The sequence below is a fragment of the Mesorhizobium temperatum genome, from assembly GCF_002284575.1.
Taxonomy (GTDB): Bacteria; Pseudomonadota; Alphaproteobacteria; order Rhizobiales; family Rhizobiaceae; genus Mesorhizobium; species Mesorhizobium temperatum.
This window is the reverse complement of record NZ_NPKJ01000019.1, coordinates 56471-282363: the sequence shown is the minus strand read 5'-3', so window position 1 is coordinate 282363 and position 225893 is coordinate 56471. Positions and strand designations below refer to the sequence as shown.

At 62.3% G+C, this 225893-nt stretch carries 216 protein-coding genes, 3 tRNA genes and 7 pseudogenes (2 of these 226 running past the window's edge); 115 read left to right on the top strand and 111 right to left on the bottom strand.

The window, feature by feature from the left end; genetic code table 11:
- From CIT26_RS05320 to CIT26_RS05310, 3 genes are all read right to left on the bottom strand, one after another.
- Positions 1–1015, bottom strand: the 5' portion of a protein-coding gene (locus CIT26_RS05320) for a mandelate racemase/muconate lactonizing enzyme family protein (protein WP_095491577.1). 197 nt of this gene lie to the left of the window's left edge; only the first 1015 of its 1212 coding nucleotides appear in the window; it begins with the start codon at positions 1013–1015; its stop codon lies off the left edge, out of view.
- On the bottom strand, positions 1012–2628 hold the full coding sequence (locus CIT26_RS05315) for a GMC family oxidoreductase (protein ID WP_095491662.1): 1617 nt from the start codon (positions 2626–2628) through the stop codon (positions 1012–1014). Before CIT26_RS05315 ends, CIT26_RS05320 begins: the two co-directional genes overlap by 4 nt.
- A 162-nt stretch (positions 2629–2790) precedes the next feature.
- Positions 2791–3363, bottom strand: a complete 573-nt coding sequence (locus tag CIT26_RS05310; RefSeq protein ID WP_206072724.1) for a GNAT family N-acetyltransferase — start codon at positions 3361–3363, stop codon at positions 2791–2793.
- Positions 3364–3537: 174 nt separating this feature from the next.
- Between CIT26_RS05310 and CIT26_RS05305 the strand changes: the two genes are divergently transcribed.
- Positions 3538–3876, top strand: coding sequence for an acyl-CoA thioesterase (locus CIT26_RS05305; RefSeq protein ID WP_095491575.1), 339 nt, complete (start codon positions 3538–3540; stop codon positions 3874–3876).
- Between the two features lie 509 nt (positions 3877–4385).
- On the opposite strand, the gene CIT26_RS05300 is transcribed toward CIT26_RS05305, so the two are convergent.
- Positions 4386–4754, bottom strand: coding sequence for a winged helix-turn-helix transcriptional regulator (locus tag CIT26_RS05300; RefSeq protein ID WP_167391288.1), 369 nt, complete (start codon positions 4752–4754; stop codon positions 4386–4388).
- A 92-nt stretch (positions 4755–4846) separates the two neighbouring features.
- Here CIT26_RS05300 and CIT26_RS05295 point away from each other — a divergent pair, with 92 nt between their 5' ends.
- Positions 4847–5452 carry an NADPH-dependent FMN reductase gene (locus tag CIT26_RS05295; protein WP_095491573.1) on the top strand — a complete coding sequence of 202 codons (606 nt, stop codon included), beginning with the start codon at positions 4847–4849 and terminating at the stop codon, positions 5450–5452.
- A gap of 62 nt (positions 5453–5514) precedes the next feature.
- On the opposite strand, the gene CIT26_RS05290 is transcribed toward CIT26_RS05295, so the two are convergent.
- Entirely contained in the window at positions 5515–5952 is a 438-nt protein-coding gene (locus CIT26_RS05290) for a winged helix-turn-helix transcriptional regulator (RefSeq protein ID WP_245319126.1), read from the bottom strand.
- 97 nt (positions 5953–6049) lie between these two features.
- Here CIT26_RS05290 and CIT26_RS05285 point away from each other — a divergent pair, with 97 nt between their 5' ends.
- Positions 6050–7030 (top strand): quinone oxidoreductase family protein, encoded by a 981-nt coding sequence (locus CIT26_RS05285; RefSeq protein ID WP_095491572.1) that lies wholly within the window; start codon positions 6050–6052, stop codon positions 7028–7030.
- Between the two features lie 751 nt (positions 7031–7781).
- Positions 7782–7964, top strand: a complete 183-nt coding sequence (locus tag CIT26_RS05275; protein ID WP_027151090.1) for a hypothetical protein — start codon at positions 7782–7784, stop codon at positions 7962–7964.
- 225 nt (positions 7965–8189) lie between these two features.
- Here the strand turns inward: CIT26_RS05275 and CIT26_RS05270 are convergent, their stop codons facing one another.
- From CIT26_RS05270 to CIT26_RS05260, 3 genes are all read right to left on the bottom strand, one after another.
- Complete coding sequence (locus tag CIT26_RS05270; RefSeq protein ID WP_095491570.1) at positions 8190–10034, bottom strand: peroxidase family protein; 1845 nt, start codon at positions 10032–10034, stop codon at positions 8190–8192.
- A gap of 285 nt (positions 10035–10319) precedes the next feature.
- Positions 10320–13472, bottom strand: coding sequence for an ATP-binding protein (locus CIT26_RS05265; RefSeq protein WP_245319113.1), 3153 nt, complete (start codon positions 13470–13472; stop codon positions 10320–10322).
- 339 nt (positions 13473–13811) lie between these two features.
- Positions 13812–14573, bottom strand: a complete 762-nt coding sequence (locus CIT26_RS05260; protein ID WP_095491568.1) for a LuxR family transcriptional regulator — start codon at positions 14571–14573, stop codon at positions 13812–13814.
- Positions 14574–14689: 116 nt separating this feature from the next.
- Between CIT26_RS05260 and CIT26_RS05255 the strand changes: the two genes are divergently transcribed.
- The 6 genes and pseudogenes from CIT26_RS05255 to CIT26_RS38450 all read left to right on the top strand — a co-directional run bounded on the left by CIT26_RS05255 (position 14690) and on the right by CIT26_RS38450 (position 26390).
- Entirely contained in the window at positions 14690–15580 is an 891-nt protein-coding gene (locus CIT26_RS05255) for a proline iminopeptidase-family hydrolase (RefSeq protein ID WP_095491567.1), read from the top strand.
- Positions 15581–15631: 51 nt separating this feature from the next.
- Positions 15632–16570, top strand: coding sequence for an ABC transporter permease (locus tag CIT26_RS05250; RefSeq protein ID WP_095491566.1), 939 nt, complete (start codon positions 15632–15634; stop codon positions 16568–16570).
- Positions 16567–17415 (top strand): ABC transporter permease, encoded by an 849-nt coding sequence (locus CIT26_RS05245; RefSeq protein ID WP_095491565.1) that lies wholly within the window; start codon positions 16567–16569, stop codon positions 17413–17415. The genes CIT26_RS05250 and CIT26_RS05245 overlap by 4 nt, the downstream gene beginning before the upstream one ends.
- A complete protein-coding gene (locus tag CIT26_RS05240) occupies positions 17412–19088 on the top strand; it encodes a dipeptide ABC transporter ATP-binding protein (RefSeq protein ID WP_095491564.1) in 1677 nt (558 codons plus the stop codon). The genes CIT26_RS05245 and CIT26_RS05240 overlap by 4 nt, the downstream gene beginning before the upstream one ends.
- Before the next feature lie 48 nt (positions 19089–19136).
- Positions 19137–20636 carry an ABC transporter substrate-binding protein gene (locus CIT26_RS05235; RefSeq protein WP_095491563.1) on the top strand — a complete coding sequence of 500 codons (1500 nt, stop codon included), beginning with the start codon at positions 19137–19139 and terminating at the stop codon, positions 20634–20636.
- Positions 20637–21287: 651 nt separating this feature from the next.
- Positions 21288–26390, top strand: a pseudogene (locus tag CIT26_RS38450) (RecQ family ATP-dependent DNA helicase).
- A gap of 238 nt (positions 26391–26628) precedes the next feature.
- On the opposite strand, the gene CIT26_RS38445 reads toward CIT26_RS38450, so the two are convergent.
- On the bottom strand, positions 26629–27375 hold the full coding sequence (locus CIT26_RS38445) for a methyltransferase domain-containing protein (RefSeq protein WP_095491562.1): 747 nt from the start codon (positions 27373–27375) through the stop codon (positions 26629–26631).
- Positions 27376–27790: 415 nt separating this feature from the next.
- Positions 27791–28510, bottom strand: a pseudogene (locus CIT26_RS05220) (four-carbon acid sugar kinase family protein); the annotation flags it as partial.
- A gap of 213 nt (positions 28511–28723) precedes the next feature.
- On the opposite strand from CIT26_RS05220, the gene CIT26_RS05215 reads away from it, so the two are divergent.
- Complete coding sequence (locus tag CIT26_RS05215) at positions 28724–28957, top strand: hypothetical protein (protein WP_095491560.1); 234 nt, start codon at positions 28724–28726, stop codon at positions 28955–28957.
- Between the two features lie 229 nt (positions 28958–29186).
- On the opposite strand, the gene CIT26_RS05210 is transcribed toward CIT26_RS05215, so the two are convergent.
- A complete protein-coding gene (locus CIT26_RS05210) occupies positions 29187–30266 on the bottom strand; it encodes an aminopeptidase (protein ID WP_342586984.1) in 1080 nt (359 codons plus the stop codon).
- 248 nt (positions 30267–30514) lie between these two features.
- Here CIT26_RS05210 and CIT26_RS05205 point away from each other — a divergent pair, with 248 nt between their 5' ends.
- Positions 30515–31174, top strand: coding sequence for a L,D-transpeptidase (locus CIT26_RS05205; RefSeq protein WP_095491559.1), 660 nt, complete (start codon positions 30515–30517; stop codon positions 31172–31174).
- A gap of 10 nt (positions 31175–31184) precedes the next feature.
- The gene (locus tag CIT26_RS05200) at positions 31185–31697 is read left to right on the top strand and encodes an OmpA family protein (protein ID WP_095491558.1); all 513 of its coding nucleotides are present in this window, start codon (positions 31185–31187) and stop codon (positions 31695–31697) included.
- A 377-nt stretch (positions 31698–32074) separates the two neighbouring features.
- Here CIT26_RS05200 and CIT26_RS37000 read toward each other — a convergent pair whose 3' ends face one another.
- The gene (locus CIT26_RS37000) at positions 32075–32302 is read right to left on the bottom strand and encodes a hypothetical protein (protein WP_206072723.1); all 228 of its coding nucleotides are present in this window, start codon (positions 32300–32302) and stop codon (positions 32075–32077) included.
- 9 nt (positions 32303–32311) lie between these two features.
- Here CIT26_RS37000 and CIT26_RS05195 point away from each other — a divergent pair, with 9 nt between their 5' ends.
- Both CIT26_RS05195 and CIT26_RS37355 read left to right on the top strand, forming a co-directional pair.
- A complete protein-coding gene (locus CIT26_RS05195) occupies positions 32312–32731 on the top strand; it encodes a zinc ribbon domain-containing protein (protein ID WP_095491659.1) in 420 nt (139 codons plus the stop codon).
- 186 nt (positions 32732–32917) lie between these two features.
- Complete coding sequence (locus CIT26_RS37355) at positions 32918–33166, top strand: hypothetical protein (RefSeq protein ID WP_245319106.1); 249 nt, start codon at positions 32918–32920, stop codon at positions 33164–33166.
- A 426-nt stretch (positions 33167–33592) separates the two neighbouring features.
- Here the strand turns inward: CIT26_RS37355 and CIT26_RS05185 are convergent, their stop codons facing one another.
- The 7 genes from CIT26_RS05185 to CIT26_RS05155 all read right to left on the bottom strand — a co-directional run bounded on the left by CIT26_RS05185 (position 33593) and on the right by CIT26_RS05155 (position 39782).
- Entirely contained in the window at positions 33593–34294 is a 702-nt protein-coding gene (locus tag CIT26_RS05185; protein WP_095491658.1) for a GntR family transcriptional regulator, read from the bottom strand.
- 102 nt (positions 34295–34396) lie between these two features.
- Entirely contained in the window at positions 34397–35137 is a 741-nt protein-coding gene (locus CIT26_RS05180; protein ID WP_095491657.1) for an aspartate/glutamate racemase family protein, read from the bottom strand.
- A gap of 8 nt (positions 35138–35145) precedes the next feature.
- Complete coding sequence (locus tag CIT26_RS05175; RefSeq protein ID WP_095491557.1) at positions 35146–35868, bottom strand: ABC transporter ATP-binding protein; 723 nt, start codon at positions 35866–35868, stop codon at positions 35146–35148.
- A gap of 2 nt (positions 35869–35870) precedes the next feature.
- A complete protein-coding gene (locus tag CIT26_RS05170) occupies positions 35871–36650 on the bottom strand; it encodes an ABC transporter ATP-binding protein (RefSeq protein WP_095491556.1) in 780 nt (259 codons plus the stop codon).
- 4 nt (positions 36651–36654) lie between these two features.
- On the bottom strand, positions 36655–37629 hold the full coding sequence (locus CIT26_RS05165; protein ID WP_095491656.1) for a branched-chain amino acid ABC transporter permease: 975 nt from the start codon (positions 37627–37629) through the stop codon (positions 36655–36657).
- A gap of 5 nt (positions 37630–37634) precedes the next feature.
- Positions 37635–38501, bottom strand: a complete 867-nt coding sequence (locus CIT26_RS05160) for a branched-chain amino acid ABC transporter permease (RefSeq protein WP_095491555.1) — start codon at positions 38499–38501, stop codon at positions 37635–37637.
- Positions 38502–38579: 78 nt separating this feature from the next.
- Positions 38580–39782: an ABC transporter substrate-binding protein gene (locus CIT26_RS05155; RefSeq protein ID WP_095491554.1), complete on the bottom strand. Its 1203-nt coding sequence runs from the start codon at positions 39780–39782 to the stop codon at positions 38580–38582.
- Between the two features lie 886 nt (positions 39783–40668).
- Here CIT26_RS05155 and CIT26_RS05150 point away from each other — a divergent pair.
- Complete coding sequence (locus CIT26_RS05150; protein WP_342586987.1) at positions 40669–41811, top strand: MFS transporter; 1143 nt, start codon at positions 40669–40671, stop codon at positions 41809–41811.
- Between the two features lie 335 nt (positions 41812–42146).
- Here the strand turns inward: CIT26_RS05150 and otnK are convergent, their stop codons facing one another.
- From otnK to CIT26_RS05130, 4 genes and pseudogenes are all read right to left on the bottom strand, one after another.
- Positions 42147–43424: a 3-oxo-tetronate kinase gene (otnK, locus tag CIT26_RS05145; RefSeq protein ID WP_095491552.1), complete on the bottom strand. Its 1278-nt coding sequence runs from the start codon at positions 43422–43424 to the stop codon at positions 42147–42149.
- Positions 43421–44239 (bottom strand): 2-oxo-tetronate isomerase, encoded by an 819-nt coding sequence (gene otnI / locus CIT26_RS05140; protein WP_095491551.1) that lies wholly within the window; start codon positions 44237–44239, stop codon positions 43421–43423. The genes otnK and otnI overlap by 4 nt, the downstream gene beginning before the upstream one ends.
- A gap of 19 nt (positions 44240–44258) precedes the next feature.
- The gene (gene ltnD, locus CIT26_RS05135) at positions 44259–45203 is read right to left on the bottom strand and encodes an L-threonate dehydrogenase (protein WP_245319103.1); all 945 of its coding nucleotides are present in this window, start codon (positions 45201–45203) and stop codon (positions 44259–44261) included.
- A 30-nt stretch (positions 45204–45233) separates the two neighbouring features.
- Positions 45234–46546 (bottom strand): annotated as a pseudogene (locus CIT26_RS05130) (MFS transporter).
- A gap of 211 nt (positions 46547–46757) precedes the next feature.
- Between CIT26_RS05130 and CIT26_RS05125 the strand changes: the two are divergent.
- A complete protein-coding gene (locus CIT26_RS05125; protein ID WP_095491550.1) occupies positions 46758–47774 on the top strand; it encodes a LacI family DNA-binding transcriptional regulator in 1017 nt (338 codons plus the stop codon).
- Complete coding sequence (otnC, locus tag CIT26_RS05120; protein WP_095491549.1) at positions 47771–48436, top strand: 3-oxo-tetronate 4-phosphate decarboxylase; 666 nt, start codon at positions 47771–47773, stop codon at positions 48434–48436. The genes CIT26_RS05125 and otnC overlap by 4 nt, the downstream gene beginning before the upstream one ends.
- 7 nt (positions 48437–48443) lie before the next feature.
- On the opposite strand, the gene CIT26_RS05115 is transcribed toward otnC, so the two are convergent.
- Together CIT26_RS05115 and CIT26_RS05105 are read right to left on the bottom strand one after the other, a co-directional pair.
- A complete protein-coding gene (locus CIT26_RS05115; RefSeq protein WP_143747786.1) occupies positions 48444–49148 on the bottom strand; it encodes a hypothetical protein in 705 nt (234 codons plus the stop codon).
- Between the two features lie 318 nt (positions 49149–49466).
- Positions 49467–50579 carry a DUF1330 domain-containing protein gene (locus CIT26_RS05105; RefSeq protein WP_206072722.1) on the bottom strand — a complete coding sequence of 371 codons (1113 nt, stop codon included), beginning with the start codon at positions 50577–50579 and terminating at the stop codon, positions 49467–49469.
- 76 nt (positions 50580–50655) lie between these two features.
- On the opposite strand from CIT26_RS05105, the gene CIT26_RS05100 reads away from it, so the two are divergent.
- A complete protein-coding gene (locus tag CIT26_RS05100; RefSeq protein ID WP_095491545.1) occupies positions 50656–51753 on the top strand; it encodes an AraC family transcriptional regulator in 1098 nt (365 codons plus the stop codon).
- Positions 51754–52089: 336 nt separating this feature from the next.
- Here the strand turns inward: CIT26_RS05100 and CIT26_RS05095 are convergent, their stop codons facing one another.
- Positions 52090–53400 (bottom strand): hemolysin family protein, encoded by a 1311-nt coding sequence (locus CIT26_RS05095; RefSeq protein WP_095491544.1) that lies wholly within the window; start codon positions 53398–53400, stop codon positions 52090–52092.
- Between the two features lie 55 nt (positions 53401–53455).
- Here CIT26_RS05095 and CIT26_RS05090 point away from each other — a divergent pair, with 55 nt between their 5' ends.
- The gene (locus tag CIT26_RS05090; RefSeq protein WP_095491543.1) at positions 53456–53647 is read left to right on the top strand and encodes a zinc-binding dehydrogenase; all 192 of its coding nucleotides are present in this window, start codon (positions 53456–53458) and stop codon (positions 53645–53647) included.
- A gap of 45 nt (positions 53648–53692) precedes the next feature.
- Here the strand turns inward: CIT26_RS05090 and CIT26_RS05085 are convergent, their stop codons facing one another.
- The 4 genes from CIT26_RS05085 to CIT26_RS05070 all read right to left on the bottom strand — a co-directional run bounded on the left by CIT26_RS05085 (position 53693) and on the right by CIT26_RS05070 (position 57036).
- Positions 53693–54400, bottom strand: a complete 708-nt coding sequence (locus CIT26_RS05085; RefSeq protein ID WP_095491542.1) for an LssY C-terminal domain-containing protein — start codon at positions 54398–54400, stop codon at positions 53693–53695.
- 89 nt (positions 54401–54489) lie between these two features.
- Entirely contained in the window at positions 54490–55320 is an 831-nt protein-coding gene (locus CIT26_RS05080) for an extensin-like domain-containing protein (RefSeq protein WP_095491541.1), read from the bottom strand.
- A 195-nt stretch (positions 55321–55515) separates the two neighbouring features.
- The gene (locus CIT26_RS05075) at positions 55516–56424 is read right to left on the bottom strand and encodes an extensin-like domain-containing protein (protein ID WP_167391286.1); all 909 of its coding nucleotides are present in this window, start codon (positions 56422–56424) and stop codon (positions 55516–55518) included.
- 186 nt (positions 56425–56610) lie between these two features.
- The gene (locus CIT26_RS05070) at positions 56611–57036 is read right to left on the bottom strand and encodes a DUF3775 domain-containing protein (RefSeq protein WP_095491539.1); all 426 of its coding nucleotides are present in this window, start codon (positions 57034–57036) and stop codon (positions 56611–56613) included.
- A gap of 195 nt (positions 57037–57231) precedes the next feature.
- Here CIT26_RS05070 and CIT26_RS05065 point away from each other — a divergent pair, with 195 nt between their 5' ends.
- Together CIT26_RS05065 and greA are read left to right on the top strand one after the other, a co-directional pair.
- Positions 57232–57771: a tetratricopeptide repeat protein gene (locus CIT26_RS05065; protein ID WP_095491654.1), complete on the top strand. Its 540-nt coding sequence runs from the start codon at positions 57232–57234 to the stop codon at positions 57769–57771.
- A gap of 284 nt (positions 57772–58055) precedes the next feature.
- On the top strand, positions 58056–58529 hold the full coding sequence (gene greA, locus CIT26_RS05060) for a transcription elongation factor GreA (protein ID WP_095491538.1): 474 nt from the start codon (positions 58056–58058) through the stop codon (positions 58527–58529).
- 241 nt (positions 58530–58770) lie between these two features.
- On the opposite strand, the gene waaC is transcribed toward greA, so the two are convergent.
- From waaC to rfaD, 3 genes are read right to left on the bottom strand one after another with little or no spacing between them, the layout of a single operon-like run.
- Entirely contained in the window at positions 58771–59745 is a 975-nt protein-coding gene (waaC, locus tag CIT26_RS05055; protein ID WP_095491537.1) for a lipopolysaccharide heptosyltransferase I, read from the bottom strand.
- On the bottom strand, positions 59742–60749 hold the full coding sequence (gene waaF / locus CIT26_RS05050) for a lipopolysaccharide heptosyltransferase II (protein ID WP_095491536.1): 1008 nt from the start codon (positions 60747–60749) through the stop codon (positions 59742–59744). The genes waaC and waaF overlap by 4 nt, the downstream gene beginning before the upstream one ends.
- Positions 60722–61672, bottom strand: a complete 951-nt coding sequence (gene rfaD, locus CIT26_RS05045; protein WP_095491535.1) for an ADP-glyceromanno-heptose 6-epimerase — start codon at positions 61670–61672, stop codon at positions 60722–60724. The genes waaF and rfaD overlap by 28 nt, the downstream gene beginning before the upstream one ends.
- A 166-nt stretch (positions 61673–61838) precedes the next feature.
- Between rfaD and CIT26_RS05040 the strand changes: the two genes are divergently transcribed.
- The 4 genes from CIT26_RS05040 (at position 61839) to CIT26_RS05025 (ending at position 65351) form a co-directional block, all read left to right on the top strand.
- Positions 61839–62471: a LysE family translocator gene (locus tag CIT26_RS05040; protein ID WP_095491534.1), complete on the top strand. Its 633-nt coding sequence runs from the start codon at positions 61839–61841 to the stop codon at positions 62469–62471.
- 151 nt (positions 62472–62622) lie between these two features.
- Positions 62623–64113, top strand: a complete 1491-nt coding sequence (rfaE1, locus tag CIT26_RS05035; protein WP_095491533.1) for a D-glycero-beta-D-manno-heptose-7-phosphate kinase — start codon at positions 62623–62625, stop codon at positions 64111–64113.
- Between the two features lie 7 nt (positions 64114–64120).
- Positions 64121–64693 carry a D-sedoheptulose-7-phosphate isomerase gene (locus CIT26_RS05030; RefSeq protein WP_095491532.1) on the top strand — a complete coding sequence of 191 codons (573 nt, stop codon included), beginning with the start codon at positions 64121–64123 and terminating at the stop codon, positions 64691–64693.
- Complete coding sequence (locus CIT26_RS05025; RefSeq protein WP_095491531.1) at positions 64686–65351, top strand: D-glycero-alpha-D-manno-heptose-1,7-bisphosphate 7-phosphatase; 666 nt, start codon at positions 64686–64688, stop codon at positions 65349–65351. Before CIT26_RS05030 ends, CIT26_RS05025 begins: the two co-directional genes overlap by 8 nt.
- Here the strand turns inward: CIT26_RS05025 and CIT26_RS05020 are convergent.
- Entirely contained in the window at positions 65348–65833 is a 486-nt protein-coding gene (locus CIT26_RS05020; RefSeq protein WP_095491530.1) for an Lrp/AsnC family transcriptional regulator, read from the bottom strand. The genes CIT26_RS05025 and CIT26_RS05020 overlap by 4 nt on opposite strands.
- 260 nt (positions 65834–66093) lie before the next feature.
- Between CIT26_RS05020 and trxB the strand changes: the two genes are divergently transcribed.
- A complete protein-coding gene (trxB, locus tag CIT26_RS05015; RefSeq protein WP_095491529.1) occupies positions 66094–67068 on the top strand; it encodes a thioredoxin-disulfide reductase in 975 nt (324 codons plus the stop codon).
- A 72-nt stretch (positions 67069–67140) separates the two neighbouring features.
- Positions 67141–68037 (top strand): LysR family transcriptional regulator, encoded by an 897-nt coding sequence (locus CIT26_RS05010; RefSeq protein ID WP_023799796.1) that lies wholly within the window; start codon positions 67141–67143, stop codon positions 68035–68037.
- 165 nt (positions 68038–68202) lie between these two features.
- Here CIT26_RS05010 and CIT26_RS05005 read toward each other — a convergent pair whose 3' ends face one another.
- Both CIT26_RS05005 and CIT26_RS05000 read right to left on the bottom strand, forming a co-directional pair.
- Positions 68203–68700 (bottom strand): methyltransferase family protein, encoded by a 498-nt coding sequence (locus tag CIT26_RS05005; RefSeq protein WP_095491528.1) that lies wholly within the window; start codon positions 68698–68700, stop codon positions 68203–68205.
- Positions 68701–69637: 937 nt separating this feature from the next.
- Positions 69638–71689, bottom strand: coding sequence for an elongation factor G (locus tag CIT26_RS05000; protein ID WP_095491527.1), 2052 nt, complete (start codon positions 71687–71689; stop codon positions 69638–69640).
- A gap of 345 nt (positions 71690–72034) precedes the next feature.
- Here CIT26_RS05000 and CIT26_RS04995 point away from each other — a divergent pair, with 345 nt between their 5' ends.
- The 3 genes from CIT26_RS04995 to CIT26_RS04990 are packed head-to-tail and all read left to right on the top strand — an operon-like array spanning position 72035 to position 74016.
- Entirely contained in the window at positions 72035–72442 is a 408-nt protein-coding gene (locus tag CIT26_RS04995; protein WP_095491526.1) for a (R)-mandelonitrile lyase, read from the top strand.
- Between the two features lie 57 nt (positions 72443–72499).
- A complete protein-coding gene (locus CIT26_RS37350) occupies positions 72500–72997 on the top strand; it encodes an MFS transporter (RefSeq protein WP_245319100.1) in 498 nt (165 codons plus the stop codon).
- Positions 72898–74016 carry an MFS transporter gene (locus CIT26_RS04990; protein ID WP_245319161.1) on the top strand — a complete coding sequence of 373 codons (1119 nt, stop codon included), beginning with the start codon at positions 72898–72900 and terminating at the stop codon, positions 74014–74016. Before CIT26_RS37350 ends, CIT26_RS04990 begins: the two co-directional genes overlap by 100 nt.
- A 69-nt stretch (positions 74017–74085) precedes the next feature.
- Here CIT26_RS04990 and CIT26_RS04985 read toward each other — a convergent pair whose 3' ends face one another.
- A complete protein-coding gene (locus CIT26_RS04985) occupies positions 74086–75288 on the bottom strand; it encodes a pyridoxal phosphate-dependent aminotransferase (RefSeq protein WP_095491525.1) in 1203 nt (400 codons plus the stop codon).
- 204 nt (positions 75289–75492) lie between these two features.
- Here CIT26_RS04985 and CIT26_RS04980 point away from each other — a divergent pair, with 204 nt between their 5' ends.
- The 3 genes from CIT26_RS04980 (at position 75493) to CIT26_RS04970 (ending at position 77974) form a co-directional block, all read left to right on the top strand.
- Positions 75493–76386, top strand: coding sequence for an EAL domain-containing protein (locus CIT26_RS04980; protein WP_095491653.1), 894 nt, complete (start codon positions 75493–75495; stop codon positions 76384–76386).
- Complete coding sequence (locus CIT26_RS04975; RefSeq protein WP_095491524.1) at positions 76383–77237, top strand: EAL domain-containing protein; 855 nt, start codon at positions 76383–76385, stop codon at positions 77235–77237. Before CIT26_RS04980 ends, CIT26_RS04975 begins: the two co-directional genes overlap by 4 nt.
- Positions 77238–77362: 125 nt before the next feature.
- On the top strand, positions 77363–77974 hold the full coding sequence (locus CIT26_RS04970) for a glutathione S-transferase family protein (protein ID WP_095491523.1): 612 nt from the start codon (positions 77363–77365) through the stop codon (positions 77972–77974).
- 507 nt (positions 77975–78481) lie between these two features.
- Here the strand turns inward: CIT26_RS04970 and CIT26_RS04965 are convergent.
- A complete protein-coding gene (locus CIT26_RS04965; protein WP_023678332.1) occupies positions 78482–78694 on the bottom strand; it encodes a cold-shock protein in 213 nt (70 codons plus the stop codon).
- Between the two features lie 330 nt (positions 78695–79024).
- Between CIT26_RS04965 and CIT26_RS04960 the strand changes: the two genes are divergently transcribed.
- Positions 79025–79351: a hypothetical protein gene (locus CIT26_RS04960; RefSeq protein WP_095491522.1), complete on the top strand. Its 327-nt coding sequence runs from the start codon at positions 79025–79027 to the stop codon at positions 79349–79351.
- A gap of 12 nt (positions 79352–79363) precedes the next feature.
- Here the strand turns inward: CIT26_RS04960 and CIT26_RS04955 are convergent, their stop codons facing one another.
- On the bottom strand, positions 79364–79933 hold the full coding sequence (locus CIT26_RS04955; protein WP_095491652.1) for a methylated-DNA--[protein]-cysteine S-methyltransferase: 570 nt from the start codon (positions 79931–79933) through the stop codon (positions 79364–79366).
- 180 nt (positions 79934–80113) lie between these two features.
- Here CIT26_RS04955 and CIT26_RS04950 point away from each other — a divergent pair, with 180 nt between their 5' ends.
- The 5 genes from CIT26_RS04950 (at position 80114) to CIT26_RS04930 (ending at position 84324) form a co-directional block, all read left to right on the top strand.
- Positions 80114–80977: a lytic transglycosylase domain-containing protein gene (locus CIT26_RS04950; RefSeq protein WP_095491521.1), complete on the top strand. Its 864-nt coding sequence runs from the start codon at positions 80114–80116 to the stop codon at positions 80975–80977.
- Between the two features lie 5 nt (positions 80978–80982).
- Complete coding sequence (locus tag CIT26_RS04945) at positions 80983–81471, top strand: GNAT family N-acetyltransferase (RefSeq protein WP_095491520.1); 489 nt, start codon at positions 80983–80985, stop codon at positions 81469–81471.
- A 548-nt stretch (positions 81472–82019) separates the two neighbouring features.
- A complete protein-coding gene (locus tag CIT26_RS04940; RefSeq protein ID WP_095491519.1) occupies positions 82020–82454 on the top strand; it encodes a lysozyme inhibitor LprI family protein in 435 nt (144 codons plus the stop codon).
- A 296-nt stretch (positions 82455–82750) separates the two neighbouring features.
- On the top strand, positions 82751–83494 hold the full coding sequence (locus CIT26_RS04935) for a DUF899 family protein (RefSeq protein ID WP_095491518.1): 744 nt from the start codon (positions 82751–82753) through the stop codon (positions 83492–83494).
- 278 nt (positions 83495–83772) lie between these two features.
- Positions 83773–84324 (top strand): DUF4142 domain-containing protein, encoded by a 552-nt coding sequence (locus CIT26_RS04930; protein WP_095491517.1) that lies wholly within the window; start codon positions 83773–83775, stop codon positions 84322–84324.
- Positions 84325–84447: 123 nt separating this feature from the next.
- Here the strand turns inward: CIT26_RS04930 and CIT26_RS04925 are convergent, their stop codons facing one another.
- Positions 84448–84768, bottom strand: a complete 321-nt coding sequence (locus CIT26_RS04925) for a DUF1476 domain-containing protein (RefSeq protein WP_095491516.1) — start codon at positions 84766–84768, stop codon at positions 84448–84450.
- Between the two features lie 471 nt (positions 84769–85239).
- Between CIT26_RS04925 and CIT26_RS04920 the strand changes: the two genes are divergently transcribed.
- The 3 genes from CIT26_RS04920 to CIT26_RS04910 all read left to right on the top strand — a co-directional run bounded on the left by CIT26_RS04920 (position 85240) and on the right by CIT26_RS04910 (position 86985).
- A complete protein-coding gene (locus CIT26_RS04920; protein WP_095491515.1) occupies positions 85240–85629 on the top strand; it encodes a DUF6152 family protein in 390 nt (129 codons plus the stop codon).
- Entirely contained in the window at positions 85630–86100 is a 471-nt protein-coding gene (locus CIT26_RS04915; RefSeq protein WP_095491514.1) for a DUF6644 family protein, read from the top strand. It begins immediately after the preceding gene.
- Positions 86101–86295: 195 nt separating this feature from the next.
- Complete coding sequence (locus CIT26_RS04910) at positions 86296–86985, top strand: gamma-glutamylcyclotransferase (RefSeq protein WP_245319098.1); 690 nt, start codon at positions 86296–86298, stop codon at positions 86983–86985.
- Between the two features lie 178 nt (positions 86986–87163).
- Here the strand turns inward: CIT26_RS04910 and carB are convergent, their stop codons facing one another.
- The 4 genes and pseudogenes from carB to CIT26_RS04890 form a co-directional block, all read right to left on the bottom strand.
- Complete coding sequence (carB, locus tag CIT26_RS04905) at positions 87164–90661, bottom strand: carbamoyl-phosphate synthase large subunit (RefSeq protein ID WP_095491512.1); 3498 nt, start codon at positions 90659–90661, stop codon at positions 87164–87166.
- A gap of 200 nt (positions 90662–90861) precedes the next feature.
- Entirely contained in the window at positions 90862–91821 is a 960-nt protein-coding gene (locus CIT26_RS36995) for an SH3 domain-containing protein (RefSeq protein WP_206072721.1), read from the bottom strand.
- A gap of 214 nt (positions 91822–92035) precedes the next feature.
- Positions 92036–92795 (bottom strand): annotated as a pseudogene (locus CIT26_RS38440) (metallophosphoesterase family protein).
- Positions 92796–93020: 225 nt separating this feature from the next.
- Entirely contained in the window at positions 93021–93377 is a 357-nt protein-coding gene (locus CIT26_RS04890) for an ArsR/SmtB family transcription factor (RefSeq protein ID WP_095491511.1), read from the bottom strand.
- Between the two features lie 193 nt (positions 93378–93570).
- On the opposite strand from CIT26_RS04890, the gene CIT26_RS04885 reads away from it, so the two are divergent.
- Positions 93571–94749 (top strand): MFS transporter, encoded by a 1179-nt coding sequence (locus tag CIT26_RS04885; protein ID WP_095491510.1) that lies wholly within the window; start codon positions 93571–93573, stop codon positions 94747–94749.
- A gap of 160 nt (positions 94750–94909) precedes the next feature.
- On the opposite strand, the gene CIT26_RS04880 is transcribed toward CIT26_RS04885, so the two are convergent.
- The gene (locus tag CIT26_RS04880) at positions 94910–95509 is read right to left on the bottom strand and encodes a LysE family translocator (RefSeq protein WP_095491509.1); all 600 of its coding nucleotides are present in this window, start codon (positions 95507–95509) and stop codon (positions 94910–94912) included.
- A gap of 56 nt (positions 95510–95565) precedes the next feature.
- Between CIT26_RS04880 and CIT26_RS04875 the strand changes: the two genes are divergently transcribed.
- On the top strand, positions 95566–96474 hold the full coding sequence (locus CIT26_RS04875) for a LysR substrate-binding domain-containing protein (RefSeq protein ID WP_167391275.1): 909 nt from the start codon (positions 95566–95568) through the stop codon (positions 96472–96474).
- Between the two features lie 74 nt (positions 96475–96548).
- On the opposite strand, the gene CIT26_RS04870 is transcribed toward CIT26_RS04875, so the two are convergent.
- Positions 96549–97202: a dihydrofolate reductase family protein gene (locus CIT26_RS04870; RefSeq protein WP_095491507.1), complete on the bottom strand. Its 654-nt coding sequence runs from the start codon at positions 97200–97202 to the stop codon at positions 96549–96551.
- A gap of 145 nt (positions 97203–97347) precedes the next feature.
- Complete coding sequence (locus tag CIT26_RS04865) at positions 97348–98190, bottom strand: protein-L-isoaspartate O-methyltransferase family protein (RefSeq protein WP_095491506.1); 843 nt, start codon at positions 98188–98190, stop codon at positions 97348–97350.
- Positions 98191–98287: 97 nt separating this feature from the next.
- Between CIT26_RS04865 and CIT26_RS04860 the strand changes: the two are divergent.
- From CIT26_RS04860 to CIT26_RS04845, 4 genes and pseudogenes are all read left to right on the top strand, one after another.
- A pseudogene (locus CIT26_RS04860) lies at positions 98288–98461 on the top strand (iron dependent repressor, metal binding and dimerization domain protein); the annotation flags it as partial.
- 97 nt (positions 98462–98558) lie between these two features.
- Entirely contained in the window at positions 98559–98747 is a 189-nt protein-coding gene (locus CIT26_RS04855; protein ID WP_095491505.1) for a hypothetical protein, read from the top strand.
- A gap of 200 nt (positions 98748–98947) precedes the next feature.
- Positions 98948–99874: a KPN_02809 family neutral zinc metallopeptidase gene (gene ypfJ / locus CIT26_RS04850; RefSeq protein WP_095491504.1), complete on the top strand. Its 927-nt coding sequence runs from the start codon at positions 98948–98950 to the stop codon at positions 99872–99874.
- 187 nt (positions 99875–100061) lie between these two features.
- Positions 100062–101315, top strand: coding sequence for a TCR/Tet family MFS transporter (locus tag CIT26_RS04845; RefSeq protein ID WP_095491503.1), 1254 nt, complete (start codon positions 100062–100064; stop codon positions 101313–101315).
- 1 nt (position 101316) lies between these two features.
- On the opposite strand, the gene carA is transcribed toward CIT26_RS04845, so the two are convergent.
- Entirely contained in the window at positions 101317–102534 is a 1218-nt protein-coding gene (gene carA / locus CIT26_RS04840; RefSeq protein WP_095491502.1) for a glutamine-hydrolyzing carbamoyl-phosphate synthase small subunit, read from the bottom strand.
- Positions 102535–102643: 109 nt separating this feature from the next.
- The gene (locus tag CIT26_RS38200) at positions 102644–102775 is read right to left on the bottom strand and encodes a hypothetical protein (protein WP_280951091.1); all 132 of its coding nucleotides are present in this window, start codon (positions 102773–102775) and stop codon (positions 102644–102646) included.
- 35 nt (positions 102776–102810) lie between these two features.
- Between CIT26_RS38200 and CIT26_RS04835 the strand changes: the two genes are divergently transcribed.
- Positions 102811–103260, top strand: a complete 450-nt coding sequence (locus tag CIT26_RS04835; RefSeq protein ID WP_095491501.1) for a GatB/YqeY domain-containing protein — start codon at positions 102811–102813, stop codon at positions 103258–103260.
- A gap of 71 nt (positions 103261–103331) precedes the next feature.
- Here the strand turns inward: CIT26_RS04835 and CIT26_RS04830 are convergent, their stop codons facing one another.
- Positions 103332–103799 carry a DUF1801 domain-containing protein gene (locus CIT26_RS04830; protein WP_095491500.1) on the bottom strand — a complete coding sequence of 156 codons (468 nt, stop codon included), beginning with the start codon at positions 103797–103799 and terminating at the stop codon, positions 103332–103334.
- A 172-nt stretch (positions 103800–103971) separates the two neighbouring features.
- Between CIT26_RS04830 and CIT26_RS04825 the strand changes: the two genes are divergently transcribed.
- Positions 103972–104862 (top strand): arginase family protein, encoded by an 891-nt coding sequence (locus CIT26_RS04825; protein WP_167391274.1) that lies wholly within the window; start codon positions 103972–103974, stop codon positions 104860–104862.
- A gap of 13 nt (positions 104863–104875) precedes the next feature.
- Here the strand turns inward: CIT26_RS04825 and CIT26_RS04820 are convergent, their stop codons facing one another.
- The 4 genes from CIT26_RS04820 to CIT26_RS04805 all read right to left on the bottom strand — a co-directional run bounded on the left by CIT26_RS04820 (position 104876) and on the right by CIT26_RS04805 (position 109011).
- Positions 104876–105385: a DUF1801 domain-containing protein gene (locus CIT26_RS04820; protein ID WP_095491498.1), complete on the bottom strand. Its 510-nt coding sequence runs from the start codon at positions 105383–105385 to the stop codon at positions 104876–104878.
- A 201-nt stretch (positions 105386–105586) separates the two neighbouring features.
- Positions 105587–106768, bottom strand: a complete 1182-nt coding sequence (locus CIT26_RS04815) for an MFS transporter (protein WP_095491497.1) — start codon at positions 106766–106768, stop codon at positions 105587–105589.
- A 134-nt stretch (positions 106769–106902) separates the two neighbouring features.
- Positions 106903–107112 (bottom strand): DUF2061 domain-containing protein, encoded by a 210-nt coding sequence (locus CIT26_RS04810; protein ID WP_095491496.1) that lies wholly within the window; start codon positions 107110–107112, stop codon positions 106903–106905.
- Positions 107113–107346: 234 nt separating this feature from the next.
- A complete protein-coding gene (locus tag CIT26_RS04805; protein WP_095491495.1) occupies positions 107347–109011 on the bottom strand; it encodes a Na/Pi cotransporter family protein in 1665 nt (554 codons plus the stop codon).
- A gap of 390 nt (positions 109012–109401) precedes the next feature.
- On the opposite strand from CIT26_RS04805, the gene CIT26_RS04800 reads away from it, so the two are divergent.
- The 8 genes from CIT26_RS04800 (at position 109402) to CIT26_RS04770 (ending at position 116739) form a co-directional block, all read left to right on the top strand.
- Positions 109402–109767: an RcnB family protein gene (locus tag CIT26_RS04800; protein ID WP_095491494.1), complete on the top strand. Its 366-nt coding sequence runs from the start codon at positions 109402–109404 to the stop codon at positions 109765–109767.
- 156 nt (positions 109768–109923) lie between these two features.
- Entirely contained in the window at positions 109924–111915 is a 1992-nt protein-coding gene (gene dnaG / locus CIT26_RS04795; protein ID WP_095491493.1) for a DNA primase, read from the top strand.
- A gap of 371 nt (positions 111916–112286) precedes the next feature.
- On the top strand, positions 112287–114308 hold the full coding sequence (gene rpoD, locus CIT26_RS04790; RefSeq protein ID WP_095488943.1) for an RNA polymerase sigma factor RpoD: 2022 nt from the start codon (positions 112287–112289) through the stop codon (positions 114306–114308).
- Positions 114309–114513: 205 nt separating this feature from the next.
- Positions 114514–114807: a GYD domain-containing protein gene (locus CIT26_RS04785; RefSeq protein WP_095491492.1), complete on the top strand. Its 294-nt coding sequence runs from the start codon at positions 114514–114516 to the stop codon at positions 114805–114807.
- An 88-nt stretch (positions 114808–114895) separates the two neighbouring features.
- A complete protein-coding gene (locus tag CIT26_RS38195) occupies positions 114896–115021 on the top strand; it encodes a hypothetical protein (protein WP_280951090.1) in 126 nt (41 codons plus the stop codon).
- A gap of 126 nt (positions 115022–115147) precedes the next feature.
- On the top strand, positions 115148–115528 hold the full coding sequence (locus CIT26_RS04780; protein ID WP_095491491.1) for a thiol-disulfide oxidoreductase DCC family protein: 381 nt from the start codon (positions 115148–115150) through the stop codon (positions 115526–115528).
- Positions 115529–115665: 137 nt separating this feature from the next.
- Positions 115666–116337, top strand: a complete 672-nt coding sequence (locus CIT26_RS04775; RefSeq protein WP_095491490.1) for a PadR family transcriptional regulator — start codon at positions 115666–115668, stop codon at positions 116335–116337.
- 108 nt (positions 116338–116445) lie between these two features.
- Positions 116446–116739, top strand: a complete 294-nt coding sequence (locus CIT26_RS04770) for an HlyU family transcriptional regulator (protein WP_095491489.1) — start codon at positions 116446–116448, stop codon at positions 116737–116739.
- Positions 116740–116888: 149 nt separating this feature from the next.
- Here the strand turns inward: CIT26_RS04770 and CIT26_RS04765 are convergent, their stop codons facing one another.
- Positions 116889–117524: an FMN-dependent NADH-azoreductase gene (locus CIT26_RS04765; RefSeq protein WP_095491488.1), complete on the bottom strand. Its 636-nt coding sequence runs from the start codon at positions 117522–117524 to the stop codon at positions 116889–116891.
- Between the two features lie 108 nt (positions 117525–117632).
- Between CIT26_RS04765 and CIT26_RS04760 the strand changes: the two genes are divergently transcribed.
- Positions 117633–118589, top strand: coding sequence for a LysR family transcriptional regulator (locus CIT26_RS04760; RefSeq protein ID WP_095491651.1), 957 nt, complete (start codon positions 117633–117635; stop codon positions 118587–118589).
- Here CIT26_RS04760 and CIT26_RS04755 read toward each other — a convergent pair.
- The gene (locus tag CIT26_RS04755; protein WP_095491487.1) at positions 118522–119148 is read right to left on the bottom strand and encodes a TetR/AcrR family transcriptional regulator; all 627 of its coding nucleotides are present in this window, start codon (positions 119146–119148) and stop codon (positions 118522–118524) included. The genes CIT26_RS04760 and CIT26_RS04755 overlap by 68 nt on opposite strands.
- 66 nt (positions 119149–119214) lie before the next feature.
- On the opposite strand from CIT26_RS04755, the gene CIT26_RS04750 reads away from it, so the two are divergent.
- Both CIT26_RS04750 and CIT26_RS04745 read left to right on the top strand, forming a co-directional pair.
- Complete coding sequence (locus tag CIT26_RS04750; protein WP_095491486.1) at positions 119215–119628, top strand: VOC family protein; 414 nt, start codon at positions 119215–119217, stop codon at positions 119626–119628.
- Between the two features lie 122 nt (positions 119629–119750).
- Positions 119751–120662, top strand: a complete 912-nt coding sequence (locus tag CIT26_RS04745; protein ID WP_206072720.1) for an arginase family protein — start codon at positions 119751–119753, stop codon at positions 120660–120662.
- A gap of 106 nt (positions 120663–120768) precedes the next feature.
- Here CIT26_RS04745 and CIT26_RS04740 read toward each other — a convergent pair whose 3' ends face one another.
- Entirely contained in the window at positions 120769–121716 is a 948-nt protein-coding gene (locus CIT26_RS04740) for a S1C family serine protease (RefSeq protein ID WP_095491485.1), read from the bottom strand.
- 174 nt (positions 121717–121890) lie between these two features.
- On the opposite strand from CIT26_RS04740, the gene CIT26_RS04735 reads away from it, so the two are divergent.
- From CIT26_RS04735 to CIT26_RS04725, 3 genes are all read left to right on the top strand, one after another.
- On the top strand, positions 121891–122763 hold the full coding sequence (locus CIT26_RS04735; RefSeq protein WP_095491484.1) for a S1C family serine protease: 873 nt from the start codon (positions 121891–121893) through the stop codon (positions 122761–122763).
- Between the two features lie 8 nt (positions 122764–122771).
- Positions 122772–123422: a helix-turn-helix transcriptional regulator gene (locus CIT26_RS04730; protein ID WP_095491483.1), complete on the top strand. Its 651-nt coding sequence runs from the start codon at positions 122772–122774 to the stop codon at positions 123420–123422.
- A gap of 107 nt (positions 123423–123529) precedes the next feature.
- Positions 123530–124396, top strand: coding sequence for an SDR family oxidoreductase (locus CIT26_RS04725; RefSeq protein ID WP_095491482.1), 867 nt, complete (start codon positions 123530–123532; stop codon positions 124394–124396).
- A 454-nt stretch (positions 124397–124850) separates the two neighbouring features.
- Here CIT26_RS04725 and CIT26_RS38435 read toward each other — a convergent pair whose 3' ends face one another.
- Positions 124851–125996 carry an OmpA family protein gene (locus CIT26_RS38435; protein ID WP_342586983.1) on the bottom strand — a complete coding sequence of 382 codons (1146 nt, stop codon included), beginning with the start codon at positions 125994–125996 and terminating at the stop codon, positions 124851–124853.
- Between the two features lie 48 nt (positions 125997–126044).
- On the opposite strand from CIT26_RS38435, the gene CIT26_RS38430 reads away from it, so the two are divergent.
- The 3 genes from CIT26_RS38430 to CIT26_RS04705 all read left to right on the top strand — a co-directional run bounded on the left by CIT26_RS38430 (position 126045) and on the right by CIT26_RS04705 (position 128390).
- Positions 126045–127001, top strand: a complete 957-nt coding sequence (locus tag CIT26_RS38430) for a hypothetical protein (protein ID WP_342586982.1) — start codon at positions 126045–126047, stop codon at positions 126999–127001.
- 209 nt (positions 127002–127210) lie between these two features.
- Positions 127211–127657, top strand: coding sequence for a YcgN family cysteine cluster protein (locus tag CIT26_RS04710; protein WP_095491649.1), 447 nt, complete (start codon positions 127211–127213; stop codon positions 127655–127657).
- A 370-nt stretch (positions 127658–128027) separates the two neighbouring features.
- Entirely contained in the window at positions 128028–128390 is a 363-nt protein-coding gene (locus tag CIT26_RS04705) for a hypothetical protein (protein WP_095491479.1), read from the top strand.
- A gap of 149 nt (positions 128391–128539) precedes the next feature.
- On the opposite strand, the gene CIT26_RS04700 is transcribed toward CIT26_RS04705, so the two are convergent.
- Positions 128540–129250, bottom strand: a complete 711-nt coding sequence (locus tag CIT26_RS04700; protein ID WP_095491648.1) for an SIMPL domain-containing protein — start codon at positions 129248–129250, stop codon at positions 128540–128542.
- A 236-nt stretch (positions 129251–129486) separates the two neighbouring features.
- Here CIT26_RS04700 and CIT26_RS04695 point away from each other — a divergent pair.
- Positions 129487–129562 (top strand) — tRNA-Ile (locus CIT26_RS04695).
- Between the two features lie 106 nt (positions 129563–129668).
- Here CIT26_RS04695 and CIT26_RS04690 read toward each other — a convergent pair.
- The 3 genes from CIT26_RS04690 to CIT26_RS37335 form a co-directional block, all read right to left on the bottom strand.
- The gene (locus CIT26_RS04690; RefSeq protein WP_095491478.1) at positions 129669–130859 is read right to left on the bottom strand and encodes a site-specific integrase; all 1191 of its coding nucleotides are present in this window, start codon (positions 130857–130859) and stop codon (positions 129669–129671) included.
- Positions 130860–130892: 33 nt separating this feature from the next.
- Positions 130893–131108, bottom strand: a complete 216-nt coding sequence (locus tag CIT26_RS04685) for a helix-turn-helix domain-containing protein (protein ID WP_095491477.1) — start codon at positions 131106–131108, stop codon at positions 130893–130895.
- A 64-nt stretch (positions 131109–131172) separates the two neighbouring features.
- Positions 131173–131424: a helix-turn-helix transcriptional regulator gene (locus CIT26_RS37335; RefSeq protein WP_095491476.1), complete on the bottom strand. Its 252-nt coding sequence runs from the start codon at positions 131422–131424 to the stop codon at positions 131173–131175.
- Between the two features lie 647 nt (positions 131425–132071).
- Between CIT26_RS37335 and CIT26_RS04675 the strand changes: the two genes are divergently transcribed.
- Both CIT26_RS04675 and CIT26_RS04670 read left to right on the top strand, forming a co-directional pair.
- Positions 132072–132977, top strand: a complete 906-nt coding sequence (locus tag CIT26_RS04675; protein WP_095491475.1) for a tyrosine-type recombinase/integrase — start codon at positions 132072–132074, stop codon at positions 132975–132977.
- Positions 132978–132987: 10 nt separating this feature from the next.
- Positions 132988–134181: an IS91 family transposase gene (locus tag CIT26_RS04670; protein ID WP_095491474.1), complete on the top strand. Its 1194-nt coding sequence runs from the start codon at positions 132988–132990 to the stop codon at positions 134179–134181.
- Positions 134182–134805: 624 nt separating this feature from the next.
- On the opposite strand, the gene CIT26_RS04660 is transcribed toward CIT26_RS04670, so the two are convergent.
- The 18 genes from CIT26_RS04660 to CIT26_RS04570 all read right to left on the bottom strand — a co-directional run bounded on the left by CIT26_RS04660 (position 134806) and on the right by CIT26_RS04570 (position 148987).
- Positions 134806–135567, bottom strand: a complete 762-nt coding sequence (locus CIT26_RS04660) for a hypothetical protein (protein ID WP_095491472.1) — start codon at positions 135565–135567, stop codon at positions 134806–134808.
- A 2-nt stretch (positions 135568–135569) separates the two neighbouring features.
- Positions 135570–135797, bottom strand: coding sequence for a hypothetical protein (locus CIT26_RS04655; RefSeq protein ID WP_095491471.1), 228 nt, complete (start codon positions 135795–135797; stop codon positions 135570–135572).
- On the bottom strand, positions 135790–136722 hold the full coding sequence (locus CIT26_RS04650; RefSeq protein ID WP_095491470.1) for a cupin-like domain-containing protein: 933 nt from the start codon (positions 136720–136722) through the stop codon (positions 135790–135792). Before CIT26_RS04650 ends, CIT26_RS04655 begins: the two co-directional genes overlap by 8 nt.
- Positions 136723–136724: 2 nt before the next feature.
- On the bottom strand, positions 136725–137753 hold the full coding sequence (locus CIT26_RS04645; protein WP_095491469.1) for a protein-L-isoaspartate O-methyltransferase family protein: 1029 nt from the start codon (positions 137751–137753) through the stop codon (positions 136725–136727).
- 453 nt (positions 137754–138206) lie between these two features.
- Entirely contained in the window at positions 138207–139124 is a 918-nt protein-coding gene (locus CIT26_RS04640) for a hypothetical protein (protein ID WP_095491468.1), read from the bottom strand.
- Complete coding sequence (locus CIT26_RS04635; protein WP_095491467.1) at positions 139121–139882, bottom strand: hypothetical protein; 762 nt, start codon at positions 139880–139882, stop codon at positions 139121–139123. The genes CIT26_RS04640 and CIT26_RS04635 overlap by 4 nt, the downstream gene beginning before the upstream one ends.
- Positions 139879–140592 (bottom strand): hypothetical protein, encoded by a 714-nt coding sequence (locus CIT26_RS04630; protein ID WP_143747785.1) that lies wholly within the window; start codon positions 140590–140592, stop codon positions 139879–139881. The genes CIT26_RS04635 and CIT26_RS04630 overlap by 4 nt, the downstream gene beginning before the upstream one ends.
- Before the next feature lie 890 nt (positions 140593–141482).
- Positions 141483–142673 carry a tyrosine-type recombinase/integrase gene (locus CIT26_RS04625; RefSeq protein ID WP_095491647.1) on the bottom strand — a complete coding sequence of 397 codons (1191 nt, stop codon included), beginning with the start codon at positions 142671–142673 and terminating at the stop codon, positions 141483–141485.
- 213 nt (positions 142674–142886) lie between these two features.
- Positions 142887–142962: transfer RNA gene (locus CIT26_RS04620), tRNA-Phe, on the bottom strand.
- Between the two features lie 197 nt (positions 142963–143159).
- Entirely contained in the window at positions 143160–143357 is a 198-nt protein-coding gene (gene yacG, locus CIT26_RS04615; protein ID WP_095491465.1) for a DNA gyrase inhibitor YacG, read from the bottom strand.
- A 13-nt stretch (positions 143358–143370) separates the two neighbouring features.
- Entirely contained in the window at positions 143371–143997 is a 627-nt protein-coding gene (locus CIT26_RS04610; RefSeq protein WP_095491464.1) for a Maf-like protein, read from the bottom strand.
- A gap of 25 nt (positions 143998–144022) precedes the next feature.
- Positions 144023–144241, bottom strand: a complete 219-nt coding sequence (gene infA, locus CIT26_RS04605) for a translation initiation factor IF-1 (RefSeq protein WP_006200926.1) — start codon at positions 144239–144241, stop codon at positions 144023–144025.
- Between the two features lie 90 nt (positions 144242–144331).
- Entirely contained in the window at positions 144332–144739 is a 408-nt protein-coding gene (locus tag CIT26_RS04600) for an arsenate-mycothiol transferase ArsC (protein ID WP_245319158.1), read from the bottom strand.
- A 73-nt stretch (positions 144740–144812) separates the two neighbouring features.
- Positions 144813–145298 (bottom strand): UPF0262 family protein, encoded by a 486-nt coding sequence (locus CIT26_RS04595; protein WP_095491463.1) that lies wholly within the window; start codon positions 145296–145298, stop codon positions 144813–144815.
- A 6-nt stretch (positions 145299–145304) separates the two neighbouring features.
- A complete protein-coding gene (hisD, locus tag CIT26_RS04590; RefSeq protein ID WP_095491462.1) occupies positions 145305–146597 on the bottom strand; it encodes a histidinol dehydrogenase in 1293 nt (430 codons plus the stop codon).
- 10 nt (positions 146598–146607) lie between these two features.
- A complete protein-coding gene (locus CIT26_RS04585) occupies positions 146608–147042 on the bottom strand; it encodes a DUF2948 family protein (protein ID WP_095491461.1) in 435 nt (144 codons plus the stop codon).
- Positions 147043–147373: 331 nt separating this feature from the next.
- Positions 147374–148666 carry a UDP-N-acetylglucosamine 1-carboxyvinyltransferase gene (gene murA, locus CIT26_RS04575; RefSeq protein WP_095491460.1) on the bottom strand — a complete coding sequence of 431 codons (1293 nt, stop codon included), beginning with the start codon at positions 148664–148666 and terminating at the stop codon, positions 147374–147376.
- Between the two features lie 126 nt (positions 148667–148792).
- Positions 148793–148987 carry a hypothetical protein gene (locus CIT26_RS04570; RefSeq protein ID WP_206072719.1) on the bottom strand — a complete coding sequence of 65 codons (195 nt, stop codon included), beginning with the start codon at positions 148985–148987 and terminating at the stop codon, positions 148793–148795.
- A 253-nt stretch (positions 148988–149240) separates the two neighbouring features.
- Between CIT26_RS04570 and CIT26_RS04565 the strand changes: the two genes are divergently transcribed.
- Positions 149241–149315, top strand: a tRNA-Thr gene (locus tag CIT26_RS04565).
- A 72-nt stretch (positions 149316–149387) separates the two neighbouring features.
- Here CIT26_RS04565 and CIT26_RS04560 read toward each other — a convergent pair.
- The 5 genes from CIT26_RS04560 to CIT26_RS04540 all read right to left on the bottom strand — a co-directional run bounded on the left by CIT26_RS04560 (position 149388) and on the right by CIT26_RS04540 (position 153126).
- The gene (locus tag CIT26_RS04560; protein WP_095491458.1) at positions 149388–149909 is read right to left on the bottom strand and encodes a DoxX family membrane protein; all 522 of its coding nucleotides are present in this window, start codon (positions 149907–149909) and stop codon (positions 149388–149390) included.
- A gap of 11 nt (positions 149910–149920) precedes the next feature.
- Positions 149921–150706 (bottom strand): HvfC/BufC N-terminal domain-containing protein, encoded by a 786-nt coding sequence (locus CIT26_RS04555; protein ID WP_095491457.1) that lies wholly within the window; start codon positions 150704–150706, stop codon positions 149921–149923.
- Entirely contained in the window at positions 150693–151724 is a 1032-nt protein-coding gene (gene bufB / locus CIT26_RS04550; protein ID WP_095491456.1) for an MNIO family bufferin maturase, read from the bottom strand. Before bufB ends, CIT26_RS04555 begins: the two co-directional genes overlap by 14 nt.
- 44 nt (positions 151725–151768) lie before the next feature.
- Complete coding sequence (locus CIT26_RS04545; protein ID WP_095491455.1) at positions 151769–152038, bottom strand: BufA1 family periplasmic bufferin-type metallophore; 270 nt, start codon at positions 152036–152038, stop codon at positions 151769–151771.
- 221 nt (positions 152039–152259) lie between these two features.
- Complete coding sequence (locus CIT26_RS04540; protein WP_245319092.1) at positions 152260–153126, bottom strand: patatin-like phospholipase family protein; 867 nt, start codon at positions 153124–153126, stop codon at positions 152260–152262.
- Between the two features lie 436 nt (positions 153127–153562).
- On the opposite strand from CIT26_RS04540, the gene CIT26_RS04535 reads away from it, so the two are divergent.
- The 5 genes from CIT26_RS04535 to CIT26_RS04515 all read left to right on the top strand — a co-directional run bounded on the left by CIT26_RS04535 (position 153563) and on the right by CIT26_RS04515 (position 157561).
- On the top strand, positions 153563–153838 hold the full coding sequence (locus tag CIT26_RS04535; RefSeq protein WP_095491644.1) for a hypothetical protein: 276 nt from the start codon (positions 153563–153565) through the stop codon (positions 153836–153838).
- A gap of 242 nt (positions 153839–154080) precedes the next feature.
- Positions 154081–154995, top strand: coding sequence for a LysR family transcriptional regulator (locus CIT26_RS04530; protein WP_095491454.1), 915 nt, complete (start codon positions 154081–154083; stop codon positions 154993–154995).
- Between the two features lie 193 nt (positions 154996–155188).
- A complete protein-coding gene (locus tag CIT26_RS04525; RefSeq protein ID WP_095491453.1) occupies positions 155189–155689 on the top strand; it encodes a cupin domain-containing protein in 501 nt (166 codons plus the stop codon).
- A gap of 95 nt (positions 155690–155784) precedes the next feature.
- Complete coding sequence (locus tag CIT26_RS04520; protein ID WP_095491643.1) at positions 155785–156987, top strand: MFS transporter; 1203 nt, start codon at positions 155785–155787, stop codon at positions 156985–156987.
- A gap of 109 nt (positions 156988–157096) precedes the next feature.
- Complete coding sequence (locus CIT26_RS04515; RefSeq protein WP_095491452.1) at positions 157097–157561, top strand: DUF302 domain-containing protein; 465 nt, start codon at positions 157097–157099, stop codon at positions 157559–157561.
- Between the two features lie 171 nt (positions 157562–157732).
- Here the strand turns inward: CIT26_RS04515 and CIT26_RS04510 are convergent.
- Positions 157733–158179: pseudogene (locus CIT26_RS04510) on the bottom strand (LysR family transcriptional regulator substrate-binding protein); the annotation flags it as partial.
- A gap of 203 nt (positions 158180–158382) precedes the next feature.
- On the opposite strand from CIT26_RS04510, the gene CIT26_RS04505 reads away from it, so the two are divergent.
- The 5 genes from CIT26_RS04505 (at position 158383) to CIT26_RS04485 (ending at position 164000) form a co-directional block, all read left to right on the top strand.
- A complete protein-coding gene (locus tag CIT26_RS04505; protein ID WP_095491451.1) occupies positions 158383–159165 on the top strand; it encodes a 3-hydroxybutyrate dehydrogenase in 783 nt (260 codons plus the stop codon).
- A 26-nt stretch (positions 159166–159191) separates the two neighbouring features.
- Positions 159192–160349: a patatin-like phospholipase family protein gene (locus tag CIT26_RS04500; protein ID WP_095491450.1), complete on the top strand. Its 1158-nt coding sequence runs from the start codon at positions 159192–159194 to the stop codon at positions 160347–160349.
- Positions 160350–160393: 44 nt separating this feature from the next.
- Positions 160394–161788, top strand: a complete 1395-nt coding sequence (locus CIT26_RS04495; protein WP_095491449.1) for an NAD(P)/FAD-dependent oxidoreductase — start codon at positions 160394–160396, stop codon at positions 161786–161788.
- Positions 161789–161807: 19 nt separating this feature from the next.
- A complete protein-coding gene (locus tag CIT26_RS04490; RefSeq protein ID WP_245319090.1) occupies positions 161808–163154 on the top strand; it encodes a dihydrolipoyl dehydrogenase family protein in 1347 nt (448 codons plus the stop codon).
- Between the two features lie 96 nt (positions 163155–163250).
- Complete coding sequence (locus tag CIT26_RS04485; RefSeq protein WP_342586981.1) at positions 163251–164000, top strand: peroxiredoxin-like family protein; 750 nt, start codon at positions 163251–163253, stop codon at positions 163998–164000.
- On the opposite strand, the gene CIT26_RS04480 is transcribed toward CIT26_RS04485, so the two are convergent.
- On the bottom strand, positions 163984–164883 hold the full coding sequence (locus CIT26_RS04480) for a LysR family transcriptional regulator (protein WP_245319156.1): 900 nt from the start codon (positions 164881–164883) through the stop codon (positions 163984–163986). The two genes, CIT26_RS04485 and CIT26_RS04480, sit on opposite strands and share 17 nt — an antisense overlap.
- 676 nt (positions 164884–165559) lie before the next feature.
- On the opposite strand from CIT26_RS04480, the gene CIT26_RS04475 reads away from it, so the two are divergent.
- The 4 genes from CIT26_RS04475 (at position 165560) to CIT26_RS04460 (ending at position 167780) form a co-directional block, all read left to right on the top strand.
- Entirely contained in the window at positions 165560–166261 is a 702-nt protein-coding gene (locus CIT26_RS04475) for a Crp/Fnr family transcriptional regulator (protein ID WP_095491446.1), read from the top strand.
- Positions 166262–166340: 79 nt separating this feature from the next.
- Positions 166341–166586, top strand: a complete 246-nt coding sequence (locus CIT26_RS04470) for a hypothetical protein (protein WP_095491445.1) — start codon at positions 166341–166343, stop codon at positions 166584–166586.
- A gap of 6 nt (positions 166587–166592) precedes the next feature.
- Positions 166593–166817 carry a hypothetical protein gene (locus CIT26_RS04465; RefSeq protein WP_095491444.1) on the top strand — a complete coding sequence of 75 codons (225 nt, stop codon included), beginning with the start codon at positions 166593–166595 and terminating at the stop codon, positions 166815–166817.
- A gap of 663 nt (positions 166818–167480) precedes the next feature.
- The gene (locus CIT26_RS04460; RefSeq protein WP_095491443.1) at positions 167481–167780 is read left to right on the top strand and encodes a DUF1236 domain-containing protein; all 300 of its coding nucleotides are present in this window, start codon (positions 167481–167483) and stop codon (positions 167778–167780) included.
- On the opposite strand, the pseudogene CIT26_RS37330 reads toward CIT26_RS04460, so the two are convergent.
- Positions 167771–168138: pseudogene (locus CIT26_RS37330) on the bottom strand (transglutaminase-like domain-containing protein); the annotation flags it as partial. The gene CIT26_RS04460 and the pseudogene CIT26_RS37330 overlap by 10 nt on opposite strands.
- A gap of 37 nt (positions 168139–168175) precedes the next feature.
- Positions 168176–169075: a transglutaminase family protein gene (locus tag CIT26_RS04450; protein ID WP_095491442.1), complete on the bottom strand. Its 900-nt coding sequence runs from the start codon at positions 169073–169075 to the stop codon at positions 168176–168178.
- Between the two features lie 213 nt (positions 169076–169288).
- On the opposite strand from CIT26_RS04450, the gene CIT26_RS04445 reads away from it, so the two are divergent.
- The gene (locus CIT26_RS04445) at positions 169289–169489 is read left to right on the top strand and encodes a hypothetical protein (RefSeq protein WP_095491441.1); all 201 of its coding nucleotides are present in this window, start codon (positions 169289–169291) and stop codon (positions 169487–169489) included.
- A gap of 147 nt (positions 169490–169636) precedes the next feature.
- Here CIT26_RS04445 and CIT26_RS04440 read toward each other — a convergent pair whose 3' ends face one another.
- Both CIT26_RS04440 and CIT26_RS04435 read right to left on the bottom strand, forming a co-directional pair.
- Entirely contained in the window at positions 169637–169837 is a 201-nt protein-coding gene (locus CIT26_RS04440; protein WP_095491440.1) for a CsbD family protein, read from the bottom strand.
- A gap of 205 nt (positions 169838–170042) precedes the next feature.
- Positions 170043–170306 carry a hypothetical protein gene (locus tag CIT26_RS04435; protein ID WP_029348484.1) on the bottom strand — a complete coding sequence of 88 codons (264 nt, stop codon included), beginning with the start codon at positions 170304–170306 and terminating at the stop codon, positions 170043–170045.
- A 219-nt stretch (positions 170307–170525) separates the two neighbouring features.
- Between CIT26_RS04435 and CIT26_RS04430 the strand changes: the two genes are divergently transcribed.
- Positions 170526–170810, top strand: coding sequence for a DUF3606 domain-containing protein (locus CIT26_RS04430; RefSeq protein ID WP_095491439.1), 285 nt, complete (start codon positions 170526–170528; stop codon positions 170808–170810).
- Here the strand turns inward: CIT26_RS04430 and CIT26_RS04425 are convergent.
- The 5 genes from CIT26_RS04425 to CIT26_RS04405 form a co-directional block, all read right to left on the bottom strand.
- Complete coding sequence (locus tag CIT26_RS04425) at positions 170767–171768, bottom strand: YihY/virulence factor BrkB family protein (RefSeq protein ID WP_095491438.1); 1002 nt, start codon at positions 171766–171768, stop codon at positions 170767–170769. The genes CIT26_RS04430 and CIT26_RS04425 overlap by 44 nt on opposite strands.
- 163 nt (positions 171769–171931) lie before the next feature.
- On the bottom strand, positions 171932–172666 hold the full coding sequence (locus CIT26_RS04420) for a hypothetical protein (protein ID WP_095491437.1): 735 nt from the start codon (positions 172664–172666) through the stop codon (positions 171932–171934).
- A 304-nt stretch (positions 172667–172970) separates the two neighbouring features.
- Complete coding sequence (locus CIT26_RS04415; RefSeq protein ID WP_095491436.1) at positions 172971–173381, bottom strand: TadE/TadG family type IV pilus assembly protein; 411 nt, start codon at positions 173379–173381, stop codon at positions 172971–172973.
- The gene (locus CIT26_RS04410; RefSeq protein WP_027155565.1) at positions 173371–173814 is read right to left on the bottom strand and encodes a TadE/TadG family type IV pilus assembly protein; all 444 of its coding nucleotides are present in this window, start codon (positions 173812–173814) and stop codon (positions 173371–173373) included. Before CIT26_RS04410 ends, CIT26_RS04415 begins: the two co-directional genes overlap by 11 nt.
- A 5-nt stretch (positions 173815–173819) precedes the next feature.
- Positions 173820–175046 carry a pilus assembly protein TadG-related protein gene (locus CIT26_RS04405; protein WP_095491435.1) on the bottom strand — a complete coding sequence of 409 codons (1227 nt, stop codon included), beginning with the start codon at positions 175044–175046 and terminating at the stop codon, positions 173820–173822.
- Positions 175047–175255: 209 nt separating this feature from the next.
- Between CIT26_RS04405 and CIT26_RS04400 the strand changes: the two genes are divergently transcribed.
- Complete coding sequence (locus CIT26_RS04400) at positions 175256–176572, top strand: NAD(P)H-dependent oxidoreductase (protein WP_095491434.1); 1317 nt, start codon at positions 175256–175258, stop codon at positions 176570–176572.
- A gap of 283 nt (positions 176573–176855) precedes the next feature.
- On the opposite strand, the gene proC is transcribed toward CIT26_RS04400, so the two are convergent.
- The 3 genes from proC to CIT26_RS04385 all read right to left on the bottom strand — a co-directional run bounded on the left by proC (position 176856) and on the right by CIT26_RS04385 (position 180084).
- Positions 176856–177671, bottom strand: a complete 816-nt coding sequence (gene proC / locus CIT26_RS04395; RefSeq protein ID WP_095491433.1) for a pyrroline-5-carboxylate reductase — start codon at positions 177669–177671, stop codon at positions 176856–176858.
- A gap of 126 nt (positions 177672–177797) precedes the next feature.
- Positions 177798–179117 carry an O-antigen ligase family protein gene (locus CIT26_RS04390; protein ID WP_095491432.1) on the bottom strand — a complete coding sequence of 440 codons (1320 nt, stop codon included), beginning with the start codon at positions 179115–179117 and terminating at the stop codon, positions 177798–177800.
- Positions 179086–180084, bottom strand: a complete 999-nt coding sequence (locus CIT26_RS04385; protein ID WP_095491431.1) for a glycosyltransferase family 2 protein — start codon at positions 180082–180084, stop codon at positions 179086–179088. The genes CIT26_RS04390 and CIT26_RS04385 overlap by 32 nt, the downstream gene beginning before the upstream one ends.
- A gap of 173 nt (positions 180085–180257) precedes the next feature.
- Here CIT26_RS04385 and CIT26_RS04380 point away from each other — a divergent pair, with 173 nt between their 5' ends.
- From CIT26_RS04380 to CIT26_RS04360, 5 genes are all read left to right on the top strand, one after another.
- Positions 180258–181427, top strand: a complete 1170-nt coding sequence (locus CIT26_RS04380; protein ID WP_095491430.1) for a glycosyltransferase — start codon at positions 180258–180260, stop codon at positions 181425–181427.
- Complete coding sequence (locus CIT26_RS04375; protein ID WP_095491429.1) at positions 181424–182230, top strand: WecB/TagA/CpsF family glycosyltransferase; 807 nt, start codon at positions 181424–181426, stop codon at positions 182228–182230. Before CIT26_RS04380 ends, CIT26_RS04375 begins: the two co-directional genes overlap by 4 nt.
- Positions 182227–183150 (top strand): DUF6492 family protein, encoded by a 924-nt coding sequence (locus CIT26_RS04370; RefSeq protein ID WP_095491428.1) that lies wholly within the window; start codon positions 182227–182229, stop codon positions 183148–183150. The genes CIT26_RS04375 and CIT26_RS04370 overlap by 4 nt, the downstream gene beginning before the upstream one ends.
- 535 nt (positions 183151–183685) lie before the next feature.
- Complete coding sequence (locus tag CIT26_RS04365; protein WP_095491427.1) at positions 183686–184036, top strand: YciI family protein; 351 nt, start codon at positions 183686–183688, stop codon at positions 184034–184036.
- Positions 184037–184067: 31 nt separating this feature from the next.
- Positions 184068–185342, top strand: a complete 1275-nt coding sequence (locus CIT26_RS04360) for an RNA polymerase sigma factor (protein ID WP_095491641.1) — start codon at positions 184068–184070, stop codon at positions 185340–185342.
- Between the two features lie 274 nt (positions 185343–185616).
- Here the strand turns inward: CIT26_RS04360 and CIT26_RS04355 are convergent, their stop codons facing one another.
- Entirely contained in the window at positions 185617–186075 is a 459-nt protein-coding gene (locus tag CIT26_RS04355) for an NUDIX hydrolase (RefSeq protein WP_095491640.1), read from the bottom strand.
- Between the two features lie 191 nt (positions 186076–186266).
- On the opposite strand from CIT26_RS04355, the gene CIT26_RS04350 reads away from it, so the two are divergent.
- From CIT26_RS04350 to CIT26_RS04340, 3 genes are read left to right on the top strand one after another with little or no spacing between them, the layout of a single operon-like run.
- Positions 186267–187292 (top strand): ABC transporter substrate-binding protein, encoded by a 1026-nt coding sequence (locus CIT26_RS04350; protein ID WP_095491426.1) that lies wholly within the window; start codon positions 186267–186269, stop codon positions 187290–187292.
- Positions 187293–187294: 2 nt separating this feature from the next.
- Positions 187295–189577, top strand: a complete 2283-nt coding sequence (locus CIT26_RS04345; RefSeq protein ID WP_095491425.1) for an ABC transporter permease — start codon at positions 187295–187297, stop codon at positions 189575–189577.
- Positions 189577–190653, top strand: coding sequence for an ABC transporter ATP-binding protein (locus CIT26_RS04340; protein WP_095491424.1), 1077 nt, complete (start codon positions 189577–189579; stop codon positions 190651–190653). The genes CIT26_RS04345 and CIT26_RS04340 overlap by 1 nt, the downstream gene beginning before the upstream one ends.
- On the opposite strand, the gene CIT26_RS04335 is transcribed toward CIT26_RS04340, so the two are convergent.
- Complete coding sequence (locus tag CIT26_RS04335; protein ID WP_095491423.1) at positions 190643–191437, bottom strand: inositol monophosphatase family protein; 795 nt, start codon at positions 191435–191437, stop codon at positions 190643–190645. The genes CIT26_RS04340 and CIT26_RS04335 overlap by 11 nt on opposite strands.
- 170 nt (positions 191438–191607) lie before the next feature.
- Positions 191608–192180 carry a histidine phosphatase family protein gene (locus CIT26_RS04330; RefSeq protein WP_095491422.1) on the bottom strand — a complete coding sequence of 191 codons (573 nt, stop codon included), beginning with the start codon at positions 192178–192180 and terminating at the stop codon, positions 191608–191610.
- Between CIT26_RS04330 and CIT26_RS35630 the strand changes: the two genes are divergently transcribed.
- Entirely contained in the window at positions 192158–192799 is a 642-nt protein-coding gene (locus CIT26_RS35630) for a cupin domain-containing protein (RefSeq protein WP_143747784.1), read from the top strand. The two genes, CIT26_RS04330 and CIT26_RS35630, sit on opposite strands and share 23 nt — an antisense overlap.
- A gap of 396 nt (positions 192800–193195) precedes the next feature.
- On the opposite strand, the gene CIT26_RS04320 is transcribed toward CIT26_RS35630, so the two are convergent.
- Positions 193196–194344 carry an alpha-hydroxy acid oxidase gene (locus CIT26_RS04320; RefSeq protein ID WP_095491420.1) on the bottom strand — a complete coding sequence of 383 codons (1149 nt, stop codon included), beginning with the start codon at positions 194342–194344 and terminating at the stop codon, positions 193196–193198.
- A gap of 365 nt (positions 194345–194709) precedes the next feature.
- Between CIT26_RS04320 and CIT26_RS04315 the strand changes: the two genes are divergently transcribed.
- Entirely contained in the window at positions 194710–195108 is a 399-nt protein-coding gene (locus CIT26_RS04315) for a RidA family protein (protein WP_095491419.1), read from the top strand.
- A 310-nt stretch (positions 195109–195418) separates the two neighbouring features.
- Here CIT26_RS04315 and CIT26_RS04310 read toward each other — a convergent pair whose 3' ends face one another.
- On the bottom strand, positions 195419–196339 hold the full coding sequence (locus CIT26_RS04310) for a LysR family transcriptional regulator (protein ID WP_095491418.1): 921 nt from the start codon (positions 196337–196339) through the stop codon (positions 195419–195421).
- Between the two features lie 104 nt (positions 196340–196443).
- Between CIT26_RS04310 and CIT26_RS04305 the strand changes: the two genes are divergently transcribed.
- The 6 genes from CIT26_RS04305 to CIT26_RS04280 all read left to right on the top strand — a co-directional run bounded on the left by CIT26_RS04305 (position 196444) and on the right by CIT26_RS04280 (position 204378).
- Positions 196444–197526, top strand: coding sequence for a 4-oxalomesaconate tautomerase (locus tag CIT26_RS04305; protein WP_095491417.1), 1083 nt, complete (start codon positions 196444–196446; stop codon positions 197524–197526).
- 45 nt (positions 197527–197571) lie between these two features.
- Positions 197572–198573: an ABC transporter substrate-binding protein gene (locus CIT26_RS04300; protein ID WP_095491416.1), complete on the top strand. Its 1002-nt coding sequence runs from the start codon at positions 197572–197574 to the stop codon at positions 198571–198573.
- A 13-nt stretch (positions 198574–198586) separates the two neighbouring features.
- Positions 198587–199417: an ABC transporter ATP-binding protein gene (locus CIT26_RS04295; RefSeq protein ID WP_095491415.1), complete on the top strand. Its 831-nt coding sequence runs from the start codon at positions 198587–198589 to the stop codon at positions 199415–199417.
- Complete coding sequence (locus CIT26_RS04290) at positions 199401–200177, top strand: ABC transporter permease (RefSeq protein ID WP_095491414.1); 777 nt, start codon at positions 199401–199403, stop codon at positions 200175–200177. Before CIT26_RS04295 ends, CIT26_RS04290 begins: the two co-directional genes overlap by 17 nt.
- 193 nt (positions 200178–200370) lie before the next feature.
- Entirely contained in the window at positions 200371–201654 is a 1284-nt protein-coding gene (locus CIT26_RS04285; RefSeq protein ID WP_095491413.1) for an ATP citrate lyase citrate-binding domain-containing protein, read from the top strand.
- A gap of 12 nt (positions 201655–201666) precedes the next feature.
- On the top strand, positions 201667–204378 hold the full coding sequence (locus tag CIT26_RS04280; RefSeq protein ID WP_095491412.1) for a CoA-binding protein: 2712 nt from the start codon (positions 201667–201669) through the stop codon (positions 204376–204378).
- A 233-nt stretch (positions 204379–204611) separates the two neighbouring features.
- Here the strand turns inward: CIT26_RS04280 and CIT26_RS04275 are convergent, their stop codons facing one another.
- The 4 genes from CIT26_RS04275 to CIT26_RS04260 all read right to left on the bottom strand — a co-directional run bounded on the left by CIT26_RS04275 (position 204612) and on the right by CIT26_RS04260 (position 209189).
- On the bottom strand, positions 204612–205811 hold the full coding sequence (locus CIT26_RS04275) for a mandelate racemase/muconate lactonizing enzyme family protein (RefSeq protein WP_095491411.1): 1200 nt from the start codon (positions 205809–205811) through the stop codon (positions 204612–204614).
- 17 nt (positions 205812–205828) lie between these two features.
- The gene (locus tag CIT26_RS04270; RefSeq protein WP_095491410.1) at positions 205829–207190 is read right to left on the bottom strand and encodes a mandelate racemase/muconate lactonizing enzyme family protein; all 1362 of its coding nucleotides are present in this window, start codon (positions 207188–207190) and stop codon (positions 205829–205831) included.
- 63 nt (positions 207191–207253) lie between these two features.
- On the bottom strand, positions 207254–208420 hold the full coding sequence (locus tag CIT26_RS04265; protein ID WP_095491409.1) for a mandelate racemase/muconate lactonizing enzyme family protein: 1167 nt from the start codon (positions 208418–208420) through the stop codon (positions 207254–207256).
- A gap of 58 nt (positions 208421–208478) precedes the next feature.
- The gene (locus tag CIT26_RS04260; RefSeq protein ID WP_095491408.1) at positions 208479–209189 is read right to left on the bottom strand and encodes a GntR family transcriptional regulator; all 711 of its coding nucleotides are present in this window, start codon (positions 209187–209189) and stop codon (positions 208479–208481) included.
- A 212-nt stretch (positions 209190–209401) separates the two neighbouring features.
- On the opposite strand from CIT26_RS04260, the gene CIT26_RS04255 reads away from it, so the two are divergent.
- The 6 genes from CIT26_RS04255 (at position 209402) to CIT26_RS04230 (ending at position 215870) form a co-directional block, all read left to right on the top strand.
- Entirely contained in the window at positions 209402–210880 is a 1479-nt protein-coding gene (locus CIT26_RS04255; RefSeq protein WP_095491407.1) for an ABC transporter substrate-binding protein, read from the top strand.
- 66 nt (positions 210881–210946) lie between these two features.
- Positions 210947–211906, top strand: coding sequence for a carbohydrate ABC transporter permease (locus CIT26_RS04250; protein ID WP_095491406.1), 960 nt, complete (start codon positions 210947–210949; stop codon positions 211904–211906).
- Positions 211903–212793, top strand: a complete 891-nt coding sequence (locus CIT26_RS04245; RefSeq protein ID WP_095491405.1) for a carbohydrate ABC transporter permease — start codon at positions 211903–211905, stop codon at positions 212791–212793. The genes CIT26_RS04250 and CIT26_RS04245 overlap by 4 nt, the downstream gene beginning before the upstream one ends.
- A 10-nt stretch (positions 212794–212803) precedes the next feature.
- Positions 212804–213901: an ABC transporter ATP-binding protein gene (locus CIT26_RS04240; protein ID WP_095491404.1), complete on the top strand. Its 1098-nt coding sequence runs from the start codon at positions 212804–212806 to the stop codon at positions 213899–213901.
- A 33-nt stretch (positions 213902–213934) separates the two neighbouring features.
- Positions 213935–215098, top strand: a complete 1164-nt coding sequence (locus CIT26_RS04235) for a mandelate racemase/muconate lactonizing enzyme family protein (protein WP_095491403.1) — start codon at positions 213935–213937, stop codon at positions 215096–215098.
- Between the two features lie 22 nt (positions 215099–215120).
- Entirely contained in the window at positions 215121–215870 is a 750-nt protein-coding gene (locus tag CIT26_RS04230; protein ID WP_095491402.1) for a ribonuclease activity regulator RraA, read from the top strand.
- Positions 215871–216071: 201 nt separating this feature from the next.
- On the opposite strand, the gene CIT26_RS04225 is transcribed toward CIT26_RS04230, so the two are convergent.
- Positions 216072–217367 carry a lipopolysaccharide biosynthesis protein gene (locus CIT26_RS04225; RefSeq protein ID WP_095491401.1) on the bottom strand — a complete coding sequence of 432 codons (1296 nt, stop codon included), beginning with the start codon at positions 217365–217367 and terminating at the stop codon, positions 216072–216074.
- Positions 217368–217565: 198 nt separating this feature from the next.
- Here CIT26_RS04225 and CIT26_RS04220 point away from each other — a divergent pair, with 198 nt between their 5' ends.
- The 4 genes from CIT26_RS04220 (at position 217566) to CIT26_RS04205 (ending at position 223889) form a co-directional block, all read left to right on the top strand.
- Complete coding sequence (locus CIT26_RS04220) at positions 217566–220079, top strand: GNVR domain-containing protein (protein WP_095491400.1); 2514 nt, start codon at positions 217566–217568, stop codon at positions 220077–220079.
- A 123-nt stretch (positions 220080–220202) separates the two neighbouring features.
- Positions 220203–221102, top strand: coding sequence for a bifunctional methylenetetrahydrofolate dehydrogenase/methenyltetrahydrofolate cyclohydrolase FolD (gene folD, locus CIT26_RS04215; RefSeq protein ID WP_095491399.1), 900 nt, complete (start codon positions 220203–220205; stop codon positions 221100–221102).
- A gap of 18 nt (positions 221103–221120) precedes the next feature.
- Entirely contained in the window at positions 221121–222119 is a 999-nt protein-coding gene (locus CIT26_RS04210; RefSeq protein WP_095491398.1) for a GlxA family transcriptional regulator, read from the top strand.
- A 114-nt stretch (positions 222120–222233) separates the two neighbouring features.
- Complete coding sequence (locus tag CIT26_RS04205) at positions 222234–223889, top strand: vWA domain-containing protein (protein ID WP_095491397.1); 1656 nt, start codon at positions 222234–222236, stop codon at positions 223887–223889.
- Between the two features lie 47 nt (positions 223890–223936).
- Here the strand turns inward: CIT26_RS04205 and edd are convergent, their stop codons facing one another.
- Both edd and pgl read right to left on the bottom strand, forming a co-directional pair.
- The gene (gene edd, locus CIT26_RS04200) at positions 223937–225781 is read right to left on the bottom strand and encodes a phosphogluconate dehydratase (protein WP_095491396.1); all 1845 of its coding nucleotides are present in this window, start codon (positions 225779–225781) and stop codon (positions 223937–223939) included.
- 72 nt (positions 225782–225853) lie between these two features.
- On the bottom strand, positions 225854–225893 hold the 3' portion of the coding sequence (gene pgl, locus CIT26_RS04195) for a 6-phosphogluconolactonase (RefSeq protein WP_095491395.1). The gene runs 677 nt beyond the window's last position; the window shows 40 of its 717 coding nt (coding positions 678–717); the start codon falls outside the window, past its right edge — the gene reads right to left on this strand; its stop codon occupies positions 225854–225856.

The following is a 225893-nucleotide window of genomic DNA, read 5'->3' as shown; positions in this document are numbered from 1 at the left end:
TGAGGAAGTTGGGCAAGGTCACGGCAAGCTGGATGTTGGCCGCACCGACGATCGGCCCGCAATAGCAGTGCGGTGCGACCTGGATGTGGTAGGCCTCGGCCATGGCTGCGATTTTCTTGGTTTCGAGAATGCCGCCGGAGCGGCCGAGGTCGGGCTGCAGAATGGTGGCGGCGCGGTTCTCGATGACGCGGGCGAATTCGAACTTGGTCGTCAGCCGTTCGCCGGTGGCGATCGGGATAGACGTGCCACGCGCCACCTGTGCCATCACTTCCGGCATGTCGGGCGGCACCGGTTCCTCGAACCACAGCGGATCGTAAGGTTCGATGGCGCGGGCCATGCGCAGCGCGCCCGATGCGGTGAACTGGCCATGCGTGCCGAACAGGATGTCGGCCCTTGTGCCGACCGCCTCGCGGATCGCCTTGACCATGCGGGCGGAGAGATCGATGTCGACGAGGCGCGGCTGGTGACCGTCAAAGGCGGTGTAGGGGCCGGCCGGATCGAGCTTGACGGCAGTAAAACCCTGCTCGACATATTCGAGCGCGCATTCGGCCGCCATATCGGGATCGTTGTAGACGTTCTTGCCGCGCGCATCCTCCGAGTGGACGCTGCCGCTGTGCGGATAGAGGTAGGTATAGGAACGCAGCGTTTCGTTCACCTGGCCGCCGAGCAGCTTGTAGACCGGCTTGCCGGCCTCCTTGCCGATAATGTCCCAGCAGGCCATTTCGAGCGCCGAGAAACAGCCCATGCCGGAAACGTCCGGGCGCTGGGTGAAGCCGGACGAATAGGCGCGGCGGAAGAAGTTCTCGATGTCGTGCGGATCGCGGCCGACGAGATAGCGCTCGGCCATGTCCTCGACCATTTTCGCGGTGACATGGGCCGAGAAGGTGGCGTTGTAGGCCTCGCCATAGCCGACCACGCCGCCGTCGGTGGTGAGCTTGACGAAGATGAAATATTTGCCGCCGATGCCGGGTGGCGGATTGCCGACAACCCAGGTTTTTACCTCGGTGATTTTCATTTTTGATCCTCCAGAACCAGCTCGGCGCCCTTCCATCCGGTCACGATCGAGGCGGCGTTGGTGTTGCCGGTGATGTTATCGGGAAAGATCGAGGCGTCGATGACGCGCAAGCCGGCGAGGCCGTGAACGGTCAGGCGCGGGTCGACAACGGCGCGCGCAGCGTCCGTTCCCATGCGACATGTCGAAACCGGGTGGTAGACGGTGCCCGAACGTTTCCTGAAATCCTGAATGAGATCGGCGTCGGAGGTGATTGACGGGCCCGGCAAAACCTCTTCCTCGATGATCTCGGCCATTGCCGGCATGGCGGCGATCTTCCGAATGAACTTCACCGCCGCCAGCATTTCGGCGACGTCCGCCTCGGTCGAAAAGGCATTGGCGACGATCTTCGGATAATCGTGCGGATTGGCGGAGCGGATCATGATCTCGCCACGGCTCGATGGACGGCAGTTGGACAGGCCGATGGAAAAGCCCGGCCACGGATCTGGGGTCAGGATCGGGCGTTCTCCGCTCTTCGGGATGACGGTCGAGAATGCCTGGAAATAAAGCTGCATGTTGGGCCGTGAAATAGCCGGGTCGGTGCGGAAGAAGCCGCCGGCATTGTTCATCGACAGCGACAGCGGGCCGGAGCGCATCAGCATGTATTGCATGCCGACCATGAGCTTGCCCCACCAGGGACGCAGGATCTGGTTGAGCGTCGGCAGCCTGCCCCGATACGTGTAGTTGATGCCGACATGGTCCTGCAGGTTCGCGCCAACATTCTCGCTAGCGTGGACGACGGGAATGCCGAGAGCGCCGAGCAGGGCCGACGGGCCGACCCCGGAAAGCTGCAGCAATTGAGGCGAATTGACCGAGCCGCCAGAAAGGATGACTTCGCGACCGGCGCGGGCAGTCTTCGTCTCACCGTTCTGCAGGTACTCGATGCAAACGGCGCGCTTGCCCTCGAACAGGATCCTGGTCGCCAGCGCGTTGATCTCGACGCGGACGTTTTTTCGCTTCATCGCCGGGCGCAGGAAGGCGCGGGCAGCTGACATGCGGCGGCCGTTTTTGGTGGTGATCTGATAGATGCCGACGCCTTCCTGGGAGGCGCCGTTGAAATCCGGGTTGAACGGCAGGCCGGCCTGATTGGCGGCCGCCAGATAGCGCTTGGTGAGCGGATGGACGGAGGTCGAGCAGTCGGTGATGTGCAGCGGACCGCCAACGCCGCGCCATTGGTCGGCGCCGGCCTGATTGTCCTCGAGCGCCTTGAAGGCGGGCAGCAGGTCGTCGAAGCCCCAGCCGGGATTGCCGGCCGCCGCCCAAGCGTCGAAATCCTCGCGCGCGCCCCGGATCCAGACCATGGCGTTGATCGAACTCGAACCGCCGAGCAGCTTGCCGCGCGGCCAGTGGTCGACATTGCCGGCGAGGCCCGGGTCCGGCTCGGTCTTGTAGTTCCAGTTGACCGCCGGGTCGAAGAAGGTCTTGCCGTAGCCGAGCGGCATCTGGACGTAGAAGCGGCGGTCGCTGCCGCCGGCCTCGAGCACCAAAACCGAAAAGCGGCCCGTGGCCGATAGTCTTTCGGCCAGAACCGAGCCGGCCGAGCCGGAGCCGACGATGATAAAATCATAGGTCTGCATGGTGGCTGCGGCCGGCTCCGAATTTTCGCTCAACCTAGACGCCGCAAGCCGCCGCGATCACCGGAGCTCCGGCATCGCCTGTGAAAAAAGCGACCGGCAGTTCGTTTGCATTCGGTGCCCTGCCCGAAGCGGCCCTTGCCTCGTGGGCAAGCGGTCCAAGCATCATACGCCATCATCAGAATTTTGCTTGAAATCATAACGCATGATCGGGCGGGCTGGCACCCTACGAGCGACGACCCTGAACCCGGCGCGAGCGAAGGTGGAGGCGTATCCACTGCCGGAAGCGCTCGGCGATACATCGGCATCAAAAGGATAGGCCTCAAGCGCAGGGGCATCTGCGCGCCTTGCGGCTTCCAGCGCCGCTGCGATCAGGTGGAATGTGATGCTTTGCCGGCGGTATGCTTTTCGCACGTAGAGGCAGGACAAGGACCAGACCGGCGCATCATCCACCCGCTTGAGCTGCCACAGCCGATCGAGCCAGGGCACGGCATCGCGCGGTGTCACCTGGCACCAGCCGACAGCAGTACCGCCGTCGAAAGCAAGTACGCCTGGGGAGGGACCATGCTCGACGACTTGCCGGAACGCAGCCTTGTTTTCCTCGCCTGGTCGCTTTCGATAACAACTGCCGATCCGCCCGTACATACACCAACAGCGACTGCAGACGGCGCTTTCACCGAACAGGTCTTCGAGGGCGGGCCATAGATCTGATGTCAGAGGGCGAGAGGTAAGTTTCATGTCAGCCTGCCTTCTCAACTCACTGTGTGCAGTTTAGCACTTGGCAGTGCGCGTTGACGCATCGGTGCCATCCCGATACGGGATCGGGAGAAGATCGATGTCGAGGGGATTTGGCGCATGGTTCATTAGGCGGACGGACGGCCCATCGGCGATCTGACGCTCAGGACGCTGGCCATGCCTTCTGACGCCAATGCGGCGGGCGACATTTTTGGCGGCTGGGTGATGGCACAGATGGACCTTGCCTGCGGCATCCGCGCCGCCGAGCGCGCCAAGGGCCGCGTGGTGACGGCGGCGGTGAAGGAAATGTCGTTCGCCAAGCCGATGAAGATCGGCGACACGCTGTGCATCTATACGCATGTCGAGCGCGTCGGCCGCACCTCGATGACGCTCAAGGTCGAGGCCTGGGCGCAGCGCTACCTCTCCGACCTGATGGAGAAGGTCACCCATGCCGATTTCATCATGGTGGCGCTGGACGGCGAAGGCAAGCCGAAGGCCGTTCCAGCGGAAAGCTGATCGGCTGGATGCGGTCGGCTTAAAGTCGAACGGCAACGCCGCTGCCAGCCTCTCGCAAGGAGACGCGAACAGCGATGCTGTGTGATGGTTTTCATATTCGCGTTCGCACATTTCCGTGACCATTCCGGCAGGACATGGGGAAAAGACAATGCGTCAACGACTGCTGAACGGCGCGTTGGCAGGCGCTTGCAGCCTTGTTCTGCCTGTTGGCCGGGACCGCCTAAACCGGGGTCAAACGAGACGAGGCCGCAGCCAGTTGCGCCTCCGAAAACCATAGCCTCAAGCGGCAAGTGATCAGGGTGCGGAATCTGCGTTGCGACGACGTAAGAAACCGGCGCGATGAGCGTGAGCAATTGCGGCAAAGGGGCGGCCTGCGCCATCGACGGCAAGGTGGCAATCGGGCCCGAAATCGAAGCGGGTCGAAAGCCGTCTGCAGGCCGGAATGCAGATGCAGCCGTAGAATTCGTCTACGCTACGCGTCGTGCGCAAACCCTTGCAGCGCAAGAGTTTCAGGCATGAAGCCCATCGAACCTCGCCCGCGCGGCCTTGACCCGCTCGGTGTTCTTGCGCGCCCAGTCGCCGAGCGCGCCGACCGGCACAAGAAGCTCGTAACCAAGGTCGGTCAGTTCGTAGTCGACGCGCGGCGGAATGGTGGGGAACACGGTGCGGGTGACGAAGCCGTCGCGCTCAAGCCCGCGCAATGTGGTGGTCAGCATCTTCTGCGAAATGCCGCCGACGGCGCTGCGCAATTCGTTGAAGCGCAGCGGCCCGTCACCGAGCTTGCCGACGACGAGTACGGTCCATTTGTCGCCGACGCGCTGCAGGATTTCCGAGATGGCGCGGCAGTCCTCGGTGCGGTGCGGGTGCCTTGGTAACAAAAAGGTGCCTCCTTGCGCCTCGTGAGCGTAGTCACTCATATAGCTCAGGTATCTAAACGATACCAGAAATTTGCCTAAAGGAGAGCCCCTCTATGTCCAAACCCAAAATCGCCATTGTCGTCGGTTCGACCCGCGCCGCACGATTTGCCGACGTTCCGACCCAGTGGATCGCCAAGATCGCCAAGTCGCATGCCGACATCGACGTGGAAGTGGTCGATCTGCGCGACTTCCCGCTGCCGTTCTTCGACGAGGTCGCATCGTCCGCCTGGGCGCCGTCGCAGAACGCAGTGGCGCAGCGCTGGCAAAAGAAGGTCGCGGAATTCGACGGCTTCATCTTCACCACCGCCGAATACAACCACGGCCCGACAGCCGTGCTGAAGAATGCGATCGACTACGCCGCCAATGAATGGAACAAGAAGCCGGCCGGCTTCGTCGGCTATGGCAGCGTCGGCGGCGCGCGTGCCGTCGAGCAGCTCAGATTGCATGCCGTCGAGCTGCAGATGGCGCCGGTCAAGTCGGCAGTCCATATTGCCTGGGGCGATTTCCTTGCCGTCCGACAAGGTGAAAAGAAGCTCGAGGAGCTCGAGCACCTGAACCAGGCGGCGGCCGCGCTGGTCAACGACGTTGCATGGTGGGCCAAAGTGCTGAAGGCGGCGCGTCAGGCCGACGTGGTGGCCGAAGAAGTCAAGGCGGCCTGAACCGCAGACCAGAACAATCCTCCCAAGGATTCCGGGGCGGCGCTTGCGTCGCCCCTTTTGATTCAGGCGATGGCTGGCTGCCGCGCCTGCCGAGGCCTGATGATACAGTTGGCGAGGCGGTTCATCTCGTTCAGCTCATCCGCATGGTGCTGGCCCCACTCGCAGAGCGCCAGAAGGATAGGCTCAAGGCTGAGGCCGAGGCGCGTCGCCGAATATTCGACGCGTGAGGGAATCTCGGCAAAGATCTCGCGTCTGACAAGGCCGTGTTCCTCCATTTCGCGAAGCTGCTGGATCAGCACTTTCTGAGTGATATCAGGCACCAGCGTCTTCAGCACCGACAGCCGCCGGGGGCCGTCGAAGAGATGGTAGAGAATGACGGCCTTCCATCGGCCCGAGATCACTTTCAGCGCGCGTTCCGCCGGCAGCAGCGGCAGTCTCTTGGTTGGCAGCCTTTTGGTCGGCCCCCTTTTGGTCGGCCCCCTTGTGGTCGGCATGGCCATGGTCACCTCCTGGTCAGCAGTGGACAAATGAGTGTGTAGTCGCGATCAGGCAGATAGTGGCAAATAGCAGCCGATGCCATAGCGATGGGTGCATGCCATGAGAGCCATTCAGCTGAACCGTTTCGGCGGTCCCGACGTCCTCGACATCGTCGAGATGCCGAAGCCGGAGCCGCAAACAGGCGAGGTGCTGATCCGCGTTCATGTGGCCGGCTTGAATTTCTTCGAGGTGTTGATGCGCGGGGACCGCTACGCGATGACGCCGCAATTGCCGATGGTTCTCGGCGTCGAGGCTGCCGGGACCGTGGAGGCGCTTGGTCACGGGGTCGACATCTCGCTGGCCGGGAGACGCGTCGCGGCGCCGCTGTTCGCTTCGAAGCGCCCGTTTGGCGGCTATGCCGACTATGTGACGATCGACGCATCGCTGGCCGTGCCTCTGCCCGACGCGCTCTCATTCGAAGACGCGACGGCGTTGATGGTGCAGGGACTGACGGCTTTTCATCTGCTGCGGCAAAGCCCGCCAGCCGGCAAATCGGTGCTGGTCACTGCAGCAGCGGGCGGTGTCGGCTCGTTGCTGGTCCAGCTCGCCAAACGCCAGGGCGCCAGCGCCGTGATCGCGGTCGCCGGCAGCAGGGCCAAGCTCGATCTTGCCCAGTCGCTTGGCGCCGATGCCGCGGTCGACTACAGCGCGTCGGATTGGCCGATGCGTGTGCGGGAGGCGGCTGGCGGCGCCGGCGTCGGTATCATCTACGACATTGTCGGCGGCTCGATGACGGCGGCATCGCTGGCAGCGCTCGCGCCTGGCGGAGAGCTGGTCTTTGCGGCGCTGGGCAGATACGCGATCAGCGCCTCGGACCTGGAAGCGATGATCAGTCGAAACCAGTCCTTGCGAGGTTTTGCCCTGCTGCCGCTGCTCTCCGCCGACGGCCTCAGGGCCAGCCTGTCGGAGCTTTTCCAACTTGCCGCCGGCGGCCAGCTTGCCGTGACGCTAGGCGGCCGCCATCCGCTCGACCGGGCCAACGAAGCGCATCGCCTGCTGGAGGAGCGCCGCTCGACCGGCAAGGTCGTGCTGATACCTTGAGTGGTGGTCGATTACTGCGTACCGGCCGATCGTGGAACCTGTCCGCTTTGCGCCTGGTATCGGCCATTGAGGTGACCGTTGCCACTGCCTGAAAGCAGATTGTTGGCGACCATTCTGGAGGCCGCGGTTGCGCCATCTGCGGAGGTTCGAGGCATCCCCGATGAACGGTAGCAGTCGGGCCCGTTCCAGAAGTTCCTGCACGAGTGCCTAGGACACATTATCTACACCTAATATATAACCTAGCCGATTTCGAAGAAATGGGACATAGTTGAGGAGCATATGATCTCTTGTTCATGAATCCGGGCGAGTCGCCCGGCAGCGATTGGAGATATGTCATGGCAGCCAATTGGGACCTTATGCAGACACTTAACAATGGTCGGGTCGAGTGGCCGACGGGTCCGATCACAGGCCTCAACCCCTCCGAAGAACCCAGGTGGGTCGACGCCTGGGTTGTGCAGGCTGGCGCTGGAGCCGCGTTACCGTTCATTAAATATGTGGGCCCCAGTCAAAGCTCAGGCCACACTCCACATTGGTCAGGTTGGGGGGCGGGGCCGTATACTATGTGGAAGGCAGACGACCCGGGGTGGGCATACGGAAAATTCACGAGCGGATTCGCACTGGGGATCGCGCTCTTGGCTTATCGGGATACCGCCACAAATCCCAATACCACTGAATTCGAATGGTGGTATGAGATAGTCTGGCTTGCATAACGGCCGCTAACTATCGAGCGCGGCATAGATGGAGGAATGAAATGCCCATCGACGATGTTTATATGAAGAGTTTCCAAAATCAGGTCCAGGTCCTTGAGAACATGAAGACGGGGATTGAGGCTGCGATCGGCAGGGCCCAAAAACGGCTCGCGGAAGTTGAGCAGCAAGTTAACGAGGGGAAATCTACTAAGGAAGCTATAGAGGACGTTTTTAAAAAAAAGTAAAGGTCCGGCGGCTCAAGGCAGTCGGTGTTGGTTCGGAATGACCAACACGGGTCAAAAAGCGGCTATTCATCGAACAGAGGCGAGCGGAAAAATTCGCGGGACCGTCAAGTTGCGACGATACTGCATGAGCGGCTTGCCAGGGGGACCGGTGAACTGGATCTGGACCAGATCGCAGATGAAGTCAGCGCGGCTGAAGGTCCGTCATCGGCGTTCGCAACGCGATCTCTATGGTTGCGTTACCCCGGCGAAGGCCACCAAATCCGCCACCGTGAAGTCTCCAGGCATGGACGAAGGAAGAATAGGTGTGAACCCACCGGGGACGTTCAGATAGGATGACGCGTCCCGCTTCAACATCCTCACAAACGTCTCCGCCACGATCCTACGGCCAACCGGACCCAACTGATTTCCGCCGGCGAGGACCGCAGCCTCGCGAAGGACGTAATACCACAGAGGCGTCTTTTTCAGCAGCAAGCCGCCGCTGGAATTCAGCACAGCCACTTCTGCCGCCGGCAACCCGGATTTCAGCTGCGCCGCGGTCATCGGCGCGATGCCGAATGATTTAGCCATGCCCTGTCCGCTCGGCAGACCGAGAGCCAGACCGCGCCGGAGGTTTCGCGTTGCCAGAATCGCCATCATTCCCGAGAATCCGGGCAACGATTCCAGTCCATTGGCCATGAAGCTGTCGATTTTCCGGGCCTTGTTGTGAACCGGTACCGATACTCCCGTGTCAAAGAACGCGTTGAAATCAACGACCCAGTTTGAAAAGACCGGCAGCCGCGGATTGCGATTGAACTCAAACACCTGCGCGAGAGTGGCCTTCTTGAAGTTGAAATTCACCCAGTACGTATCACGGATCATACTGTGGCCGAACCGGTACGCTGCCACGGCGAACTCGACGGGCATTCGGAACGAGCTGCCGACGGGAGCAGATACGCTCGCCATCGCGTTGTTCACGGCAGCCACTCCGCAGATTCTTTCCAGAAAGTCATGCACCACGGCCCATTGGTAGTGATGTATCACGATTCGTTTGGCCTCTGCGAAGATGTCGCCCGCAAACTCGACTGCCACCAGCAGCTCAACGACGGCATTATGGAAACGCAGCATAGCGTGCTGGAACTGCACGATGATCAGATTTTCGTCGTTGCGCGGATCGCCGATCGCGGCAGTATTCGTACCCTGCATGCGGGGCACATCCCAGTTCGTCTGCTGGACCATCCCCGATTTGTCACCGTTGTTGCTGGGGCCGCCCGAACCAATAGGAGTGTTCGTGCCCCTATGCAGCTTAATCGCGGTAGCTGGACCAGATGTAGGAAAAACGTAGAGAAACGGATCTAAGCCAGGCCCGCGGCCGTAAACGGAATCCAGATCGAGCGCCGGGCTTCGCATGTTATTGATCGTGTTCGCGCCGGTATCGGCGTCGAGAGTCGACGAGACGTCGAACGTGATGTCATGGTCCACAAACTGACCAAAATAGGTGAAGCCTGCTGGTAGCGAAGACACGCCCGCGTCTGCCGGATTGTGAGACGCAGGATTGGGATCACGGCCGGAGTCTGCCATCATGTTACCGAGCTCGCCGAGGAGTAATTGCGTCACGGCATTGAATGGCAACTTCGTTGCCGCACGGGTGGACGCTGACGACATGTATCCGAAACGATCTGCACAGGCAGAACTCAGCCAGGGAAACGGGAACCAGTAGAGCGGAATTTTAACGCCGTGAAAACGTCGAAGCTCCGGCTTTAGTGCGGCGATAGACTCTTGGACGTCTTCCGGTAATTTCTCCGCGGGAAGGTCCGCCGGCTTGATGCGATTGGCACTGGCCAACAGTTGCTCCAGCGAAACGGTGGGCCTCAGATTCGTTTCGGTCACGCGCTTTCGCAGCTCCGACAGCACGATCGGCTTTGGGTTGACGAATCCTTTGGGAATTGATGTCTTGTTGAGAAATTCGCGGACCGGCTCGGGAATTTCGGAAGTTGCGGCTGGGTTCGCTGTCTCAGCTTTTCGCTTCGTAGGCTTCGTCCCACCGAGGCGCTTGGGTGTCTGTTTCGCTGGGGCTTTCTTTTTCGTGACCATGCTTGACCTCTGAAAATGATTTCAGGAAGTAGCACCCTCACCCCATGGGAAAGGGGGCCTTCAACAAGTTGGGATTAAGCAGAAAGGCCCATGCAGGCGCCACCCGGCTGGAGGACCCAAATATCGAGCCTCAGCACTGTCTCGCCCGGTCCAGCTCTAGGGGCCAGCGGTGAGACATATTTATGCTCGTCGATCGTATCGAAGTTCGGTGGCATCACATTACCTCCGATCCAGAGCGGTTCACAAGGAGGTGCGGGCGGTGCCCCTTGCCGCCTTCCGACGGTGTCACATTTTGACGAGTTTGCCTAGGCGGAGCTGGGTCGCGGCCGCGGCGACCACGTTTCCCTTCAGCTCGTAGAGATGCAGCGCTCCGGACACAGCGGCGACCGCCTCGTCGCCTCGGCGGGCGGCCTCGAGCACGTGCGACAGGTCGACCAGTGCATCCGCCCGGTCGTTGACGAAGTCGGTCGCTTCGGCGATCGTCACGGCTTCGCGCGCGAGCGCCTCCGCCGCCCGGAGCTCTGCCCGCCGCGCATGCACGCGTGCGCGCACGCGGCGCCAACGGACCTGCGTCACCAGGTCTCCGCTCGCAGCCAGCTGGGCGCTGAGTTTAGCAAAGTCCTCGGCCTCTTCGTCGCGTCCCTGTTCGAGGATCACCACGGCGAGAGACGCGGCCATCGTCGAACGGAACGCGCGTTCGCCCATCTCCTCAAGCGCGCGATACGCCGCGCGCGCGCTCCTCTCGGCCGCAGCGGGGTTCCCGGCGAGCAGCTCGATGACGGCCTCGTGCTCTGAGGACGCCACGTAGAGCGTAAGGCCGAGGTCGGCGTAGGTGGCGTTGCTCGTCGCGATCAGCTCGCGGGCAATCGCGAAGCGGCCGACAATCGCGTTGAGGCACGCGAGCTGGCGGAGGATCGCTGCCTCGGACTCGGGGCTTTCGCCCACCTGCACGCGCATCGCCTCGCAACGGCGGATGCCTTCGGCTGCCGGGGTGGGCCCGAACCACAAGGAGGAAGCGATCCACGTGAGGATTTCGTAGTACTCATGCCAATCCCCCGCACGTCGCGCGTGAGCAGCAGCTTGCTCCCAAGCTGCAATGGCGGCCTCGCCGCGAGCTGCGGTGAAGGATAGCCAGGCCTCGAGCCGCCGTGCGCGGCAGAGGCCGAGGTCGTCCCCGAGGCGCTCGAAGACCGGGATCACCGCAGCTGCCGCGCGTGCCGCCTCCTCCAGCCCGCCCTCTTCGCCGTGGAAGATCCGGAGGAACTGCCGCTGAACGAGCACATGCGCTGCCAAGCGCTGGTCGTCAGCGGCAGCGGCCAAGCGCTCCGCCTCGTCCAGCGCGCGCCCGGCGTCGTCCAGCCGGCCGCTTTCGATCAGCGCGCCGCTCAAGTCGGCGAGCAGCACGATCCGCCGTGTGTCATCGGTGGGAAGCAGCCGGGAAACCCTCTCAAGCAGGCTGATCGCCGCCGGCAGGTCACTGCGGACAAGCGCCCGCCGCCCGGCTGCCTCGAGCCGCTCGCACGCCCGGGCGGCAAGCGAGGCCGCGCGCACGTCGCGCGGACCGAGCGCGACACGGTACTGAAAGGCCTGTTCGAGGTGATAGCCGACAATCTCCTCAAACTCGCGTAGCCGGTCCGCGGCCGCTAGCTCGAGCCAGGCGGCGAAGCGCTCGTGCAGGTCGGCGCGCGCATTCTTCGGCAGGGAGCGATACGCGGCGTCGCGGATCAGGACGTGACGGAAGCGATAGGCCTTCTCGCCGGCGAACAACGGCGCCTCCGGGCGGATCAGGTCCCGGCGGACGAGCGCGAGCAAGCCGTCCTCGAATGTGTCGAGCACCGGGCCGGCGAGCTCGCTGACGGCGCTCCGATGGAATACTGAGCCCTCGACCGCTGCGGCCGTCAGGAGGGCGCGCTCGACGGACGGGAGGCCCTCGAGACGGGCAGTGAGAAGCGCGTTGATAGTCGAGGGGACGGGCAGCTCAACGAGGTCCGACGCGGCGACCCAGCTGTCGGGCGCGTGCCTGAGCAACGCGTCGTCGACGAGCATCGCCACGAGTTCCTCAGCGAAGAGCGCATTGCCCTCGGCCGCGCTCGCGATCCTCGACTCGGCAGCGGGCGGCAGCGGCGCGGGGCCAAGCAGGTTGGAGATCAGCTCGCGGCATTCCGCGTCGCTGAGCCGCTCGAGGACGATCGACGTCGCGTTGCGTTTGCCGGCCCCCCAGCCAGGACGCGAGTCGAAGAGCTCCGGCCGCGCGATGCAGATGAGCAGGATCGGGAAATCGCGTGAGAAGTCGGCGACGTGCTCGACTAAGTCGAGGAATGTCGACTCGGCCCAATGGACGTCGTCCACCACAACGACGAGCGGCCCCGCTCGCGCGAGCGCCTCAAACAGCCTCCGGACGGCCCAGGCGGTCTCCTCGGTCGTCCCTTGTCCCGCGCCGCCAAGCCCGAGCGCCCCGGTCACACGCTCGGCAATCAGCCCGGCCTTCTCGTCGCCTGTGAGCCGCGCCTCGATCACCGCTGCGAGCTGCTTGCCGGAGTCCGGTCCCTCCGCGCGGGTAAGCTCCCGGACGATCTCGGCCAGCGGCCAATAGGTGATGCCCTCGCCATAGGGCAGACAGCGGCCGTGCAAGACTGTGACATCCTCGGCAAGGCCGCTCGTGAACTCCCGTACGAGCCGCGACTTTCCCACACCCGCGTCGGCGAGAATGGTGACCAGGTGGCAGGTTCTATCGCCGACCGCGTTGCGGAAGACGGTCTCAAGCAAGGCTCGTTGGCGTTCGCGCCCGACGAAAGGCGAGTCGAAGCGGCGCGCAACGCCCGGGGCGTGGGCGAGGACTTCTAACACGACGAGGGCGCGGATGGTCGCGCCGCGCTTGAGTGCGCGCGGCCCGCTCGGCTCGACGACAACCGCATCGCGCACGAGCTTGTGCGTCGGCTCCCCTATCAGGATCTCATTCGCCGTCGCTGCCTCCTCAAGGCGCTTCGCGACAATGACGGCCTCTCCGGCGACTGACAAGTATCCCTGCGTTTGGTCGCCGGCGATCACCTCGCCGGTGTTGATGCCGATTCGGTTCATAAGGCGGACGCCCCAACCGGCTTCGAGCTCGTGGTTAAGGATGGCAAGTGTTTCGCGCATCTCCACCGCTGCCCGCACCGCGCGCAGCGCGTCGTCTTCGTGGACGAACGGCATGCCGAACACAGCCATGATCGCGTCCCCGATATAGTTGTTCACGATTCCGCCGTGCCGTTGAACGACGGCGCTCAACTCGCTGAAGTACCGGGAGAGCAGGTTCCGGAGCGCTTCGGGATCGAGGGAGAGGCTAAGCCGCGAGGAATCGACGATGTCGGCGAAGAGGATGGTGACCGTCTTGCGGGCGTCCGGCCCGGGCTCCCGCGCGTCCGGCGCTGCCGGCTTAGCTGGAACCGAGGAAGCCACCTTAGGCCTCCGCTTCGGGTTCGGCCGGGGATGGTTATCCGATGACATGGCACGACTCCGTGTCTTAGCCTCTCCACGCCGCTGACCTAGTTGCGGATTGTCATGGGTGCTGCTTTCACGATACAGCCGCTTCTCAACAAGAACAAAGCGGTTTCCTCGCCGGTCAAAACTCCCGCACTTCTTCCAAAGATACTTTTTGGGCTATCTGCGGGGCTTTAGTTGGCTTCTCCCTCATAGGTGGAAGAACCGGCTGCAAACTTGCCGAGCGGTCCGTCCGCAGAAAGCGATACCCGCACTGTTAGGAACCACCGGGCCTGCTGGGGTGATAGGGTCTTTTCGTCAGTTGTCGAGCAGGCGGAAATGCGCGGCGCGAACGACGGCCTGCGTGCGGTTCCTGGCGCCCAGCTTCCTGGCGGCGGCGGTGAGGTGCATGACGACCGTAGGAATCGAGCGCCCGATGACGCGCGAGATCTCCTTGGCAGAGAGGCCATGTGCCGAATGGCGGAGACACTCGCGCTCGCGCTCAGTCAAGGACGGCTGGAGCGGACTGAGAGCCGATCGGTCGTAGAGGGCGTAGGCCGTGTCGTGGAAGACATGCGCCAGCAAGCTAAAGCGCGCGATGGTTCCCGCATCCCGATCTACCATCTCGTCCGCGCCGAGGCGGATGCCGGTAACCGTGGCATAGCCGCCGCGCGGCATGTGGATAGGGATCGTGACGCCGCTAGTGAGGTCGCGCTCGCGCAGATAGCGCGCAACGGGTTCCGTAGTCTCGTCGAGGAGCGCGCCTATCTCGGTGTCGATCGCCTTGTCGTAGCTCCAGGCGAAGGGGGTGGAACTGCGCGCCGCCACGATCTGCACCGGATCGATGCGGAAGTAACCTCGATCGCACCAATAGTCGCGCATATCGTCATCGATGTTACGCAGCTTGAGCATCGACGGGATCATGATAGCGCCGTCGAGATCGTACGGGATGGGCGTGTAGTCGTAGACCAGCGCGTCGTAGCCTAGGCCGGACAGGGCGGCGAACGCCTCGTCGATGCATTCGTCCAAGGTGCCATGGCGAGTGAAACGCCGCCTGATCGTTGTGATTTCGTCCAGCATGAGCTCTTCCGCCGACATCCTCCCGGACCCACCCTATCACTTCTTATAGCTGACGCACTCCCAACGTTTCGCTTAATATATGAGCATGCCTAAAATCTGTGCATTCGGAGCGTATCATGTGGCGTGAGATGGCGGCCGACGATCGCATCGAGGTAAATGTCGACGGCTTTAAGGTCGTCGCCTACAGCTTCGGCTCCAGCACCGAGACGGTGTTCTGCCTCAACGGCGGGCCTGGCCTGGCCTGCGACTACCTTCGCGAATCGCACTCCTGCCTGGTAGACCAGGGATACAGGGTCGTGGCGTTCGACCAGCTTGGCACCGGCGCCTCCGACCGGCCGACGGACACCTCGTTGTGGACTATTGCGCGCTACGTCGAGGAGACCGAGACGGTTCGCAAGACGCTGGGACTCGGCAATGTACACATGCTGGGTCATTCCTGGGGCGGCTGGCTGGCGATCGACTATGCGCTTGCCTACCAAGAGAACCTGCAGACGTTGATCCTCGAGGATACCGTCGCCGACATGCCGCATCTTGTTCTGGAACTGGAACGCCTGCGCGCCTCGCTGGGACCCGAGACAGTATCGATGATGCAGAAGCACGAGGCGCAGGGAACCTACGATCATCCGGAATACAAGGCGGCGGTGACGATCCTCAACTACCGCCATGTCTGCCGCCTGCCCGAATGGCCGGCGCCGTTGCGCCGCTCGCTCGACGACTGGAACATGGGACCCTACGCGACCATGCAAGGTCCGAACGAGTTTCTCTACATCGGCAATCTCAAGGACTGGAACCGGGTGCCCGACCTGCCCAGGATCAAGGTGCCGGTGCTGATCACGCATGGCGAGCACGACGAACTGACACCAGCCTGTGGTCTGCGCATGAAGCTTGGCCTGCCGCAGTCGGAGTTGCACATCATCCCGAATGCGAGTCACATGCCCTTCTACGAGAACCCAGCTGCATACTATCCGATCCTTTTGGGGTTCCTCTCGCGCAACAAGGCAGGCTGATGCAGGCGGAATGCAGGGGGAAGGGATCGGACGGGGAAACACGTCAGGGCCATGCACCGCTATAAGTTCGTTCTATACCGTCCGCTTCAGTTCCTGCCGGTGCTGTTCGGCATCAGCGTGATCACGTTCATCCTTGTCCGGCTGATCCCCGGCGACCCCGCTCGCGTTCTGCTCGGCACCCGCGCCACCCCCGAAGCGATCGCCCGCATCCGCGCGCAGTACGGCCTCGATGAGCCCATGCTCGCCCAGTATTTCTACTTCCTGCGCAACCTCGCCGACGGCGAGATGGGACGCTCGATCCTCTACAAGATCGATGTGCTGAAGCTGATCGCCACGCGCATCGAGCCCACTCTGACGCTGGTGCTTTGCAGCGTTGTGCTGTCGGTATTGATCGCCGTGCCGGTGGCGGCGATCGCGGCGCGCAATCAGGGCAGGCTGGCGGACCAAGTTATCCGCATCGTTTCCACCTTCGGCATCGGCTTCCCGCCCTTCTGGCTCGGCCTGATGCTGATCATCCTGTTCAGCGTCGAACTCGCCATTCTCCCGGTGTCCGGTTACGGCAACACGCTTTCTGAAAAGCTTGCACATCTCGTGCTGCCGAGCCTCACTGTCTCGCTGTCGCTGTCGACCGTTCTGGCGCGCAGCTTGCGTGCGGCGATGGTCGAAGGCTTGAAGTCCGACGTGGCGACTGCCGCGCGCGCGCGCGGCATGCCGGAGAGCATCGTGTTCTGGCGCCACGTGCTGCCAAATTCGTTGGTGCCGACCGTCAATCTTCTCGCCGTAAACATAGGCTGGCTGATAGGCGGCACCGTCGTGGTGGAGACCGTCTTCGCGCTGCCCGGCATGGGCCAGCTGCTGGTGCGCGCCATCTTCTCGCGCGACTACATGGTCGTGCAGGGCGTGGCGATGGTCTTCGCCTGCGCCACCGTGCTGATCAACTTCCTGGCTGACATCGTCACGGTGGCTCTCGATCCGAGGGTGAAGCTGTGAGCGAGCCCTTGGCCGCGCCCGCGCTCGGCAGGAAGGGCCGCTTTCGCCGCCGTGGTACGCTGGCGGCCGGCGTCTTCCTGCTTGGGGCGTTCGTCGTCCTCGCGCTCGGCGCGCCGCTGATCGCGCCCTACGATCCGATCGCCCAGGACGCGACAGCACGGCTCCAGGGGCCGTCCTGGCTGCACCCGTTCGGGACCGACAATTTCGGCCGCGACATCTTCTCGCGCGTCATCTGGGGTACGCGCATCGACCTCAAGATCGCCGTCATCGGCGTTATCTTCCCCTTTCTCATCGGCACCACGCTGGGCACGGTAGCCGGCTTCTTCGGCGGGATAGTCGACGCCATCTTCATGCGGCTGGTCGACGTCATCTTGGCCTTCCCGTTCCTGGTACTGATGCTGTCGATCATTGCGATCCTGGGGCCTGGCCTGGCCAGTTTTTACATCGCCATGGCCCTCGTCGGCTGGGTTTCCTACGCGCGGCTCATCCGCGCCCAGATGCTCGTGCTCAAGAACCACGACTACGCGGTTGCGGCGGTCAGCCTCGGCTTCAGCCGCATGCGCATCATGTTCCGTCACCTCCTGCCCAATGCCGCTGCCGGCTCGGTCGTCTTCGCGATGTCCGACGCGGTCCTCGTCCTGCTGAATGGCGCGGCCATCAGCTACCTCGGGCTGGGCGTGCAGCCGCCAGTCGCGGAGTGGGGCGTGATGGTGGCGGAAGGCCAAGCCTTCGTCACCACCGCGTGGTGGATTACACTGTTCCCGGGGCTTGCGATCGTGACGCTCGCCTTCGCCTTCAGCATGATCGGCGACGGGCTGGCCGATTTGTTCGGGGTTCACGAGTGATCGCGGCGCTGCTCAAGGTCACCGACCTGACGGTCGTCCATGTCGGTGACGGCGGGGAGCGTACCCTGCTCGATGCCGTGTCGCTCGATCTCGCCCCGGGAGAAGTGCTCGGGCTGGTCGGGGAGAGCGGGTCGGGCAAGAGCCTGCTCTGCCGCTCACTCGTTAGGCTGCTGCCATCGAGCCGGCTCAGGATCAGCGGTGGCTCGATCACACTTTCCGGGCGTGAGCTGACGACCGCGCCGGAAGCCGAGATGCTCGCGGTGCGCGGCGGTGAAATCGGCATGATCTTTCAGAATCCGAGCAGCCATCTCGACCCGGTCATGAGGATCGGCGACCAGATCACCGAGGGCATCCGCTTTCACCAGCGGCTGGACGCCAAGGCGGCGCGCGCCGCGGCGGTGGCTATCCTCGCCCAGGTCGGGTTTCCGGATCCGGCTCGGCAATACGATAGCTACCCGCACGAATTCTCCGGCGGCATGCGCCAGCGCGCCATGATCGGCGCGGCGCTATCGAGCAATCCCAGGATCCTGATCGCCGACGAGCCGACGACGGCACTCGACGTGACGATACAGGCGCAAATCCTGCGGCTTCTGATGGACATCCGCGCCAGGCGTGGACTCTCGGTGATCCTGGTCACCCACGATCTCGGCATCGTCGCCCAAGTCTGCGACCGCATCGCGGTGATGTGGCAAGGTCGACTGGTGGAGATTGGAGAGAAGCGCGGTCTGCTTGCGGCGCCGGCGCATGCCTACACCCGTTCGCTGATCGCCAGTCATCCCTCGCTGCCGGAGGAGGACATGCCGGCAAAGGCTGAGGAGCTCCGGGCACCCGGAGCGGTGCCGGTGGTCGACATCGAGAAGCTGCACGTGCGCTTCGCCACGGGCGGCCTGTTCCGGCGAGGCGCGGTTGATGCCGTCAATGGGGTCACACTCCGTGTCATGCCGGGCGAAACGGTCGGCATTGTCGGCGAATCCGGAAGCGGCAAGAGCACTCTGGCGCGCGCCGTCCTTGGACTTACGCCGGTCTCGTCAGGCACGATACGGTTCGATGGTACGGACATCGCATCGGGTCGCGCAGTCCTCGGCATGCTGCGACGTCAAACCGCCATGGTTTTCCAGGACCCCTACAACGCCCTCAATCCTCATCTTACCGTTGGCAAGATGCTGGCGGAGGTCCTGCGGGTACAGGGCAAGATCGAGACCGCGCAAATTCCGGCACGCTGCGGCGAACTGCTCGACCTGGTCGGCTTGGGGCGCGCGTTCCTCGACCGCAAGCCGCGCTCGATGAGCGGCGGCCAATGCCAGCGGGCCGGCATAGCTCGCGCGCTCGCCGTCGACCCGAAACTTATCATTGCGGACGAGTGCGTGGCCGCCCTCGACGTCACTATCCAGGCGCAGATCGTGGAGTTGTTCCGCGAACTGGTGGAACGTATGTCGCTCACGCTGATATTTATCGCCCACGATCTCGCAATCGTTCGCAATCTCTGCCAGCGTGTTGTGGTGATGCACCGCGGCGTGATCGTCGAGGAAGGTCGGTCGGAGGAAGTGTTCTCCCGGCCGAAGCATGCCTACACCGCCGCGCTGATTGCCGCCGTTCCACATATCGATCCGGACAAGCCGCTGCTTGCTCCCGCGAAGATGGCGACCCCGCAGGCCGACGGGGTCGCAAACTGAAACCAAAGGCAAACCAGAAGGGGAATACCGATGTTAAGAAGCAAATGGATGCGCATCGGCTTGGTCACCGTTATGACCAGCCTGTCCCTGGGGGCGACGCTCGCAGAAGCCGCCGGCGTACTCACGATTGGCCGGCGCGAAGACTCGACCACCTTCGATCCGATCAAGACCGCCCAGAACATCGACCTGTGGGTGTTCGCCAACGTCTATGACGTGCTGATCCGCGTCGACAAGACGGGCACCAAGCTGGAGCCCGGTCTCGCCGAGAGTTGGGAGGTCAGTCCGGACGGCCTCACCTATACGCTCAAGCTGCGCGACGCGAAGTTCTCGGACGGCTCCGACTTGACGGCCGACGACGTGGTGTTCAGCCTCACCCGCATCAGGGATGACGAGGGCTCGCTGTGGGCGGATCCTTTCAAGGTGATGGATACGGTCGAGGCAACCGATCCAAAGACCGTCACGATCAAACTCAAGCAGGCGACCGCGCCGTTCCTGGCGACGCTGGCCTTCCCGATCGCCTCGGTTCTTTCCAAGAAGGGCTTCGAGACGCTCGGTCCGGAGAAATATGCCGAAACACCCATCGGCTCTGGCGCCTTCACCATCACGGAATGGAGGCGCGGCGACCGTGTCATCCTGGCGAAAAACCCGCATTTCTGGGAGGCCGATCGTGTCAGCCTCGACGGCGTCGAGTGGATCTCCGTGCCGGACGATAACACCCGCATGCTGAACGTGCAGGCCGGCCAGCTCGACACCGCGATCTTTGTGCCGTTCTCACGCGTCGCCGAACTGCAGAAGGATTCCAACCTCACCGTCCATCTCGACCCGTCGACCCGCGAGGATCACCTGCTGATTAACCACGAGCATGGCGCGCTGGCGAAGAAGGAGGTGCGGCAGGCCCTCGACATGGCCATCGACGAGCAGGCTGTGGTCGACACGGTGACGTTCGGCTACGGCGAGGTCGCAAACTCCTACGTCCCGAAGGGCGCGCTCTATTACTACGCCGACAATCTGAAGCGGCCCTACGATCCGGAAAAGGCCAAGCAGATGCTGGCCGACGCCGGGGCCTCGGACCTGACGCTCAACTACGTCGTACGGGCCGGCGACGAGATCGTCGAGCAGACGGCCGTGCTGCTGCAGCAGCAGCTCGCCAAAGCCGGAGTCACCGTCCACATCCAGAAGGTCGACCCGAGCCAGGAATGGGACATGCTGGTGGCCGGCGACTATGACATCTGTGTCAACTACTGGACCAACGACATCCTCGACCCAGACCAGAAGACCACCTTCGTTCTCGGCCACGACGCGAACATGAATTACATGACGCGCTACAACAACGAGAAGGTCAAGGAGCTGGTTGCGGCGGCGCGCATCGAGATGGATCCGGCCAAGCGCGAGCAAATGTACACCGATCTGCAGAAGATGGCCAAAGAGGACGTCAACTGGATCGATCTGTACTACAGCCCGTTCATCAACGTCTCGCGTAATAACATCGAGAACTTCTACCAGAATCCGCTGGGCCGGTTCTTTCTGGAAGACGTGGTCAAGAACTAGACTTGTGAACGAAGCCACGGGACGCCGCTCTGCGGCGTTCCGCCCAGCCCTGACAGCACGTTTGGCGTGCCGCCCGTCTCACCGCGCGTCGTTTGTTGGGACAGGTGAGCGATCTGCTGCTGTCGCTACTTCCGCTTTCTGACAGTTCCGCGCTGATTGCGGAGGGTCCGCACTCGGCCCCAAGGCTGCCGGCAGCAATGTGCCTCAACTCGGTCAGTAGTCGCTCTGCCGTCGTTGCCAAAAAGCTGCCACTGTCGGAACTATGGCGCGCTTGGGCTGGCACTGGATCCTCGGGCAGCGAGTTCGCGCGACTTTCTCATCCCGTCAGTCGCAGCGAGCAATTTCAAATCGAAACCTTCAGCCTCCTCAACCCTTCGCGGCACCTCTAGGCATCAAAGCACCGTGTGCTATAGCCCCAGATTGCGGCATTTGGCAGATATTGCTTCTCGGATGGTTGCCGCTGCGCACATTACCCTCTGTGAGGCACAATCGGGATTAGTCGATAACCTGCACATTACGGGTCGCGTTATTGAACTGAGCTGGATAGGTGGCTGTCGGGCAACGTCTTTGTGGCTCAAGTTGAACGTTGACCTTTCGTCGAGCGCGACCATGATCGCTAACCGTTTCATCCCGTGAGTACAGCGCTGCAATATGACTGAGCCTTTCCAACCCTTTTTGCAGCGTTGCGTTTCGGTCGATCTGGAAGTGGATCCTGCAACCGCTACCATCTTCGCTTTTGCGGCGGTGCGTGATGACGCTCGTCCCTCAATCCTTGCAAAGAAACGCGATCTCGATGCGGCCCTTGACCGTCTGGGAGCAGAGTCAGCCGCGGCCGAGCATCTGCTCGGCCACAACATCATTCGACATGACTTGCCTCATCTAGTCGCATTGCGGCCTGGACTCGCGAACATTTTTCGATCGCCGATCGACACCCTATGGCTCAATCCGCTCGCATTTCCGCGCAATCCCTATCACCACCTAGTCAAGCACTACCACGACGGGCGCCTGCAAGCGGGCCATGTCAACGATCCGGAAATGGATGCGCGACTGGTGTTTCAGGTGCTGCGCAATCAACTGGCGGCTTTGACGCAGCAGAATGCCGACCAGCCCGATGCCGTAGCAGCCTTTCATTTCCTTACTACGAGAATGGAAAACCCAGGTGGGTTCGACGCAGTGTTCCAGGAGGTTCGGGGAGCTCCTGCGCCGGGTCCTCTTGCGGCGAGAGAAGCGATTTCCCGGCTGCTGGCGGGGCGTGCCTGCGAGAGGCGGGTCGAGCAGACGCTGAGCCGCCTTTCGAACCCGCAGCTCGGATGGCCCATGGCCTATGCTTTGTCCTGGATCCTGGTCGCGGGCGGGGATTCCGTCATGCCGCCCTGGGTGCGGGCGCAATTCCGCGAGGCTGCACTGATCGTGCGGCACCTGCGCGATACCAATTGCGAAAGCCCGGATTGCGCCTGGTGCAGTGAGAAAAACGACCCGGTCCGCGCGCTGTCGCGCTGGTTCGGGTTCAATGCCTTCCGCGCGCAGCCGGTGGACGATATGGGCCGCCCCCTCCAGGAGCGAATCGTCGATGAGGCGATGCGCGGGGCGAGCGTCCTCGGGATTCTGCCGACCGGCACCGGCAAATCGGTCTGCTACCAAATTCCCGCCCTGTCGAAATTCGACAAGACTGGGGCGCTGACAGTAGTGATCTCTCCGCTGGTCGCGCTGATGGCCGATCAGGTGCAGGGCATGGCGCGGGCGGGCATTTCCTCGGCCGTAACCGTCAACGGAATGCTGTCGATGCCCGAGCGGCAGGATGCGCTGGACCGTGTGCGTATGGGCGAGGCGGCAATGCTGCTGATCTCGCCCGAGCAATTGCGCAGCAACTCGGTCCGCTCGGTTCTGGCACAGCGTGAAATCGGACTCTGGGTGCTGGACGAGGCGCATTGCGTGTCGAAATGGGGCCACGATTTTCGGCCCGACTACCGCTATATCAGCCGCTTCATCAAGGAATCCGTAGGGGATGAAGCTGCTGCCCCGGTGCTTTGTCTGACCGCCACCGCCAAGCCCGAAGTGGTGCGCGACATCCGCGACCATTTCCAATCACGTCTCGAGCGCGAACTGATGCTGCTGGACGGCGGCGCGGTGCGCACCAATCTCAGCTTCGAGGTCCGGCCGACGCAGCCCGGCACCAAGCTGGCCGATATCCTCGACGTGATCGAGGCCAAGCTGCCACAGGACGGCGCTTCGGGTGCGGTGGTCTACTGTGCCACACGCAACGAGACGCAACGCGTCGCCGATTTCCTCAAACAGCAGGGTCTGTCGGCGGAACGGTTCCACGCCGGTCTGACGCCCGAGGAAAAGCGCGACATTCAGGAACGCTTCCGTATCGGCGAACTGCGCATCATCGCCGCGACCAACGCTTTCGGCATGGGGATCGACAAGCCCGATATCCGGCTGGTGGTTCATGGCGATATTCCCGGATCATTGGAGAATTACCTGTAGGAAGCCGGCCGAGCGGGCCGCGATCGCGCGCATGCCAATTGCGTCCTGCTGTTCGCCGTCGAGGATGTCGAGCGGCAGTTCTCGCTTTCGGCGCGCTCGCGCCTGGCCCGGCACGAAATCGGTGCCATCCTCAAGGCCCTGCGGCGGCTGGACGAGCGGACGAAGAAGACCGGCACCGTGGTCGCCACCTCAGGCGAAGTCGTGCGAGCCGAACGTGATCAGGAGTTCGAGCGCGACAGCGCCACCGACGACACGAGAGTGAAAACCGCTGTGTCCTGGCTGGAAGAGGCCACGCTCCTGAGCCGCGAAGAAAACCGAGTTCAGGTCTTTCCCTCATGCCTTAGAATCCGCAACCTGGAAGAAGTCGAGGCGATCCTGGCCAAGGCCGCGATCACCGGCACCCGTCGCAAGCAGCTTCTGGATATTACCCGCCACCTGATGAACGCGCCCCCCGATCATGGCATTTCCACCGATGAGCTGGTCGGGATCAGCGGATTGACAGGGGGTATGCTGAACAAGGCGATGGCGGATCTCGAGGCGCTCGGGATCGCCCGCAACGACGTCGTGGTCACGATCTTTGTCCATGTCGCAGTCGAGGGTCATTCGCAGCAGCGGCTGGCGCAGGCCGCACGGCTTGAAACCGCGCTGATCACCCTGATGCGCGAGGCCGCCCCCGATGCCGAAGGTGCCGGAGGCATTCCCCTGCATCTGGCCGAAACCTCTCAGGCGCTCCGCAATCGGGGGCACAGCGCAGTGCGACCCGACATCGTGGAAAAGCTGCTGCGCAGCATGGGCCGTGACGGGCGCGATCAGGATGGTGGCAAGGGCAATCTGCGGCTGCGCAAGGCTTCGCGCAACACATTGATGGTGACACTGCAAAGGACCTGGCAGGCACTGGAACAGACGGCAAGCCTGCGGCAGCAGGGCGCCGAACTGTTGCTGGGTCATCTTCTGGGCAAGCTGCCGAATGGCAGCCGCGGCAAGGACATCCAGGTCGAAACCACGATGGGCGATCTGCTCGCCACCCTGACCGGAGACGCCCTGCTGCGCGGCGGCGGCATTCAGGACATGACCAAGCTGATGGACCGCGCACTTCTGTGGCTGCACGAGCAGGAGGTGGTGACGCTAGGCAAGGGGCTGACGATCTTTCGGCCGGCGATGACGGTCCATCTGAACCCTTCGGGCGGCCAGTTCACCGCGAAGGATTTTGTACCCCTCGAGGAACACTACGCCGAGCAGACGATCCAGACCCATGTGATGGCGGCCTATGCCGAAAAGGGCCTTGCCGCGATGGATCAGGCGCTGCGGCTGTCCGAGGACTACTTCGTGCTCGATCGCGACGCCTTCCTGCGCCGCTGGATGCCCGGCAAGGGCGGCGAGATCCGGCGTCAAACCACCGGCACCTCCTGGAAAGCGATCGTTGAGGCACTGAAGAACCCGGTTCAGCAAGAGATCGTCGCCGACGACCGCGAACAGACCAGCGTCCTGGTCCTGGCAGGACCGGGTTCAGGTAAGACGCGCGTTCTGGTGCACCGCATCGCCTATCTCATCCGGGTCCGTCGCGAGGATCCGCGCGGCATCCTAGTGCTGACTTACAACCGTCATGCCGCCGCCGAGATACGCATCCGGCTCCGCCACCTGATCGGCGATGACGCGAATGCGGTGACCATATCCACATGCCACGCCCTCGCCATGCGGCTGGTGGGGGCGAGCTTTGCCGGAAGTGCGAACGAGACGACGCACGACTTCGACGGGATCGTCATGGAGGCCGTGCGCCAGTTGAACGGCGAAGGGCTCAGCAAGCCCGAGGCGGAGGCACAACGCGACACCCTGATCCAGGGTTATCGCTGGATTCTGGTGGACGAGTATCAGGACATCGGCCCTGAGGAATACGCGCTGATCTCGGCCGTTGCGGGCCGCTCCCTGGACGATCCGGACCTTCGGCTCAGCCTTTTTGCGGTGGGCGATGACGATCAGAACATCTACGCCTTCGCCGGTGCGTCCATCCGCTTCATCCGGCAGTTCGAGGCCGACTATCGTGCACGACCGCAATTCCTGGTCGAGAATTACCGTTCGACCGGACATATCATTGCGGCGGCCAACGCAGTCATTGCGCCCGCCGCTGACCGCATGAAAGCGGGACACGACATTGCCATAGATCGCAAGCGCAGCGTAGCGCCGCCCGGCGGAGACATGGCGGCGCTCGATCCGGTTGCGCAAGGGCGAGTGCATGTGCTGGACTGCCGGGCCGGTGACGTGGCGCAGGCCATGGCCGCGATGGATGAACTCGTCCGGCTTTCGCGCCTTGATCCGGAGTGGAGCTGGTCGCGCGCCGCGATCATCGCGCGCGACTGGCGGCGGCTGGCTTCGGTGCGGGCCTATGCCGAAACGCTTGGCATCCCAGTGGAGATGGCAAACGAGAGCCTGCCCAGCATCTGGCGCCTGCGCGAGATGCAGCAGTTCATCGACACACTGCGCCGCGATAATACCCGTCTGCTGGCCGTCCGTGATCTGGTGGATATGCTGAACGTGATACCGTCCAACCGCTGGACGGATCTGATCGCCGAAGGCATCGCCGCGCTTGCAAAGGAGCTTGCGAACAAGACCATGCCCGTGCCGGACCTTGTCGAGTGGTTCGCTGAGTGGGCCAATGATGCCCGCAGCGATCAGCGCGCGCTGCTGCTGCTGACGGCGCATCGATCGAAAGGCCTGGAATTCGAGGATGTCGTCATCCTGAATGGCGGTTGGGACAAGCCTTCCCAAGGCGAGGACCACGATGCGCCGCGCCGCCTGTTCTATGTCGCCATGACCCGGGCGCGACGCAGCCTCGCGATCATTGCTCAAGGTCAGCATCCGTTCGTCCAGCAGGACAAAGAGCATGTGCTGCGCCGAGCCGCGCCGGCTGTCGCCGACGGCGTCGCTCTTCCGACCGCGCTGTACCAGGTGCCGAACCTTAAGACCGTGGACCTGTCATGGGCAGGGCGTCTCAGGCCGGGCAATCCCTCCCTCGCCGCCATCTCGGCGGCGAAAGTAGGAGATCCGATTCAGATCGTGCGCGATGGCCCGCTCTGGATGATACAGGACAAACAAGGGCAGGCCCTCGGACGCATGGCCAGAAGCTGGTCGCCTCCCGAAGGCCTCATCTTCCTGCGCGGCGAGGTCGGTGCCATCGTGCGCTGGCGCAAGTCCGATAGTCTGGAAGAGTTCCGGGTGCACCTTCACCGAGATGTCTGGGAAGCAGTTCTGCCGGAGCTTGTATTCGGCTGACGGTTTGCGCAGGGACGGTGGGTCGACTGGGACAGCTTCACCCAGGTGCTTAACATTGTACGATGGGTTGTTATCGCGCATTGCTCATGGAAAAACGGCAAAATCTCTTGTCTGAGCCAGTTTGAGACCTCACCAGCGGCAGCAGCTTAACTCCTTGATGGAGCTTGCCGTTGGGACTGGAGCAAGATGAGATTCTCCGCCGCCGAGTATGACCGCGGGCTGGAAGAGCCGAGCGATGTCAGGCGAGCTTCCTGAGAAGGAAAACATCGTTGCTCGCCATGTCGTTCAGTGAGCACCTCAATACTAACTGAAGTTCCAGTTCTTGAACACTGCGGACGCTGACAGAAAGTCCATCCATAGAAAGCCGCTCCAGAATATCCATTCCGTAACGGCGAAGGTGGTCTTCCTGATAGTAGACCCGCACGCGTTCGGAAGTTGGGAGGTCGCCTTCGATGGTTTTAGATCCCCAAAGAGGTACCTGAATCACGGCGATGCCGTTTGGGGCGAGGATACGGCTGATTTCGCTCAGAGCCCTTCGGTCATCAGGGACGTGTTCTAGAACGTGCGAGCACCAGATGAGATCGTAGGTGTTGTCCTCAAACGGCATGTCTTGAATGTCAACCTTATGCATAACTTGCGGATCCATAAGATCGGCAGTGTGGTACTCAGTGCAACTTCGCTGGAGCCATTTCTGGATCTCTGGTTCGGGAGCGAAGTGCAGAATTTTATCTATCTTGGCCGGGAGGGAATCCTTCAGAAGGATGTAAGCTAGCCTGTGACGCTCCGCGGACCAGCATGATGGGCATCGAGCGTCAAACCGGAAGAATGGACCAGGTTTACCGGCAGAAAATTGGAATCCCGTCCACCCACACAAGGGGCAATGCCTGTGTTCACGAACCTTGCTCAACCCTCTCAGCGTCGCAGCATGTGTCCGATTAAGGGCCACGATTTGAATCCGTCTCAACGTCGATTGAAGACTTCTCATGAGGACCTCCCGCAAGCTACGCCGCTCGCACTTTGACACTTGAGTCGGCGACAATAAAGGAATTGCTTGCAGCGTTTTGCTGAGATTTCACGCCAATCCCGCTAACCATCAAGCTGTCGCACATTAGGAAGGCCAGACTTGCACGCGGCCATTAGGCAGTGATGATGTGGTTGCGCCATTCCGGACCTACACGGTGGGCGGTCGTATCTTGCCCGAACGGTGCCGGCAGATCTGCACCGATCTTAGGACGGACACGTGTGTGTGGCGGATAACGGCTTCGGGTCATGGGCGTGAGTTCGACCGAGGGTGAGCGAACTTCCGCAAAGGCAAAGGGGTCGTCAGCGGAATGGCCGCTTGTCGGTAACCTCGTCCCGGAAGCGGCCAGTCCGCTCCCGGCCCAGAGCCGCCACGGCGCTTACGCCATAATGGCCAAAGCGTCCGCGAAGAAGCTTTCGCCGCCGAAATTTCCAGATTTAAGAGCCAACACCATGTCGCCGTGGCGACTTCCGATACTGTGCAAGACGGGCACGCCCGCAACGATCTCCTGCCCGAGTTGAAATGCGGGAATTGCAAGCCGGTCAACCACTGCGCCGGATGTCTCTCCACCCGCGACGATCAGCCGACGCACGCCCCGTTCCACCAGGCCTTCGGCAATCGCCGCGAGGGATCGTTCAATGACCTGGCCGACCGCGTCGCGTCCGTAGCGAGTTTGCAGCCTTGATACATCATCCGGATTGGAGCTGCTGGCGATGATGACGGGAGTTCGGGCCATCCGCTCGGCCGCCCAATCGAGGGCAAGCTGTGCCTCGTCCCGCCCGTTCATAAGCTTTTCCGGATCGAGCCGCAGGACGGGCATTGTCTGCTCGGCGTTGGCGATCTGTTTCAAGGTCGCCTGCGAGCAGCTTCCGGCAAGAACAGCTGCTGGTCCTGCGACCGGCTTGCCGTAAACAGCGGTCCTCTGGTGGCGACGTACGGTGCCCGCTGCGATCAGGCCGCGGGCAAGACCCAATCCCAAACCCGAGGCTCCGATCGACAATCGCTGACGAAGCGCCGCCGCGCCAATTGCTTCGAGGTCGCTCTCGAACACGGCATCGGTGATGGCCGCTCCGTCCCCATCGGAGGCCAGCCGTGCCAGCAGGTAGGCGACAGTATGCCCATATCGGCCGTTCACAACGGGCGACACCATTTCCCGAAAGCGGCGAGCCGTTGGCTTCCAAGGCCGCGCGTCATCGGCATCCTTTTTAAGTCCCAAGGAACACTGTTGCCGCCCATCTAGCCGTCTTATCGGTATCGGCGAAGCCGCTGATCTGTGCTAAGCCGCCGCCCGAATAGCCAAAGGAGTACACCCGTGAGCGAGCCGACCGTGGCCGAGGCGACCGACAGCATCTATGCATCGCTCCGGGCGAACAATGCCGACATCGACGCACATATTGCGGCGCTCAAAGCAGCGCTGACGCGAGAGGGGATAGAACAAGCGGTGTTCGACCCGACCAGGCTGGCGCAGAACAACCGTTCGGGCCGCAAGCTAATGCAGGCTTATTTTCGGCAGCGCGGCGTGAGCGTGAGGTTTTCGGCCTCGTAGGGGCGCACGCTGAGGCGCCACGGCCCGCCGGCAATCATTGTGGTCCAGGATCCCGCGGGGAGTTCAGGCAAGTCCGCTTTGGCTTCTGTAGGCCGACATGCGACTTCCGGCCCCGCCGACGTCAAAGTACCTAGGAAATCGGCCGACAAATGGTCAATTCAATCACCTGCGCCGGCTGCCGAGTACATCAGCGACCGATTCGCCGCTTCTGGCCTTCGGATTGACCGGCTCAATCGCATGAATCTGCCGCCTTGAGCGCTTCGGCGCGGTCAGATTTGTCTAACGCTCCTATCCGTCGAACCGACGCGAAGAATCGTGGATAGTCGCCCGAACACAAATCGAACAAGCGGAGAAACGTCGCCACCCGATCGCCGTAGACGGAAGTCGCGGCGAGCTTCGCGTTGTTAATCGGAGAATCGAACCAGACATCGTATCCCCGGTATCCACGCCAGCGACTGTCGCGCATCTCTCGGTAGCGCATCCGCAGCCGTTCGATCGCGGCTATCTTTGCGGCCCGCTTCTGCTCAGAGGTAGCGCTGTCGTCATAGACGTGCCTTAGCTCGTCTCGGATCTGCGACACCAGCGCAAGAAATTGAGCTCTGCGCCTCCGGTCGGCTTCGTAACGGCGCAAACCGGCAGTATCCCCATTCGCGCGCAGCCATTTTCTTACACCGGTTGTTTCGACAGCGGCAGCGAACGCTTCGTTGAACGCGGAATCGTCCTGTATGTAGACGCGCTGGTGGGCCAGCTCATGGAACACCAGCCCTGCAAGACCCGCTTCATCTTGGCTGAGCATGGTGCTTAGCAGCGGGTCACTTGACCAGCCGAGCGTGGAATATGCAGTGATGCCCGTCACATAGACGTCCAGGCCCTGTCTCTGAAGTTCGACAGCGGTTTCAATCGCAGACCTTTTGGAAAAGTATCCTCGGTACGGAACGCATCCGAACACCGGAAAGCACCATGTTCGTGGCGTCAGCGAGAATTCCGGCGCTGCGAAGATGGCCCATGTCACCGCGTCCCGACCAACGTCAACATAGCTGCGGTAGCTATTGTTGTCCGGCAGCACTAGTTCATCTATCGCAAACTGTCGGATGGCGCTCGCCGATGCCATTCGAGCGCGCAATGTCCCAGGGGTCGAAGGATCGTCGATCAGCTCTCCGACATCCTGGCGCGCCGCCATGATCTCCACGTGACCCTTCAAGGATTGTGCGTAGTAGGAAATGCTGGTGCAACCTGCCACGCCGGACATCACGATCATCGCAGCAACCGAACGAAAAAAAGCATGCATCATGCCCACGGCATCGCTCACACGTCCGGAAAGGGCAAATGTCGCAACTACGCCCGGTCCCAAACAGTCGCGCCAATTTGGTTAAGGTCCTGGATGGGGTTTAGGTTAGACGTTCGTCCTCGGCAAGATTGTCACAATTCGGTCACTCGCCGCCAAATTGCCGAATGCCGGACACGGCGGACTGAAGCAACGCAGCATTTTCCACTTTGAGGCGAAGTAATTCTCAACTATGGTTCGCAAGGCTTTTGGCATGGGGGGGAATATTGCCGATGGTTTTATCACGCAGGGGTGTCGTGCTCGGCGGCCTGGCGCTGGTCGCGGTGGGTGCAACCAGCAATATTGCTCAAGCCGCGGCGGCAAAATCCTTTTTCGCCGGTACCGCCAGCGACAACAATTTTGTCTATCGCAAGACCAACTTCGCCAAGATCGACAAGAGATGGCATCGCCAGATCGTCAAGTATTTCAGCAGCGAGCCGGTCGGCACCGTCGTGGTCGATACCCGCCACCACTTCCTCTACGTCATCATGGAAAACAAGACCGCCATCCGCTACGGCGTCGGCGTCGGCAAGGACGGCTTCAAATGGTACGGCCGCGCGACGATCGACCGCCGCGCGCTGTGGCCGCAATGGGTCCCGCCCCCCGAAATGCGTAAGCGCAAGCCGGACCTACCGCACATGGTCGCAGGCGGCGCGTCCAACAATCCGCTCGGGCCGCGCGCGCTCTATCTGCACCGCAACGGCGCCGACACCGGCTACCGCCTGCATGGCACGCTGGAGCCATGGAGCATCGGCACCGACGCTTCCAGCGGCTGCATCCGCATGTTCCCGGAAGACATCATCGACCTCTACCAGCGCTGCCCGATCGGCACCGCGGTGCAGGTCCTGCCGCACATCGCCGACCAGGTGCCCGCTTCCACCACTGTCGAATGATTGGCGCCTTATGAACCGCATGATTGAAAACACGCGCCGGCTGCTCGCCGCCAGCCTGCTGGTGCTGGCCGCATCCTGCTCGACCAGCAACACGCTGGCCCCTTCCACGCCCGACATCACCAACACCGAGGTTGCCGGCTTCCAGAACGTGCAGCCGGGCAGCGAGGAGGATTTTATCCTCAATGTCGGCCGCCGCACCTATTTCACGCAAGGTTCGGCCGCGCTCGATTCTGTCGCCAAGGCCACCCTTGACACCCAGATCGCCTGGTTAGCAAAGCATCCGCGCTGGCTGCTCAAGCTGCAGGGTTTCGCCGACGATCCCGGCGCAAGTGAAACGGCGCTGTCGCAGCAGCGCGCCGATGCGGTGATGGACTACCTCGCCGCCGGCGGCATAGACCGCAACCGCATGTGGGCCAAGGGCTACGGCAAGGACAGGCTCGTCCGCGACTGCCCCGACACCGCCTGCAGGTCGCAGAACCGCCGCGTTGTGTCTAATTTGCGCGATGAGAGGGACGAGCCGTAGGGGGCTGCTGTTCTGCTTGTGACCCGAAGCAGAGTCTCACACGCGACGGCGGCATGGCTGCTTTGCGCCGATGACGGCCGTTACAAAGATCTTGTCCATTCACCAAAAGCGGATATCACTAGTGCCGAGGCAACAGGCGGCTTTGCGCCGCATATCGGTCATACGAGTGATTTGGTTGCGCACCAAAAGCAGACATCGCGTGCGGAGAGCCGCTCGTCGCCGTCGCCGGAGGCTGGCAGCACCGCACGAAGAAGGTTTCGGCGGTGCGATCCGTGCCGCCACCGGGCCCGGGGCGCGGCAATCGGCGCTGTCGCAGCCGGCGCCTCCGGTGATGGTGTCGACCAAGGCCTTTATGACGAAATTGGAGAAGCGCCCGCTCATGCGGCCATCACCAGCCGCGGATCGAGGTCGAGGCTCCCCATCCAATCGGCCCATGATTTCACGAAATGCAGGAAGGCCTCCTCCGTCGTGACAACCACACGGTATGTCCGCAGCACGCGGAGTACTTTGTCCGCCTTTCGCTTCTTGATGGTGTTGGCGTCATCAGACAAGGGGTGCCGGCCTTGCTCATCCGTCCAGCTTCGCACTTCTTCAACCGCGTTCACGATACGAGATTGCCGCCACGCCGCGGCGTCAGGGCAGGCAAGCTCTACCGCTACTATGTTAGCCAATCGGTACTGAAGCACGGTGCTGGCGCATGCCCGGTTGGGCGCCTGCCAGCGGCCGAGGTCGAGGCAGCCGTCATTGATCAGTTGCGAATCCTCCTCCGCTCGCCCGAAATCATCGTCGCCACCTGGAAGGCAGCACGCCTCACGGACGCCGGCATCAGTGAAAGCGAGGTGAGGGCGGCGCTGCTCGACCTTGATCCGCTCTGGAATGAACTCTTCCCCGCCGAGCAGGCGCGCATTGTCCAGCTGCTGGTCGAGCGCGTGGACGTGACAATGGACAGCCTTTCCATGCGCCTGCGCACCGAGGGGTTGGCCGGTCTTGCGGCCGACCTTAACCAGCGTCACGATGTCAGGAGCGCCGCGTGATGTCCGATGCTGAGCTCAGCGGCAACGCAAGCATCATCACCATTGAGGTTCCGCTGACGCTTTCGCAAGCGGGGAGAACGCAAGCTGATCGTCGCGCCGCTTGGCCAGGAACAATGGGCCTCTGCTCGGCCCCGCGTCGACAACACGCTCGTTAAAGCAATTGCCCGCGCCTATCGCTGGCATCAGATGCTGAAGCAGGGCGCCTACGCGAGCGCCGAGGATATCGCCAAGGCAGAGAAAATCAGCGCCTCATACGTCAATCGTCTCTTACAACTGACGCTGCTTTCTCCGGCAATCGTCGAGACGGTGCTCGACGGGCACCAACCAGCCACGATGACCACTGCTGATCTACTTCAGCCCGTACCGGCGCAATGGCGCACGCACAAAGTGCGCTGCTATGTTAGGTCCGCTTTTGCGCCTGATACCGGTCATTGAGGGTGCCTTTGGCGCTTCCTGAAAGCCGACTTCCAAACGACCACGCTGGCCGACGTGTTTGCGCCATTTCAGGGCTTTCGCCGACACAGCAGTGGAGGTCTCGTTAGGGGTGGGTGAGCGGATCTTCGTAGCGATTTGCTTTGTTTCCGTCGCGGGTTGGTTGGCATACACACGCTTTAGGATTGCCGCTTCAAGCTCTGATCCGGGCGCGTTACCCTACCGGCTCGTTGTGCGGGAGGGACTGATATTGACTCTATGGCCCAGCAGCAGTGGCGGCTGGAGGGGCAGCGCCGCGAACTCTACGAGCGCTACTGTTATGACGGCAGGAACGAAGAAGCAGCAGTCATGGACCGAAGCTATGCCTTCAATCACGCCCAGCATGGCGCGGACATCGGCGAACTCCGGCGAAGAGTTTGCCAGCGGAGATCAGCGCAAGATGTCCGACAGGCTCTCGGGCTTCTTCTCGCCAAGCGACAGATCAAGGCCCGACAGCAGGTCGACGAGATGACTTCGCATCAGGTCGGACGCGTCTTTTGCGTCGTGTTTTTCGATGGCATCGACAAGGGCGTGATGGGCCTGGCTTTCGCAGGTGGTGTCGCGGCGGCGCCAGTAAAGCGCGATGATCAGCGACGACCGCGACAGCAGGTCTTTGACGAAGCCGGTTAGGATCGAATGGCCGGCGATTTCGGCGATCCCGACGTGGAATTTTGCCGACAGCATGATGGCGTCGCTGTCGCGGCCGGCATGCAGGGCCTCATGCTCTTTTTCGAGATGAAGCCGCAGTTGCGCGATCTCGGCCGGCTTTGCCACGTCGGCGGCAAGCGCCGCGACCTTGGGCTCGATCAGCGCCCGCGCTTCGAACACCTCGCGCGCTTCCTGCTTAGTCGGCTGGGCGACGAACGCGCCGCGGTTCGGCTCGAGCCGGGCCAAGCGGTCATGCGACAGCGCCTGCAGCGCCGCGCGTATCACCGCGCGGCTCACCGAATAGATCGAGGCGAGTTCGTCCTCGGGTAGTTTTGTGCCCGGTGCGAGGCGGTGGCTGACGATGGCGTCGCGCAGGCCGGCATAGACCGGAAACCAGCGCATCGCCGGCTTGCCGTCCCGTGTCTTTGGTCGAAGCAGGTCCATCGTCTCATTGTCCCAGCGGCCGGATCGCATAGCGGCGCGAACACCGCGCTTCAGGCCGGACATCGAACATCCTGTGCGGGAATGTCAACAAATTTGCACGCATCAGGATGCACGGCCGGAGGGCGAGAAGGGCGCAAAGATTCCGGCGAAGGATTTTTCGAGTGGAACCTGGTAGCCGCCGCGCTTCGAGGTCGACAGGCCAAGGCCGACGAGGCTCTCGCAGAGTTTAACCGCGCAGGCGACGCCGTCGAGCACGGGAAGGCCATGTTCGCGGCTGAGCGCGGCGGCGAGATCGGCCATGCCGGCGCATCCCAGCACAATCGCTTCGGCCCGGTCGTCGCGGATGGCGCACTCGATCTCCTCAGAAATTCGATGGCGGGCGTTGGAGCCGAGCACTTCGAGCTCCAGAACGGGAACGTCGCTTGCCCGCACCCTGGCGCAACGGCTGGCGAGGCCGTAGCGCACCAGATTGTGCTCAATCGCCGGCACCGAACGCGACAGCGTCGTCACGACGCTGAACCTGCCGGCAATCAGGCTCGCCATATGAAACGCCGCTTCGCCGATGCCGACCACCGGCATCTCCCCGACGCAGCGCGCTGCGTCTAGGCCGGTGTCGTCGAAGCAGGCGATGACGCAGGCGCTCGCCGCCGGATGTTTCTGGATCTCGCCGATCATTCCCGGGATGGCGAAGACCTCGTCGAAATAGCCTTCAACGCTCGGCGGCCCATCCTTCGGATTGATCGCGATGATCCTGGTGCCGGCCGAAGCCGCGCCGCGTGCCGCCTCGCCGATCTTCTCGGTCATGGACGCGGTGGTGTTGGGATTGACGACGAGTATGTCCATTTGCGCTTTCATATTTCGCCGCCGAGATAGAGTTTCTTGACCCGGTTGTCGCCAAGCAGCTCAGCCGAATCTCCCGCCAGCGCGATCTTTCCGGTCGTCAGTGCGTAGGCGCGCTGCGAGATGCGCAGCGCCATGCGCGAATTCTGCTCGACCAGCAGCACGCTGACCTTTTCGTCGCGGTTGATCGCGACGATCGAGCGGGCGATGTCCTGCACGAGCTTCGGCGCGACGCCGAGCGAGGGTTCGTCGAGCAAGAGCAGCTTCGGCTTGGCCATCAGCGCCCGCCCGATCACCAGCATCTGCTGTTCGCCGCCGCTCATCGTGCCCGCCATCTGCGAATAGCGTTCCTTCAGGCGCGGAAAACGCCCGAGCACCATGTCCAGCGTCATGGCGATGTCGGCCTTGTCGGTGCGGGTGAATGCGCCCATCATCAGATTGTCGCGCACGGTCATGTAGGAAAAGACGCGCCGGCCCTCCGGCACCATGGCGATGCCCATCCTGACCAGCTCGTCCGGCCGCGTTTTGTCGATGCGACGGCCCTGGAAATGGATCTCGCCGCTGCGGACCTTTTTCAGGCCGGTGATGGCGCGCAGGACTGACGATTTGCCCGCACCGTTCGCACCGATCAGCGCTACCGTCTCGCCCTCGTTGACGTTCAGCGACACGCCCTTCAGCGCATAGACGTGGTCGTAGTAGAGTTCGACATTGGAGACGTTCAGCAGTTCGGTCATGGCTAAAATCCGATCGTCTCGTCTTCGGCGCCCAGATAGGCTTCGATGACCTTTTCGTTCTCTTGGATTTCTTTCGGCGTTCCCTCGGCGATTTTGACGCCGAAGTTCAGGACGACGATACGGTCGGAAATGTTCATCACGGCAGGCATGTCGTGCTCGACGAGTAGCACGGTCACGCCGCGTTTGCGGACGCCGCGCACCATTTCCACCGCACGCACGGTTTCGTCGTGGTTCATGCCGGCAAAGGGTTCGTCGAGCAGGAGCACGGTCGGGTTGGTGGCGAGGCCGATGGCAATCCCCAGCGCGCGCAGATGGCCGTGCGGCAGCGTGCTGGCGATCTCATGCCGTTGCGCGCCGAGATCGAGGAAGTCGATGATCTCGTCGGCGGATCGCCCGAATTCAGCCTCGTCGCGCCGCGCTGTATTCGTGCCGAGATAGAAGCCGGCAAGGGTGGCATTGGAACGCAGGTGATGCGCGATGATGACGTTGTCGCGCACGGTCATGCTTTTGAAGATCGTCGTCTCCTGGAATGTGCGCACGACGCCCTTCCGGGCGACGATATGCGGCGCGAGACCTGAAATCCGCTGTCCGCGAAACAGCACCTCGCCGGAGGTCGGACTGAGGAAAGAGGAAATCAGCTTGAACAACGTCGATTTGCCGGCGCCGTTGGGACCGATCACGGAGAGGATTTCGCGTTCTCGGACGGCGAAGGAAACATTGTTGACCGCGACCAGCCCGCCGAAGCGTTTGGTCACTGCCTTGATCTGGAGAAGCTCAGTCATGGTCCTAGCCCTGCTTCTTGCCGAACAGCCGGAGGCTGAGCAGGCCGTTGGGAAGGAACAGCATCAGCGCGATCAGCACCGACGAGAAGATCAGCAACTGGAACTCGCCGGTCTCGAACAGGAAATCCCAGCCGAAATAGAGCACGAAGGTGCCGATCATCGGCCCGAAGACGTAGCTGAGCCCGCCGAGGAAGCAGTTCAGCATGAAGTTCACCGAGTCGGTGACCGTAAAGCTGGACGGATAGATCGACTGCGAGATGGCGACAAACATCGCGCCGCCGAGACCGCCGAGGAACGAGGAGATGGCGTAGGCGATGACGCGCAGATAGGCGATGTTGACGCCGATCGAGGAGGCCAGTTCCTCGTTCTGCTGCAGAGACTGGCAGAGCTTGCCGATGCGCGAATGGACCAGGCGGTAAAGCCCGGCAAAGCACAGCACCATCAGCACCACGGAGACGAGATAGAACGCCGGGCGCGGATTGGCGAGCGTCGCGAAATCGGGAAGGATGGTCAGGCCGAAGATCGAAATGCCGCCGGGGAGCGGAATGCTCACCATGCCCTTGGCGCCGTTGGTGATCGGCAGCGCCAGCGCCAGCAGCCGTGCAACTTCGGTCAAAACCAGCGTGACCATGGCGAAATAGACGCCGCGGAGCCTGAGGATGGGCAGTCCGATCAGCACGCTTGCAGCGGCGCAGAACAGCCCGGCCAGCGGCAGTGTCAGCCAGAACGACACACCGTACTGGACAACAAGGATGGCCGAAACATAGCCGCCCATAAGCGCGAAGGCACCCTGGCCGATATTGATGCGGCCGATGTAGAAGGTCACCCACACGCCGGCGCTGGCGATGCTGAGCAGCGCGACTGAGGTCAGCGTGTAGTAGAGATCGAGCCGACCGGTCGCCTCGATCAGCCAGGGCACGCCGATGAGTACGACCAGCAGGAAGACAGCGACGGCGAGGATGTTGCGTGTACGCTTCATGTCCATCATCCCCACGGCTTGCCCATGAGCCCGTTCGGGCGGATGCTGAGGAAGACCATCAGCGCGGCGAAGATGACGAGATAGGTGACGTCGCCATAGTGGCGTAGCACCGTCAGGCCGACCGATTCCATCATGCCGAGGATGAAGCCGCCGGCGATCGCTCCGCTGACGACGCCGGCCCCACCGATCATCACCATCAAGAACGCCTTGATCGAGATCGGCCCGCCGATGCCCGAATTGACGCCCGTGGTGGCGACCAGCAGCCCGCCGACTATGCCGGCAAGCATGGCGCCAAGCGCAAAGCCGATCATCGAATAGCGGTCGACCTCGACGCCCATAAGCTGCGCCGCGACCCGGTCCTGCGCCAGCGCCCGCATGGCGCGTCCCGGCTTGCTATACTGCATGAAAAGCACGAAGGATGCGATGAAAAGTATGGCGAGAGCGCCGACCAGCAGCCGGTCGTAAGGCATTATGAGGCTGTCGGAGGCGAAGACGCCGTTGACGATCTTCGGCACGCCGCGCTGCTTTTCACCGAACAGGAGAAGGATCACGGCGTCGAGGAAGAATGCGACCGCCGCCGCGAGAAGCATCGTACTTTCCTCCCGCACGCTTCGCTTGATCACCGTTCTGAAAAGGAATTTCTCGACCAGCGCTCCAATGACCAGCAGCGTGATCCCGGACGCGACGAGCGCGACGACGAAAGGCATGCCGAGCTGGCCATAGACGGTGTAGGTGACGAAGCCGCCGAGAACGTACATCTGCCCATGGGCAAAGTTAAGCACGTTCATCAGCGCGAAGATCAGGGTCAGACCGAGCGCGATCAAGGCGTATTGCGCGCCAAGATAGAGCCCGTTAGCGATGACTTGTTCCATCAGGATGGTTCCGGCCGTTCAGAGGCTCAAGACGAATGCACGAGAGCCTCTGCGGCAATCCGCTTCAGTGCAGTTGCGTCAATCGACTTGAGCGACGAAGAGCGTCTCGAACTTGCCGTCGCGGTATTCCGTGACCACCATCGGGACCGAAAGCTGGCGCTTCTGGCCGAACGACGTCATTCCGACATAGGTCAGCTTGGCATCGTCCTTCAGGTAGGGATTGGGCGCCGAGAAAGTGTCGATCGTCTTCTTGAATTCCTCGACATTGTCGATCGCGGCCGGGTTCGCCTTCAGCGTCTCGATGATGTATTCGAGCGCGTAGACCTTGGTGTTGGACTCGTCATTGTATTCGCCAAACATTTTCGTATAGCGGTCGACGAATTCCTTCATCGTGTCGGACGCGATTTCGGGCGTCGATGCGCCGCCGACCGAGAGGAAGCCGTTGGCCAACTCGCCCGCGCCCTCCTCCAGCACCTTGGCATCCTGCGCCGTTTCGGTGGAGATCAGGCCTTCGTAGCCGAGCTCGCGCGCGGCGCGGATCAGCAGCGGCGCATTGCCGGGCGCGACACCCGAAAGCACCAGCAGGTCCGGTTTTTGCAAAACGATCGGCGTCAGTACCGGCGTGAAATCGCGGGTATCGTTTTGGTAGACATCCGTGGCAGCCACAACCTCGAGCCCGAGCGCCTTTGCCGCGGCAACACCGCCATCCCGCTGGCTCAGCGGATCGGATTCGTTGGCGGCGACAAAGGCAACTTTCTTCACGCCCCTGTTTTCCATGAGATATTTGTAGATCGCCGGAGCTGACTGGTAGTTGGCGATCATGCCGAGCACGGCGTTAGACGCCGGCGGGGTGTAGAGTTCCTTCGGGAACGCGTAGGGAAAATAGATGATGCCCTTGGATTCAGCCACGGGACGCACCGCTGCCGCGCCGTCGTCGACATTCGGACCGACGACATAGTGGATGCCCTCCTGGGCCATCTTCTCCATGCCGGCGATCGCCCGCTTCGGGTCCTTCTGGTCGTCGAAGGTGACGATTTTGATGTCGTAGGTCTCGTCACCAATCTTCACACCGCCGGTTTCGTTGATCCAGGCGGCGCGCGTCTGCATCGAGCGGACGTTGGATGTGCCCCACGCAGCGGCCGCGCCACTCGTCACGCCGACAAAGCCGATCTTGAGTTCCTTGTTGGCGGCGTGCACCGTGATTGTGCCGCCCGCCATGATTGCCAGCGCGGAGACGGCGCCGCGCGCCGCGGATGTGATTATTGAACGTCTGTTGATCATTGTTCTTTCCCCTTTGGAGGCCGCGCATTGTTGCGACAGAACTCGACCGATACGCGGACTTTTGTGAGTGAAGGCTCAAATCAATAACCTGTCAACAAAACTTTTTCAGATTGTTGACAATCTTGTGAGCGGTCGTAGATGAAGAACGCAAAGATTCGAATCGGCGTCGAATTCGGGCCAGTGGTGGCGGGAACCATCGGGCACGGCAACGCGTGTTCGATCTCTAGGCGACACTATTAATGTGGCTTCCCGCATCGCAGCCATACCAGCCCCCCGGGACGGTGGCGGCCAGCGGGGCCACTTAGCATTGCATTCGCGCCCGCGGCCGCGGGCGCTCCCTCGGCCGCGTAGAAATAAAGGGGAAGGGCGGATCGAACCGGAACGATCTTAGCCACCGCCATGTCCATCGTTGGGCTCGGCTATCAGGCTGCGACCGTTCTCGACCAGCGGCAAAGGTCCGGTTCCGAGGTCGCTTAAGACCGCTTCAAGGTCCGGATTGGAGTCAGGATTTGCCCATCGTCTACCCTCGGGCAAAGTCTCGATTGGGTCAGGTTAGGACCGAGCCTGCGCCGAGCTGAATGTCTGCTCACTTACATCTCACACTAGAAGCCGCCCGTCCGCTTTCGGCGCCCAAGGCTGGCGGGCGGCAATGCGCCCCTTCCTGGACATTACCAAAGCAAGACCACGGGTAATTCTGACCCACTTCCCGAACTGCATGGCCTTCGCCTCGCTGGAATGTCTAACGCGACTCCGTCATGATCTCCCAGCCCTGTCGATCGACGCTGCCCCAAGCCCGTGGTGCCGACGCAGGTGATGAGGGCAGGCTAGATCAGTGCAGCGGATCCACCCGGCGACTTTCCTTTTTGCGGCTCGAGCCTTGCGCGACATGGGTGACGGCTTCGTGGCCGTTCTGTTGCCGGTCTATCTCCTCGCATTAGGCTTTGCACCTCTGCAGGTCGGCGTCATCGCGACCGCGTCGCTTCTCGGTTCCGCGCTCTTGACCATCGGTTTCGGACTCCTTGGCGCCCGGTACGATCACCGCCAACTCCTGCTTGCCGCCGCAAGTCTGATGGTCGCCACGGGTGCGGCCTTTGCTGTGGTCCACGACTACGCGCTGCTTTTGGTGATCGCGTTCGCAGGCACAATCAACCCATCGGCCGGCAGCGTCAGCGTCTTCGTGCCCTTGGAGCATGCCGCGCTCACACGTGAGGTCACTGACGCCGCGCGGACCAAGATGTTCGCGCGTTACAGCCTTGTGGGTGCGCTCGCAGGCGCCGTTGGCGCGCTCGCTTCGGCAACCCCTGATCTTCTGGCTCCAGTCGGCCTCGACCAACTCACCGGTATCAAGGCGATGTTCGTGCTCTATGCATTGCTCGGCCTGTTCGGGGGCCTCCTTTATGCGCGGATCCCGCGGCGCCGTCCGACGTCGGACGCCGGCACCGCGTCCGCGCTCGGGCCCTCGCGCAATATTGTTTTCAAGCTTGCGGCACTTTTTAGCCTTGATGCTTTCGCCGGCGGCTTTGTCGTCCAGTCGCTGCTTGCCCTATGGCTTTTCGAAAAATTCGACCTGTCGCTCTCGGAAGCGGGCTTTTTCTTCTTTTGGTCGGGCGTACTTTCGGCGTTCTCATTCCCCGTTGCAGCTTGGCTGTCTCGGCACATCGGACTCATCAACACGATGGTGTTCACACATATTCCGTCCAGCCTGGCCCTGATGCTGGCGGCGCTTGCGCCGACGCTCCCTCTGGCGCTCGCTTTGCTGCTGATTCGCGCCGCACTTTCGCAGATGGATGTGCCCACGCGCTCTTCCTACGTGATGGCGGTTGTCACCGAGGTGGAGCGGGCAGCCGCCGCGAGCTTCACATCGGTCCCGCGCAGCCTGGCCGCCGCAGCCAGTCCCGCGCTGGCGGGCGCTCTGTTCGCTGCCTCGTTCCGGGCTTGGCCCCTCCTCATCTGCGGTGCACTGAAGATCGCTTACGATCTGCTGCTGCTGATGCAGTTTCGGCACCTCAAGCCGCCGGAGGAACGGTGATGCAGCCGCACCGGTTTGGGGTGTTTGACCAGGATGGGTCAATCGCGAAGGAAAACGTTGGAACGGTTGTCGATCACTTCCGGCTGTCGCGGAGCGCGAAATGTCGCCTCGCTTCCTCATGACATTGTCTGCCGCACTTTATCTGACATCATCGGTGTTTGCCGGGGCAGGATCACCCGTTCCGTCGAACGTCTACTATCGAGCGTGGAAAAGCCGCTGCAGAAGCCCCCATCGGGTCAGACCCAGACATCACACCAGCCGACCTAAACGTCTGCTTTAGCAGGGCGGTTCTTGAAAGCTGCCTGACCGGAATCGGCCCAGAGCTGCCACGGCGCTTACGCCATAATGGCCAAAGCGTCCGCGAAGAAGCTTTCGCCGCCGAAATTTCCAGATTTAAGAGCCAACACCATGTCGCCGTGGCGACTTCCGATACTGTGCAAGACGGGCACGCCCGCAACGATCTCCTGCCCGAGTTGAAATGCGGGAATTGCAAGCCGGTCAACCACTGCGCCGGATGTCTCTCCACCCGCGACGATCAGCCGACGCACGCCCCGTTCCACCAGGCCTTCGGCAATCGCCGCGAGGGATCGTTCAATGACCTGGCCGACCGCGTCGCGTCCGTAGCGAGTTTGGAGCCTTGATACATCATCCGGATTGGAGCTGCTGGCGATGATGACGGGAGTTCGGGCCATCCGCTCGGCCGCCCAATCGAGGGCAAGCTGTGCCTCGTCCCGCCTGTTCATAAGCTTTTCCGGATCGAGCCGCAGGACGGGCATTGTCTGCTCGGCGTTGGCGATCTGTTTCAAGGTCGCCTGCGAGCAGCTTCCGGCAAGAACAGCTGCTGGTCCTGCGACCGGCTTGCCGTAAACAGCGGTCCTCTGGTGGCGACGTACGGTGCCCGCTGCGATCAGGCCGCGGGCAAGACCCAATCCCAAACCCGAGGCTCCGATCGACAATCGCTGACGAAGCGCCGCCGCGCCAATTGCTTCGAGGTCGCTCTCGAACACGGCATCGGTGATGGCCGCTCCGTTCCCATCGGAGGCCAGCCGTGCCAGCCGCTCGACGATCGCCTCCGCGCCGCGCGCAACAATTGCGAGATCGACGAGTCCAACCGCCGCAGCACTCTGCCGAGCCAGAACGCGGACCAGGTTGGCATCGTGCATGGGGTTGAGCGGATGATCCTTAAGGGGGCTTTCGTTGAGCGGCGCCGCACCGACGAACAGATTGCCCTGATAGACGGTGCGACCGGTCTGCGGAAAGGCCGGCGTCACCAGCACCGTTGTTTCACCGGCATCGGCGCGCAAGGAATCGAGCACCGGGCCGATATTGCCCTTGTCGGTCGAATCGAAGGTGGAACAGATCTTGTACATGACATGATCGGCGCCGCGCTCGCGCAGCCAGCGATCAGAGGCACGGGCACGTTCGACCGCCTCAGATGCGGCGATCGACCGAATCTTAAGCGAAACGACGATCGCATCGACTTCGGGCAAAGCCAGGTCGTCCGTGGGAATTCCGATGGTCTGGATCGTACGCAGACCCTCTTTGGCCAGCGTGTTCGCCAGGTCCGAGGCACCGGTGTAATCGTCCGCGATGCAGCCGAGCGAGAGCGTCATGTTAGAGCTCCACGCTTGGCACCTGAAATTGGGCGCTGGCGCTCGCCGGTATAGGGAGCGAGCCAGCTGAGCCCGTCGAGCGTCTTGCTGCTCGGCCGGTATTCGCAGCCGACAAAGCCGGCATATCCTAGCCGGTCCAGCTCGTCGAAAATGAAGTGATCATTGAGTTCCCCGGTCGCCGGTTCATGCCGCGATGGCACGCTGGCGATCTGGATGTGACCAATGAGCGGCATCACCCGCCGAAGCGCCATGGTGACGTCACCATGCATGATCTGGCGATGGTAGATGTCGAACTGCAGCTTGAGATTGGGTAGCGCCAGGTCGCGGACGAGAGCTTCAGCGAAGCCGAAGTCGTTGAGGAAGTAACCCGGCATGTCACGGCCGTTGATCGGCTCGATCAAGAGATCGATGCCTCGGTCGGCGAGTTTCCCGGCCGTCCAGACGATGGCCTTCCGGTAGGCCTCGACAGCTTCCTTGTCGTCGCGAGAGGCAATCCCCGACATGAGATGGAGGCGCTTGACGCCGGTCGCCTCTGCGTAAGAGAGCGCTGCTTCAACGCCGACCCGGAGCTCGTCGAACCGTCCCGGCAGGGAGGCCAGCCCACGCTCGCCGCCAGCCCAGTTGCCGGGCGGCAGGTTGAACAGGACCTGGCATAGACCATTCTTTGCGAGGCGTTCCGCGATCGCATCGGGTCTATGCTCGTAAGGGAAAAGGAACTCGACCGCTTCGAAGCCGGCATCGGCGGCGGCAGCGAACCGGTCGAGGAACGGCCATTCGTTGAACATCATGGTGAGATTGGCGGCGAAGCGGGGCATTGGCTGGGTCCGGTCCTGGTCAGGTTTGCGGTTCGCCGGGCAAGTCGGTGCCCGTGATCCGTGCGTAGAGTCGGGCGACCGAGGCATCGTCATCGCGCCCCATCCCGGCCGCCGAGGTCATCAGGAACATCTGCAGCGCTGCGGCCGCCACCGGCACGGGGAACTTGGCGCTGCGCGCCATATCCTGGATGATACCGAGATCCTTGACGAAAATGTCGACGGCGCTGCGTGGGGCATAGTCGCCGTCAAGCACGTGCGGAACGCGGTTCTCGAACATCCATGAATTGCCGGCCGAGGCGGTGATGACCTCATAGACCTTGCGAATATCGAGCCTTTGCCGAGCGGCAAAGGCGACGGCTTCGCTCGCTGCCGCGATATGCACACCGGCGAGCAACTGGTTTATCATCTTGAATGCCGCGCCGACGCCCGGTTCATCTCCAAGCTCATAAAGCTTGGCTGCCATCGAGTCGAGTGCGGGCCGCGCCTTGGCAAAGGCGGCAGCGCTGCCGGAGGCCAGAACGGTGAGGGCACCTTCCGCCGCGCGTACCGACCCGCCACTGATTGGCGCGTCGAGATAGAGCCGTCCGGTGGTTTCCAGCCGGGCGGCCAGATTGCGTGCAACGTCAGGATCCATGGTGGCTGAGGAGACGAACACCGCGCCCTCCGGCAGGGTTTCGGCCACCCCATCGGCGCCAAAGAGGATCGCTTCGGTCTGCGCCGCATTAACGACGACAGAAACCACGACGTCCGCAGCTTGGGCGGCTTGGGCGGGGGTTTGTGCCCCCCGCCCGCCGTTGGCGACAAAACGCGCCACCATCTGGTCGTTGACGTCGAAGCCCGTCACCTCGAACCCGGCGCGGCGAAGCGACGTCGCCATGCCGAACCCCATCGAACCGAGGCCGATAACCGCGACCCGCAGTGTGGCTGCAGCTGGGATATCCTTCTGCTCGTCGTTCATGGTCATAATGGAAACTCCCTGCATGAGGCGGTTCGGCTAGCGGTTGACCAGTTTGGGCGGGACTGTCAGCACCAGGATCGCGCCGATCACCAGGATTGCGGCCAGGGCGTACATGCCGACCTGGGTCGTTCCGGTCAGATCTTTGAGATAGCCAACCAGATAGGGGCTGACGAAGCCGGCGAGATTTCCGACCGAATTGATGAGCGCAATACCAGCCGCAGCACCAGTTCCGCCGAGGAACGCTGTGGGCAGTGACCAGAACAGCGGCGCACACGTGATCGCACCGGCTGCGGCCAGCGACAGAAAGGCAATCGCGATGGTGGGATCGGGCGAGGTGGCTGCTACCACGAAGCCGATTGCTCCAAAGAGAGCGGGAACCACCAGGTGCCAGCGGCGCTCGCGATATCTGTCGGCGCTGCGGCCAAAAAAGTTCATGGCGATCACAGCGCAGATAAACGGGATCGCGCTGATCAGTCCGATGTTGAGGTTGCCGGCGACGCCCGTCGTCTTGACCAGCGTGGGCATCCAGAACGTCAATCCGTACTGGCCCATCACGAAGCAGAAATAGATGAGACACATCAGCCAGATCCGGGGATCGCGGAAAATGCCGGCGACGGAGTGTGAGCGTTCCTTGCCGTGCTCTTCCTGGGCGATCTCTCGCTCGATTGCCTGCTTCTCCGCTTCACTCAGCCACTTGGCGTGACGGATGCCGTTGTCAAGGAAGAAAAAGACTGCGATGCCGAGCAGGATTGCGGGAACGGCTTCGATCAGGAACATCCACTGCCAGCCAGCAAGACCGTTGCTGCCATGGAACGAATCCATGATCCAGCCGGAAAGCGGATTGCCGAAAATCCTGGAGATGGGGATCGCGGACATGAATATCGCGATGATCTTGGCGCGGCGGTGCGAGGGGTACCAATAGGTGAGGAAGAGGATGATGCCGGGTAGAAACCAGCCTCGGCGACACCGAGCAGGAAGCGCAGCAGGTAGAACATTGGGGCAGATGCAGTGAACATGAAACCGGCTGAAATCAGGCCCCAGGTGATCATTATGCGGGCGATCCAGACGCGTGCCCCTACTTTGTGCAGGATGACGTTGCTCGGGACCTCGAACAGGAAATAGCCGATGAAGAAGATGCCGGCGCCAAGGCCGTAGACGGTTTCACTGAAGGCAAGGTCGGTCGACATCTGCAGCTTGGCAAAGCCGACGTTGACCCGATCGAGATAGGCAACGACATAACACAGCATCAGAAACGGCACGATGCGCCAGAAAACTTTGCTGTAGGCAATCCTTTTGATGTCGTCTTCTGCTCCGGCCTCAGCCGGAAGCGTCGGGGTGAGTATCGTCATCTGTTTCCTCCATAACGTAGCGGTGGTCCCTCAGGTCTCACGCCCTAGCTGAATTTTGGCAGCGCTTGCATAGCCCAATAACACGAGAATGGCAGCGCTGCCAAACGATAAATGGCAGCGCTGCCAAATTTTGTTGAGTGCGGCGCTTGAATGTGACAAAAGAAGCGTCAGGAACTAGAGTCGTACCGACGCATCGAGCCGAGAAACCGGAATGCAGAGCGAAGCAGGAGACGGTACGCAAACCGGCGCGATGATAACCCTCACTGACGTTGCGCGCGCGGCTGGCGTCGGCGAAAGCACCGCTTCGCGCGTGTTGCGCGGGCATGGTTCCTTCTCAACCAAGACACGCGAGAGTGTACTCACTGCCGCGCGGAGCCTCGGTTATGTGCCAAACCGGATCGCGGGAACCCTGGCCTCCATGGGGTCCAAGCTAGTCGGCGTCGTCATTCCTTCGCTAAGCAATATCGTCTTTCCGGATGTGCTGCGCGGCGCCAATACGGTACTGGTCGGCGCCGGCTTCCAACCTGTCGTCGCGGTGACCGACTACGATCCGGAGCGGGAGGAGAGCGTCGTCGAGTCACTCCTCAGCTGGCGTCCAGCCGGGATGATGGTAGCGGGGCTCGAGCACACCGAGCGCACCGGCGCCATGCTTCGGAACGCCCGCATCAGAGTGGCCGAATTGCTCGATACCGATGGCGAGGGCATCGACATCGTGGTGGGCTTTTCCAACCGCAAGGCAGGCCGGGTAAGCGCTCAGCATTTGATGTCGCGCGGGTATCGCTGCATCGGCTACGTCGGCCACGACCTCAGCCTGGACCTTCGCGCGGCCAAGCGCTTCGCAGCGTTTCGCGCGGCCCTGGGCGAAGCCGGGCTGAGCGTCATTGGAGAAGAAATCATTCCTGCCGCATCCTCGATCGAAGCCGGGCGCGACGGGCTGGCTCGATTGCTGGAGCGTTGTCCCGATCTGGATGCGGTTTACTTCTCCAACGACGACATGGCGATCGGCGGCTATTTCCACTGTCTCGCTCGCGGCATCACGATACCCGACCGGCTGGCGATCTTCGGCTACAACGGTCTCGATGTAGCCAGGAGTGCGCCGCAGCCGCTTTCGACCATCCTGACGCCGCGAGTGACCGTCGGTGAGATCGGAGCACGGCTCGTCTGCTCCGACGGACCATCCGCGGTGGTCGATATAGGGTTCGAGCTGATTGAAGGGGCGACGACGTGACTGAGACCAAGCTGAGGGACGATATCTGCCGCTTCGGACGTTCATTGTTCGAGCGCGGGCTGACGCCGGGATCATCAGGCAATATCAGCCTGCGGCTCGATGATGGCGGCTGGCTGGTCACACCCACCAATGCCTCGCTAGGATTCCTGGATCCTGCCCGAATTTCCCGCCTCGATGCGCACGGTAGGCTGACCTCTGGCGATGCGCCGACCAAGGAAATTCCGTTGCATACTGCGCTCTATCAGACGAGGGCAGAGGCGCGCGCCATTGTGCACTTGCACTCGACCCACGCAGTCGCCCTTTCCATGCTGCCGGAAATCGATCCTAAGGCAGTGCTGCCGCCGATGACGCCCTACTATCTGATGCGCGCCGGACAAACCGCGCTGGTGTCCTACCATCGGCCAGGCGACCCGGCGGTTGTCGCTGCGATCAAGGGCCTTGCCGGGCGCTACTCCTCGGTGCTGCTGGCAAACCACGGTCCCGTGGTCGCGGGCGAAACGCTCGAGGCCGCCGTATTCGCTACCGAGGAGCTGGAAGAAACCGCAAGGCTCTATCTGCTGTTACGCGGCCTCAACCCCCGCTACCTGTCGCCGGAACAGGTCGCCGATTTGGTGCGGGTTTTCGGGATATCCTTGCCGGAGCAAGACGAGCACCATCATTAGCATACCCTCAGCACTTGCGTGATGTTATCTCACGGTATGAGAGTAGTGCGTAGATAAAAGTCAGTGTCCCGACAAGTTCGAGACCTTCTTCGATGTTCGCCAGCATGCGATAGCGCAAGGATTCCATACCTTCCGCCTCTGCAACGCTGCCGCCGATCATTTCAAGCCCGACCGCTCCGCCAAGAAACAGCGCCGCCGAAACCGCCAACAGCACGGCGAGCGATGTCGGGAAAGAGCGGATGAATGGAACAAAGGCAGCTAGCCCCACCAAGCTAAGGATGCCTGCCGGCGCTGCCCATGCAAAATACAGCAGGCCCGTATTGGTTGACCTCGCAGCCAACGCAGCGGATAGCTTCTCATGAAGGCCCGTGAATTCATCGAAAGAAAGAAGCAGGAACAGGAAGCCTAAGAAGTACCAATGCCAGGTGAACTGACTGCTACGGCCCGCCGCATCGTCTCCGCACTGAAATAGAAGACGGCTACAGAAAAAAAGCACCAGCACGGAGACCCAAGTGAACGCGCTCCGTTCCACATCGACATCAAGGAGCCATATTTTTGTCGACAGGTCCGGCTCCTGTCCAGCGTACAAGCTTAAATCTTGTGCAAAACTTGCACAAAGAATCAGCAGAGATAATCCTGCAACAATGGCGAGTGTCGGTCTCCATTCGCTGAACAGAAGCGGGGCTTTCTTTTCCACACTTGCAATTGTCACAAAAGTGTCACATAAAGATTAGCAACTTGTCAACCATTGGCGTTCCAATGCGCAGCGACGGAAACAAGTTCGAGTCATTACTCGGCGCAGGCTTGCTTGCTCTCCTATTGGTGTTGGCCGGGCTCATCGTTTTCTACGAGGTCGAGCTGGTATTTCCGTTGGGGTGACGCGTTGCCAACGTCGCCGCTGAATGCCACGCCATTTTTGCAGAACTTGACGCACACAACTTGCCCTTCGCGCTCGAGTTGACCCTTCTCGGACCTTCGGCAGGTTCACGTGAACCGCGGACGGCCGAAATAACTGGAATCAGCCCCATCGTCAGTCCTTGGATGCCGTGATGACCAGCGCCGGCATGTCGAAAGCGACGGCGCCGACCGCTGTCACGAAAGGCATAAGTGCCCGCTCGGCCTCCTCCAGAAGCCGCTTGAACTGCTCGTTGTCCAAAAGCCCGCCCAACGTCCAGATGCAGGCTCTTTCAGTCGAGATCAGCGACTCGATCGAGGCAAAACGGACCGTTCCGCGGTGCCGCTTCACCTCGGCACGCTCTATGCCTGCCTTCGCGCAGAGCGAGAGCAGTAACTCCGCATTGCCGAGCACAAAGGGGGCGCGGAACGCATTCGCAACGTCGCTTCCAAACAGCCGTTCAAGCATATCCGCCACTGCGGCATAGCCGGGCGACTGGTCGAGCGAGTCGCAGACTGCGACGGCGAGCCGGCCGCCGGTCTTAAGCACGCGCATCATTTCCCGCAGTCCGGCTGCTCGATTCTCGAAGAACATCAGGCCAAACTGGCTGACTGCGACGTCGAAGCTTTCATCCGGAAACGGAATCTGCTCGGCGCGCCCTTCTCGCCATTCGATGCGAGTGCTTTTGCGGCGGGCAACGCAAAGCATGTCGGGATTGGGGTCAAGCCCGACCACCTTGCCCTCCGCGCGAACGCGATCGAGGGCCGCGAGCGCCAGCACACCCGTACCGCAGGCGATGTCGATCACGCGGTCGCCCCTCCCTATTCGCGCCTCGGCGGCGACGATGGGTCCCCATTGTCGGAATAGCGCTGGAACGAACAGTGAATCGTAGATTTCAGCCGGAGTTTTCGATGTCCTACTCCGCAGGATCTGGACCGCCGCGTCCTCAGATCCCGGCGTGGCACCTTCAAGGAACACTGCGTTGGATCGGGTTCCGTCGACGCGAAGCGCTTTCAGCGGCTCGTATTCGGGCGATGAATACCAGCGCTTGGCATGCTCGGCGTCGGCAAATTCGACGATGACCGGATAGACCGGCTGCCAGTCTCCTTCGACAAGGTCGGATTTCCCGCCCAGCACCAAATAGCGCCCTCCATATTGTTCAACCGTTGCAAAGACCCATGCCAGATACTGCTCGACTTTGGCTTGGTCTGTGATTTCACGCACGTCGAAGAAGCAATAAGTAGACATGGCCGACCTCCGTTGATCGCATGGACTGCACGGGATGCGCGGTGGATATGCTGTTCGGCGCATAGTAGACTTGGCCATGGGCACGCTCCATGACCCAGCGTCTCAATCGCTTGCCGCAGCGTCCGTTCTTGCGCCATCGCCTGGGCGGCCACCGGAAGAGGTCGTTGCCGATGCCGCACCTTCGGCGACGCCGGACAAGGATGTGCTTTCGGATGTGCTGCGCGTGATAAAGCTTACCGGCGCGCTTTTCTTCTGGGTCGATGCCTCTTCGCCCTGGAGTGTGGAAGTGCCGCGGGCGGATTCATTTGCCCATCTCATCCTGCCGCGCGCCCAACACGTGATTTCCTACCACATCATCACCCAAGGATCGGGCTCGGTCAGCATCGATGAGGGTTCGCCGATGGAGTTTGCCGAAGGCGACATACTTGTGATCCCGCATGAGGATTCGTACGCGATGTGCAGTGCGTCCGGAGTGCGATCAGGTTTGAGCCCGGAAGATTCGCTCGATTTCTTTCGCGCCATGGCGGCTGGACAACTGCCTTTCGTGGTCAACGAAGGTGGCGACGGCCCCCTCCTGACAAGATATGTCTGCGGTTTTCTTGGTTGCGATGCACGGCCGTTCAATCCTCTGCTCGGGGCCCTTCCTCCGCTGATACGCATTCGGCGCGCGGCCGGCGCACCGAGCGATCTGCTCGACCGGCTGATCGAGCTAACGCTGGCAGAGGTGTCCGTTCAACGGCCTGGCGCTGAATGCATCCGCCTGCGCCTCAGCGAGCTGATGTTCGTTGAGGTCGTTCGCCGCTATCTTGAGGCACTGCCGCCGGAGCAGACCGGCTGGCTGGCCGGCTTGCGCGACCCCGCCGTCGGCCGGGCTGTTGCGCTTGTTCACGAGAATCCGGCGCGTGGCTGGACAATTGAAGAACTTGCACGCGAAACCGGCGTCTCGCGGTCCGTCCTTGCGGCCCGCTTCACGCGTCTCGTCGGCTGCCCGCCGATGCAATATCTCACGCGATGGCGCGTGCAACTGGCCGCACGACTGCTCACTGATGGGCTGGCCAAAGTCTCGGCGGTCGGGCGTGATGTCGGCTACGAGTCCGAAGCGGCCTTCAGCCGGAGCTTCAAGAAGCTCGCGGGCGTCTCGCCAGCTGGGTGGCGCGACGGCCGGCGTGGATAGCCGGCGGCCGGAGGCCAATTTGGGGAACACAAAATGCTCCGACTGGCGACGGCCGCTCGCGCATCCGCATGGCCGATGGCAATATCAATCTCGGCAAGTCGTGCAACTCGGTGGCAGCATTGGGTAAATATGTTGAAAACGTCCTCGGCCAAACCATTGAAGCGGCTTGCGCAGAACACTTTCACGAGAGGTCGGATTATTGAATCCTGTTTCCAAGAAGAGCCTCGCCAAGAAATAGAATTCTATCGTCGGCGCATGCTTCGTGGCGCTTCTGACCTTTCAACAATATCGGTCAAGAGCTGACATTCGAAGGGGCCCCACACATCGTGTTGATTGTTACCGCACGATTTCGCGGTGACCGCCGGGCAGGCGGGTGGCGATGAGCTTGTCGATGCGGCGGCCGTCGAGGTCGACGACCTCGAAGCGCCAGCCCTGCGCATCCACGCATTCGCCGGTCGCCGGCAGATGGTGCATGTGCGACAGCACGTAACCGGCGACGGTCTCGTAGTCGCGATTCTCGGGCAGGTCGATGCCGAGAACGTCTGCCATCTCGTCGGCCTGCATGTAGCCGGCGAGCAGCCATGAGCCGTCCTCGCGCTTGACGGCGTTTTCCTCATCACCGGCGTCGAGGTCCGCCCGGAAGACGCCGGTGATGGCTTCCAGTATGTCCGCCGGGGTGACGATGCCTTCGAAATGGCCGTATTCGTCATGGACCAGCGCCATCGGCACGTTGGACTCCTTGAGTGTCGAAAGGACATCCAGCGCGTCGGCCTGGTCATGGACGATGGGAGCGGTGCGCACGTGCCGGCGCGGGTCGAGTGCGCGACCGCCAAGCATCGCGGCCAGCACGTCGCGGGTCTGGACGACGCCGATCATGGCGTCGACACTGCCATCGCCGGCTGGCAGGCGCGAATGCTGGGTCTCCATCAAGAGTTTGCGGATCGCCGTGTCGTCGGACTGCAGGTTGATCCAGTCGACCTCGGTGCGCGGCGTCATCACCGCGCGGACAGCGCGGTCGCCGAGCCGCATGACGCCGGCGATCATGCGCCGTTCGTCGGATTCGATGGTGCCGTGATGCTCGGCCTCGGCGACCAGCATCTTGATCTCCTCGTCGGTGACCTTCTCCTCGCTTTCACCGCGTTGGCCGAGCAGCCACAGCATAGCGCGGCCGGAAATGTCGAGCAGGAAGACCAGCGGCGCCGAGACGGTGGCGAGGATGGTCATCGCCGGAGCAACCCTGGCGGCGACGCGTTCGGGATCGCGCAGCGCGATCTGCTTGGGCACCAGTTCGCCAATGATGAGCGAGAAGTAGGTGATGAGGGCGACGACGATGCCGACGCCGATCGGGTCGGCAAGGCTTTCGCGGACGCCGGTCGATGCCAGGAACACGGACAGCCGCTCGCCGAGCGTGGCGCCGGAAAAGGCGCCGGATAAAACACCGACCAGAGTGATGCCGATCTGCACCGACGACAGGAATTTGCCGGGATTGGAGCCGAGCGCCAAGGCGCGGCCGGCGCCCTTGACATCGCGGTCGATCATCGCCCTGAGGCGGGCCGGCCGTGACGAGACGATGGCAAGTTCGGACATGGCCAGAAGGCCGTTCACGCAGATGAGGGCGGCCACGATGGCGATTTCAGCATAGAGCATGCGGGGTCAATAGCATTGTGGCGCGGCCTTCGAAAATAGATCGCGGTCATTTTTCATGCCGGCGGGCGCAACCATCTCATGCGGCCTCCGATGGCGGCGCGCCTTCGAGCGGATGAACGAGGCGATCGAGACGCTTGCGATCAAGCCGGTGATCGACAAGGTTTATGGTTTCGACGCGGTGCCGCAGGCTTTCGAGCATCTGGAGAGGGGACCGTTCGGCAAGGTCGTGATAGCCGGCTCCCGATAGCAGCCGTTAAGCGATGAGGCGGAAGACCGGCCGTTCGCCTTGCGCCTACGGCAACTGCAGCAGCACGCCCACCACCGCCTTGCCGTCGGTGAAATAGGGATCGCCGCCGCCATTGCGCCCAGTCTTTGTCGCACCGATGCCTGATATCTCGCTGGTCGAGATCAGCATGCCTGCGGCAGACAGGTCGCGGATCAGGAAGTCGCGCTCGGCGTCGATGTCGGCACCGATATGGTGGGTGATCGCGCCGGTGTCGTGGCTGAGGCCGACGCCGCGATCGAAGCTTGCCGACCCCAGCCAGAGCGGCCGGCCATCGTCTCCGGTCGCATCGGTCTGCCAGAAGCGGACGTGATGACGCCGGTCGGCACTGTCGCCGACCGGCTTCTCGAAGGCCAGATCCTGTGCACGGCCTTCGAATAACAACCGGCTGACCGGCGCGTCGGGATAGGGCCGTTCGAACAGCACGCTTTCGCCGATCTCGATCGCGGTCTTCAGCGTGAGGGCGTCGGCCGTGTCCCACCCGGCGACGGCGAAGGCGTGGACCAGCTCTTTTTTGGTGCCGACAAGGCCGACATTGATCGGATCGCCCGCAATGCCTTGCGGCGTGTGCGTCAGCATCGCGAAGCGCTGCGCACGGAAGTTGCGGTCCCGCAGGGTCCAGAATTCCGGCGCGGCGAAATAGGCGAGCACGAGATAGCCGGCACAGAACGCCACCAGCCAGATCGTTGCGCGTCGTCGAAGGCTTCGTCGGCTCACGAGATACCACCCAGGCGATACGGCATCACCTTATGTGGCGTCATTCTACGCGGCGGCGCAGACCTTGGGCAGTGGGCATGCGCTCGGGCTCAGCGGCAGGCGCGGTAGCCGTTCCTGCGGTTCTTGATGTCGAAATGGAAGTGGTTGCGGTGGTCGTAATTGTAGCCGGGGCCGAGCACAGTGGTGAAATACTGGCAGCCGTCGGCGCGCACTGTATTGAGGAAGCCGCGCGTGCGGAAGGCGAACAGGCCGGGCTTGCGCACGTCGATTTCCTTGCCATTGCCGAGCTCGATGCTCATGACGTCGAGGGCGTTGCCCTTGCCGTGCTCCGACAGCACGCCTTCGCCGGCGATCCTGCGGCAGGAATAGCTCGATCCCTGGCGAATGGTCTTGACGCCGGAGAAATAACGCCAGCGGGCGGAGGGGACCAGTTCATTCCTGGTCCAGCCGGCGAAGGTGGCGGCCATGTCGCAGGTCAGCGTCGCGGCAGGCTTCATCCCGATGCTGCCGATGGCCGAGATCTTGACCGGATAGTCGATGCCGCACTGGCCTTCGCGGATCGGCGCAAGATCGGTGTAGACGACGCCCAGGCTTTTCAGTTCGTTGCGGCAGTCGACCTCGCTGGCCGGCATCTGTTCGGTCGGCGCCATCGGCTCGTCCATGCGCGGATAGGCGGCGGTCAGGTATGGGTTGGACGGGACGAGGCTCTGCATTCCGGCGTATTTTGGGCCGGCATATTTCGGGCCGGCGTAGTTCGGAGCGGCTGATGTCTGGCTGCCGACATCGACGGCCGGTTCCAGCGAAAGCACGCTGCCGGTGGTGCATGCCGAGATCGCTGCGATGGCAAGGCCGCCGGCAATCATGCGCGCGCGTCTGGTTTGCCGCACGGCGACGAACGCGGCGCGAATTATCCCGACCATTGGCAGGTTCCCAGTCCCCGAGCCGATCAGGCTCTGTGTCGTTGTTTGATCATGACCTTTCTCCGAAAACCGGATCCCACTTTTCGGGATCATGATCAGATGAGACGGAGCTTACCCGCCAAGAGTAAAGGAAAAATCAGCGGTGCGTTTACGGCTGCGGCCAAATTGCGGCGCGCATGTCGGTCCGGGATCATGTCACCGGCAGAAGGTGCCGCCGTTGCGGCGCGGTGCAAGATCGAGATGGAGATGCAGTGAATGATCCGCATCGCTGCCCGGGCCGAGCACGGTCTTGAACGGTCCGCAGGCCGCCTTGCGCACCGCGTTCAGGAATTTCGCGTCCTTTTCCGGCGGCGCCGGGCCGATGTCGATCTTCCTGCCGTCCGAAAGCGTGAAGCTGGCGATGTCGAGCGCGTTGCCGAAAGCATGTTCCGACAGTTTCCCTCCGCCGTGGCGCGGCCGGCAGACAAAGGCGGATGCCTGGCCGACCGACTTGAGATTGGCGCCGAGCTCGGCCTTGGCCGCCGGCTGGATGATGTTCGCAGCGAAGCGCGCGGCGGCCTCGGCCATCTGGCAGTTAAGCTCGGTTTCGGGGTTGATATCCAATGACTTGCCCAGCGTCTTCAGCACGACCGGATAGGGGATAGAGCAGCCGATCGCCGCATCGTGCTCGGCCTTGCGTTCCTCGAAGTCGACGCCCATCGACTTCAGCCGCCTGCGGCAGGCAAGTTCCTCGTCCGGCATTTTTTCCTGCGGCACAAAGGCCGAGCGCGGGTCGGCAGGGATTTCTTTCTCCTGCGCTTGCGCCGGCTTCTCCGGTGGTTTCGGGACGGTGGCCGGCGGTTGCGCCTCGGCGGGCTTTTCGCTCGGCGTTGGAGCGATTGCCGGCGGCTCCGGCCGGGCTTCCTGATGCTGGTCCGACGTCTGCTGGTCCATTTTGTCGGTCGCAGGTTGATCAGGCTTTGGCGCATCCGCAGGGCGCGGCTCGGGGATCGGCACGTCGGCAGGTACGGCTTCTTGCGCTGATTGCGACTGATTGAGCTCCGGGACGGGCACGGTTTCAGGCAATTCCGGAGCTTGGGCCAGGGCCGCTCCTGCCGCCAGCATCGCCGCCGCCAAAGGCAGCGCCAATTTGGTCAATCCGGCCAATCTGTTCAATCCGGCCAATCTGGTAAATCCGGCCAATCTGATGAATAAGAGAGGAGTCAGCGCCGCCATTCGCCGTTAACGGCGGGCGAATGCGGAAGTTGCCTGAACGAGGGTTTTGGCCGATCACGAACGGTAACCGCGGCGTTACGCACCGATCGCTTCCAGCCCTTCCTCCAGCCAGTCGGCCAAGAGCGGCATGCCGAGCAGATATTTCGCCGTGCGCTTGTTGGCGCGCTCGCGCGCGGCCGTCAGCGCGTCCGCCCATTCCGAGGCGTCATAGTCGCCGCGTCCAACCCAGGCGAGGGCGACGAGTTCGGCCGCCTCGTCGACATTGAGGTCGTTGATCAGTTCGCGCAGTTCTTCTTCGGTGAGGTCTTCGGAACTTTCCTCGACGAGACCGTCGTGATGATGGTTGTCATGCGCCTCGCCATCGAGTTCTACCTCGTGCTCGGCGCCATCGGCATAGTCTTCGTTGACGGCAGCGCTCAACGCCTTCGCCTTGAGGATGAATAGGCGCACGGTGTCGGGACCGATCGAAAGCTCCCATTCTTTTTCAAGGCGCCGCTGCACTGGCCGTCTCCGCATACTCCGTTGCCGTTTGCTGGATGATAGCGAATTTGCAGCGCTCGTCACGTCATGTTCGGCGCTTCTATTTTTCGCTGGCGCGGATCGTTCAAAAAGCTTTCAGTGGCCATGACTTTTTTCCGGGATGAAACGGCTTTTGCCCGGCGTTAGTCTTGCAATGTCATGCTCAAGGAGGGTTCGATGCGCAGACGATTGCTGATCCAGGTTCTGGCGGTTGCCGCCCTGCCGCTGTTTGCTGTTCCGGTGTTTTCGGCCGGTGAAGGTGGAGGCGGTGGCGATGGCAGCCAGACGACACAGTGCAAGAAAGGCATGGTCTGGGACAAGAAGCTGAAGAAATGCGTGGCACCCAAACAAGGCATGCTGGACGACGACAATATCTATGAAGCCGGCCGCGCGCTGGCGATGGCCGGACGTTATGACGAGGCGATCGCCGTACTGAGCCTGGCTGCGGACAAGAAAGACCCTCGCATCCTCAACTATCTCGGCTACTCGCATCGCCATTCCGGACGTGTCACCGTCGGCCTCGGCTATTACGAAGAAGCGCTGCGCATCGATCCTGATTACACGCTGGTACGTGAATATCTCGGCGAGGCGCATCTGCAGATCGGCGATCTCGACGGTGCCCAGGAACAGCTCCGCGAGATCGAGAAGCGCACCGGCAAGGGATCTCGTGAATACGGCATGCTGTCTGAGCAGATAGACCGTTTCATGAAGAGCTGATTCGAAGCCCAAACACGCCTCACACCGGCTGTGAGCAATCGCAGCCGGTTTTTTGTTGCCGCTCGCCCTGCCTGTCGCGCTGCCGTGACGGCATTTCCACAAATGGCGCGTGAATTTTTCAAAACTGATTTTTTGGCGTGAAAAACCCGCGAAGATTGCTATATTGGGGGAAATTGCGGTGACACGGTTCCGTTAGCCCGAGGCTGCCGGACCGTTTTCTTTTTGTACCCATCGACAAGGTCGCTCCCGGAATGCGGGGGCGGCGGCAGGAAAGGTCAGGCATCATGAACAAGGTCCCGATGACAGGCGAGGGGTTCGCGTCGTTGAAGGAAGAACTGCGCTGGCGCCAGCAAGAAGAGCGGCCGCGCATCATCGAAGCGATCTCCGAAGCGCGCTCGCATGGCGATCTTTCCGAAAATGCCGAATACCACGCGGCGAAAGAAGCGCACAGCCTCAATGAAGGCCGCGTCAACGAGCTCGAGGACTTCATCGCCCGTGCCGAAGTGATCGACATCACCAAGCTCAGCGGCGAAAAGGTCAAGTTCGGCGCGACCGTGGTGCTGGTCGACGAGGACACGGAAGAGAAGAAGACCTATCAGATCGTCGGCGACCAGGAAGCGGACGTGAAGTCCGGCCGCATCTCAATCTCCTCGCCGATCGCGCGGGCGCTGATCGGCAAGGAAGTCGGCGATGCGATCGAGGTCAACGCGCCAGGCGGTGCACGGGGCTATGAGATCGTCCAGGTGCAGTTCATCTGAGGACCTTTTGATAATTCTACTCTGGCGGCCGACTAACGCGGTTTTCTGCGCTTCCTACAGCGCCGCGCGTCTTTTGGACGCGCAAAGGACGCTGTAGGACTTTTGATTTGCGCATGGATCCTTTCCGAAAATCGATTCCGATTTTCGGGGTCATGCGCGAAGCTCACGTACTTTAAGTACGCTCCGCTCCGGTTCTCGAAAACCACTCTATTCGTCTCGCCAGAGCGAATTCTGAAAGGTCCTATGTCGCGGCCTGCCATTTGAGCGCCAGCTGCCTCTCAGCTTCCGCCACCACCTCCACCGACGTGATGCGGCTGCCGGGCGCGGCCAGCAGCGTTGACGAGAACGGTCCGCGCGGGCCGGTCAGGCCGGGTTCTGTCGCCAGAAACACGGCGACCGTCGGCAGGCCGAAGGCGCTGGCGAGGTGGGCGAGGCCGGTGTCGGCGCCGATGACCAGCGCCGACCGGCCGATGATCGCGGCGATCTCAGAAAGCGGTGATTTCGGCACCAGCACGGTTTGCGGGACGGCCTCGGCGATTGCCTCGGCAACCGCCTTTTCCCTATCATTCGACCAGGTGGTGACCGGCGTCATTCCTCTTTCCACGAGAAGCCGGGCAGTCTCGATCCAGTCGCCGACCGGCCATTTCTTGTCCTCGCGGCTGGTGCCGTGCAGCAGGAAAGCGGTTTTTTCGCCGACAAAGATCGTGCCGCTGGCCGGCGGCACGATGCCGGATTCGAGCCCGGAAAAATCCGGTTCATAGCCGAGCGCCAGCCCGAACAGCCGCCTGGTGCGTTCGATGGCGTGCAGATCGCGCGATACGGCATGGCGGCGGTCGTAGAACAAAGTCGCCGAAGGCTCGCGGGCGCTCGACCGGTCGAAGCCGGCGATCGGCGCCGCAGCCAGTTTCGCCACCAGGGCCGACTTCAGCAATCCTTGCGCGTCGATGACGAGATCGTAGCGGCAATCCCGCAAGGCGCGGCGCAGTGCCGCCGCCTCGCGCCATGTGCTGGGGCCGAGCGAGCTTGTGCGCCAGCGCCGGATCGCCACGGTGTGAATGGTTGCGATCGCCGGATGCAGCGCCACGATGCCGGCAAAAGCCTCTTCCACACACCAGTCGAACGATACATCCGGCCGGTTGCGGCGCGCATCCTCGACGGCCGGAAAGGTGTGGATGACGTCGCCCATCGACGATGTCTTGACGATGAGCACCCTCATGCGGCGGCCGGCATTTCCAGCAGCCGTTCCACTGCTGCCGCGACCTGAGCCACCTCGAGCGTGTTCAGGCAGTTGAGATGGCCGAGCGGACAGATTTTCCGGTGGCAGGGCGAACAGGACAGGCCGAGCCAGACCAGCTCGCGCTGCTCGGCGAGTGGCGGCGTATTCTGCGGCGAGGTCGAGCCGTAGACGGCTACGATCGGCGTGCCGACCGCGGCGGCAACATGCATCAGCCCACTATCGTTCGACACCGCAAGCCTGGCCGCGGCGATCAGGTCGATAGCGTCCTCCAGCCGCGTCTGGCCGGCGAGGTCGACAACGCTTGGTGCAAGCGTGGCGATTTCCGCCGTCACGTCGGCGTCGTTCTTCGATCCGAACAGCGCGACCTCAAAACCTTTCGCCATCATGTCGAGGGCAAGGCCGGCATAGCGTTCGCTCGGCCAGCGCTTGGCCGGGCCGAATTCGGCGCCGGGCATCAGCGCGACGAATTTTTCCGCCTCCAGCCCGAAGCGACCCAGCAATGCCGCCTGGTTTTTCGTGTCGACAGCGAGCTTGGGAGCACGGAACGTGCCCCCTTGCGCGAGGCCGAAATAGGCCTGCGCCGTGCGCCGTTTCACATTGTCGGGCAAGGGGACGATATCGGTCAGCAGCCCGTAGCGCATTTCCTTGAGATGGCCGACGCGGCGCGGAATGCGGGCAAAGAACGGGACAAGCGCCGACTTCCAGCTTCCAGGCATGACATAGGCGATGTCGTAGTGGCCGCGCAGCAGGCGGCCGAAGCGCCTTCGGATGCGGAATTCCAGCGCGCCGGATTTCAGCGGCAGATCGATCTGCTGGCGTATTTCGGGCATGCGCTTGACCAGTGGCGCCGCCCATGCCGGGGCCAGCACGTCGATCGCTGCGTTCGGGTGAAGTTCTCTCAGTGCCGAGAACAGGCACTGCGCCATCACCATGTCGCCCACCCAGCGTGGGCCGATCACGAGGATCGCTGGGCTTTCAGCCATTCGACATAGTCTCTGACGCCGGTTTCCACTGTGCGAAACTGACCATTGTAACCGGCGGCGCGCAACCGGGACATATCAGCTTGCGTAAAACTCTGGTAGCTGCCCTTGAGATGGTCTGGGAAGTCGATGAACTCGATCTCGCCTTTGCCGAGCGTGCTTATCACCGTTTCGGCAATGGCGCGGAACGGCTGGGCAAGGCCGGTGCCGCAGTTGAAGATGCCGCTTGAGCCCCGTTTCCACAACCACAGGTTGACGTCGGCAACGTCGCCGACATGGATGAAATCGCGGCTCTGCTCGCCGGGTCCAAAACCGTCATAGGCGCCGAACAGTTTCGGGTTCTGGCCTTGCTCGACCTGGTTGAACAGGTGGAAGGCGACCGAGGCCATGGTGCCCTTGTGCGCCTCGCGTGGCCCATAAACGTTGAAATAGCGCAGGCCCGCCACCGGCGAATGATCGGTATCGAAGACGGTGCGGCGGACATAGTCGTCGAACAGCTTCTTTGAATAGGCATAGACATTGAGCGGGCGTTCGCATTCCGGCTCCTCGCGAAACTCGGCTCCGCCGCCATAGACCGAGGCTGAGGAGGCATAGAGGAAAGGCACCCGCAGCGCCAGGCAGGCATGCAGCAGCCGCTTCGAATAAGCGTAGTTCACCTCCATCATTAACTTGCCGTTCCATTCGGTGGTGGTCGAGCAGGCGCCCTGGTGGAAGACGGCCTCGATGCGGCCGAGGTCCCCGGCCTCCATCCGCGGCAGGAAATCGTCCTTGTCGAGATAATCGGCGATCTGCAGGTCGGCGAGATTGGCAATCTTGTGGCCGTCGGTCAGGTCGTCGACGACGACGATGTCGCTGATCCCTTCGGCATTGAGCGCGGCGATGATGTTGGAGCCGATCATGCCGGCGCCGCCCGTGACGATGATCATCAAAGCCTCTGGTGTCTTGTGCCGATTCCGGCCCTTATAGGGGAGGCTTGCGGGACTGTCGATAAAGCAGGTCGCAATCCGGCGGTTGGGTGAGCGCCACAGTGCCGCCGCAAAGCTTTCGCTTCAGTCGGCGATCCACCGGCGAAGCACGACAGGAGCAAGGGTAATGCCGTCGACCGAACTGCTTATCGCCTTTTTCGCCACCACGGCGATCTTTGCCTACATCCCCGGTCCGGCGATGCTTTACGCTGCTGCGCAAACCATGGCGCGCGGCCGCTGGTTCGGCCTGACGGCGGCGTTGGGTATCCATCTTGGCGGCTATGTGCACGTCGTCGCCGCCGCTGCCGGGTTGTCCGTGCTTTTCCACGCCGTGCCGACGCTCTACATCGCGGTCAAGCTGGCCGGCGCACTCTATCTGATCTGGCTGGGTGTGTCGCTGTTTCGCGCCAGGGCGCAAGACGATGCTGTTATCTCAGGCATTGAGCCGAAATCCGCCCGCCGCGCCTTTTTCGAGAGCATCACCGTCGAGGTGCTCAATCCCAAGACTGCAATCTTCTTCATGGCGTTCCTGCCGCAATTCATCGACGCGTCGGCGACGTTTCCCGTCTGGCTCCAATTCCTCGTCCTCGGGACGATCGTCAATCTGATGTTCTCCTCGGCGGATGTCATGTGCGTGGTGCTGGCGGGTGCGCTGATCAACAGGCTGCGGCGTTCGAGCCACGCGCAGCGCCTCATGCGGCGTGCGGGCGGTGCGGTGCTCGTCGGATTGGGCGTTCATGTGGCTTTGCAGAAAAGCTGATCCGTCGACCGGCGTTGGCTGTGGGCCGTTCGGTGCCTGCCGTTGCGCTGAGCCGAATTGCGGTATATCGGCTTCGCCATGAACGACCAGCCCTGCCAGTCCAGCGTTTTCACAGCATCGGGACCGGCTCTCATTGCACGTCGCGGATGACATGAGCGAGCAATACCTGCCTTCTCCCGAACCCCTTCACCGCGCCATCTCGCGGTTCGGCAACGTCACCGTCCTGGTGGTCGGCGACTTCATCCGCGACCGTTTCGTCAACGGCGTCATCGAGCGGATTTCGCCTGAAGCGCCCATTCCGGTGCTGCGCGGGCGTGGCGAAACGTCGGCGATGGGCGGCGCCGGCAATGTCGTCGCCAACATCGTCTCGCTCGGCGCTGCCGCGATACCGGTCTCGGTGATCGGCGCCGATCAGGCCGGCGACAATCTCATGCGCATGCTCGCCGAGTTTGGTGTCGACACTGGCGGCCTCGCGCAGGACGCGAACCGGATGACGTCGTCAAAAAGCCGGTTCAGTGCGCTCAACCAGCAGGTGCTGCGCTTCGACGAAGAGGAAATCAAGCCGCTGGGCGACGCTGAGCGGGCAACGCTGGTCCGCCATTTCCGCGCCGCGCTCGCGCAAGCCGACATCGTTATCCTGTCCGACTACGGCAAGGGCATATTGCTCGACGGCGTCGCCGGCGAGCTGATCTCGATCTGCCGCGAGGCGGGAAAGCCGGTGCTGGTCGATCCCAAGGGCCGCGATTATGCGTGCTATGCCGGGGCGACGGCGATCACCCCCAATCGCAAGGAACTTGGCGAGGCGGTTGGACGCGTGGTGTTTGCCGATGACGAGGTCGTGGCCGCGGCGCGTGAGCTGATCTCGGCACATGGCTTCGATTTCGTGGTCGCGACGCGCAGCGAAAAGGGTATGAGCGTCGTCGGCGCGGACGATGCCCGCCACATTGCCACGCAGGCGCGGGAAGTGTTCGACGTTTCCGGCGCCGGCGACACTGTGATTGCGACGTTTGCGTTGGCTCTTGCCGCGGGCGCCGACCGCATCATGGCCGCCGCCATCGCCAACGCGGCGGGTGGCGTGGTGGTGGGAAAGCGCGGTACCGCGCGGCTGACGGTCGAAGAACTTACCGGGGCGCTGTTTCGCTCGCATGGACCGATTGCCCACAAGGATGCAATTCTCGATGCCGCTGCCGCTGCACGGCTGGTGGCGACGTGGAAGGACGAAGGCTTGAGCGTCGGTTTCACCAATGGCTGCTTCGATATCCTTCACGCCGGCCATGTCAGCCTTTTGCATGCGGCACGCAGCCAATGCGACCGGCTGGTTCTCGGCCTCAACAGCGATGCCTCGGTGCGCCGGCTGAAAGGGCCAGGGCGCCCGGTCAACGACGAGCATGACCGGGCCTGCGTGCTGGCGGCGCTTGCCTCGGTCGATGCCGTCGTCGTCTTCGAGGAGGACACGCCGCTCGCGCTGATCGAGGCGCTCAAGCCCGACATACTGGTCAAGGGCGCCGACTACACGATCGATCAGGTGGTCGGCGCCGAAATCGTGCAAAAGGCGGGCGGCCGCGTCGTGCTGGTCGATCTCGTCGCCGGCAAGAGCACCACCGGCACCATCGGCAAGTTGCGCGCCGGCAGTACAAACTGAGGTTTTCATGTCCGAACTGAACGAATACCTAGTCCGCTCGGCGGCCGCGATCACCGCGATGGTCGAGCGCGACCTCACCGGCGAGATGGAGCGGGCGGTTACCGCCGTCGTCGCCGCGCTTTCGCACGGCAAGGCGCTGCTGATCTGCGGCAATGGCGGCTCGGCCAGCGACGCCATCCACATTGCCGGTGAACTGGTCGGCCGCTTCCTGAAGGAGCGCAAGGCCTACAATGTCATCGCGCTGCCGGCCAATGCGGCGGTACTGACCGCCTGGGGCAACGATTACGGCTTCGACACGGTGTTTTCACGCCAGGTCGAGGCACATGGCTCAGCGGGTGCCGTGCTGCTCGCCATCTCGACCAGCGGCAACTCGGCCAGCATCCTTGCCGCTGCCGAGCAAGCGCGCACGATGGACATGACAGTGATCAGCCTGACCGGCGACACCGGCGGCAAGCTCAAGCCGCTCTCCGACATCCTGCTCAACGTGCCCTCGACCTCGACGCCGATCATCCAGCAGGGGCATCTGTGCCTCTATCATCATCTGTGCGAAATGGTCGAAGCGCGCCTCTGTGATGGCTGACGTCGGCCCTGTCGTGAGGTCGAATCATTACCCGCTCGAAGAGCCGGGCCTGTGGGTCGAGCGGATCGCTAGCTCGGTTTTTCCAGCTGGCACGCCGGCGCTGTTCCTCGACCGCGATGGCACCATCAATGTCGATAGCGGCTACCCCAGCGATCCGGCTGACATCGTGCTGCGGCCGGAGATGCTGCCGGTGATCCGAACGGCGAACATTGCAGGCCTTCCTGCGATCGTGGTCTCCAACCAGTCAGGCATAGCCCGTGGCTATTTGGGCTGGCCGGATTTCGCCGCAGTCAATGCCCGGCTGCTGGCGCTTCTCGAAGCGCAGGGTTGCCGGATCGATCTGGTGCTCGCCTGCGCCTACCATTCGAGCGGGACGGGTGAGCTGGCAGCAGATGATCATCCGATGCGCAAGCCCAATCCGGGCATGCTTCTGCGCGCCCGCGATCTGCTGGGCGTGGATATCAGCCGGTCAATCATCGTCGGCGACAAGGCCGATGACATGGAAGCCGGACGGCGAGCCGGGCTATGCGAGGGCTGGTTGGTGCGCGGCAGATTCAATCGGACTTCTGGCGATGGCATGTTCACGACGCGCAAACTGACGACCGGTCACGATCACAGCAAACTCTGCGGCGCCATCGCCGAACTCGGCCGGGATTAGATTCTCACTTCGCTGAAAGCCACCAGGCCCTCATCCTTGACGCGACGGATGGTCAGTGCCGTCCGCACCGTGTCGACATTCGGCGCCGAGGCCAGTTCCTCGATGACGAAGGTCTGGAAGGCGCCGAGGTCGCTCGCCACGCAATGCAGCAAAAAGTCGGATTCGCCCGACACCATCCAGGCGTCGCGCACGATCGGCCAGCCGCGGGTGCGTTCGGCGAAGGTTTTCAGCTCGGCGTCGGCCTGGTGATGCAGGCCGATGAGGCAGAAGGCGACGACGTCCAGGCCGAGCGCCGGCGCATTGAGCAAAGCGCGGTAGCCGCGGATGATGCCGGTCTCTTCCAGCCGCCTGACGCGGCGCAGGCATGGCGGCGCCGAAATGCCGACGCGGCCGGACAGCTCGACATTGGTCATGCGCCCGTCTTGCTGAAGCTCGCGCAGGATCTTCCAGTCGATGGCGTCGAGATCGGCTTTGAGGGGCATGGATATCTTTCGGCGCTTCACGCAAGAATCTTTCGTGATTTTGTAATTAAACGACTTTGGTGTCCATTCCATCCCTTCAAGCGCTGATTTTCGGACAGTCGCCGCGCAAGATGTTCATGGATCGTCTGTTTGCGGGGAAGCTTTCCGGGGACGAAGGCCAGGTCGTCTTGCTGGCGTCGCCTGCAACACCTAGATTAGGGCCGATATCGAACCCTGTGCCGGACGCTTCATTCGCGTCCGGTTGTTGTGAAAGCCTGTCCATGATCACCAAGCACGCACCCGTTCTCATCATCGGCTCCGGCCCCGCCGGCTATACGGCGGCAATCTACGCCGCCCGTGCTATGCTGAAGCCGATGCTTGTCGCCGGGCTGCAGCAGGGCGGCCAGCTGGTGATCACCACCGATGTCGAAAACTATCCCGGCTTCGCCGATACGATCCAGGGTCCGTGGCTGATGGAACAAATGCTGAAGCAGGCCGAGCATGTCGGCACCGACGTCGTCAATGACATCATCACCGAAGTCGACCTCAATGTGCGGCCGTTCCGCGCCAAGGGCGATTCCGGCACCACCTATACCGCCGACGCGCTGATCATCGCCACCGGTGCGCAGGCGAAATGGCTGGGCATCCCGAGCGAACAGACCTTCATGGGCTTCGGCGTATCGGCCTGCGCCACCTGCGACGGCTTCTTCTATCGCGGCAAGGATGTCGCGGTGATCGGCGGTGGCAATTCGGCGGTGGAGGAGGCGCTCTACCTTTCCAACCTGGCAAAGAGCGTGACGGTCATCCACCGGCGCAGCGACTTCCGTGCCGAGCGCATCCTCAGCGAGCGGCTGTTCAAGAAGGACAATGTCCGCGTCATCTGGGACACTGTCGTCGACGAGATCACCGGCCAGTCCGGCAAGACGCCGCTGCCGCCGTCGGTGGAAGGGCTGAAGCTGCGCAATGTGGTGACCGGCCAGGAGATGCATCTGACGATCGACGGCGTGTTCGTGGCGATCGGCCATGCGCCGGCCGTCGAGCTGTTCGCCGGCAAGCTGAAGCAGAAGCCGAACGGCTATCTGTGGACGGCGCCGGATTCGACCTGCACCGACGTGCCAGGCGTGTTCGCCGCCGGCGACGTGACCGACGACATCTACCGCCAGGCGGTGACGGCGGCGGGGCTCGGCTGCATGGCCGCGCTCGAGGCGGAAAAGTACCTCGCCGGGATCGAAGTTCACCGCGAAGCGGCGGAGTAAGGAAGCGGCCGAGAAAAGCCGCGCAAAAGCCTGATTTTTCATTCAGACGCCAGAAAACAGAACGGGGGCATCATGGCGTTGGACTGGGACAAGCTACGCGTGTTTCACGCTGCGGCGGAAGCTGGGTCGTTCACCCATGCCGCCGAGACACTGCATCTGTCGCAATCTGCGATTTCACGGCAGGTCAGCGCGCTCGAACATGATGTCGGCGTGCCGCTGTTCAATCGCCATGCCCGCGGCCTGGTGCTGACCGAGCAGGGTGAGATGCTGTTCCGCACGGCGCATGACGTGCTGATGAAGCTGGAGACGATCAAATCGCGGCTGACCGAGGCCAAGGACCGGCCCTCCGGCGTGCTCAGGGTGACGACCACGGTGGGGCTCGGTGCCGGCTGGCTGACCGAGCGCGTGCAGGAATTCATCGAGCTCTATCCCGAGATCAGTCTGCAGTTGATCCTGGCGAACGAGGAACTCGACCTCACCATGCGCCGGGCGGATTGCGCGATCCGGCTGCGCCAGCCGCAGCAGCCCGATCTCATCCAGCGCCGCCTGTTCACCGTGCATTTCCATCTCTACGCCGCCCCTTCCTACGTCAACAAGTATGGCAAGCCGGCGTCGATCGCCGAGTTGAAGAGCCATCGCATCGTCACCTTCGGCGTGCCGGTGCCGGCGCATTTGTCGGAATTGAACTGGCTGGAAACGGTCGGCGATTTCGAAGGCGGGCAAAGGGTGCCGACGCTGCAGATCAACGACATATTGTCGATCAAGCGCGCGGTACAGGGTGGTGCCGGCATCGCCATGCTGCCCGACTATGTGGTCAGCAAGGACTCAGGGCTGGTGCAGTTGCTGCCGGAGACCGAAGTGCCGTCCTTCGACACCTATTTCGCTTATCCCGATGCGATGAAGAACCAGGCTAAACTGCACGTGTTCCGCGATTTCATCATCGCCAAGGCGCGCAGCTGGTCGTTCTAGGGTGTGTCGATATTCAGGTGGGCCTGCGAACGGCGGGTTCCTGCGCTTCCGGTACTTCACGGAACCGATGTCCGCTCCGTTCCGGTTCTCGGAACCCACCATTCTCGACTCGGCCTGACCTGAATCTCAACACAACCTGAAACGGCGCCATCGCCGTTTTCCGGGTCACCCGCGCCATGGCGTCAGGCGGGGCAGCCAGCCTGGAACGGCATGGCGGTAGGCTTCGTAGTCGGCGCCATAGCGGCGAGCAAGCGTCGGTTCCTCATGGAACTTCACGAACGAGACCATGGCGATGGCGGCGATAGTGGCATAGGCGACGAGAGCCCAGCTCGAAAACAGCAGCGCCTGGCCAAGGATGATCGCCAGCACCGCCACATACATCGGATTGCGGACATGGCGGTAGATACCGCCGACAACCAGTCGCTCGGTTGGCGCGACCGGGGCAGGCGTGCCCCGGCCTTCGAGGGCAAAACGGGCGAAGGCATGAAGCAGCAAGGTCGCTGCGACGACAATCAGGACCCAGCCGACCGGGACCAAGCCCGGCCGGGTAGACCAGGGCAGACGATAGCGATCGGTCAACAGCCAGGGCAGCAATCCCGCGACCACGCCGGGCGCTGCGATGAAGAATAGCGCGCTGCCGGCGATCGCCTGACGGGTCCTCATCGAGGCTTCCTTCTAAAGCGCGTCGCGTCTGCGACGCGCTTTAAGTTTTATATGCATGTCGTTGTCCCAAAACCGCTGCGCACCCTCGGGTCGGGCCCGAGGGCATGCTTTTGGGCGACATGCATTAGAGCGGCGTGCGCCCACTTGGCCCCACAAAATACGCTCTAGCACTTGGATCTGCGCACCGTGCTTTCCGAACATCGATGCCAATTTTCGGGCCGCTGCGCGGCTGCTGCAAAAATAAACGCGTGCTGCCTGATTCGACGTCATTCGTTGTTTCTGCGTTCCGGGCCGAGATTTGGCTCTGATTCGCTATTTCGCAATGGTTTTGCCTGGCTGTGCACCGCATTTCGACGATTCTGCTGGTCCTATGGGGCCAAGGAATGGGTTAGACCACAGCCTGTGTCATTTTGCATGCGTGTGTTGCAAAATAGATGCTTGTTTCTTGGGCATGATGAGCACATATATAGATCATCTCCTGGGCGCGTTCTCCTCCCATTAGCGCCCTTGAGTGTTCCCCTCTGGAGGTTAGCCTTAACAGGCACTTCCAATCAAACTCAGCCGGATCTTCATTGATCCGGCTTTTTTGTTGCCCGAAACCTGCTGGCGCCGAGGGAAAGCCGACCGAAATTGTCACGTAACAGTGACATGTAACCTCAGGTAACATATCGCAGGCGCCCAGCATCGACTAAGCAGATCATAGGACGCGGTGTGGTTCGTGCGGGAGATGGGGGCATCACTCGGACGATCCGGGCTCAGGCGGCTACCGCGTCCGAACCATTCTTCCGCTGAGGCCGTCAGGCGCTGGCGGCATGTGCGGCGGACCTGCCGTTTTCGCCTCCCACGAAGACGGTCCGCAAGGAAACGGCGTCCGGATCACTCCGGACGCCGTTTCCCTGTGTTCTGCGGCCTGCGATACTGGCGTCAAAATCCAGTATCAGGCGGCCTTGCCATTGGCGTTCAACGCCTCATCGGCCAGGCGACCGGTGAGTTCGGCCATATGGTCGAAGGTGGCACGATAGCTGGCCACGCCCGCGGTGGCCGAACGCAACTCGATGATCAGGTCGCCGATCTCGGCCTGCGGCATGGTCGCCTCGACGACATCCCATCCCGGCCAGCCGGGCCGCGCATCGTAGCCGAGGATCTGGCCGCGCCGCTGCGGGATCAGGGCGATGATCCTCGACGTGGCGTCGGACGGCGTGACGATCTCGACCTTCATGATAGGTTCGAGCAGCACTGGCGAGCAGGCGGCCATGCCTTCCTTCATCGCCAGCTTCGCCGCCATCTGGAAGGCCATGTCCGACGAATCGACGGCATGATAGGAGCCGTCGGACAGATTGACCGCGACATCGACCACCGGAAAGCCGAGCGGGCCGGATTTCAGATAATCACGCACGCCGGTCTCGACCGACTGGATATAGGTTTTCGGCACGGCGCCGCCGGTGATGGTGTCGGTGAACTGGAAGCCGGAGCCGCGCGGCAGCGGCTTGATCTCGATGACCACGTCGCCGAACTGGCCATGGCCGCCCGACTGCTTCTTGTGGCGGCCACGCTGCTGCGCCGTTTTGCGGATCGTCTCGCGATAAGGCACGGCCGGCGGATGGCCTTCGACCGGGATCTGGTTCTTGCCTTCCAGCCGCTCGCGCACGACGCGCAGATGCATCTCGCCATGGCCCGACAGCACGGTTTCGGCCGAATCCTGATTGTGGCGCAGGCTGAGCGAGGGATCTTCTTCGGCAAGGCGCTGGATGGCAGCCGACATCTTCACCTCGTCCTTGCGTTCCTTCGGCCGCAGCGCGAAGGCGAAGACCGGTTGCGACGGCGCCAGCGTCACCAGCGGCTTGATGCCGCCCTTGGCCGAGCTCAGCGTCTGACCGGTCGTGACGTCGTCCAGCTTGCCGAGCGCGACCGTGTCGCCGGCCTTGGCCGAGGTGAGCTTGGTCTGGTCCTTGCCGAGCATCCTGTAGATGCCGGAGACCTTTGCCGTGGCGCCATTCGAAAGGAACAGCTCGGAGGCGTCGGCAAGCTGGCCGGACAGGATGCGCGAGACCGACAGCTTGCCGCCATGCGCAGTATGGATGGTCTTCATCACCTGGACTACGGTCGTATTGCCGTCAGGTGCACCGAGGCGCTTGCGCGTTGCTTCAACATCAGGCGCGTCGTGGCGGATCGTCTTTAGAAGCCGCAGCACACCATTGCCCTTCTCGGCGGTGCCGATCAGCACCGGTGTCACCGCGCCATCACGCAGGTCGGCGGCGAGGTCGTCGAAGATCGCGTCCTTCGGCGGCTCGATCTCTTCGAGGAGCTGCTCCATCAACTGGTCGTCATGGTCGGCAAGTGTCTCCAGCATGGAAAAGCGCGCCTCCAGCTCGCGCGCCTTGTCGTCGCTGGGAATCTGGGCGACCTCGCTTTCGGCATATTCGCGATAGATGTAGGCGCGCTCCAGAGCGAGATCGATCGAGCCGATGACGACACCGTTCTTGCGCAGCGGAATCTGGCGAAGCAGCAACGGCACCGAGCTTGCCGGCTGCAGCATCTTCAGCGTGTCGCGCACGCCTGATATCGCCTTGTCGACCTTGTTGAGGAACATGATGCGCGGCACGCCGAGATCGTCGAGCTTGCGCATGATCAGCTGCAGGGCAGGGATCTTCTTCGCGTCGGCTTCGGCGACGACCACGGCGATGTCGCAGGCGGCAAGCACCGGCTCTGCCTCGAAAGAGAATTCGATGGAACCGGGACAATCGACGAAGGTGAGTTGCTCGTCCATGAATTCGGTGGTCGCAAAGGTCGCCTCGACGCTCATGGCGTGGGCGCGTGCCTCGGGCGAATGATCGGAAACGGTATTTCCCGAGGAAACGGGATTCTGGCGGGGAATGGCGCCCGTGCGGGCCAATATGGCTTCGAGAAGTGTCGTCTTACCGCTTGCAAAGGGACCGACTATGGCAATGCATTTCGGTCCCGTGCGTCGTCCTCCGGCGCGAGTTCCCATGACTGACCTCCACTCAGGCGTTTCCCTGGGAGCGGCGGCCGGCCTGTCGACCGTCGCGGGCGGGGCTTTTTTCAGTTTGCCACCTACCCAAAGGCATCGTCCCACGGGTTAGCCGGGAGGGCAAGGGATTTGAGGATCGCCTGATGTCGCGAATGTTGAGCCGTGATCGGCGAAGCCGTCGGATGCGAGCCTAGCCTCCCATCAAATCCCGCGACAGAGCCCGTCGCCGAACAGCCGCAAAAGCGGTTGCGCCATGATGGTTATCGGACGAAAGTGCCCGCTTCTTGCGACAAAAAGGAACGGCCGTCGCCGACCGATCCGCCATCAGCTTGAGGACTCGCGACGATGAAGATCATTGCCTGCGGCAGCGTGCCGACCGTCATTGCGCCGGAAAAGTACTTCACCGGTCGTGTGTGGCAGACGCCGATCATCGAGAAGGAAGCGCCAGCGCGGCTGCGCGCCATCATGGTCAGTTTCGAGCCCGGCGCGCGTACCCACTGGCATACGCATCCGCTGGGCCAGACGCTGTATGTCATATCAGGCTCCGGCCTCGCGCAAAGCTGGGGCGAGCCGGTACAGGCGATCAGGGCCGGCGACGTCATTTCGTTCGCGCCTGATGAAAAGCACTGGCACGGCGCCGGCCCGAAGTCGGCGATGGCGCATATAGCCATGCAGGAGGCGCTCGATGGCGTCCATGCCGACTGGCTGGAGAAGGTGACGGACGAGCAGTATGGCGGCGTTGATCGGACCTAAAAGCGCGTCGCGTCTGATCATTATAGGTGATTTTCCATACTCAGGTTTGGGGTCGACATGTCGAAGCGTCGCTTGCCTCTTGTTGCCGCCGTCTATCTCGGCACATTCGTCGCACTGCTCGACATCAGCATCGTCAACGTCGCCCTGCCGACGATCCAGATTGCGCTCGGCATCAATTTCGCCGGGCTGCAATGGGTGATCGACGCCTACACGCTTTGCCTGTCGGCCTTCATGCTGTCGGCAGGCCTGATCGGTGACCGCTACGGGCGCAAGCGCTCCTGGCTGGCAGGCATCGGCATCTTCGTGGCCGGTTCCGCCATATGTGCAATCGCGCCCAACCTGCCGGTGCTGCTGGTGGGCCGGGTGGTGCAAGGGATAGCCGGATCGCTGATCATTCCGGGTGCGCTGTCGATCCTGACTCAGGCGTTTCCCGACGCCGCGAGCGTGCCGGCGTTATCGGCGGCTGGGCGTCGTTCGCAGCTGTCTCGCTGCTCGCCGGCCCGGTCCTCGGCGGCATCCTGGTCGAAACCGCCGGATGGCAGAGCATTTTCCTGATCAATCTGCCGCTCGGCCTGGCCACGATCGTGCTCGGTGCGGCTTCGATCGTAGAGACTTCACACCCCGAGCATGCCCATCTCGACCTTGTCGGCCTGGCGCTTAGCATTCTGTGGCTGGGCGCCTTGACCTTCGGCCTGATATCGGCAGGCGAAAAAGGTTGGGGCGATCGAGAGGCTGTTATCGCCCTTGTCGTCGGCTTCGCCGGCCTAGTGGCATTCCTTGTCTTCGAGGCACGCACGCCGCGGCCGATGCTGCCGCTTGGCCTGTTCCGCGACATTCGCTTTGCCGTCGCCAATGTCGCCTCGTTCGCGCTCGGCCTCACCTCCTACACCGGCGTCTTCCTCTATTCGATGTTCCTGCAGCAAGCACAGGGCTGGTCGCCGACACAGACCGGCCTGAGCATGGCGCCGCTGTTCCTTGTCCAAATGGTCGTGTCGCCGGCGATTGGCAGGCTCAGTCAGCGCTACGGACACTCGGCGCTGATGACATCGGGCTATCTTTCGAGCGGTCTTTCCATGCTGGGCATGTGTTGGGTTGGACCCTCGACACCCTGCGTGACGATTGGCCTGCTGTTTGCCGTCGGCGGCCTTGCCAACGCGCTGTCCATCCCGACCGGCAGCGCTGCCGCGATGTCATTTGCGCCGCGTGAGCGTTCGGGCATGGTGTCGGCTGTGATCAACGCAACCCGCCAGGGCGGCGCCGCCATCGGCATCGCCCTGCTCGGCGCCCTGATGAGCATGCGGGCAACAGCCCTGCTGACGGCGCATCTTGAAAATGCCGGTGTCGCCAATGCCGGAGCGGTGGCCCGCGCCGCCGTTTCAAGGCACGATTTCGCAGCCGATGCGGCGATGGGCGAGGACGGCCTGCGCGATCTGTTCGCAGCCGCTTATGCCGGCGGTTTCCATGCGGCGATGCTGACGGCGGCCATCGTTTCGTTAGTCACGGCCGGGCTTCTGGTCGCCGTTCTGGCGCCGGCCGAGGCACGTTCGGCACGCGAAACCAATCAGCAAGGATGAGGCGGGCGCCTATCGCCAAAAAACCCGGCGCGAGCCGGGTTTTTTGGTGTTCTGGAACGATGCGGCTGATCAGGTCAGCGAGGCGGTGAAGCGCTGGATGCGCGTGCAGGCCTCTTCGAGCAACGCCTCCGATGTGGCGTAGGAGATGCGGAAGTTCGGGCCGAGGCCGAAGGCCGAGCCGAACACGACCGCCACGCCTTCGGCGTCGAGCAGCTCCGAGCAGAAGGCTTCGTCGTTGTCGATCACCTTGCCGGCTTTGGTCTTCTTGCCGATCAACTGGGCGCAGGACGGATAGACATAGAAGGCGCCTTCCGGCGACGGGCATGTGATGCCGCGCGCCTGATTGAGCATCGACACGACGAGATCGCGCCGAGCCTGGAAGATCGCCTTGTTCTTCGCAATGAAATCCTGCGGACCGTTCAGCGCCTCCACCGATGCCCACTGGGCAATGGTGCAGGCGCCGGAGGTCTGCTGGCCCTGGATCATATCCATCGCCTTGATCAGCGCCATGGGCCCGGCCGCATAGCCGATGCGCCAGCCGGTCATGGCATAGGCCTTCGACACGCCGTTCATCGTCAGCGTGCGCTCATAAAGCTTCGGCTCGACCTCGGCGATGGTCCTGAAGACGAAATCGCCGTAGATCAGGTGCTCGTACATGTCGTCGGTCAGCACCCAGACATGGGGATGTTCGAGCAGCACGTCGGCCAGCGCGCGCAATTCAGCCTCGGTGTAGGCGGCGCCCGACGGGTTCGACGGTGAGTTCATCAACAGCCATTTGGTGCGCGGCGTGATCGCCTTTTCCAACGCCGCCGCCGTCAGCTTGAAGCCGTTGTCGATGGAGGTGTCGGCAAATGCCGGGGTGCCGCCGCAGATCGCTACCATCTCGGGATAGCTGACCCAGTACGGCCTCGGAATGATGACCTCGTCGCCGGGATTCAGCGTCGCCATAAAGGCATTGAACAGGATCTGCTTGCCGCCGGTGCCGACGATGGTCTGCTCCGGCCGGTAGTCGAGATTGTTCTCTCGCTTGAATTTTTTGGCGATCGCCTCGCGCAGCGGCACGATGCCGGAAACCGGTGGATATTTCGTTTCGCCGCGGCGGATGGCCTCGATCGCAGCGTTCTTGATGTTGTCCGGCGTGTCGAAGTCCGGTTCGCCGGCACCCAGCCCAATCACGTCACGGCCGGCGTTTTTCAGCTCGCGCGCTTTCTGCGTCACCGCGATGGTCGCGGAAGGCTTTACGCGGGAAAGGACGTCGGCAAGAAAGGCCATGACGATGTTATCTCCTTGGGGATGCAGACGGTCCATCCAACCGCGGCGCTTCTCATGTCGCATCATTCCGTCAAGCGCAAGCATTGTCGGATGAGCCAGATCTCGAACCCGGCAAATCCGGCAACAATAAATTCACTTACCGGCGGTAAAACCCCGAGTGGCTGGATCACGACCCATTCCGCCAGTCTCGCAGAGCGAGGAACCGTGTCGCGCAGCATCGAGCATGCCTATATCGTCCGTCATGACGACGGCACCGCCAGCGGTGTCTGGGGCATCTATAAGCTGCAGAGCGCTTTCCAGCCGATCTTCGCCTTCGGCAACGGCAAATTGTCCGTCACCGCATTCGAGGGGCTGATCCGGCCGTTCCGCGACGGCGAGCCGCAGTCGCCGGTGAGCTTTTTCAACACCTGTCCGACGGTCGACCGCCTGCATATCGAGGCGCTGACAAGGACGCTGCATCTTTTAAACGCCGGCGCCTGCCTGCCGCAAGAGGCATCCATCTTCATCAACTTCGATCCGTCGGTGTTCACCGATCGCAGCATCGCCGACAAGGCGCTGCGCGACATGCGGCTGGTGCTGCATGAGGCTGAGATCGATGCGAGCCGCGTTGTCTGCGAGGTGACCGAGCAGAAATCGGCGTCGCAGGAAACGCTCTACAATTTCGTCGAGGCACTCAGGGCCAACGGGTTTCGCATAGCCGTCGACGACTACGGCGCCGACGAGTCCGACATCAACCGCATCAAGGAGCTCAGGCCGGACATCGTCAAATTCGATGCCCACTGGGTCATGCAGCTGATGGAGTCCGGCGCCGGTTTCGCACTGCTGACCGCCATGGTGGCAAGTTTCGAACAGCAAGGCATCCGCACCGTGTTCGAGGGCATCGAGGAGGGCTGGCAGCTTGAACTGGCCGAGAAATCGGGAGCCTCGATGGTGCAGGGATTCGCGCTGGCACGCCCCGAGCTTGCACCGACCAGCTTTCACGTCTTCGGCAAGGACAGGCAGATGCCGGTGACAGTGCCCGATGCCGGCGAGGCGCCTGCGACTGTCTCGCCTTCGCCGCGGCCGAAACGGGCTTTCGGGCGCAAGGCGGTGCCATGACCGGGCGACCCGACAGGCGGCGCAATGTCGGTGAAGCAATCTTTGCCGATGAGGTCGGAATCGAATACGGCGTCTATGGCGCGTTCCGGTTGAGGAGCGCCTATCAGCCGATTTTTGCCCCGCGCGGCAGGTTTTTGAAGGCCGTCGCGGTCGAGGGCCTGATCGAGCCGCACCGCGCCGGCAGGTCGGTCGCGCCGCGCGTATTTTTCGAGGGCGTCCCCGTGGTGGATCGCCTGTTCGTCGAGACGATGTGCCGGATGCTGCATCTCCGGAACTTCCGCAACATCGGCGTCGACGGGCTCGACCTGTTCTTCAACTACAATCCGCTGATCAACGATGCCCCCGGGCGAGCGCTGGCTGAGATCAGGCTGATGACCAGGCATCTCGCCGAGTTCGATCTGTACCCCGGCATGCTGGTCTGCGAAATCACCGAACAGGCGGCCGACGACAAGGTGCTCGTCAGCCTGGCGCGCGAGATGCGGCGTGACGGCATCCGCATCGCCATCGACGATTTCGGCACCGGGCATTCGACGGAAGAACGGGTCGCGCTTGTCCAGCCCGACATCGTCAAGATCGACGGCACCTGGTTCGCGGAATTCTGCCGCCATGCCGCCGCCGAGCGGTTTTTCCGGCCGCTGGTCTCCGCGCTGCACGACCACGGCACCAAGGTGCTGGTCGAAGGCATCGAGCAATCCACGCATCTGCGCGTCGCGCTGGATGGCGGCGTCGATCTTTTGCAGGGTTTTTACCTTGCCCGGCCGGCGCTGGCCGGCACGCTGTTCGACGAGGAACCGCTATCGATCGATAGGCTGCTTGGCAGGGACAACAACGTCGTGCCTCTGTTTGGGTGATCTATCAGCGGCGCTGATGGTTGCGCCAAAACAAATCACTGGATGAAGTTGTTGCTGCCGGGATAGAGCCTTGAGACCGGACTCAGGCCCCAGGGGCTGTCGTTGCACGAGCGAGCGGAGCGCCAATGACCATACTCTATGGAATGATCGACAGCGGCAATTGCTACAAGCCGCGACTGTTGATGGCCAAGCTCGGCATGGCCTTCACCAATGTCGAGGTGAGTTCGCATACCGGCGACACCCGCAAGCCCGACTATGTCGCCAAGAACCCGAACGCCATGGTGCCGCTGCTCGAGCTCGACGACGGCAGGCGGCTTGCCGAATCCAACGCCATCCTGCTTTACCTCGCCGAAGGCACGCGGTTCCTGCCGGCCGACAAATACGAGCGGGCACTGGCCTATCAATGGCTGTTCTTCGAGCAGTACAGCCACGAACCCTATATCGCAGTGCGCAAGGCGCTGCTCACCTTTCCCGAACGGGCCAAGGATGCGACGCCGGAACGGCTGGCGGTGACGCTGGAGCGTGGCAACAAGGCGCTCGGCGTGATGAACAAGCATCTGGCGGGCAGTGCGTTCTTTGCCGGTGAGGCATTGAGCGTCGCCGACATCGCGCTCTACGCCTATACGCATACGGCCGAGATGGGCGGCTTCCAACTCGACGCCTATCCGGCGGTGGCGGCCTGGCTGAAACGAGTCGAGGCCGATCCGGGGCATGTGCCGATGGAGTGGCTGCCTTGATGTGTTGCCTTCGAGGCGCCGCTTGGCGTGGACATAGTGTATCCCGGTCGCCGATTTCCTGAGCAACGTCGGCAATTGGCGAAAGCTTAGGCGAAAGCGTGCTTCTCCCCGTCACTATACGGGGACAAGATGGCGGCAGCCAGATGAGGGGCAGCGCCAGCCTTTGTCGCAATGTCGTGCTTGGCTGCGATGGTGGTCCTGATGCGTCGCGCTGCCCCTCATCGCCCTGCCGGGCACTTCTCCCCGTATAGTGACGGGGAGAAGGACGCCGCATCGCCGGTTTCGCCAATTGTCGGTGTCTAAAATCCGGACAGCAAAAAGGCGGGACAAAATCCCGCCTTCCCATGCTTGGTAGCCTGATCGGGAGCGTTTGGTCCGGGCCGGCAGCAATCTGCTGCTTCGGCTTGTCGGGGTTTTTCGCTCCGGTGCGCTTCTCGCGCGACCGTCAGTACATCCGTGACTTGCCGCGCGCCCCGAGCTATCGCCCGGCGCGCGCCATTCGCAAAATCAGGCTGCCTTGCTCAGAGATCCAGCGGACGACTTGCCAGTGCGGCGGTCCTGCTCGATCTCGAAGTTGATCTTCTGGCCTTCGACCAGGGTCGACAGTCCAGCGCGCTCGACTGCAGAGATGTGGACGAAAACGTCCGCGCCGCCGCTGTCAGGCTGGATGAAGCCGAAACCCTTGGTGGAGTTAAACCACTTGACCGTACCTGTTGCCATTTCGATAGTCCTTATACGTTTGCTTTAGATTGACCGAACCGAAGTCCAGCCGGTTTGTATCGAGATTTTGGAGATAGACGTCAGCAAACGCGAATATCGCGAGGCCCGGATCGATCGGCCGAAATATCAATGGACCTCATATAGTCTGCTTCTCCGCAAAAAACAAGACTGCGCGAAAAAAGGCGCTGCTGCGGCGCTGCCCAATGGCCGCCCCAATCGCGTGAAAGCCTTGCAACGTCGCGCGTTGCGGAGGGTGGCATCGCCTATCGCGCACGTTGCGGGATGGATCGTGCCGCCTTCGAGCGTCCGGTCCCGTTTGGGGAGAGGACCATGAAAACTGTTCTGCTTGCCGCCTGCCTGACGCTGGTGGCCGCCGAGGCGCAGGCGATCTCGCGCTACGATCCGAGCCGCATGGCCTGCGGCATGGTGCGGGCGACGATCGCGCGGGAGGGCGCGGTCATCCTGCGTTACCAGTCGACGCGCACGCCGGGGCTGCCGCTCTACGACCGCTATGTGCGGAGCCAGCGTTTCTGCAACATGGGCGAGGTCAGGGCACGCGCTTCAGTGCCGAGCGCCGACACGAAGTCCTGCATCGTCTACAAATGCAAGCGGGTGGACACAGACCGGCGTTTCCGCCGGCGCATCTTTCCTGACTAGCTAGGTCCGGCCTCAGAATCCGAACGAGACCTGCGCTGGCGGCGGCGGGCCGACGCGCACGCCTTCCATCGCCAGCATCTTTTCCTTGGTGGTCGAGCCGCCGGGCGCGGAAAAACCGCCGATCTTGCCGCCGGCGGCAAGAATGCGGTGGCAAGGGATGACCAGCGGCACCGGGTTGGCGCCGAGCGCCGCACCCGTCTCACGCGCCAGACCGGCATGGCCGGCGCGCTTGGCCAGTTCGCCATAGGTGGTGGTCTCGCCAAAGGCCAGCTTTCGCGCCGCGTCATAGATGGCGAGACGGAAATCGTCGACGCCGGTGAGATCGACCGGCACACCGGAGAAATCGACGTCCTCGCCGGCTGCATAGGCCTGTATCGACAGAATCAGCTCGCTAATCCATTGCGGTTGGGCGCTCGAAGCGGCACTGCCGGCATGACGCAAAAGCCGGCGTTCCACGGCGTCGCGGTTGCGCTGGGGCAGGCAGAGCCGGGTCAATCCGGCCTCGCTCCAGGCGATGCCCATGAAGCCGATCACGGTTTCGAAGACCGCGTGGCCGGCGACGGCTTGAGAGGTGCTTTCCATGATGTGCTCCTTTCCGCAGAAACGGATGGGAATCCAGTACATATCGAGAACGAGATATCGCATTTTCAGGGATCTGTTGCCACCCGAAAACCATTCGAGGTCCCAACTGGCTGCGGATTGCCGGGGCAAAGGCGCTGGTGTAAGGACTTTCTTAACAGACGAACCGGACCCGAGCGCGGCTTGCCAGCAAAAATCATCTTTCCCGCGATCGGCGTGATGCTCGCTGCGGCAGGTCTCAGCGGCTGCACATCGACCTCGCAGACGAAGGCCGTGCCTTCCCTGACTGAAACCGCCGCCGCAGGCGCTGATGCCGGCTTTGCGCTGGCGTTGCCCGACACGGTTTCGGTGCTGCCCGAATCGTCCGGCATCGCGCCTGTCCAGACGGCGGCGCTGGCTGTCGACCCCACCGCGATGCCTGCCCAGCCGGCCGCCTTTGCCGGCCCGACTCCGCTGGCCGCAACTGCACCTGCAGCCATGACGGCCGATGCCGCGCCAGCCAGCGCAGCACCTGTCTATGCGACGGCCGCTGTCGCCATGCCGGTCACCGGCGAGACAGGCAAGACGATGCCCGGCGTTCAGCAGGCCGCCTATGTCGTGCCTGAGAATCCGTCCGCCCTGCTTTCGACCAGCCCTGCCAAGGAGTATTCGGCGGGCCCGCGCGGCGAGATCGAACGGCTGATCGAGAAATATGCCGTCCTCTATGAGGTGCCTGTCGATCTGGTGCGCCGCGTCGTCAAGCGCGAGAGCACCTTCAATCCCAAGGCCTACAATCGCGGCCATTGGGGGCTGATGCAGATCAAGCATGCGACGGCACGCGGCATGGGCTATGACGGGCCGGCGAGTGGGTTGTTCGACGCCGAGACCAACCTGAAATATGCGGTGAAATATCTGCGCGGCGCCTGGCTGGTGGCCGGCGGCAACGCCAAGCGCGCCGACCGGCTCTACCAGAGCGGCTATTATTACGACGCCAAGCGCAAGGGCATGCTGGAACAAACCGGCCTGGGCCGCGATCGTGGCCGGCGCCGCCTTCAGCCTGATGCCTGAACACCATGCCTGAGCCGCGCCCGCCGGCGCCGAACGACATAAGGCTGCGCAAGATCCTCGACGACACGCTTGCCCCGCCACGCTGGCCGGAAGGTTTTGTCATGCGCGGCTTCGAGGCCGCCGACGCGCTCGCTTTGCATGCGCTGCTGACCACCGTCTTCGACGATGGCGCCGATGGGCCGTTCGAGGAATGGTGGCCGCGCATTTCAAGCGACGCGGAATTCGACCCTGCCTTGTGTTTCCTGGTTATCGACAGCAAAGGTCGGCTGGCGGGCGCGGCACTGTGCTGGACGAGGGCGTTCGTCAAAGACCTTGCCGTCCACCCCGAAGCGCGCGGCAAGGGCATCGCCGAGGCGCTGATGTGGCACGTCTTCGCCGTCTTTCGCGCACGAGGCGCTGCACATGTCGACCTCAAAACCAACACGGTGGAGAACGCCGCCGCCGTCAGGCTCTACGAGCGGCTGGGGATGTTCGAAGTCGATTGGGCGGGGTGAGGGGCGGTCGGCGAGCGCTCCAGATAAGAGCTAGCGCTCGACCGGCCGATTGATTGATTGATGTCGGCGCCGCCCTGCCGGGCATCTTATATATTCTATATTCCGGGGTAGGCGCCGTCGGCGAAACTGCCGATTTCCCTGTCCCTCGAATTCTCAGGACCTGGTTTCCTCGCCCACCGCGAAGCGGGGGAGAGGTGGCCGCGAAGCGGCCGGAGAGGGGGCTTTCGTAGAGCGCGGTTCCCCCTCTCCGTCTCGGCTTCGCCGAGCCACCTCTCCCCCACTTTCGTGGGGGCGAGGAACCCAGGCTGGAATGAAGCCGAGATCCTTCCCTGTCCTGCCGGAGATCTCCCCCCGCAAGGGGAGATCGGATGATGCTTCGGCTTTCGCCAACCACGAACGCTACGATATAGCGCCGAGGGCACCCGGCGGAAAGGAAGTGTCCACCAAGGCGGCAGGCTGCATCTTGCCGGCAACCGCTCGGGCGTTAAGCTGCGATCCTGCGGCTTTCGCGCCGCGGGCGGGGTCTCGACCGAAACCGGAGAAAGACGATGCGGCTTTTGCTTTCCAAAACGGGTCTGGCCAAAACGGGTCTGGTGATCCTCGCCATTCCGCTTCTTGCGGGTGTTGCGCGCGCCGAGGATTGTGCCAACGCGCAGGACCAGGCGACCATGAACGAATGCGCCGGCAAGTCGTTCACCGAAGCCGACAAGAAGCTCAACCACGCCTACAGGCAGATCGAGGGCCGGCTGAAGGACGATGCTGCGACGAAGAAGCTGCTGGTGAGCGCGCAGCGCGCCTGGGTCGCCTTCCGCGATTCCGAATGCGCTTTCCAGGGCGGCCCGCCCGATATGGCCGGCAGCATGTATCCGATGGTGATTGCCGGTTGCAAGGAGAGCCTCACGAACAACCGGCTGAAGGATTTTCAGGGCTATCTCGACTGCCAGGAGGGCGACACGAGCTGCCCGGTACCAACAGCGCCATAGCTTCGGCCGATTGGCAATCGCATAGAAGGCCCCCTCATCCGGCCGCTTTGCGGCCACCTTCTCCCCGCCGGGGAGAAGAGGCTGGCATCAACGGCGTCAACCTCCTCTCCCCTCGGGGAGAGGTCGGATTGCCCCGAATTGCTCTTCGCAATTCGGTTGGCAATCCGGGTGAGGGGGCTTCTGCCGCCCGTGTGCGCAAAAATGTCGGAACCGTCCTTCGCCCTGCGTCCTTGTGAGGCAAGGCGCGTTGCCGCGTAGGGCGCGCGCCGCCACAAGCACGGCTGATGGAGATGACAATGATCACCTTTCCCAACGAATCCCAGGAACACCGCGCCGCCCGCGAAACGCTGCTGCAAAAGGAAATCGAGCTGCGCCGCGCCATGGAGGATGTAGCAGTCGCCCGCCGTGCGCTGCCGCCGGGCGGGCTGGTGCCTGAGGACTATGTGTTCGACGGGCTTGGCGACGATGGCAAGCCGGCCCGGATAAAACTGTCGGAGCTGTTTTCGCCCGGCAAGGACACGCTGATCGTCTACTCGATGATGTTTCCGCGCCATCCCCAGGAGACGCGCGACGTGGCGACAAGCGGCGGCACGGCGAAGCTCGCACGGGCCGACCAGCCATGCCCGTCCTGCACGGCGCTGCTCGACCAGTTCGACGGTGCCATTGCCCATCTCGAGGCCGCCGGCTTCAATTTCGCCGTGGTGGGCAAGACCGCGCTTGAAAACCTGATCACGCTTGGCCGCGATCGCGGCTGGACGAACATGCGGCTGCTCTCGTCGGCCAGCAACAGCTTCAAGCGCGACTATCACGCCGAGGCCGACGACGGCGCACAACTTCCGATGCTGTCGGTGTTCCATCGTGACGCCGACGGCATCCGCCATTTCTGGAGCTCCGAGCTTGGCTTCGCGCCGTCCGAACCCGGCCAGGACCCGCGCGCCATCGGCACTTGCGAGCCCTTGTGGAACCTGATGGATTTCACGCCGGAGGGCCGGCCGAACTGGGACGAGCAGTTGCAGTATGACGGCGCGTGCTGCCACTGAGTGGGCCTTCCCTTCTCCCCTTGTGGGAGAACGTGGATCGGTGCGCAGCGCCGAGACGGATGAGGGGTGCTGGAAGAAATGAGGCGTTGGCAATTGTGCGTCCTCTCGGCGCTGATGGGCGGTTGTGAGTGGGCGTAACGCCAAGCTGGAACACCCCTCATCCGACCTCGCTGCGCGAGGCCACCTTCTCCCACAAGGGGAGAAGGGAAGGGCACCGCGCAACTTCGCCGCTTGTGTCGCGTTGACTCTCCGAGGACACGCAATCCCGGAGATTTCCTGTGAAAACGCATCTCACTATGGCCATGGTCGCATTGCTGGCCGGCGCGCCGGCGGCCTTCGCCCAATCCGCCACGCCGGCGGATATACCGGCTGTCGGCGAAACCAAGATCGAGACCGAGACCTTCACCAGAACCGTCTCCAGCGCCAACCGGTTCGAGATTGAAAGCAGCAAGCTGGCCGAACAAAAGAATGTCGCCGCCGATGTGAAGGAATTCGCCTCGCTGATGGTTAGGGATCACACCAAGGCTGGTGAGGATTTCAAGGCAGCTCTCGAACAGAGCCAGACCACGGCCTCGGTGACGGCGAGCGGCCCCGCCCTGTTGCCGAACGACAAGGCAATGCTCGACCAGCTCAAGGGCATGGACGGCGATGTATTCCAGGCGAAATACATCCTCCTGCAGACCGAGGCGCACAAGCAGGCGTTGGCGCTGTTTTCCACCTATGCGCAGTCGGGCGAAGACCCGGCGCTGAAGGAATTTGCCAAGAAGACGCTACCGACGCTGCGGACGCACGAAAGGCGCATAAAGGATCTGGTGGCCGCCCACAGCTAGTGCATGTCGCCCAAAAGCAAGCCCTCGGGCCTGACCCGAGGGTACGCAGCGGTTTTGGGAAAACGACATGCATAAAACAAGAGCCTAAAGCGCGTCGCGACGCGCTTTAAACTGGCGCCGCTGTCAGGTGTTTTTGATCTGCTCGACCGCGGTCACCAGCAGTTCGTCCATGACGCTGCGAATCTGAACATCCGACTGGGCGATGCCCGCCGCGTCGAAATCGGCGCGTATCTTGCGGAGCACATCGTTGTCCCCGGCTTCTTCGAAGTCCGCGCGGACCACCTCTTTCGCATAGGCGTCGGCGTCCTCACCGGTTTTGCCGAGCTTTTCGGCCGCCCATAGACCGAGCAGCTTGTTACGGCGCGCCATGGCCCTGAACCTCGTGTCCTCGTCCATCGCAAACTTCTTTTCGAAGCCTTCCTGACGGTCTCTCATACTGCTCATGGTTTGCCTCGTTCAGGTGTGAGTCTCCGACCTTCATTCGATGGAGAAGAAGAGCGGCGGGTAGGGGCCGAACATGGCGCGCATAGATGTCAGAAGCAAGACCGGACCGTTCATTCCGCAGGGCAATCGCTTCAGGTTTACGCTGTCCATATTGCCCGCGAGCAGAACTTGGGTTCCTCGCCCCCACGAACGTGGGGGAGAGGTGGCTCGGCGCAGCCGAGACGGAGAGGGGGGACTGCCGTGACCGTGACCAAGTTTTCTACAACGCATTCGCCCTACGAAGCCCCCTCTCCGACCGCTTCGCGGCCACCTCTCCCCCGCTCTAGCGGGGCCGAGGAACCCGAGGGGGTTGAGGGCAGCGCCGACATCGACAACCGATAGCGTGGCCAACGACCTTCGCACCGATGTGATTTGACGTTGCCGCGCCGTGACCTACTCTCGAATGGTGGGATGGACCCGAGGAGGCGAGCGATGCAGTCACCTTTCAACGGGATTCGGAGGGTCGCGCTGACAGCGGCAGTGATTCTTGCCGCCGCCACCGCAGCCTATGGACATCACGGCTGGTCGTGGACCCAGGACGGGTTCTTCGAACTCCGGGGCAAGATCACGGCCATCTATATCGGTAATCCGCATGCCACGCTGGATGTCGACGCAGAGGGCGAGGTCTGGCGGGTGGATTTGGCGCCGCCGTCCCGCACGATCGCCGCCGGCTTCACCGAGGAGGTCGCCAAGGTCGGCGACGAGGTGACCGCGATCGGTCACCGCTCGCGCGACGAGACCGAGAAGTGGATGAAAGCATCCCGCATCATCGTCAATGGCAAGACTTATGATGTTTATCCCGACCGCGTGCCGCCGGCCTGAATGGACGAGCTCCTCGCCGGCATCGAGCAACTCGTCTTGGTGCGGGCACTGAAGGCCTCATTCGTCGCCTATCCCATAGTCAACGCGCTGCACATCATGTCGATCGGCGCGCTGCTGACCAGCGTCTGGCTCATGGACCTCAGGGTCCTCGGCGCCTTCTGTTCGCTGCCCTACGCGGCGTTCGTCGCGCTGATGCGCCGCACCGCATTTGCCGCGTTTGCCGGCGCGCTTGTCACGGGATCGCTGCTCTTTTCAGTCAGGGCGAGCGAATATGCGGCGATGCCCATTTTCCTCACCAAGATGACACTCATCCTTCTCGCCGGCGCCAACTTCCTCGTCTTCATGCGCGTCTGCCGCGCAAGAGGCGTTGAGGTGCCGGCTGGTGGGGTCGTCACCGTGCTGGCCGTGCTCTCGCTGGTGCTGTGGACGTCCGTGCTTTTCGCCGGACGATTCATTGGGTTTCTCAACTAGGGCGGCGGCGACCGATTTCGCGATCAATCTCGTGCAGGCAGGAAGGGCGTTGCGACTAGGAGAGGTGATCGCGGCGTAGAGCGACACGACAATTTCCGCTTGTGTTTGAAGTAAACTCGTCCTCAAATCCTGCCCGGGTAAGTTAAACGTCACACGGATTTCGAGAGGTGTCGTATGCCCCGAGCGCAACGCGGAATGGCGCTGACGGTAGATTTGGTAGCACGCGCATATCGCGCGATTGAGAACACAGGCCCAGCGCCGCATATGGTTCGTAATACCGAAACCGAGTGGAACGCCACCGTTCGGGAGATATTGGTGTCACGTCCTGATGGACAGGATGCGTGGATTTTCGCCTACGGCTCACTTCTCTGGAATCCGGCCGCGGAGCACGTCGAGGAGCGTGCGGGCGTGGTGCGGGGGTGGCACCGTTCGTTCTGCATTCGTATGCGAGACTGGCGCGGAACAGTCGACCAGCCAGGTCTGATGATGGGGCTCGACAGGGGTGGGCAGTGCGGGGGGATGGCCTTACGGCTGGCCGAGGACACGGTTGAGGCCCAACTCGGAAAACTTGTCCGGCGCGAAATGCCAGTGAGGCCGTCCAGAAAGCCATTCACCCACACTCCCCGTTGGGTGCAGGTTCATACGGTCCAAGGACTCATTCGAGCCCTTGCCTTCGTCGTCAATCGAAAGGGCGTCAACTACATGGGGGGCCTTACGCCGGATGAGACGGCGACTATTTTGGCTACGGCGTGTGGCCACGGAGGATCGTGCGCTGAGTATCTTTACAACACAATCTCGCAATTGGAGGCCTTGGGTATTCGGGATCGCAATTTGTGGCGTTTGCAGTCGCTTGTTGCAGACGAGCTTACTTCGCTGCATCCGTGACTGGGCCGCTGGCGGATCTCCAGTCGGTCGAAGTTACCCGCTAAAGGCAGCACAAGTCGCGTAACGGAATCACAATCCGTGCGGTATGGGCGAGCCCAGAATCGCAGCGTTGGCGGGACAGCGCCCCCCTCTGGCCTGCCGGCCATCTCCCCCACAAGGAGGGAGATTGGCTAGTCGCCTATGCAAAATACTCCTGCAGCGGCCTGACCTCGAGGCTGCCCGCTTTCAGCGCCGCAATGGCCTCCGCCACGGCCGCCGCACCCGACAGCGTGGTGTAATACGGCACTTTCTGCATCAGTGTCGCGCGGCGGAGCGACTTGGAGTCCGAGACCGCCTTCTGGCCGTCGGTGGTGTTGAAGACGATCTGCACCTGGCGGTTGCGGATGGCGTCCTCGATGTGGGGGCGGCCTTCCAGCACCTTGTTTATTTTCTCGGCCGCGACACCGTTTTCGGCGAGGAAGCGGGCGGTGCCTGAGGTGGCCATCACCTTGAAGCCTTGGCCGGCGAGGCGCTTGACCGCCGGCAAGATGCCCTTCTTGTCCTCGTCGCGCACCGAGACGAACAGCGTGCCGGAGCGTGGCAGGTCGACGCCGGCGCCCAGCTGGCTCTTGGCGAAGGCGAGCGCGAAGTCGCGGTCGAGGCCCATGACCTCGCCGGTCGAGCGCATTTCCGGACCGAGCAATATGTCGACGCCGGGGAAACGGGCGAAGGGGAACACCGCTTCCTTGACGGCGATGTGGCCGGGATTGCGCGGGTCGGGCATGGCACCGTAATGGGCGAAGGCGTCTTCCAGGCTCTCGCCCGCCATGATGCGGGCGGCAATCTTGGCTATGGGCCGACCGATGGTCTTGGCGACAAAGGGCACGGTGCGCGACGCGCGCGGGTTGACCTCCAGCACGTAAACGGTGCCGTCCTTGATCGCGTACTGCACGTTCATCAGCCCGCCGACATTGAGCGCGCGGGCAAGCGCCGCCGTCTGGCGCTCCAGCTCGTCGACGAGCTCCGAAGGCAGCGAGTGCACCGGCAGCGAGCAGGCACTGTCGCCTGAATGGATGCCGGCCTCCTCGATGTGTTCCAATATGCCGGAGACGAAGGTCGACTTGCCGTCGCACAGGCAATCGACATCGACCTCGATGGCGCCACTGAGATAGGTGTCGAACAGCAGCGGGTTCTTGCCCAACAACGTGTTGATCTGGCCGGTCTTGTCGTTGGGGTATTTCTGCTTGATGTCCTCCGGCACCAGGCCGGGCACGGTGTCGAGCAGGTAGGATTGCAGCATGCTCTCGTCGTGGATGATCTGCATGGCGCGGCCGCCGAGCACATAGGACGGGCGCACCACCAGCGGGAAGCCGAGTTCGCCGGCGACGAGCCGGGCCTGCTCGACCGAATAGGCGATGCCGTTCTTCGGCTGGCTGAGGCCGAGCTTGTGCAAGAGCTTCTGGAAACGGTCGCGGTCCTCGGCCAGATCGATCATGTCGGGCGAGGTGCCGAGGATCGGGATGCCGGCCTTCTCCAGCGCATCGGCCAGCTTCAGCGGCGTCTGGCCGCCAAACTGGACGATGACGCCGACCAGCTCGCCTGAAGTCTGTTCGGCGCGCAGGATCTCCAGCACGTCCTCCGGCGTCAGCGGCTCGAAATAGAGCCGGTCTGACGTGTCGTAGTCGGTCGAGACGGTCTCCGGGTTGCAGTTGACCATGATCGCCTCGAAGCCGGCGTCGCGCAGTGCGAAGGCGGCGTGGCAGCAGCAATAGTCGAACTCGATGCCCTGGCCGATGCGGTTCGGGCCGCCGCCGAGGATGACGACCTTGCGGCGCGACGAGACCTGCGCCTCGTTGGCGAGCGCGCCGGCGAAGGGCGTCTCATAGGTCGAATACATATAGGCAGTGGGCGAGGCGAACTCGGCCGCACAGGTGTCGATGCGCTTATAAACCGGATGAACGTCGAGCTTTTCGCGTATCTTTTGAATCTCTTCGACGTCTTTCCTGACTAAGGACGCGAGGCGGGCATCGGAAAAACCCATTGCCTTCAGCATGCGCAGATTGGCGGCGTCTTCGGGAATGCCGTGCTCGCGGATGCGGTCTTCCATGGCCAGGATGCCGGCGATCTGCTCGAGGAACCACGGGTCGATCTTGCACATGGCGTGCACGTCTTCGAGCGAGGTGCCCATGCGGATTGCTTGCGCCACCATGCGCAGCCGGTCGGGCGTCGGCGTGCCGAGGGCGGCGCGGATGGCGTTGCGGTCGTCGGCGTGGCTGGCCGCGCCGTGCGCGAGGCCGGGGATCTCGATCTCGTCCAAACCCGTCAGGCCTGTCTCGAGCCCACGCAAAGCCTTCTGCAGCGATTCCTGAAAAGTGCGGCCGATGGCCATGACCTCGCCGACCGACTTCATCGCGGTGGTCAGCACCGGCTCGGCGCCGGGGAATTTCTCGAAGGCAAAGCGCGGGATCTTTGTCACGACATAGTCGATGCTCGGCTCGAACGAGGCGGGCGTCGCGCCGCCGGTGATATCGTTCTCCAACTCGTCCAGCGTGTAGCCGACGGCGAGCTTTGCTGCGATCTTGGCTATGGGGAAACCGGTCGCTTTGGAGGCCAGAGCCGACGAGCGGGAGACGCGCGGGTTCATCTCGATCACCACTAGGCGCCCGTCGGCCGGATTGACGGCAAACTGCACGTTGGAACCGCCGGTCTCGACGCCGATCTCGCGCAGCACCGCGATCGAGGCGTTGCGCATCATCTGGTATTCTTTGTCGGTCAAGGTCAGGGCAGGGGCGACGGTGATCGAGTCTCCGGTATGCACGCCCATCGGGTCGATGTTCTCGATCGAGCAGACGATGATGCAGTTGTCGGCTTTGTCGCGGACAACCTCCATCTCGTACTCCTTCCAGCCGAGCACGCTTTCCTCGATCAGCACTTCGGTGGTCGGCGAGGCGTCGAGGCCGGACTGGACGATCTCGTAGAATTCGGCGCGGTTGTAGGCGATGCCGCCGCCGGTGCCGCCCATGGTGAAGGACGGGCGGATGATGGCGGGAAGGCCGACATGGTCGAGCGCCTGTGCGGCGATCGCCATGCCGTGGCTGATGTAGCGCTGCTTGCGGTCGCCCTCGCCGAGGTTCCAGCGCGTTTCGAGCGCGTCGAGCGCGGCGTCGAGGTTTTCGGGCTTCTCGGCCTTCAGCGCGGCGCGTTCGGCCTCGTGCGTCTTGCGGTCGGCGTTCTTGACGTCGGTGGCGTTGGCCAGCATCGACTTCGGTGTTTCCAGGCCGATCTTCTTCATCGCCTCGCGAAACAAAGCGCGGTCCTCGGCCTTGTCTATTGCCGTGGCGTCGGCGCCGATCATCTCGACATTGTAGCGCTCGAGAACGCCCATGCGGCGCAGCGACAGTGCGGTGTTGAGCGCGGTCTGGCCGCCCATGGTCGGCAGCAGCGCGTCCGGCCGCTCCTTGGCGATGATCTTGGCCACCACTTCCGGCGTGATCGGCTCGATATAGGTGGCGTCGGCCAGTTCCGGGTCGGTCATGATGGTGGCCGGGTTGGAATTGACCAGGATGACGCGAAAACCCTCTTCCTTCAGCGCCTTGCAGGCCTGGGTGCCGGAATAGTCGAACTCGCAGGCCTGACCGATGACGATGGGGCCGGCCCCGATGATCAGGATCGACTTGATGTCGGTGCGTCTTGGCATATCGAGGGTCCGTTCGGCAGGCGGCTTGCACGAAAAACCGGACGGGAAGACCCGGCCGGTTGTGCTCGCGATTCTGGTATCAGGCTAGGAGGGCCTTATAGGGAAGAGTTTTGCCTGATGTAACCCCCTAAAATGCGAGTAGGGCAGTAGGGCAGTAGGGCAGAGGTTCGAGCGCCCTTTAAACATATTGCCCTACTGCCCTACTGCCTTATTCCCCTTAGCCACTCATCTCCCAGCGCCAACTGATCCGTGATCTCGAAGCGTTCGGAAACGCCGACACGGATCAGGTTCAGGCTGCCCTCGCGCGTATAGCGGAATTCGCCTGATGCATTCGAACCGGCGGGCCGACCGGCCTGGAAGCTGATGACGCGCGTGCCGCCATCGGGCCAGGTCACGGTCACCTCGGCTTTGTCGCCCGTGTGGACAACGCCCGCCTTGCAATTGGTCATCGGCTGGCCGACATAGCGGGCACAGGGAATCTCGTTGTGGGCACCCAGGGCCGGCGCGGGCCGCCCTGGCGGCTGCAGCCGCGCAACGGTTTGTGCGTTGGCCGGAGCCGCCGCATTGGCGGCGCGATTTTGGCTGGCTTCCGCCGCCGCGGGCGTCGGCATCTCCCCGGTCGAAGGATTTCGGCTGGCAGCGAGCGCCAGGCGGTAAGCGTCCTCGATGGCGGCCCTGCCGATTGCCTCAGCAGCTGTCATCGTGGTTTCGGGACCGGTCGCGCCCAGGCGCGCCGTCAGGTCGGGCAGCGGCTGGTCTGCGGTTGGCGGGTTCGAGGCCTCGGCTGCAGAGGCCGCGCCTTCGCCGGTCGGATCAGTATCCGCATCCGAAACGGCCGCCGGATTCTCGGGGTTCAGGTAGCGCGCAGGAGCCCATCCGGCCAGTTGCGGGTTGTCGATTTCTGCAACCTTGCACCAGCGGTAGCCATCGACGTCGTTGCAGCCGAGATTGTTCACGCTCGTACCATTCGGCAGCCGAGCCTTGATCTTGCCCATCGCCGATGCCGTGGCGCGGACGTTCAGGAGATCGCCTGGAGCGAGGTCGGTCACGATGGACACGACCGGCGCCTCCTCGGCCCTGGCCGGCAGTAGCGCCGTCAGCAGGAGAGGGGCGGCAGTGAGCGCGTACAGTGTCGTTTGGAGCGTAACTGTGCGCCTCATTATGTTGGCCGTGGCGATAGAATTCATTACCGAAGGCAGCGGCCAGGCACGGAAACGAGACCGCAGGCCAAGTCGATTTTATAAGGGACGACATGGCGCTATGTAAGCCCGAAAATGCGACCTCGGCATGAACAAAGTTCAGCCAGCGTGAGCAAGCTCAGCCGGGCGGCATGAACGCGTTCCGCGTTCAGCCGGGCATGAACCCGTGCCTCGTTCAGCCGGGCATGAATCCGGTATGCAGCGCGTAGGCCCATTCCGGCCGTCCCGCCTGTTCGGCCTGCTGCGCTGCCGCCTCGTGATCATAGTCGACGGCGATGGCCTCGAAGCGGTCGGGGCGGCCCGGCTCACCCAGTTCGACGATGCCGTAGCGCACATGTGGGGAGCCTTGCTCGGAAACATGCGCCGGCGGTGTCGAATCCTCATAGGCGGGGCAGCCGATGCTGCCCGGATTGAAGACGACCGGGCCGTCGGGGATACGGATCAGTTCGCTGCGGTGGCTGTGGCCGCACAGTACGACGCAGCAAGCCGGATCGAGCGCGGCCAGCCGCCGCTTGATGGCGGCCAGTGGTGCGCGCACCAGCCGCGCCATCTTCTATCGTATCGGTCAAGTATTTTTCGTCGTGGTCGGGCCGGGCATGGAAGGCGGTCACCCCCGGCGCGATCTCCAGCGTGAGGGGCAAGGCGAACAGCTCCTCGCGCTGCGCCGATGTCAGCCGCTCCTGCGCATAGCGGTCGGACGGCCACATGGCTTCATCGGCGGCGTCGCGGGCGACGCGGCGGTCGTGATTGCCGCGCACCGTCGGCAAGGCGAGCGCTTCAAGCCGGTCCATGGTTTCGCGCGGCCAGAGCGGGCCGGAGACGCAATCCCCGAGGTTGACGATGAGATCGGCATTGCCGCGCTGCCTGAGATCGTCGAGCACGGCATCCAGGGCGAGGATGTTGCCGTGAATATCGGCGAGGACGGCAATGCGCATGGGAAGCTCCGTAGGTTGACGAATTACTGGTCGGGAAGGGCGGACCTTGCAGGACTTTGGTTCCTCGCCCCCACGGAAGTGGGGGAGGGGTGTCTCGGCGAAGCCGAGACGGGGACTGCACGCCACCCTTGAGCCCTCAAAGCGATCGTTTGTTCGCTTCGGAGGCCCCCTCTCCGGCCGCTTCGCGGCCACCTCTCCCCCGTTGCACGGGGGCGAGGAACAGCCTCAGGCGCGGACTTCGATCTCGGAGGCGCCCACAGCCGGCAGCGCCGTATCGTTGACGGCAGCGGCAATGACGCTATCGAGCAGGCCCGGAAAGCGGGTATCGAGATCGTCGCGGCGCAGCGTGATCAGCCGGCTGGTGCCAACCACCTCGGTGCGGGTGACGCCGGCCTCGCGCAATTTGGCCAGGTGGTAGCTGAGATTGGTCTTCGAGCCGAGATCGAGAAACTGGCTGCAATTCAGCGGCACGCCTTCCTTGCTGGCGAGATAGCGCACGATGGCCAGCCGCGTCGGATCGCCGAGCACGGCAAGCACGTTCGACAGGCTGATCTGGTCGGCGGCGGGGTGGGGCAATGTCATGCCGGAGAACTAAGCGCAATCAGGGCCGATTTCAACGCATCTCTCCTGGCGGATGCACGCAGTTTCTACCTCCCGCCACCTTGTCCTGACATAGAGCTGTCAGGAGGGTTCCGCTATTCTCGGGTGGCTTCATTGACACCATGCCCCATTATGTACAATTGTTCAATAACTTTTGAACTAAGGATTTGCTGCCATGGACAAGCGCCTCATCTGGCTTGCGCTCGGGTCTTTCACGATCGCGACCGAAGGTTTCGTCATTTCAAGCCTGTTGCCGGACATCGCGGCCGACGCCGCCATCTCCGTTCCACTCGCCGGCGCGCTGATCACCGCCTTCGCGCTCGCCTATGCGCTCGGCACGCCGATCCTGGCGACGCTAACCGGCGAATGGGACCGGCGGCGCGTCATCTTGTGGACGCTGGTGTTTTTCGTTCTGGGCAATCTGGCGGCGGCGCTGAGTTCCTCTTTCGAATTGCTGCTGATCGCGCGCATCGTCATGGCGCTGTCGTCCGGCCTGTTTGCTGCGACGGCGCAGGGGATGGCCGTGGCGCTTGTCGATGATCATCACCGCGCCCGCGCCATTGCCGTCGTCGTCGGCGGCACTACGGTGGCGGTGGCGGTCGGCGCACCGCTCGGCGCGCTTGTCGCGACCGTTGCCGGCTGGCGCGGCACGTTCTTTGCCATCGCCGGGCTCGGCGCGCTGGCCGGCTCAATCCTGTGGTACCGGCTGCCGCGCGGCATCGTCGGCACCAAGCTGCCGCTCAGGCAGCGGCTGGCCGCAACCCTTCGCCCCGGCGTGCCATCGATCCTGCTGACCACGCTGCTGGCGCTCACCGGCGCCTTCACGGTCTTTGCCTTTGTCGCGCCGCTGGCCATCGAAGGTGGCGGCTTGAGCCCGATCGCGCTGCCCGGCATGCTGCTTGCCTTCGGCGTCGGCGCCGTCATCGGCAACATTGCCGGCGGGCAGGCTGCCGACCGCTTCGGTGCGACGCGCACCGTCAGCTGGTCGCTGGCGCTGAGTGCGGTCATGCTGGTGATGCTTTCGGTCATCCCGGCATTCCTGCCGCACAGCATCGCCGGGCCGGCGCTGATGGCCATGATGGTGCCGTGGGGCATCGTCGGCTGGGCCTTCCCGCCGGCGCAGGCCAGCCGCATCATCAGGCTGGCGCCCGACGCAGCGCCCATCGTGCTGTCGCTCAACGGTTCGGCGCTCTATCTCGGCGTGGCGCTGGGCGCCGTCGTCGGCGGCGCGGTGCTGCGCTATGGCGCGCCAGCCGATCTCGGCCTAGTCGCAGCAGTGTTCCCGGTCCTGGGTCTTGGCGTCATGCTGGCCGGCCACCGGGCGGCGCGGCCGATTGCCATGCCGGCGGAGTAAGTCTGGCTACCGCCGGCCGTCCGAGACCTCAGGGCGCTGCCGGCGGTATACCAAAATCCAGCGCGGCGATGTCATTCAGCGCGCGCGCAGCCTTGCCGCCTGCTCCTTGTCGACCATGTCCTCGAAACGCTGCTGGGCTACGCCGCCTGAGCATCAGCATCTATGCTGGCTGCCACATCGGAATGATCGAGGCGGCCAGCAGCAGCCCAAGCACGGCGTTGAGCACGCGCCACTGCCGCTCGGTTCTGAGCAACCGCGCGAGCAGCGTGCCCGCCACGCACCACGCCGACAGTGACAGCGCGGCTGCCAGGCCGAAGACCGTGCCGAGCAGAAAGGCGAGCTGCAACGGTCCGTTGGCGAGGGCGGCAAAGGATGCCGCCGCTCCCAGACCCATGGCCCAACCCTTGGGGTTCATCCATTGCAGGCCCACGCCACCGAAAAAGCTGTTCGGCTTGGACATGGCCACGTCCAGATTGGGTGGACCGCTGCGGCCGATCTTCCATGCGAGCCAGATCAGATAGAGCGATCCGGCTACCTTCATCGCCAGCTGCAGTGACGGAGCGGCTGCCAACAGGCCGGCGAGCCCGGCCGCACCTGCCGCAGCCACCGTGGCCAGGCCGGCCGCACTTCCAGCCATCAGCGGAACAGAGCGCCGAAAGCCGAACTGTGCCCCGGATGCAGTCGACAAGGTCGTGGCCATGCCGGGCGTGGAGGTCGAGACCAAGGCAAACAGGAAGAGCGGAAAGATGGCCTCAAACATGTTGTTTCCTCGGTTGGAACCAGCATGCTAAGCATGGGAATGCATCAGTAAATGAAATGTTTGTCATGGTTGGCATTAGAGAATATAATGCAACAATGATCCGCAATCTCGACACGTCCCTGATCCGGACCTTCGTCACCGTCGCCGCCACGGCCAGCATGACGGCGGCGGCGAACGCGCTGCATCTGACGCAAGGTGCCGTCAGCCAGCAGATCAAGCGGCTGGAGGAGGTTCTCGGCTGCAGCCTATTCGAGCGCGACCGGCGCGGCCTGAGACTGACCCGTTCCGGGGAACGACTGTTCGGCAAGGGCAAGCGCTTGCTCTCCCTGAATGACGAGATCTGGGCCGAGATGGCGATCAGCGCGGTCGCGGGTGAGGTGCGGCTCGGCGTGCCGTATGATCTGGTTGGCACCATGCTTGCGCCGGTGCTGAAGACCTATGCTGAGACCTATCAGCAGGTCGAGATTTCGCTGGTCTGCGCCTCGTCGCCGGAGCTTGCGGCGGCATTGGCAGCTGGCACGATAGACCTTGCCGTGATCGAGGAACCGGTCGGTCCGTCCGCCGGCGAATGTCTCGCCATCGACCGGCTGGTCTGGGTCGGCGCCAAAGGCGGCATAGCCCAGTGCAAGCGGCCCTTGCCGGTTTCGATGGTGGCCGACACCTGTGCCTTCCGTCCTGCGGTGCTGGCGGCGCTCAACGAGCACGGGCTGGAATGGCGGACCGTATTCGAGAACGGCAACCTCGACGCGACGACGGCGACTGTGCGTTCGGATCTGGCCGTCACGACCTGGCTGGCCTCCACAGTGCCCAGCGATCTTGATATTCTGTCCGCCGATCCGGAGCTGCCGGCCTTGCCGAATTTCTCGATCAATTTGCATCTGCCGAAGCATGGGGTCGGGCCGGCGGCGCGGGAATTTGCCGCGTGTATCCGCGACGGACTGGCCCGGCGGCAACAGGCGGCGTGATCGGCAAAATAGCAAGGGGACAGCCGGTGCTCGGCCATCCCTGTTGTTAACGCGGTGCGCGCTTGGGCGGTCGCCTATTTCCAGGTTCGGCGTCTCTCGATCTCGGCTTCGGACGGCTGTTGCTGGGCGAAGGACCCGGTCTTGATCTCACCGGCGCGTTCATAGGTCGCCATGATGACGCCGGTGGTCGACACCTGTGAGCGGCTCAGCTTGAAGGCCGCCGGAATTGCGCCGCTGCCAAACAGCCGCTTGCCCTTGCCCAGCACCAGCGGGAAGGTCAGCAGGCTGATCTGGTCGATCAAGTCATTGGCGAGCAAGGTCTGGATGAGTTCGCTCGAACCCTGGATGAGCAGGTCGGGGCCGTCCTCCTGCTTGAGCTGACGCAGTCTGGCCACGACGTCGTCGCCGAGCGATTGGCTGTTTTGCCACGACAGCGTATCGGGCCTGTGGGTGGCCACATATTTTGTGGCGGCGTTGAAGCTGTCGGCGATCGGACCGCTCTTCTGGTACGGCCAATGCGCGGCGAAGATGTCGTAGGTCTTCCGGCCGAGGAGCAGCGCGAAGGGTTTTGCGAAGGTCTCACCAATAAAGGCGCCCCCGACGTCGTCCCAGTAATGGAACGTCCAGCCACCGAATTCGAAACCGCCGGTCGGGTCTTCTTCCGGACCGCCAGGCGCCTGCATGACGCCGTCGAGGCTGACGAATGTCGCAGTGATGATCTTCCTCATTGGATTCTCCCTTTTCATCATCCGTGCCGTTGCCGCCGGATTTCGGCCAAAGGACGTGCGAGCGGACGCCGGTCCGACAGGGCCGGAAAAAACTTCCTGCGCTCCAGCCGGCGGGCAAGCAATCGGATGCCTCGCCTCGGCGATGTCATTGCGACCGCCTGCCGCCAACATCTTGCGACGAGAACCAGACGTCGCCGATGACAGCAGTAGCGGTGCGGTCCGGCGTCTTGTCGGCCGTCAGCCAGATCGAACGGCTGCGTGCGGCCTTGTCGCGGTTGAGGAATTTCGGTGCGGGAGTTGCCGCCGAGGCACCGATGCAAGGAATGAACCATGACCGCATGAACGGGTCGCAGGCAAAGCCCTTATCCATGCGGGTTACCATCACCGCAAGGCCAACGCGCTCGGCCGGACGCCACGGAAAGACAATGCGGCCGCCGGGCTTCAGCGCCTTCAGCCATTCGGCTGGTGGTGCCGCGACGCCGGCATTGACATAGATGATGTCGGACGGTGGCAGGCCGCCGATGACCGCATCGCCATGGATAATGGTCACATTGCCATAGGCTTCGAGATTCTTTCTCGCGCGGGCGGCAAGATCGGCCTCCAGTTCGAAGGCGGTGACTGCGCCGCCCGGCGAAACCAGCTGTGCCAGCAGAGCTGTGTAATAGCCGGTGCCGGCGCCGACATGGGTGACCGTCTCGCCGGGTTTTGGCGCCACTCTGCCGATCCACATGGCGTGCAGGAACGGCTCGCCATTGTTGATGCCCTTGTCGGCGTCGAGTGACACCAGCACGTTCTGATAGACGTGAACAGGATCGGCGCTCGGCGTTTCAACCTTGCCGTTGCCGGCGACGACCGTCCACGGCCCAGGCCCGAGAAAGGCTTCGCGCGACACCGCGGCGAAAGCTGCTTCGAGACGTGGATCGGCCCAACCTGCATTGGCAGCCATCAGTCGTGCATAAAAGCGGCGCACATCGGCAAGATCGGTCATGGCATCAAGATAGCGCAGACTGCCGATTTGTCGCGTCAGTCCAGATCGCCTCTGGCCGACGCTTTGCGGTTTGTTCTGGATCCCTTCAGTGGCGGCCGCCGGCCGCAAGGCAGCGGAAGAGCGCCGCATTTGCCATCAGAAGGTGGAAGCCTTGCTGCGTTCGCTCGGCGTCAGCGCCGAAACGGCGCGTATCAATTCCGATGGCATCGAGCACCATGTCAGCGCCGAGACGCTAGAAGCGTTTCGCAAGGCAATGACGGCGACACGCTAAGTCTAACCGCCATTGCCGACAGTCCTGCCGGAACCGCCGCGTTGCCGCTGCGTTTGAGATCGTGCCACGCGATTGGCGCGAGACCGAGGAGGATACCATGGGCGTTGAACAGGCACCGACAGCGAAGGGCAAGCAAGCGGCCAAGGGATTGAAGCAGGCTGCGGCGAAGGACGAACGCAAGACCGAAGCGGATACTGGACGCCCGCTCAAGAAGGGTGAGGCCCGCTTCGAGGAGCGCTCGAAAAGCTCGGACGGCAAGGGCGCGGGTACCAAGCAGAAGATCTGAGCTAGCCGCCAAGTCCGGACCAAAAAAAGCGCCGGCAGGCTTCTCAGCCGCGGGTGTCGTGCATCGATCCACCCCAGAGCCTGCGGCCCTTCATACGAAAAATACTGTGACTTGGCGCAACCATTGAGATAATTGTTTGTTGGGTCGGATCGGGCCATGAGATCGGCAGGTTACCGATACGCGCGTCGCGGAGAGTTGCCATGCTGTGGAAGGGTCGTCGTCAGAGTGACAATGTCGAGGACCAACGCGGCCAGGGCGGCGGGTTCAACCTGCCGCGCGGCGGCCCCGGCCGTCTCCGCATCCCGATCGGCGGCCGTTCCGGCGGCGGAATGTCGCTGTCGACCATCGTCATTCTCGTGGTTCTGTATTTCGGTCTGAAGGCCATTGGCATCGACCCGCTGCAGATCCTGGCCGGCGGCGATGGTGGCGTGGGGCCGGGCGGCGGTCAGATCACCGACAATAGCGGGCAGGGCACCGGTGCGCCGGCCTCCGACGAGATGAAGCAGTTCGTCTCCACGGTGCTGGCCGAGACCGAGGACACCTGGACCGGCATTTTCCAGGCCGAGGGCCTGACCTACGAAGACCCCAAGCTGGTCCTGTTCAGCGGTCAGATCCGCTCAGCCTGCGGCTTCGCCTCTTCCGCGGCCGGCCCGTTCTACTGCCCCGGCGACCGCAAGGTCTATCTCGACACGACCTTTTTCCAGCAGCTCGACCAGCAATTCGGCGCCTCTGGCGATTTCGCCCAGGCCTATGTGATCGCGCATGAGGTCGGCCATCATGTCCAGAACATCACCGGCATCCTGCCCAAGTTCAATCAGATGCGGCAGCAAATGGGCGAGGCCGAGGCCAACCACATGTCGGTGCAGGTCGAGCTTCAGGCGGATTGCTTCGCCGGCGTCTGGGCGCATTTCACCGGGCAGAAGGGAATCCTGGAGCAGGGCGACATGGACGAGGCGCTGAACGCGGCCCAGCAGATCGGCGACGACACGATGCAGAAGAAGATGCAGGGCTATATCGTGCCGGAGAGCTTCAACCATGGCACCTCGCAGCAGCGGCAGACCTGGCTGGCGCGTGGCTACAGGAGCGGTAAGCTGTCGGACTGCGATACGTTCAACACTCCGATCTGAGGTGTTCGAACTTTCGTTGAATGACCGTTGAAGCGCGGGCGGTGATGCCGGATGTGGCCGCGCTCATGTCGAGTCGATGTCAGCATAAAAATTCCTGGCGTGTTCCCTTATTGTTCTGTGCGGCTGACTCGCCTATAACGAGCCCTTCCGCCTTCGCTCCGAGGCGGCTCCAGGAGTCGATACCGTCATGATCGAAGCCAAAACCGCCAGGCGGGGCCTTGCGCTTGTTTTCACCACGCTGCTGCTCGACATCACCGGCATCGGCATCATCATGCCTGTGCTGCCGGCCTATCTGCAGGAGCTGACCGGCGTCGGCGTCAGCGAAGCGGCAATCGAAGGCGGCTGGCTGTTCTTCGTCTACGCGGCCATGCAGTTCCTGTTCGCGCCGCTGGTCGGCAATCTCAGCGACCGCTTTGGCCGGCGCCCGATCCTGCTGGCCTCGGTGCTGACCTTCGCCATCGACAATCTGATCTGCGCGGTGGCCTGGTCGTATTCGGTCCTGTTCATCGGCCGGGTGCTGGCCGGCATCAGCGGCGCCAGCTATTCGACCGCCTCCGCCTTTATCGCCGATGTCAGCACCGACGAGAACAGGGCGAAGAATTTCGGCCTGCTTGGCATCGCCTTCGGTGTCGGTTTCATCATCGGCCCGGTGCTGGGCGGGTTGCTTGGCGAATTCGGGCCACGCGTGCCGTTCTGGGGCGCGGCGGTGCTTGCTCTCATCAACTTCATCGTTGGCTGGTTCTTCCTGCCGGAAACCCTGGAGCAGCACCACCGTCGGCGATTCGAGTGGCGCCGCGCCAATCCTCTCGGCGCCCTGAAGCAGATGCGCAACTATCATGGCATCGGCTGGATCGGGCTGGTGTTCTTCCTGATGACGCTCGGCCACATGATGTACCCTGCCGTGTGGTCGTTCGTCGGCAGCTACCGCTACGGCTGGAGCGAACAGCAGATCGGCTTCTCTCTCGGCGTCTTCGGCCTCGGCGGGGCACTGGTGATGGGTTTTGTCCTGCCGCGCGTCATTCCACGGCTCGGCGAATGGCGGACCGCTGCCATCGGCCTTGCTTTTACCGCGCTCGCCGCCTTCGGCTATGCCGCGGCTTGGAAGGGCTGGATGATCTATGCGGTGATCGTAGCGACCTGCCTCGAGGCGCTGGCCGACCCGCCGCTGCGGAGCCTGGCGGCGGCCAAGGTGCCGCCCTCCGCGCAAGGCGAATTGCAAGGTGCGATGACGAGCGTGTTTTCGATCACCAGCATCATCACGCCGTTGCTTTATACGGGAATCTTCGCCTGGTTCACCGGGCCGAGCGCGCCGGTGGTGTTCGGCGGCGCGCCCTTTGTGCTCGGCGGTATCTTTCTCACTCTGTCGCTGATCGCATTCGTGCTCAGGGTCGAAAGGCCAGTCGCGGTGAAAGACGTCATGACGGCGACGGTGCGAACCTGAATTAGGCGCGCTCCGCCAGCGCCGGCTCGCCGCGCTTTTCGCGGATGAGATTGACAAAGCGGCGGAACAGATAGTGCGAATCCTGCGGGCCGGGCGAGGCTTCGGGATGATGCTGGACCGAGAACACCGGCCTTCCTGTCAGCGTGATGCCGCAGTTCGAGCCGTCGAACAGCGAGACGTGGGTTTCTTCGACGCCCGTGGGCAACGAGTCGGCATCGACGGCAAAGCCGTGGTTCATCGAGACGATCTCGACTTTGCCGGTGGTGTGATCCTTGACCGGATGGTTGGCGCCGTGATGGCCCTGATGCATTTTTGCGGTCTTGCCGCCCAGCGCCAGCGCCAGCATCTGGTGGCCGAGGCAGATGCCGAAGACCGGGATGTCGGTCTTCAGCAGGTCCTGGATGACCGGGACGGCATAGTCGCCGGTGGCTTCCGGGTCGCCGGGACCGTTGGAGAGAAAGATGCCGTCGGGCCGCATGGCGAGGATCTCCTCGGCGCCGGTGTTGGCCGGCACCACGGTGACCTTGGCGCCAAGACCGGCAAGCAGGCGCAATATGTTGCGCTTGACGCCGTAGTCGATGGCGACGACGTGCATGGACGGATCGATCTGTGCGCCAAAGCCCTCGTCCCAGACCCAGGGCGTCTCGCGCCAGACCGAGGACTGGCCGGAAGTGACGTCCTTGGCCAGATCAAGCCCGATCAGGCCGGACCAGGCGGCGGCGCGGCGCTTCAGATCGTCGATGTCGAAGATGCCGTCGGGCGCATGCGCGATGACGGCGTTGGGCATGCCCTTTTCACGGATCAGCGCGGTCAGCGCACGGGTGTCGATGCCCGAAAGCGCGACGATGCCGCGTTTCTTCAGCCATTGGTCGAGACCAGCTGCGGCGCGATAGCTGGACGGGTTGGTGACATCGGCCTTGAACACGGCGCCGACAGCGCCGGCGCGGGCAACCGGATTGAGATCCTCGATGTCCTCGTCATTGGTGCCGATATTGCCGATATGCGGGAAGGTGAAGGTGACGATCTGGCCGGCGTAGGACGGGTCGGTGAGGATTTCCTGATAGCCTGTCAGCGCGGTGTTGAAGCAAACCTCGGCGACGGCGGAGCCGGTGGCGCCAAGGCCGCGGCCCTCGATGACGGTGCCGTCGGCCAGCACCAGCAAGGCGGTCGGCTTGTCGGTGGCCCAAGGAGGGGTCGACGCGGCGGTCATCGTTGCCATGGCGGCACTCCTAAAAGGCTGCACCCTTCAATCGGTCCGGCGAACCATTCTGCGCAGCAAACCGCGCGCAGCGGCGATTTCGCAGCCAGCGCGCGCAACAAAGTTCAGTTCATGCAAGGCCCAGTACATAGGGGATGGCGCCAGAGCGGTCAATGACGCTACGCCCGAAGGCGCGATTTATTTCGTCGAACAATATCAGCGGTTTGCCGGACGGCGTCGAATTGCCTTGGGCTTTCGGCACGGCTATTGTCCGTCGCATTCGAAGGAGGAAGCATCATGCGCGGCAAAATCGCCGAATCCCTGAAGAGCGCGATGAAGGCGCAGGACAAGCGCCGGCTGCCGACATTGCGGCTGATCCAGGCGGCCATTCACGATCGCGACATCGCCAATCGCGGCGCCGGCAAAGAGCCGGCCAGCGATGACGAGATCCTGCAGATACTGGCCAAGATGGTAAAGCAGCGCGAGGAGTCGGCCAAGGCTTTCGACGACGGCAAGCGGCCGGAGCTTGCCGCGCAGGAGCGCGACGAGATGGCCATCATCCGCGATTTCCTGCCGACGCAACTGGGCCAGGCAGAGACCGAAACGGCGATCCGCGCCGCCATCGCCGAGACCGGCGCCAGCAGCGTCAAGGACATGGGCAAGGTGATGGCCGTGCTCAAGGAGAAATACGCCGGCCAGATGGATTTCTCCAAGGCGAGCGGCATCGTCAAGGAACTGCTGCAGTAGGGATTTTCCCGCTACAGCGATGCTCAAGGCGTCGAAAGGCGAGCGCCAGGAGCCAGCTTTGCGGATGATCCTCAAACGCGCTTTGTTTTCTGAGAGCGGGCGGTGCGGGCGGTAGGTCGCACCGACACGTTCAGTGCCACGGCGGCGCGAATGAGCGCCTTCAACGCCTCTTCATCGATCTTGTCGCCCTCATGGATGTCGATGGCGCGCCTGGTGTTGCCCTCGAGGCTGGAGTTGAAGAGGCCTGAAGGGTCCTCCAGCGAGGCGCCCTTGGCGAAGGTCATCTTGACGACATTCTTGTACGTCTCACCGGTGCAGATAATTCCGGCGTGCTCCCACACCGGAACCCCTCTCCACTTCCACTCCTCGACTACTTCGGGATCGGCCTGCTTTATGAGGGTTCGGACCCGAGCGAGCATCTCGCCCCGCCAATCGCTCAGCTCATTGATTCTCGCATCTATCAACTGAGAGGGAGTGTCTCCTCCTCCTGCTCCTTCCATCGAGCCGCTCTTCTTCATGGCTGTTGTCGCTTTGGTCATGATTGGTCCCAGTGGCTTTGTGAACGTTCGGCGTCCGGCGTCTCACGACGGCATCGATGCGGCGAGCCGTTTGCCGTTCCGGCGCGGGTGACAAACTCTCGACGTCGAGGAGGAACCTTCCTCGCTCCGGACACGTTTTGCAACCAGGATCATCCGAAAATGGAGCTTCGATTTGGCGGCGCGTTTGTTGGACATTATCGGCGCCGCCACCAGCGCCGGCGCCTATTCGCCGGGGCAGGAACGAGCCCCCGCGGCGTTTCGGCGACATGGGCTCGCAGAAGCGCTCGCGAGCCGAGGCAGAGCCGTCAGGGACCATGGCGATGTTGCATCGTTCCGGTGGCGGCCGGATCCCTCGCGGCCGCAGGCCATGAACCTGGAGGCCGTGCGCGGGGCCTGTGACTTGGTCGCAAGCCACGTGGCGACGGCGATTTCGGCGCAGGAAGACGTGCTTGTCTTAGGCGGCGATTGTACTGTGGAGCTGGGAACGGTCGCTGGAGCGAACGCGGCCAGCGCGCGGATCGGACTCGTCTACATAGACTTTGACGCCGATCTCAACACACCTGACACGAGCGACGGCGCCTTGGACTGGACTGGTGTAGCTCATCTGCTCAACATCCCGGGATGCGAGCCTTCGCTCGCCGGGCTCGGCCCAACCCGTCCGATGCTTGTGCCTCAGCAGCTCCTCTATTTCGGCGTCGAGAATATCACTCCGCCCGAAGCCGCCGCCATCAGAGATAATGCGGTCAAGGTTATATCGCGTGAGGAGGCTTTGAGTGATATCGAGGCGGCGGCGGCGCGCGCGGCCGAATGGGCGGCGCGCTTTGACTGCGTGCTTATTCACTTCGATGTCGATGTGCTCTCCTTTATCGATTTCCCGATTGCTGAGAATGTGCGCCGTTGCGACGGTCTCAAACTGGAGCAAGCCGCCTTCGTGCTAAAGCAGTTGACCGCCCTGCAGCAATGGCGCGGCCTGACCGTCACAGAAGTTAATCCGGCCCATGCGCCAGACGAGCCCACCGCGTTTGCACGCTTGAATGAGGTTCTTGCAGACGCCCTTGGCTAATTCGCGATGCATCTCACAGTCGTTCGCCTGGCAATTGGCTGGCTTGCTTCACCCAAGCGGCGAACTGAGCTTCGTCGAGCTGGTCCTCATAAATATCGAGATAGCGCACTTCCTTGTGCTTGGACTCGCCGGGAGGAAGAGGACGCAGCGACGTGCCTCGGAAGAAGGTCACTTTGACGTAGCGGGTGAAGACGTGGAACGACAGGAACCAGCCCTGGCCTTCGATGCCGTAAAACGGCGAGTTCCATTTGACTGCCTTGTGCACGCCCGGCACGGTGCGCTCGATGATCGCGTCGAGGCGGCGCCCGATGTCGCTTTTCCAGCCCGGCATGGCCGCGATGTAGGCCTGCACGGGAGCGTCGCCTTCAGCCTTCGCGATCTGGGGGTTGCCGCCTACGAGGAGTGTCGGCTTCGCGGCCTTGCCGGACTGCAGCTTCGGCGTCGCCTTGCGCGGTTTGGTCGCCTTCGTAATGCCCCGCTCGGCGGGGGCCCTCGCCGATTTCTCGGACGTGTGGTCGGCCATTGTGTTCACTCCAAGTGGTAGACCTAATTGATGATACTCGATTTTAGAAAGCCGCCCCTGAAGATCAACTTCCGAATCCTATTGATCTCCGCCAAACCCACAAGCGCACAGGCAGAGGCTTTCTCTCTAAAAGGCAGACGTCGCGCAGGCGACCCGGCGCCGAAAGCCTGCGCTACCGGATCTATCTGTAGAGTCTGCCGTCTATTCGGCTGCGGCCGGCAGCGGCGGCGTCGTGTTGCGGCGCCACTCCCAGACATGCGAGGCAAGCGCGACTGCCACGGCGACCAGCATGGCTATGGCGCCAACCACCGGCAGGCTGCGATAGCCGTACCCGGCATTGAGCATGGCGGCACCGAGCGAGGCGGCCAGCGCGATGCCGACATTGAAGCCGGCCGGGATGAGCGATGAGGCGAGATTGGAGGCATCCGCCGTCCAGGTCAGGATACGTGTCTGGATCGGCGTGCCGATGGCAAAGCTGAGACCGCCCCAGACAGTGATCGCCACGACCATCGGCACCGGGTAGGGGCTGACGGCGTGAATGACGGCAAGTGTCACCGCCTGCATGAAAAGCATGGTGATGAGCGAGGGCATCAGTTTCCAGTCGGCGAGCCGCCCGCCAAGAAAGACGCCGATCGTCGCGCCGACACCGTTGAGCAGGAGCACCCAGGGCACGAGGCTCTCGTCGAGGCCGGTGATTTCAAGCAGCGTCGGCGTGATGTAGGTGAAGAGGCCGAACTGACCGATCATCAGCATCAGCATGAGGATCAGCGACGTCCAGACCTGCTGGCGTGCGAGCACGCGAACCTCGCTGCCGAAACTGACGGACTGGCGCGACGATCCCGTCTTGCGCGGCAACAGCACGGTCATGGCAGCGATGGACACCACGCCAAGCGCGCACATCACCCAGAACGTCGCGCGCCAACCCCATATGTTGCCGATCGCCGTGCCGGCCGGCACGCCAATGACATTGGAGACCGTGAGGCCCGACAGGATGAGCGCCACGGCCATTCCACGCTGGTCCTGGCGGACCAGGCCGACCGCGACCACCATCGCGACGCCGAAATAGGCGCCGTGCGCCACGGCCACTGCAATCCGCAGCAGCAACATGGAGGCGAAGTCGGGTGCAAGGGCGCAGGCGGCCTGGCCGATGGTGAAGGCTGCGGCGAGGCCAACCAGCAAGGCCTTGCGGGAAATCGTCTTGGTGGCGAGCGTCAACAGCGGTCCGCCGATCGCGATCCCACCGGCGTAGCCGGAGACGAGGTAGCCGGCAGTTGGGATGGAGACGCCAAGGCCATCGGCAACTTGCGGCAGCACGCCGGCGATGACGAACTCAGTGGTGCCGAATGCGAACGCAGCGATGAACAGGGCGATAAGGGGAAGCATGGCGCTGGGAGGCCGATCCTTGAATGAGATGGCCTCAAATCACGAACGAGAGCCGCGAGCAATCCAGAAATTGTCGACGACGCTTTAGGTTTTCTTGATCGGTTCAGCCAGGCTCCGGCCGCATCCGGCAAGCGCTAGATGGTCGTCTTCCTCCCATAGGGAATTTTCAGCCACGCCCGCTCGTGAAAATAATAGAGCAGCGACTTGGTGATGACTTCGGTCAGGCCGATGGCCGCAGCGAGCTTGATGCTGCCTGTCACGACGAGCGAAATGATCATCGTATCGATGGTGCCGGTGACGCGCCAGGAAAGCGCCTTGGCGAAACTGCGCGAGTGGGTATCCATTTACTTTTCTCCCGGCGGATTTGACCGATCCTTAGAGCGCTTTGCGTTTGGTGGAACCAAAACCGCGCCCCACGTCTTTGTTGAGGCATTCTGTCGGACGCCAAATGAAGGCGTTTGGCTGCGAAATGCTCTAGCCGACAGACGGGAGGTTGAGCAAAGGCTAATTTTCGCGGCTGGCTCGAAGCAATTGCCGCGCTGATGGTCGGGCAATTGGCTTCCGCCTGCAGGCCTAGTCTATCCGGCTTTCAGCCGCGAGCCGGTGAGCAGGCCGCGTTCCTCGAGGACGGGATAGGCCATCGAGGCGAGCAGAGAGTTGATCTGCTTCAGGTCGCGGATGGTGTCGAGATGGATGGAGCTGGTCTCGACGCTCTTGGCGGTGCCGTCGCGCAGCCGCACGAAATGGCTGGCGCTGGTCTCCTTCTCGCGGTCGCGCAGCCGATCCTTTTCGAGCACCAGCTGGCGGGCGGTCTCCGGATCGCGCGAGACCAGCACGTTGAAGGCAAGCCGTGCGTTGGCGAGCACCGAGGCGTGGAAGGCGCAAAGCTCGCGCCAGCCCTCGGGCGTGAACTCCAGCCCGCGCTCAAGCTTCTTTCTGACATGCACCAGCATGTTGCGCACGATGATGTCGCCGACCTGTTCGAGCTTGACGCAGGCGCCGATCAACTCCTGGCAGCGCAGCGCCTCGTCTTCGCTCAGCGGGTTCCTGGTAACCTTGGCCAGGTAGAGCTTTATCGACGCGTGCTTGTTGTCGACGCGGTCGTCGAGCGCGGCCAGCGCCTTGATCTTGTCGGCGTCGGCGCTCTCATAGAGCTCGATGATGCGCTTCAGCATGATCTCGACCGTCTCGCAGACCCGCACCACCTCGCGGGTGGCGTTGGCCAGCGCCTGGCTCGGCACGTCCAGGGCGCTGTCGTTGAGCGCGGAAAGCTCGACGACGTCGAGCGCTTCGGCCGGCGCCGGTTTGGTGCCGAGCGCCACGATCTTTTCCGAAACTCGGTAGACGAGGCCGGCCAATGGCAGGCCGGCAACCAGGATCAGGATGTTGAAGAGGATATGCGCGTTGACGATCTGGTCGGGCACGGTAGCGCCGAGAAAGGCGACCGGCGGCTTCAACCACATAAACAGGATCAGCATGGCCAGAGAGCCCATGCCGCGCATCAGGAGATTGCCGATCGGTACGACACGCACACCTGGGTCTGCATTGCGGGTGAGCAGCGGCGCGATGATCGACGAGCCCAGATTGACGCCGAGCACCAGCACAATGCCGAGTTCGGGCGGGATGAAGCCGCGACCGGCCAGCGTCACCATCAGCAGCACCGCGGCGATCGAGGAATGAAACAGCCAGGTGACCAGCGCCGCCAGGAGATAGGCGGTGACCGGGTCGCTGGAGAAGTAATCGACGATGACCGGCATCAGCGTGCTCTGGCGCAGCGGCTCCGATGCCTGGCCGATCATCTCCAGCGACAATACCAGCAGGCCGATGCCGACCAGGATACGGCCGAACTGGCGCCAATCTCGCCGCTCGGTGGCCATGAACATGACAGTGCCGGCGACAAGACAGATCGGCACCAGCAGCGACAGGTCGAAGGTGAGCAGCTTGACCACCAGTGCCGAGCCGATCTCGGCGCCACGCACGGCAAGCTGGCCCGATATGCCGCTGACAATGCCGGCGCCGGCGAAGGAGCCGACCAGCAAGGTAACGGCGGTGGAGCTTTGCAGCGCGATCGCCAGGCCACAGCCGGCCAGAACCGCCATGAAAGGATTGCGCATGGTGGCGCGCAGCTTGTGGCGCAGCACATCGCCGTAGGCGCGCTCGACGCCGGTCTTCACCAAGCGGGTGGCAAACAGCATCAGCGCCACCGCGCCGGCAAGATGCAGCAAAACGACCGAACCGCTCATATCAGGCTCGCAGGCCGACAGGCGCCAGCGATGCGGGCACCGTGACGGCAAAGGGGCGAAAGAGGGCGCGAATCAAGGACATTGCAAAGGTCTATACTACTCCGATTACTTTTAGCCGGATAATAAATTTTGCCCAATTCGGGCGGCTGTTGGCGCGCGACAGGGCGTGTCGGAAATGGATGGATCGCAAAATGGTTGCATTGCCGGCCGGCTTCCGGACGGCCGCGCGGTCAAGTGCGGGCGACACCTTCAGACCCGGTTTGAGCGAAGCGTTGAATTAGCTATTCTAAATATATGAAATCATTACAAAAACGTAATCCGCGTGTTCAGTTTCGGTTCATTCTTCGGGCTCTACTGCTTGGGCATCGACAACCAAGGAGTACTCCCGTCATGAAACGCATCATTCTTTCCGCAGTCGCCCTCTCGATGCTGGCTGCCACGTCGCTGCAGGGCCAGGCAGCACCGCTGAACACACCGAATGCACCGCAGTCGACCTACAGCCAGGTCGACTGGAAGAAGCCGGACAGGTACGTGAAGAAGCGCGTCGTGGTGAAGAAGAAAGTCATCGTAAAGGGGAACCACTGGCGCAACGGCCAGAAATATTCGAGCTGGAAGCGTCACCAGCCGATCCGCGACTATCGCCACTATGGCCTGCGTCGTCCGGGCCGTGGCCAGGAATGGATCCGCGTTGGCAACGACTATCTCTTGGTCAGCGTCGTCTCCGGCATCATCTTCGGCGCGATCGCCACGCACTGACTGTCAAAACGTCGACCGGCACTATGCCGAGATAGGAAAGAAGGCGGCCCCGCAACGGCCGTCTTCTTTTGCCCTGTGAAAACCGGGTATGGTCCGCATTAGGAGTCGTCGGGTTTCGCCGGCGTGATTATATGGAGGACAAACGAGCCGTTCCCGATGCGCTTTCCACCTGCCTTCCTCGACGAGATACGCGACCGCGTGCCGATTTCAACGGTGATCGGCCAGCGCGTGGCGTGGGACAGGAAGAAGACCAACGCGCCGCGCGGCGATTTTTGGGCGTGCTGTCCCTTCCATGGCGAGAAGAGCCCGTCCTTCCATTGCGAGGACAAGAAGGGCCGCTACCATTGCTTCGGCTGCTCGGTTTCGGGCGACCACTTCAAATTCCTCACCGAACTCGACGGGATGAGCTTTCCCGAAGCAGTCGAGAAGATCGCCGACATGGCCGGCGTGCCGATGCCGGTTCGCGACGCCGAGGAGGAACGGCGCGAAAAGGAACGCGCCAGCCTGACCGAAGTCATGGAAATGGCGACCGCCTTCTTCCAGGAGCGGCTGCAGGGACCGGAAGGTGCAAAAGCCCGCGCCTATCTGCGCGACCGCGGGCTGACGCCGGCGACGCAGCAGTCGTTCCGGCTCGGCTATGCGCCCGACAGCCGCAACGCGCTGAAGGAGCATCTTGCCGCTAAGGGCGTGCCCAAGGCCGATATTGAGGCATGCGGGCTGGTGCGCCATGGCGACGACGTCCCGGTCTCCTACGACTGGTTCCGCGACCGCATCATGTTCCCGATCCCGGATTCCAGAGGCAAGATAATCGCCTTTGGCGGGCGGGCGCTGGCCGCCGATGCGCTCGCCAAATACATGAATTCGCCCGACACCGAGCTCTTCCACAAGGGCAATGTGCTCTACAATTTCGCCCGTGCGCGCCAAGCGCTGGGAAAGGGGGCGCTGGCAAAGGGGGCGCTGGCCAAGGGCGGCACGGTCATCGCCGTCGAGGGCTATATGGACGTGATCGCGCTGGCGCAGGCCGGGTTCGAGAATGCCGTGGCGCCGCTCGGCACCGCGCTGACCGAAAACCAGCTCGAACTCCTGTGGCGCATGGCCGGCGAGCCGGTGCTGTGCTTCGATGGCGACCAGGCCGGACTGAAGGCGGCATGGCGCGCCGCCGACATGGCGTTGCCGGCGGTCCAGGCAGGCCGCTCGGTGCGCTTTGCGCTTCTGCCCGAAGGCAAGGACCCCGACGATCTGGTCAAGGCCGAAGGGCCGGACGCGTTTCGCGCCGTGCTTTCCGAGGCGCGGCCGCTCGCCGACCTTTTGTGGGTGCGCGAAACGGCCGGCGGCATCTTCGACACGCCGGAGCGACGGGCGGAACTGGAAAAGACGCTGCGCGAACTGACCAGCCGCATCCGTGACGAGAGCTTGCGCTACCACTACCAACAGGAAATGCGCGAGCGGGTGCTAAGCTTTTTCGGCACCCAGCGCGGCGCGCGCCAAGGCTATCCAGGGGGGCGCCAAGATGGCCGGCCCGGCGGGCGCTTTCAGGGCAAGGGCTCAGCTCCTGGCGGACAGTTCGCACGCGGCGGCAATGCCGGTGGACGCACCGCGATCACCGAAAGCCTTGGCCGCTCGGCGCTTGTCAAGCGCGGCAGCGAGGGGATGTCGGTGCGCGAGGCGACGATCATCGCAGCTCTTGTCAATCATCCGGCGCTGATTGACGAGAATTTCGCACATGTCGAGTTCCTCGACCTCGCCAACACCGATCTGAAGCGATTGCATGCGGCCATTCTCGATGCGATGGCGCATGACATGGCCAACGACCGCAACGCGGTGATCGCGACGATCGAACGGGCCGGCTGCGGCGAGATCTGGGCGCGCGTGGTGGCGCTGATCAAACGGGCGCGGCAATGGCCGGCGCTGGAAACAGCCGGGCTTGACGATGCCCGCGACGCCTTCAGCCAGGCGCTCCACTTGCAGCGCAGCGCGCGCACCTTACATAAGGAGCTGAAACAGGCGGAAGCGGCGCTCGCCAGCGATCCCACGGACGAAAACTACCGGCATCTCGTCGAGATCCAGGCGCAATTTCGTGATGTGCAGGCAACGGAAGCGCTGATCGAAGGGTTCGGCGTGTCTTCGGGCAGGGCCGGGCGGGTGTAGGTCGAAGCTTACGAAAGAGTGAAAGTGCAGAACCGTGCTTGCGCGTCGAATCAGCCGCGGCGCTTTAAGTCGGGTAATTGATTCGCTTTTTTCATGCGAATCATGCGAGAGGCGCTTGACCTTCTGGCAGAATGACGGAATCAGGACGATTCGAAACGTTAACCCGTACCGGCGTCGACGGGAAATGCAGCGATGTGAGGTACCGGTCACTGGACAGGCAGTCAGCCTGCCACAGATACCAGGGTTAATCTGGACTTAACGAGAGATGCAGTTACTGGCCCGGGGAAGCGCGTTCTAGAGCGAGCGCATCTGATTTAACCGGCACGGCAGCTTACGCGGCTTGATACTTGGCCGCTTGGAGAAAATAAAGAATGGCGACAAAAGAAAAGGAAGAGGTCGAGACCGAACGTGAAGGCGCCACCGACGGCCCTCTGCTCGACCTTTCCGACGATGCTGTCAAGAAGATGATCAAGGCCGCCAAGAAGCGCGGCTATGTCACCATGGACGAACTGAATTCGGTGCTGCCCTCGGAGGAAGTGACCTCCGAGCAGATCGAGGACACGATGGCCATGCTCTCCGACATGGGCATCAACGTGGTCGAGGACGACGAGCAGGGCGAGGAGCCCGAAGCCGCCGACGCGGCTGCCGACGCCGAGGAAGACGCCAACGAACTGGCCGAGCAGACCGGTACCGCCGTTGCCGCGACGACCACCAAGAAAGAGCCGACCGATCGCACCGACGATCCGGTTCGCATGTATCTGCGCGAAATGGGCTCGGTCGAGCTTCTGTCGCGCGAAGGCGAAATCGCGATTGCCAAGCGCATCGAGGCCGGCCGCGAGACGATGATCGCGGGCCTGTGCGAAAGCCCACTGACCTTCCAGGCCATCATCATCTGGCGTGACGAGCTCAACGAATCGAAGATCCTGTTGCGCGAGATCATCGACCTCGAAGCGACCTATGCCGGACCGGAGGCCAAGCAGGCGCCGGTGGTCGAGCGGATCGAGGAAGCCAAGACCGAGGAAAAGCCGCGCCGTTCGCGCGAGGACGAGGACGACATCACCAATGTCGGCGCCGACACGCGCGGTCTGACTGATGACGACGAGGAAGACGAGGACGAAGCGAGCCTGTCGCTGGCGGCGATGGAAGCGGAGCTGCGCCCGCAGGTGATGGAGACGCTCGACGTCATCGCCGACACCTATAAGAAATTGCGCAAGCTGCAGGACCAGCAGGTCGAGAACCGGCTGGCTGCCGCCGGCACGCTGTCGCCCAGCCAGGACCGCCGGCTGAAGGAGCTGAAGGACCAGCTGATCAAGGCGGTGAAGTCGCTGTCCTTGAACACAGCGCGCATCGAGGCATTGGTCGAGCAGCTCTACGATATCAACAAGCGCCTGGTGCAGAACGAAGGCAAGCTGTTGCGGCTGGCCGAAAGCTATGGCGTGCGCCGCGAAGAATTCCTGAAGGAATACCAGGGCTCGGAACTCGATCCCAACTGGACGCGCTCGATCGGCAATCTGACCTCGCGCGGCTGGAAGGAATTCACCAAGAACGAGAAGGACGCGATACGCGACCTGCGCGCCGAGATCCAGAACCTCGCCACCGAAACGGCGATCTCGATCCTCGAATTCCGCAAGATCGTCAACCAGGTGCAGAAGGGCGAGCGCGAAGCCGCGATCGCCAAGAAGGAAATGGTGGAGGCCAATCTGCGCCTCGTCATTTCCATCGCCAAGAAATACACCAATCGCGGCCTGCAGTTCCTCGATCTGATCCAGGAAGGCAATATCGGCCTGATGAAGGCGGTCGACAAATTCGAATACCGCCGCGGCTATAAGTTCTCGACCTATGCGACATGGTGGATCCGGCAAGCGATCACCCGCTCGATCGCCGACCAGGCGCGCACCATCCGCATTCCGGTGCACATGATCGAGACGATCAACAAGATCGTGCGCACCTCGCGCCAGATGCTGCACGAGATCGGCCGCGAGCCGACGCCGGAGGAACTGGCGGAAAAGCTCGCCATGCCGCTGGAAAAAGTGCGCAAGGTGCTGAAGATCGCCAAGGAGCCGATTTCGCTCGAAACGCCGGTCGGCGACGAGGAGGATTCGCATCTCGGCGATTTCATCGAGGACAAGATGGCGATCCTGCCGATCGACGCGGCGATCCAGGCCAATCTGCGCGAGACGACGACGCGGGTGCTTGCTTCGCTTACCCCGCGAGAAGAGCGCGTGCTCAGAATGCGCTTCGGCATCGGCATGAACACCGACCACACGCTGGAGGAGGTCGGCCAGCAGTTCTCGGTCACCCGCGAGCGCATCCGCCAGATCGAAGCCAAGGCGCTGCGCAAACTCAAGCACCCGAGCCGCTCGCGCAAGCTGCGGAGCTTCCTCGATAGCTGATGCCGGGTGACTGATAAGCAATTCAAAGGGCGCTGCGGCGCCCTTTTTCGTGGCAAAGCGATTGTCCCGCCAGACGGTGCGGTTGTTGTTGCAGCACACCTGCTGTGGGAGGATAATCTCATGTCGGATGCATTTTTTGGGCGACAAACCCGGATGCCCGCCCCGGCAGTGACGCCGTGCTCCGAGGCTCCGGAGGGAGGTGTGCATGACAAACTATATCGTGCTGATCAACTGGACGGAGCAGGGCGCTAAAAATGTGCGCGAGTCGCCGAAGCGGCTCGATGCCGCCAAGAAGCTGCTGGGAGACATGGGCGGCTCGTTCAAGGCGTTTTATCTCACCATGGGCGAATGCGATATGGTGGCGATCGTCGAAGCGCCTGACGATGCGGTGCTCGCTCGTTTCTCGCTGATGCTGGCGTCAGGCGGTAACGTGAGGACGCGGACGCTCAAGGCTTTCCCGGAATTGGCCTATCGCGAGATCATCGCCTCGCTCGGCTGAGGCGTTGCGCGGCTACAGATCCGCGCAAGCTGCCGAGCCCGGATATCGACGGTCAGGCGCCGCTTGACGGCGCCCGATCCGCTGCGAGGTGAAGCTTCCACGGGCAAACGTCAATGCACCCTACGACTATCGCGCCGTCTACGGTGGCGAGGCGAAAAGCATCGTGCGACGGCTCTATTCCAGGGATTTCGAGCGCTTCGGCTACGAATTTTGATTTTTTCGAGATATCCGCAATTAATCGGCACGATGCCGCGTCGCGGCCAGTCTGGTCCGAAATATTGCGGGCCGAAGGGATTTCCCGGATAGTCAGCGCAGCCCTTCAGCTCGCGTCTCGAAACACATGCCCAAGCCTCAACTGACCGTCTGGTACAACACCCGTTGTCCGGTTTGCGATGCCGGGATCAGCCGGCAAAAGCGGCGGCTGGTCGAGGCGATCAAGGCCGGGCGGATCACGTTTCGCGACATCAATGCCGAGCCGGCGGCACTGGCCGGATACGGCGTGTCGCTGGAGGACATCCGCCGCCGGCTGCACGCAACCGAGGCGGACGGCAAACTGCTGGTTGGCGCCGATGTCGCAATTGCCGTCTGGCTGAGAACGCCGGGCGAGGGCTGGCTTGCAACGCTGTTCGGCAACCCCGCCGCGTTGCCGTTGACGCGCTATGCCTATGATCGCTTCGCCGATCTTCTCTATGCCTGGAACCGGCGCAAGGGCCGCTGGTAACCGATATTAGCCAAGGCTCGGTGACGAATTCAATCCGGTTGGCACCGTTCTCAGATACATCGTAAGATATATCTTGACTCAACGGCCTCACCCGCATAATTGAGCTATATCGTAAGACATAACTCAAGGAGCAGACAATGCACGGACATCATCATTTCGGCGAGCATGCCGAGCGCGTTTTCATGCATATGGCCGGCAAGTTCGGCGGTCGTGGCGGCGGCTTCGGCCCATTCGGCCACGGCATGAGGGGCGGCGGGCGTGGCGGGCCGGGCGACATGTTCCGCGCCGGGCGTATGCTGGCCGACGGCGATCTCAAGCTGATCACGCTGTCGCTGCTGGCCGAGGCGCCGCGCCACGGCTATGACATCATCAAGGCGCTGGAGGAACGCACCAGCGGCGTCTACAGCCCGAGCCCCGGCGTGGTCTATCCGACGCTGACCTTCCTGGGAGAGGCCGGCTATGCCGTCTCGTCGGCGGAAGGCAACAAGAAGGTGTTTTCGATTACCGAGGCAGGGCAGGCGCATCTCAATGACAATCGCGAGATGATCGACCACGTGCTCGATCATCTCGAGCGTTTCGGCCGCAAGATGGCTAAGGCGCGCGACTGGTTCGGCTGGAACGACGACGGCGAGGATGGCGGACGGCGCGGCCGCGGCGGTTCGGAAAAGCGCGACGAATTCCGCGCCGTGCGCCACCGGCTGCGCGCAGCCCTCGGCGACATCGTCGACGCGCCCGCTGAAAAACAGGCCGAGGCGATCGCGATATTGAAAGGGGCGGCCGAAGCCCTCGAAGCGCTGTCGCGCGGCTGACTTCTGCGGCCCGGAACGGCCCCTTGCCGGTTTGCCTAAGGACCGCTAGTGAAATCATCCTGCACCACGCTATGTGATGCAGGATGATTGCCGTTGGAGGTCGCCCCCATGTCTTTTCTGAAACGTCTTTTCGGCGGTGGCGGCGGTGACGCGGGCGAGCCAAAGAGTGCTGCACCGGCAAAGCAGATCGAGCATAAGGGATTTTTGATCAGCGCCACGCCTTACAAGGCGGAGGGCCAGTACCAGACCTGCGGCGTGGTTTCGAAGGAAATCGACGGCGTGGTGAAGGAACACAAATTCATCCGCGCCGATCGTTTTGCCGGGCTCGACGACGCTGTCGACATCTCGATCAAGAAGGGTATCCAACTGGTCGACGAGCAGGGCGAGAAGATCTTCGGTTAGCTTGGCGAACGGCGATGTCGCGCGACATCGGAGCGACGTCAGAAAGCTGTAGGAACCGCCGACGCCTCGTCGGGCATCAGGCGGCAAGTGCAAAAAAGGCAGGCGCCCGGCGCCTGCCTTTTTTGTTCTGATTACCAGCTGTTCGCGCTCTACGCGGCAGCGGCAACTGCCCCGGTTGAAGCCACCACCGCATCCACCTTGGCCGATGCCTTGGCCAGAGCGGCGGTGACGGCCTCGGGCCCCATGCCGACGCCTTCGATGCGGATGACCTCGACGTCGGTCATGCCGATGAAGCCAAGCACGCTGCGCAGATAAGGGACGGCGTGATCCATCTGCACGGCAGCGCCTTCCGAATAGATGCCGCCCGAGGCAAGGACGATGTAGACCTTCTTGCCGGTGACGAGGCCCTTCGGGCCGTTCTCGCCATAGGCAAAAGTCTTGCCGGTGCGGGCGACATGATCGACCCAGGATTTCAGGGTCGACGAGATGCCGAAATTGATGAAGCCGGTGGCGAGGATGATGGTGTCGGCCGCAAACAGTTCATCCAACACGCCGTCGGAGACGCCAACGACCTCGGCCTGGCGCTGGGTACGGGCTTCGACGGGCGTATAGATGCCAGCCGAATAGTCCGGATCGATGTGCGGCAGCGGGTTTGCCACGAGATCGCGTGCGACCAACTTGGCCGAAGGATCGGCGGCGAGGAGCTTTTCTGCAAGTTCAGTGGCGATGCGGGTCGAATGCGAGGCAGCGCCGCGCGGGCTGGATGTGACAAGAAGGATGGACATGGCGGGTCTCCAGGGTTGGAATGATTTGTCCCGCCAGATATGGGCCCTCGACCCATTTGAAAAACTGGTATATTTTATATATGTTCCATCTAAACATTGGATGGAACGATGCAGCCAAACCCGACGCTCGATCAGCTTCAGATACTTGTCACCGTCGCCGACACCGGCAGCTTTTCGGCCGCCGGACGTAAGCTCAATCGTGCGCAATCGGTCATCAGCTATGCCATCGCCAATCTAGAGGCGCAGCTCGGGCTGAAACTGTTCGAGCGCGAAGGAACGCGCGAGCCGCAGCTGACTGACGTGGGCCGGGCGACGCTGGAAGATGCGCGGCGCATGGTCGGCGTGCTGCAGCGCATCCGCTCACGCGTCGATGGCCACAAGCAAGGGCTGGAAGCTGAAGTCAGCATGTCGGTCGACGTGACACTGCCTTCGCCTGTACTGGTTCGGGTTCTAAAGGCGTTCGAGGCACAGTTTCCAACGGTGACGCTGCGCCTGCATATCGGTTCGCTCGGCCTGATCCTTGACCATGTCGTCGGCGGACAGGCCGATATCGGCGTCGGCGGCATTCTGGGCGAAGCCGACGTCAACCTGTTGCGGATCGGCTTCATGACGTTGGTGCCCGCTGCTGCGCCCAGCCACCCCTTGGCGCTGCTTCCAAGACCGGTGCCGCTCGAGGAGGTGCGCGAACATATCCAGCTTGTCGTCAGCGACCTTTCGGAGCGAACGCGCGGGCGCGACTACGGCGTCTTCGCCTACCGCACCTGGCGGCTGACCGATATGCGCACCAAGCATGCGCTGATGCGCGAAGGACTGGGCTGGGGCGGGCTGCCGCGCTGGCTGATCGCCGACGATCTGGCGAGCGGCCATCTGGTCGAACTCGACCTCGAGCCCTACAGCGAGGTGCGCTCGCCGCTCTATGCCATACATCGCACCGACCGCAGCCCGAAACCCGCGGCAGCCTGGCTAATCAATCAATTCAAACGCCAACTCGGCTGCTTCAACGAGTTCGAGCCGGGTGAGGTGCCTGAGGAGGAGCCGGAGACAGTCCGTCGATCAGCGCCATGAGAACGGCGCGATAGTCCTCGGCTGAAGCGCCAGCCTCGACGGCAAGAGCAGCACGGTCGAAGGCGGCGGCGAGCAGCGCGGTCAGCGCTTCCACCGGCAATCTCATCATGGCCTGCGAGCGCATCGCTGCAACCAGGCCTTCGCGCAACGAGCGGTTGCCGTGGCGGTTGTCGATCTCGTCCATGGCGGAGCGACCCAGCACGGCCGGTCCGTCGAGCAGCAGCAGCCGGGTGCGGCCAGGTGCGCGCATGGCGGCAAGATAGGCATCGGAACCGGCGATCAGCGCGTCGCGGGCAAACAGCGACGGCGGCGAGGCGCGCTCGATCTCTTCCGCCACAGCCGCCGCCTCCTGCTCGACGACCGCGGCAAACAGCGCCTGCTTGTCGGCGAAGTGATGATAGAGCGCGCCGCGCGTGACGCCGGCTGCAGCCACGATCTCGGGCGTGCCGGTCTCCGTATAGGATTTTTCGGTGAACAGTTTTCGCGCCGCGGCGATCAGGTCGGCGCGCGTCGCTTCGGTGCGACCGCGGTTGGAACGGCGCGTGGATTCCTGTTGCATACATGCAGCCTGTATGTTAATTAAATCTACATGCAGACTGTATGTTATTCGACAGGAGAAGGAAAGATGAGGACGACGAGCTATTATCCGGTGCTGATGACGGGCGACGTTGCCGGCACGAAGGCCTTCTATATCAAGCACTTCAGCTTCAAGCCGCTGTTTGCGAGCGACTGGTACGTGCATCTGCAATCCGCCGAGGATCGCCGGGTCAATCTCGGCATCGTCCAAGGCGACCACGAGACGATACCTGAGGAGGGGCGTGGCCGAACGTCGGGGCTGTTGATCAATTTCGAGGTCAAGGATCCGGACGCGGTCTACGAACGGATCCTGGCCGCCGGCCTGCCGATCCTGCGTTCCTTGCGCGACGAACCCTTCGGCCAGCGTCATTTCATCACCAAAGACCCCAATGGCGTGCTGATCGACGTGATCAAGCCGATCCCGCCGAGCGCGGAGTTCCTGGCGCAGTTTGTTGAAGGGTGACGGGGAGCCTGAACGACGGCCCCTGGCAGGAACTGTCGGCAGAGGTGAGGGGACGGCTCGGGCCGCGTGACCGGGCGGGCATTCGCGGTCTATGGTGAGCCTGGCAACCCTGGGCCCACTCCATGCGTGAAATCTGCCTTGTCCGCGCACCCTCAAACCTTGGCCTCCGCCCACTGAGGCCAGGTCATACACCGGGGACGTGGCGTGCGCCGCAGGCATTGACCGAAGCCGGCTTGATCGAGACGCTTTCGCCCCTCAAAGTGGTTGATCTTGATCGGCCCGCCTATAGCACGGAGCCGCAGCCTGGCACCCGGCTGCGCAACGGCAACGCGATCCGCAGCTTCAATCTCGAACTCGCCGAAGTTGTTGCCGGCGCGATGGGACGAGGCGAGTTCCCGCTGGTCGTCGGCGGCGACTGCGCGGTCCTGCTTGGCGCACTGGCTGCTGCACGGCGATCCGGTCCGGTGGCATTGGTCCATGTCGACGGTCACAGCGATTTCCACCATCCGGGCAATTACGACATCAACGCTTCGCTCGGCTCGGCCGCCGGCATGGACCTTGCGCTCGCCACCGGACGTGGCGAGCCGTTGCTGACCGACTGGCCCGACATCGCAAGCCCTCTTGTTGCGGACGAACAGGTGATTCAGATCGGCGAACGCGAGAACCGCGACCCCGACTTTGCCTGGCCGGACATCAATTCGACCGCGATGACGCTGATCGATGTCTTTGCCGTGCGAGAGCTTGGCGCGGCAAAGGTCCTGGAAAAGACCTGGACCACGCTGGCGCGAACCGGCTGGCCCTATTGGGTGCATTTCGACGTCGATGCGCTCGATCAGACGGTGATGCCGGCGGTGGATTCACCAGGCAGTCCCGGCATCGATCCCGAGGATCTCGTCGCCATCCTCGCGGCGCTGGTGGCAGATCCGCGCTGCATCGGAATGGACATGACCATTTTCGATCCGGATCTCGATCCGACCGGCGAGCTGGCAGTGCTGCTGGTTTCGCTGCTTGGCCGGATCTATGCGCCGCGTTAGAGCGACGTGCGTCCACTTGGACGCACAAAGTACGCTCTAACACTTTGAATCTGCGCATCGTGCTTCCGAAAATCGATTCCGATTTTGCGGGCCGATGCGATAGTTATTAGGTCCGCGCCACCGGCATCACCGTGACCTGAGTAATGCCGGAGCGGCGCACGACCGTGCACAGCGTCTCGCGGCCGATGCGCTCGGCGTCGAGCAGGCGCACCAGATCGTCGACGCCGGTGACCGGGCGTCCGTCGATGGCGGCGATGATGTCGCCTTCCCTGAGCCCGGCCTTGGCCGCCGGGCTGTTCGCCTCGACGCTGCGCAGGCGCACCGCCGTGCTGCTCGACACCTGCGACAGAAGGGCGGCGCGGCGCGGCAGGTTTGCCGTGTCGGCCGAGACGCCGATGAAGGCGCGGCGGACGCGGCCGAAGCGGATGATTTCCGAAATGACGAAGTTGGCGGTGTTGGAGGCAACCGCGAAGGCGATGCCTTGCGCGCCGTGGATCATGGCGGTGTTGACGCCGATGACCTCGGCCGCCGACGACACCAGCGGTCCGCCGGAATTGCCGGGGTTGAGCGCTGCGTCGGTCTGGATGACATCGTCGATCAGCCGGCCGGTGGAGGCACGCATCGAGCGGCCGAGCGCCGAGACGACACCTGATGTGACGGTCCATTCGAAGCCGAGCGGGTTGCCGATGGCAATGGCGATCTGGCCGCGCCGCAGGCGCTTGGAATCGCCGAGCGGCGCGATATCGGCAAAGCTGCCGTCGGCACGCACCAGCGCGATGTCGGTGTCGGGGTCGCGACCGAGAACACGGCCTTCTCTGGAGATGCCGTCCGGCATGGTGACGCGGACGGTGCGGGCATCGCCGACGACGTGGAAATTGGTGACGACCAGCCCGTCCGGCGTGATGACGAAGCCTGAGCCTTGGCCGCCGGCTCCACCGATGCGCTCGATGCGGCAGACGGCGGGACCGATGCGGTCCACGGCATCGGCGACCGTTGCCGAATAATCATCGAGCAGCGCATCGTCGAACTGCAATTGCTGGGCGGGGAGGGACATGGCAGGGCTCCGTGTCTTTAGAGCAAGATGAAGGATGCCTATATGTGCGGAGCGGCCGGATCGGTCGCGACCTGACCAGATGGCCAGTCCAACGCCCAACTAGCCGTCAGGCGAGTACCCGCCAACGCGATGCCGAGCGATATCTAGGGTATGAAAAAACCCAGGAGATCCAAGATGAGCGACTTCAATCTGAGCGCATTTTCCGACGCCATCGCCGATATCGCCGCCGCAGCGGCGCCGGCGACCGCGAGCTTCGCCGCGCATCAGCATCGCACCGCGACCGCCTTCCATTGGCGCGACGGCTATTTCATCGCTGCCGAGGAGGCGGTGGAGGCCGGCGAGGAGATCGAGCTGACGCTTTCTTCGGGCGACAGGCTGAAGGCTGAGCTGGTCGGCCGCGATCCATCCACTGGGACGGCCCTTCTGAAGCCGACCGGCGTGCCGGACGTGCCGCCACTGGCCAAGGCAGGCACGGTGCGGCCGGGCCATCTGGCCATCGCCGTCGGCAATAGTGACGGTGCGGGGCTCGCCGCATTCGGCACGGTCGGTGAGGTCGGTCCGACCTGGCGCTCGATGCGCGGCGGCACGATCGACCGGCGCATCAATCTGGCCGTCAATGCCGGCGGCCGTTTCGAGGGCGGCCCTGTGCTCGACGCCAAGGGCGCACTGATCGGCATGCTGCTGTTCGGGCCGCGCCGGCGGGCGCTGGTCATGCCTTACGAGACGATCGAACGGGCGGTGGCGACGCTACGCGAGAAGGGCCATGTCGCGCGCGGCTATCTCGGCGCCGGCCTGCACCCGATCCGCAATGGCGACACGCATGGCGCGATGGTGATGAGCCTCGACGACAATGGCCCGGCGAAGGCGGCCGGCCTGCATCTTGGCGACATCATCGTGTCGTGGAACGGCGAGGCCGTGCATGGTCCGCGCGAGCTGATCCGCAGGCTCGGGCCGGACAGCGCCGGCGCGTCGGTGACGCTCGGCGTGGTGCGCGGCGGCGAGCAGCGCGATGTCGTGCTGACCATCGGCGAAAAGCCGCTGAACTGAGAAGATCGATGGCAAGTCACGGGATCACGAGGCGGCGGCTGACGGTACTGATCGCGCTCGATGACGCCGTGCGTGCCGAACACCTGTCAACGGCCCTTGCCGCGACTGACGATCTGCTGCCGATTGTGGCCGGCAACAGCGATAGCGGCGACAGAGCGGATGTCGCGGTTGTCGATGAGAATAGCCTGGAAAGAGGGGGCATCGAGGGCGGGGCTACCGATCCAGCGATACCCCAGGTGCTCTTGTCTCAACGAGCGAGGCGGCAGTGGCCGGCCGATATCGTGTTTGCCGTGCTGCCGGCGGCAGCGGACGATCTGCTGATCGCTGCCGCCGCGCGGCTGGCGGCGGCTGGCTATCGGATCTCGGGCGAGGGCCGCCCCCTGTCCGATCGGCATGACGATTTCGCCTTCCATGACGACGACCTCTCCGACGAGGAGCCGGTTGACGATAGGGCCGAGCGGCCGGCGCTTTCGCCGCGCGAGAGCGAAGTGCTGGCGCTGTTGGCCGAGGGTGCGCCCAACAAGGTGATCGCGCGGCGCTTGAACATTTCTGTGCACACGGCGAAGTTCCACGTCGCGGCGATCCTGATCAAGCTAGGTGCGGCCAACCGCACCGACGCGATCGCCATCGCCATGCGGCAAGGCCTGGTGCTCGTCTAACCTCCGAGCCTACGCAGCGTAATCAACATCCAGCGTGTTGGGCCTTGCGCGGCACGCAACCGCCGCGCAAGGATCACGCCTGTAATGTTGCAAGGGAGGCGCAAGACATGTCGCTCAATGGAAAGACGCTGTTCATCTCCGGCGGGTCGCGCGGCATCGGGCTGGCGATCGCGCTGCGCGCTGCGAGCGACGGCGCCAATGTGACGATCGCGGCCAAGACCGCCGAGCCGCATCCAAAGCTGCCGGGTACGATCTACACGGCGGCTGAGGAGATCGAGCAGGCAGGCGGCAAGGCGTTGCCGATGTTGTGCGACATACGCGAGGAGGGGCAGGTGGCCGAGGCGGTCGCCCGGACCGTCGAAAAATTCGGCGGCATCGACATCTGCATCAACAATGCCAGCGCCATCCAACTCACCGGCACGCTGGAAACCGACATGAAGCGCTACGATCTGATGCACCAGATCAACACCCGCGGGACGTTCCTGGTTTCCAAAATGTGCATTCCGCACCTGAAGTTGGCTGACAATCCTCACATCTTGAATCTGGCGCCGCCGCTCGACATGAAGGCCAAATGGTTCAAGAACCATGTCGCCTATACGATGGCCAAATTCGGCATGTCGATGTGCACGCTGGGCATGAGCGTGGAGTTCGCCAGGGACGGCATCGCCGTCAATTCGCTGTGGCCGATCTCGACGATCGATACGGCAGCGGTGCGCAATCTTCTGGGCGGGGCGACAGTGGCGGCGATGAGCCGTTCGCCCGATATCATGGCCGATGCCGCGCATGCGATCCTGCTCAGGCCGTCGCGCGAAGCGACCGGCAATTTCTACATCGACGAGGAGGTGCTGCGCGCCGAGGGCGTTAGCGATTTTTCGATCTATGCGCCGGGCGCGACAGGTCCGCTCGCCGGTGACTTCTTCGTGCCCGACGAGGTGTTTGCGAATTCGGTTACGAACATAAAGGGGATTTATTAGCGAGAATCGCGCTGCTGTCTGAGCACCGTATTTCGGGCGGGTCGCTCTCGTTTGGAAGGGTTTGAGGCGGAGGGCCACGTGAGGAATTGTCTGGGCCTCGCATAGGCTTCGGTTCTCCACCGAAGCCGGAAACAAAACCCCGCCGGCGAGGGGGTACCGGCGGGGCTCATGTGTCCCGCTGGAGTCGGGACAGGGCAGGGAAGCCCTAGCCAGAATCTGGGGTGGACGACCTCGCGATTCAATGCCTGGTTAAATCGCGACGTACATTCTCCTTCAACCTCGGCTCATTGCCGGAAATAGCCCATCCCGGTGAAACCGGGGTGGGCTCTTTCTTCCCGTATAGATTCCAGAAACCAGTTCAGGTTTCTGGAATTGTTGCTTTTAAGTTGGCCATGGTCTTTACGAAAGCGGTTTCCACTTTTTGCTTCGCTGACCTTCGGTTCGGGGCCATGGCCTAATTCGTACTGGCGACCGGCGCCACCAGCGAGGTGATGCGGCGGATGGCGACGCGACGGTTCTCGCGCTCAGGCTCCGACGTGTTGACCTTGAGATACTCCTCGCCATAGCCCTGTGTCGTCAGGTTCTCCGGCGGGATGCTGAAGGCATTGGTCAGGGCTTCGGCGACAGCCTCCGCGCGACGGTCGGACAGGGCGAGGTTCGCCTCCGGCCTGCCGACGGCATCGGTATGGCCTTCGATCAGGAAGGTTTCCGCCGGATTCTTCTCCAGCAGCTTCTCCATGGCACTGGCGACGCCTTCGAGTTTCTGCACCTCGGTGTCGGGGATCGAGGCTGAACCGAATTCGAAGTTCAGCGTGTCGAGGTCGATGCGGCGGGCGATGTCGCGCACGCGGGCCGAGCGCTTGACCTCGTCGATCGAGTAGAGGCGCTGAACCCTCTCCACCGGCGGCTGTTCGAGGAAGGCATAGTAGTCGTCCGGATCCTCGACCTCTTCGGAATCCAGAATGTACTCCTCGCGCGGAATGTCGATCCGAATCGGCGGCAGGTCGTCACCCGGATCGCGCCAGTCGCCATCGTCCTCATAGTACCGCTCGTCGACATAGCTCAGCACATATTCGCGTCCGTCGGGCGCGATGCGTGAACGCTGGATGACGTCGCCGTAGCGGTTGCGGATGGTGACGATCTGGATTCCGTTGTCACGTTCGACGATTTCCCGGGTGCGATCGCCCGACAGCTCCTCATAGTAGACGTTCCTCGCGCCACGGTGCATGCGCGGGGCATCGTCGCTTTCGACGATCGTCTGGTTGTTGAACTGGAGGATAACGCGGTCGCCGAGTTCCCTGACGACGTCGACCCCTCGCGGGCGTGGACGGCGGCGAACGTCCTCGTCGTCGGGCGCACGCTCAACGCGTTTGCCCTTTTCCTCGGTCACCGGAACCATCCTCTCGAGCTTGAGCTCCTGCTGGGCCGCCCTGTCGTCGGTGGGCGGCGGTCCCTGGTCGACCGGAGCCGGCTTCGGGGCTTCCGCCTGCTCGCCGTTCTGCTGGGTGGGCTGACCACCCGCGTCCTGGCCGCCCGGCTCTTGCGCGTTGTCCCTGCCGCCCCTGCGCTTGCGCACGACATCCTTCTGGCTGTCGAACACGGGAGCCTCGCCCTGGGCCGGACCTTCCCCTTCGGCGGGCGCGGCCTGTTGGTCCTCGGTGGGCTGCTCGCCGGTTGTCGGCTGCTCTCCCGTCACCGGCTGTTCGCCGATAGGCTTCTTGCGACGGTCCTTAGCCTGATCCCGGGGCTTTTCGCGCTCGGCGGGAGCCGTTTGCTGGTCGGTCGGAAGCGGTTCGGCCTGCTCGCCGGCGGGCGTTTCCTTCCTGGCCGGCTGTTCAGCTGGCGCAGCTTCGATCTGCTGATCCTGGTCCCGCTTCTTCCGGCGCGGCGTGACCTGCTCGTTGTCATTTGCAGGTGCGGCCTTTTCGCGCGGCGCCGCCTGTTCGGCGGGTTCTTCGGCGGGTGCGGCTTCGATCTGCTGTTGCTGGTCGCGCTTCTTTCTGCGCGGCTGCTCTTCGGCCGGGGCGGCCTGTTCGGCCGGCGCTGCTTCGATCTGCTGTTCTTCGCGCTTCTTCCTGCGCGGTTTTTGCTCTTCGGCCGGGGCGGCCTGTTCGGCCGGCGCTGCTTCGATCTGCTGTTGGTCGCGCTTCTTCCTGCGCGGTTTTTGCTCTTCGGCCGGGGCGGCCTGTTCGGCCGGGGCTGCTTCGATCTGCTGTTGGTCGCGCTTTTTTCTGCGCGGTTTTTGCTCTTCGGCCGGGGCCGCCTGTTCGGCAGGGGCTGGTTCGGTCTGCTGTTGCTGCTCGCGCTTCTTCCTGCGTTGATTGCCCTGCTCGTCCCCGGAAGGCGCGGCCTGCTCCGTGGGAGCCGATTCAGCCTGCCGCTCGCGCTTCTTGCGCGGCTTCTGCTCCGGTTCCGCCTGCTGTGGGCAGCCTTCCGCCGACTCGCCTTCGGGGCAATTCGATTGCGCCAGGATCAAGGGCGTTGCGGTACGCTGCGGCGGTTCGAACGCGGCGCTGCCCTGCAGCGGGAATGCGCCCAACGGCGCGGACGCCATCAGCAGGCCAAGTGCCGTGCCTGCCAGAATCCGTGGTTGGCGTTTCATTAGAAATCCTCCTTTTGGCGTCCCATCCCGGCCCAAACTGTTCATCAACCGGATTGGTTCCGGTTAGCAGGCATTAACGGCGACGAACGGCGATTGGCCGGCGTTTTGAAGGCGACTTCGTGTCATTCCTATGGTGCCGGCCTATGGTGCCGGCCGGATTTGCGTCTGTTGCGGTGCTTGACCTTGACGCCGGCGGGGGCCACATCCCGTCAATGGAAACGCCGTTCTGGAAAACCAAGACGCTCGAAGCGATGACCCCGGCCGAGTGGGAATCGCTTTGCGACGGCTGCGGTAAATGCTGCCTGTCGAAACTCGAGGACGAAGACACCGGCGAGATCTACTGGACGAGCGTCGGCTGCCGGCTGTTCGACGCCGAAACGTGCCGCTGTTCGGACTATGCCAACCGGCTGGCGCGCGTCCCGGACTGCGTCGGGCTGACGCCGCAGAATGTGCGCACCATCAGCTGGCTGCCCAAGACCTGCGCCTATCGACTGGTCGCCGAGGGCCACGATCTCTACTGGTGGCACAGACTGGTGTCGGGGAGTGCCGAGACGGTGCATGAGGCCGGCATCTCGATGCGCGGCCGGGTCAGCGCCAGCGAGACCGATCTTGCCGAGCCGGACGACTATTTCGAGCACATGCTGGACGACGAGCCTTAGGGGGTGCCTCGAGCCAGGGCCCGGAACCGGCTGCGCGACATGGCGTTTTCTATCCAGATTGTTCAAAACCGGCTAGATCGTTCAGGACCGGCCAGTTGTTCAAAACCGGCCAGTTATTCAGAACCGGCCAGTTATTCAGAACCGGAAAGTTGTTCAGAACCGGAAAGCGGAGAAAACTGCGAAATTACCTCTTGTTGCCACATGAACCCAATATGAACGGCTGGTTCGCAAAAAGTTCAGATACGCAGGCGCATTCTCCTCCCCATCGGTTCGACCAAGACACATCGGTTCGATCAAGACACACCGGTTTCGATCAAGACACACCGGTTTCGATCAAGACGGCGGAAGCCCTGAACAAGGAGAGAAGACAATGTTCAACACGATCAAGACGGCGGCCCTTTCGGCGCTTATCGGCCTCGGCACGCTTGCCGCTATCCCCGCCACTGCCCAGGCAGACAGCATCTATCTCGGCTTTGGCAATAACGACGATCCGCGCGTCGGCGTCTATACCGGCGACGACGATGATTTCTACCGCGAACGTCGCCGCGAACGGGACTGGCGCCGGTCCTGCTCGCCAAACCGTGCCCTCAATAAGGCAGAGCGCATGGGTCTGCGCCGCGCCCGTATTATCGACGTCAGCCGCCGCACGGTTAAAGTCGCGGGCCGCCAGTACGGCGACCGCGTGGTGGTCGTGTTCGCCAATGAGCGCGGCTGCCCGGTTATCTACCGATAAACGTTCGGCACGTTGCCTACCGGCAACGGCCTGGAGTAGCAGAGCCCCTTTCCGCCAGGGCGGAAGGGTGCGGCTCGAAAAAACCCCGGAGGACCAGTCCTCCGGGGTTTTTTGATGCAGCAAATGCCGAACCGTTCAGGCGGCGGCGGTCACTTCAACTCGAAAGTGACAGTGACCTGCACCGTGTAGGAATTCTCGCCGGCCTGCACCGGAACCGATTCGCGGGCCGCGTCGAAGGCCTTGGCGTTCATCGGTATCGGCGGCGGCGCGACATTCTGGTCGGTGATTTCCAGCACCCGCCCGATGCTGACGCCGGCGGCTTCAGCCAGCGTCTTTGCCTTGGCCATGGCGTCGGCGACTGCCTTTTTGCGGGCTTCGGTGAGAGTTGCAGCCGGATCCTCGTTGGAAAACGAGATGCCGCCGCCCTGGTTGACGCCGAGCGATACCGCCTTGTCGAGAATCTCGCCGGTTTTGTCGATGTCGCGGATGCGCACCGAAAGCGTGTTGGTCACCTGGTAGGCGATGAGTTCGGCTTCCTGGCTGCCGTCCGGCTTGTTGGTGTAGTTGTAGCGGGGGCTGATCTGGATGCCGGCTGTCTGCAGGTCGCGCTCCTTGATGCCAGCCGACTTCATAGCGGCGATCACGGAGGCCATGGCGTCGTTGTTGGCATCGAGCGCGGCACGCGCGGTCTTGGCCTCGCGCATGACGCTGAGCGTCAGCAGTGCCAGATCGGGGGCCGCGGTCGCTTCGCCTTCGCCGGTGACGACGATACGGGGCGGGGGCGGCGAATCGGTCGCGCCGGCCATCGCCGGAAACGCGATTGCGGCGGCGAGCGCCAAGGGCAAAAGATGTCTGGTCATAAAAATCTCCTCGGTCTGCGATCCAGTCGCGCTGTCGACTACCGCATCGGCCCAAGAATCGGAATCGATTTCGGAAAGCACGATGCGTAGATTCAAAGCGTTAGAGCGTACTTTGCGCGTCTAAGTGGACGCACGTCGCTCTACTGTCTGAATATGGGCTGATTTGGACGATCTCGGCCAGCCAGTTCGGAAAGCCTTGTGCGATTCGGGGAAAAACATTAATCCAGCCGCGTGTGGGGCCTGTAGCTCAATGGTTAGAGCCGGCGGCTCATAACCGCTTGGTTGGGGGTTCGAGTCCCTCCGGGCCCACCATAACCTTTGATTTCATTGATAAAAAGTGCCATCGGCCCAAAACGTTTTGGGCCCATTATGGGCCCAAGGCAAGGCCGTGGCCCCGGTTTGTTCCGACTCGATTTGGTTATTTGACAATGCGGAGGTTTGTCCGCCGCTTCATGGCGTCGCGTTTGGCCTCGCGCTCGTTGATGGCACGAGCAATATCAACCGCGATCCGCTTCTTATTGGCCTCGCGGACATACTCATCCGTCACGGCCATTGAGGAATGGCCCATCGCCTCCATAATGGCCCGCGCTTGGATGTTGCATTCAGCGAGGTAGGTGCCGAAGGTGCGGCGCAGGCCATGGAGCGTGTAGCCGCTAGGAATTCCCGCCTGCCGCGTCCAGTGCTGCATCATGCCGGTCAGGCTCTTTTCCGAGAATGACCTGCCATAGGCGTTCTTTAAGACAGTGCCGCCTTTCGAGCGATCGAGCGGGTCCAAGGCCGATGCTAGTTTGTCTACGACTGGAATGAACATCTCCCGCCCGCCATGGCGGTTGCGGTTCTTCTTCTGGCGGAAATCAAAGGCCTCGATTAGCACCAGCGAGCCGTCGAACAGTTCGATCTCTTCCGTTAAAAGATCGTCCCACTCAAGAGCAGCGATATCGCCGCGCCGATTTCCAAGCCAGAAGCCGAGTGCATAGCAGGTGCGTGCGGCTGTGCCGATTGGGTGTCGCTCCTCGAACCTTTCGCGCATCGCAATTGGCCAAGCTGGGTTCTTGGTCGATTTGGGCACCCGCACACGGATAGATAGCGATGGATCATCCTGCGGCTTGATCCATTTTTCGACATCGGTCGCGACCCATAGAAGCTTCTTGATGGCGACCAACATGTGTTTGGCGACTGTGCGGTTTGTCCTGAAGATGCCTTCAATGATGGCGCGAAGCCGATCCGCGTCGAGATGTTCGACAGGAGTATCGCGCCAGGTGAGTGGGTAGTTGGGATCGACCCGCAGGTTGAGAAAACGCTCAATCAGTCGCGCATTCTTCTGCTGCGTGGCTTCATCAAAATCCAGCCACTCCATTGTCGTTTCAAGCCGGCGCGCGGCATGGCCAAAGGTTTTTGGCAGTGCCCGACCGGGCAAATCGATGATAACTGCCTTCTTGCCTTGACCCTGCGTGGCCTTCTCGTAAGCCGCCTCGAACTCGGGATCGCCGGGCTTACCGGGAAGGCGGATTTCGGGCATGCCTTTTGCGCGGTAGCGATAAGCTAGCTTGCCGTTCTTGAGACGCGAAGAGACCCCAGGGTATCGCGCATCCTTGAAGGGCCTAGCCATCAAACGCTCCTTCCAGACTTCTGCCGCCGGTGCTCAACGCGCGGGGAGTTCTCCAGCATCGCCTGTAGCGAGGGTTTTGCTTTCGATGGCAACGCGCAGGAGCACCGGGTAAGGGAAGCCTCTGCCTTGCTCTATGCCTTCGAACGTGCGTTTCGGTATTCCCAGCACCTTAGCTGCGGCTTCGGCAGTGAATCCTCCCTTGGCCCGCCAGACTTTCACTTCTTGGGCAATCTTCTCATTCTCGTTCACGTCACGCCTCCCCCACAGCCCACCGGCCTACTACGCCTTTAGCGTATACGCAATGAACGTAGCACTATCTTTTTTGCCCGTCTCGCTTGCTTCGCTCTAACAGCTCTTGGAGACCGCCGTCTTTGTCCGGCAACGATGTGAAAGCGATGTCCAGAGCTACACGATCCCAGACGGCGCGACTGTTGATGCGCTTAGGCTTCGGCATACGCCCATCGGCAACCATTTCGTCGAAAAGCGTTGATCCGACACCGATATAACGAGCTGCTTCCTCACGAGAGAGACCTCGCGGCGGATACGAGAATGCGTCACTCTTCATGGACGCTGGCTCGTCCCTGATGCTCCGGGGCGTGTTGGTGTCGAAGCACAAAGCCGCATCCTGGTTGCCATTTCGAAGCGACGAGATCGTGCTCACTTAAATAAGAGGAGCCCCGTTGAGCGGAAGCGGCCTGACTACGTCCGTTCGGCGCAAACTGGCAGCAACGTGTGAACGGGATGGATCACGGCAGGAGAGCGTTTCTAAGCGGACCGTGGGGCAAGTCGGTGGACGGCTACGTTGCATCGTGCACGAACGGGGCTAACCACCTGCGAGTGCCCCGCTGGCCCTCTCGCGCAGCCTCCCTTAGTGTCGAACTCGGAGCCGTTATCCCGAGGGCCGTCGAAAACCGCCGTCACAGAGTGCTCTCTTAGGTGCTGAAACCGATATTTCTAATCTATCGGTTTTAACTCATCCCTCAAACTTTAGATGGACCAAGGCAATTTCGGCTCGTCGATCGAAGTCGACGATGGCCGCACAACGATTGGCAGCTTTGCGCCATTGAACGAACCCGCTCGCGCGGGAGGGCGCAGGTTCGAGGCTTGCTGGTTTATCGGCAGCGCCGGTGAGGTTGTAATCGACGAGGGGTGACGGACAGGCATCGGCCTCCGAGCATGAAGGGTCAACCTTCAGCTTGAGAGGAGCATCCGATGACCATCCCTTCGCATCCGTCCGGCAGCGCGCTTCGCGAGCGCATGATCGAAGACATGAACGTGCGTGGCTTCACCGAGGACACGCGCCGTGACTACATCCGCTGCGTGAAGAGATTTGCGGCGTTCATCGGCCGCTCGCCCGACGCGGCGACGGCTGAGGATCTCCGCCGTTTCCAAGTGCACCAGACCGAGAGCGGCATGCGGCCGCCGGGCATCAACAGCTCGGTTTCGGCGCTGCGCTTCTTCTTCACCGTCACGCTCGACCGACCCGATCTCTCTCGTCGTCTCGCGATAGTCCACCAGCCGCGCAAGCTGCCGCTGGTGCTGAGCGCTGAGGAGGTAGCGCGGCTGCTCGAAGCGGCGCCGGGGCCGAAGTACAAGGCCGCGCTCGGCACGGCCTACGGCGCCGGGCTGCGGGTCTCCGAGGTGGCGGCGCTCAAGGTGACCGACATCGACTCGGCGCACATGTTGATCCGCGTCGAACAAGGCAAGGGCCGCAAGGATCGCCACGCCATGCTGTCGCCGCATCTGCTCGAACTGCTGCGCGCCTGGTGGCGGGAGGGCAAGCGCCGCGGCGTGATGTTGCCGCGGGGCTGGCTGTTCCCAGGACGCAATCCGGTCACACCGCTCTCCAGCCGCCAGCTGAACCGCGCTGTTCATGCCGCTGCGGAGGCGGCCGAGATCAGGAAGCGGGTGACGCCGCACACGTTGCGCCACAGCTTCGCCACCCATCTCCTGGAGCAGGACATCGATATCCGCGTCATCCAGGTCCTGCTCGGGCACGCCAAGCTCGACACCACCGCGCTCTATGCCCGCGTCGCCACCAACACGATCCGCACCGTGATGAGCCCGCTCGATCGGATCAAGCTGCTGACGCAGGACGAGACGCGACCGGACAGATGACGCCGCGGCGGTGAGCCGCCCGTCACTGGAGGTCGCCGACATCTTCCATCGCCATGGCGCCACCTGGCGCGCGGCGCATGCCGGTCATCTCAGCCTCGGCCAGATGAAGGTGATGTCGGCGATCGAGAGCTGCCGTACCGCTGCCCTCGGCGGCCATGTCGAGGCTTGCGAGGACTGCGGCCACAGCCGCATCGCCTATAACAGCTGCCGCAACCGGCACTGCCCCAAATGCCAGAGCGCGGCGGCACCGGACTGGCTCGCCGCGCGCCAGGCCGATCTCTTGCCGGTCGGCTACTTCCACGTCGTGTTCACGCTGCCGGCCGAGATTGCCGACATCGCCTACTACAACAAGGCCGTGATCTACGACCTTTTGTTCCGCGCCGCCTCCGAGGCGCTGCTCACGATCGCGGCCGATCCAAAGCACCTCGGCGCGCGCATCGGCATCACCGCCGTACTCCACAGCTGGGGCTCGGCGATGACCCATCACCCGCATGTGCACATGATCGTGCCCGGTGGCGGCATCTCGCTCGACGGCGAGCGCTGGGTGCATTGCAGGCCGGGGTTCTTCCTGCCCGTGCGCGTTCTGTCGAAGTTGTTCCGACGGCTCTTCCTAGCGAAACTCGCCGACGCCCATGCTGCTGGGCGCCTGCAGTTCTTCGGTGATCACGACGGTCTGAGTGAGCACAGCGCCTTTGCTACCTTCCTGGCACCGCTTCGGAGGAAGAACTGGTTCGTTTATGCCAAGCCGCCCTTCGCCGGACCTGAGGCGGTGTTGGCCTACCTGTCGCGCTACACCCACCGCGTCGCGATCTCCAACAGCCGATTGATCGCCCTCGGCGAAGCCGGCGTGACGTTCCGCTGCAAGGATTACCGCTGCAACGGGCGCGAGCGCTATCGGACCATGACGCTCGATCCGGGCGAGTTCATCCGCCGCTTCCTGCTCCACGTGCTGCCCAAGGGCTTCCACCGCATCCGTCACTACGGGCTGCTCGCCAGCGCCGGCCGCACGGCCAACATCGCGCACGTCCGCGAACTTCTCGCCGCGCCGCAGCCCAAGGCCGAATGCAACGGAACGGGCGGCGATGCCGCTGCGCCGTCGGACTGGCGGCCGCCATGTCCATGCTGCGGAGGCAGGATGATCATCATCGAGACCTTCGAACGCGGCGGCCGCGCCCGCGCGCCGCCATGGACGACAGCGCTATGACCACAAACCGCTCTTCATCGCTCTGCATACCCGCCGAGGGCTCTGATCGTCGGCGGCCCGACGCGATCGTGCGTCTCCAGCTGATCGCATGTCCCGCACCATCTGCAGCGCCGAAACCGCCCGCTCTTCAAGGGCCGCATCGCAATGCGCACCGCCATCCCCAGTCCTCCGACGTACCCCTTCCCATCCGCCAGACGCATCAATGCGGCCACAGCCGACCAAGCGGAACCGTCAAATCCCCATAGCGCCGAAACCGCGCCCTCCATCCCGCGGGTTCTTTCCCTGGAGGCTTCCGGACGCCGGCCCCGGCGCCAAGCACCACGTGGATGGCCGGCATCCGCAACCCTTCACAGGAGTGGCGATCAGCGAGCCACTACTCAGACGTCGCGTTTGGGCCGCAAGCGGACTATCCGTTTTCGGGTTGGCCGGTCTAGAAGCGGACTAACACGTCCAGCATAGCGCGGACCGCTTGGCGCCAACAGCCGACCTGAGAACTGTCCGGTTGACTCCCCGCGGTTCGCAAGCGAATTTTCATGCCGGAGGTCGACAGATCTAACGGCGCGGGTCAACGGCGAAGGCGACCTGAATAAGAGCGTGCCTGCCAACACGATCCCCACGGAGCAATCATCGATCCCTAACTAGGGACGTCGCAAACCCTCCAGCCCTCTGGCTACCCAATTCGCGCTCTGTGTATGCGGTGAACTGTAGCAATCGCTGCCAAAAGAGTTCTTCAACCCGAGTCGAGGCAAATTCTTTGGACAGTTCTCCGATGCGTCTTGCGGTGTAGCGGATGTGGCTACACTCGTCGCCACTTAACTTGCATAGCGTTCGACCTAGCATGTCTAGGTTACGGTGCGGGCAATATGCCTCGAGCACGGGCTCCAACAACTTCTGGTGAATGCGGGTCCTCACCTCACCGAGGTTCACCTGAATCAAATAGTCGAGCACCCTCCAGGGTTCGAGGCTAGCGGCCTCGACCTGGCTGTGCTGCATGGGGGGAAACTGGGTCTCAACGGCCCCGCGCACATCATCTGGCAATGCGTCTGGAAATACCAGATCGGCGAGACGAAGGTACATTCGGCAATGACCTGCCTCATCCTCGACATGCTGGCTCAGATCGTCAACAAGCCCGGCACTTGTGCAAGCGTTGGCAATCTTCGCTAAGTCGCGGGACCCCTCGCCCTCTTTGATCGCATTCGAGACAAGCGACTGCAGCACCCATACCGGGTTCTCAATATGCGACCTAAAACTGTTGCCGTAGTCGGCGAGGAAGTATGGCGGCACGTGACGTGCAACAGCGTCGCCAAACAGCCGAAGGTAGTCGCGCGTTGCTATGTCGGCTTGTTCGTCGAGGGCAGATTCAACAAAACGCGCGACGTAGTCCATTGTCATTTTTCAACTTCGAGCGGGCCATTGCAAGCGATAAAAGGGGCCATGCCGTCCTTGAAGGGTGAACTGCTGACACCGATTATCCCTGCGTTGATGGCAATGTTGTCGACCTTCAGGGTTGTCCCATCGACATAACCGGAAATGCGTATGCCTTTACCTCCAGCGAGGGACCTGAGGGCCTTAGCTTGATCTTCACTCAGTTCGAAGGAAAGCGGTGCTTCAGACATAGTCGAAAACTCCTTTGCCATAGAATTCACTGAACGCCATTATAATTGCAAATCTTGCGATGGGAGACAATTGCAAAAGGACACGCTTCAAAGCAGAAGCGCCGCCAAACTCTTCAAGGTCAGCCAAGAATGTCCTAGTATCCGCCACAACGATTGCAGGACGCTCCCAACGCCCTTGCCCAACGCTGTAAATGATCTCTGCCAAGTGGTTATCGAACCACCAACGCGACACCGAAATGCTAACTGAGAGGGATTGGACGTAATGCCAGTAACTGGGAGGGATATGCAGGAGGTCGCATGGACCGACGATTGCATGACGTAACGACGGCACGCGTTGCCAGACATTGGGGTCCGTCGGCGAGGCATCGCAATGGTGCCCTCGCACTGTGGCGCCGTCCGTGAGCGCGAAGGTATCCCGTGGGTGGCAGACTGCAATATATTTCCACCCAAACAACTGAATGAAGTAATTATGGTTCGTGACGTAGTCGTTGTGGTTATCTTGATGAAAGGTTTGCACCGTTCCTGGCGGACCGATCCATATGTTGTCGAAGTAGGCCGGCTTGCGCGATCGAGGTGAAACAGGCAATCGATGCGCGATGTCGACGAAGGACGCGTCACTCTGCCTGAGATAAAATTCAGTTGTGTCGAGACCAGCGAGATAATCGCCCAATCTCTGTTGCGCCCGGAGGTTCCGCCATCGTTCCTTATGCTCGAGCGTGACCAAGCGCGTCCCATGCCGTGCCGCGATACGCTGGGGTGTGAGGAGGGCAGCAAGTTCATCCAGAGCGGAAACGTCTCGCGACATCCAGGGAGTTTCCATCAGCTTTGCTGCGCACTTCATTCCGATGATGGGGATGCAACCTATTTCCCGAAATCTCACATCGGGACAAACGTATGACAGGTCTGGAGGAGCCGTCTGCAACATCCTCAGCCTCCAAGGGCAGCAACATATCCGCTTGGCAACTGGTCAGCATCGAACGCGGTCCAAGGGATATGATAGTGCACTCGGCTAAGATCCGACTGTCCATTTGCTTGCCATCGTTCCCGATGGGCTGCCAAGGTGCCGGCAAATTCGAGGCCCAGATCACCGAACACGACTATGTCGCGGCCGTGATAAAGCGCGCCCGAGCGGCGCTCGCTATCGATGAGACCGAAAGAGTAGTGTGTGAGGTCGAATGTACGCTCGACGCCTAGGTTCACAGCGCGGAAATTCGGTTCAGCGCCAAAAAGGTAGCTCCGGAATGCCAAAGAATCTAAAACAGGGTGACCAAAGCCTCGGCCCATTTCAATATGCAAGAAGGACTTCGGTCGCGGATCAATAAGCTTTTCAAGCGGGATGTACCATGTGTCCTCATCTGCAATGGAACCGGTTGTAGGCACGGACACGGACATCCTAGCGCCGACCGTGAGTAGTCCTTTCTCGGTTGCACGGAAGATCGTAAAGCAGTCCCCGCCACCCGGAATCGCTACAGGCATAGCGAGCATGCCTCCCGGCACCCGCAACGCCTCGCGAAGCAGTCGCGGGATGCCACGAAACGCAGAAGTGGCTATTATGACGTCGAAGAGACCCAGCTCGGGTAGTCGATCGACCCAATCACCCAATTGCACGCGCACACCAGAAGTGCCGATGAGGGCGCGCTGTGATTGATCGAAGAGGTCGGGAATAATCTCGCAACCAAATATCAGTGGGACGTCTCCTTCGCTGCCGGCTAGCAAGGAGAGTACTGACACCAGATAACCAGTTCCTGTTCCAATTTCGTATATGCGCTTCCCCCTCAGATCGCCGAGTTCTCTGATTATCCACCTAAGAAACGTTCGATCTGATATTGCTGAGAGAGTTGTCCCATCTGCGTCTGAGAACGTTCGAATAGGACCATCAAAACGCTCATGCCCCCTCGGGGCAAATCGCGCTAGGTCCACCCCCGCGAACGCGGCGTTGATGTCAGTATCGCCCATGGCACTAGGTTTAGCCAATTGATCTTACCTTAGCTAATAGAGAGCGTCAGATCGCACCGCGACGCAAGCACCTTTGCCAATTCTAGTCTCCAGCTACCCATTTCAGTTGAACCCACATTCCATGCCTGTTCATGGCGCGACCGCGACGGCGCGCGTTGTCAACCGAAATGTCTGCTTCCGGGCAGAGGTAAAGTTCGCCTCTATGGCCGACACGAGGCGCAAGCTGCCAGGCGGCGTTGGGCCGTTGCAGAATGGCAGCCTTAATGCACAAATAGTCGGAAACGAACGTTAAGGCACCCCGCTGGCATAGTCGTGACCTGACCCAAAGCTACCGTTTCGGCCAACACGGAAAAGCCCTCCAAAAGGGCCTCGCACTCAGTTCGCCATAGGCCGATTGCAGTGCGACGAATAGATCGCTTGCTGCGCTCAAACCCCGCTACAGCCAGAAATTCGCTACTGGTGCGGCGTCGTGATTCCGGCCGCGGTCGGCGGCAGCGTGGTCGGTGCCTGCCAATTAACGTCGACTTTGCCCGACGCGGTCAGCCCTTGCGGGAGAAAGGCGGCCTGATCGAGCCTAACGACAAGGACGTAGTCACGGCGCTGTCCTGTCGGCGTGATCTGGATCGACCCCTTCTGTCCCAGCGTTGTCGGGATCTTGCCCTTGGTCAGTTCCATCTTGAACCACAGGGGGACCGTACCTGAAAACACCGGCGTGACGACATGGGCGAGCATGTAGATCGGCTGCGTGAGCCGCACATGGTAGGTTGTGCTGTCGCCATTGGGCGTATCAAGCGATGTCGACCCCGTCGCCGACTTCGCGCCCAAGGTAACCAGCGCGCCGCCGATTGGAATGGTGCCGCTTATCTTGCAGAACTCTACTTTGCCGCCGACCACTAAACCGGCAAGGCCAAGTGTGTTTTGAATGCGAAAAGCGAGGCCGTCATTCTCATTCCAGCTGTGATCGATATGATCGACGTGGAGCGCGCCGTAGAAAGCTTCGTTGAATGCCGGGACAACCTCGAAACCAATGCGACCTGGAAGCGGCCAAGGGCAATCGGTCCAAGTTCGAGCGATATAGCCCGAGTAGCCGTACGATTTGATCGTCATCGTGCGATCGTTAAATCCAAGATTGTTGAATGCCTCGATCGTGTCTTCGATTGGCCTTCCGGTTACGTCGAACTGGACATCCTGGCCTGCGCGCCCGCGGTACGGTGCCGCCAGTGGTGCGAGTGTCTCGCGCTCAGCGCTAATCTGCTGGTTCAGGTCGGCGATTCTGCGATCCAGTTGCGGCGTGGCGCAGGCGCCCAATTGCAGCGCTACTAAGCCCCAAGCGACACTCTTGACGGTGCGAAAAAGCGATGCGCGGATCATGACGTACGATCCAGCTTGAAGAATACATGAATTCCGTCGGCAAGGGTTATGACGCGCTCAGCACGATAATGATAGCCGAGTGACAAGTGCGGGAGGTCCTGGCGCACATAGAGGGTTCCGTTGTTCCCCATCGCGATCTGGGATGTCGGACTTGGATCGAGCGCGATCGGAAGATCGCCCTTCAGAGGGATAGTTATTGCCGGAAGAGCGTCCGCGAGTTCCTGGCCTTTTAGTCGAAGCAACGCGCCGACGAATAGCAATTGGCGGAGCCGGAAGATGCTGATCCGAACATCTGGCACTATTTCCCTGATCTCAAAACGAGTGGCGATCTCTCCCTTTGCCGGATAGGCCACCATGATGAGGTCGGCGCGGATCCGAACTCGCACCTCGACTTTGCCGGAGCGGTCAACGGCACTAGCGTTGATCGTAACCTGTGGCGGTCCATCGTCGAACTTCAATTCGGTATGCGAAACCGTCAGCACGGCGCCGCGCGGACTTGGCAGCGGCACCTTGTAGTTGTCGAGACCAGCGAGAAATCTATTGAATACATCGCCCCGAAGGAAGAGCCTGGCGTCGTAACTTGAGCCTAGCGTGGGTTTAGTCCGAAGATACGCCTCGGTATCCTTCATGCCTTGAAGCTGAGTTTCGAGCTGCCGGATCTCGAGCCGCTTCAAGCGAGTTGTGATACAACCGGACAACAGCAGCGACATCGCGACCAGGACGACCGCTGTTCGCCACCGATGGCCCATGCGGCTCATCGTCCAGGTTCCTTTGGGGGCGGCATGCCGAAATTCTCCAGCAGGTCGTAAAGCGATATGGTCTCGAATGAGCTATCGAGCGCATCGGTCTTTGGTGCCGCGGGCCGCTCGCTCAACGTCAGCGTTGCACCAGTCGATGGATCAGCAGCCAGTACCGGCAGGCGCGTAACGTCAATGATGCAAGTGGTCATGCCACCCAGGATCGTGTTTCTGAGACCCGCTTTTTCAATGTCGCGGCGCGCCGCGGCGAGGGCCTGATCGAGGGCAATAAGTCGCGGGTTGGCATGAGCGCTCTTTCCGGGAGTTGACTGCGCTTTGAGCAAGGGAACCGTCAGTGGAGGGCTAGGCGCATTGGTATTGCGCGCCAGAGCGGCCTTCATCTTGGGATCAACGGCGGTCGACGCGATCAGAGCCCGATTGTTTTCGGCTACGCGACGTAGCGCCATTTCGCGCGCATCGCGATAGGCGCCAATACTCGCGGAATTCAGTTCGGCAGATCTGTTGAGGCCAGGCTGCACGATGAATAGCCGGCCGCCGTCGTCAAGCTTGAAATATGTCAGAACCCCAAGCGGCGCGCGGCAGTAACTTCCTTCTAAGGTAGTGCGTGCAACAACAACGCGATCGCCATCTACTGGCGTGTCCGTTGAGACTGTGACCTGAGCTTGCACAGGCAGCGAGAATAGCACGCTAAGGAGAAGTAACTTGCGCAATGTCAGTCCCCATGACAGCCAAGCTCGCGCTTTCGCTGAAATTGAATATTTTTCCTTGCACTTGTCAACGCAATTCGACAATCCAAGTCAAAATGGTGACGTTTGCTCTATTTCGTTCCGGTAATCTTCATCAGTATAATTCCTGTCACTTACTGCCTCGCGCCTGGTCGGCGCGACCGCGCTCACGGGCTCGGGCCTGCCTCGACACCGAGTCCCCGGTCGCGGGTATCGAGCTTCCAGTGACGATCGACTGGCGGGGCCAGCTACGCTGTCCAGCTCAAAGTTCGGGGCAGATGACCATGCCGGCGCGCGGCACTACGCTGACACGCCGGGGCGCGGCGCCCGACAATAAGCTCTCCGCGGGTGCCCAATAGAGGACGGTCGCACTCTCCGATCTAGCATGGTGTTCTTCATGAACGATTGGCGGGTTCTGGCGACTTCGCACTGAGGCGTGAATGACCAAAAAGCGGCGCACTGCTGAAATTCAGTTCCAAAACTGGGCGGCAGCGTTTCAAGAATGATGGCCCATCGGCGAACAATGTCCCACCTCGGCGACCAGTTCCCGGGTAGAATGTCGATCGACGGAGACTTGGACCTTAGAATGGTATCTAGAAGGTCTGCTACTCCGCAGCAGGGTCTATGTGCGGTTGGAGGCGGGACATCGCTGCCAGTTTTGGAAATAGCGATGACGGCTTTGGGAGGACGGGTGGGCCGGCAGAATGACCAAGGTGAGGCCCATTTCAGTCCGAAGCGACTTTGGCCTCGGTGCCAGCGCCGTCCGCTTTTGGTGAACGGTCGGGGCCGTTGGAATGACTGCCATGCGGCGCAAAGCAGACGTTCATGTTCATGATAGGTGCGGACATGGGGGTTGCGCTCGTACTCGTCTGAGTTCAACCTCCCGGTTTCGCGTTCTCAATCTTATCCAGATAATCTGCCCACCATTGCATCATCCTGACGCGGTCTTCCCAGTGCTCTGCCCGGGCGTAGGCGCGCCGAACGTCGTTCTTTTCAATATGCGCCAGCTGTCGCTCTATGGCGTCTGGATGCCACTTGCCGCATTCATTTAACAGAGTTGATGCCGTCGCTCGGAAACCGTGCGCCGTTGCTTCTTTTTTGCTGTAGCCCATGCGACGCAGGGCGGCGTTGAGCGTATTGTCGGAAATCGGACGGGAAGGCGATCGCACGCTTGGAAACAGCAGCGTCCCGGCGCCGGACATTTTTCTAAGCTCGGCCAGGATATTCAAAGCCTGCCTTGAAAGAGGAACGCGGTGCGGTCGACGCATTTTCATTCGCGCTTCCGGGATAGTCCATACCGAACTTTCGAAGTCGAACTCCTCCCATTCGGCAGCGCGAAGCTCACCGGGGCGGGGAAACAGCAGCGCCATCAACCTCAGAGCCGCTCGGGTTGCGGGCTGTCCGTCGAATGTCTCGATCGCACGCAGCAAGCCGCCCAATGCCTTCGGATCGGTAATGGCGGCACGCGGCGTGACCGTTGGTCTGATGAGCGCGCCCCTCAGCGCGGACGTTGGGTCAGTGTCGGCGCGTGCAGTGGCGATGGCGTATCGAAAGACGCTGCCAATAGTCGAGCGCAGCCGCCTGGCCGATTCGTATCGACCGCGCACCTCCACGCTACGAAGGGCGGCAAGGATAGTGGCCGCATCGATGTCCCGAATGCACTTGTGCCCACAAGTGGGATAGGCGAAGTCGAGCAGCCACTTGACCTTGGTGATTGTCCGGTCGGCACGTCCCTCTTTCTTCAGTTTGTCGACGTATTCCTCGGCGATTGATCGAAAGGTGTCCTTTGCCGAACCGACCTTTCGCGACTTGCGTTCCTGTGCGGGGTCGATGCCAGTTAGGAGGAGACGTTTGGCGTCATCGCGCGCTTGGCGTGCTTCGGCGAGCGAAATGAGGGGATAGCTGCCCAACGCCAGAAGCTTCTGCTTGCCGTCAAATCGATAGGCGAGGCGCCATAGGCGGGATCCTGTGGGCTGCACCCAGAGCTGGAGCCCGCCACCGTCAGACAATTTCAATAGCTTGGAAGCAGGACGGGCATTTCGGCATTTCACGTCGGAAAGGGCCATTTGTGGGACACCTCCCTTTGGCTGTTTCGATACCATCAGGATGTCCAGTACCAACGGAAATACCAGCCCTCCGCCACGTTGGATCAAATACGCCGAAATTCCATGAAACGCGCTCAATCGCGCCATCTTTCCCGAAAAGATGAACGATTTCAGCGGCTTGGGAAACAGAAGCGTAGAAGATTCGGCGAAAGGGAGTGTCAGGAGAAGAGGGGATGGTGCCCAGAGGCGGATTCGAACCACCGACACGCGGATTTTCAGTCCGCTGCTCTACCAACTGAGCTATCTGGGCCTGTTCCGGCACGCGGGCAGTTCTGCACGCCGGATTTCTTGAAAGCGCCGCAGGCGCCCCTTGAAAGCGGGTGGGTTATAGCACGGGAATCCGGCCTGTCCAGCGCTTAAGCGCTGATTTCAAGCGGGAAACCAGCAGTTGCTCGACGGGCGGATTCATGGGACGCGGTCGGGGCCCGCAGGCTGCTCCGAACAGCCTCATTTGGGAGGATCGTTGTCCGTTTCGTCCTCGTCGTCGCGGGCCGGAATGACGTAGGCGCCCTTGAGCCAGCGGTTGAGGTCGATGTCCTTGCAGCGCACGGAGCAGAACGGGTAGGTCTCGCGCGCCGACGGCTTGCCGCATTCGGGGCAGGGCCGCTTGGGGCGCAATGGCGTGACCTTGTCGTCCGAACTCATCGCCGTCCCGAGCTCATGGCCGAGCTGACTGCCAGTTGGCATGCACTTTGAACCCCTCGCCGGTCAGCAGCGCCACCGTCTCATAGAGCGGCAGGCCGACGACGTTGGTGTAGGAGCCGACAAGCTTGACGACAAAAGCGCCGGCCAGCCCCTGGACGGCATAGCCGCCGGCCTTGCCGCGCCATTCTCCCGAGGCGACATAGGCGTCGATCTCGGCGCGCGGCAGCCGCTTGAAACGCACCCTGGTCTCGACCAGCCGCTGGCGCAGCTTGCCACCCGGCGTGATCAGGCAGATGCCGGAATAGACCCGGTGCGAACGGCCGGACAGCAGGCCGAGGCAATTGACGACGTCGTCGAACGTTTCGGCCTTGGGCAGGACGCGCCGGCCGACGGCGACCACCGTGTCGGCGGCCAGCACAAAGCTCGGCGCATAATCCGCTTCCGTCTGCAGCGAGGCCAGCGCCTTCTCGGCCTTTTCCTTCGACAGGCGCTTGGCCAGCGAGCGCGGATGCTCGGCGCGCAGCGGCGTCTCGTCGACACCGGCCGGCAGCACACGGTCCGGCTCGATGCCGGCCTGCTGCAACAGCTCGATCCGACGCGGCGAACCCGAGGCAAGCACGAGCTTCGGCAAAATGCTCATCGCGATCCCGGGAGCTCTGACGATCTTACTTGAAACGGTAGGTGATGCGGCCCTTGGTCAGGTCGTAGGGTGTCATCTCGACCAGGACCTTGTCGCCGGTCAGCACGCGGATACGGTTCTTGCGCATGCGTCCGGCCGTGTGGGCGATGATTTCGTGTTCGTTTTCGAGCTTCACCCTGAACATCGCGTTGGGCAACAATTCCGTGACGACACCCGGAAATTCGAGGACTTCTTCCTTCGGCATTCGATACCTTTGCTTGGATGGGATTCCCAGCGCCCGGCCGGAATTTGCGCGGAACCTATATGATAATCGTGCGCTTGTGAACATGCTTAATCAGCGCGGTTTTTTGCCTTCCGGCGCCAGAAAACGGCCGCCGATCCGCGCCTTCAGCCGTTCGCGCACCTCGCGATAGGCGGCCATGATCTGCTCGCGCGTGCCGCCGACGTCCGTCGGGTCCGGCATCGGCCAATATTCGACGTCCACCGCAAGCGAGCGGGTAAGCTCGAGCGCGGTGTGATGGGCTTCCGGTGACAGCGTGACGATCAGGTCGAAATAGTCGTCCTCGAGGTCGTCCAGTGTCCTTGGGTGCCGTTCGCCCAGCGAAAGCCCGTCCTCGGCCAGCACGGCGTCGACGAACGGGTCGCGTTCGCCGCCGCGCACCCCGGCCGACGCCACGAAAGTTGTCGTCGGAAGCAGCTGGCGCGCCAGCAGTTCGGCCATCGGCGAGCGCACGGCGTTCATGCCGCAGACAAACAGGATCGAGCGGGGCAGGATCGAGCGGGGCAGGATCGAGCGGGGCAGAGGGGCTGGCAGGTCAGCCTCGCCAGTGCAGCACGCAGACAAGCGTGAACAGCCGGCGCGCCGTGTCGAAATCGATCTCGATCTTGCCGGCCAGCCGGTCCATCAATGTCTGCGAGCCCTCATTGTGCAGGCCGCGCCGGCCCATGTCGATCGCCTCGATCTGGCTGGGCGTCGAGGTGCGGATGGCGTCGTAATAGCTTTCGCAGATCATGTAATAGTCCTTGACGATGCGCCTGAGCGGCGTCAACGACAGGATGTGGGTGACCACGGCAGCGCCGTCCTCACGCGTCACCGCGAAGACCAGGCGGGATTCGGCCAGCGACAGTTTTAGCCGGTAGGGTCCGGCGCCGTCGTCATTGACCGGCTGGAAGCTGTTTTCCTCGATCAGGTCGAAGATCGCCACCGCCCGCTCATGCTCGACATCGGGCGTCGAACGGCCGATCGTTTCGTCGAGTTCGACATCGATCAGCCTGGCGCGGGTTCGATCGTAGTCCGCCATGTCAGTCTACATATTCAGCCGTATGGCGACGGAGCGTCCATGCGCGTCGAGGCCTTCCGCCTTGGCCAGCGCGATGGCCGCCGGCGCCAGCGCCCGCAATTGCTCCGGCCCGAGCTTCAGGATCGAGGTGCGCTTGACGAAATCGAGCACCGAAAGCCCGGACGAGAAGCGCGCCGAGCGCGCCGTCGGCAGCACATGGTTGGAGCCGCCGACATAGTCGCCGATGGCTTCCGGCGTGTGGCGGCCGAGAAAGACGGCACCGGCATTGCGCATCCGCGCCAGGAAGCTTTCCGGCTCGTCGATGGCAAGCTCGACATGTTCGGCTGCGATACGGTCGACCAGCGGCAGTGCCGCCTCGATTCGGGGAACAAGGATGACGGCGCCGAAATCGCGCCAGCTCGCCGCCGCCGTCTCGGCGCGCGACAGGTTTTTCAACTGGCGTTCGACCGCCTGTTCGACCGCCGCGCCGAAGGCGGGATCGTCGGTGATCAGGATCGACTGCGCCGACACGTCATGCTCGGCCTGGGCAAGCAGGTCGGCGGCGATCCAGTCCGGATCGTTGCTGCCGTCGGCCACGACAAGCACTTCCGAAGGCCCGGCGATCATGTCGATGCCGACCGTGCCGAACACCTGGCGCTTGGCCGCGGCGACATAGGCATTGCCGGGGCCGACGATCTTGGCGACCGGCTTTATCGTCTCGGTTCCATAGGCAAGTGCTGCGATCGCCTGCGCGCCGCCGACGCGGTAGATTTCGGATATGCCGGTCAGATCCGCCGCCACCAGCACCAGCGGATTGATGATGCCGCCGGGCGCCGGCACCGCCATGACGATCCGCTCGACGCCGGCGACCTTGGCCGGCACGGCGCTCATCAGCACCGAGCTTGGATAGCTCGCCGTGCCGCCCGGCACATAGAGCCCGACCGCCTCGATCGCCGTCCAGCGCGAGCCGAGCTCGACGCCGATTGCGTCCGTATAGCGGTCGTCCTTTGGCCGCTGCCGCTCGTGGTGGGAACGGATCCGGTCACGGGCGAATTTAAGCGCCTCGATCGTCTGCGGGTCGGCCGCATCGTAGGCCTTGGCGATGTCGTCTTGCGACACCGCTATGCCGAGGTCTTTCAGATCGGCCTTTTCGAATTTCTGCGTATACTCGATGAGCGCCGCGTCGCCCTCGGCGCGCACCCGCGCGATGATCGCGCGCACCACGGCGTCGACGTCGGCGGACACTTCCCGCTTGGTCAAAAGGAACGCGGCAAAACGCTGCTCGAAATCGGCATCGGACAGACGAAGGGTGATGGCCATCTTGTGCCGCTCAGGCTCTGTGGAAGGGGCGCGACGTCGCTTCCCATGCGCCGCCAATGTCAGCCAGCCGCGCCTCGATGCACTCGACATCGAGCATGATCGCGCCGCCGCCTGAAAAGATCAGCTCGACAATGCCGGCCGGCTTGTCGAGCGCAAGGAAGCTGATCGCCAGCAGCGACAGCACCTCATCCGGCTTGTTGCGGGCAATGCCGCTGGTCTTGGCGCCCAGCACCCGGTCGAAATGCAGCACGCTTTGCCGCCGCTCATTGTGCTGGCGGAACAGGCCCGGTTTCGCCTCCCAGACGAAGCGGTTCATCGTCATCACGAAGCGCTTGACCGCCGGCATGTATTCGAGGTCGCCGACCTTCAGCACGGCGTCCTGGACATGGGCCGAGACGATGCTCAGATCCTGATCGTCGAGCGCGACAAGCTTGAGAAGGTTCATGCGGATTTTCGCACCCTGCGAAGGTTTACAATCGACGTTCTGTTAGGCGGTCTTGGCGATCCGTGCAACCGCGCCACGGACTCTGACCAGCGCAATCGCTTCAGCTTTGCGCTGTCCCTCATCGCACTGCCGGGCACTTCGCCCCGTAGAGTGACGGGGAGAAGGACGCCTTCGCAAAGGATTTCGCCAATCTCCAGAGTTGCAGAAAAGGGAGCCGAGGTTGCGGTCAGCCCCTTCTCCCCGTCACTATACGGGGAGAAGATGCCGGCAGGCAGATGAGGGGCGGCGAGATCGATAATTGGTCTGAGGCCCTGCGGTTCTGCGAAATAACCTAGCCGGAAATCCGCTCGATCACCGCGCCGCAGCCGGACAGCTTTTCTTCCAGCCGCTCAAAACCGCGGTCGAGATGATAGACCCGGTTGACCGTGGTCTCGCCCTCGGCCGCCAGGCCGGCGATGACCAGCGACACCGAAGCGCGGAGGTCGGTCGCCATGACCGGCGCGCCCTTCAGCTTCGGCACGCCGTCGACGATCGCCGTCTGGCCGGACAGTGTTATGTGGGCGCCGAGCCGGGCAAGCTCCTGGACGTGCATGAAGCGGTTTTCGAAGATCGTCTCGGTGATGCGCGACTTGCCCTTGGCCATCGTCATTAGGCCCATGAACTGCGCCTGCAGGTCCGTCGGGAACGCCGGGAACGGCGCTGTCGTCACGTCGACCGGCGCAATGCCGGCGCCGTTGCGCCTGACGCGGATGCCGGAATTGGTCTGCGTGATCTCGGCGCCGGTCTGGGAAATCACGTCGAGCGCGGTCTGCAACAGGTCCGCCCGCGCGCCTTCGAGCATGACGTCGCCGCCGGTCATGGCGACGGCCATCGCATAGGTGCCGGTCTCGATGCGGTCGGGTATCACCCGGACGCGCGCGCCCGACAGCGCTTCGACGCCATCGATGGTGATGGTCTCTGTGCCGGCGCCATAAATCCTGGCCCCCATGGCATTGAGGCATTCGGCGAGGTTGACGATCTCGGGCTCGCGGGCGGCGTTTTCGAGCACCGTTTCGCCCTTGGCCAGCGACGCCGCCATCATTAGCACATGGGTGGCGCCGACCGACACTTTTGGAAAGACGTAGCGATTGCCGACAAGACGGCCGTTCCTGGTCTTGGCGATGACGTAGCCGGTGTCGACGTCAATATCGGCGCCCAATACCTGAAGACCTTCCAGGAACAGATCGACCGGGCGCGTGCCGATGGCGCAGCCGCCGGGCAGCGACACCTTTGCCTCGCCCATGCGGGCAAGCAGCGGGCCGATCACCCAGAAAGAGGCGCGCATCTTCGACACCAGCTCGTAGGGTGCGGTGGTGTCGACGATGTTGCGGGCGGAGAAAGTGACGGTGCGCGAATAGCCCTCCTGCTGCTTTTCGCGGCGGCCGTTGACCGAATAGTCGACGCCATGGTTGCCGAGTATGCGGATAAGCTGCTCGACGTCGGCCAGATGCGGCACGTTTTCCAGGGTCAGCGTGTCGTCGGTGAGCAGCGAAGCGATCATCAGCGGCAGCGCGGCGTTTTTCGCGCCGGAGATCGGAATGCTTCCGGCAAGCTTGTTGCCGCCGACAATTCTGATGCGATCCATGGAAGAGCGTCCCCTCGGCCGAAAGGCCGGTTTTCAATCGGTTGAGTCTGTTGTGGCCGGTCTAGACCATTGGCCGGCTTGGTTCAAGAAACAGGATTCCCGCCCTGGCCAGCCTGTTGATATAGGTCAATCCTTTTGCGTTTTTTTTAAAGCGCCGAGCCCTTCCGGCCGCTGGTCAGCCCCGCCAACGCGCCGCGAGCGCGACTGCGCTTTGCGCTTCTGCAGATTGGCGCGCAATTGCTCGGCGAGCCGGCTCTTGCGGTCGGGCTTTTTCGGTTGGCTGTCCTTTTTCGAGGGCCCGCCTTTGTTCTTGTCGTCCATGGTCCCGTCCCGGCTGACGATTAGAGCGACGTGCGTCCGACTGGACGCACAACTACGCTCTAACTTATCTACGCCTCATACTTTCCGAAAATCGATTACGATTTTCGGGCCGATGCGCCAGCCCGCTATTCAGGGATAGCCAACAATGTGGCGCTGCCATGTCCGCAAAACCCGTCGGAGCGGGCTTTCACAGATGGCTTGCGCTTGGCCTTGCGCTTGCCGGTTCGATATGGCAGAAGCCCCGCCATCAGCGGCTGCGGTAGCTCAGTGGTAGAGCACTCCCTTGGTAAGGGAGAGGTCGAGAGTTCAATCCTCTCTCGCAGCACCAGTTGATCCCATTTAATTCGCTGAAGGGCTCTGTTCTGACGACGAGCTGCCTGGCAGCGACAGGGAGCTGCCATTACGCGCGGAAGACGTTGGCCGTGTGCTCGCGCCCCGACGAGGATTTCAGGCTCTTTCGTGTGAAAGCCCAATCAGCCAAACGATCGAGCGAGATCACACCGGCGCCGCGTGTCAATACGAGAAGAAGCAATGACACCCACAGCAGGTGCTCGGCCCAGTTCTCCGGGAAAACGAAGATCTGGATCACCGAAACGACGCAGAGCAGCACGAGCGCGCCTAACCGCGACAACAGCCCGAGGAAAAGCAGCACCGAGCCTGTGATCTCGGCGGCGGTAGCCAGCGGTGCCGCAATAGCAGGTTCAACGAAGGGCAGATTGTATTCGTTGGCGAACAGCTGCAGCGTTACCGGCCAGGATGCCAGCTTCGTCCGCGCGGACTGCCAGAAGACATGTGCGACCGCTATTCGGGAGGCGAGCTGGACCAGCGAAAGCGGAATGCGTTCGGGTAGTTTGATAATACGCCTGTAGAAGCCGACAAGGCCGGCCGGGATGGACGAGGAATATTCAGGTATCGCGGTCATGACTGTCTCCATCAGTTTGAGCGGGGGTGCGCCGGAATCCGCGCGTCCGTAACGAGTCCGTCATCGAACAGACGCACGAGCGCGCACACGAGATCGAACGCCGGATCGAGAGCGAAGGCGCGGGTTGTGGCGTGTTCCAGGCCGAAGCCGTGCTTCAGGGAATGCCGGAACGCAAAATTCGCGCGATCGAGAAGAACCAGGCGGACGCTCTCTCCGGCCCGCCACAACGCCACGCGTTCTGGGCGCCTTGTCCAGGCGCTTTGCTGGTCGACTGCCGTCTCCTGCTGATGCGCCGTCCACACGGACAGGATCGACCAGCGCGAAACGATCAGCCGCAGGGATGGCTGCAGCAGGATATCGGGCGAAGGTCCGAGATCGGTGTTGTCATATTCCGCGAGGGCGCGGGGCGGCAGAGATGCCGCATCGAGCGCCTCGGCAATGGCCCATTCGAGTCGCGCCGTTTCGGCCACGACCGGCATGTCTGACAGCGTGTCGATGGTCTTCAGGAAGCGCGGGAAGCCGGCGCCATAGCGCGCCAGCCGCGACTCCATCGGCGGATGCCGTCGAATGAACTCGCTCGCCACGAAACGGAAGAACCGCTCGTCGACTAGGCGAACCGTGACTGGAAAGACCGCCATCAGCACAGCGGTAAGAGAACTGCGCGTGTTGTTCTGGTAGATACGCAGGCGAGCCAATGGATCGGCCTTGCCGGCGGTTAGCATTCTCGCGGTGACCGCTGGTTCCATGGCCAGCACCGATCGCGCCATGGTGGTCTGCAGGTGTTCAAGCGGCAGCATGGTATCCTCCCTCTATTGGCGGCATCGCCGCAGGCATGGCCTGTCCAGCCTTGGCGGCAGCAAATGCCGCAAGCACGGGCATGCCGCTCCTCATGTCACTTTCGAAGGAAAGGAGCGTGGATATCGGCCGGGGCTTGGCTGTCGCAGCTTGTCTCGCGGCCTGCTTGCGGTTGAACATGATCGAAGCGGACAGCATGTCGGCCCACATGGCTTCGCCAAGCAGCACATCGAGAATAGGGACATCGGTATCCCATTCGATCAGGGTGGGGCGCGGTCCAAGCCGGCTTATGGCATGATGGTATAGCGTCCAAACGACCGGCGGCACGCGCGAGCCATGATCGTCGATGAGCACTGTGTCGGCCCCGACCTGATTGGTGGCATGGCCAGCAAGGTGGATCTCGCCAACGGCCTCGGCCGGCAGCGCGTCGATAAAGGTCTTCGCGTCATACTGGAGGTTGTGCGCCGAGACCTGGACGTTGTTGACGTCGAGCAGCAGGCCACAGTCGGTCCGCGCTACGAGTTCGGCCAGGAATTCCGCCTCGTTCATCGATGAGTCCGCAAAGGCGACATAGGCGGACAGATTTTCGATCAGGACGCGTCGCTTCAGCGTTTCCTGGACAGTCGAGATATTGCGCGCGACGATCACCAGCGCCTCTTCATCGTAGCGCAGCGGCAGCAGGTCGTTGAGATAGGCGCCGTCGGCTACGCTCCAGGCGAGATGCTCCGAGACGAGATCTGGTTGGAAGCGCTCGCAGACCTTGCGCAGCCGCTCCAGATGATTGCGGTCCAATCCCTGTGCGCTGCCCAGCGACAGGCCAACGCCATGCACCGACAGCGGATAGATCTGGCGCAGCCGTTCCAGCGCCTCGACGCCGGCGCCGTCTCCCATATAGTTCTCGGCATGCACTTCGAGCCAGCCAGCGGACGGCCTGCGGGTCAGCATCTCGCTGATGTGAGGAGAGCGAAGACCGATACCTGCGGTTGCGGGGATCGCGAGGGGTTGAAACGCACGGCACATCGGTCTGCTCCATTCCAAAGGGGTTGGCTCGAAGTCTGGATCGCTCAGGCTTTCGGCTTGTCGCTGCCGCCGGTGATTTTGGCGCAGCTGCCGGCAGGCAGGTAAAGCCAGGAATCCGGCTGGTTGTCGGCGGTCGCGGTGCCGGCACATGAATGTGTTGCGGTTTGGCAGTCGTTCTGGCCGGCTTTGACGACGCCGTAGCACTTCTCGAAGGCGAAGTTGGGCTGGGCGGCGGGGCCGCTGTGGGCGGCCGTGGCGGCCAGCGAAGTGGCAGCCGCGAGGGCCGATCTAATGAGGGTTTTGGTATTGATCACGGTCGTGTCTCCTGGTTGCGTTTCGAGGGAAAGACTGACCTTGCGGCCTGTCTGCAAGCAGTGTCCCCGATCAGACGGCCGAGCTGAAATGCTGTCTCGGCATGGATTTGATACGTGGTCACTATGTTGAAGGGGCCCCAAGCAAAAAGCCCTCCGGCGGGGGAACCGGAGGGCTTGGCGCCTGCGGTCGTGAGCAGGCGCGGCTAGGCGGGAGGAGGCGCCTAGATGTATCGATTTTTGCTGTCGACGGCCGAGCGTTCGTCCACAAAAAGATGATCGGCCAGAAGCCAATCCTCGGCTCGTTGCCGTCCTCTGTCGCGCATGTCGGTCAGCTCACCCCAGTCGGTCCCGGGCCTCGTTAACAGCGCTGCTCCAGCCCGGTGCCGACCGTCGAAGACGGTGTGAATCTGTGCGGGCTTCATTGCAGCATGATTGGCGGCGAGGCGGCAAGCCCCGCACGGTGTCATGGACATGGCGGGCTTGCCGGCGATGATCAGCCGATGGCCGGCATCAGCCGGCTGGGCCGGTGGTAAACCCGAAAGGTCGCCGTCGCCCCAATAGGTGTCGCCGTCGATCTCCACGGCCGGGAAGAGGAATGGGATTGTGGCCGCCGCCACGATCGCGTCGATCGACAATTGATCGCTGGCGAAGATCTTCACCGCGTCGGTGCGGGCGTTTGAAGCCACGATGCTGAGTTTCACCGGGCAACTTTTCCTGCGGATCTCCGCAATGTCGATTGACTGTTCCAGAATCAATCTCAGCGGATTGGCTGAATCGGCTGGAAACATCGACACGTGACTGACGCGTCGCCAGAAGTTGGTGAGCGCCGTCCGTGCGCCACGCCGATTGCCCAGAGCCAGGCCATAGGCCAGAACCGCCGCCTCCATCGCACCGAAACCGGACGCGGTGATGTTGCCGAAGGAAAGGCCGGACTCATCCAGCAAGCGGTCGAGCACGCCCCAGACAAATGCGCCGCGTGCGTCGTTTGTCAGAACAATGTCGAGGAGTTGCCGGTTTTCGGTAGCAGCCCTTGCGCCGGCAACGACTGCTTGGTTGGTTTCGGTTCTGATTCCGGTCTGGACATGCATCTTTCAGTCTCCATCCCAAAAACGCCAGCCAGGGCGTTTGACGAAGAGACTGCCGTATCATCTCCTGTTGGCGAAATGCCAAGGTGGCATGAACTCCATAGGCAGATTGCATTGGCTGCAATCGCCTGCGCGGCGGAAGGTTTTCGCAAGGCAGGCAAAAATCCGCGTGCAACGACCCGATAATGAGCAAGCGTCATGCCGCACTCTGCGCGAACGTGCTCGCTTTGCGTGGTGCCAACTGGCGGTTCTGCCGCCAGGCATCCGCGGGATGCAGAACCGGCATAAACTCCATACTCAGATGGCATTGGCAAGTTGGCGGTCGATTGCAGCAAAGTTTCGTCTCGGCAAGCAGGAACCGCAGGTTGTTTGATTGCTGCCGATCATTACCGCGGCCGTCGATGGGACGATCGCCCAGCCCTCAGAGAAGGACAATAGCATGAATATCAAAGCTATCTGCCTCGGCGCCTTTGCCCTTTCCGTTCTCGGCGGCGTGGCGTTTGCCGGCGCACTGGATTCACCCTACAACATGCAGCCGTTCTTCACCGATGCGAGCATGAAGACGATGAAGTCAGATACAGAGTTCAAAGCAGCCTGGGATGCGATGTCGAAGGACAAGCGGAACGCGATGAAGAAGGAATGCAACGACGCGGCGATGAGCAAGCCGTATGCCGAGTTTTGCGTCAAGGTCCATCAGCTTGGCGGCAACAGCTAATCGCCGCTTGACCTATTTCGCTGCAATAAGAGCATGATGGCGAGCAAATGCTCGCCATCATTGTTTTTAGGTCAGCCTGAGCGACGCTTTAGCCGTAGCGAAGCGATCCGCACCTTGACCTCAGAAGGCATCATGACGGGCCGTTATCGACTTTATAGCGGCAGCGCATTGGCACGACGGGACGCTTTGCGGCAGGCTCCGAAGCCAGCATATGAACCGTATGCAGTTCGGGGACAATCGGCATGGACATTCATCACATCCGCTATTTTCTTGCTGTCTGCGAGACACGGAATTTCACGCGCGCTGGCGAAAAATGCAATGTCACTCAACCGGCGCTGTCGCGAGCAATTCAGCAGCTTGAGGAAGAGGTCGGCGGCTTGCTTTTTCGCCGCGAGCGAAACCTCACCCATCTCACGGATCTAGGCGCTCTGCTGCGACCCCGTTTCCAGCAGATCCTCGACGAACTGACCGGCGTTCGCCAAGAGGCATCAAGGTTTCTCTGTCTGGAAAATGCGAACCTCAAGGTTGGTGTCATGTGCACCATCGGTCCGCGCCGGTTCACCGGGCTGCTGGCCGACTTCAACAGACGTCAGCGGGGAATCCAGCTTCAACTGGTAGAGGGCGTGCCGGCATCGCTTTCCCAACTGCTCGAATCAGGCGAGATCGACGTCGCCATTATGGCATCCAGCGACAGCTTTCCGGAACGCTTCGAAGTGACGCCGCTTTATCGCGAGCGCTTCGTCCTGGCATTTCCCAACGGCCATAGATTGGCCCGCAACGACAATGTCTCCATTTCCGAACTCAACGGTGAAAACTATCTCAGGCGTCTCAACTGCGAGTATCGCGATCATCTTGCCGGCCTGTGCAACGATCGGGGTGTGAAGCTTAGGATCTCCTACGCCAGCGAGCGCGAGGACTGGATCCAGAACCTGGTTTCCGGAGGGCTCGGAATCTGCTTCATCCCGGAGTTCAGCGCGGTGATCCCGGGCTTGCAGGTCCGGCCCGTCATCGACCCCGAAGTCTGGCGGGAGGTATCCCTCGTCGTTGTGGCGGGACGTCGGTTCTCACCCGCGGCATTGGCCTTCGTAAACAGCGTGAAGGCGCATGGCTGGCCGGAGAGTGCCATACCTTTGGCAACCCGCAAGACAGCGGCCTGAAGCATAGTCGAAGAGTTTCCATTCTCGCGACATGCTTTCATGCACCTCCTATGTGTCGGCACGAGTGGATTACTATAGTTTTCAGGTATCGAATTGAGAGCCAGGCAGCATTTCTCTTTCTTCCCGGACCTCGTCACTCTCCTTGTCATGCCCCGCCTCCCGCGTTTGGGCACCGACAAAGGAGAAACAAGATATGGCTTCCAAAGCAATCGCATTCTGCGCGCCACTTAACGTGGCGCTGGCGCTCGGCCTTCTTTCCGCAACCGCGGCGTTTTCCGTCGCACCGGCTTTTGCAGGAGACTGCCCAGCCGGCCAGGCCGCGACCATCGACATCCAGGAGCATCCCAGCAAGCCGGTTGGCGTTACCGACGATGTCCTTTCGGCCATCGATCTGAGCCCGAAGGGCGAGGCCTGGAAAGGTAACATGCTGCGCCTGCGCAAACTCGTCGTGCAGCCGGGGGGTGTCGTGCCCTGGCATGAGCACACCGTTCGTCCGGCCAACATCCTCGTGGTGGAGGGCTCAATCACCGAATACCGCAGCACCTGCAAGGTGGGAATTGACCACCAGGCTGGCGACGTGAGCGTCGAATTCGGCCAGCTCGCTCATTGGTGGAAGAACAACGGCAAGGTCCCGGCGGTGCTCTATTCGGCCGACATCCTGCCGCCGGAAATGCGCGAAGATCACACGATGTGAGTCACGCGTTGCGGTGACCGTTTCCTAGCATCAGCAACTGAAAGCGCGTCCTCAGGTAATCACCTGGGGACGTGTGGCCAAGGAGCCTCGTTATGATGACAACGACGGAACAGACTTCCTCGACGCGGCTCCGCATCGCTGCCGCGGGCAGCTGGCGCTTCGGCATCATCGCTGTGATCGCCTTCCTGACACTTGTCGATCTCTTTGCCACCCAGGCGATCCTGCCTTCGCTGGTGGTAAAGTTCGGCGTCAGCCGCGCCACGATGGGCTTTGCTGTGAATGCCAGCACTTTCGGCATGGCTGTGGCCGGCATTGGGGTGGCGCTTTTTGGCAGGAATCTCGATCGCCGCAACGGCATCTGGATCAGCCTTGCGGTGCTGGCGATACCGACTACGCTGCTGTCACAAACAGACAGCATCGTCGTCTTTGCCCTGCTGCGTGTCGTCCAGGGCTTGTGCATGTCGACCGCGTTCACACTGACGATGGCCTACTTGGCCGAGCATTTTTCCGCGCGGCAGACGACAGGTGCGCTTGCGGCCTATGTGACCGGCAATGTTGCCAGTAACTTCTTCGGACGGCTTATGTCGGCCGCCGTCGCCGATACGTTTGGCATCTCCACTAATTTCCTGACGTTCGCCGCCCTCAATCTGATTGGCGCGGCTCTTGTCTGGCTCACGCTGCAGAAGACATCCGCAATGATGCGCGCCGACGCGACCGGAGAGCCTGCCCGCGCGGCCTGGAAGAGCCCGCTGAAGAACGCCGAGCTGCGCGCCTGTTTCGCGATCGGTTTCCTGATCCTCTTCGTCTTCATAGGCACTTTCACCTATGTCAACTTCCAGCTCGTCGCCGCCCCGCTATCGCTGTCGCCGATGGCGCTGGGACTGGTGTATTTCGTCTTCCTCCCTTCTATGCTGACCACGCCGCTCGCCGGGCGTGTCGCTGCGGGCCTCGGCCCAAGGATCGGAACCGGTGCAACGCTTGCGCTGGCGATCCTGGGTTTGCTTCTGCTGCTCACGAGCCGCCTTCCCATCGTTCTCGGCGGGATGGCGCTGGTCGCCATTGGCACCTTCCTGGCGCAGGCAATAGCGACAGGACACGTCAGCCGGACCGCCTCGCGCGACCGCGCCGCCGCAAGCGGCATCTACCTTGCTTCCTACTATGCAGGCGGGCTCGCCGGCAGCTTCGTCATTGGACAGATCTATGACCGGATCGGCTGGACCGCATGCGTGGCTGTGCTCGCCGCAGTCCTCGCCGGCGCGATCGCGGTCGCGCGGTCGTTGAAGTCGCCGACCCCCTGACGATCGGGAATTCGTCGACTGCAAGGCGACTTATCTCTGGCGGGAATGAATAAGGATATCAACGCAATAGCAAAAATCAATGCAACCCACCAAACCAAAGGAGACTGACATGACCACCTACCTGAAAACCTTGATTGCGGGCGCCGCCATGCTGATGGCGATCGTCGTCCCGGCTGCCGCTTCGGATGGCGTTGTCACGGTGAAGAGCGACTATTCCATCGCGGAGACAGTTGCCCGCATCAAAAAGGACGTCCTCAAGAAGGGCATCAAGCTTTTTGGCGTCATCGACCAAGCAAGCCTTGGCCAGAATGCCGGCAATGATGTCAGGCCGTCGCGGCTGGTGGTGTTCGGCAATCCGGCGCTCGGCACGACCTTCATCACGTCCAATCCACAAGCCGGTCTCGACTGGCCGGTGCGCGTGCTGGTCTACCAGGCCGCAGATGGTTCAGTTTATGCCGCCTACAGCGATTTCGACTGGATCGCCAAGCGGCATGGAATTACCGACCGCGCGCCGCAGTTCAAGATGGCGACCGAGGTCATTCAGTCCGTGACCTCGACGATCAGAAAGAAGTGAGGGTGGACATGTGCCAGAGAGCCGCCGCCCGGGCATGCGAGGCAGGTTGCTTCTCGCGACAAGGCTGCTCGGCGGCGGACAACGCCTTCGCCCGCTCGCCGAACCACTTTCTTGCGTGGCCTCGCGCACCAGCGCGCCAACTGCCGGCGAATGCCTGCAGCCGCGCACCGTAACGAGATCGACCTCGCGCCAGAATTCCGGCTCGGTGATCGGCAAGGCCACCAGTCCAAGGTGTTTTTCGGTATGCTCTGGCATGAAACCGAAACCAAGCCCGGCTGTGGTCATCGCGAGTGTCCAATCGTCACGATCGCTCCAGTAAACGGGGCTGACGGTCACGCCCTTCTCGGCAAGAATGGCATCCGCATAACCGGCGAATTCACAGTTGTTGCGGTGGATGTAGCTTTCATTGCTCATGTCTTTCACCCGCACACAGCGCTGGTTGGCGAGCCGATGGGTCAGATGGACGGCCATCACCATCTGCTCGCGAACGAGCGGCAACGAGTGCACTTCCTCGTCGGGCACGTTCGACGGCAATGCATAGATGGCGGCCTCGAGATCGCGCTCGAGCAGCCGTCGCCGCAAGCTCGTGGCATCCGCGTCGCAAAGATGAAGCTCCACGCCCGGGTGATGGGGTCGACAGCGTCGCCGGCGTAGAGCTGATGATCTGACCGTCGGCTATCGAATCCATGTCTCAACGGCATTTCCGCTGCTTCGAGCGGTTCGCCATACTTGCTCCAGAACTCCAGAGCGGGGCGCAGAAGCCCGTTGCTCGCAGCCGTTTGCCGGCACTTCCGGCCGCAGTCCAACCGAAGGAAACAACGATGCTCAGAGGAAAGACAGCACTCATCACAGGCTCGACGAGCGGCATCGGCCAAGGCATCGCCGAGGCGTTCGCGGCCAAGGGCTGCAATATTGTGCTCAACGGTTTCGGCGATGCCAAAGAGATCGAGAAATTGCGCGCCAGGATTGCTGCCGACCATAGGGTGACTGTTCGCTACGACAATGCTGACATGAGCAAGGGCGGCGCGATCACCGCGATGATGGACAAGGCAATCGCCGAGTTCGGCGCCGTCGACATCCTCGTCAACAATGCCGGCATTCAGCATGTCGCGCCGATCGACGACTTTCCGATCGAGAAATGGGAGGCGGTCGTGGCGATCGATCTGATGTCGTCGTTCTACACGATCCGGCGCGCCCTGCAGGCGATGAAGGAGCGCAAATGGGGTCGCATCATCAACGTTGCGTCCGCTCACGCCCTTGTCGCCTCGCCATTCAAGTCCGCCTATGTCGCCGCCAAGCATGGCGTCGCCGGCTTGACCAAAACGGTCGCGCTGGAAGTCGCCGAGCAGGGCATCACCGTCAATGCGGTTTGCCCCGGATACGTCCTCACCCCGCTGGTCGAGAAGCAGATACCGGACACAGCCAAGGCCCGCGGCATCACCGAGCAGCAGGTCATCAAGGACGTGCTTCTGGCGGCCCAGCCGACCAAGCAGTTCGTGACCGTTTCCCAGGTTGCGGCGCTCTGCCTGTTCCTGGCTTCGGATGACGCGGCCTCGATCACCGGTGCGATCATGCCGATCGAGGGCGGCTGGACCGCCCATTGAATGCTGCAACGAGGAGCGAAAAGACAATGAACAAGTTCACGCAAAATCCTTCGACGTCGGAACCTGCGCCGGAGGCCGGCCGTGTGGCCGATGGTTCCATCCAGCGCCAGACCGTGTTGGTCCTCCAGGGCGGTGGTGCGCTCGGAGCCTATCAGGCCGGCGTCTATCAGGCGCTCGTTGAAGGCGGGATTGAACCGGATTGGGTCATCGGCACCTCGATCGGCGCCATCAACGCGGCATTGATTGCCGGAAACGAGCCGCAAGACCGCCTGCCGAGGCTGCGCGAGTTCTGGGACGGCGTCAGCCGAAGCAGCCCGTTCGATGAGTTTTTCCGGATGATGGTTCCAAGCAACATCTTTGCCAACATGGGCACGGTGATGCGCGGCATACCGGGGTTCTTCGAACCGAACCCAAGCGCCATGTTCGGGGTGAATCGCGAAGTTGGTGTGGAGAATGCATCCTATTACACCACCGATCCGCTCAAAAGGACTCTGAGCAACCTGATCGACTTCGATTATCTCAATCGGCGCCACACGCGGCTGACGGTCGGCGCGGTGAACGTCAACACCAGCGAACTCAAATATTTCGACAGCCGCGAGATGACGCTGTCGCCAGCGCACATCATGGCATCGGGCGCCTTGCCCCCGGCGTTTCCGGCGGTTTGCATCGACGGCGAGCCCTATTGGGACGGCGGCATCTATTCCAACACGCCCATTGAAGTCGTGCTCGATGCCCGGCCGCGGCGCGATGCACTGATCTTTGCCGTCAACATGTGGCAGCCCCGCGCCACCGAGCCGAAATCGATCTGGCAGGTGATGGGGCGGCAAAAGGACCTTCAATACGCCAGCCGAGGCCGGAGCCACGTGGCCCGGCAGGAGCAACTGCATCGTCTTCGGCACGTCGTTCGCGAAATGGGAAAGCTGGTCCCCGAGGAGCGGCGCGAGGATCCGATGTTCAAGGAACTCGCGTCCTACGGCTGCCCCTCGGTCATGCACCTGGTTCGGCTGCTTTCACCGCGCCTCGACGGCGAGGACCACACCAAGGACATCGACTTCACCCGGGCAGGCATCCGCACGCGCTGGCTGGCAGGGCACGAGCATGGAATGCGCGTTCTCTCCGAGAAGCCGTGGGAATGCGACGTCGACATGCTGCAAGGCATCGTCATCCACGAATCGCAAGAATGATTTTTCGAGCGCGGCGAGGCCGAGGAAAGACAGGGAGAACATCGATGCAGATCATCACTCCGGGGATGCGGCTGGTTCCGGAAGCAGTGCTCGCCAACGACGCCGCGCTGTTCCGCACGATACCGGAGACACCATCCCATGCGGATAGATCGCTCCATCGCGTGGTCATCGTCGGTGGCGGTGCGGGCGGACTCGAACTGGCAACCCGCCTCGGTCGCAAGTTCGGCAAGCGGCGGCTTTCCGTCACGCTCGTCGACCGCAATCGCACCCATGTCTGGAAGCCGCTTCTGCACGAGGTCGCCTCAGGCGCACTGAGCGCATCCAACGATGCGGTGGAATACATCGCCCACGCCAGTCGCCACCACTATCGATACCGTATCGGCGAGGTCGTCGGCACCGACCGCACCAGACGTCAGGTCTTTGTCGCGCCAAGCTTCGATGACGATGGCAGGCAGATCATACCGCCACGTGTGCTGGGCTACGACACACTGGTGCTGGCCGTCGGCAGCGTCAGCAACGATTTCGGCACGCCAGGGGCGGCCCGTCACGCAATCGCGCTCGACACGGCCGATCAGGCCGCCCGATTCAACAAGCGCATGATAGACGCATGTCTGCGCGCCAATGCGCAATACGAACAGCTGTCGCCAGGCCAACTCCATTGCGTCGTCGTCGGTGCCGGAGCGACCGGCGTGGAGCTGGCCGCGGAGTTGCACAAGTCGATGCGGGAAATTGCGTCGCACAACCTCGACAGCATCGATTTCGAAAGACTGATCCGCATCACCATCGTCGAGGCGGGGCCGCGCATCCTGCCGGCCTTGCCTGAGCACCTGGCGCTTGCCTCGGCGCACCTGCTTCGTCATCTCGGCGTCCAGATACGGTGCGGGATCAAGGTCACTGAAGTGACGGAAGACGGCGTCAGGCTCGGCGAGAAGCTGTTTGTGCCGGCCGAGCTCGTCGTCTGGTCCGCTGGGATCAAGGCGCCGGATTTCCTGAATAATCTCGATGGCCTCGAGACTGACCGCATCAACCGCCTGGTCGTGGATGAAACATTGCAAACCAAGGGCGACGAAAACGTATTTGCGATTGGCGACTGCGCGAGCTGTGTCTTGCCCGGCGAGGACAATCCCTTGCCGCCGCGCGCCCAGACAGCCCATCAGCAGGCTGATCATCTGGTCAAGGTGATTGCCGCGCGTCTCGAGGGACGGGCCGCACCGACATTCCGTTACCGCGACTACGGATCCCTTGTTTCGCTTGCCGACTACGGCTCGTTTGGCAACCTGATTGGCGGACTTAAGATTGAAGGTATGCTCGCCCGGCTGATGTATCGCTCGCTCTACAAGCTGCATCGCAAGGCTGTGGACGGGACCTTGAAGACCGCGCTGGACACGATCGCCGGGATCCTGGCGCACCGCACCAAACCCCGAGTCAAACTACATTGAATCCCGGGAGGGCAAGACGGTGGAAAAATATGATGTGGTGATCCTCGGCGGCGGCAATGCCGGGATGGGTGTGACGGTGCCCACGCGCGCTGCCGGGATGTCGGTGGCCATGATAGAGGCACGCGACCTCGGCGGCACTTGCCCCAATCGTGGCTGCACGCCGAAGAAGGTCCTCGTCGCGGCTGCCCATGCGCTCCATGAGATCGAACAGGCCGATCGGCACGGGATCAAGGTCGATACGCCGAGGCTCGACTGGCGAGCCCTGATCGACCGTGAAAAGGATATGATCAGGGACATTCCCTCCCGCCTGTCCGGATTGATGGCCGAGCGCGGCGTCGATGTCATCGTCGGCGAGGCCGCGTTCATCGGCAGCAATGCCATCAGCGTCGACGGTCGCGAGCTTGAAGCCAGGAACATCGTCATCGCAACCGGTTCGAAGCCGCGATCACTGTCAATTCCAGGCGCCGAGCACCTGACCATTTCGGACGATGTCCTGAACGAACCGATGCTGCCCCGCGCGGTGGTGTTCGTCGGCGGCGGCGTCATTGCCTTCGAACTGGGCCACGTTTACGCGCGCGCCGGCGTCGACGTGACGATCCTTGAAGCCCTGCCGCATCTGCTCGGAGGTTTCGACGCCGATGCCGTTGCCCGGATCCGTGGCGCGAGCGAACGCATAGGCATTCGTATCCGCACACTGGCCTGGGTCAAGAGGATCGACAAGGTCGACGGACGGTTGCGCGTCACCTTTGTGGCGGATGGCGTCGAGTGCGCCGTGGATGCGGACAGGGTTGTGAATTGCGCCGGACGTGTCGCCAACGTCGAGGGGCTCGATCTTGGCGCCGGCGTCATCGCGCATCGCGAAGGCCGCATCGAGATCGATGATCATCTGCGCTCGCGTTCCAATCCTGACGTCTACGTCTGCGGCGATGCGGTGTGGAATTCTCCGCAGCTTTCGCCTGTAGCGACCTATGAGGGCGGCATCGTCGGCCGAAACATCGTCGATGGGCCGAGACACCGGCCGGACTATGGCCAGATACCGGCGTGTCTCTACACGGTCCCCGCCCTGGCCAGCGTCGGGCTGACCGAGGCCAAAGCGAAAGAGCAAGGCCTTGGCGTCAGGGTCCATGTGAACGACATGCAGGGCTGGCTATCCGCGAGGACCTATGCCGAGACCGTCGCGTGGTCGAAGGTCATCGTCGAGGAGACCGCGGACAGGATCGTCGGCGCCCACATGGTGGGCCATGCCGGCGAAGAGCTGATCCATCTTTTCGCGCTTGCCATGAAACACGGCATCACGGCATCGCAGCTATCGGACATGGTCTACGGCTTCCCTACTTTCGCCTCGGATATCAGGAACATGATGTAACGAATTGAGCGGAGGCAGCGAACAGAATATGAACCTCGCTTGTGCTCGATGCACACAGGACATCGAATCCATGCAAGAAAAGCATGGCCGTGGCCGATGGGTTTCGATGATAAACTGCATGCAAGCTATGAAAGAGCAGAAATGGCCGCCGACGACCAGACAATGACACTTGAACAGTCCGTGCAGGCTGCCGTCGAACTCGATGCGCCGTTGAATGAGCGGCTGGAGGTGGTCGCAAGGGCTGTTCGCCGCCTCAACGGCGATTTTGCCGATGCGGTCGACCGCCTGGTGTCACGCTTGCAGGAGCAGGGGGCAGGGGCGATGGCGCCGGCGCCTGGCGATCTCATGCCAGCCTTCCTCCTGCCTGACGACAGCGGCAAACTGATCGGATTGGCGGACCTACTGAAGCAGGGGCCGGCAGTAATAATCTTCCAGCGGGGTCACTGGTGCCCTTATTGCCGCTTGAATGCGATCGGGATCGTAGAGGTCCAGGAGGAGATTGCCGCACTGGGTGGCCAAGTGGCGGTGATCATGCCCGAACGACGCAAATTTGCGAAGGCGATGAAGGCTACGGTAGGTGCCCAGTTTCCATTCCTGACCGACATGGACAATGGCTATGCGCTCTCACTCAACCTCGCTATCTGGGTCGGGGCTGAAATGGAACGGTTGATGGGAGTTGGTTATGATCTCCCTAGCTATCAGGGCAACAGCAGCTGGTTCCTGCCGATCCCGGCGACTTTCATCGTGGGCACGGATGGGCGGATTACAGAGCGCTTCGTCGATCCGGACTACCGCCGGCGAATGGACATCGACGACCTGATTATGGCGCTTAGGCGGGCTCGCTAACGCCAAATGGCGACCAGTCCGTCGATCGCAACAGGTTGAGCAGCGTCGTGGCGACTGGCGAACGATGCCGGCCGGCGACCGCGTATACGGCGACCACGCGCGAAATGTCGACATCCCGCAGCTTGAGTCTGCGGACACTCGACGACCGCGGCGCTGTCGTGGAGACGAAGCCCACACCGGCGTTGGCCTCCAGCAGCGCCAGCAGATCGTGGTCAGTCTCGACCTCATGGGCGGCCTGAGCCGTGAACCCTTTCGCAGCGAGGCGACGCGACAGCTCCTCGCTTGTTTCCCAATCGATCCGGCTGAGCACCGGTTCTCCGGCAAGCTGATCGAGCGCAACGTCGGATTCGTTGCGACGGGCGAGCGGATGATCGGAATTCACCACCAGCTCGATCTCCTCCTGGAAGAGCGGCCAAGTGTCGAGCCGATCCCAAGCCGCCCCCAGCGGGCCCGCCACCGCCAGCTCGACGTCACCATTCTTGAGCGCATCGACGACAGCGGTCGGCGAACCGCGACTGATCTTGAGATGCACACCGGGATAAGCCCGAAAAAGCTCCGTAAACGGCGAAACCAGCAGCGCTATGTTCACGCTGTTGGAAATGGTGACATTAAGCAGTGCCACGTCGCTGCTTTGCACTGCTTTGGCGAGTGATTTGGCGGACGTGGCGGCATCATAACATTGCTGCAGCAAAGGCAGCATGCGCCGGCCCAGTTCGGTCAGGTGAGAATGCTGGCGCTCGCGCCGAAGGAGCTCTCCACCCAGCTCGTCCTCAAGTGTCTTGATGGCGCGCGTCAACGCCGGTTGCGTGACATTGCATTCTTCCGCCGCCCTGGTGAAGTTCAGCGTGCTGGACAGGGCCAGGAAATAACGGACCTGCTGCATTTCCATGAACTCTCGCCCCCCTCAGCGAATCCAATTCATCAGGTATAGCTAATTTGCGTCTATCCTAACGCAACAAGGGACCGAGGCAAAGGCGGAGGCTTTGGACGGGGCAGACGGTGCAAAAAGCTCCAGAAGGTGCCCGCCGACTCGCCCCGGCTGGTTAGTATGGCTTCTGTCACATCGCCACGGCGCAGGGCGAAAGTCGCCGATAGACACTCAGAGGCAAATCGGCTGCACGGGGGGTCGCGCTCCCCAAGGAGTCTTTCTCGGTTGTGACCTTCCCAACTGATGGCGAACGAGGTCATTTGTTGGGCGTCACAATGTTACAAAGTGCCTTGCAAGTTATTGATTTCATTGATGCGAATTAGAGTTCAATCCTCTCTCGCAGCACCAGTTTTCCTAGAAGATTTTCTAGAAGGGCTTCTTGCCGCGCTGTGCACAGCTGCGCAGGGTTGCGCGCCCGGTTGTGGCACAATCCGCACAGTATGTTCGCCAGGTGTTCTGCCGGCGCCGGATCGACGCTGTCGGGGCCGCGTCTCAGTTTTAAGTTCGGCCACGGGTGGCGAAGGTTTTGCCAATCGCGCGTTTGAAGCCTATGCTTCGATATCGGCCGCCAGTGCTGCGGATGCAGCCGACAGTGAGAGGGTACGTGCTCTTGCCCGTCCGGGAGAGAGCCGTGCCCCAGTCCCATCCTCGCAATCATGTATTGAAAGCCCTCGCCCCGGAGGATTTCGCGCTGTTACGGCCGTCAATGCATCATGTCCAACTGAACATCAAAGCCCAACTGGAGGTCCCGTATCAGCCAATCGAGCATGTGTATTTTCCAGAGGCGGGTATCGCTTCGGTGGTCGCAACCATGACTGGAGGGCGGCAGAGTGAAGTCGGGATCGTTGGCTGTGATGGCATGACAGGCGTTGCCGTCATTCTCGGCCAAGACAGCTCTCCCAATGAGACCTATATCCAGGTCGCAGGCAATGGCTGGTGCCTGCCGGTTGAAAATCTTCGCCCTGTGATTGCAGAAAGCCAGTCCCTTCGCGCGTCACTGCTTCGCTATGCCCACGCCTTCCTTGTCCAGTCGTCCCGGACGGCACTGGTCAACGGCCATTCCAAAATCGAGGAACGGCTGGCCCGCTGGTTGCTGATGGTCCACGACCGGACCGAAGGAAACAAGATCTACCTGACGCATGAATTTCTGGCGACCATGCTCGGCGCTCGGCGCCCCGGGGTTACCACCGCCCTCCAAATGCTTGAATATCGGGGGCTGGTTCACGCCAGGCGCGGCGAGATCACGATCGTCGACCGTGCCGGAATGATAAAGCTCACACATGGTGCCTATGGCGACGAGGAGCAACGTCACTTCGGGCTGGCCTCCGCCTGATTGTCCGATATCAGACAAAAGCTTGAAGGCCGCCGCATGTTAGACGAAAGTCGTATTGGTTGGCAGGGAGGAACTGTTGATGAGCAACACTTTTCACACAGTCACGGTTGAAGGGGCGGCGGAGGCCTACGTCCTTTCCAGAGGCAAGGCTCGGTATCTCTCAATCGCACAGGCGATCCGCGCCATTCGAACACTCATGCCGACTTGCAAGGCCACCAATCACGAGTTGGAGGAGATGCTGGCGGCAGCATGCGTGGTTCACGGCGTGCCCGTCGCTTTCGACGCCAAAACAGCCGATGGCCTAGAACCACGGCTCCATTCGTAGCCGGAAATGTCCGGGCTGGTGCAGAAGCCAAATTCATTGGATGTTCGGCAAGCGATTGTCCGCTACCTGATCGATCATGTCGACAACCCGAGCGTTTCGATATTCGAAGTGACCAGCGCCGTGAGGAAGATGTTTCCACTTTGCGAACTCACGGATTGGCAAATTGGCGATCTCATTGCGCGAAGCGCCATCGACGCGGGATTTGCAATCGATTTTGACGCGGCCCCCTAGACGCCTGCAGCAGCATAGTGGCGTTACGGTTTCGCGCAGTCGCCTCGGTCTCTCACGGCGGAACCAGGCTGGTAGCGCACATCGTTCGGGACGATGGGGTCGCAGGTTCACGGCCTGCCATTCCGATCAGCGAAATTGGAGGCTTACTAATCCCGCATTCGTTTAACCTGACGCGACCTGTGGGGCGGCTGCGGGCGCATGGCATGAGGCCGCCCGCGAACGCGCCCGCTCACAGCTTACTTTCTTCCTGAGGAGGCGCGTTTGGAACCGGACAATCAGGGTGGGGCCATTTTTCACAGGGAGAGGGCTTGTCGCTAGCGTCGCCATAACGTTCCACGAGTTTTGCGAATCCGTAGGCGAAGGCGGCAAGAAGCGCCAGGATAATCACTATTCGAGCGGCCATACGGGATTATAGCAGGATCCCGCTTAGGATTGACCCAGCACCAGTTCGCGCTCTGCAGGCTGCCTGTCACTTTTGCGAAACTTGTTTGTCCCAAGCATAATAGTAGGCGGCCATGATGCAGGGCAGCCCGATACCGATCAACAAAAGAAACCGACCCCACCAATCAGTGGAACCAAGAATTGCTCCGCACCGTTCAGGTAGTAAGCAACCCGTGGCGGCAGCAATCAAGCACCGCAGCTGAAGGTTGCTCGGAGGCTAATATGAGAAAGCAACTTACATCGGCTGCGGCAGGCATCCTTCTGCTCGTTGGTGTCAGCGCCGCCGCCGCTCAGGACGTCATTATTCAACCCGAGCAGGACGTTGTGATCCGCGAATACGTGAAAAAGAAACCGGTGGCATCACTCAGCCTTCCCGGCGTGGAGCTCAACATCGGCACTGCGGTGCCCGAAACAGTCGAGCTCTACGAGGTGCCGGATGTTCAGTACCGCTACGTCGTCATCGACGGCCGAACCGTCCTGGTCGATCCAGGTACCCGCAAGATTGTGAAGGTCTACGACTGACGTGAGTCCTCACGCTGAAGCCCGTCATGCCGAAAGGTGCGGCGGGCTGGCGCCTTCTCAAGCGCGGCTTGGATTTCTTCTGTGATGACTTCGAAAGGGTGAGCCGCGAAAAGACCGAAGCTCGTTGAGACGGGCGACGTCCTTCGCCATCACGATTCTGCCTATGCGAGGCTGGTTGTGCCGTGCATCAAAGGTGAACCAATGGCCGCTGAGTTAAGCTTGCAACCGTGCGTTGAAATCCATGGGATATGGCATCGGCGGTGTGCCGATGTCGCCGAGATAGCCGGTGCAGTATCGCGCCGGAATGTGCATACAACGGCAGCGTGATTGCCAGATGTGCAAAATCACGACCGACACCGGCGAGCAAACTCCGGATTGCCGCGAACCGAAATACATTAGAAGATACTAATTTTATTAGTTCCGGCTTCCTTCACCACCTTGACCTCCACCGTCATACCGAGAAAGCTCGACGCGCTGCCGCAGTAGCTTCCGGAAAGAGGGATGGCTTGCCCAGGATGCCTGGCCACAGCCACCCTGATCAGATCCCGGTTGCCGACAATGCCATTGGTGGGGTCGAACTCGACCCAACCCGCGCCAGGCAAATAGACCTGGCACCAGGCATGCGTCGAACCGCCGCCGAGGACAGAAGCACTGTCGCGGTTCGGCACATAGACATAGCCGGTCACAAAACGCGCGGCAAAACCGAGCGAACGAACCGCTTCCATCATGAACAGGGCAAAATCCCGGCATGTGCCTCGACGCAGGTGCAAGGTCATGAGAGGCGGTTGCGTCCCTGATTCAGTTCGACGGGAATACACAAAGCTCTCGTGGATGGCGTAGCAAAGCGTCATCAACAGTTTGCCCGTCTCGGTGTGGCCTCTGGCACTCACGAACTGTCGTGCCCATTTGCCGATCTCGTCGCCGTCATCGGGATGATGGCGCTCGATGGTTTGGGTGAGGTCGGTTGCCTCATCCGGATCATAGGAAAAGGGATAGCTGAGCGCTGCTTCATCGATGCGGAAATCAGGCGCATGCTGCGGCGTGTGATCGAGCCGAATATCTGTCACGAAACGCAGTTCGTCACCCGAGCCCTTGAAGTCGATTACCGCAACGCAGTTTCCGAAAACGTCATGGATCCAGCGAACCTCTTTCGGCTCGGGGTCCACGAACAGGGCGTGATCCAGAAGTCGCTGATCGAAACTATCGCGCGGCCTGAACATCAGCCGATGCTCGCCGAACGTCACCGGTTGCGTGTAGCGATAGACGGTCGTGTGCTTGACTGAAAAAATCGGCATTGGCTTGCGTCGACCACCTGCGATATCAGCGCAATCATATAATCTTTTTCGATGTGCAGCGGACAAAATGGGGGCTTCCGCCTCGCCACGGCCGCATCAGGCCCGGTAGGCCTTTTGCAATCTCCAATTGGTAGACTCTCTCGACGCCAGGGAAGTTAATCTTTGCGCCAAGGAGGGGCCAAGGCGAGGAACGTCGCAACGGGAGGAAGCAAAATGAACGAAGACTACGATCTGGCCACAGACCACGACAAGCCTTACGAAATAGCTGCTTTCGCTAAAAAGCACGGCCTTACGCTACGCGCTGCCGAGCTGATCCTTTTCGCTTATAGCCCGTCCCGAGCGGCGTGCGATACTGCCGCAACGGCTTTCCTCACGGCCGTCGCCGCACAAGCCAAGCGACAATCGGCGCGCTAGCTCTCGTTCCGAAAATCCTGGAGCGACGGGAGGCACAGATCACCCCGCCACCGTCGCCTACACATCGCCCGCCGCTCATTCGGAGCGGCAGGCTTTGGACGGTGTCAAGGCTGCGCCGATCGACGGCGCAGCCTTGGTTCTGAACGCTCAGGTAAGGCTCCTCGACCAGTCGTCTACCTGGCGCTCTGCCTCTTCCTTGGCGATTCCATACCGCTCCTGAATGCGTCCTGCGAGTTGGTCACGATTGCCCTCGATGCGATCAAGGTCATCGTCGGTAAGGTCACCCCATTGCTCTTTGGCCTTGCCTTTGAACTGCATCCATTTTCCCATGATTTGATCCCAGTTCATGAATTCCTCCTTTGTTGTCTAGAGGAAATGCAACTGGACACCACATGTTCCCGACAGCGGATCGCCCATGACGATTATTGCCCATGACGATTATCATTGGCGACGCAGTAAAAGGCCGCCGGCCGGAGCCAGCGGGCGAATTGGAGCAGGATGGGAACGATCCGCGTCTAGAAATCACACTCGGCAGAAAGGTCCCTCAGCCGGATCAGCTGGCGCGCGCCAAGGCGATCGATATGACGTTGTCTGCATCTGCCCCCGGTAGATCGAACAGCATCGGAAGTTGGCGGGTCATGGCCATTTCAACGATCAACTCTTCGATGGAAGCTGTCGGCAGATCGGTCTCGACACTATTCGAGATCATCGAGGCAAGCTTGTGGACTGGCACTGGTGCCGACTTCGCACGGTCGTCAAGCAACCTGCTGATTTCGATTACAACGTCTGCGTCAATGCTCTTTGGCAATTCGCGCATGGCTTTTCCTCCCTGCTCATATCATGCGCGTGCCAGGGGGCTGAGTCTCGAAAAATCGACGTATGGACTTAACCAAAGCGTGCGCCGGTCCGGTTGCTTTGGCCATGTGTTCGGGCCTGCGGCGAAAAAGCGCTTTGGTGTCGCATGCGGCAACGAATTCGCCAGTTTTGCGTTGGCCAATCATACATCGTGGGCAAACGTGACCAAAGGAGAGTAAGCATGACAGCCGACGCGGCGAAGCTCTATCCCCGCCACCGGGATCGGATCTCCGGCAGCGAGGATTACGTGGTAAGGCATTTTGCCCGGCAAAACGGCATCACCCCAGCGCAAGTCCATCAGTTGATCAAGAGATATGGAAGCAACCGCGCCAGGCTGGTGGCTGCGGCGAAGGAACTTCGCACGTCGCTTCGGCCGGATGTTCCCAAAACCATGCTCGCCTCGGGACACCGCGCCGGACGTCTCAGCGCCGGCGTCGATGCCAGAAATGGCTTAGAAACGCGGTGAGGAGACTGCTGAAAACAATCCAGCCGAGGACTTCGTTCTCAGACTTTTCAATCCTGGCCGCCGTCGCCAGCTGCTGTTCGCGATCACTTGCTTGGATGATCGCCTCCAGATCGGATCGGCTGCCGTGTCGAACCGAGTAAGCTCGCGTAAATTCGGCGCCCAACAGAAAGATCTCGGACGAATAAAAAACCCACAGCAGCACGACGAGCAGTGCGCCGGCTGCGCCGTATGACGACGCGGTCGCGCTGGCCCCGATATACCAGCCGATCAGCGACTTGCCGACCGTGAAGAGAAACGCCGTCAGCACGGCGCCGACGCCAACGTCGCGCCATCGCAGCGTGCGGTCGGGCAGGACCTTGTAGATCGCCGCGAACAACAGCGCGATCAGCGCAAACGAGACGATCTCGTTGATTGCACTCAGGATAAGGGCGCCGAAGGGCAGGTATGCGTTGATGATTTCGCCAAGCGCCGAAATTGCAGCGCTCGCGACCAGCGACACTAGCAGCAGGAAGCCAAGCGCTGCAACGAGCCCAAGGCTTGCGGCGCGGGCCCGCACAAGGCTGGAAATCGATGTCTTACCCGGTTTGACTTTCCAGATTTCGTTCAGGGCAACCTGCATTTCGCCGAACACGCCGGATGCGGTGACCAACAGCGTGACGAGCCCCAAAATGCTGGCGAGAGTTCCCGCCTTTTTGTGTGACGCGTTCTCGAGTGTCGCTTGCAAAAGCTCGGCGCTCTGCGGACCCATCAGCCCCGACAGCTGGGCCGAAAGCGCCAGTTGCGCCGCATCGTTTCCGAAGGCCATGCCAGCGATGGCGACAACGATGAGCAGGATCGGCGCAAGCGAGGTCGTGGCATAAAACGCCATCGCTGCCCCGTGGCTCAAGGCATTGTCATTGATGAAGCCGACAATGCTCTCCGCAAGCAGCGCCCAGCCCTCTTTCGCCACATTCCACATGTTTTGCCTCACCTGCTTCGCAAGCAAGTAGAGGCGACACGGTGGCGGACCAGAGCGAGGCGGGTCGGAAACCTCTAGGATTGGCGGCTGGAGGCCGGCCGGCAGCGTCCGTCGACAGTCCCTTCAGGCTCAGTCTAAGAACCAAATCCTCTGTGCAGAGGAACTAGGTGACGGATCTTGGGTTGTTTGGCGTGACCTGTCCCGAGGCCCTCTTTGTGAGACCATCCTGCGTTGGAAAGGCCGCGAATGCCGCGATGGCTAGAAAGATCGGAATCCCCAGTTCGAGAATTTCTTCGAACACTGTGGAGGTATAGATCCGGGTGAGGTGGATGCCGAGAAATGTGAGATTTGATGGCGCCCCGTCGATGACCTTGGAGAGGACGGCGCAGCCGATAGCGGCGGCAATGGCAACGGCAGTCGCCTCGCCGTGGCGAAGCCCGTGCACAAAGCTGCGGAAGCCGTTCTTCAGGAGCAAATAGAAGGCAACGCCGAGGGCAATAACGACCGTCGCGCCGATTAGCTTTTCCAACAGCGGAACGTCAGGCGAGACATAGAGGGTGGTCTTGGTGATGTTGTGGGTGGTGAAATGCGCATGGAAGTCCAGCTCGCGCAGGCACATCGCGATCAGGACGGCGACGAGATACCACCGCTTGAGCAGGTCCCGATAGGACATTTCCCGGACAAGCGTTGCCACGACGATCAAGTAGCCGGCCGCCGAGAAGACTTCAATTGGACCGCCCTCGCTGAGGTAAAACTTCCGTATGTCTTCGGGAAAGAAAGCGAGCGGCAGGGCGATGAGAAAGACGAGCACCAGCAGGGCAAGGCCCATTTGATTGAAATAGTGGCCCTTGCCGTAACCGGTCTTTCTTTCGCTCCACGCCATATCTGTCTCGCCCATGTCTGTCGCACCGACTCTCTATTGATCGTGATTTCACTCAATTTGAAAGATTGGGCCTTTGTCAAGTTGCCGCTCCGTATGCCGCCCTATGCCCGGCCGCTTGCCGGCGCTCTGACGGCATGACTGCGCAAGCGTGGACGAGCCTGGTCCGGCCTAGCGCGGTGATGGCTGCCTGTCCAGAAACGTGTCTGTGTAGCGACGACGACCCGTTCGCTCACGCCACCGATCGCCGCCATCGACCCTGCGGCGGTGTTAATCGATCGACACCCCACCGCCTGTTGCGTAAAGGCGCTGTTGGACGCTCTCACGATCCAACCAACGGAACTGTGACAGTTGTCGCATAATTGATCGGATATTGATCGAAGTACGGGAACTCGATCACGAAAGCATATCTGGCCGTGAGATGCGCCATGCGGAAGCCGCCGCTGGGAGGGTCGATTGCTATCGTCACATCGACATCTTTCAATCCCAAACCCAGCAATTTTTCTGTGGCTATGGCCTCTATTTCGGCCTCGGTCAGCGAGTTCTTCAACTGCAGCGCACGTGAGGACGTTTCCAGCGTATAGCGAACGCTGGACATGGCATTCAGAGCCCAGCCGAATGCGAAGATACCGAACAAAAGCATTATCAGAAAAGGTGCGATCAGCGCGAATTCCAGCCCAGTCCCACCTGATGCATCACGGCTGAACGCTCTCGCGATCCGCTTAGCGGACACGGATCACCTCTTGATGGCCGATCTCGCGAGAAAGAGAAAACGCGCCAAAAATGAAGGGCGGGGACCAGGTCGCCGTCGCTTTTATTTCCACGAAGACCGAGGGAGCTTTCGTCCCCCCGTTGCACAGGCTCGATGCATCGACCACGGTGCTTCCGCACATGTATTTCCGGCCCAGTGTAACCTGTGCGCCTTCGGGATGGTTTTCCCAACTCGAAAGGGCAACGGCTTGGGTGGCCGCGTCGTCGGTTGCTCCCTCCATCACAAGATTTGCCGCCGTCTTGACGCTTGCGCGCATCGACAGCGAGCTTGATACGAAAGACCAGCCGTCAATGATGCCGAAAAGCACCAGGCAAAGGATCGGCACAATCAGGGCAAACTCCACCGCAGCAACACCCGAATCGTTCCGGAAAATCCGACCTGACCGCCGTTCCATGACGGTTACTCGACAAGCTGAACGGATTGCGCGGCCGGAATCTCTCGCATTCCGAGGCTCGTGCAATTCTGCTTGATGCTTGTAGCGCCGGACCACTCTATCGTATCGGCGACGACCTGTGTGCAACCATCTTGGCCCGAGAAATTGCCGAGATATTTAACCTCTTGCGTTGGAAAATACAGAGCACCGGTCAAAAGCGAATCCGCCGTGCCATTAAACGAGTTCGATCCCGCCAGGTTTGCTCTGTCGCCGTAAAACAGCACACCCGAATAGGTGCCTGACGTCGGGGCGCTAAGCTTGACGGTGGCCGTGCCGTTCATGCTGACGCCGGAGCTGCCGGCCAGATAGATGATGACTCCGTCGCCGGAAATATTTGCGTTCGCGCTTGCTTTGAAATCGCCCCCCTCAACGACATATACCCCAGGCGAGAGCGTTACACTGCCGCTCAAGCTGAGCCCCTTGCAGTATGTTCCAGGTTCCAAGGTCGACTGATTGTCGTTTTGACAGGGGTACGTGGCTGGCGGCGCCGGCAAGTCGGCAAAAGGATCCGCAGCGGGCAGCGCCTGGGTAAGCGGGTTCGCGCAAACGGTTTTTACAACGTTGCTCAATGAAACACCGCCTGCCGATATCAGGCAATCGGCCTCCAGATATGCCGACCCTTGAAGCTTAAGGGCGTCTGCGGCGATTGAATCCGACATGACGGAGCAGCCGGTCAGCTTGAGGTTCGAACTGCCGGAAAAGAGCGCCGCTCTCGAAGCGGAAGGATTGAGCGCCAGAACGCAGGCTTTTGACGCGTCCGTGATAAGAGCCACGGCCCTTGCCTGAGCGCCGACCGCGCTTTGACTGAATATCGATGTGAAAAATCGATCGAGCGTCTGATGGACGATGACCTCGACCGCCTTTTTTGCGACATTCGGTCCGGACGATGGAGGCGTGAAGACCTCGATTGTGCCTGTCGATGGTCCCCAGCCGTTCGTGGTCGCTGACAGCGTCGCGGCCGAGACAATCGTTGGCTTGTCGGATCCCGAAGCTTTTTCCAAAGCGCCAGCATAGGCTGCCGCATCCGCCACCGCCTGTAGCTTCAGGCTGCTGTAATACCAATAGGAAGTCTCGACACCGAGGCCCGCTCCGCCGACAACAATCGGCAAAGACAGGGCAAAAATAATAGCAACGTTGCCGCTCTCGCTATTTCGTCTGAAAAAACGCCTGAAGGTACCGCCACCCCATCCCATTTGCCTATTCAAGCAGCGATGCATAAAGAAATGACTAAGAATTTCACTCGATTTGTTAGCTGCGCTCCTCGCCATCCGCCGACGCTGAACCAGCTTCTTCCAGTTCCCGGGGTCATGCGCAAGAAATTGCCGACGAGGTCCGGTTTCGTTGGCAAAAGGTTACCGTTACCTGCTATTCCCCCTTCAAATCAAGAGCAGTGGACTTGCGCATGACCAATGTCGCCCTGACCGGGCTTGCCCGCGATCTCGCCAAGCGCGCCGCGGAAGGCCGTCCGGTGCGCATCGGCGTCATCGGCTCCGGCGAAATGGGCACCGACCTGGTGACGCAAGGCATGCTGATGCCGGGCATTGCGGTGTGCGCCGTCTCGACCCGCCGCCCCCACACCGCGCGCGATGCCGTCCGCATCGCCTATGGCGACGAGGCGATGGCACGGGAGGCCGATACGCCGTCGAAGGTCAGCGAGGCGATCGAGAGCGGAAAAATCGCCATCACCTCGAACGAGATGCTGGTCACCAATCCGCTGATCGACGTGGTCATCGACGCCACCGGCAAGCCCGGCGTCGCCGCCGATTTCGACCTGATGGCGATGGAGCACGGCAAACATCTGGTGATGATGAATGTCGAGGCCGACGTTACCATCGGCTGCTATCTGAAGCAGCAGGCCGACCGGCTCGGCGTCGTCTATTCGGTCGGCGCCGGCGACGAGCCGTCGAGTTGCATGGAGCTGATCGAGTTCGCCTCTGCGCTCGGCTACACCATCGTCTCGGCCGGCAAGGGCAAGAACAACCCGCTCAACCATGACGCGGTTCCCGATGATTATCGCGCGGAAGCGCTGCGCCGCAACATGAACCCGCGCATGCTGGTCGAGTTCGTCGACGGCTCGAAGACCATGGTCGAGATGTGTGCCATCGCCAACGCCACCGGGCTGGTGCCTGACATCGCCGGCATGCACGGGCCCAAGGCCAACCGCGATGAATTGGCCAAGGTGCTCATCCCGCGCGCCGATGGCGGCATCCTGTCGAGAAAAGGCGTCGTCGACTACACCATCGGCAAGGGCGTGGCGCCCGGCGTCTTCGTCGTCGTCGAGGCGACGCATCCGCGCATCATCGAGCGCATGGACGACCTGCATATCGGCCATGGGCCCTATTACAGCTTCTTCCGGCCGTATCATCTGACCTCGCTGGAAGTGCCGCTCACCGCCGCGCGCATCGCGCTCTATGGCAAGCCGGACATGGTGCCGCTGCCGAGGCCGGTTGCCGAGGTCTGCGCCGTGGCCAAGCGCGATCTGGCGGCGGGAGAGACATTCGACGCGATCGGCGAGACCTGCTACCGCTCCTGGACCATGACCGTCGAAGAGGCCCGCGCCAACCGCGCCGTGCCGGTCGGCCTGCTCGAAGGCGGCAAGGTGCTGAGACCGGTCAGCAAGGGCGAGCTGCTGACATCAGGCAATGCCGCACCCGACCCGAGCACCAGGCTGTTCGCCTTGCGCCGGCTGCAGGACGAGATGCTGTACGGAGCGGGGTAGTGCGGTGCAGAAATTTGATGCCGGCGGGACAGCGCCCCCCTCTGTCCTGCCGGACATCTCCCCCACCTGGGGGAGATCGGAGGTCACGCCGGCTTTCGCCAATCTCCAACATCGCAAGTGGTGAGTGGACCGCCGAAGCTGCCAATCTCCCCGCTTGTGGGGGAGATGCCAAGTTTTGGCAAAGAGGGCAGGACTGAGGGGGCGCGAAGGATCGCTACAGAACATTTGCTATTGCAACTGATCGTCGACCTTCGCCGCGACCGGCTTGCAACGCCTCAAGCCGCTACTTTCCCAGCTCGATCGACCGCAGCCGCGCCGCTTCCACCGCTTCGGTGAGCAGTTTTGTCAGCCGGTCCTCGCCCATCAGCACGGCCAATGCGGCGGCCGTGGTGCCGTTGGGGCTGGTCACCTGCTGGCGCAGCACGCCCGGATCTTCGCCGCTTTCGGCGGCGAGCGAGGCGGCGCCATAGACCGTCTGCATGGCCAGCAGCCTGGCGGTTTTGGCCGGCAATCCGGCCTTTTCGGCAGCCACGGTCAGCGCTTCGATGAAATGGAAGATATAGGCAGGTCCAGACCCGGACACCGCCGTCACCGCGTCCATCAGGCCTTCGTCCTCGATATCGGTCACTTCTCCGCTCGCCGAAAGCAGATCGGCAACGAAACGCTTCGTATCGATGGAGACCAGCCGGTTGGAAAACACCACCATCATGCCCTTGCCAATGGCCGCCGGCGTGTTGGGCATGCAGCGCACGACCGGCGCGCGATCGCCCAGAATGGCCTCTAATGTGGCGACCGGCGTTCCGGCGGCGATGCTGACGAAGGTGGTGCGGCCATCATTGAAGCGCCTGTAGGCGGCAGTCGCGTCGCGGATCACTTGCGGCTTCACAGCAAAGACGACGAGGGCCGGAACGGCATCTGCCGGAATGCCGCCGGCATCCGCCGCAGCACTGCAGCCCAGCGCTTCGGCGCGCTTGCGCAGATCGGCATTCGGCTCGATCACGAAAACCGCCGCCGGGGGCAGCTTGCCGGATTTCAGCCAGCCAGAGAGCATGGCGTAACCCATATTGCCGCAACCGGCGAGAACAAGCTTGATCGTCATTGGAGCCTCCGCAGAGCATCGGACCCCAAGTGGGTACCGGTTTTGGGAAAATCCGATGCTCAAACAACAAGATGGCTTCCCATAGACGTTCGTGGCGGGGCAGGGAAGCCCTGTTGGGACGGAGGATCAGGATGGACCACGAACCGCGATCGGCCGCAGCGACACTTGCCTGAGGCCGAACATGCCGAACACGAAGAACAGCCAGACCGGATCGGCGCGATGGAAGAAGAAGCTTTCGAGGAAGGCGTTCAGCGCGGCGAACAGCACCACCATCATGAAGAAGTCGCCGAGATAGATGTTTTCCTTGCGCAATGGGATGCGCATGTAATCGCGCAGCGGCGCGATCAGGAATGTGTAGACCGCCACGCAAAGCGCCGGGATGCCCATCAGCACGGCGATGTCGAGATAGCCGTTATGGCCGTGCACGATGGTCCTGATGTCCCAGGCCCGGTCGAAGGGCTGATCCTGGTTCAACAGCAGCGGCGTGCCCCAGAAGCTCTCGAAGCCGTAGCCGGTCCACGGCCGCTTCGCCAGCATCTCGCCGGCGAACTCCCACAGCGTCGTGCGTCCGGTGTAGGTCAGGTCGGGGAAATAGATTGCCGCCAGATGCTTCACCGGCGGCAGGAAGACGATGCCCAGCGTGCTGATCGCCGCGGCGATAATGGCCAGCGCGAACAGGATCAGCGTGCCGAGACGCATGCCGATCAGGCTCGGCAGCACGACGATCAGAATCGAAAACGGCACCAGTCCGGCCGTCGTCTTGGAACCGGTGTGCAGCATGAAGATCATCGCCGCGCAAAAGATTGATGCGCCCCAGAGCCGCCGTCCGCGCCGGTAGAGGTACAGCCCGGCGAAGCTGAAGCAGGCCATGACAGGCCCGGCGATGTTCTTGTGGGTGAACACGCCGCGCCACAGGCCGGCATGTTCCGGCTCGAGCGAATCGGTGGTGTGCAGCGCCTCGTTTGGAAAGGCGATGAGCCCGATATAGGACAGGCCCATGACGACGACGATGGTGAAGATGATGACTTTCGAGAAAGCCTCGGCGTCGCGCGGAAGCGCCAGGATCGTCGCCATCGTCAACATGCCGATCAGCGTGAAGGAGGCGGCGCGCATGGCCGACGGCGGGTCGGTTGCCATCACCACCGAGAGCATGAAGAAGCCCAGCATCAGCAGCCACGACGGGCAGAGCAGCGAGCGCACCACACGCGGGTCGGCGAAAGCCAGCAGCGAGAAGATCGCGATGGCGCCAAGCGAGCCGAAGCCGAGCTGGTTGACGATGTCGCCGCCGTCGCCGGGCATTTCGGCGCCGGCCGGCTGGAAGGGCCGGAACGACACCAGGATGGCGGTGAACAGCAGCGCCGCGATCGCGGTCGCGACGCCGTCGCGTGTGAACGCCGCGCTGAGCGGCGCGCGTTCAGTTCTTCTCAGGCTGCCGGTATTGCTCATTGGCATATCCGAATTCGGCAAGCACGCGGCCGACAGCTACATGGATTGGGTATAAGGCCGTCGCCAAAGACCCCGTCCGCGCCAGCCTGGCCGCGGCGCGAAACGGCGAGGCGGCAAGCAGCGCCAGGCTCTTCAAGAAAACCTTGGTGCCGGCGAACGGCGTGCCGGCCCGTTTCTTCTTCTCGACCAATGTCGAGATGACGCCGTTGCGCAGGCTGCGGGCGCGGATCCAGCCAGCTTCGACGCGTCGGGCAGGAACTGTTTCCCGCACTTGCGCCTCCGCGCACCAGCCAAGCACAAAGCCTCCCTGTGCGGCACGGCTCAGGAAATCGGAATCGCCGCCGCCCATGAAGTTGAATTTCAGGTCGAGAAAGGGCGGCCCCATGGCGGTGAGCACGTTGCGGCCGACCAGCAGATTGCCGGAGGAATAGAGCGCTGGCACACGCCCGGTCTCCCGGTAAGGTGGCGCAAAGACCGGGTGCTCGGCCCATCTGGCATGGGCCGCATCGGCAAAGTCAGGTTTTTGCGGGCCGCCGACAATGTCGGCACCGAGCGTCTCGGCCGCCTTGCACATACGCTCGAGCCACTGCGGATCGGCGATCTCGTCGTCGTCGATGACCAGCAGGTGCCTGAAATCAGGGAAGTGCAGGATCGCCATCTGCCAGCCGGCATTGTAGGCGCTGCAATTGCCGCGGTCATGCGCGACGATCACCATGCCCGGAATGTCGCCGCGCTCGAACAGCGGCAGCGCCGCCTTGGCGCCGGCGCGTGCCTCGGTCTCGTTCTCCATGACGATGATTGCGAAGCGTCTGCCGGTTTGCTGGCCCTTGAGCGATGCCAGCGTCGCCAGCAGTTGCTCGGGCCGTTTGAAGGTCGGCAGCGTGACCACGACCTCGACGGCCGCCGCGCCAAGTCCCGGCGACCGCCCCTCGATCGATACCGAACCGTCCGATGGCAAAGGGATCATCCGTGTCCAGCCCGGGATGGTGAGTTTGGCTCTCGATAGCATCGCGACGATAACGTTTCGTTAATCACCTTTGGCGGACAAGCCCGCAAATCCGCAACGCCGGGCCACCAAATACCTTCACTTAATCAAGGCTTCACCGCGCTTTGCTAGCTGGTCAGCACTGGATAGGTGAGATGCATCTGCTGTTCGCCACATCGATCGTGCCCGACGGTGCTCTTGCCTCGGGCTATGAGATCGCCAATGCCGCGATCATCGCCGCGTTGCGGCGCGCCGGCGCGCGCGTCACCGTGATCGGCTTCACCTGGCCGGGCAAGCCTGCGAGCGATCCGCAAAACACCATCGTGCTCGGTGCCGTCGATGTGCGCACCGAAAGCGCATCATCGCTGCAAAAGCTTGGCTGGCTTGCAAAGGCGATGCTCTCAGGCCTCACTTTCGCGTCGGTCAAGCTGCGCGTGGTCGCCGACAGCGAGGTCCGCGCCGCCGTCGAACGCGCCGGCCCGTTCGATGGCTATGTCTTGAATTCCGTGCAGTTCGCCGGTGCCTTCGAAAGGCTGTTCGGCGACCGGCCGTCGATCTTCGTCGCCCACAATGTCGAGCATCGTTCGGCGCAGGAGAACGCCGCTGCCGCGGGCGGCCTTTTCCAGCGCCGGTTGTTTGGCCGTGAGGCCAGGCTGCTCAAGGCCGTGGAAGAACGGCTTTGCCGCCGGGCACGCTTCGTCTTCACGCTGGCCGAGGAAGATCGCTCAGCACTCGGCGTCGCCTCCGACAACCGTTCGGCGGTGCTGCCGCTGGTGACATGCGAGCCGCCCGTGCAAAAAAAACCGCGCCGTATCGACTGCGACGCGGCGCTGATCGGCACCTGGACCTGGCAGCCGAACCGCATCGGCCTCGACTGGTTCCTGGAAAAAGTGGTGCCGCATCTCAGGCCCGATTTCCGGGTCAGGATTGCCGGCGGCGTGCCGTCGGGCGTCACGTCCGCGCATCCCGGCGTCGATCTCGTCGGCCGCGTGCCGGACGCGCAGGCTTTCGTGCGCAGCGCCGCCGTCATCCCGCTGATCAGCACCTCCGGCAGCGGCGTGCAACTCAAGACCATCGAAACCTTCGAACTCGGCCTGCCTGCCGTCGCCACCAGCCATTCGCTGCGCGGCATCGACCATCGCCCGGTCAATTGCGTCGTGACCGATGATCCGGTCGCCTTCGCCGGCGCCCTGGAAGCAGCAGCGGCTGATGTCAGGGACGTCGACGGCAGCGCTTTCCATCGCCGGCAGGTGAAGGCGCTCGATGCCGCAATCAGGCTCGGCCTGGAAAAGCTCGAGCCCGTCAGCCAGGAGGTGTTTGCATGAATATGCACACCGCCCGCGTCGCGTTCGGGGTCGACACTTTGAAATCGATCCTGGGCATCTCGGTCCTCGCCATCCGCTGGGACGACGCGGTCGCGCTGCTGACCCGGTTGATTGCAGAGCGGCGCTTCACCAAGGTCAGCTTTCTCAACGCGCACAACGCCAATGTCGCCTATACGGACCCGGTGGTTGCCGAGGCGCTCGACGATTTTCTAATCCTGCCGGATGGTGTCGGCGTCGATCTGGCGGCGAAGCTGCTTTATGGGGCGTCGTTTCCGGACAATCTCAACGGCACCGATTTCATCCCTGCTTTCCTGCAGGCGTCCGCCAGGCCGCTGACCGTGGGGCTGCTCGGCGCGACGCAGGTCAACGCCGAAGCGGCGTCGAAGAAGCTGGCGGCGCTCGCGTTGCAGCACCGATTCGTGGTCATCCATGACGGGTATTTCTCCCCCGCCGAGGAGCCGGCGATCGTCGATCGCATCGCCAGATTGCGGCCGGACGTGCTGCTTGTCGCCATGGGTGTGCCGCGCCAGGAATTGTGGATCGCACGCCACATCGATGCGCGCCACTGCACGCTGCCGATCGCCGTCGGCGCGCTGCTCGATTTCCTGAGCGGCACGGTGCCGCGGGCGCCGCTGTGGATGCGCCGACTCAGGCTCGAATGGCTGTTTCGGCTGTGGATCGAACCGGATCGCCTCTGGCGCCGCTATGTGGTCGGCAATCCCCTGTTCCTGTGGCGCGTCATCGGCCAGAAATTCTTGCGCAGGCCCGCTCCTGCCAGAGCAGGCCGCGGAGCAGACCGTTGAACAGCCGGTTCATACCGAGCCCCGATGCCGAAGCCGATGTCCTTCGCCGGACGCCGACGGCGGCGGTCGTGACGGCAAGCTATGCGCCGGATTTGGAGCGTTGCCGCCTGCTGTGCGAGACCCTCGACCGCTATGTTTCCGGCGTGGCGCACCACTATATTCTTGTCGAGCATCGCGACATGGCGCTGTTTCGCCAGCTGGAGAACACCCGCCGCACGGTCGTCGATGAGCGGGACCTGTTGCCGCGCTGGCTGCATGCCTTCGACGATCCGCTCAGCCTGTTCCGCCGGCGCATCTGGCTCAGCCTGAAGACCATGCCGCTGCGCGGCTGGCATGTGCAGCAGCTTCGCCGCATCGCGATATCAGCGCATGCCGGCGAAGACGTGCTGGTCTTCTGCGATTCCGACGTGGCCTTCCTCAAACCTTTCGACTGCAGCGCCTTCTGGCGCGATGGCAAGGTGCGTCTGTTCCGCCGCGACGGCGTGCTGTCGGATGAAGGCCATGAGGAGCATCGCATCTGGTCGCGCAATGCCGGTTTGGCGCTCGGCATCGAACCATCGGAGGTTTCGACCCACGACTACATTTCGACGCTGATTGCCTGGCGCCGCGAAACCGTGACGGCGATGTGCGCGCGGATCGAGAAGGTCCACGGCCGCAACTGGGTCGAAATCGTCGGCGCGGCGCGCAAATTCTCCGAATGCATGATCTACGGCCGCTATGTCGACGACGTGCTCGACGGCGCCGGCCATTTCCACCGCCCAGAGGAGTTCTGCCGCGTCCATTGGACGGGCGAAGCGCTGTCGGATGACGAGTTCCGCCGCTTCGTCGCCGCCATGGCGGGCGAACAGGTGGCCATCGGGATGCAATCCTTCATCGGCACAGATATCGGCCGCATCCGCCGTCTGATCGGGCTCGATTAGCAAGGTCAAAACCCGATCACTCTAACGACCGGGTTCGATCCCTCGCAGATGTTTAGTTGGAGCGTCGCATGACGCGATCTGACCCGAAGACGACTCTCACAACTCCACTCACGGAACGGCCGTTGTGCGCCGCATCTCAGCCGTAGAGATCAGGTTTGCCTCTTCCTGAAAGCAGACCTTGCCGGGGACCACGCTGGAGGTCGTGGTTGCGCCAGAACCGGCCATTCAGTTGACACAAGTCCATCGGCGGGAGTTGACCTCTTAGCGGAAGTTAGAACCACTGCCCCTCAAGAATGCGCAAGCAGCCTCCTAGCCGCCAAAATTGACACGGCAACGCAACTCACGACGCTGGACGAGTTGTCGACGTTAGATGGGGTTGGTCAATCGGACCTGTTCACTCTCCCATCGTCTTTAGAGCCCGGGCGTGATTTTATTCAAAGCGCATGTCGATCCGCCGAGGGCTGGTTCGTCGACTTATTAGCGAGACTGTTCAGCGGCCATCACGTCCGCGGCTCGCCTCAGGAGGAGTTCTCAAATGCGCTTCATGTCCTTCGTCACTTCCGCCCACGCCGGACCGCCAACGGCGGAACTCATCGAGGCGATGAACAAGCTCGCCGACCGGGAAATCAGGGCCGGCCGCATGGTCGACATGGGCGGGCTCACGCCGGTCGCGATGGGCGCGCAGGTGCGCATCGCCGATGGGAAGCTCAGCGTCATCGATGGCCCGTTCGTCGAGACGAAGGAGGTCATCGGCGGCTACGCGATCATGGAGTTCCGGAACAAGGAAGAGGCTGTGGCGTCGGCGGTCGAGTTCATGCAGCTCCACAAGGATTTCATGCCGGATTGGGAGGGCACGTGCGAGGTCCGCGCGTTTGCCGGCCCTTGAGGCGACGTTCCTGCAGACGTGGTCGGCGGCCATGACGGTCGCCGACGCCCATCGCACGATCCTCGCCGTGTGGCGGATCGAGCAGCCCCGGCTGATCACCAGTCTGGCGAGGATGCTGCGCGATGTGCCGTTGGCCGAGGATTTGACGCAGGAAGCCCTGCTGGCCGCCCTTGAGCGGTGGCCCGCCACAGGCGTTCCCGAAAAACCCGGCGCCTGGCTGATGGCGACCGCCAAGCGCCGGGCCCTGGATCATCTGCGCCGCAGCCGGATGCTCGAGCGCAAGCACGACATTGTCGCCTGGGACATGGAGGAGGAGCAGCAGGCCATGCCCGACCTTGACTCGGCTCTTGACGACGACATAGGCGATGAACTGCTTCGGCTCATCTTCACCGCCTGTCACCCGCGACTGTCGCACGAGGCGCGCGCGGCGCTGGCACTGCGGATGATCTGCGGCCTGACAACCCAGGAGATCGCCAGGGCCTTCCTGCTGCCGGAGGCGACGATCGCCCAGCGCATCGTGCGCGCGAAGCGGACTCTTTCGGAATCGGGGCTGGCCTACGAGACCCCAAGCGGCGAGGAGCTCTCAAAGCGGCTCTCCTCGGTGCTGGAGGTCGTCTACCTCATCTTCAACGAAGGCTACACCGCGGCGCGCGGCGAGGACTGGCTGCGCCCCCAGCTCTGCAATGAAGCGCTTCGCATAGGCCGCGTGCTCACCTCCATCGTGCCGCACGAGCCTGAAGCCCATGGACTGCTCGCTCTGATGGAGCTGAACGCCTCGCGCACGGCGGCGCGTACTGATGCAGGGGGCGAGCCAATCCTCATGCTGGACCAGAACCGCGCACTCTGGGACCAGCTCCAGATCCGGCGCGGGATGCAGGCGCTCGGGCGAGCACGCGAATTAGGTGGAGCCGGCGGCATTTACGTCCTCCAGGCGACGATTATCGCCTGCCACGCCCAGGCGAGGACGGCGGGCGATACCGACTGGTCGCGCATCGCCGGACTTTATGCGGAACTGGCGGCTGTCGTGCGCTCGCCAATCATCGACCTCAACCGCGCGGTTGCCGTCGGCATGGCCGAGGGCCCAGAAGTGGCGCTGGTGATCGTGAACCGCCTTACGCGCGAGCCGGCGCTCAAAGGCTATCACCTGCTGCCGAGCGTTCGCGGCGACCTACTCCACAAGCTCGGCCGCTACGAGGAGGCGCGCGCCGCGTTCGAAGCGGCCGCGGCGCTGGCGGGCAACAAGCGGGAACATGACCTGCTGAGACGTCGCGCCGCCGAGGCGGCCGACGCAGCGATGTCATCATAATCCCTGATCAGACAAGGACATGGTCGACCGGGGCTTTTGTCATTTCCCTGTGCAAGGTCTGACGTGGATATCGCTGAACGTCCGCTGTCCCCCGAGCCGGCGTTCCAAGGTGGTTCCGTGAAACGGCAGCTTAGGGTCAGTTCGCGACCCTGGCCCCAGCAGGTCGCGGTTGCGCCATCTGCCGACGTTAGCGTAAAACGCGGCAAGGGTCCGCTCTGTGGGCGAGATGCGGCATCCGCCGGACTTTCGCCGATAGATGTAGCCGACGGGTGGTTCAGAGCACACGAGCCTGAGTCATCGATCTAACGAGACTGGCCAGTTGCGGTTCATCGATTAGGGCCGCTGCGTCGGCCGGCGAGAGCCAGGCGCGTTGCCGCTGGGAACGCTCATTCCAGTCAGGCTGCACATCGACGACCGATAGCAGATAAACCTTGACGGTCACCCGCACGAAGTGGCCGGAAAGGCGCTTCCAATAGGTGTAGACGCCCAGTGGCTCCTTCAACGCCTCGCCAACAACGCCGGCCTCTTCCCATGCTTCGGTGACTGCTGCCTTCCTTCCGCTCATGCCCTTCATCGGCCAGCCTTTCGGTACGATGAAGCGGTTGGTCGTGTTGGAGGTGATCAGCATCACCTCTACGTTACCATGGCCGTCAAGCCGGAACGGAACTGCCGCAACCTGCCTGATCGGTTTGCCCTTCTTCGCCACGCGGACGATCCGCTTTTCTTTGACCATCAAATCCTGGATCTCATTGACGACGCGGCTGACTCTAACATCGACCGTCGTTGCGGGAGGATATATGGACAGCCCTGTTCCAGCCGCCACCGACTCGATTTGCAAATCGGCACAAAAGCTCCCAATCTGGTTGCCGCCGCAGCAGAGCCTTATACTTATTAGTCGGCGAAACAATGGGAGGAAATGCGCACATGAAAAAGACCTATGTCCGTCTGGCGGCAACGGCTGCAATGCTCGTCTCTGCCGCCACCTCGGCTTACGCCGACAGCCTCACCCTCTATTGCGCCGCCGACGAGGCCTGGTGCCAGCAGATCAAGACTACCTTCGAGGAAAAGACCGGCATCACTGTCGACATGACCCGCAAGAGCTCCGGCGAGACATACGCCCAGTTGCGCGCCGAGGCCGGAAACCCGAAGGGCGACGTCTGGTGGGGCGGCACCGGCGATCCTCATCTCCAGGCCGCCGAGGAGGGGCTGACTGAGGAATATACGTCCCCGATGCGCGGCGAACTCCATGACTGGGCGATCAAGCAGGCGGAAGCCGCCAACAACAAGACGATCGGCGTTTACTCCGGTGCGCTCGGCTTCGGCTACAACAAGGATTTGTTGGCTAAGAGCAACCTGCCGGAGCCGAAATGCTGGGCCGATCTGACCAAGCCGGAATACAAGGGCCACATCCAGATGGCCAACCCGAACTCATCGGGCACCGCCTATACGATGCTCGCCACGATGGTTCAGCTGATGGGCGAGGACAAGGGTTTTGAATACCTGAAGGCGCTCCACGCCAACATCAACCAGTACACCAAGTCCGGCTCCGCTCCGATTAAGGCCGCGGGTCTCGGCGAAACGACCATCGGCATCGTCTTCATGCATGACGCGGTGACGCAGACCGCAGCCGGCTTCCCGGTCGTCACGGTGGCGCCTTGCGAAGGCACCGGCTATGAGATCGGCTCGATGTCGCTGATCAAGGGCGCCCGCAACCCGGAAGCAGCAAAGCAGTTCTACGACTGGGCGCTGACCGCCGAGATGCAGTCGAGGGCGAAGGACGTGAAGCAGTTCCAGTTGCCTTCGAATAAGAACGCCACCGCGTCCGAACTGTCGCCCGACCTGTCGACCATCAAGCTCATCGACTACGACTTCAAGAAGTATGGATCGAGCGCCGAGCGCAAGCGCCTGCTGCAGAAGTGGGATACGGAGGTCTCGACCCTGCCGCAGTAATCATGCGCGTCCGCACTGCCACGAGCGCGCTTCACCCGACCGTCGTCCTGTGGACGGCGGTCGGCTTGGTCGGCTATACGCTGCTGCCTTGGTACGGGTTGGACGGCAACTTGTTCACCTTGTCCTGGCTGTTGGACGGCTATCCGCTTGACGATGACGTCGCGCCGGCGCTTTTCCTTGTGCTGCAAGGCGAGAAACTCTGGCTCGCACCCCTCGGCCCGCTGCTTCTCGCACCGCTCCTGCTATGGGGGCGCCGGAAGTCCGATCCTTTCTTTGGGAATTTGCTAATCGTCGTCGGCGCGACCGGCGTCACCTACTTCCTGCTTCAAGGTTTCGGCATTGGTCTGCGTGGTTTCCAGTGGCAATGGCTGACCTCGCTCTTTGGCGAGCTTGACAACCGCCAGTTCGGCATGGGCTGGGGAGCACTGCTGGTAGGCGGCGCGTTCCTGTTCCTGTTCACCCTCGGGCTTGCGGCGCGCGGCGCGGTGGCCGGCGACGAATTCGTGGTTGGCTCGATCGGCTTCGTCGTCGCTGTGGTCACCATCTTCATCTTCATGCCGATCGGCCAGATGCTGGGGAGCGCGCTGCTCACACAAGAGGGCGACTATTCGCTTCCGATCTTTCTCGCGAAACTCTCCAGCGACCGGCTCTGGAGTCTCGGTTGCCTCTTCGGCGGCCCGCGCTGCGGCGTCGCCTGGAATTCGCTCTTTCTCGCCATCCTCGTCGGCGTGATGACCACCGCACTCGGCCTGGTCTTTGCCCTGGTGGTGACGCGTACCGGCTTTCGCTACGGCGCGCTGTTGCGCGCGCTGACCGTGCTGCCGATCATCACACCACCCTTCGTCATCGGCCTCGCCATCATTCTTCTGTTCGGCCTCTCGGGCGCCATCAACCTGGGTTTCGCCGAGCTAATCGGCGTCCAACCGACGCGATGGGTCTATGGCCTGCCTGGCCTGCTGATCGCCCAGGTGCTCGCTTTCACGCCGATCGCTTTTCTGGTGATGATCGGTGTGGTCGAGGGGGTCAGCCCGTCCATGGAGGAGGCCGCCCAGACCCTACGCGCCAATCGCTGGCAGACCTTCATCACCGTCTCTCTGCCTTTGATGCGGCCGGGTCTGGCCAACGCCTTTCTGCTCGGCTTTATCGAGAGCATGGCTGACTTCGGCAATCCGCTGGTGCTCGGCGGCAATTTCGACGTGCTGTCCACCGAGATCTTCTTCGCCATCGTCGGCGCACAATACGACCAGGCGCAGGCGGCGATCCTCGCCCTCGTACTCCTGTTCTTTACGCTCGGGGCTTTCTACGCCCAGCGATTCTGGCTCGGCAAAAAGTCGTACACGACCGTCTCCGGCAAAGGCGACGCCGGCGTTCACCCGCATCTACCGGCAACGTTCCGCAATCTCGTCTTCGCGGCGGCCGCGGTCTGGACGCTTTTTACCTTGCTGATTTATGTGACGATCTTCTACGGCAGCTTCGTCAAGCTGTGGGGCGTCGATTTCTCTCTGACCTTTGAACACTACGTGAAGGCATTCTCCATCGGGTGGAACGAGTTCGGCATCCACTGGCGCGGCTCGGCCTGGAGTTCGTTCTGGACCACCATGGAAATAGCGTTGATCTCCGCGCCGCTGACCGCGGCCGTCGGACTCTTGACCGCCTATTTGCTGGTCCGCCAGAATTTTGCCGGCAAGGACACCTTCGAATTTGCAACGATGCTGTCCTTCGCCATTCCCGGCACTGTGATCGGCGTGTCCTATGTGATCGCGTTCAACGTGCCGCCGATCGAGCTCACCGGCACCGGCATCATCCTGGTGCTCTCCTTCATCTTCCGCAACATGCCGGTCGGGGTCCGTGCGGGTGTCGCATCGATGTCGCAGATCGACCGCAGCCTTGACGAGTCCTCCCTGACTCTCGGGGCTAACTCCTGGCAAACCTTCCGAAAGGTGGTGCTGCCGCTGCTGCGGCCGGCCATCCTCGCGGCGCTGGTTTATTCCTTCGTTCGCGCCATGACCGCCATCAGCGCCATTATCTTTTTAGTCAGCGCCCAGTACGACATGTCGACCAGCTACATCGTCGGCCGCGTCGAGAATAACGAATATGGCATCGCCATCGCTTATTCCGCAGTCCTGATCGGCGTGATGCTGGCGGTTATCGGCCTGATGCAGCTTGCGGTTGGCAGCCGCATGATTGGCAGGCGTGGTCTCGACGGCGATCTGGCGCAGTCGCGCACCAATGTCAGCCAGGCGGTCTCAGCGCGTCCACAGCCGGCGATCTCGGGAGGCGGATGATGGCCGAAATTCGCAGCAATGCCGCCTCAGTCGAATTCAAGAACGTCACCAAGATCTACGGCAAGAGCACGGCGCCTGCCGTCAATGACATCTCGCTGTTCATTGAGGCCGGGAAGCTGGTCACCCTGCTTGGACCGTCGGGCTGCGGCAAGACGACCACCTTGCGCATGATCGCTGGACTGGAAATGGTAACGAGCGGCCAGATCCTAATCGGGGGCGCCGACGTCACCCGTTTGCCGGCTACCGATCGTGATGTGTCCATGGTTTTTCAATCCTACGCGCTTTTCCCGCACATGACCGTGACCCAAAACGTCGAATACGGCCTGGGCTTTTCCGGCTTCGGGAAGAAGGAGACGACCGAGAGGGCCAGAGCAGGGCTCGAGCTGGTCGGACTGTCCAATTTCGGCGACCGCCTGCCGAGCCAGCTTTCTGGCGGACAGCAACAACGTGTCGCGGTGGCGCGGGCGCTGGTTCTGGAGCCGCAGGTGCTGCTCTTCGACGAGCCTTTGTCGAACCTGGATGCCAAGCTGCGCCGGCGCGTGCGCGAGGAAATCCGCGAGATCCAGCAGAAGCTCGGCCTTACGGTCGTCTATGTCACCCACGACCAGGAGGAAGCGCTCGCCGTCTCCGATCGCATCATTGTCATGAACAATGCGGTGATTGCTCAAGACGGCACGCCACGCGAGCTCTACGAGCAGCCCGCAAATGCTTTCGTGGCCGACTTTATCGGCGAAGCCAACATGTTCCAATGCGAGGTGGTGTCGGTCGAGGGCGACGGCGCCACCGTGCATCTGGGATCCGCCGTCCTGAAGCTGCCGGCTCGCGGCCGCAAATCAGGGCCAGCCAAGCTGGCGGTGCGACCGGGCCGCCTGGAGATTGGCGAACCGGATAGACCCGGCACTTTGCCCGGCACGCTTGAAAAAGTGACCTATGTCGGCAGCCACCTCGAATTCGTAGTCGCCACGGAATTCGGCGAAGTCTTCGTGATCTCGCCGGATGTCGATACGGCGTTTCGAGCGGGGCAGCCGGTGAGCATCGGCTTTCCCGAACGCGGACCCGTGCTGATCACAGACTGAACGCCTCTTTGCAAAGCGCGTGGACCTTGTCGAACACGCCCTTACCGCCCGCGATGACCAGTGTTCCTTCTTCCAGGACCGTTTTCGGATCGGGAGGGATGACCAATCCGCCGGCCTCTTCGACCAGAAGCATGCCGGCGAGGCAGTCCCAAGCGTTCATATGCTCCTCGACATAGGCGAGCAGCCTGCCCGACGCGACGTAGGCAAGCATAAGCGCACCAGATGCATTGCGGAAAAAGACGCCGCCCTCCTGAAGCAGGAGATCGATCAGTTTGGCGACGGCACGAGCTTCACGACGATTGGAGAAGCCGGTTCCGACCGAGCCTTGCGTCAGACTGGTCGTCGGGCTTGTCTTGATGGGCCGGTCGTTGAGGAAAGCTCCGCCGCCGCGTCGTCCATAAAAAGTCTCGCCGGTTGACGGTTCATGGATGACGCCCACGACCGTCACACCCTCCTTGACGCAGGCGATGACGACGGTCCAGGCTGGGATGCCGCGCAGGAAGTTGGCAGTGCCGTCGATCGGATCTATCACCCAAGTGTAACCCGATCCGCCCGCGAGTGCGGCGTGTTCCTCTCCGATAACGCCGTCTTCAGGATATTGCGCCGCAAGCTCCTGCCGGATGAACGTCTCGACGTTCCGGTCGGCCTCGGAGACCAGGTCCTGATGACCCTTGCTCTCGATTGTGAGTGTCTCCAGTTGCCGGAAATATTGCAGGCCGAGCTCGCCGCCGCGCCGCGCCAACGCAGTCGCAAACAGCATCCGATCGTTATTGTCACCGGCCATGGCACTCGCTCTGTGTTTGATCCACCTCTTGGTCAAAGCAGATGCGATCGCCTTACGCTTATCAGGATCATGTCATTCACGCAGTTAATTCTGCCATTGTTTCTGCTTCCATTCGTTTCGTTAGCTGTCTGTTTGTAATCATGGCCATTTTTTGCAGGGAAAGGTTGAGATTACCGGTCGGCGATCGGCTGCCACTCGTGGATGATCTTGTAACCCGGCAACTCGAAAGTGAAGAAATGTCCCTGGAACGGTTGATCGTGACTGGGCGAAATCGGCGCATCCAACAGCTTGCAGAGCAGGAGCGTGCCGACTCCGCCGTGCGCGATGAACGCAATGTCGCCATCGTGATGGGTCCCTAGAATGCGAAACACGGCCCGCACTACCCGTTCTTGGGCATCGACCGCACGCTCCCATCCGCGGGCACTCTCATGTGGATTGGCGAAGAAGGAATCAGCAACTCGTTCGAAATCGGCGGGTGGAAGGAAGCCTGTTGCGGAGCGGTCATTCTCGCCAAGCTGCTCATCCACCTGGACGGGCAAACCAAATCCTGCGGCCAGCAGGCCAGCCGCTTCAATTGCCTTGGCCTCAGATCTCGACCAGATGGACGTCAGGCCGGACAGCACCGCACTCCCCGCGAAAGCCCTCATCCGGGTGATACCACGGTCCGAAAGCCGCCAAGCCGGGACTGGCAGGGCGGGATCGACGGAAACTTCTGGGTGAGTGATAAAGAAGGCCGTCGGCATGCCGTTGCGCTCTGATAAAATCCTTCCGACGCCTAACAGAGCTGATCAAGCGCAGGAAGTAACAACACACCAATCCACGTCATTGCACGGGCACTTTTCACAGCCTCAATGGATATCAGAAACAGGAACCTCTGTATCGCGCCGCCATGAGCGGACCTCCGGCCGTCAAAACCGCTACATTGTCTCCAAACTCCTTGCAGTTCATTCCGCGCCCTCCGGTTTGATGTCGATGGTTCCGCTGTCGATGGCACCGCCGATGCGGCCGTCGCGGCATCCCAACCACCGCGATTGCGAGGAAGGCAATAAACGCGATTCACCGCGAAGCCGTGGAACCGATGCCAAGGTGGATCGGCAGGGGATACGTGTCCTGTTCGCCGGGCTCGAGCCGGGCGACCGCACACGCTACCACTCGCATCGCTTTCCGGTCACGGTCTACGTTCTGGAAGGTGCATTCACACTTGAGCTGGACGAAGGCGAGCCCGTCAGCATCGGTCGGCGAGGTTTTCGTAGAGCCGTCCGACGCGCGGAAACCGCCGAAATCTCGAAGTGGCAACCGCGACGATCTTGGTGCTGTTTCATGTCAGCGACCGGAAAACCCGATGCCGATCCGGCCGAATGATGCTGGCGGGGAGTTGGGTACCCCCCGCAACGCCCGGGATGGGGTCGGGCCTTGCCCTTCAATTTGTCGGGAGGAAGGTCCGGGTCGGCCCATAACACGACATATCGAGACTGGCTTGTCGCGGACAGCTTCTGGCAAACCAAGTCGTACCGACGGCCACGCCATACGGCAACATTCCACCTTACCCGACGTCAGACATTTTTTCGAGTGAGCGACCGATCTCGGGCCGCAACCTCGATGGTATCGTCTCGAAAACAGAACAAATACCGTGAATTCGGACTGTCTGGCGAACCTCCCAATCGAGCTCGTCGATTGACCGGTCGTCGCCGATCATCTCACGGAACTGCGCTGCGGCCATTGGCGGCGGCCAACTGATTGAGGGTGGGAAGTCGCCTGTTACCGACGGAAGCGCAGGTTCCGTGGCGTGAGCTCGTTGACCGAGGCACAGCCCATCAGCTTCATGCCGCGCTCAATCTCGATGTGCATCAATTCCAGTGCGCGTTCGACACCGGCCTGCCCGGCCGCCGCCAGCGGGAAGAGGTAGTAGCGGCCCAATCCAACCGCTTTTGCGCCCAGCGAGAGGGCCTTGAGCACGTGGGTGCCGCGCTGCACGCCACCATCCATCATCACATCGATTCTGTCTCCCACCGCATCGACGATCTCGGCAAGCTGGTCGAACGCGGTCCGCGAGCCGTCGAGTTGGCGACCGCCGTGATTGGAGAGGACAATTCCGGTGCAGCCAATCTCGACCGCACGCCTGGCATCCTCGACCGACATGATGCCTTTCAGGCAGAACTGTCCGCCCCAGTGCTGCACCATCTCGGCAACGTCGTCCCACGACATGGCGGGGTCCAACATCTCCGTGAAATAGCGGCTGATCGACATCGCGCCGGCGCCCATGTCGACATGGCCTTCGAGCTGCGGCAGCCGGAACCGCTCATGTGTGTAGTAGTTGATCGCCCACGATGGCTTGATCGCGAACTGGGCGATGCCAGCGAGATTGAGCTTGAAGGGAATAGCGAACCCCGTTCGCTTGTCACGCTCGCGGTTGCCACCGGTTATGCTGTCCACTGTCAGCATCATCACCTCTACCCCCGCCTGTTTGGCGCGGGCCATCATCTCGCGGTTCAACCCACGGTCCTTGTGGAAGTAGAACTGGTAGACTTGCGGCCCATTGCTGATCCGGCGCGCCTCTTCGAGGCTGACGGTACCGAGCGAGGACACGCCGAACATCGTCCCGTATTTCGCCGCCGCTGCCGCCACCGCACGTTCGCCCTGATGGTGGAACAGGCGCTGGAGCGCCGTCGGCGAGCAGTAGACCGGCATCGCCAGCTTCTGGCCCATGACGGTCACCGACATGTCCACACTGGTCACGCTGCGCAGGACGTTCGGCACAAGGTCGCAGTCATCGAAGGCAGCCCTGTTGCGCCGATAGGTGACTTCGTCATCGGCCGCACCGTCAATGTAGTTGAAGATCGGTCGGGGAAGGCGCTGTTTGGCCATGCTGCGGAAATCATGGAAGTTGTGGCAGTTCCTCAGACGCATCTCATCGCTCTGTTGGCCCGGGCTCAACTCTGTTGGCTCGGGCTCACCTGCCCGATAGCACACTGCTGCGCAATGCCTAACAGACGCGGGCTAAACGACAAACGGTGCAACGGGACGGTAGCAGTCGTGGCGCGAAGGTCGCTCGGGCTTCCACAACATCTGCGCGTCGTTTGGCGACCAGTGCCATCCCTTGCACAATATACGCCGCGTATGCGTATTAACATACGGCCCGTATGTCCCGATATGCCGACATACGGGGCGTATATCAATGGCCGTCCCGGATTGTGAAGTGCCGAGGACCTGAAACCCTGGAGCTGAGCGACAATTGGGCGATCTAGCCTGCCTTGTTTAAACAGGAGAAAAAAATGCCCAAACGCGACGCGATCTTCCCTGCCGGTCGGCAGGCGCTCTACGAGATCAACCGCTATTCGGCGGCGATCCGCTCGGGCGACTTTCTGTTCGTCTCTGGCCAGGTCGGCAGCCGCGTGGACGGATCGCCCGAGCCCGTTTTCGAAAAGCAGGTCCAGCTTGCCTTCGACAATCTCGCGGCAGTGCTGAAGGCCGCTGGCTGCACGTTCGACGACGTCGTTGACGTGACCACTTTCCACACCGACCCTGCCACGCAGTGGGAGGCTGTTAACACCGTCCGACTGAAGGCGATCGGTGAACAGCCTTACCCGAACTGGACCGCGGTAGGCGTGAACTGGCTGGCTGGCTTTGATTTCGAGATCAAGGTCATTGCGCGCCTTCCTCAGTCCACCTGATCGATGGCATTGCCTTTGTATTCGATGGCGTGAAGTCGATGCTGACAAAGCTGCGCTGATCAACTCGACCACACCTCACGGAGACGGCGAACAGGCAGCTGTCCGTCGTCTCCGTGTGATTCATCCGCCATCGACCACGCGTGGTTTGCAGGTGAGGGCCGTTGCAGCAATGAGGCTGTCAGCAGCATTAGGCTCGCGTTCCATCTCGGCCGTTGGCGGCAGCCAGCTGATTGCGTTTGCCCCTAGACCGGCCTCGCCGGTTTCCGCAGGCGAATTGTCGATCCGCAGGCTGCATCCGCCAAATGCTGTTTCAGGTTGCCATTCGAGGCGTTGAAGCTTCACCCCAGGTTTCAATCAGCATCCGCATGAACCTCTCGGCGGGCGGCGAGAGCGATGCCCCGCGTCGACGCACGACCCCGATCGTGCGCGAGATTTCGGGATCGCGGATGGGCCTTGTGACCAGGAACGGATGGTCGCCCTGCGGGGTCGCCATGCGCGGCAGGACCGATATCCCGAGACCGGCTTCGACCAGACCGAGTGACGTCGAGAGATGCGTCACTTCATAGGACCAGCGCAGCGCGAGGTTCGACTTCGTCAGCGCGGCATCCAAGAGGATCCGGTTCGCGCTCGACCGATGGACGGTGATGAGATGGTAGGGGACGAGATCCTGCCAGGTCAGGACATCCCTTGATGCCAGCGGATGCTCCTTTCGTGCGGCGAGAACGAACGGGTCCTCGATCAGACGTTCGAAGGTCAGGTCGGGATCGGACGAACCCATGATGTTGACCCCGAATTCGACCTCCCCGCGCGCGACCGCCTGAAGCCCGTCGGTCGCCGGAAGATCGAGAATCCGGAAGCGGATGTTGGGGTACTGCGCATCGAACTGCCGGATCACTGAGGGCAGGAAGTAATAAGCCGCCGTCGGCAAGCAGGCGATGGTGACAAGACCACCTCGCCGCTCCCCCAGCTCGCGGAAGGCGAATAGCGAACCGTCAAACTCCTCCAGCATCCGGCGCACCAGCGGGACCAGCTCCCCGCCGACGGCGGTGGGCGCCACATGGCGCGTCGTCCGCTCCAAGAGGGGGGCGCCGATGGAGCCTTCGAGTTTCTGAATGCGACGACTCAGCGCCGGCTGAGAGAGGTTGAGCGACTCCGCTGCCCGATGGAAGCTCGCAAGCTCCACGACAAGGAGAAAGGCGCGCAGGTCCAGAATTTCACAGTTGATGTTCATAACGCATCAAAATCTCCGATTTTAGCATTTCTCATATTAATCGGATTCGCGTAACAAACAAGACGATTGAGCCACCGAGCGCATGAAAGGGAGGATGTCGCACGATGAACGATCTGATCCGCATTCCGTGCGCTCTGATGCGCGGCGGCACCTCCAAGGGGCCCTTCTTCCTCGCCTCCGATCTGCCGTCCGATCCGGCCTTTCGCGACCAGATCCTTCTTTCGGTCATGGGATCAGGGCATCCGCTGCAGATCGACGGCATTGGCGGCGGCAATCCGGTCACAAGCAAGGTGGCCATCGTCGGGCCCGCAAGCATCAAGGGCGCGGACGTCGACTACCTTTTCGCGCAGGTGCGCGTTGACCAGCAGATCGTCGACATCTCACCCAACTGCGGCAACATGCTTGCGGCCGTCGGCCCCTTCGCCATCGAAGCGGGGCTTGTGCCGGTGCAGGGTCCTACGACGCTCATCCGGATTCACAACGTCAACACCGGAAAGCTGATCGAGGCAGAAGTCCCGACGCCCAACGGTAGCGTCTCCTATCTCGGCGACGCGGCGATCGACGGCGTTCCAGGCAGCGCGGCGCCGATTGCGCTTACCTTCATGGATGCAGCAGGCGCCCGCACGGGCCAGCTATTTCCCACAGGCAAACCGAACGAGGTCATCGACGGCGTCAGCGTCACTTGCATCGACTGCGCCATGCCAATGATACTCCTCGAGGCTGAGGCCCTCGGCGTCAGCGGATTCGAGACCGCCGCCGAACTCAACGGAAACAAGGCGCTGTTGGAACGGCTGGAGAGCCTGCGCATCGCCGCCGGTGAGCGAATGGGTATGGGTGATGTCAGCAACCAGGTGATACCGAAGCCGGTGCTGATTTCCCGGCCAAGGGCAGACGGCGACATCAATGTGCGCTATTTCATGCCGCACCAGTGCCATCCTTCGCTTGCCACGACAGGTGCTGTTGGGATTGCGACGGCCTGCATCACCGAAAATACGGTGGCATCCCGCTTGATCGGCACTCGCAAACCACCGGTGGTCCTGTCGATCGAGCATCCGAGCGGCCATCTCGATGTCAAGCTTCAGGACAGGAACGGCAAGATCGTCGCGGGCATCCTGCGCACCGCCCGCCGCCTATTCGAAGGACATGTTTTCGCAAAACCTGTCACGCAGTTCGTCTGCGCGGCATAATGACCGTGGCCGCCGGGAGGGCGCCACATAACTTGGAGGAAAATCATGCGTAAGCTCATGCTCGCCCTTGCGGCAACCGTTGCCTTTGCGGGCTCCGCCCTGGCGGAACCCGTGCGCATCAGCGTCGGTTCCTACAACCTCAACAACCTGCCTTTCCCGGTCGCAGCCGGCCTCGGCCTTTACGAGAAGGAGGGTCTGGAGGTTACCGTAGAGAACTTCGCGTCGGGCGGCTCGAAGACCCTTCAGGCGCTCGTGGCTGGCTCGACGGATATCGCCGTTGGCTTTTACGATCACACGATCCAGATGCAGTCGCAGAACAAGGCGGTCGTCGCATTCATCCAGCTCGCCCGCAATTCCGGCCTCGTTCTGGCCGGCGGCAAGGATAGCACCTTCGACCCGTCTAAGCCGGAAACGATCAAAGGCGCGAAAGTCGGCATCACATCGCCTGGTTCCTCGTCCGACTTCTTTGTCCGCTACTATCTGCAGCGGAACGGCCTGTCGGCCGACGACGTGTCGCTGATCGGCGTCGGCTCCGGATCTGCTGCTGTCGCAGCCCTCGAACAGGGCAAGGTCGACCTGCTCGTCAACTACGACCCGGCGGCCACTTTCATCGAAGCAAAGGGCGTGGGCAAGATCCTGATAGACGCACGTAGCGACGAAGGTGCCAAGGAAATCTACGGTGGCATCTATCCGACATCGGTTCTCTACGCCACCCAGGACTATATCGACGCCAATCCGGAAACGATCCAGAAGGTCACCAACGCAACGGTAAAGGCGCTCGAATGGATGGACAGCCATTCGGCCGAAGAAATCGTCGAAAAACTGCCAAAGGAATTCATCTCCGGCGACCGCGAGACCTACATCAGGGCCGTCGAAAACGCCAAGGCGATCTTCTCGACGGATGGCCTCATCAGCGAGGAGAACGTCAAAACCCCACTCGCGGTTCTGAAAAGCTTCAACGAAAAGGTCGCGGCGGCTGAAATCGACCTTTCCAAGACCTACACGAACGACTTCGTTGGCAAGGCGCCGCGCAACGTCGCCAACTGACAAGGAGGAAGTCATGGCACTGGCCGTAGTGAAGTCGGCAACAACGATGATGAGCCCGGACAAGCCAAGGCCGATGGTGTCGATCGATTCGGTCACCATGTCCTTTGGCACCTTCATCGCCGTCCAGAATGTCAACCTGACTGTTGCGGATGGCGAGTTTCTGGCCATCGTCGGTCCGACGGGGTGCGGCAAGAGTACCATTCTCAACGCCATCGCCGGACTTCTGAAGCCGGCGAGCGGGACTGTCTCGATCGACGGAGCGCCGGTGCATGGCGTCCAGAACAACATCGGCTACCTTTTCCAGCAGGATGCGCTCCTTCCGTGGAAGACGGCGCTCGAAAATGTCGAGCTCGGGCCGATGTTCAAGGGAACAGGCGCGAACGAAAGGCGCGAACAGTCCATGAAATGGCTCGCCAAGGTGGGCTTGAAGGGCTTTGAGCAACGCTACCCGCACCAGCTTTCGGGCGGCCAGCGCAAGCGTGTTCAGATGGCGCAGGCGCTGATTACCGGCCCGAAGGTGATCCTGATGGACGAGCCCTTCTCGGCGCTCGACATCCACACCCGCCACCTGATGCAGAACGAGCTGCTCGCGCTCTGGCAGGAGGAGCGCCGCGCGGTGGTGATGATCACGCACGATCTCGAGGAAGCCATCGCGCTCGGCGACCGCGTGGTCGTCCTCGCTGCGGGGCCTTGCAGCCACGTGATCGACAGCTTCCCCGTCGATCTCGCCCGGCCGCGCGACGTCTCGGAAATCAAACTCGATCCGCGCTTCATGGATCTTTACCGCAATATCTGGTCGTCCCTGCGCGGCGAAGTGGAGAAAAGCTATGAACGCCATGACTGAACGTATGATCCAGCTGGGACTGCTGGTCGTCATTGTCGGCGGGTGGCAGCTCGGCGTGGAAGCCGGAGTGATCGATGTCTTCTTCTTCCCTGCCCCCTTCGACATCATGAAGCAGATCGTGGCCTGGATCATCGACCCAGGCTTCTACAGGCACGTGTCGATCACGCTCACCGAGACGGTGCTCGGATACGTGATTGGTACCGCCCTCGGCGTGGCGGCCGGCGTCTGGCTAGGGCTTAGCCGTGGCGCCTATCGCATCCTCGACCCGTTCATAAAGGCGCTGAACGCCATCCCCCGCGTGGTGCTCGCTCCTATCTTTGTGCTCTGGCTCGGCCTCGGGCTGTGGTCGAAGGTGGCGCTATCGGTGACGCTGGTGTTCTTCATCACCTTCTTCAACGCCATGCAGGGCGTGCGGGAAGTCAACCCGGTGGTGCTGGCGAACGCGCGGATCCTCGGCGCCAAGCGCTCAAGCCTGCTGACCCACGTCTACTTCCCGGCCGCGGCCAGCTGGATCCTATCGTCGCTGCGCACCTCGGTCGGCTTCGCGGTAGTCGGCGCGATCATCGGCGAATACCTTGGCGCCTCCGCCGGCCTTGGCTATCTGATTGCCCAGGCGGAAGGCAACTTCGATGCGGTCGGCGTCTTCGCCGGCATTATGATCCTCGCGATGTTCGTGCTGATCATCGACCGCATCCTCGACATCGCCGAGGCCCGTCTGATCAAGTGGAGCCCGCATTCGACCGAGAGCCGGGCCACCTGACGGGTGCCGAAGGCCGGTCGGCAATGATGCCGGCCGGCGACCAAGTGACGACGGAACTGAGGCTAGCCGGGCGCTTGTTGCCGCGAGCGTCTGAGCCTAACCTGGTCGCTCCATCGACCTCGGCAGATTCGTAAATTGAGTGCCCATCAGGTCAAACGACCGAACCACGCCTCGGTCATTGAGGAGAACGGCTATGCACCTCAACGGCATGCTTTATGGGTCGAGGCTGCTCGGCCACGTCGACTTCCCCGCGTCCGAGGTGCTCGGGCCCGACGCTGGCGAAGACGCGATCCAGGACCTGATCGCCCGCCACGGCCTGATCTTCGTCAAGCCGGTCTTCCGCGGCGGCGTCGGCAAGAAGGGCAAGGCGGGACTAATCGGCAAGGCGCGGGACCTCAAGACCGCGCTCGCCGAAAAGGAGCGGCTCTACTTCGCCGAGCACCGCCACGGCAACGCCTTCGCCAAGGCGAACGGCGTGACCTTCGAGGCCGGCATTCCCGCCGAGCACGAGGTCTATTTCGCCATCACCGACGACACGCATTTCCGCGCGCCGACCATGACGCTGACCCACCGCGGCGGCGTGGAAATCGAGGATCTCGATAAATCCGATATCGCCACTGTGCCCTTCGAGGCGCTCACGGGACTCAAGGCCTTCGTGGTGGCGAACGCGCTGACGGACATTGGCGCGCCGCGGGAGATCATCTCGCCGCTGGTGCAGCACCTGCCGAAGCTCTGGGAGCTGATGCACCACTACGGCATGACGACGCTTGAGTTGAACCCGATCCGCATGCGTCCCGGGCGCGACGGGCGGTTGACGCCGGTGGCCTGCGACTTCAAGTGCGGGTTCGACCGCGACGATCCGCGCGTGGGTCGGCTCGGGCTGCCAGACCAGCTGTTCGCGGCAGACATCTCTGCCTTCGAGCAGGAGGTGAACCAACTCCGCACCCATCAGGGCCAGTCGGACGTCTTCGTGATCAACGAGAGCGGCACCATCCTTGCCCCGACCTTCGGCGGCGGCGCCAACAGCCTCGTCACCGAGGTGCTGGGCGAGGCGGCGATCATCTCGTCGGACTTCGGCGGCAACCCGCCCTACGAGAAGATGAAGGCGGTGGCCTCGATCTGCTACCGGCACTTCCTCCCCCAGACCAACGTGCTCTTCATCATCGGCGGCAAGTCGAACAACACCGACATCCTCGAGACCTTCCGCGGCATGGGCGACGCGCTGCGCGAATATTTCGCCGCGCACGGGCCGACGCCGCTCTACGTCGTCGTAGGACGCGGCGGTCCGAACCTGGTGCGCGGTATGGGCAACCTCACCGAGACGCTGGAGTCCCTCGGCCTGCCCTACCGCTTCTTCGGCTTCGACAGCGCGATCTCCGAGGTCGTGAACTACGCCAAGCGCGTCGACACGTGGATGCGCGCCGGCGGCCGCGACGAGATCGCCGCTACCCTGGGGCTCAAGGCCGCGGCGGCCTGAGGGAGGACGGACATGTATCACAAGGGCATCGAAGGCTTTCCCTATTTCCTCGGCCTCCGGTCACTGGCCGATATCGCGACCCGCGACGACCGGGTCTGCGTACTCAACGTCCTCGGCGGCGAGTCGCGCACGGTCACGCCGACCAGCCACGCCTTCTCCGGCGGCAACGTGGTCTTCGGCACCTCGCCCGGCCGCGGCGGGCAGGTGCTGAAGACGCCCGTGGGCGACATCCCGGTCTACAACAACGTGCGCGAGGGGCTCGACGCCGGCCACGCCTTCGATACCGGCGTCGTCTACCTGCCGCCGTCGGGCGTGCGCGACGGCGTGGCCGAGCTCGTGCGGGTGAACCCGGGCTTGCGCAAGATCGTCATCATCACCGAGAAGATCTCCGTGCACGACGCCCGCGAGATTCGGGCGATGGCTCAGGCGAACGGCATCGACATCATCGGCGGCAACTGCCTTGGCGTCGCCGATTCGTGGAACCGCGTGCGCATCGGCGGCGCGCTCGGCGGCGACAAGCCAGAGGAGTCGCTGCTCAAAGGTTCGGTCGCGATCTTCTCGAACTCCGGCGGCTTCACCACGACGATCGCCCAGTATCTCGCCACTGCGGGCTGGGGCACGACGACGCTCGTCTCCTCCGGCAAGGACGTTTACATCCACTACGCCGCGCCCGACTTCGCCCACGCCTTCGGCAACGACGACCGTTCCAAGGCGGCGGTGCTCTATGCCGAACCCGGCGGCTACTACGAGCAGGGCATCGACTGGACGAAGCCCGTCGTCGCCTGCGTCGTCGGTCGCTGGAAGTCGAAGCTGACCCGTGCCGTCGGGCATGCCGGCGCTATGGCCGGCTCGGGCGACAGCGCCGAGGACAAGGAGCGCTGGTTCATGGGGGCCTTCGGCGTGCCAGGCCTCTTCACGCCCGAGAACCCGGTCGTGTCCGCGAAGGGCGCCGTCGTCACCAACATCGCCGACATCCCCGCCGCCCTCACCGCGGTGATGGCGCTCAACGGCGCCGCGCCCGACTTCGCGCCGCGTGGGGACCTCGCGCTAAAGCCCTGGGTCGCCAACGACCAGGGCCTGCGGCTGCCGCCCGAACTCGCCATGCCGGCCGTCACCGCGCCCGAGCCCTACGCCGGCCAGATCGCCGCGCTCGGCGCCCAGGTCGGGGCGGTGGTCGCGCGGCAGAACATGAAGGACAAGTCCGGCGCGTCGGTCATGGACCCGAAAACCCAGGTGACGAGCGTGCACGGCCATTCAGTGCTCGATCTCGCGCTTGAGCCGCTGGAGGCGACCTTCGCCCTGCCGCTCGTGCACGAGATCGCCACCGAGAACGACCGGGCGATGCTCGACGTCGCGGTCGCAGCCGAGGTCAACCTCGTCGGCGACCCGATCCTCGTCGCCGCCGACGCGGCGCGGGAGGCCGGCAATGCTCCGAATGCGGTGATGGCAACCGCCGCCGCCATCGTCGGGCCGAAGCGCGTGGAGCGGGCGCTCGGCTGCACCCGGGCACTGATCGGGCTCTTCGCCCATTCGGGCCTCAGGGACGGGCGCGACGAGGAATTCGACGCCTCGGGGATTGTCTGTGACGATGCCACTCGGGCGCTGTTCCTGGCCACCGAGGCCGAGGCCGCCGACCCGCGTCCAGAGGCGATGCTCGCGGCGATCGCAGCCCGCGGCGGCAGGTCGGCGTTCCTGAAGTTCCTTGGAGGCCTGGGCGGCCGGTTGTCGCGGGACGCAATTCTCGCGGCCATCGCCACGACGATCGCCTGGGGGCCGCTGATGCGCAAGCGCATCTCGCGCCTTACCGCCGAGACACTGCCCTGGTACCTGAGGCTCTATGGCGTCATGGTCGGCGCGACAATCCCCGGCGAGCACCACCGGTCGGGCTCGCTATGGGGCATCCCACGCGACGAGCGCTTTGGGCAATGGACGATGGCCGACCTCTGCTTCCTCGCCATGACTGGAAAGAAGCCCACCCCCGAGGAGGCGCTGCCGCTGCAGATGCTCGTCGGGCTCCTGATTTCGAACGGCCCTGGGTCGATCTCGGCTCAGGGTGCCAAGGGCGCGGTCTCGGCGGACGGGCCACAGACGCCCGCGCGCGTGCAGATCAACAAGGCGATGGTCGGCTTCCTTACCCATACCGGCTACAGCCACGGCGGCAACGGCTTCGAGGGCATGGCCTTCCTGCTCGAGCAATTCAAGGACGCCGGGCTGACCGACCCCTCCGATCCAGCCCACGGCCTCGACCTGAAGGCGATGGCGACGGCGTTCGCGCGCACGTACCGCCGCGAGAAGGCCCAGGCCAAGGAGCTCGGCACTGAGGTCCGCGCGCTCCCCGGCGTCCATCACCCGGTCTTCAAAGGTAAGCCCGTCAACCACGATCCGCGCGAGCGCTTCATCGCGGAATTCATGGCGCGGCAAGGAAAGTACAACGTCTTCCACGCCTTCTACCGCGAGCTCGTCCAGGCACTCCACGATCAGGGGGCCTCGCCTTACGTTTTCTGCGTAAACGTTGACGCGGTAATTGCGGCGCTGCTGCTGGCGCTGCTGTGGAAGGACTTCAAGTCCGGCACCCTGACCGAGCGCGACCTGGAGACCGCTGCCTTCACCGTCTTCCTATACGGTCGCATGATCGGCGCGGCCGCCGAGATCGACGACCACCTGAACCGCGGCCGCAACATGGACACCCGCACCCCCCCGCCCGCCTGCGGCTTCGTGGTCTGATGGCGACCCCACCCGCCACCAGCCCGCGGTCCGCACCATCGCGATGCCGCCGCGGAATACTGAACTGATCCCACACCGGCCTTGGCTTTGACTTTAAGAATGACCGGAACCCACACCCTTAGCGATCATTTGCTTCGCCCGAATGGATGTCCGGCTTGGCCCGAAACGGTCATTCCGGATGCCAATTTGCGTGAAGCGGTCCGCGTGGTGCAGGGTGGGGCAAGAAGGATGGTTCAGTCAAAGAAGCCCGCATCCTCTTCCCTGAGATACTTCCTGGCTGCTTCGGCGTCGATATCGAGGCCCAGCCCCGGCGCTTCCAGCAGGTCCACCATGCTGTCCTTCACGATCTGCGACGGCAGGCCGATTACGAGGTCCTCCCACCAGGGGTCGGAGGCGCTCGGGTATTCGAAGGCGATGTAGTTGGCGGGCAAGGAGGCGCAGACATTGATCAACGCGCCGAGGCCGAGCAGGCCGTTCGCCGTGCCGTGCGGCGCCATCAGGATCGAGTGCATATGGGCGTGCTCGGCTACCCATTTCAGCTCGGCGATGCCACCGATATCGGCCGGGTCCGGACCGATGATACGGACCGCCTGCGTTTCGATCAGCTCCTTGAAATTATGGCGCAGGTAGATCTGCTCGCCGGTATGGATTGGCGTCGAGGTGGAGGTGGTCAGCTCCCGATAGGCCTGCGGATTGACCCACGGCACGTAGTCGCCAGTCAGCATGTCCTCGAGCCACATCAAATTGTACTTCTCGACCGCGCGAGCAAACTTAATCGCATCGGGCAGCATCCAGCCGGGGCCGCAGTCGAGCGCCAGGCTGACCTTGTCGTCCAGCACTTCCTTCATCGCGATCACGCAGTCGAGCATGTGATTGAAACCGCGCTCGCTGATCACGCCTTGATCCATGGCACCGTGATAGCCGGCCTTCTTCTGCGTCACGCCGTAATGGAAGCCCTCAATGGTGTCCTTCATGTTGGAGTGGAACGAGATTCCTTGCTTGATCATGAAGAAGTTCTGCGGCTGCTCCATCATCCATTTGACGTCAGCGGCGTAATCCTCCGGCCGGTCGCCCGTGCGTTTCTGGCGGATCGAGCCGTTGTAGACGCGCACCTTGTCGCGCACCTTGCCGCCGAGCAGTTTGTAGGCCGGCACGCCTGCGGCCTTGCCGGCAATGTCCCACAGCGCATGCTCGATAGCGCTTACCGCCGCACCATAGGGCTTGAAAGAGCCGCGTTGGCGGATCTTCAGCATCACCCGCTCGACGTCGGTTGGGTCCTCGCCGATCAGCGCCTCGCGAAAATGCAGAACCCAGGGCTTGAGGTAGGGCTTGGTGTACTCGACCTCGCCCAGGCCATAGAGGCCCTCGTCGGTGACGACGCGAACGATGGGGTGCTTGCCGATGACGGCACAGCGGAGATCGGTGATCTTCATGTTCGGTTCTCTTCGCCTCAGCTCCAGGTGCGATCCCAGGAATACTCGTTGTCCCAGTGATCCGTGGGCTGCCAGATGCCGGTGACACCCGGCTGCAGATGCTGCGAGATCACCTCGTCGACGACGTCGTCAATCCCCAGGCCCGGCTTGTCGGGAACAGTGATAAAGCCGTCCTTCACGAGCGGCTTGGGAACGCCGGTGACGATATCGTCCCACCAGTCGACATCGGCAGAGTGGTATTCGAGCGCCATGAAGTTTTCGGTCGCGGTCGCTACATGGGCCGCGGCCATTGCGGCGATTGGACTTTCGGCCATATGGATGGCCATAGCGACGCCGTGGTCCTGCGCCATATCGCCGATCTTCTTGGTCTCGAGGATGCCCCCGCTGGTCAGCAGGTCTGGGTGGATAACGGAGAGGCCGCCGCTCTTGAGCAGAGGCTCGAAGCCCTCCTTGAGGTAGATGTCCTCGCCGGTGCAGATCGGCACCGTGGTGGCGTCCTGCAGTTGTCGGTACTGCTCGGTGTACTGCCATGGGATCACATCCTCGAGCCAGGCTGGCACGTATTTTTCAATCCGCCTGGCGAGGCGAATCCCGTTCTGCAGCGAGATGTGGCCGACGTGGTCGATGGCGAGCGGAATATCCATGCCGATAACGTCGCGAACCTCGGCAATGTACTGCTCAAGCAGGTCGAGGCCCTTGTCGGAAAAGTGGAGACCGGTAAAGGGGTGGGGGACGTTATGCAAATCGTAGGCGGCGTTGCGGGCGCGTCGCTCTTCAAGAGTCTTGACCGGGCCGCGGCCGGGGTGGACGCGGTACCCTTCAAGTGAGCCGGCAGGAGACACGACCGCACCGGGTACATCCGCGATCTGCATCAGCCCCAGATCCATCTTGAGGAAGGTGAAGCCGAGCGCCATGCGCTGCTTGAGGCGCTTGCCGGTCTCGGTGCCGCTCGGCACGGTGGCGTCGGTATCGCAATAGAGGCGCACCTTCTCCCGAAACCGGCCGCCGAGCATCTGGTAGATAGGCACGCCATAGGCCTTGCCGGCGAGATCCCACAACGCGATTTCGATCGCCGAGACGCCGCCGCCTTGCCGGCCGTGTCCGCCGAACTGCTTGATCCGGCGAAACAGGCGGTCGATGTTGCAAGGGTTCTCGCCAAGCAGCCGGCTCTTCAGCATCAGCGCGTAGGTGGCGCTGGCGCCGTCGCGCACCTCGCCAAGTCCGACGATGCCCTGGTTGGTGTAAATCTTGAGCAGCGTTGAGGTGAACGGCGCGCCGATGATTTCGGCTACCCGCATGTCGGTGATGCGAAGCTGGGATGGCTTAGAGTTCGCGTTCACCCGATTGAGCGCCTCGTCGGCGCCACCCGTCTTTGCCATGACTTATCCTCGTTCTGGTGGATGGGGCTTGTCGCCCGCACGCCGGGCCGGCATAGAGCGTTGCTAGCCCAGCTCAATCTCATGGGCCTGCAGGTAGTCGCGGTTCATCTCAATACCGAGACCAGGCCTCGACGTCAGCTTGAGGCTGCCGTTCGAATTGTCGAGTGGTCTGTCAATCAGGTGATCGTATTTGCCCAGGTTCCACTCCGACGTTTCGAGCTTGTAGAAGTTAGGAACGGTCATCATCACCTGCGCTCCCGCAACCACGTTGATCGGTCCCGCGGCGTCATGTGGCGAGACCGGGACGTAGTAGGCTTCGCATAGGGCAGAAATCTTCTTGAGTTCGGTAATGCCGCCGGTCCAGGTGACGTCCGGCATGATGTAGTCAGCGAGCCTGTTCTCGAGTACCGGCACGAAGTCCCACTTCGTGTGGCCGCGCTCGCCCCACGAGATGGCGGCACTGACCTTTTCACGCACCTGCTTGAGGGCGTTGAGGCTCTCGGGCGGGCAGGGCTCCTCAAACCAGTCGATCTGGCCGGCTTCCTCGAGGCTACGACAGAGGCGAATGGCGGTGGGAACGTCGAAGCGGCCATGCGCATCGATGAGGATGTCGACATCGGGCCCCGCCGTTTCGCGGATCAGAGCCGTGAGTTCGGCGGCTTCGCGCTCGTCCTTGCGGGTCATGCTGCCATCGAGGTAGCCGTCTCGCTGTTCGCGGGGCAGGCCATCGGAGCTGCGGCCCTGGTGGGGGTAAGGATCGAACTTGAGCGCAGTGTGTCCGGACTCGACGATGTCTAGAATTTCGCGGACCACAGCCTCCTTGCTGGTAAATTTGGCCTGGTTGGGATGGGTGTAGAGCGCGATTTCATCGCGTACTGGTCCGCCCAGCAGCTCGTAAATCGGCTTACCGAGGACTTTGCCGCGGATGTCCCAGAGGGCTATATCGATGGCGCTCACGCATTCGACGGCGGCGCCGCGGCTGCCCATGTAGGTGAAGCTGCGAAAAATCTTGTGCCAGAGATGCTCGATACGCGCTGGATCCTCGCCTGTCACGGCGACACCGATCTGCCGCAGGATCGTGCAGAGAGCGCGGTTGGCGAGCCTTGTAGTGGTGGTGATCTCTCCCCAGCCACTCACCCCCTCGTTGGTCGTCACTTCGACGAACAGGAACTCTCCCCAATAAGAAGCATCGGACTTGATCAGCCACGGCCGAATGCTCGTGATTTTCATCTCAATTCCTTTATCTGAAATGGTCAGGCTAACGATGTTCGAGACTGGACCTTCGTTCCTATCCGGCCCGAGCGGCGTTGCGCGCACGCATCTGTTCGAGAATATGCCGGCCGGAACCCTCGACATGGCGGGAAACGAGTTCGGCCGCCTTGTCGGCTTCTCCCGCTTTTACGTGCGCGATGAGTTCGCGGTGCTCGCGAATGATCGCGGCACGCCGCGCGAGCGTGAAATTGAAACGCCGGCTGACGGCTCGCAGCACTTCGCGATGCTTCCACCAAAGTTCGGCGGCATGGCGGTTATAGTGCCGCTGGTACATCACGGTGTGGAAAGCGGTATCAAGCTCACTGTGCCTGAAGGTGTCGGCAAAGTTGTTCTCTTCAATCAGGCCTTCGAGACGTTCGAGTTCGGCGATGTCCTCGCCGGTCGCCATATTCACAAACCATCGCGTCAGGGCCGGCTCAATCAGAACACCGATTTCATAGATATCCCGGACAAAATCCTGATCTATGGGTCGGACGCGCGCCCCGCGGTTGGGGAGAAAGATGACAAAACCCTCCCCGCGCAAGAGTTGCAGGGCCTCGCGCACGGGGTTGGTCGAGGTGCCGTGACGCCGGGCGAGATCGGTGACCACAAGCCGTTCGTTGGCGGCGAGCCGTCCCTCGATGATGTCTTCCCTAATCAGTTGATAAAGCGAGGCGCCCTCGCTGGAGGCCCCCATGGGGTCAGTCTCCACCGGTGGCTTGGCTTTAAAATCACCTATTTCGGCCAAGGCCGGCTCCCCTAATCAATACATACCCTGCCCGATATCACACACGGTTTTCACAAACAATGTACGATCCAACGCGTTGACAGGCAATCCACGATCTGAAAACGTACAAGATGATCGAAGGGATACATAGAACAGAAAGGCGTCCCGCGGTCGAACGAGCTAGACCGCTTTGCCTCGGCGCAGGGCGGCATGGAGAACCAGGGAGGATACCTATGACGAGGATTACGCTCGGCAGTGCGGTCCTGCGCGGCACTGTCGCCACGGCTTTGATGGCATCGCTGATGTCCACATCGGCGCTGGGAGCGCCGCCGGTCGACCTCAGCAAGTGGTCGCCGGAATATGTGCGCTCCATTGCGGGCACACAGGATTTTGACACGGCGGCCGATTGCGCCAAGGTCACCCCCCTCGACTACAAGGGGCGACTGACTTTCTGGTATCAGGGCGTGTTCGAGGGCGACCCCGACCTTTTGCGCCAGTACTACAAAGATTTCTTCGAGACCTTCCGCAAGACCTATCCGAACATCCAGCTCGAGGAACAAGCCCTCACCTATAACGACCTTCTTGACAAGTTCCGCACGGCGCTCCTGGGCAATGCCGCGCCGATGGCGGTCCGCCTGCAAATCCTGGGTGGTACCGAGTTCGCCTCAAAAGGCTATCTGCAGCCGCTCAAACCCGAGGATGTGGGGTATTCCACCGAGGACTTCTGGCCCGGCGCCATGAAGGCCGTGACCTGGGAGGGGGTGACCTACGGCATTCCAACCAACAACGAGACGATGGCGTTCATCTGGAACGCCGACATCTTCAAGCGTGCGGGCCTCGATCCGGACAAGGCTCCGGCAACCTGGGACGACGTCGTCAAGTATTCCAAGCAGATCCACGACAAGCTCGGCATTGCCGGTTACGGCCTCGTGGCTCGCAAGAATGCTGGCAATACGCCGTACCGCTTCATGCCGCAGCTGTGGGCCTATGGCGGCGGCGTCTTCGACGAAGCCACCGCGAACCCGACCTATGAGCAGGTCAAGCTCGATAGCCCGCAGAGCAAGGCCGCGCTGCAAGCCTCGTACGACATGTATGTTCGCGACAAGTCGGTTCCGGTTTCGGCACTCACCAACCAGCAGGCCGATAACCAGCCCCTGTTCCTCGCCGGCCAGCTCGGCATGATGATCTCGCATCCGTCGGACTACGACGTCATGCTCGACCTGCAGAAGAAGGCGACGGGCGCCGACAAGGATAAGGCGCAGACCGTCATTGACAACATGCGCTACGGCCTGATTCCCACTGGCCCCGACGGCAAGCGCGCAGTCGTGTTCGGCGGCTCGAACATTCACATCCTGAAGCCTGAATATGTCGAGGGCGGCAAGGTCGACGAGCCGGCTGCAAAGGCTATCATCTGCATGTGGACGAGCCCTGAATGGTCGCTGAAGATGGCCTACGCAGGCTCGAACCCGGGCAACCTCAACGGCTTCAAGACCAAATGGATGAAGGAACGCCTGGACAACATCAAGTTCCTCGATGTGACGACCTCGATGTTACCATATGGCATCCCGTTCCCAGCGCTGCCGCAGGCCCCCGAGATCATGAACATCATCGTCCCGGACATGCTGCAGAATGCCCTGACCGGAGCGATGACCGTCGACCAGGCAGCGGACGACGCGGCCAAGAAGGTAAGAGACCTGATGGGCGGACTCTAGTCCAAGCCTGACCGGCTGCACCGATAGTGCAGCCGGTTCGTTCAGAAGAAATAAGGGCGCGCCACAGTGACGATCGTGACCGGCAAGGCCGAGGCTCGCCGAAGATTGCAATCCGGTAGGTCCGGCGCGCTACGGAAGATAGGGGAGCATCGCGCTGACTACGCGTACGTGCTCCCTGCGATCGCCGTGATGCTCATCGTCATCGCCTATCCGATCTACTACACCATCGAGCTGTCGTTCTTTAAGACGCCGCCTGGCCTGCAGCTCCGCGACAAGACCTTCATAGGCTTCGACAACTACACGGCCATCCTCACCAGTGAGGTGTTCTGGAAAGTCACCTGGAACACTCTGATCTGGACACTGGGATCCACTTTGATCTCCTTTGTCCTGGGGTTTGCCACCGCGCTGGCGCTCCACCGCGCCTTTATCGGCCGCGGTGTCCTGCGCGCAATCCTGATCATTCCCTGGGTCATCAGCGCGGTCGCCGCCTCCTATATCTGGAAGTGGATCTATCATTCGGACTTCGGGATCATCGGTGCGGCGCTGGTCGGCCTCGGATTGGCCGACCGACCGCCGAATTTCATCGACAGCGTCAGCACGGTGCTGCCTTCCCTGATCGTCGTCAATATCTGGCGCGAGTTTCCGTTTGCCATGATCATGATGATGGCCGGCCTGCAGACCGTGCCCGAGCAATTGCTGCGCGCCGCGCAGGTCGACGGCGCCAGCGCCTGGCAGCGCTTCTGGCACGTCACCTTCCCGCACTTGCGCAACGTCTCGACGGTGACGATCCTGCTGCTCGCGGTGGCCAACTTCAATTCCTTCATCATCCCCTGGATCATGACCGGCGGCGGGCCGTCCAACGCATCGCATATCTGGATCACCCACATTTACGAGCTCGCCTTCGGACGACAGCGCTGGGGCGTGGCATCTGCCTATTCGGTGCTCCTGTTCCTCATCCTGATGACGCTCGGCTACTTCTACGTCCGTGCGCTAAGCGGCAATGAGCGGAAGGAGGGGAGCGCATGAGCACGACTGCCGAGATAGCCCCTCGAGGCCTGAGCCGTCGCCGCATGCGCGTCGACGGATGGCGGTGGGCCGGGCGCATCTTCCTCGTGTTCATGCTGCTTTACACCGCGGTGCCGATGATCTGGATGCTGATCACCTCGATCAAGTCCGGGTTCGCGGCGATGCAATTCCCGCCGCAATGGTGGCCGGACGAACCTACCCTCGCCAGCTACGAGAAGCTGCTCGATCCCCAGAACAGCGTCGGCCAGGACTTCCTCCGCTTCTTCTGGAACAGCCTTTTCGTGTCGACCGTCACGACAATCCTCTCGGTGATCGTCGCTGTCCCAGCGGCCTACGCATTTTCGCGCTTCAGTTTCCCCGGCCGGAACTTCCTGTTCTTCGCCGTGCTGCTGCGCAATATGTTCCCGGCGGTGATCTTTCTCGTGCCGCTGTTCATCCTGATGCGCCTGCTCGGGTTGATGAACACGCATGGCTCGCTGATTCTCACCTATCTCACCTTCGGCCTGCCGCTGGCGATCTGGTTGCTCAAGGGCTTTTACGACAACATTCCGGTGCAGCTCGAGCAGGCGGCGCGCATTGATGGGGCAACGAGGTTCCAGGCCTTCATCTTGATTGTGATGCCGCTCTCGACGCCGGGGATCATCGCCACCGCGATCTATTCGTTCATCGGCGCGTGGAACGAGTACATCTACGCCTACACCTTCCTCACCAAGAACGACCAGTTGACACTGCCGGTCGGCATCCAGCGCTTCTTCTCGGAAAATACGACGGACTTTCCGGGCCTGATGGCGGCCAGCTTTATGATGAGCGTGCCCGTCGTGGTGCTGTTCCTCGTCCTGCAACGATACTTCGTACGCGCCCTTACAGAAGGCGCGGTCAAGCACTAGGGAGTTGCCGATGGCCCACGTGGTCCTCAAAGATCTCGTCAAGACCTATGGCAGCTTCAAAGCTGTCAACGACGTGTCGCTGACGGTCAATGACGGCGAGTTCGTTGCGCTCGTCGGCCCTTCAGGCTGCGGCAAGACAACCACGCTCAATCTCGTCGCGGGGCTGATCCCGATCACATCGGGCGACATCGTCATCGGGGACCGGGTGGTCAACGACCTCGACCCCAAGGACCGGGACATCGCAATGGTGTTCCAGAACTACGCGCTCTATCCGCAGAAATCGGTTTACAAGAACCTGGCGTTCCCGCTGCAGATGCGCAAACTGCCCAGGGACGAGATCGACAAGAAGGTCAAGGAAGCGGCGCGAGTGCTCGACATGACGCACCTGCTCGAGCGCAAGCCACGCGAACTTTCGGGCGGGCAGCAGCAGCGGGTGGCGCTGGGCCGTGCGCTTGTCCGCGACCCCGCCGTATTCCTCATGGACGAGCCGCTCTCTAACCTCGATGCCAAACTGCGCGTGCAGATGCGGTCGGAGATCAAGCGCTTCCACCAAGACCTCAAGGCGACGATCATCTATGTGACGCACGACCAGCTCGAAGCCGTGACCATGGCCGACAAGATGGCGGTGATGAACGGCGGCTACCTGCAGCAATACGATTCACCGGCGCAGGTCTTTGCCCATCCCGTCAACATGTTCGTCGCCAGCTTCATAGGCAGCCCGGCGATGAGCCTTATTCCGCTGCAGGCATCGACGGCAAACGGCAACTCTGTGTTGACCGGAGCGGAGGGCTGGAGCTTCGAGCTCTCGCCGCGCAACGCCCAGAAGGTCGCAAACGCAACGACCAAGAAAGTCGTGCTCGGCGCACGTCACTCGACGATCAAGCTACACAACAGCGCGGTCCCCGGTGCCATTCCGGCCAAGGCCTACACGGTGGAACCGACCGGAGACGTTACCTTCGTGCAGGCGTTCCTGTCCGGCGCCATCGTCAACGTCAGCGTGCCGCCGAACATTGCCGTCGCGCCCGATGAACAGATCTGGCTCGAGTTCGACCAGGAGCGGATGCATCTGTTCGACGGCGAAACCGAAATGGCCCTCAAGGCGAACTGAGACAGGGCGGATGCGTTTGGAACGTGGGCGCGGATGACTACGAAGCTTAAGATCACCGCGATCAAGCCATATCCGGTGTGGGTAGGAACGCGCAACCAGATGCTCGTCAAGGTCGAGACCGACCAGGGCATCTTCGGCTGGGGCGAGAGCGGCTTGAGCGGTCGCGAGAGGGCCGTGGCCGGCGCGATCGAGCACTACCGCGAGTTTCTCATCGGCCGCGACCCGATGCAGATTGGCCGGATCTGGCAGGAGGTTTATCGCAGCCAGTACTTCGAAGGCGGGCGAGTTCTGCAGGCGGCGATTTCCGCCATCGACATCGCCCTTCACGACATCAAGGGCAAAGCGCTGGGGGTGCCGGTCTACGAGCTGCTAGGCGGCAAGCAGCGCGACCGCATCCCCACCTTCGCCTCGACCGGGGACGAGGCCGAGGGCGATGCTGCCATCGAACGAGCCCGCGAACTACGCGCACAGGGGTGGCAGGCGATCCGCCTCTTCCCCGTCGGGCAAAACAGCAGGGACATCTTCGAGCCGCGCGAGTCGATCGGCGCTACCGCGAGTATGCTAAACAAGGCGCGCGAGGCGCTGGGCGACGACGTCGTCCTCGGCATCGACTATCATCATCGGCTGTCGGTGGCCGAGGCGGCGAGCTTCTGCAACAAGCTCGGCCGCGGCGTTCTTGATTTCCTCGAGGAGCCGATACGGGACGAGACACCGGAGGCCTACGAATCCCTGCGTACGATGACCGACATCCCCTTTGCCATCGGTGAGGAATTTGCCAGCAAATGGCAGTTCCTGCCCTACATCGAGCGCGGCATCCATCAGTTCAACCGGCTCGATGTTTGCAATGTCGGTGGGCTCACCGAGGCGATGAAGGTCGCTGGCTGGAGCGAGGCGCACTATGTGGATCTGATGCCGCACAATCCCCTTGGTCCGGTGTGCACGGCCGCGACCGTGCATCTCGCCGCGGCGGTACCCAACTTCGCGTGGCTCGAGACCAGGGAACCCGAAACAAAGCTGGGCTTCGACAATTCCGACTTCTTCCCCGTGCAACCATGGCTCGACGGGACCAACTATCCGGTCGGCGATCTGCCGGGGCTCGGCGTCGAAGTCAACGAGGAGGCGATCCAAGGGCAGAGTTTGCGTTTCTGGGAAGCGCCTCACCTTAAGCGCCGCGACGGTTCTGTGACGAACTGGTAGTTCCTTTCAAGCGGAGTCCATAATGACGCATACTTCCGACATCACGCGGCCGCCTAAAGACCTGATCGACGCGCTCCGGGAGATCGGCGCCGCGACGGTTGCCGGCACGCTTGGCCATATGGGCTTCCGCAATCCGCATATGGTCGGTCCGGTGGCGCAGAACCACGGGAAGTCGATCGTCGGGCCGGCGCTGACGCTGCAGTTCATGCCGCAGCGGCCAGACCTCTTCACCGAGGGAGAATATGCCGATCCAGAGACGCAACTGCACCGGCACGTGCTCTACCACGCGCAGGAGGGCGATGTGGTCGTGGTCGACGCGCGCGGCGACATGAGCTCGGGCGTCTTCGGCGATATGATGTCGACGTATTTCAAAGGCAGGGGCGGGGCGGGCATCGTCATCGATGGATGCATGCGCGACCGGCCCAATGTTGAAAAGCTCGATCTGCCCCTATGGCTGCGCGGCTGGACTCCAAATTATCATGTGCAAACCAGCATCTATCCCAATGCCGTCAACGTTCCGATTGCCTGCGGCGGTGTCACGGTGATCCCCGGCGACATCATCGTCGCCGACGACGACGGGGTGGTGGTGCTTCCCGTCGCAATGGCCGCAAAGGTGATCGAAGAATCACAGAAGCATCACGATTGGGAGGAGTTCTCACGAGTGAAGCTCATGGAGGGCGCGCCGTTGCAACGCTATTATCCGCTGCATGACGATGCCCGCGGGGAGTACGAGGAGTGGCGCAAAACAAACCGCGTGAAGAACCCAAGTTAGCGCAATGGGTTCAAAAGAAAGGAAAGCTGAACTGTATCGCCCTCGACGGTTAGCTCTACGTCAGGAGCGGTAGGCTCGGCGTTCCAGTTAGGGTTCAGGTGCCGGAAAGATAACGAGGTCATGCACCGATATTGCATGTCGAGAGGGCAACTTTCCATCCCATCTCGGCCATTGGTGGCAGCCGGGCCGATCGAGTTTTCCCTAAACCGGCTTGGCCGGATTGCGCATCGCCGAATAGGTGAGCAGCGCCGAGGCGAGATAGAGCAGCAGGAAGACGATATTGAGCGACAGCACCAGATCGGGCGTGTCCAGGATGGTGGTCAGCACATAGGTCAGCAGGACCGCCTTCAGCCCGGCAAGCAGCGCCAGGTTGATCGCCCGCACCAGCGTCTGGCCGCGCGCGAACAGAAGCTCGGCCTGGTATTCGACGAGATTGCGCAGGCCCGGCACGCAGATCGCCAGCGCCACCAACGGGGCGGCCTCCGCGACATTCTTGCCGAGCGCGTTGGGGAAGAAATGCAGCACGATGCCGAGCGCCGCCAGCGCCAGCGTCGAGACCAGGAACACGCCGCCTTCGATGCCGCTCTTGACCGAAAGGCGCGACAGCAGTTCCGGCGCCCGCATCATGCGCTGCACCAGCATCATCGAGAAGGTGCGGATCGGGATCGCCGTCAGGTCGACCAGCCGCATGATGATGGCATAGATGCCGGCGAGGTGCGGCCCGCCGATCGCCAGCACCAGCAGCTTGTCGAATTCCATCTGCAGGTAGAACAGCACCTCTGCGCCGGCCACGTAGACGGAATCGGCGAGCCGCCTCAGATAGAGCTCCAGCCGCAGCCGCAGCCTCTGGCGCGGATAGAAAAATCCGAAGGCGATGAGCAGCGAGGCGGCGTTGGCGCAGATATAATACCAGGACCAGACACCTATGGTCGGCTGCGCCGCGAACATGAACAGCACGGCGCCGAGCGCCCGCAGGGCCGTCGCCATGATCGTCAGCAGGGCGGCGCGGCCGAATTTGCCGAGACCGTTGTTGACGATCAGCGCCACCTCGACCGGCCGCCACAACAGCGCCTCGGCAAACACGATCGCCGCAAAGACCGACAGCGGCACGGTGCCGGCAAAGAAGACCAGGTAGACGCCGTAGGAGGCGGCAGCCAGCAGCGGCAGCGATACCACGCCGAGCAGCAGGAAGCCGGCCGTGAAGGTGCCGATCAGATTGGGGCGGATGGTTGCGGTTCGGTAAAGCGCCGAGATGAAGCCGAAGGCCAGGATGCGCGACAGCATCACGCCGGCCGCCGAAGCGGTGGCGAACATGCCAAACTCGGCGATCGACAGCGTGTTGGCCAGCGCGATGAAATAGGCGAGCGAAAACACCAGCCGCCCGCCCGCGCCGCTTATCGCCGAAAGATAGTCGCGAACCAGCCCCCGTCGCTCGGCCACGAAAGCGCCGATCCGGGCGAGAGGCCGCCTTTGCGGGATGTTGCCAGCCTGGGTCATGTGTCGGAGACAGCATAGGCTGGAAAGTTTAACGCGCGGTTCTGGACGCTTTCGGTGCGTTCAAGAAAGACACAACCGAAGAGGGAAACCTTGTCTCCTAGGCAGGGAAATTAACCTTTTGTTTCCTATGCCTGTTTAGCGTGGCTTAACGAATGGCTGACCGCGCGTCCAACGCCGCCAAGGGCAAGCTCCACGACAATGGTCGACAGGCAAAACCGTGAAGATTGGAAGCGCGAGCGGTCCTTGCTAGCGCTCGGCCATGCGATGCGCGGCGAAGAACCATCGCTGGTTTCGATCGGGGATCGGGCGGACCCGTCATGGCGCGAAGACGCCGCAACGCGCCATCGTCTCGCGCGCTCACGCCGCGAGGGGCGAGCGCATCCGGAATTTTCGGCAATCCCGGAGTCCTCAGCGATCCCGGAACGCCCGGTAACCCCGGAATTCTCGGCAAGCGATGAAACAAGCCAGTTTCAAGCCGATCATGCATCCGCTTCGACCGCCCGGATACCGCCTGAGACCGACGATGCCGTTGAAGCGGGCTATGCGGACGCCAGGCTGCGGGAGGAGCCGTTTGCTGCCGGTGCCTCCGAGGACCGCCGTTCCGATGCCGATCCTCGACATGCCGCATTCGATCCGCGATACGCATTCGAACCTCGGTATCCCGCGTCCGATCCACGATATGCAACGTTCGAGCCTCAATACGCCGGTGACGAGCAGCGGTCTTCCCATGAGGACGACGGCGGATGGAAGCCGTTGATCGATCCGATGCAGGTCGTCCGCGGCGTTGCCCGGTCGAAGCTGCTGATTGTCGCCATGACGATCCTGGGCGCCACGCTTGGCGTCGCGATCGCATTGTCGACGCCGAAGAAATACGAAGCCACCGCAGAGCTGATCGTCGACCCGCGCGACCTGAAGCTCACCGACCGCGATCTCACCCAATCGGTGGTTGCGTCCGACGCCACGCTGGCCATCGTCGAAAACCAGGTTCGCGTGCTCACCTCCGGCACCGTTCTCAACAAGGTCGTGGACAAGCTCAATCTGGTCAACGATCCGGAATTCAACGGGCAAGGTTCCGACAGCCTGGGCGTGATGACGCTCATCCGATCGATCCTGTCGCGCAATGACGGGCCGGGTGCCGATGAGGGCCGCCGCCGTGCGCTGGCCGTCGCCAATCTGGCGGAGAGCCTTTCGGTCGAGCGCGGCGGCAAGACCTTCGTCATCTCCGTCAGTGCCACCACGCAAAATGGCGAGAAGTCGGCGCTCATCGCCAACACGATGACGGACGTTTTCCTGCAGACCTTCGGTCAGATCCAGTCCGACACCGCTGGCCGCGCGACCAACGAACTGACGGGCAGGCTCGACGAGCTGCGCAAGGGCGTGGAAGTGGCCGAGCGCAAGGTCGAGGATTTCAGGGCCGCGCACGACCTCGTCGACGCACAAGGCCATCTGATCAGCGACGACGAGATGCTCAAGCTCAACCAGCAGCTTGCGATCGCCCGCGCGCGCACGCTGGAACTCAACGCCCGCGCTGCGTCGGCGCGCTCGATCGACGTGAATTCGGTTCTGAGCGGTACCTTGCCGGAGGAGATCAACTCCAACACCATGAGCGAGCTGCGCTCGCAATATGCGACGCTCAAGCAGGAGGCCGACCGCGCTGCGATCCGGTTCGGGCCGCGCCATCCCGAGCTCCAGGCGCTCAATGCCCAGCTTTCCGGGTCGCGCGAGCGTATCGCCGGGGAACTGCGCCGCATCGCCTCGTCGCTGCAGGTCGACCTGAGGCGCGCCGTGCAGCTCGAACAGGATCTGGCCTCCCGACTGGCGCAGTTGAAGGTCCGCAGTGGCGACGTCAACAGCGACCTGGTTACCCTGCGCGAACTGGAGCGCGAGGCCGCCGCCAAACGCTCCGTCTATGAGCAATATCTTCTGCGCGCCAAGGAAACCGGCGAGCAGAAGGACATCAACACCGCCAATATCAACGTGATCTCCAAGGCCTTCGCCCCGCTCGAGCCGAACGGACCGTCGCGCGCCGTGACGGTGCTTGCCGGCCTGCTGGCGGGCCTCGCCTCTGGTGTCGGTCTGGGCGCCATGCGCGGCGCCTATGCGAGCCTGCGCGAAACCGCCAATTCGCGGCCGCTCCGCCGGGCGGACGAACGCGGTTTTGGAGACCAGGCATACCAGGCCTCGCCGCCCGTTCCGCCAGTCGAGGCCACCAGGCGTTCAGGTCCGATCAGTGCGCTGCTGTCGGCGGTGAGCAGGATCGTGCCGCGCAGGGCGCGCAGGGAAGACTCTGCCACTACGCGGTCCAGTGGCTCACCGGCCAGTGGCGCATCGGTAGTCGCCGGAGGCGCAAAGCGGGATCCGGAAACTACCGGCTACAGGCAGCCGCAAGTCCAGCAAGGCGCCTATGGTCCGCAGCAGGGGATGTACCCGGCCGCCACTACGCAGGCGTACCCCTATCCGCAACCGCCTATGGGCTATCCCTGGCAGATGCAGCCGCCGGCCGGCTTTCCCTATCCGCCGGCCATGACGCCCCATGCCGGGCCTTACCCGCAGCAGCAGCCGGTCTATCCCCGAGCCTCGTCGGACGAGGCAAATCAGGCTTCGGAAGCCGCTGAACAGCAAGCCTCCATCGAGGAGATCCGAGCCAGCCTGCGCGAATTCCGCGAAGCGGTTCGCGAACTCACCGAAAGCCGATCGCGGCGCTATTTCTGAGCGCCGAATAGAATAAAAGCCATCGGTTTCGAGTTAGCGGCATAAGACGGCGCTTTGACGGGATTGCCCGGTCGGATTTTCGTGAAAATGCCGCCCGAAGTAGAACGATGTTGAGGGTGGTTCATGGCCGAGTTGATTGACGGAAAGAGCGTCGCCGAAGACGTGGTGCGGCGCGTCAAGGCCTTGACGATCGAACTGATGGAAAAGCGCGCGCACAAGCCCGGTCTTGCCGTGGTCATCGTCGGCGAGGATCCGGCGAGCCAGGTTTATGTCGCCTCCAAATCCCGCACCGCCAAGGAATGCGGCTTTCATTCGGTCCAGCACACGCTGCCGGCCGAGACCTCCGAACAGGAACTGCTTGATATCATCGGCGAACTCAACGCCGATCCCGGCATCAACGGCATCCTGGTGCAGCTTCCGCTGCCTGGCCATGTCGATGCGGGCAAGGTCATCCAGGCAATAGCGCCGCAAAAGGATGTCGACGGCTTCCACTTCATCAATGTCGGCAAGCTCGGCACCGGCGAACTGGAGACGGCGTTCGTGCCTTGTACGCCGGCTGGCTCGATGCTGCTGATCGAGCGTGTGCGCGGCAAGGATCTTTCCGGGCTCAATGCGGTGGTCGTCGGCCGCTCCAACATTGTCGGCAAACCGATGGCCAATCTTCTGCTTGCCGCCAACTGCACTGTCACCATCGCGCATAGCCGCACGAAGGACTTGGCTGCACTGGCACGCACCGCCGACATTCTCGTTGCCGCTGTCGGCAGACCTGAAATGGTCAGGGGTGACTGGGTCAAATCAGGCGCCACCGTCATCGACGTCGGCATCAACCGCATCGCGGCGCCCGAAAAGGGCGAAGGCAAGACCCGTCTCGTCGGTGACGTTGCCTATGCGGAAGCGGCGAAGACGGCCGGCGCCATTACGCCGGTGCCTGGCGGCGTCGGACCGATGACCATTGCCATGCTGATGGCCAACACGCTAGCTTCCGCCTATCTCGCGGCCGGATTGAAACGGCCGTCTTTCTGAACCTGGAAAGCCTCAGCTTTGCCGAACCTCACTGTTCCCTCAGAGCGGCTGATCACGAACGATCCCGTTCAAGGCGGCCGGCAGTTCGGGTTCCTGCTGGTCGACAAGTTTTCCATGTTCTCGCTGGCCGCCGCAATCGACACGTTCCGGTCGGCGAACCGGCTGCTCGGCCACGACTTCTATGGCTGGACGACGGTATCGGCCGACGGCGATGCCGTCATGGCCTCCAACGGCCTGCCGCTCAAGATCGACTACGCTGTCGCCGATCTGCCGCCGGTCGATATCCTTTTCGTCTCGGTCGGGCTGACGACGGAGTTTCCCGGCAAGAGCAAGGTGCTGGCGGCGCTGCGCAGCTGGGGCCGGCGCGGCAACGCGCTCGGCGCACTGTCGGTCGGCTCCTATCTGCTCGCCGAGGCAGGCCAGCTCGAAGGCTATCGCTGCACCATCCACTGGGAAAACCGCGCCGGCTTCGTCGAGCGGTTTCCCGACATCAACTGCACCGGCAATGTCTTCGAGATCGACCGCAAACGCTACACCTGCGCCGGCGGCACCACTTCGATCGACCTGATGCTGGAGATCGTGCGCGGCGATTTCGGCTCGGGCCTCGCCAACGGCGTCGCCAACCAGTTCCAGCACGAGCGCATCCGCTCCGCCGGAGACCGCCAGCGCGTCGGTCCTGAGCGCGACCTGACCGGCAAATCGGAAAAGCTGCGCCGCATCGTCGAGCTGATGGCCGATCATCTCGACGAGCCGCTGTCGGCGGTGCAGCTCGCCAAGTCGGCCGGCCTGTCGGTGCGCCAGGTCGAGCGCCTGTTCCTGCGTCACCTCACGGTGACGCCCGGCCGCTATTACATGCGGCTCAGGCTCGAGCGGGCGCGCGAATTGCTGCGCCAGACCAACATGCCGATCCTCGACGTGGCGATCGCCACCGGCTTCACCTCACACTCCTATTTTGCCCAGAGCTATCGGCTGCAATTCGGCCGGCCGCCTTCCGAAGAGCGTCGCACGACGTACTGAGTGGTTTGTCTCAAGGGTTGTGGCCAACCCTCCACGCCCGGCGTCCGGGCTTGTGTCCTGACGCGGCGTCAAATAGCTTCCCCGGACTCGCGGCCACTGATTGGGGGGATTTTCATGGCGGGACTTGCACGGAGCATCGCTGCGGCGATCCTCCTGTTGTGGATGACGACGCTCGGCCTCGCTGCCGACCGAGTCATCATCATTCTCGATGGTTCCGGTTCGATGTGGGCGCAGATCGACGGCAAGCCCAAGCTCGAAATCGCCCGCGAATCGCTGCGAACGGTGTTGCAATCGGTCCCCGCCGATAGGGAAATCGGCTTCATGGCCTATGGCCATCGCGAGAAGGGCAGTTGCGAGGATATAGAGCTCATCGTGCCGCCGCGGGCCGGTTCGGCAGCTGCTGTTTCCGCTGCCGCCGACAGCCTGAAATTCCTCGGCAAGACGCCGCTGACATCAGCCGTAAGCCAAGCGGCCGAGGCGCTGAAATACACCGAGGACAAGGCCACCGTCATCCTGATCACCGACGGGCTCGAGACCTGCAATGGCGATCCGTGTGCGCTCGGCAAGGAACTGAAGGCTGCCGGCGTCGACTTCACCGTAGACGTCGTCGGCTTCGGTCTGAGCGCGGACGAGGGCAGGCAGGTTGCTTGCCTCGCCGACAACACCGGCGGCAGATACATCCAGGCGTCCGACGAGCAAGCGCTGCGGGACGCGCTGGTCGAAACCATCACCGCCGCACCTGCACCCGAACCAGCCCCTGCGCCGCAGCCGGCTCCCGAGCCGGAAAAGCCGGAGTTCAACTTCATGCCGGCCGTGGTGCTCGCCGAGCGCGGCGATCCCGTCACTGACGGCAATTCCTGGGAGATCTACAAGGCAAAGTCCGACGGCACGCGCGGCGACTACGTCACCACCGAATACGGAGCCTACAAGGGCGATCTGGAGCCGGGCGGCTACATAATTGTCGCACGCTATGGCGAGGCCAGGACCGAACAGAAGATCACGGTCGAGGCAGGCCAGGTCTACAAACCCCTCCTTACGCTGAATGCCGGCACGCTCATCATTCATCCGCGGCCAAGCGAGGGCGCGGATGTGGCCGATGGCGCGGCTGTCGTGATCGCCTATCCGGGCGTCGATACGCCCGCGACCTATTACGGCGACACGAAGGTCGTATTGCCGGCCGGCGACCAGAAAGTGACGGTCAGGATCGGGCAGGGCGAGGTCACCGAAACCATCCCGCTCACTGCCGGCAGGATCGTCGACAAGGATATCATCGTCGGCGTCGGCCATGTCGTTGCCAACGCCTACTACACTGCCGGCGGCGACAAGGCCGACGGTTCGGGCATCGGCTTCAAGGTGTTCAAGGCAAAAAAGAAGATCGACGGGACGAGGCAGGAGGTGGCTTATGCCTATGGTCCCGACAGCAAGTTCGACCTGCCGCCCGATGACTATGTGCTGACGGCGACGGTCGACCTTGCCGTCGTCGAGCAGCCGTTCAGCGTCAAGGCCGGTGAGCATCAGGATCTGAAGATCGCCATCAATGCCGGCGTGCTGGCGATCACCGCGCCGGGGGCCTCAAAGATCGAGATTTTCGATCCGAAGAAGGACATCAACGGCAACCGCAAATCGCTCGGTTACGCCTATGACGAGAAATATCAGGCGGCGCTGCCGGCCGGCGACTACGCGGTCGTCTCGGAGAAGTTGGACAACAGCTCAAAGGAAAGCACGGTGACCATCAAGGCCGGCGAGCGAGCCGAGCTGACGGTGCAGTAGGGACGCAGCTCGACGCCGGCAAAAGGGCGGCCACGAGCCGCCCTTTTTCACTGCAGCGCGAATTCCGCTGCGTTGTTTCCGAATGCGCTGGCGCCATGGTCGGCACGGCCCACCATTTGCCGGAACCCAGCGAAAAGCTCGCGGCCGAAGCCGAATTCATTGGCGACAAGATCGCTGTCCGCCGCTCGCCGCAGCGCGAAATCGCCTGCCGGCACCAGCACTTCCAGCGTTCCGGCGTTGGCGTCGAGCCTGATGATGTCGCCTTCATGGATCCTGGCGATCGGCCCGTCCTCGACTGCCTCCGGCGTCACATGGATCGCCGCCGGCACCTTGCCGCTGGCGCCCGACATGCGGCCGTCGGTGACCAGCGCCACATGCTGGCCGCGATCCTGCAGCACGCCGAGCACGGTGGTCAACTTGTGCAGCTCCGGCATGCCGTTGGCTTTCGGCCCCTGGAAACGGATGACGGCGATGAAATCGCCGGTCAATGTGCCGGCCTTGAACGCCTCGTTGAGCCCTTGCTGGCTGTCGAAAACCTTTGCCGGCGCCTCGATGATGCGCCGCTCCGGTTTCACCGCCGAAGTCTTGATGACGGCGTGGCCGAGATTGCCGGAAAGCATTTTTAGCCCGCCGGTCGGCTGGAACGCCTTCTTGAACGGCGCCAGCACCTTCTCGTCGCCGCTTTCGCGCGGCGAGGCCTCGCGCACGACGCCGCCGTCGGCGCCGAGCTTGGCCTCGACCGCATAAGGCCGCAGCCCTTCGCCCCAGACCGTTTGGATGTCCTCGTGCAGGATGCCCTCGTCGAGCAGTTCGCGGATCAGGAAGCCGAGACCGCCGGCCGCATGGAAATGGTTCACGTCGGCAAGGCCGTTCGGATAGACCCGCGCCAGCAACGGCACGGCTTCCGAAAGGTCCGAAATATCCTGCCAGGTAATGGCGATGCCGGCCGCGGCCGCCATGGCGATCAGGTGGATGGTGTGATTGGTCGATCCGCCGGTGGCGTGCAGGCCGGCGATGCCGTTGACAAACGAGCGCTCGTCGATCATCCGGCCGACCGGCGTGTAGGCGTTGCCGAGCGCGGTGATCGCCAGCGCCCGCTTCGTCGCCTCCCTGGTCAGGGCGTCGCGCAGCGGCGTGCCGGGGTTGACGAAGGAGGCGCCCGGCGTGTGCAGGCCCATGATCTCCATCAGCATCTGGTTGGAGTTCGCCGTGCCGTAGAAGGTGCAGGTCCCCGGCCCGTGATAGGATTTGGACTCGGCCTCGAGCAGTTCGGCCCTTCCTGCCTTGCCTTCGGCATAGAGCTGGCGGACCTTGGCCTTCTCGTCGTTGGGTAGGCCCGTCGTCATTGGCCCGGCCGGGATGAACACCGCCGGCAGATGGCCGAAGGTCAGGGCCGCGATCACCAGCCCCGGCACGATCTTGTCGCAGACGCCGAGATAGACGGCCGCGTCGAACATGTTGTGCGACAGGCCGATCGCCGCGGCCATGGCGATCACGTCGCGCGAGAACAGTGACAGCTCCATGCCGGGCTGGCCTTGCGTGACGCCGTCGCACATCGCCGGCACGCCGCCGGCGACCTGGGCAATGCCGCCGGCCTCGCGCGCCGCGTCCTTGATCAGTGCTGGAAACGTCTCGAAAGGCTGATGCGCCGACAGCATGTCGTTATAGGAGGTGATGATGCCGAGGTTCGGCACCCGGTCGCCGCCCAGCGCCACCTTTTCCGAAGGGCTGCAGACGGCAAAGCCATGGGCGAGGTTGCCGCAGGACAGCACGGCCCGGTTGGCGGTGCGGTTCGAGGCCTCGGCGATGCGGCCGAGATAGGCCTCGCGCCCTGGTCTGGAGCGCTGCCGGATGCGCTCGGTGATGGCTTCGATGTCGCGTCTCGCGGTCATGGCGTCGGTCCTTTCAGGCGAGGTCCCGCAAACATCTTCCGGCTATCTGCCGGGACCCTCGGCAAGTTGAAATCAGGGTGCCCAGAAAACCTCTACGGGCCTCTCGGCTGCG

Excerpts from the sequence above, each read along its gene's own strand:
- CIT26_RS05315 (WP_095491662.1), bottom strand. The coding sequence starts at position 2,628 with ATGCAGACCTATGATTTTATCATCGTCGGCTCCGGCTCGGCCGGCTCG.
- CIT26_RS05310 (WP_206072724.1), bottom strand. The coding sequence starts at position 3,363 with ATGAAACTTACCTCTCGCCCTCTGACATCAGATCTATGGCCCGCCCTC.
- CIT26_RS05305 (WP_095491575.1), top strand. The coding sequence starts at position 3,538 with ATGCCTTCTGACGCCAATGCGGCGGGCGACATTTTTGGCGGCTGGGTG.
- CIT26_RS05295 (WP_095491573.1), top strand. The coding sequence starts at position 4,847 with ATGTCCAAACCCAAAATCGCCATTGTCGTCGGTTCGACCCGCGCCGCA.
- CIT26_RS05290 (WP_245319126.1), bottom strand. The coding sequence starts at position 5,952 with ATGGCCATGCCGACCACAAGGGGGCCGACCAAAAGGGGGCCGACCAAA.
- CIT26_RS05285 (WP_095491572.1), top strand. The coding sequence starts at position 6,050 with ATGAGAGCCATTCAGCTGAACCGTTTCGGCGGTCCCGACGTCCTCGAC.
- CIT26_RS05275 (WP_027151090.1), top strand. The coding sequence starts at position 7,782 with ATGCCCATCGACGATGTTTATATGAAGAGTTTCCAAAATCAGGTCCAG.
- CIT26_RS05270 (WP_095491570.1), bottom strand. The coding sequence starts at position 10,034 with ATGGTCACGAAAAAGAAAGCCCCAGCGAAACAGACACCCAAGCGCCTC.
- CIT26_RS05260 (WP_095491568.1), bottom strand. The coding sequence starts at position 14,573 with ATGCTGGACGAAATCACAACGATCAGGCGGCGTTTCACTCGCCATGGC.
- CIT26_RS05255 (WP_095491567.1), top strand. The coding sequence starts at position 14,690 with ATGTGGCGTGAGATGGCGGCCGACGATCGCATCGAGGTAAATGTCGAC.
- CIT26_RS05250 (WP_095491566.1), top strand. The coding sequence starts at position 15,632 with ATGCACCGCTATAAGTTCGTTCTATACCGTCCGCTTCAGTTCCTGCCG.
- CIT26_RS05235 (WP_095491563.1), top strand. The coding sequence starts at position 19,137 with ATGCGCATCGGCTTGGTCACCGTTATGACCAGCCTGTCCCTGGGGGCG.
- CIT26_RS38445 (WP_095491562.1), bottom strand. The coding sequence starts at position 27,375 with ATGAGAAGTCTTCAATCGACGTTGAGACGGATTCAAATCGTGGCCCTT.
- CIT26_RS05205 (WP_095491559.1), top strand. The coding sequence starts at position 30,515 with ATGGTTTTATCACGCAGGGGTGTCGTGCTCGGCGGCCTGGCGCTGGTC.
- CIT26_RS05200 (WP_095491558.1), top strand. The coding sequence starts at position 31,185 with ATGAACCGCATGATTGAAAACACGCGCCGGCTGCTCGCCGCCAGCCTG.
- CIT26_RS37355 (WP_245319106.1), top strand. The coding sequence starts at position 32,918 with ATGCTGAAGCAGGGCGCCTACGCGAGCGCCGAGGATATCGCCAAGGCA.
- CIT26_RS05185 (WP_095491658.1), bottom strand. The coding sequence starts at position 34,294 with ATGGACCTGCTTCGACCAAAGACACGGGACGGCAAGCCGGCGATGCGC.
- CIT26_RS05180 (WP_095491657.1), bottom strand. The coding sequence starts at position 35,137 with ATGGACATACTCGTCGTCAATCCCAACACCACCGCGTCCATGACCGAG.
- CIT26_RS05175 (WP_095491557.1), bottom strand. The coding sequence starts at position 35,868 with ATGACCGAACTGCTGAACGTCTCCAATGTCGAACTCTACTACGACCAC.
- CIT26_RS05170 (WP_095491556.1), bottom strand. The coding sequence starts at position 36,650 with ATGACTGAGCTTCTCCAGATCAAGGCAGTGACCAAACGCTTCGGCGGG.
- CIT26_RS05165 (WP_095491656.1), bottom strand. The coding sequence starts at position 37,629 with ATGAAGCGTACACGCAACATCCTCGCCGTCGCTGTCTTCCTGCTGGTC.
- CIT26_RS05160 (WP_095491555.1), bottom strand. The coding sequence starts at position 38,501 with ATGGAACAAGTCATCGCTAACGGGCTCTATCTTGGCGCGCAATACGCC.
- CIT26_RS05155 (WP_095491554.1), bottom strand. The coding sequence starts at position 39,782 with ATGATCAACAGACGTTCAATAATCACATCCGCGGCGCGCGGCGCCGTC.
- CIT26_RS05150 (WP_342586987.1), top strand. The coding sequence starts at position 40,669 with ATGGGTGACGGCTTCGTGGCCGTTCTGTTGCCGGTCTATCTCCTCGCA.
- otnK (WP_095491552.1), bottom strand. The coding sequence starts at position 43,424 with ATGACGCTCTCGCTCGGCTGCATCGCGGACGATTACACCGGTGCCTCG.
- otnI (WP_095491551.1), bottom strand. The coding sequence starts at position 44,239 with ATGCCCCGCTTCGCCGCCAATCTCACCATGATGTTCAACGAATGGCCG.
- ltnD (WP_245319103.1), bottom strand. The coding sequence starts at position 45,203 with ATGACCATGAACGACGAGCAGAAGGATATCCCAGCTGCAGCCACACTG.
- CIT26_RS05125 (WP_095491550.1), top strand. The coding sequence starts at position 46,758 with ATGCAGAGCGAAGCAGGAGACGGTACGCAAACCGGCGCGATGATAACC.
- CIT26_RS05105 (WP_206072722.1), bottom strand. The coding sequence starts at position 50,579 with ATGTCTACTTATTGCTTCTTCGACGTGCGTGAAATCACAGACCAAGCC.
- CIT26_RS05100 (WP_095491545.1), top strand. The coding sequence starts at position 50,656 with ATGGGCACGCTCCATGACCCAGCGTCTCAATCGCTTGCCGCAGCGTCC.
- CIT26_RS05095 (WP_095491544.1), bottom strand. The coding sequence starts at position 53,400 with ATGCTCTATGCTGAAATCGCCATCGTGGCCGCCCTCATCTGCGTGAAC.
- CIT26_RS05090 (WP_095491543.1), top strand. The coding sequence starts at position 53,456 with ATGCCGGCGGGCGCAACCATCTCATGCGGCCTCCGATGGCGGCGCGCC.
- CIT26_RS05080 (WP_095491541.1), bottom strand. The coding sequence starts at position 55,320 with ATGGTCGGGATAATTCGCGCCGCGTTCGTCGCCGTGCGGCAAACCAGA.
- CIT26_RS05075 (WP_167391286.1), bottom strand. The coding sequence starts at position 56,424 with ATGCTGGCGGCAGGAGCGGCCCTGGCCCAAGCTCCGGAATTGCCTGAA.
- CIT26_RS05065 (WP_095491654.1), top strand. The coding sequence starts at position 57,232 with ATGCGCAGACGATTGCTGATCCAGGTTCTGGCGGTTGCCGCCCTGCCG.
- greA (WP_095491538.1), top strand. The coding sequence starts at position 58,056 with ATGAACAAGGTCCCGATGACAGGCGAGGGGTTCGCGTCGTTGAAGGAA.
- waaC (WP_095491537.1), bottom strand. The coding sequence starts at position 59,745 with ATGAGGGTGCTCATCGTCAAGACATCGTCGATGGGCGACGTCATCCAC.
- waaF (WP_095491536.1), bottom strand. The coding sequence starts at position 60,749 with ATGGCTGAAAGCCCAGCGATCCTCGTGATCGGCCCACGCTGGGTGGGC.
- rfaD (WP_095491535.1), bottom strand. The coding sequence starts at position 61,672 with ATGATCATCGTCACGGGCGGCGCCGGCATGATCGGCTCCAACATCATC.
- CIT26_RS05040 (WP_095491534.1), top strand. The coding sequence starts at position 61,839 with ATGCCGTCGACCGAACTGCTTATCGCCTTTTTCGCCACCACGGCGATC.
- rfaE1 (WP_095491533.1), top strand. The coding sequence starts at position 62,623 with ATGAGCGAGCAATACCTGCCTTCTCCCGAACCCCTTCACCGCGCCATC.
- CIT26_RS05030 (WP_095491532.1), top strand. The coding sequence starts at position 64,121 with ATGTCCGAACTGAACGAATACCTAGTCCGCTCGGCGGCCGCGATCACC.
- CIT26_RS05025 (WP_095491531.1), top strand. The coding sequence starts at position 64,686 with ATGGCTGACGTCGGCCCTGTCGTGAGGTCGAATCATTACCCGCTCGAA.
- CIT26_RS05020 (WP_095491530.1), bottom strand. The coding sequence starts at position 65,833 with ATGCCCCTCAAAGCCGATCTCGACGCCATCGACTGGAAGATCCTGCGC.
- trxB (WP_095491529.1), top strand. The coding sequence starts at position 66,094 with ATGATCACCAAGCACGCACCCGTTCTCATCATCGGCTCCGGCCCCGCC.
- CIT26_RS05010 (WP_023799796.1), top strand. The coding sequence starts at position 67,141 with ATGGCGTTGGACTGGGACAAGCTACGCGTGTTTCACGCTGCGGCGGAA.
- CIT26_RS05005 (WP_095491528.1), bottom strand. The coding sequence starts at position 68,700 with ATGAGGACCCGTCAGGCGATCGCCGGCAGCGCGCTATTCTTCATCGCA.
- CIT26_RS05000 (WP_095491527.1), bottom strand. The coding sequence starts at position 71,689 with ATGGGAACTCGCGCCGGAGGACGACGCACGGGACCGAAATGCATTGCC.
- CIT26_RS04995 (WP_095491526.1), top strand. The coding sequence starts at position 72,035 with ATGAAGATCATTGCCTGCGGCAGCGTGCCGACCGTCATTGCGCCGGAA.
- CIT26_RS37350 (WP_245319100.1), top strand. The coding sequence starts at position 72,500 with ATGTCGAAGCGTCGCTTGCCTCTTGTTGCCGCCGTCTATCTCGGCACA.
- CIT26_RS04985 (WP_095491525.1), bottom strand. The coding sequence starts at position 75,288 with ATGGCCTTTCTTGCCGACGTCCTTTCCCGCGTAAAGCCTTCCGCGACC.
- CIT26_RS04975 (WP_095491524.1), top strand. The coding sequence starts at position 76,383 with ATGACCGGGCGACCCGACAGGCGGCGCAATGTCGGTGAAGCAATCTTT.
- CIT26_RS04970 (WP_095491523.1), top strand. The coding sequence starts at position 77,363 with ATGACCATACTCTATGGAATGATCGACAGCGGCAATTGCTACAAGCCG.
- CIT26_RS04965 (WP_023678332.1), bottom strand. The coding sequence starts at position 78,694 with ATGGCAACAGGTACGGTCAAGTGGTTTAACTCCACCAAGGGTTTCGGC.
- CIT26_RS04960 (WP_095491522.1), top strand. The coding sequence starts at position 79,025 with ATGAAAACTGTTCTGCTTGCCGCCTGCCTGACGCTGGTGGCCGCCGAG.
- CIT26_RS04955 (WP_095491652.1), bottom strand. The coding sequence starts at position 79,933 with ATGGAAAGCACCTCTCAAGCCGTCGCCGGCCACGCGGTCTTCGAAACC.
- CIT26_RS04945 (WP_095491520.1), top strand. The coding sequence starts at position 80,983 with ATGCCTGAGCCGCGCCCGCCGGCGCCGAACGACATAAGGCTGCGCAAG.
- CIT26_RS04940 (WP_095491519.1), top strand. The coding sequence starts at position 82,020 with ATGCGGCTTTTGCTTTCCAAAACGGGTCTGGCCAAAACGGGTCTGGTG.
- CIT26_RS04935 (WP_095491518.1), top strand. The coding sequence starts at position 82,751 with ATGATCACCTTTCCCAACGAATCCCAGGAACACCGCGCCGCCCGCGAA.
- CIT26_RS04925 (WP_095491516.1), bottom strand. The coding sequence starts at position 84,768 with ATGAGCAGTATGAGAGACCGTCAGGAAGGCTTCGAAAAGAAGTTTGCG.
- CIT26_RS04920 (WP_095491515.1), top strand. The coding sequence starts at position 85,240 with ATGCAGTCACCTTTCAACGGGATTCGGAGGGTCGCGCTGACAGCGGCA.
- CIT26_RS04915 (WP_095491514.1), top strand. The coding sequence starts at position 85,630 with ATGGACGAGCTCCTCGCCGGCATCGAGCAACTCGTCTTGGTGCGGGCA.
- CIT26_RS04910 (WP_245319098.1), top strand. The coding sequence starts at position 86,296 with ATGGCGCTGACGGTAGATTTGGTAGCACGCGCATATCGCGCGATTGAG.
- carB (WP_095491512.1), bottom strand. The coding sequence starts at position 90,661 with ATGCCAAGACGCACCGACATCAAGTCGATCCTGATCATCGGGGCCGGC.
- CIT26_RS36995 (WP_206072721.1), bottom strand. The coding sequence starts at position 91,821 with ATGAGGCGCACAGTTACGCTCCAAACGACACTGTACGCGCTCACTGCC.
- CIT26_RS04890 (WP_095491511.1), bottom strand. The coding sequence starts at position 93,377 with ATGACATTGCCCCACCCCGCCGCCGACCAGATCAGCCTGTCGAACGTG.
- CIT26_RS04885 (WP_095491510.1), top strand. The coding sequence starts at position 93,571 with ATGGACAAGCGCCTCATCTGGCTTGCGCTCGGGTCTTTCACGATCGCG.
- CIT26_RS04880 (WP_095491509.1), bottom strand. The coding sequence starts at position 95,509 with ATGTTTGAGGCCATCTTTCCGCTCTTCCTGTTTGCCTTGGTCTCGACC.
- CIT26_RS04875 (WP_167391275.1), top strand. The coding sequence starts at position 95,566 with ATGTTTGTCATGGTTGGCATTAGAGAATATAATGCAACAATGATCCGC.
- CIT26_RS04870 (WP_095491507.1), bottom strand. The coding sequence starts at position 97,202 with ATGAGGAAGATCATCACTGCGACATTCGTCAGCCTCGACGGCGTCATG.
- CIT26_RS04865 (WP_095491506.1), bottom strand. The coding sequence starts at position 98,190 with ATGACCGATCTTGCCGATGTGCGCCGCTTTTATGCACGACTGATGGCT.
- CIT26_RS04855 (WP_095491505.1), top strand. The coding sequence starts at position 98,559 with ATGGGCGTTGAACAGGCACCGACAGCGAAGGGCAAGCAAGCGGCCAAG.
- ypfJ (WP_095491504.1), top strand. The coding sequence starts at position 98,948 with ATGCTGTGGAAGGGTCGTCGTCAGAGTGACAATGTCGAGGACCAACGC.
- CIT26_RS04845 (WP_095491503.1), top strand. The coding sequence starts at position 100,062 with ATGATCGAAGCCAAAACCGCCAGGCGGGGCCTTGCGCTTGTTTTCACC.
- carA (WP_095491502.1), bottom strand. The coding sequence starts at position 102,534 with ATGGCAACGATGACCGCCGCGTCGACCCCTCCTTGGGCCACCGACAAG.
- CIT26_RS04835 (WP_095491501.1), top strand. The coding sequence starts at position 102,811 with ATGCGCGGCAAAATCGCCGAATCCCTGAAGAGCGCGATGAAGGCGCAG.
- CIT26_RS04830 (WP_095491500.1), bottom strand. The coding sequence starts at position 103,799 with ATGACCAAAGCGACAACAGCCATGAAGAAGAGCGGCTCGATGGAAGGA.
- CIT26_RS04820 (WP_095491498.1), bottom strand. The coding sequence starts at position 105,385 with ATGGCCGACCACACGTCCGAGAAATCGGCGAGGGCCCCCGCCGAGCGG.
- CIT26_RS04815 (WP_095491497.1), bottom strand. The coding sequence starts at position 106,768 with ATGCTTCCCCTTATCGCCCTGTTCATCGCTGCGTTCGCATTCGGCACC.
- CIT26_RS04810 (WP_095491496.1), bottom strand. The coding sequence starts at position 107,112 with ATGGATACCCACTCGCGCAGTTTCGCCAAGGCGCTTTCCTGGCGCGTC.
- CIT26_RS04805 (WP_095491495.1), bottom strand. The coding sequence starts at position 109,011 with ATGAGCGGTTCGGTCGTTTTGCTGCATCTTGCCGGCGCGGTGGCGCTG.
- CIT26_RS04800 (WP_095491494.1), top strand. The coding sequence starts at position 109,402 with ATGAAACGCATCATTCTTTCCGCAGTCGCCCTCTCGATGCTGGCTGCC.
- dnaG (WP_095491493.1), top strand. The coding sequence starts at position 109,924 with ATGCGCTTTCCACCTGCCTTCCTCGACGAGATACGCGACCGCGTGCCG.
- rpoD (WP_095488943.1), top strand. The coding sequence starts at position 112,287 with ATGGCGACAAAAGAAAAGGAAGAGGTCGAGACCGAACGTGAAGGCGCC.
- CIT26_RS04785 (WP_095491492.1), top strand. The coding sequence starts at position 114,514 with ATGACAAACTATATCGTGCTGATCAACTGGACGGAGCAGGGCGCTAAA.
- CIT26_RS04780 (WP_095491491.1), top strand. The coding sequence starts at position 115,148 with ATGCCCAAGCCTCAACTGACCGTCTGGTACAACACCCGTTGTCCGGTT.
- CIT26_RS04775 (WP_095491490.1), top strand. The coding sequence starts at position 115,666 with ATGCACGGACATCATCATTTCGGCGAGCATGCCGAGCGCGTTTTCATG.
- CIT26_RS04770 (WP_095491489.1), top strand. The coding sequence starts at position 116,446 with ATGTCTTTTCTGAAACGTCTTTTCGGCGGTGGCGGCGGTGACGCGGGC.
- CIT26_RS04765 (WP_095491488.1), bottom strand. The coding sequence starts at position 117,524 with ATGTCCATCCTTCTTGTCACATCCAGCCCGCGCGGCGCTGCCTCGCAT.
- CIT26_RS04760 (WP_095491651.1), top strand. The coding sequence starts at position 117,633 with ATGCAGCCAAACCCGACGCTCGATCAGCTTCAGATACTTGTCACCGTC.
- CIT26_RS04755 (WP_095491487.1), bottom strand. The coding sequence starts at position 119,148 with ATGCAACAGGAATCCACGCGCCGTTCCAACCGCGGTCGCACCGAAGCG.
- CIT26_RS04750 (WP_095491486.1), top strand. The coding sequence starts at position 119,215 with ATGAGGACGACGAGCTATTATCCGGTGCTGATGACGGGCGACGTTGCC.
- CIT26_RS04745 (WP_206072720.1), top strand. The coding sequence starts at position 119,751 with ATGCGTGAAATCTGCCTTGTCCGCGCACCCTCAAACCTTGGCCTCCGC.
- CIT26_RS04740 (WP_095491485.1), bottom strand. The coding sequence starts at position 121,716 with ATGTCCCTCCCCGCCCAGCAATTGCAGTTCGACGATGCGCTGCTCGAT.
- CIT26_RS04735 (WP_095491484.1), top strand. The coding sequence starts at position 121,891 with ATGAGCGACTTCAATCTGAGCGCATTTTCCGACGCCATCGCCGATATC.
- CIT26_RS04730 (WP_095491483.1), top strand. The coding sequence starts at position 122,772 with ATGGCAAGTCACGGGATCACGAGGCGGCGGCTGACGGTACTGATCGCG.
- CIT26_RS04725 (WP_095491482.1), top strand. The coding sequence starts at position 123,530 with ATGTCGCTCAATGGAAAGACGCTGTTCATCTCCGGCGGGTCGCGCGGC.
- CIT26_RS04710 (WP_095491649.1), top strand. The coding sequence starts at position 127,211 with ATGGAAACGCCGTTCTGGAAAACCAAGACGCTCGAAGCGATGACCCCG.
- CIT26_RS04705 (WP_095491479.1), top strand. The coding sequence starts at position 128,028 with ATGTTCAACACGATCAAGACGGCGGCCCTTTCGGCGCTTATCGGCCTC.
- CIT26_RS04700 (WP_095491648.1), bottom strand. The coding sequence starts at position 129,250 with ATGACCAGACATCTTTTGCCCTTGGCGCTCGCCGCCGCAATCGCGTTT.
- CIT26_RS04690 (WP_095491478.1), bottom strand. The coding sequence starts at position 130,859 with ATGGCTAGGCCCTTCAAGGATGCGCGATACCCTGGGGTCTCTTCGCGT.
- CIT26_RS37335 (WP_095491476.1), bottom strand. The coding sequence starts at position 131,424 with ATGAAGAGTGACGCATTCTCGTATCCGCCGCGAGGTCTCTCTCGTGAG.
- CIT26_RS04675 (WP_095491475.1), top strand. The coding sequence starts at position 132,072 with ATGACCATCCCTTCGCATCCGTCCGGCAGCGCGCTTCGCGAGCGCATG.
- CIT26_RS04660 (WP_095491472.1), bottom strand. The coding sequence starts at position 135,567 with ATGGACTACGTCGCGCGTTTTGTTGAATCTGCCCTCGACGAACAAGCC.
- CIT26_RS04655 (WP_095491471.1), bottom strand. The coding sequence starts at position 135,797 with ATGTCTGAAGCACCGCTTTCCTTCGAACTGAGTGAAGATCAAGCTAAG.
- CIT26_RS04650 (WP_095491470.1), bottom strand. The coding sequence starts at position 136,722 with ATGTTGCAGACGGCTCCTCCAGACCTGTCATACGTTTGTCCCGATGTG.
- CIT26_RS04645 (WP_095491469.1), bottom strand. The coding sequence starts at position 137,753 with ATGGGCGATACTGACATCAACGCCGCGTTCGCGGGGGTGGACCTAGCG.
- CIT26_RS04640 (WP_095491468.1), bottom strand. The coding sequence starts at position 139,124 with ATGATCCGCGCATCGCTTTTTCGCACCGTCAAGAGTGTCGCTTGGGGC.
- CIT26_RS04635 (WP_095491467.1), bottom strand. The coding sequence starts at position 139,882 with ATGAGCCGCATGGGCCATCGGTGGCGAACAGCGGTCGTCCTGGTCGCG.
- CIT26_RS04625 (WP_095491647.1), bottom strand. The coding sequence starts at position 142,673 with ATGGCCCTTTCCGACGTGAAATGCCGAAATGCCCGTCCTGCTTCCAAG.
- yacG (WP_095491465.1), bottom strand. The coding sequence starts at position 143,357 with ATGAGTTCGGACGACAAGGTCACGCCATTGCGCCCCAAGCGGCCCTGC.
- CIT26_RS04610 (WP_095491464.1), bottom strand. The coding sequence starts at position 143,997 with ATGAGCATTTTGCCGAAGCTCGTGCTTGCCTCGGGTTCGCCGCGTCGG.
- infA (WP_006200926.1), bottom strand. The coding sequence starts at position 144,241 with ATGCCGAAGGAAGAAGTCCTCGAATTTCCGGGTGTCGTCACGGAATTG.
- CIT26_RS04600 (WP_245319158.1), bottom strand. The coding sequence starts at position 144,739 with ATGAACGCCGTGCGCTCGCCGATGGCCGAACTGCTGGCGCGCCAGCTG.
- CIT26_RS04595 (WP_095491463.1), bottom strand. The coding sequence starts at position 145,298 with ATGGCGGACTACGATCGAACCCGCGCCAGGCTGATCGATGTCGAACTC.
- hisD (WP_095491462.1), bottom strand. The coding sequence starts at position 146,597 with ATGGCCATCACCCTTCGTCTGTCCGATGCCGATTTCGAGCAGCGTTTT.
- CIT26_RS04585 (WP_095491461.1), bottom strand. The coding sequence starts at position 147,042 with ATGAACCTTCTCAAGCTTGTCGCGCTCGACGATCAGGATCTGAGCATC.
- murA (WP_095491460.1), bottom strand. The coding sequence starts at position 148,666 with ATGGATCGCATCAGAATTGTCGGCGGCAACAAGCTTGCCGGAAGCATT.
- CIT26_RS04570 (WP_206072719.1), bottom strand. The coding sequence starts at position 148,987 with ATGGACGACAAGAACAAAGGCGGGCCCTCGAAAAAGGACAGCCAACCG.
- CIT26_RS04560 (WP_095491458.1), bottom strand. The coding sequence starts at position 149,909 with ATGACCGCGATACCTGAATATTCCTCGTCCATCCCGGCCGGCCTTGTC.
- CIT26_RS04555 (WP_095491457.1), bottom strand. The coding sequence starts at position 150,706 with ATGCTGCCGCTTGAACACCTGCAGACCACCATGGCGCGATCGGTGCTG.
- bufB (WP_095491456.1), bottom strand. The coding sequence starts at position 151,724 with ATGTGCCGTGCGTTTCAACCCCTCGCGATCCCCGCAACCGCAGGTATC.
- CIT26_RS04540 (WP_245319092.1), bottom strand. The coding sequence starts at position 153,126 with ATGCATGTCCAGACCGGAATCAGAACCGAAACCAACCAAGCAGTCGTT.
- CIT26_RS04535 (WP_095491644.1), top strand. The coding sequence starts at position 153,563 with ATGAATATCAAAGCTATCTGCCTCGGCGCCTTTGCCCTTTCCGTTCTC.
- CIT26_RS04530 (WP_095491454.1), top strand. The coding sequence starts at position 154,081 with ATGGACATTCATCACATCCGCTATTTTCTTGCTGTCTGCGAGACACGG.
- CIT26_RS04525 (WP_095491453.1), top strand. The coding sequence starts at position 155,189 with ATGGCTTCCAAAGCAATCGCATTCTGCGCGCCACTTAACGTGGCGCTG.
- CIT26_RS04520 (WP_095491643.1), top strand. The coding sequence starts at position 155,785 with ATGACAACGACGGAACAGACTTCCTCGACGCGGCTCCGCATCGCTGCC.
- CIT26_RS04515 (WP_095491452.1), top strand. The coding sequence starts at position 157,097 with ATGACCACCTACCTGAAAACCTTGATTGCGGGCGCCGCCATGCTGATG.
- CIT26_RS04505 (WP_095491451.1), top strand. The coding sequence starts at position 158,383 with ATGCTCAGAGGAAAGACAGCACTCATCACAGGCTCGACGAGCGGCATC.
- CIT26_RS04500 (WP_095491450.1), top strand. The coding sequence starts at position 159,192 with ATGAACAAGTTCACGCAAAATCCTTCGACGTCGGAACCTGCGCCGGAG.
- CIT26_RS04495 (WP_095491449.1), top strand. The coding sequence starts at position 160,394 with ATGCAGATCATCACTCCGGGGATGCGGCTGGTTCCGGAAGCAGTGCTC.
- CIT26_RS04485 (WP_342586981.1), top strand. The coding sequence starts at position 163,251 with ATGGGTTTCGATGATAAACTGCATGCAAGCTATGAAAGAGCAGAAATG.
- CIT26_RS04480 (WP_245319156.1), bottom strand. The coding sequence starts at position 164,883 with ATGCAGCAGGTCCGTTATTTCCTGGCCCTGTCCAGCACGCTGAACTTC.
- CIT26_RS04470 (WP_095491445.1), top strand. The coding sequence starts at position 166,341 with ATGAGCAACACTTTTCACACAGTCACGGTTGAAGGGGCGGCGGAGGCC.
- CIT26_RS04465 (WP_095491444.1), top strand. The coding sequence starts at position 166,593 with ATGTCCGGGCTGGTGCAGAAGCCAAATTCATTGGATGTTCGGCAAGCG.
- CIT26_RS04460 (WP_095491443.1), top strand. The coding sequence starts at position 167,481 with ATGAGAAAGCAACTTACATCGGCTGCGGCAGGCATCCTTCTGCTCGTT.
- CIT26_RS04450 (WP_095491442.1), bottom strand. The coding sequence starts at position 169,075 with ATGCCGATTTTTTCAGTCAAGCACACGACCGTCTATCGCTACACGCAA.
- CIT26_RS04445 (WP_095491441.1), top strand. The coding sequence starts at position 169,289 with ATGAACGAAGACTACGATCTGGCCACAGACCACGACAAGCCTTACGAA.
- CIT26_RS04440 (WP_095491440.1), bottom strand. The coding sequence starts at position 169,837 with ATGAACTGGGATCAAATCATGGGAAAATGGATGCAGTTCAAAGGCAAG.
- CIT26_RS04435 (WP_029348484.1), bottom strand. The coding sequence starts at position 170,306 with ATGCGCGAATTGCCAAAGAGCATTGACGCAGACGTTGTAATCGAAATC.
- CIT26_RS04430 (WP_095491439.1), top strand. The coding sequence starts at position 170,526 with ATGACAGCCGACGCGGCGAAGCTCTATCCCCGCCACCGGGATCGGATC.
- CIT26_RS04425 (WP_095491438.1), bottom strand. The coding sequence starts at position 171,768 with ATGTGGAATGTGGCGAAAGAGGGCTGGGCGCTGCTTGCGGAGAGCATT.
- CIT26_RS04420 (WP_095491437.1), bottom strand. The coding sequence starts at position 172,666 with ATGGGCGAGACAGATATGGCGTGGAGCGAAAGAAAGACCGGTTACGGC.
- CIT26_RS04410 (WP_027155565.1), bottom strand. The coding sequence starts at position 173,814 with ATGGAACGGCGGTCAGGTCGGATTTTCCGGAACGATTCGGGTGTTGCT.
- CIT26_RS04405 (WP_095491435.1), bottom strand. The coding sequence starts at position 175,046 with ATGGGATGGGGTGGCGGTACCTTCAGGCGTTTTTTCAGACGAAATAGC.
- CIT26_RS04400 (WP_095491434.1), top strand. The coding sequence starts at position 175,256 with ATGACCAATGTCGCCCTGACCGGGCTTGCCCGCGATCTCGCCAAGCGC.
- proC (WP_095491433.1), bottom strand. The coding sequence starts at position 177,671 with ATGACGATCAAGCTTGTTCTCGCCGGTTGCGGCAATATGGGTTACGCC.
- CIT26_RS04390 (WP_095491432.1), bottom strand. The coding sequence starts at position 179,117 with ATGAGCAATACCGGCAGCCTGAGAAGAACTGAACGCGCGCCGCTCAGC.
- CIT26_RS04385 (WP_095491431.1), bottom strand. The coding sequence starts at position 180,084 with ATGATCCCTTTGCCATCGGACGGTTCGGTATCGATCGAGGGGCGGTCG.
- CIT26_RS04380 (WP_095491430.1), top strand. The coding sequence starts at position 180,258 with ATGCATCTGCTGTTCGCCACATCGATCGTGCCCGACGGTGCTCTTGCC.
- CIT26_RS04375 (WP_095491429.1), top strand. The coding sequence starts at position 181,424 with ATGAATATGCACACCGCCCGCGTCGCGTTCGGGGTCGACACTTTGAAA.
- CIT26_RS04365 (WP_095491427.1), top strand. The coding sequence starts at position 183,686 with ATGCGCTTCATGTCCTTCGTCACTTCCGCCCACGCCGGACCGCCAACG.
- CIT26_RS04360 (WP_095491641.1), top strand. The coding sequence starts at position 184,068 with ATGACGGTCGCCGACGCCCATCGCACGATCCTCGCCGTGTGGCGGATC.
- CIT26_RS04355 (WP_095491640.1), bottom strand. The coding sequence starts at position 186,075 with ATGGTCAAAGAAAAGCGGATCGTCCGCGTGGCGAAGAAGGGCAAACCG.
- CIT26_RS04350 (WP_095491426.1), top strand. The coding sequence starts at position 186,267 with ATGAAAAAGACCTATGTCCGTCTGGCGGCAACGGCTGCAATGCTCGTC.
- CIT26_RS04345 (WP_095491425.1), top strand. The coding sequence starts at position 187,295 with ATGCGCGTCCGCACTGCCACGAGCGCGCTTCACCCGACCGTCGTCCTG.
- CIT26_RS04340 (WP_095491424.1), top strand. The coding sequence starts at position 189,577 with ATGGCCGAAATTCGCAGCAATGCCGCCTCAGTCGAATTCAAGAACGTC.
- CIT26_RS04335 (WP_095491423.1), bottom strand. The coding sequence starts at position 191,437 with ATGGCCGGTGACAATAACGATCGGATGCTGTTTGCGACTGCGTTGGCG.
- CIT26_RS04330 (WP_095491422.1), bottom strand. The coding sequence starts at position 192,180 with ATGCCGACGGCCTTCTTTATCACTCACCCAGAAGTTTCCGTCGATCCC.
- CIT26_RS04320 (WP_095491420.1), bottom strand. The coding sequence starts at position 194,344 with ATGCGTCTGAGGAACTGCCACAACTTCCATGATTTCCGCAGCATGGCC.
- CIT26_RS04315 (WP_095491419.1), top strand. The coding sequence starts at position 194,710 with ATGCCCAAACGCGACGCGATCTTCCCTGCCGGTCGGCAGGCGCTCTAC.
- CIT26_RS04310 (WP_095491418.1), bottom strand. The coding sequence starts at position 196,339 with ATGAACATCAACTGTGAAATTCTGGACCTGCGCGCCTTTCTCCTTGTC.
- CIT26_RS04305 (WP_095491417.1), top strand. The coding sequence starts at position 196,444 with ATGAACGATCTGATCCGCATTCCGTGCGCTCTGATGCGCGGCGGCACC.
- CIT26_RS04300 (WP_095491416.1), top strand. The coding sequence starts at position 197,572 with ATGCGTAAGCTCATGCTCGCCCTTGCGGCAACCGTTGCCTTTGCGGGC.
- CIT26_RS04295 (WP_095491415.1), top strand. The coding sequence starts at position 198,587 with ATGGCACTGGCCGTAGTGAAGTCGGCAACAACGATGATGAGCCCGGAC.
- CIT26_RS04290 (WP_095491414.1), top strand. The coding sequence starts at position 199,401 with ATGAACGCCATGACTGAACGTATGATCCAGCTGGGACTGCTGGTCGTC.
- CIT26_RS04285 (WP_095491413.1), top strand. The coding sequence starts at position 200,371 with ATGCACCTCAACGGCATGCTTTATGGGTCGAGGCTGCTCGGCCACGTC.
- CIT26_RS04280 (WP_095491412.1), top strand. The coding sequence starts at position 201,667 with ATGTATCACAAGGGCATCGAAGGCTTTCCCTATTTCCTCGGCCTCCGG.
- CIT26_RS04275 (WP_095491411.1), bottom strand. The coding sequence starts at position 205,811 with ATGAAGATCACCGATCTCCGCTGTGCCGTCATCGGCAAGCACCCCATC.
- CIT26_RS04270 (WP_095491410.1), bottom strand. The coding sequence starts at position 207,190 with ATGGCAAAGACGGGTGGCGCCGACGAGGCGCTCAATCGGGTGAACGCG.
- CIT26_RS04265 (WP_095491409.1), bottom strand. The coding sequence starts at position 208,420 with ATGAAAATCACGAGCATTCGGCCGTGGCTGATCAAGTCCGATGCTTCT.
- CIT26_RS04255 (WP_095491407.1), top strand. The coding sequence starts at position 209,402 with ATGACGAGGATTACGCTCGGCAGTGCGGTCCTGCGCGGCACTGTCGCC.
- CIT26_RS04245 (WP_095491405.1), top strand. The coding sequence starts at position 211,903 with ATGAGCACGACTGCCGAGATAGCCCCTCGAGGCCTGAGCCGTCGCCGC.
- CIT26_RS04240 (WP_095491404.1), top strand. The coding sequence starts at position 212,804 with ATGGCCCACGTGGTCCTCAAAGATCTCGTCAAGACCTATGGCAGCTTC.
- CIT26_RS04235 (WP_095491403.1), top strand. The coding sequence starts at position 213,935 with ATGACTACGAAGCTTAAGATCACCGCGATCAAGCCATATCCGGTGTGG.
- CIT26_RS04230 (WP_095491402.1), top strand. The coding sequence starts at position 215,121 with ATGACGCATACTTCCGACATCACGCGGCCGCCTAAAGACCTGATCGAC.
- CIT26_RS04225 (WP_095491401.1), bottom strand. The coding sequence starts at position 217,367 with ATGACCCAGGCTGGCAACATCCCGCAAAGGCGGCCTCTCGCCCGGATC.
- CIT26_RS04220 (WP_095491400.1), top strand. The coding sequence starts at position 217,566 with ATGGTCGACAGGCAAAACCGTGAAGATTGGAAGCGCGAGCGGTCCTTG.
- folD (WP_095491399.1), top strand. The coding sequence starts at position 220,203 with ATGGCCGAGTTGATTGACGGAAAGAGCGTCGCCGAAGACGTGGTGCGG.
- CIT26_RS04205 (WP_095491397.1), top strand. The coding sequence starts at position 222,234 with ATGGCGGGACTTGCACGGAGCATCGCTGCGGCGATCCTCCTGTTGTGG.
- edd (WP_095491396.1), bottom strand. The coding sequence starts at position 225,781 with ATGACCGCGAGACGCGACATCGAAGCCATCACCGAGCGCATCCGGCAG.